Consider the following 230,686-nt stretch of genomic DNA (forward strand, 5'->3'; position numbering starts at 1 on the left):
TTATCATGCCCCACTCTCCGCACTCTCGCTATTGAACATTGTAACTATTTTTGCAGGAACGCACTTTCTAAACCTGTTATAAGCATCTACTCTCTGAACCATCAGTGAAACCTTTCCATAGCAATAGCTGATGGGAGGGATAGTCTGAGATACTATTCATTATTTTTTATAATGAGCTCTGAGGTGTATAAGAATCGATATAACTGCCGCAGGTGTGATACCAGGAATTCTTTTAGTTTGAGCAAGCGTTTCAGGTTTAACAGCGGACAATTTTTCCAATACCTCAGATGAGAGTGTTTTGACTTCACTGAAGTCAAAATGTGAAGGGATTTCTATTTCCTCATCATCCTTCAGTATTTTGATATCCTGGTCTTGTCTGGATAGATAGGGTTCATATTTTGCATCAGTTTCTATCATCTGGATGTACTCAGAAGAGATCTCAGATAGTTCAGGCCACACCCTCACTAGATGTTCGAAAGTAATCGAAGGATATGCAATCAAATCCCACGCGCTTTTCTTAACACCATCCTGAGAAATGGAGATACCAAAATTATTGAGAGTGTACGGTGTAATGATAAGTTGTTTCAGCCTCTCCTTATATTCAGCCAGGATTTCATACTTTTTCTTGTAGGTAGCATAACGCTCCGCATTAACAAGGCCAGCCCTGTATGCCTTTTCGGTCAAACGAAAATCAGCGTTATCAGATCGTAGGTTTAACCTATACTCAGCTCTGGAGGTAAATAATCTATATGGCTCATCATTTGTACCAAGAGTGCTCAGATCGTCTATCATCACACCTATATAACCCTCTGCCCTGTTGATAACCAGTCTAGATCCCGCAGCATTGCTCCCTGCAACTATCCCTTGACCAGCCGCTTCTTCATACCCAGTCGTACCGTTTATCTGTCCAGCCAGGTATAGATTCTTTATCCGTTTAGTCTCTAGCGTCGACTTTAATTCTCTTGGATCAACATAATCGTACTCTATAGCGTAAGCATATCTTGCTATTTTCGCATTTTCCAAACCCTCGATACTTCGAATAAAAGCTTCCTGTATTTCTCTAGGTAGAGAATTAGAAATACCATTCGGATAAACTAGATCGGAATCCAGACCCTCAGGTTCAATAAAGATTTGATGACTACTTTTCTCAGCGAATCTAACAACCTTATCCTCAATTGAGGGGCAATACCGTGGACCCCTAGATGATATACCATTTCTAGTTGCGGAAAATTGTAACGAATCCGTTATTATTTTGTGCGTCCTTTGATTTGTATGCGCAATATAACAGGAGATTTGGGGTACAGTGATAGCAGTACTCATATAGGAGAACGGTACAGGAGGGGTATCACCAACTTGCTCGGTAAGGGCGGAATAATTTACAGAATCCCTATAAATACGTGCCGGAGTACCTGTCTTCAACCGCGATACTCTGAAAAAGTTTCTGATTGTAGCCCCTAATCCTTGTGAAGCTTTCTCACCAAATCTACCAGACTCGATTCTTTCTTTCCCGATTTGTATAACACCATTCAAAAAAGTTCCTGTAGCAAGCACGACTGCAGCACATTCAATAGTGCCATTCCTCTCTGTGCAAACGGCAGAAACACAACCATCTTTTATCATCAGATCAATTACGTGATCTTCAATGATCGTGAGATTCTTAGATTCTTTAAGTAAGGAAAACACAGCCCTCTTATAGAGTTTTCTGTCAGCCTGCGCACGCGGTCCCCAGACTGCAGCCCCTTTGCTTCTATTGAGCATCCTGGAGTGTATACTGGACATGTCTATAGCAAGACCCATTATTCCCCCCATTGCATCTACTTCCCTTACGACGGTACCTTTACCTATCCCACCTATAGCGGGATTGCAGGACATCTCGCCAATATTGTCAGTACTGTTTGTTACAAGGGCTGCTGTCGCACCCACCCTGGAGGCAGCAGCTGCAGCTTCGACGCCCGCGTGTCCCCCGCCTATGACAACGACATCATAAGATCTCATTAAGCACTCCAAATAAAAAAAATACCTAGAAACCGAAAACCAACGCGCCAGGGCTATTGAAGATTCCTCTAATTACGCAAAGGGCGCCTTATCCAGAGGACCAATACTCAGAACAAATTCCTGCTCCGAAGCAATAGTATCAATCCCCAACACCAAATCCTTGAGAATCTCCTTGATGTAATAAACATGTGACTTAGCATCATCAGATAAACTGATATCCTTCAAAGGCGTGGAGACAAGATGATCGAACGCTTTCAGCCGATTGCCATTGATCGGCGCTCTCGAAACTGCTTTGAACTCAATACACGTATCGGTCGCACTAACATCGATTTTAGTTGGATCGATAAGCAGTTTATTCAACAGCAGCAACACATGAACCATCAATACAAAGCGTTCCCCTATAAGGAACATAGAATCAAAATGGAACTGCACTTCCTTACCTTTGTACTCCAGGTACTTGGTGATATCAGAGAGCGCACTTGGGCTGTTGCTTCGAGGAAGAAACAAGTACTGAAGGACACGGAGATTAATCAGCATTCGACTATTCACTTCCGCTAGTTCATTAAAATCGAGCAAAGCAGGATCATCTTTGTTCATCTCCACAAGGAAGTTCAAAAGAGAACTGACGTTTCCAATATCATGAAAAATTTTAGAAGTTAACAAATTTATTACATTTTCCACGCTATAATCTCCCCCGAGGCAGGCATCGGATTGACTACTATCTATCTCAAGGTTACCATGATCATTGGAATTTTGATACAGCGCGTGTCTTTAGAGTTTCGTAGCACTTTTAGGAGGAATTTTCGTGGCAGATGATATAAAGAACAATGACTCGGATTTGGATCTAGATCTTGAAAGCCTGTCCGAAGAGTATATGGCTTCGGTACAGGAGCAGATCAAGAAGTTCACCGAAAATCCCGAGATGCTCCAGAAGGCTCTTGGACCGTTCATGAAGTTGCAAAGCGAGTATATGAAGGATCCGGAGAAACTTGGTAGCCTTATGTCTGGCCTTGAAGGTGGTACCGAAGAATCTTTCAAGACCGAGGTTCAAGAGTCACTGAAGAGGTTGCGTGCGCGTCTAGCAAAGATGGATAAAAGACTAGACGAGATAATGGCGCTGCTATCTGATTTATCAAGTAAAAAGTCTTAGCCTGTTTTAATTGATTATCTCACGTTGGTGTGTAGAAGGCTTTCCGTCGTGGCGTATCTGGTGTCGGTTCTTTTTTTCTGGAACGTATCTCTTGCCTTCGTCACTACGGACGGAGAGCTTGCTGAGTTACTAGCTTCTTTTAAGACGCTTCGAGCTGATTTCGTGCAGCGCAACCCGGATGGTACGAAAAGCACGGGGGTTGTCTTCTTATCCCTGCCACACAGATTTAAGATCGTATATCAGGATAGCGGTATTTCCATCTCGGGAAATAAAGGAATGATCACCTACCACGATTCCGAACTCCAGGAGACCAGGAAATTCTTTATGAGTAGAGGCGATCCGTTTTTGAAAATGCTGTCCAACGTGGGGAAGTTGTCACAGTATCACCGTATCAAGAAGGCTGGACTCTCGTATTTGGAGACATCATCTAATGGTAGAAAATGTTCCATAGTCGTTCAAGAAAAACCCTTTCAGATAAAAGAGATTATCTTCGAAAATGAGTCAGGAGAAGTGACGCATATGACTTTCAGTAAAGCACATTACAACCTCACATTAAGTAATGATGCTTTTGCATTACCTTGACGACTCTTAAGTCGTCGCGTCGTTTCGATACCTCAGTAATGACGTTGGACAGTATATCGTATATTAACATCATATCAGGTGTCCAGGATATTCTGTGCATCGAATTACATCCAGAGATGCTAACAAACATAATGAAGCCGCCAGTAGGGAGCGGCACCTTTGCTAACTTTGAGAAGTTTATCTGTTTGTACGTCTTTATTTTTCAGGAACAATTTACAGGCGTCTATAAAGATACGGCATACTTGGATTTTTCTTATGTTTGTGTATATTTGCGGAATACAAATCCATTTCCGATGTTACTAAAAATAGGCTTACTTGGAGGCTCCTTTAATCCGCCGCATCACGGACACCTATATCTCTCTCTGGAAGCACTGAAACGACTGAATCTACATCAGGTTTGGTGGCTTTTTTGTAAGAATAATCCACTCAAACAGATCCGGTATGAGTCGTTTAAGGTTAGGGAAAAAAGGGCTCGCGCAATCGTGGGAATGAACCGTAAGATCAGACTTGTTAATAGTAATGATCTCTATACATATAAGACATTAAAACAACTTAAATCACGCTATCCACAATGTGTATTCACATGGATCATGGGTATGGACAGCGCTACTACAATCCACCTATGGGAAAGATGGGAAGAAATAATCCGTAGTGTGAGGTTTGCTGTTTTCAATCGAGGAGATTACTTACACAAATGCATGCGCTCGAAATTCATTAGTAGAACAGAAAAATCTAGAATCTCAAATATCATCATAAGAAAGAATAATCTCTCCTCCACCCTACTACGCAGCAAAGATAGCACACCAGAATCTCCCATGAATCAAGTTCACTGACAACGAAATGGATGAGGCATCCCAAGTAATGTTATAGACTATAATGAGTTATAATCCGCATCAGTTCTAAATTGGAAAAAAGTATAACGACTCTTGAGAAATCTAAAGTCTCGGTTAAAGGCGCAATTTGGTCGCTCAACGAGGTCCCAGAAAAGGAGATACTCTTCATAAAACAAAAATTTGGATTGTCGTCGATTGTTGCATCGGTTTTGTACAATCGAGTAGAGACTGAGGATGATATTTCAGCTTTTCTTGATCCAAAACTGAGGAATACACTCCCGGATCCATTCAGCTTACTCGGAGTCGCGCAAGCAGTAGAGCGAATACTGGAGGCAATAAAAAAAAATGAAAAGATAGTTATCTATGGAGATTATGATGTTGATGGCGCAACATCTTCTGCCCTGATAAAAAACTACCTCAGGAACATAGGTAAGGAAGTAAGTATATATATCCCAGATAGAATCACTGAGGGCTATGGCCCAAACAGTACCGCATTCACTAAGCTGAGGGAAGAAGGGTATACATTATGTATTACAGTTGATTGTGGGATCCTCGCACACAAGGAAATAGAATCAGCGAATTCAATCGGTTTGGACATCATCGTGGTAGATCACCACATAAGTACTGATGTAATACCACCTGCAGTAGCAGTGATTAATCCGAATAGAATCGATCAGCCACACATAAGGCACACCGAAAATTTAGCTGCTGTTGGGGTATCTTTTCTCCTGATAATAGGATTGAACGCCACATTGAGGGCAACCGGTTTTTTCGACGGAATACGAGATGAACCCAACTTAATCAACTATCTGGATCTGGTGGCGCTTGGGACTGTATGCGACATCGTGAAATTGACTGGAATAAATCGTGCACTAGTCAAACAAGGATTGAAAGTAATCGATCAGAAGAAAAATCTGGGACTATCAATACTCATACATGAGTTAGAAATCTATACAAAACTTGATGTATATCATTTAGGGTACATAATAGGACCGCATATCAATGCAGGAGGCAGAATTTCCAAATCCTCTTTGGGAAGCACATTGCTTTCGACGAATGACGTCAGTGAAGCAACAGAGATCGCAAGAATCCTAAGAGCACTGAATCTAAGAAGAAAGGAAATCGAGAAAACAGCATTACAAGAAGCCATCACACAAATAGAGAACACAAATAGAAAGGTCATAATGGTAGCCAGCAAAAACTGGCATCAGGGAATAATAGGAATAGTCGCTTCCAGAATAAAGGACCGATACCACCTACCAACGATCATCGTCAGTATAGATAACAACATAGGGAAGGCAAGCGCACGTTCAATAAAAAATGCAAACATAGGTACCGCAGTAATAGCAGCAAAAGAAAAGGGTCTAATCATCGAGGGAGGGGGTCACAGAATGGCAGCAGGTTTTTCCTGTGAGATAGGGAAAATACCAGAAATCCAGCAATTCTTCGAGGAACATTTTAAGAATATAGATATACAGGAAACTGTCCACGTCGATGGCGAACTTTATGTTGACACAATCACCTACGATCTCTATGAAGAGCTGAAAGTACTAGCTCCATGTGGCCCAGGGAATCCAGAGCCCCGTTTTGTGCTTACAAGTGTGAGGGTAGTCACCAGCAAGATCATAGGAGAGGATGGACACATAGCGTGTACCCTGAGGGATATCAGAACATATAAAACAATTCGTGGAATCGCATTCCATCCTAACTCTAAACTGACAGAGGCAATACTCAACTGCGAAGCAACGAGATTCCTGGTAAAAGTGAAACTCGAAAACTGGCAATCCGTGAGTAAACCACAAGTAATCATTGAAGATGCATGGATCTAACATATCATTCAAAATAGTCGATGGTATACTAAGGCGGTGACGGTATGTGTACACCTATCTAGTCCATTCCTAATGAACACGGAATTTTAACAGGAGCTAGTGCATGAAAAAATTGAGCATATTATCAGTATTATGACTTTTTCCACAACCTTTTGTATAATTGCTGCAACTAGGAGAAGATCATGATCAAGGCAGAGGATAGAATTTTTCCGAATATACGGAATAGAGAGAGTATAGAGCTAGCCGATTCCAGACTGCGGGGCGACTGGAAGAACTTGGATACATTTCTCACGAAAGATCCAGAGTGGATAATAGGAGAAATAAAGAAGTCCGGTTTACGTGGCAGGGGTGGCGCAGGCTTTCCAACAGGAATGAAATGGAGCTTCATGCCACAGAAAAAAAATCCAGGACAGTCATCATATCTGATTGTTAACGCAGATGAATCGGAGCCTGGTACCTGTAAGGATCGGGATATTCTTCGTTTTGAGCCACATAAACTCATCGAAGGAATAGTCCTAGCAAGCCATGCAATGCGGATAGATGTGACATACATATACGTACGTGGGGAATTCCATAACGAGTCGCTCATCTTGGAGAAGGCAATCGAGCAGGCAACCGATGCTCAACTCATTCCAGATAATTTGAAAATTGTTGTACATCGTGGTGCTGGAGCTTATATCTGTGGCGAGGAGACTGCATTGCTGGAATCGCTAGAGGGAAAGAAAGGTATGCCTAGACTAAAACCTCCATTCCCAGCAGGATGTGGTCTGTACGGCAAACCAACCACTATTAATAACGTAGAGACTGTAGCATCCGTCTCAACGATATTACGTAGGGGTAGTGAATGGTTTGCAAATCTTGGTGTAAAAAATAGCAGCGGCACAAAGATCTTCTGTATTTCCGGGCACGTAAATAGACCATGTAATGTGGAAGAAGTCTTAGGTGTACCATTGAAACTTCTCATTGAAGAGTATGCAGGTGGTGTCATAGGAGGTTGGGATAATCTTCTTGCCGTGATTCCGGGTGGTTCTTCAGTGCCAATGATCACTAAGGAAGTAGCTGAAACGATTACGATGGACTTTGATTCACTCAAAGCAGCTGGTACCGCCTTGGGTACAGCCGGAATCATAGTAATGAATAAAGAAACAGATATAATAAGAGCGATCGAGAGACTTTCCCACTTCTACATGCATGAATCTTGTGGTCAGTGCACACCCTGCCGCGAAGGTACAGGTTGGCTGTGGAATATTATGAAAAGACTCGCTGAGGGTACAGGAAAGAAATCCGACATCGATACGCTTCTGAAACTCACAAAACAGATAGAGGGACACACGATCTGTGCATTAGGGGATGCTGCTTCATGGCCTATACAAGGTCTCATAAAGAACTTCAGGCGAGAAATCGAGGACCGTCAAAAAGTGTGATCAATACCCACGTCCTGGACCAGCTATCGCGCAAGGATGCAGTACAAGGGTACTAGGGACATTCTTTGCGTACAAGGTCTCTTAGTTTAGTCTATTTCCCCGTAGCTTGCCAGGTCACGAAAGAGGAATAAGGATCCACATATGATGATCTTAGTAACCCCTGATTTGGTGTAGACTGCGTTCTGCACGGCATCCTTAAGCGAGGCACTTTTAAAGCAATCACAACCTAATTCCAGCACTGGTTTTGAAATCTCCTCAAGAGTTTGGCTTCGCGGTTCACCTTGTACACATACCACAGCAATTGTCTCAATATTTGACTTAATACGTGATAAGAATTCTTTTACATCTTTACCCCGCGTCATACCCAAAATGATATGTGCTTTAGATTCTCCTAGCCATTCAGAAATCGTCTTTGCTCCAGCAGGATTATGCGCACCATCTATATATAGTTCCCACCCCTGTGGAAGTATTCTAACAAGTTCATTAGTGTTTCTACTTACGCGCTGCAATCTCGCTGGCCAGATCGCATTTGACAGGCCTTCATTAATCGATTCGGCAGTGATCGCATCGTAACCGTATTTATTTCTAAGAATTGTTACTGCTGCAACTGTATTCCCTGCATTCACGATCTGATGATCACCCCTCAAATTCGGCAGTGAATACAGTTCCTGATAACCACCTGTCTCGAATAACAAACAACCTTGACTCTTCGAAACATTCCATTCATACCCTTGTCGAAATACCGGAGCACGTCTCATCGCCGCTACTTTTTCGATTACTTTCATCACCTCATCGGTCTGTCCCGCAACGACGCAGGAAACCCCATTCTTCATTATACCCGACTTCTCATATGCAATTTCAGGGGTACTCCTTCCAAGATATTCTGTATGATCCAAGTCAATGGATGTAATAATCGTGATGAGAGGTTTCGGAAAGACATTCGTAGCATCTAATCTACCTCCCATGCCAGTTTCGATTAGAGAGAAATCAGCATTAGTTCGCGAAAATGCAAGGATCGCAGCAAGTGTTGTCCCTTCGAAAAATGTCAGTTTCTCTCCTTTAGAGGCAACTCTAACGTCTTCTAGGACATCATAAAGAGCTCTATCACTAATCTCTTCATTACAGATAACTATCCGCTCATTAAAATACCTCAGATGCGGTGAGGTATAGATATTCAGTGAATATCCGGCACTTTTCAAGATCGACCTAAGGAATGCAATAGTCGAACCTTTACCATTTGTCCCTGCGACGTGCATAACTGGCGGAACCTTTCTATGTGGACTACCTAACCTCTCCAGTACGTCGATGACTCTATATAATTCCAAATCAATTTCAAGCGGCCTTTCACCTAATGGCTTAGGCCAGTGTGGCATATATACTGACATTGGATATCCTACTAAGGTACCACAGAATCACAGGAAACAACTTCTGATTCTCAAAACGCTGTTCTACGAGAGTAGTTACTATGAAATCTCGTGCATTTCAATACAACTCTGATCCTGATTCTCAAGGACAGACGAATCTTGACTGGACTCTATTGATTGGTACATCCATAGAAAAATCTGGATTCAAAAGGCAGAATATTTCATTCAATCCTACTGCGCCTACTAGCGTATATAGGCGCACTCTATTTTCCTATGCAGAACGTAGAGAAAATTTCATCCAATATCTCATCTAGCTTAATCTTCCCTGTGACACTTCCAATATAGTCTGCTGCTAGCTTCAATTCCTCTGCAGCAAGCTCTATCGACAGGTCGAAAGAAAAACGTCGGAGGTGCATAAGAGCTCCTTCGAGCGCAACTCGGTGTCGCTGATGTGTAATAACATAGGATTCTCTATCAACTGTTGAAATAATCGAAAAGATCTTATCAAGTAGAAGTTCTACACCTTTTTCTTTATGAACTGATAATAATATGTATTCATTAGTCACATCATACCGTGATGACTCCGAGAAATCATCAGCTTTAGTCGCGACCCTGATGATGGGAAGTTCTCGAGCTTCAATGTGCTCTAATAATTCAGTGAGCTTACTAGTATCCGCATCGGAGCAAGGAGCGTGCAGTTCACTAATATCTCTGAGGAATATTACTATATCAGAATCGGAGGCACTGTTGATTGCTTTAGCGATACCTTCCTTTTCTATCTTATCATCAGTATCCTGTATTCCTGCTGTATCCAGCAATACGATAGGATAGCCATTACAATCAAGTTTTACTTCCAACACATCCCTTGTGGTTCCTGGAATGTCAGTGACTATGGCCAATTCCCTCTTTGCAAGATAGTTAAAAAGCGTCGACTTGCCAGCATTTGGTTTCCCTATGATGGTAATCAGGAAGCCTTTCCTGATTTTCTCACCCACCCTTCCATCATCGAGATGATTGGAAATTAATCCTATTAGCTCTTCCACGGATCGCGTGACACTATCCACTACACTTACAGGAATCTCCTCATCTGGAAAGTCTATATATGCTTCCAGATGTGAAAGTGATCGTATGGCCTTCATCCGTATGGAATCATATTCTTCTTCCAGATGCCCAGAAATGTGCCTTGACGCTTGTTTCAATTGAGCAGAGGTCTCGGCATTGATTAGATCTATTATTCCCTCAGCTTTTGTGAGGTCCATTTTATTATTAAGCACTGCCCTTCTGGTAAACTCGCCGGGCTCAGCGAGAACGAAGCGTTGTGAGAGTCTCTCCGTGATATAACGCAGGATTGCTATGCTCCCATGTGAATGTATCTCAACGACATCCTCACCAGTGAAACTAGCTGGCGCACTGAAATATATAATCAACAACTCATCTAGGAGTAAATCTTTTTCATAAAGTTTAGCAAAGTGGACAGACCTCGGCTTCACGCTTGCAACACCCAGGTTCAGGACTTCTAGGACACCAAGTGCATCTGGGCCGGAAACTCTAAAAACAGCCACCCCGGATTTCCCGAACACTGTAGAGAGAGCATATATGGTAGACATACCCCTAGAACGGAGAAACAACACCGAATTTTATTGTACTTACCTTATCCATCTTATCTTTTACCAGTGCACGAGCAACATCTACTCTCAAAACACCTAGAGGACCACTCCATATAATGCCAGCACCTACACTACTCCTAAGCGCACCTGAATCATATACATCATTTGCGGCACCATTTATCCAAGTCACACTTCCGACTTCATAGAAAAGTGCTGCCTTAAGATCCAATTCCGCTGGCAACTTTAGTGGAGTCCGCACCTCTGTAGTACCAAGTAGGAACAATTGTCCTCCGAGTGCATTATTCGTATCTACATCACGTGGGCCAATACCCTCTATGGCGAAACCACGCATTTCATTCCCAAAGAAACGATGATTAATATCAACTGCTTGCCCATCGTAACCATAGATCGCTCTGCCTGCTAAAATGAGACTGACAACCGCATTCTGATTGAAAAGAGACTGAAAACCACCGATCTTCAAATCCTGGCGAACAAACTTCACATCGCCACCAACCCCTGCGAACTTGTGTCCGAACCTGACGGCATAACCCCGCGATGGAAAGAAATAATTATCCAACTTATCGAGGAATAATATATACCCAATAGCAGATAACACCTTTGATCCAGCAGTCTTCTTGACTGAATCAGGGGCTTCATCATCAACATCGAAGACATTATCTGAGTTCAGAGAATAAGAAAGATTTAAATATAAGTCGTCCCTTATGTGGTACCCCAAGCTAGAATTGATCCCCTTAGAGGCGATCTTATACAAACTGCCCTCCTGCATATTCTGCTTCTTGAAAAAGACGGAAACATCTCCGGTAATCAAAGTATTAAAGATCCTCTTTTTCTGGAAATCAGCCGAACAGTCAAAACCGGACGTAGATTTTCTGAGCGCCATTCCGACAGCGTCAGCGGTACCCAGGAAGTTACTCTCAGTGAAAGAAAAATTCCCGAAAAGACCTACATCTGAGCCATAACCACCACTGAGATTTATATAGCCAGTAGTACGCTCTTTTACCCGTATATTGAGCTCAAGGCTCTGGTTATCGAGTTGCCGCTCCTCTATTGAGACTTCATCAAAGAAGCCTAGGTTCAATATCCGTCTGCGGGACTCAGCTATCTTAGCTGGATAGTAAATATCGTTCTCGCTGAGAAGCGTTTCTCTCCTGATTACGTAATCCCGTGTTTTCACGTTACCAAGAATATTGATCTTACGAATCTTAAGTTTTTTCGCGGCAACGACACGGTAAGTGACATTCACACTACCGTCCTTACTCTGGGAATACTCTGGAACAACATCCATGAACGTATATCCATCCTTATTGAGAGCATTAAGGATCTTAGCGCTCGTCCTACTGACAGCATCTATATTGAAAATATCGCCCTCTGCCATACTAATCTCTTTATAAAGCTTTTTGGCATCCAAATCTGCTTGTGACGCGGCAATTTCTATTTTGCCGAAGCGATATCTAACACCTTCGGAAATCTTGAACTGCAGCGATACACCATTATCCTGTTTGACCACCTTCGCTCCTTTTAGAACGTAGTCAAAATAACCCTGAGTCCTATAGAATGTTCTGAGTATTTCCTCATCGAGCTCGAGCTTATCTCGTGAATAGTAGTGGGACGTCCCAAATAGTCTAAACACGCTAATCTCCTTGCTCCTAATAACACGCTTCAGGGAAACATCGGAATACTTTTCATTTCCCACGAACTGTATGGATCGTATTATTGATGGTTGACTCTCTCTAATTTTCACCTCAAGATCTATCCTGTTTTCGTCAATTGGAATCTTTTGGTACTCAATCTTCGTACCCTCCTTGATGGAACTTCTATAATAGTTCTTGAGCGCGAAAAGATTGTTCTCAAAGGCCTGAGGGTCAAAAAGTGTATTTTCCCTGCATCCGAGAATTTTTAAGACTGCGGAAGTACTCAATAGCTTGTTTCCGCTTACAATGACATCTCTGAGAATAGGATTCTCTGTGACATGCACCTTCAACACACCAGATGTGAAACTGAGTTCCGTGCTGCTAAAAAGCTTGGAACCATCAAGTTTCTTAAATAATGCATTCAGGGAATCAGGTTGGAGATCCTGCCCCAACTTTACTCCTAGTAGCTCCCTGATAATCGATTGTTCCACTCTCCGGTTACCAGAAATACTGATCTCATTCACATTCTCAGCAAGGCACGGATCCAAGAAGAGTATTAACAGGACGAGCAGAACTTTATTTTTCATCAACTATCTAAGAATAAAACGAATATCATTGAAAGCGGCAAAGACAAGAATCGCAAGCAGGATAGCGATTCCGACCTTGCTTGCCCACTCCTGATATTTTACCGCTACTTTATCACCATTAATCCATTCAATCAAATAGAACAGAAGATGGCCTCCATCCAACATAGGAATAGGAAAAAGATTAAATAGACCAAGATTGATCGAAAGCATTGCCATAAACCAAATCACCATGGCATACCCCCTCTGAAAAGACTGGCCTGAATATTTCGCAATTTTTATTGGCCCTCCAATACTATCCGGACTGCTCCTTCCTATGATGGTTTGACCAAGAATCTTCAGTGTGGAACGAATAACGTTCCCAACTTCAATTATGGATAGCTTCATGGCTGTCATTGGGCTAACCTTGCTGTAATGTACTATTGATGATTCTATTCCGAGTCTCGGTAAATTTTCCTGATTTCCGAAGATGTCTGTTCCTGATTCGATTCTAGGCGTAGCTTGGATGAATAATTCTTTGCCATCCCGTAATACGACAAATGATATCTCGCGCTCCCGATTCAAGTAAACAAATTGCTTTACCTTATCAAAGCCAGCAACTGGTGTACCATTCATCTTCAGAATCTTATCTCCAACCTGGAACCCAGCATGAGCAGCTGGGCTCTCTGCTACTACAGAAGTCACTATTGGATCTACAGTGACTTTACCGAGGTATCCGTATAAAAATGAAAGCAGCAGGAATGCGAAGATAAAATTAGCCAGAGGTCCGCCAAAAATCACAAGCGCTTTCTGATACAAAGGCTTACAATGCAATGTCCGCGATTTTACATCATCCTGCATATGTCGGATTTTTTCATTGTCAGGAGCGCTTGTCTCATCTGCATCCCCGAACATCTTTACATATCCACCAGCTGGAATCATTGAGAATTTCCAACGCGTTCCAGATCTATCGTTGAAGCCAAGCAGCTCCTTACCGAAACCTATCGAAAACTCTTCAACTTTTACGCCAAACATTTTAGCAAAAATATAGTGCCCAAATTCATGTGCAAAAACAATGACAGACACCACTACTGCGAAGGAAAGAAAATATAATAGTAAGCTGATCATTTAAATTCACCCGAGGCTGTGTAGACACATAACAGTTATACCGAACTACAGTGCTGTGTATAGGCAGGGATACTAGAATAAATGAAAATTAATCCAAACTTAACGCTATGAATGATCTTACATCAGTGAGCCACTCTTGCATCTTGCAACTTCGCTGAACAAAATGACTGAGGTTCCAAGCTAGTAGACCATCCTTCATCGTGGAATCATGTAACACGAAAACACACCTAGAAGACCGCTTCTATCAGCTGGAACTGAGATCCAAGAGAATTGCAGCAATTTCCTTACAACTGACAGAGTTGTATTATTGGACTAGCCATACTACATACACGCTGCAAAGAATTTAAACATCCACTTGAATACCTTGTGATTGCTACTCGCTACAGAGATATCTGAACAACCTTAGCCCACCAATCTCTCCGAAGTTTGGAACAGGCATTACCTAAATTTTCTTCAGTATCGAACACACCGATGCAAGTAGGTCCACTACCACACAACTTCGCGAACTTATTACCAACACAATTTCTAATATCATTCAAAACATCTCGTATTACCGGAGCAATGCAGATTGCAGCATCTGTAAGATCATTCGGTAGGGTCAACGCACCCTCGAACGTGAAGTAGTCAGGCACATTCTCCAATTTTGCGGAAAATGCCGCATCACTTTCATGGAAACACCTGTAAACCATACTTGTATCGACTGCAACTTTAGGACACACGAGTAACAAGGATCTAAGTACATTTCGCTTCGGTAATGGTAGTATCTGTTCACCTTTTCCAGTAACGTGACACGGCGACCCATGCAAACATGCTATAGTATCCAATCCAATGGAGAGAGCTATCTCTCGCAGTACAGGAGCGGAAATAGAATACACACTACTAAAGTATCTTAGAAGAGCTGCAGCATCAGCGGAACCACCACCCATACCAGCAGCTACAGGAATATTCTTAGTTATCCTGACATCAAAGTAACTATCTGCGTAACTCTCAATGAAGGACAACACCTTAGTAATGCTATTCTGACTCTCAATGGGATGCGATGCATTCAAGAACTCAACTGAGTGAACACTCTGAGTGGAGGAGATGAGCTCTATTGTATCGCAGAAATCATGGGTGAAACAGAAAAAACTATCAATTAGGTGAAATCCGGAATCCCTCCCTGTAACTAAAAGAAAGAGATTGATCTTAGCTGGTGCTCTCAGTACGACAAGACTGCATGATTTCATCGTGATCCTGCACAGAAAGTGCTGCAAAAGTGGAACCGGGGTCAGACATCAATGTTGCTCACATTAAGTGCATTGTCTATGATAAAATCCCTGCGAGGCGCAACTGCATCTCCCATCAACATGGAAAACATCTGATCAGCAACAGAAGCCTCCTCTATTGTGACTTTGAAGATCGTCCGATTTTTTGGATCCAGCGTTGTAGACCATAACTGCTCCGGATTCATTTCGCCTAGACCCTTGAATCTCTGAAGACCGACTCCTGATTTCGCAATTGCATCTGCATCCTTCGAGAACCTCAAAACAGAGTAGACTGCCTTACCATTGAATTCCGCAAAGCCGGGATAAAAAACACTCAGGATCGTGTCACGGACCCTCTTCATCTTCTCTAGATCTTCATTGGAAAACAAGGATGTGGAATATTCATACTCATTCCTTATTCCCTGTAAGATCCGCTCGAACACTAGACGATCTTCAAAGCAAGTGACATTCCAGGTCCCCGCAGCAATGAGGCTCACCCTCTCGACAAGTTTTGCCGGATCAGCAGACTCACCACAAAGGAATACTGTTTCCAATATTTCCTGTGGGACTCTATAAGCGATTTTTCCTAGGATCTTCACCAAAACTAGGCAGAGTTGAATAATTTTCTTCAATTCTTGATCGGCATACAATTTACCATCGGCACCCTTGAGCTCACGACCCTTCACAACCCGAGCTAATAAATACTCTTCCAACGCCTCGTCATCCCTTAGATAGACGTCGGTACCTTTCTTTATCACCTTGTAGAGAGGGGTCTGTGCGATGTACAAATACCCCCTTTCTATGATTTCCCTCGCATACCGAAAAAAGAAAGTAAGCAAAAGGGTCCGAATATGTAATCCATCTACATCAGCATCGGTCATGATAATGATCTTGTGATACCTAATTTTGCCAATATTGAAATCTTCCTTGCCAATATTAGTACCAAGTGCAGTGATTAAGTTTCCTATTTCGGCAGAACCTATTATTTTGTGGAATCTTGTTTTTTCGACATTCAATATCTTACCCCTCAATGGTAGGACTGCCTGGGTCTTTCTATCTCGACCTTGTTTAGCGGAACCACCTGCGGAATCCCCTTCAACTATCAGCAGTTCTGACAACTCAGGAGATCTTTCCTGACAATCTGCTAATTTTCCAGGTAGAGTAGTAATCTCAAGTCCACCCTTTCTGCGTGTGAGATCTCTAGCTTTTTTCGCTGCTTCTCTTGCTAGTGCTGACTCAACTATTTTCTTGGCAATGAGCTTAGCCCGAAGAGGATTCTCTTCTAACCAGGCCGCAAGTCCATCACCGACCATTTTCTCTATTGCGGGCTTGACTTCTGAGCTAATCAATTTCTCCTTAGTCTGCGATGAGAACTTCGGATCAGGAAGCTTCACAGACAATATGGCTGTCAAACCTTCCCTGATATCGTCTCCTGATACTGCTATTTTCTCCTTTTTGATCAGGTTTTCCTTGGTGATATAGTGGTTAACGACCCTAGTCATAGCATTCTTCAGCGCTGCAAGGTGCGTACCACCATCCTTTTGACATATGTTGTTAGTGAAGCAGAGAATATTCTCGTAATATGAAGTGTTCCACTGCATTGCTATATCCATCATGACAGAGTCCGTCTCACCGGAGATTCTAATTGGATCCGGGTGGATATGTTCCTTATTTCGATCCAAATAGGCTACAAACTCTTCTGCACCACCGGAGGAAAAAAATTCTTCCTCTTTTAGATTTTCCCCTTTTCTCAGGTCTGTGAGAACCAATTTTAGACCAGGATTCAAAAAGGATAGTTCTCTGAATCTATTTTCCAACGTTGAGAAACTCACATCCAAGACATTTTTAAATGTCTCTCTGGAAGGTAAAAAGTGAACCAAAGTTCCAGTTTTCCCACCACACTCTCCCACGACAGCGATTGGTTTTACCGTTACGCCATCTTTAAACTCGATGAAATGTGTTTTTCCATTTCTCCAAATTGTGAGCTTCAACCAATCAGATAAGGCATTTACGACTGAAACACCGACACCATGCAATCCTCCGGATATTTTATAGCTATCCTGATCGAACTTACCACCTGCATGTAACTGAGTCATTATAACCTCAGCTGCAGAGATACCTTCTTCATGCATATCAGTAGGCATGCCCCTGCCATTATCCTCCACAGAGACTGAGCCATCAGATCCAACAACGACCCTTATTGTACTACAGTGTCCAGCTAGAGATTCGTCGACTGCATTATCGATAACTTCATAAACCATCTGATGCAGACCAGATCCATCATCTGTATCGCCAATATACATCCCAGGTCTTTTGCGTACAGCTTCGAGCCCTTTCAGGACTTTGATCGAATCTGCATTATAATCTGTGCTGCTCAATTTATTTCTACTAACAGGGAAAGTCCATCGAATTGTAACAGAAAGAGCCAAATAGGGAAATACAAATCTTATAGAAGACTTATACCTGCATTCTTCGGGGTGATATGTAACATCACTCGACTAGGGGTTACACCTTCCCAGTGAAGTCCAGTCATTGTACAGATCTAGAGTATTTCGTTTAGACTCGGTTGATGATACAAAGTGATTGTAGGTATTTCTTTTTCTATGAGCAGCCTGAAAATAGGTGACTTGGCTCCTTCTTTCCGTCTTCCCTCAAGCATGGGTGGAATAGTGGACTCAAAGGATCTTCTGGGTCGTAATCTCGTGATTTATTTTTACCCGAAGGATGATACACCTGGGTGCACTCAAGAAGCAAAGGATTTCAAAGAAGGGATTTCTGCACTAGAGGAACTAAATACCACTGTTCTAGGAATCTCAAAAGATAACATAAAAGCACATAGAAACTTCTCTACTAGATATGAGTTACCGTTCCACTTATTATCTGACGAGTCCGCAGAAGTGATAGAAAAATACGGAGCTTGGGTAGAAAAATCCATGTTCGGAAAGAAGTATCATGGAATAGAGCGTAGTACTTTCTTCGTAGATTCCGATGGTAAAGTTCAGGGAATATGGAGAAAAGTAAAAGTTCAAGGACACGTCGCAGATGTACTAGAATTCATCAGAAAACATCTGGCTAAGTGAGATCACATAACTTTGCTCTGTGTGATGTACCAGTTTCCTGCTGGTTCATAGCTCGTTAAAAAAATAGCATTACTTTCCTTCTACTCGTTGATCGTTTAGATTAGAAGGGTAAATAGTTTACAAAAGATCCAACATTCCTCATATCCTAAGAGATGTATATCTGTCTGCTCACTATTGGAATCTACTTCTCCGTAATCATCGCTCTTGGCTATTTCACCAGAAGGATCGGACTATCATTTAAGGACTACATCATTGCGAATAGATCAATCCACGAAATTATCGCTGGAATAAGTCATGTTTCCGCGGAGATAAGTATAGGCACATTTACTGTCGTGGCGAGTATGATATATACAATCGGTCTATCGAGGTTATGGATAGATCTAGGATTTTTCGTATTTGGTATACTTTCATGGCAGTTCTTAGCTAAACGTCTCAGAGCACAGACCGAGGCAAACAATGCAATAACTATCCCTCAGTATCTTGCTAACAGGTTCGGTAGCGATACTATTGGAATCATCGCATCAGGCATCATTATTTTTTTCACTACTACCTATATAGGGGCAAACATGTTAGGTCTGATAAAGGTCATTTCCAGGATCATTGATATAAAACCTGAAGTAATTGGTTTTTCAGTGTTCTCCACAACTACGCTCTACACGATTGTAGGCGGCTTTAGATCAACCTGCTACACAAACGTTCTACAAGGGACGGTCATGATATTAGCTGCATTACTGTTACCACTTTCTTTATTTCTTCAATTTGGCACCGAACCCCTTACCGAGTTCTTTAGAAAAAGTGGTGCAGGTGGTCCAGCAAGTATCAATATTGGCCAGGCATTACTATACTTCAGTTTTGCTTCAGCGATATTTGGTACTCCACACACGATCACGAAATTTCTCTCCATCAGATCCTGCGGAAGCATAAGCACAGCGCGGAACACAAGTATCGCTCTGAACGCATTAATTTACTGTGGTATCGCAGTATCAGCGATATACGCGATAAAGTTGTTACCCTCCTCCACAGATAGTGAGATGCTGCTTTTCTATCTCAGTAAAATGTTCTCGAATCCATTAGTGGAAAGTATCATCGTATTAGCGATGATAGCCGCAGTGATGAGCACAATAGATGCACAACTGGTATTAAGTGCAAGCTGCATGGTCAATGATGTTTATAGATATTTTAGACCAAATCAAAATGATATCCATCTTATCTCTGTAGCTAGATTAGCGAACGTCATCATAGGGATGCTAGCATTATTGGTTTCATTGATTTTCAGTAAATCCGTTGGGACGTTAGCAATTTTTTCATTGACAGGCTTAGGTTCGTCGATAGGACCAGTTATACTGTTCAGCCTATATACGAAAGCAAGGAGTAAGTTTCCAGTATTGTTGGGACTAGTATCCGGAGCCACTGCAACGATACTTTTCACAATTCTTAACACTTCTGATATCCACTACAATATGCTTCCTTCATTATCCATTACGATTGTCGTAATATTGGCTTCGTATTATATGACAGTCTATAAAAGAAAACATAATAACCCCAATAACCGGACTTATACGCTCGACGCATTATAGATTCTTATGAGACATCTTCTTTCGGTTTTGCTGTTGATCACTTTTCTCTGTTCTAGCGCTGACTGCAGTCACACTTCCTCTCCGACAAAAAAAGAAATCGAAAATTTCCTGAATTCCCATAAAAAGAATCCAGATGCCATATTGAACTTCAAGGATCACTTTGGGGAAAAACTTGTAGATGTCGATTTCTCGGGATTCAATATGAGGAATGCTCTATTCGAGGGTATGACAATAGAGAATGCATCCTTCAACAATACAGTTCTTTCGAACGTCATGCTAAAAAATACTGTAATCAGCAATAGTAATTTTGGTGATGCAATTGTCTATGGTGGCAGCATCATAGACAGCAAAATAGAAGATATCTCGCTGGTTTCTTCGGATCTGAACAATATCAATATTGAAAACTCAAACATTCATGGGATCACGTCAATCAAAAGTCACCTGCAGTATCTGTCTGTGAAGGATAGCAAGTTTGGGAAATTAATTCTAAAAAATACCGAAATCATAGATGGTATATTGGAAGGAATGACAATCACGGGCGCGAATATCAGGGACAGTAATCTAGCTGAAATAAAAATCAGTAACTCCAGTATTATGACTTCCGTAATAGCGAAATCAGATTTCACTAGAGCAAAGTTATTCGATACAAAAATCGATGATACACTTTTTCATACCGTCAAATTGATCAGATCATACATCCATAACAGTGAGGTGAATGACTCTAAGTTCATCAATTCCGACCTGTCCGGGAGTATCTTGGGCAATTGTCTTGTAAACAAAATGACAATGACAAATTCGAATTTTGAGTACATGCTCATAGATGGGTCCAACTTCACTAATACAGATTTTTCGAATACCTCATTGGAGGGGGCACATATCAGTAATTCAAGATTCTGCAAGAGCTGCTTATGCAACTTACATATACAAAATCTAACGATTGAGGCATCACAGTTCTTTGACTCGGAAGTAAACAATACGGAACTGTACAAAAGCGAATTAGTGGACGTCTCATTCAGAAATACACGCATCTCAGATTTCAGTATCTACAACTCCAACGTCTCAGATGCAATCTTTTTGGATGTTGATGGTCAAAAAATCAAATTCGAACACTCTGAATTGCAGAACTCATTCGTACAAGGACGTTTTATCAATCTAGATATAAACAAATCACAGCTTTCAAATGACCAAATCAGGGATTCTACTCTCTCTCTATTAAACATGACTGATTCCTCGTTCACCATAAGCAACATTCATGGAACATCAGTCGATAGAAGCAGTTTCCTTATGAACTCACTACGCGAAAGCTCAATAAAGAAATCAAAGATTACAAACTCCAGCTTCTCCAGGAACTCACTTGGCTTGTTCGACCTGAAAGATACATCGTTCGGTAGGAGTATATTTCTGGAAGAGATTCAGTATGAAAATTCCGCGAGTTTAAGACAGAGTGGCGCTATCATTGGACTAAAAGAATTGGCAAGCATCATAGCTAGTGGTGATCGTGACTTCAGAGGAGTAAACTATTCAAATATCGATTTCAGAAATACGGAATTAAGTAATGCTGACTTCACAGGAGCAGTACTTAGAGGAAGTGCTTTTAGTAAGCACACAACACGAAATGTCAAATTCAAAGATGCCAACTTGGAGAAAACGACTTTCGAAGAGTAAAATACAATACGATCCCAAAAGCAAACAATGAAAAGAAAAGGAATATTATTTATTATTTCCTCCCCATCTGGAACCGGGAAGACTACAATAGCGAACTTCTTAGTCACTCAAGATGAAAATATTCAACGATCTGTGTCATTCACCACTAGACAGCCTCGAGGGAATGAAAGATATGGTATGGATTATTATTTCGTGGACACTGATGAGTTTCATAAGCTACTAGCTGAAGGGAAAATGCTAGAACACGCACGGGTCCTACAAAATTATTATGGGACCTCCAAGGAATATATAGAAAATACACTTGAAGCTGGTGTTGACGTCCTATGCTGCATCGATTGGCAAGGGGCTGATCAGGTTCGTCAGAAGGTAAGTAGCGTTTCCATATTTTTGCTGCCCCCGAGTCTGGAGGAATTAAGAAGAAGACTCATGAGTAGAGGTACTGATACCAAAGAGGTGATTGAGTACAGACTGAAAGAAGCTCTGGAAGAAGTAAAACATTTCTCAAAATACGATTATGTTATAATCAATGATGACCTACAAGAAACTAAACAGAAAGCACTTGCGATAATCAGAGCAGAGAGAGAAAAATTGAAAGAAAATCAGGTACAGATAGAAAAGTTCGTTGCAACACTTATAAGCTGAGGTAGTGGATTTTACTTTCCCCTACCTCTATGCATCCCTTGTGAGATCAGCGATTGAGCTTTGAGTCTCAGTTGCCATATTCCTATTTTGGAGAAGTTTGTTCCCATAAGATGTTTAAGGGTTGTCATATACTGCATGTTTCTTCTTATCACCATACTAGTCCATTTTCCCTGAGGTTTAGCTATTCCAACAATCCTAGCATCATATTCTAAGCGCTGGTTAGGCTGTTCTAGATCTATACTACGGTAGTACTGTGCTTTGATCTTCTCATGCTTCTCTTTGTGGTACTCTCGATGATCCCCCTCCTCCACGGAATCAGATAAGTAATCCCTACCTGCGGAGCTGTAAATTACAAAAAACCCGATAACGACAATAAGTACTATGGCTGTGACCGCGATTATTACATACAACAACTAGACCCCCTGGTAAAATCCCAATCCCCTTAACAGCACGCTCTCCAAGAAAAGAAATCTAATAAAGTCTCTTGATTGTTCGATTCCTCTACTGTCTACAATTGAAACCGTGTATTGAATCTTTGGATAAAGGTTACGTGGAATTTCGAATAATTTTTCTAATCCAGCACCCTCGTATTGAGTAGCAATGCTTCCAGGAAGTATGGCGAACGCACCACTCCTTATCGCTGTGTATCCCAAATTCTCGAAATTTCCTATTTCCACATACCTATCTATCTTTAATTTTACCATAACATCTTTAATTATAGCTCCTATTTGACTATTCAAGTTCGGCACTATAAAAGTGGAGTGTTTCTTCGCAATTTTCAGGATAGTATTCAAGTTACCGCCCTTGCTAATCAGTTTTTCAACCCTACTGCCTCTAGCAAGACACAGGTACAATCTATCTGATGCAAAGTTTACCCCTCTGAGATTAGAGTTACTCTTCTTGTCGTGCACTGAAATCACAATATGCGCACCTTTTTCTGAACTCTTAAGCAACTCCTTGGACGCGCTGAAATCCGCAGTGATAATGATTGATTGTTCTTTCGCATATTCACGGATGATCTTCCTAACTGGGAGACTTAAACTACTATCCACAACGAGATGCAGATCTGATATCGAAAAACCTACGGAAGAATAAAACAGTATTAACAGAATGAAAAGCTTACGCATGATCAAAATTATAGGTAGCGAATCGGATTGATAACTACTCTAGTAGTATATCCTTGGGTACAGTTTGCGAAATAGATGGGAATGATAAGACTATGACAGAGAAACATAAATTAAGAAACTGTTCATAGATTATCTACTGTGCTACTTAAAAAGCTAGTATAATATAAGCTTACGGAGTATTAACGAAAATGGACACTGACGAGGTCACGATAAAGATACAGGCTACGGTCAAAAGCAGTGGGGGCCCCAATGGAATATTGATTTCTTCGGAGCCCAGAAGTTTTATCTACGATCCTGGTTATGTCTCCACGGCTTCGTGTAAATCTGAGATCACCTTCGTAGACGGTGAGGAGGGTGTACTCTTGTACAGAGGTTACCCTGTAGATGAACTTGCTACTCAATGCGATTTTCTTCGAGTCGTATACCTACTTCTGTATGGTGAACTCCCAGACCCTGTCCGCGCAAAAGAATTCCGTACTTTGATTCAGAATTTTCCACAGCTTCCAGATTGCGTCCTCGAGAATATTTGCTCCTTTCCAAGGGATGCACATCCCATGGTGATTCTGATTTCTGCTTTTGCAGCCCTGGCTTCTGCTCACCATGACTCTGACTTCGAGACGCACAAAGAAGTGCTAATCGCTAATGTGCCAAGACTTGTAGCATATATTTATAGATATATTACTTCTCAGGACTTCATACCGCCTGATGCATGCCTTTCCTACGTTGGGAACTTTTTTTATATGATGTTCGGGGAGAAAAAACCTGATTATGAAAGCATCTTAGATAAGATTCTGATTCTACATGCAGATCATGAGCAGAACGCTTCCACATCGACTGCTAGGATGGTTGTTTCTTCTGGTGCAAGCCCAATTGCTGCAGTCAGCGCTGCAACGGCTACGTTATGGGGTCCACTGCACGGCGGTGCAAATGAGAAAGTCCTGCACATGCTGGGAGAAATCGAAAAACAAGGTGGGAGCGTGGAGGAATTCATTGAGCGCGTCAAAAGAAAAGAAGAAAGACTAATGGGTTTCGGGCATAGGGTCTACAAGAACTATGATCCCAGAGCGGTAATTCTGAAGAGTACGGCTCAGGATATTTTAAAGGGAAGTTCTTCTATTCTGAGTATCGCAAGCAAACTTGAAAGTATTGCTTCCAATGATGAGTATTTCATAAGTCGCAAGCTCTATCCGAATGTAGATTTCTACTCGGGAATAATACTCAATGCATTAGGGATTCCAACATATATGTTTACACCTATCTTTGCTCTCGCAAGGACGTCTGGCTGGGTCGCCCAGATAAAAGAGTTCCTAAGTGACAAGGAGCAGAAAATCGCTAGACCTAGACAGATTTATATAGGTAAACCCTTCAGGAAAGTTGCCTCACAGAGTGAAAAACTCTAGCACACAAGAGGATGGAATTTCATCCATATTTTCCCGGATACGCTTATTGAGTGTTACATGGTTCAGGCCGGCCACACCGGCGTAGCGAAAACTAAGAAGTTCTACTGGTAATCTCAACCAGATCTTGCACTATTGCTTCTATTCTTGAGATGTTCGAACCCTCACCGATGATTCGGATCACGTTCTCAGTTCCTGATTTTCTCAACACGATTCTCTCGTCCCCAATGACATTTTTGCTGATATATTGTTCAGCAGCAACCAGCTTCAGGTGACCATCAGAAGAACCAAGATCAACATTTCTAAGAATCCTGGGAATAGGAGTAAAGTTCGCTGTGATCTCACTAGCTGAAGCTCCATCAATCACCATCAAGTGGAGCAATTGTAGAGCAGCAATGAGTCCATCGCTCGTATTGACGTAGTCCCTTATTATTATGTGGCCGGAAGGCTCCCCACCTAAGTTAGCACCGGTTTCTATCATTCGTTTTAGGACCTCTCTATCCCCCACATTACTTCTGACCGTCCTCAAACCAAGACCATGAAGAAAATTCTCAAGAGCCATCGAACTCGCAACCGTAAGGACAACAGTGCCACTACTCAACCTACCCAGTCGTAGAAAAAGTCTAACAATACTGGCAATAAGCTGGTCTCCATCAATGACATTGCCATTTTCATCAGCGACTACTAAGCGATCACCATCTCCATCGAATGCAATTCCGATGTGTGCCTTCTCCCGTTTTACACGCTCCTGCATTCCCTGCGTGTGCATAGTACCACAGTCTAAGTTGATATTATTTCCGTTCGGAGCATTGTTTATAGTCACGACTTCCGCACCGAGTTCCCAGAAGACACTTTCAGCAATCTTATACATAGATCCATTTGCACAATCCAGGAGAATCTTAATACCCTTAAGAGATAGATCTGAAGGAAATGCACGCTTTATGAATTCCAGATATCTACCAGTGACATCATCTAGTCGTTTTGCCTTACCGAAAGACTCATTTGTCGTATTGATTTTCTTATGAAAGTTTTCCTCTATGAAGGACTCGTCATCCGTGGATATTTTAAGCCCCCTATGATCGAAGAACTTGATTCCATTATCACGGAACTCATTATGAGAAGCTGATATCATAACTCCAAATGCGCACCTCAAGGATACCGTCAACATGGAGACACACGGCGTAGGGACCGGTCCAACGATGATGGCATTCATTCCGAGTGAGAGCAATCCAGCAACAAAACAGGACTCAAATACATATCCAGAGAGTCTAGTATCTTTCCCGATGATTGCGGTATTTCCGTAATTCCTGAACCTCAGAGCTGCTAGTTTCGCTACTTGCAAGACACTCTCAGCGCTCATTGGAAAAGCATTAGCCCTACCTCTGATGCCATCAGTACCGAATAATTTTACCATTTCAATATTTCACGACACGAATATTTTCATGTAGATCAGCACTGAACTTCTTTATCTCTTTCTCTAACTTAGCTGGATATATGAGCTCTACAAGCCTACTGTGCAAATCACTCATATCTAGATGAATTAGCAGTATAAGGTTGTTCTTTTTTATTTCTATACTTCCAGTGGAAAGGAATAATTTTTTTCGTTCTCCAGGAGCCAAATCCGAAAGTTTTCTGAAAAACATCGATTTATAAAATCCAACGACTTTCGACTTCTCAGATATCTCACCCTTGTAGTCAAGATCTAGAATCAGTTCGTTTTCCTTATCCGCAACCAGAAATCGACTTCCCTCTATTGGATCAGAAATTTTTCCTACAGGGAGCTTGGAGATCGTTTTCTTGATCTCTGGAGCTAGCTCATCTAGCTTCATCCAACCTAGATCTTTCCGACTGCTGCCATCAGCATCGATCTTGGTTAGCTTGACGGTATTTTTATTCCTTAGCAAGCTACGTTTCATGTTGAGCAAGTCTTCCTGACTAATTTGAATCCTCGGCTTAATAACTTGTTCAACCACTTCAGCGAAAAGAACTTGTTTCTTCAGACAATCCCTAAAAAGTTCTGTGAGGCTCGTTTCCTTCACACCTAGACTTTTGAGTCTATTGATAGCAGCATCGTACTTTTGCTGGGAGAATCGGATTCCGACTTTTTGTGCGTACTGGTTATACAGTTCTAGATCTATCATTTCCTGGAGAGCAGCCTTATATGAGGTAGCAGTCTTTCCACCAAGCATCCCAAGGATCTCCTGATAATCACGTACATCCTGATTTGAGATAGTGACATTTCCAACAAGCGCAGCAGCCTTGACTTCCAGTGAATGACATGGTGCGAAACACAAGAAACAGAATATGATGAGATATCTTAGTTTAGTCATTTTACGATAACATTTCCTCTATACGGAGCACTTCATTATATTTTGCTACCCTCTCAGAGCGGCTCAAGGAACCAGCTTTCAAGAAGGTACCACCACCACAAGCAACAGCCAGATGCGCTATTGATACATCCTCAGTTTCACCGGAACGATGCGAAATCACAACCTTGTAACCGTTTTCCTGAGCTAATTTTATAGTTTTAACTGTTTCTGTGATTGTACCAATCTGATTAATCTTAATTAGTACCGCATTTGCAACACCATCTGCGATACCTCTAGAGAGTATTTCAGAGTTCGTAGCGAATACGTCATCACCTACGATATTCATTTTCTCAGATAGCTTGCTTGTTACTTTCTGCCAAGCCTGCCAGTCACTTTCGGAGACAGGATCCTCAATCGAAATAATCCCATATTTTGCTGCTACACCACTGTAGAAAGCGATAATTCCATCCGTGTCCATGACTTTCCCATCAATGTTATAAGCTCCATTTTCGAAAAACGTTGATGCAGCAGCATCCAGAGCTATTTTCACATACTCGGCGTCGTTCGCGATGGCCTCCCGAATGAGTACCAACACCTCCTCAGTATTAGAAAGATCAGGAGCAAAACCTCCCTCATCACCTACATTGATACTCTTTCCGTGTTGCTGGAGCAAGCATTTCAATCTGTGAAAGATTTCTGCTGCCTTCTCCATACTTTCCCTGAAAGTCGGTAGACCAACTGGGCAAATCATAAACTCCTGGATAGCGAGTCGATTATCAGCATGCATCCCACCATTTATGACATTCAGCATTGGAGTAGGTGGATAATAGGTGAAATCACCCTTACCACCGCAAATCAGTGAATTGAAGAGACTGCAAAGCGGGACTTCCATTACCTTCGCGTGAGCTTTGGAGACTGCAAGCGATACGGCAGTAAGAGCATTTCCGCCAAGCCTGGACTTATTTGGTGTGCCATCCAATTCAATCATTAGCTGGTCTATAGCGGACTGATCTTCGATGCTCTTACCCTCAAGTGCGGGCGCAATGACATCTCTGATGTTCACTATCGCCTTCAACAACCCTCTTCCCGCGAGTCGGCCCTCATCACAATCTATGAGCTCACACGCTTCCAAAGACCCTTTGGAAGCTCCAGAAGGAGCTATCGCCCTCCCAATCCTACCATCACTCGTAATGACCTCAACCTCGAGCGCGGGACAGCCTCTACTATTAAACACCTCACGAGCTTTGATCTCTCTTATGCAGTACACCACCGAGAATCCTGAATTACACTTGTTTGTTTTGCTTATTTCTGCTAAGCAGTATTTTATCAGTTTACAGAAGAATATGGAACATTACACTCACATCAAACAGCCGCAAGACTTTCCTAGGGAAGTAAATGTCATTGTGGAAATCCCATCTGGTAGCAGTGGTGTGAAGTATGAGATTGGACGTGGTGGCATTTTACATGTCGATCGCTTTATACCGGTGAGCATGTATTATCCGTGTAACTACGCGTTCATTCCGAACACATTAGGTGGGGATGGAGATCCTCTAGATGTCTTGGTAGTGACTCGTGCACCTTTGATGCCGGGTTCTCTCATTCAGGTGAGGATGGTGGGGGCATTTGTCATGAGAGACGAAAAAGGTGAAGACGAGAAATTACTTGCGGTCCCAGCCTCAAAGGTTGATCCTTACTATAGTAATATAACTGCTCATACAGACTTTCCTGAAATATTCCTGAAGCAGATTGAGCACTTCTTTGAACATTACAAAGACCTTGAAAGTGGAAAATTCGTTGAAGTTGTAGGTTGGAGCGGTCCTGACGCTGCTCAGAAATTAGTCACGGATTCTGTGAAGAGTTGGTGAGATGATATCTCAGCTGTCCCTATTTGGATGTCCAGCTTTAGTATCACGATCTCCTCTGTGCACGTTGGTTTCTGTACCTAGTGGAAACTCTTTTGAGTGAATATTGCTCATGAGCTTTCATGACTCTGATAGGAGGATTTTCGTCTTAGGGGGGATTGGGCTGATCGGTGCGATCGCTGTATCTGGGAGATTTTTCAAGCTTCAGATACTGGAGAATGAGAAATACAAGCTGTTATCGGATCAGAACAGGATACGCACTGTGCTTGTCCACGGTCCTCGAAGGATCGTCGTCGACTGCGATAGAATCGAAATCGCCGGAAACAAAAAGATATACAATATAACATGCACTCCATCCGAAATAATGGATAAGGCATACATCTTAGAGTGGCTGACACAGGTATTCGACCTCTCCGAATCTGAAACAGCCGCACTCAGAAATAAAATCCATGGCACTGAAACATTCATTATCAAGACACCATTAGGATGGCAAGAAATTAGCTTATTAGAGTTCAAGTCAAATCAGCTGCAAGGAATAAGAATCAATAAGGAATACTTCCGTACTTATCCATTAGGAGCAGCGATGGCGCACATCATAGGCTACACAGTCTACGACTCCAAAGAAAAGAAATGTAAGGGCATCATAGGTTTGGAGAAATTATATGAATCAAGTATTCAAAGAGACGCCGAGATTATAAAGAAAGAAGTAGATTCGAGAGAGAGATATAGGAGGGAATTAGAGCGTTCGAGAATAAGTAATCCAGATATCGAGTTCAAAGTATCTATGTCCGCAAAACTACATGAATTTATTTATGAACTCATCTCCAGACACAGGGCAGCTGTGTGCATCATGGAAATACCATCAGGGAAAATCAGAGCAATGGTGAGTTCACCATCATACGACAACAATATTTTCTCCAGCGGAATAATTTCCCAAAAACAATGGGCAGATCTCAATACCGATCCAAATAAACCACTTTTAAATAGGACAATCTCAGCAACCTTCCAACCCGCGTCTACTTTCAAGCCAATTGTCGGACTCGCAGCATTAGAAAGTAAAATTATCGATGAAGAGTATACTATCAATTGCACTGGTTCGATAAAGATAGGAAATAGAAAATTCCATTGCTGGAAAAGATTCGGGCATGGGAAAGTTAATCTTACAAGGGCAATAGCTGAGTCGTGCAACGTATACTTTTACAAGATAGGGCGCAAAATCAGTGCAGAGGAGATCATTGGTTTTGCTGAAAGATTTGGTCTCGGGACACAGACTTTCACAAATATGAAAGAAGAAAGATATGGTATTCTTCCGGACATGGAATGGCGTAATAAGTACCTAACTCAACCTCTAGGACGAGGAGATATAATCAATATTTCAATAGGCCACGGATATCTATCAGCGACTCCGATACAGCTCGCAGTGATGGCAGCAAGACTCGCAACAGGAAGACAGATTCTACCTACTTTCGATGATACTGCCAGCGAAATATTTCCGCAGATAAACATAAATCATGAACATTTAGCTACGGTAAGACGAGGCATGCTCAATACATTCAGCAACACGGGGACGTGTAGAAATTTCACATCCGAAATGGGTAAGATATCAGGAAAGACAGGTACGGGTCAGATTAGGGGCAGGATGAATGAGGATCACTTCTATAGAGGATCCAACTCCCTTTTTATTGGATATACAACTAATGTGCAAGACACAAATCATGCTATTTCTGTGGTGATAGAAAAAGCTGAAGATATATCTGCATCCTCAGTGGCCGTCAAAGCACTTAGATATATGGACAAGAGGAGCCAGCCATGAGGGCTATTAATAAGGATTTTCACGATCTCAGGAAGCCACTTTTGGATCCAGCAGTTTGGGTTTACTGCTGTTGGTTATTGAAAGCAGTAATCCTTAATAGGATTGCAATCCCAGCTAGTGAAGAGCGATACAAGGATCATCGTTCCTCACAGTAATTACTTGAAATGTAATACTGGACTTCTATCTAATAGCTGTAGGAATTCCCGATAACTTGGATTTTTATCCAGATTCTCATTTAGGTAAAATTGCAATTCATTCAGATTGCGCGTATAGCTGTCAGACGAAATCCTTCCTTGGTGTCTGAGCATAATGAGGTAGATCATATATGTATTCAGCACATCTATCTCGCAGTAATATTTGATCTCATTTATTTTACCCTGGTCGTACATGGATACTACATTTGCGCCGTCGATACCAAGCTTCCCCGGAAGCCCGAATGCGACACAAAGCTCACTCATTTTCATCCTAGCTGAACTTCCATAGTCAGAAAGCACCTCGATAAGATCAGTGTGCCAATCTGCGCTATATCTGTTATTGTAATTGCTCCATTTATCCCCTGAGTAGTAAAAATCCCTTGCAACGATCCCGTAACGCATAGCTTTATACTTCAGAACTGATAGATCGAAGGCTCTACCATTGTAGGAAACCAATCTAGGAAGCGATTTGCAAACATGATCGAAAAAAAACTGAACCAATTCCTTTTCGGCATAGGATTCAATATCCCCGGATGCAATTTTTTTCAGTTCAAGGAACTCATAACCATTTTTCACTGCCAAAGTTGCCTTAAGCAATGAGACAACTATCACCTTATGGAAAGGCTGTCTAAGAAAAGGATTTTTACCATCAGTGATTCTCAGATGATAATCTTCCATCGCACTCCTCATTTCATCAAGATTGTCGCTCTTGCAACCGGTGAGTGCAGCACAGAGGTCAGTATCGGGAATAGTCTCTACGTCAAATACGACAACGGAATCCATAACTTCTTACCTTAAAAGGAAACTACTACATCACTAGATGGATCAACTTTCTAGCGCTTCTTATTTTTGGGGTGTCCAAACGCGCTCACACTGAAATAACAAATCAGAAAATAACGACCACTTAGTCTGTCACAGCATCGCGCAATTTTTCCAGTACTGCTTCTCTACCAAAGATATCCATTATCTCAACCACTGATGGTGAACTCTCCTGGCCTATTAGTGCTAACCTCAGATTTGTATAGACTACCTTAGCCGGAACTGAGGAAGATGAAATATACTTTCTCAATGTCTCCTTGAGACTGAAATTCCAATCAGCTCCTTGCAACACTCCTAATAGATCCACTAGCAATGATTTATCGACTACTGACACAGGAACAACATTCTTCCAGCAGAATTCTAAGCTATCCTTGAGTTCAATAAGTGAACTACATTTTTTCCTGAAAAGTTCAACGAAAGCATTAAATGAATCAAGTGAAACCACAAGTTCAACTTTTACCAGATCCAGCACCTCTGATGCGATCCTATCAACTGGAAGAGTTCTTATGTAGTATGCATTCAGATGGTGGAGCTTCTCATTATCGAAGCGCGCCGGAGACTTACCGATTCCAACAATATCGAAAAGAGCAATTGCTTCCTCAATAGAAAATATCTCCTTATCTCCATGAGCCCAGCCCAACCTAAGTAGATAATTAAACATCGCCTCAGGAAGAATACCTGCCTCCTTATACGCTATGACATCGACAGCACCATCTCTTTTCGAGAGCTTAGCCCCGTGAGTGTTATGAATGAGTGGTATATGTGCAACATTAGGAAAAGACCAACCCATTGCCTCATATATCAATTTCTGAGTAAAGGTGTTCGTAATATGGTCGGAACCCCTTATTATATGTGTCACGCCCATATCGTGGTCATCCACAACTACCGCAAGCATATATGTTGGACTTCCATCCGATCTCAGAATCACTACATCATTGATATTTTTCGTTTCTGTTGAAATATCCCCCAGAATCAGATCGGTAAATTGTACAGCCGCACCATGCATGATCCTGAGACGTATTGCACCGTCTTTTGTATATGCCTTACCGCTCTCCAGAAGAGCAGATGCCACCGCTTTATGTCTTTCAACATTCGCGGACTGATGTACAATGCCATCATACTTCAAAGCAAGCCAGGAAAGACCATCTAAAATCGAATCTAGGTAAATAGACTTCGATCTAGCAGCATCGGTATCCTCTATTCTCAGTAGGAATTTACCTCCACGCTTCCTTGCATACAGGAAATTAAACAAGGCTGTCCTCAATCCCCCAATGTGCAGATTCCCTGTTGGAGAAGGCGCAAATCTTGTGATTACAGTCACGCTTATCATTTAAGAGCAATCGTTCTCAAAACGTTAGCACCGCGCCTTTATCCGCACAAGAGTGAGATTCCAGAAACGAGATCTGTGACTTTCCTACAAAACCACATACTCAAAAGAGAATTTTCATCCATCAGAGAAGAAATGAATCGCAAGAGAAAGGATCAGATATATAAGATATATATATTAGATTCAACTCAAGAGCTGGATGAAGGCCAACTTAGAACTGAGCATCAAGCAGATACCCGCTCTTACTACAAACATGTCTAGACTGTCACTAGAATCTCCCACTGCATTTTAGGAAAAGCCAAGATAATTATTCAGCTTCTAGAAGATAAAAAATTCGTCAGATTGCTGACGTGCCTGAAGAGGATTAAAAGGGTCGCTGTGAGTATAGGCAAGAAGACGTAAAGATCGAAAGTCACATAAGAAACGATTGCACCAACAAAACAAGCAGAAAGTGACGCAATAAACGGATATCTAAAAATCGCGAAAACCACCAGCCAAACATATGAAACAATGAGAAACACTACTGGATTCAAAGCAAAATATACGCCCATCATTGGTGCAACTCCTTTACCGCCTTTGAAAGCAAGATAAACAGGAAAAACATGCGCAAAGACTGATACAAGACCAATTACTGAGGCAAAAACCTCACCACAATACTTCTCAGCTATGAATACAGGAACTGCAGCCTTCAAGAAATCCAGGAGAAACACAATAGAACCAGCTTTCAAGCCTGCAACACGGGTGACGTTAGTAGCCCCAGGGTTTCCGGAACCCTCCGCACGAATATCAACACCAAGGTAATTAGAGATACAATAGGCAAACGGTATCGCTGACACAATGTAAACAAGCATCGCGAAACATAGATAGTCCATTTCAAGCAGACATCAAAAGTATGGATTTTAGCGCAATTGCGGTTAACATTGAAGAGTATCTAAACAGGGCCAAAAGTTGCAGAGTATCAAGAAAGTCGTCAAAGCATTTATTTCAGTTCTGAATTCGAAGAGTTTTTACGCAAACAATCTGGCCATAGATCTAGGCACAGCAAATACTTTGGTCTACGTCGAAAATAAAGGAATTAAGCTTAATCAGCCTTCAGTGGTTGCGCTGGTGGAGGATAAAGGGCGCTTCATACCGTATGCGTTCGGTCATCCAGCGAAACTAATGCTCGGTAAAACACCGGATAAGATCAAGGCAATAAGACCGCTAAAAGATGGTGTAATCGCTGATTTCAGATGCGCCGAAGAAATGATTAAGTACTTCATCAAGATTGTAAACTCTGGAGCATTGATCAATAGGCCAAATATTGTAATATGTGTCCCTTCAGGCTCCACACCAGTTGAAAGGCGTGCCATACAGGATGCTGCAGAGAGTGCCGGAGCAAGGGAAGTCTTCCTAATAGAGGAACCAATGGCGGCAGCAATAGGCGGAGGTCTTCCGGTGACTGAGCCAAAAGGATCCATGATCGTTGATATCGGTGGCGGAACTACAGAGGTAGCTGTGATCTCATTAGGTGGAATAGTTTATTCAAGATCGGTACGAGTCGGCGGGGACGTAATGGATGAAGCAATTATAAGCTATATCAGGAAACACTATAATCTACTCATTGGTGAATCCACAGCAGAGAAAATAAAAAAAGAGCTGGGCACCGTCTACGTTAGAGATAAGGCCCAAGAGCGTTCGATGACATTGCGTGGGCGTGATGTAGTAAACGGTATACCTAAGGAGATCATTCTCACTGAGTCACAAATAGCAGAAAGCTTGGAAGAACCAATATCAGTAATTATTGCAGCAGTCATGGTGGCCCTGGAGACAATTCCGCCTGAATTATCTTCAGATATTGCAAGCTCCGGAATCATGATTTCAGGGGGAGGTGCAATGCTCAGAAATTTGGATTACGTTCTGAGTAATGCTACACAGTTGTCCGTGAGCATCTCCGAAAATCCTCTTGAGTGCGTAGCAATTGGTACTGGAAAGGTCTTAGAATCCTTGGAAACATTTAAGCACGTCTTGTTTAAGCAGGATTAATTAACAAAGGAAGGGCAACACTGCAGGCTAGCAATTAAGCCTCATTACCTCAGATACTGCTACCTCAGATACTGCTATATGACAGCTTAGACTTTATCCTCTTCTGTTTCAAGCTCTTCGTCATCCAGGTCATCGACGAACTCAGATAGATCTTCATCACTATCAAGGTCCTCGAAGTCCTCTTCTTCATAATCAGAGTCATCTAAAAGTGACTCGTCTTCCAATAGAGCCTGCTCTTCCTCTATTGGAAGCGGAGTATTTTCCTCTAATTCTTTAGCCTCTTTCTCCTTACGGATTTTTTCCTCGAATTTCTTGGGGTCGAACGGCTCCTGCGTTGGAATAGAAATAGGATCCATGAGTTTCTTTGTGAAAAAGCTATCCTCATAGTACTTAATCTTCTTAGACCGGATAGGATAAGTAGATTCAATCAATAGAATCTGTTGATCCCGAGGCAACATAATCACCTCTTGAGGTAATAACAGGGCCCTTTGTGTCTCTGAGACGTGCAGCGACCTCGATGCAGGGTTGAGATCCAGAAACTTCGGTTTATTGAGTGACTCCTGAGCAACCGTTTTGTTCCCCACAAGCTGTGAGATCAAGTTTGCTGTCTCAATATTGTTCGCAGCGAAAGTGATCCTATAAGTCGAGTTTGAAAGGAATGAGTTCATTCCAGCTTCTTCATAGATTCCCTTGAGTTGTTCAGTATCTTGGATAATCAAAAAGAGGCGTACGTTATAACCACGGAAATATGCAATACCAGTCTTGAACTGTTCCATCTTACCTAGGGTAGGGAACTCGTCCATCATGAATAGGACGCCGTACGGCTCATCCTTGCTAGGCAGACTTCTACATAGGAACTCTGTTGCCTGCTGGTAGAACACTTGCATCAATGGCTGCAGCCTCGTCAAGTTATCTGGAGTCAAACCGACGTACACAGTTGTAAGATCCTTCTTAAACTGCATGAAGTTGAAATCACTAGTCGCGGTAGTTGTATCGATGAGTGGATTCGCCCACAGTTCTAGGGAGGAGTTCATTGTTGAGATCACGCCAGATCGCTCTTTATCAGCTTTTTGCAAGAATGCAGCTATGTTCATATACGCAACTGGGTGGATCTTTTTACCCATAGTATCCAATGCAACAGCGAGACTATAAGTGACATCATCGCTTCTCATGACCCTTACCACCTCACCGAAGGATTTCACCTTTTCAGGCACGGCAAGGATATAGAGCACTACTCCAAGGAATAGGCTTCGTGCTTCGTTGACCCAGAAATCTTGTTCGGGCATGAGCAGGTTAGCGATCTTTTGTACATCATCGACCATTTGTCCAGGCTTCGAACTCACCCAATCCAGGGGATTATAGCAATGACTCTTACCGTCAGGATCTGCTGGACTCCAACAATAGACCTTTTGACCAATTTTTTTTCGATATCCGCTTGTAAGGTTGAAGTTCTCCAACTTGATATCATGTACCACAACTGAATCCTCCCAAAAAAGGAGGTTCGGGATTACGAATCCCACACCCTTACCTGAACCAGTAGGAGCGAATAGTAATGCATGTTGATATCCACTTGCAATTAAGAAACCTCTTTTATCCTTTCCGAGCAGGAGACCCTTACGACTTCTTAAACCGATTTTTCTGATCTCTCTTTCTGTAGCCCACCTTGCATCACCATGTACAGACTCTTTTTTCTTAAACGGCCTCCAATCCATAATCGGTGCCCGAAGCATGTAGAATCCCACACCTAATATCCCAAATGGGATAGCTAAGGAAACCGCAAGCTTGACTTTCACGGCTGTAGCCCAGGCTTCCCAGTTAGTGAAGAGATTATAGATATACGTGAATATCGTAGGCCACAACCTCATAGGAAACTTATCTAGAGTAGGTTGCAAGCTATGGAAATCCAAATACGCTATACCCCAGACAGAAGCTATAAAAATAGCTGCAGATATGTACAGAGCCAGGGCAAATATGAAGGCTATGAGAAAAAATATTGTTACGATATTCCTAAACTGTCGCATAATATAACCTTAGCTCATCAAACGTCCCATGGAATTTATACATTACTGTTTCTCAACTCGCGTGTGAACAACAACTTCGATACGAATCTTTTCCCGTGCTCATCCCTTTTCAACTGAACAATAACATCTATTACATTTATTATATATTCCCTAACCTGGACAGGAGGGATACCCAAACCAGCCTGCATCACCATAAGTTTCAGCTGTTCTATAGCCATGTTTGGAGTATCTGCATGTAATGTAGCGATAGAGCCCGGGTGACCAGTATTGATCGCCCTTAAAAAACCGAAAGCCTCAGTACCTCTGAGCTCACCAACAATAATCCTATCCGGGCGCAAACGCAAGCAGGCCTCTATCAGATCTTGCGTAGTGACGTTGGCTCTACCCTGCCCCCCTTTGGAGGAAACCAAATGCACTCTGTTCGGGTGTTTTGATAATACAACCTCTCTTGCATCTTCGACCGTGATAATCCTCTCATGAGAAGGTATCTCCTGCATTAAGCTATTAGCAAAAGTTGTCTTCCCGGTGGATGTACCGCCACTAATGATGATATTTTTCTTTCCCACGACCGCGGTAGCAAGAAACTCTTTAATCTCACCACTGTCCAGCATGCATTTCAATCGGTCGTCTAAATCGGTGGAGGAAGATGCACTCTTCAGCACCTCAAAGGCACCCATTCTATCATAATCCGCTAGGGAGAGCTGGACACTGCTAGGCTTCCTTATGGACATAACGACTGTCCCACTTTCAGCTGCAGGGGGCAGGACTATCTGAATTCTACACTCATTAGGAAGCGTCGCAGAGAGTAATGGATACTCACCACTGACACTTTGTTCAGTTGCTTGGGCAACCAACTTTGCAAGTCCCTTAAGATGCTGAAAGTCCAAGACAGGAAGTTCAGAGCGAGTGATTTCACCATTTTTCTCGATCCAAATTTCTCCTGGTTTATTTACCGAGATCTCATTTACATCTGCATCTGAAAAAATTTCGTCCAGTGGCTCCAAATACTTGTTAAGTGCAGTGTGTTGCATATATTCCTACTCAAGAACCTTATACTCTTGGAAAGAAGATTTAGGAAAGACGATATCCTGATCAACAAATACTTTGAGCTTAGCACCCTGATTAATCGTAATCGTAGGATTGGCATTCGCCATACGTTTAACATAATCAGTGACCTGCTTGGATGCGTCCTGGACAGCTTGTATTCCAATAATAGCGCCAGCCGAACCCTTTGCTTTTGAACCATCATCATCTACGTCATCATTTTTCTTTACTAATGGTCTTTTCGGAGTACTAACTGTGACTTCAGAAAGTTTCTTATCTGCACCCATGATCCTATCCACAATTATTCCGCTAGCAACTCTGGCAGTAGCAAGCAGGATAGAGGTACTCATGACGTTAGAGACCTTACTGTTGACAACGCCTCTGACACCCGCACGACCAAGTGGATCCACACCCGCGAAGTTACCCAAGGTGATATCTATCCCATTTGGAAGAATGATACGTGTCCAGACGATGTTCACCCTGGATTGGTTGAACGAAATATCCGACGAATAAGAACCTATCAACCTCGAACCTCTAGGTATTAAGATTAAGTTTCCTGATTCAGAGAATACATCTCTACTGACTACAGCTCTAACTTTCGCCTGTAGGTCCGTATTTATTGCCGTTTCGAGGACAGCATCTAGCATCTTTCCTTCAGCGAGGACATAATCCAGGTTACCGAGATAAGTCGCCACAGTCTGATTTTGAGTTCTTTGTAACGCCTTATCCTCTAGAGGAGTAGTATCGGTCTGCTGCAATGACTTCCTTAGATCGCCCAACTTGCTCGGATCGAGCATGCTACTCGGATCAGAGAAATTTATTCCACTTGATTCTCCATCAGGAGATTGAGCGCCGCCACCACCAAAAACCAACATTGGAGTTGTTCTATCATATCTATACTTACCACCAGCAACGACCTTAGTAGGTGGATCCATAGGACTACTCCCGGATGGGGTACCAGGCGGTAGAAAGGATGGGAGAGCGGGTGCAGATCTCTCCGCAGTAGGAGCTTCAGGCTGCTGAGGAAGTGGCATAGGAGGCAACTTTGGAAGCTCAGGCAACTTTGGCGGAAGAAGAACGTGATTAACATCATCATCTTTAGGTAAAATGAAAGAACTTTTTTCGGATTTCTTCACTTCCTTAGTATCGATGACCTTTTCTTCCGAAGCAGGATGAAATGTTCTATCCAGCTCCTTATCTTTATCCGCATTACCGGCGAAAAACTTGTACGTAAAAAAAAATCCTATTGCAACAAGAACGACATAGATAACTTTTTTCTTGAAACCACCACCCCTTTCTCCAGAAGTTCTGTCCTTAACTTCTACAGACTCATCTCCTATGCTGAATTCTTCTACGTCGTTATCGTATCTTTCTTGCATAATCGACTACTCCAAATCATTATTTACTACTTCCAAAACAGAACTCCGATAGCGCAAATGTAACTTCTTGTGTACTCCCTCTATGACCACGTATTCCTTGAACTTCCACATCTTTGCCTGAGTCTCGCTTCTATCTGGATTAACGACAAACACTCTCGGTATTTTATCTCCCTTGAATTTAAAGAAAGTAAGATTAGTGTTATTCATGATTTCTGCAATCTCGAACTCAGCTTTACCTTGAACAGAGTAGTTCCGGCGAAGTACATCATAACTGAAATCATATAATTTCCCGTTGAGGGATAGACCTTCTTTTGGGTTTTCCTTATTGGAGTCTGCAACTTCATCTGGATAATAGAACCGCACTACGTAGTTTACTTGATTGGATTTTTTTGTCTCTTCTAAATGATCATCACTATCGCTAAACAGGTCAAAGACATAAGTATGCCTATCTGTCACCACAACCATGTTAGTGGATAGACCTTTCTCCAACGGGCGCAGGAATATTTTATTTCCTATAGGGTTCATGTTCCAACCCACACTACCACCTATAGCGATTGTCTTAACTTTTTCCTTATCGGAGAACTCTATGAAGGACTGGTATCCATAACCTGTATCTATCCTGAAGATTGCATCCCTCGAATAGACCAGAGTTTTTATTCTATCATCAGATAAAGAACTATCATTTGCTGATGCGGAAGAAAGCAGCAGCAGCATTACAGAGAAAACCTTACGAGCGATCATCATCTACCTGAAAAGAAACAACAACAAAACCGAGAGGATTCAACTGTCTATCCTCCTCTGAGAGCTCAAGGTCCATGTAGGTATAACCTAGAGATATAAGGCGATCCACAGTTCTAACCCTACCATTGCTAGTAGCAAAACTTATGGAAATTCTAATTTGGATCGTGTCCTTGTCCAGATGCCTAATGGATCTAATCTCATATTTAGAATCCACAACGTCCGAATAAGCATTCAGAGGACTCGCGGGATTGTCCAAATCCAAAGATGACTTGAAAAAACTGTACACTTCAGGACTCGAGAATACTCTGACGGTAGTGTAATAATCGTAGCGATACGTAGCAGGGTGGAAAACCTCTCTTGCCTTCACATACTGCGTAGCAAAATAATTCGTTATAGCCCTATTTGCAGAATATTCCTTGACAGTCGCTGGATCGAGGTGAGTAACAATCCCACTCTTTTTCGAAACCTCAATGACAAACGGCTCTATGGTCCTGGAAGTACTGACTGCGAATAAAGTAAAGACGGATAATACAAGAACTAACAAGACACCAAGACTCATTACTATGAGGAAGTTTCTTTGCAGCGTAACGCGCCCGACACGCTCCTCATACCAATGCTCTACTTTCTGACTTTCTTCGCTTTTACCCTTAAAAAAACTTGCCATGAATCGTCAACACCATCGAGTACTATCTCTAACAACAGTTTCTTACTTAAAAACTAATCGCAATTGACCCTTATTACACACTTCCGGAGTCAAGACTACCTATAAAATAAAACGAACTGTCCAGCGTAAGAAGAAGGAACAACAGTTAGATATACTACATCATTTCACGGGAAGCTACATGGTTGCTGTTTGAGAATGGGATAAAGACAATGAACATCTTTCAACACCCAGAGGATGTGAGATACTTTCTTCGAAGCCCCTCAAGCAGTGAAAAGATGCCCCAAACGTTCAGATTTTGTGCGCAGGTACTTGAAGTTATGTGGATTACTGCGCGTCGTGAGTGGAACCCTATGCGTGATTTTTATTCCAGCAGCTGTAAGCTGTTCAATTTTTCTTGGGTTATTAGTAATGAGTCTCACTTTTTGTACACCAAGGTCATCAAGCATTTGTTTAGCTATTGAGAAGTCACGTTCATCATCTTTGAAACCTAGCGCAAGATTCGCTTCGACTGTATCTAGGCCTTTCCTAGACTGCAGGTCATAAGCTCTGATTTTATTTACCAATCCGATTCCTCTTCCCTCCTGTAGAAGATACAGTAAAATTCCACCTTGCGGGTCATCGAGCATCCTAATAAGGGAATCATGTAATTGATCTCTACAGTCACATGACAAGCTGGCTAGCAGATCACCGGTATAACAGGAAGAATGGATCCTCACCAACGGTTCTTCAGACTCCATAGGATCTCCTACTACGATTGCGTAGTGTTCCTTCAGGATAGATCTATAGCATACCATCTTCGACTTTATATCATTTCTCAAATGTATCGTCGCCTCTGAGACGCGAGAGACTTTTTGTTTTCCTATAGCACTTCTAATACTCTCCAGATCGAGAATCTGTAGGCCCTGAGTCAAGGCAAAATCACGTATACCTGCATCGTCCTCGAAACAAATTTGGGAGATAAGAATTTCGGGCAAGATCTCTGCCATTTTAGCGAGAAGAAGTAGAAGATTTTCCCCTTTATCGATGGTGCGAAAGTAAGATGCTTCCTGCAAACACTTCTCTATACCGCCGACCTTTTCAGGTTTTGAGACATCAATCTTGACGCCATATTCATTAGAGCACTGTGAGTAAAAGCCGAACCTTTCTGATGGGATTAATAGCGATATTCCATTTTCGCCATACCTTCTGAAGAAATCTTCCACATCACCTGATTCACAGGGCACAGCGACCATAGCTTTAGAAGAATCACGGAATATTACTACCGCACCGGCTTTGAACGCACACAGACTGAAGCGCGCTTGCCGATCAGGAGATAAAGACATCACAAGATAAATAAAAGTCGGGGTTAGGAATTTCACTCCTATATCACGCAGGAGGAAATTCCTGGATACCAACAACCTAACGAGAATCAGTACAAATATTATCTTATATAGAACAGATTTGCAAAATTCAGACTCCCACAAAGTATGAGATTGACTCACATGGCGAAAACAATGCTATCACAGCGAATACAACTAAAAGCATTCATTTCATTTGAGCACAGTAGACTCATTGTACTTTATTCCTCATGCGCTTATAAACCGTATAGAGAGACCAGAGAGTCAGGTAATGGATAACAAAAAGTGCATTAGCTTCGTAAAGATGCACGCTTGCGGGAATGATTTCATTATTATTCACAACACAGAGTTCTCTGGGATACCAGAGCTGGATCGATGCGAAACAATAAGAAGACTCTCCAGTAGAAGAACGGGGATCGGATGCGATCAACTATTGATTGTTTCTAATGAAGGTCCATTAGAAGCAGAAATGATCATATACAACAGTGACGGATCTTCAGCGGCTACATGTTTGAACGGCGCTGCATGCGTCGCGCTCGATCTGATGCGGAACAACAAAGAATGGAATTTCCTTATTAAGTCTAGTGGCGGAATATTTCTAGCTCATCTAGAAAACGAGAAGGTCAGAATCATTCCGACTACGATTCTCCAAAACAATCTTCCTACTAAGGAGAAAGTACTATCGAAATCTCTATCTAAGTTTTCGCTACCGGGAATAAGGTATGTTGGTATCGGAGTTAGCATAGGAAATCCACATTTAGTTTTCTTCGTGGAAACAGAGAAAGAAGTCGACGAGATTCACAGTTTTGCGGACCTTGTACGCAGGAACAATCCATTTACAAGGGAAATAAATCTCAGTGTAAGCTGTATCTTTGACGGAGTTGCATTATCTAGGGTAATCGAAGCAGGTACTGGTGAGACACTCGCCTGTGGGAGTGCTTCTGCCGCGATATATCTAGCGGCACGAAATTTAGGATTAGTGGAAACAGAACTTACAATAAGGTTCCCCGGTGGTGATCTGATTGCAGGACCACATAAGGAATTCTATTACATCGCTGCGACTCCGAAATATGTTTTTCGCGGCTCATTCTGGATCCCATTCTAGGAAACTCAAGCTTTCTCGCAATATTGAGTCTATTTATCCTGGGTACACCGTCCTAATACGACAGCGAAAAGACAGAATGTACTACAAAATCCACACTTGATGTCCAGAGTAGAACATTCGCTTCTGGCATCCTCACAGAATTTACTCCAGTGGCATGTCGTGGTAGATCACTTTCTCACCTTTTTTCATCAATCCGAATTTCTTGCGGGACTGCTCCTCAAGTAAATCCATATCGAGCCTTTTCTCATCGACAATAAGTGATATATCAAGTTCTAACCTTTCCTTTTGCTTCTGTAACGTGATGATCCTATCCCTGGCCTGAGAAATTTCAGCCTTGAGTTTTGCTGCATTCATTATGGAATGACTACTGAGCACCGTATGAAAAAAACAATAGAAGACCAGCATCAATAAAAGGATTATAAATCCGAAATAGCTCCAATCCTCTATCTTCATATTCACGACTCCGTAGCTGATTTTGCTCTCTTAGGTATTCTTGCATGGAAAATCAATATACCAAATCAACTAGCAGCAATGACGTTCGTGCACTTCGGCAAAACTGGAAAAATTAGCGAAAATGGATTATATTCTAACTCAAAATTTCGTCTTGAATAGCCAGTGCGGGAAATCACAGTCAGAGAAGCGATAGGGAACGCAATAGCTGAGGAAATGCGTCGCGACCCAGATGTCTTCATCATGGGAGAGGAAATCGGTAAGTACCAAGGTGCATACAAGGTTACACAGGGTTTACTCCAAGAATTTGGAGAGAGAAGAGTAATAGATACACCAATCAGTGAACATGGATTCACAGGCATCGCGATCGGAGCAGCTTTTGCTGGTCTGAGACCCATACTCGAGTTCATGTCATTTAATTTCTCCCTACAGGCTATGGATCAGATTGTCAATTCCGCTGCGAAAACACACTATATGTCTGATGGTCAACTGAGGTGTCCAATAGTCTTCAGGGGTCCAAATGGAGCGGCTGCGCAAGTTGCCGCACAGCATTCCCAGTGTTTTGCTGCCTGGTATTCCCACATACCAGGATTGAAAGTCATTGCTCCATATTTTGCGTCGGATTATCGAGGTCTACTGAAATCCGCTATAAGAGATAACAATCCTGTGATATTCCTGGAAAATGAAATTCTCTACGGTATGGCACATACTCTGACCCCTGAGCAAGAGGAAAATGATTACACGGTCCCAATTGGTAAGGCAAACGTAATCAAGGAGGGTTCTGATGTCACTATAGTCACCTTTTCGATCTGCGTTAAGCTCGCACTCGAAGCAGCAGAGATCCTCGCAAACGAAAACAACATCGATGTAGAAATCATTGACCTCAGAACACTCAGACCTTTGGACTTCGATACCGTACTTAAATCTCTGAGTAAGACAAATAAATTGATTACTGTCGAAGAAGGTTTTCCGGTACTGAGTTTCGGTTCTGAGATATCAGCCAGGATCATGGAGGAGGCGTTCGATCTCATGGATGCCCCTATAATTAGAGTCGCGTCAAAGGATACACCTCTGCCGTATGCCAGAAACTTGGAAAAGTTAGTGTTGCCGCAGGTATCGGACGTCGTGGAAGCGGTTAGGAGCGTGGTCTTATACAAAATCTGATGATATAACATCACCGTCCGCTAGACCTCCACGATCTGGGATAAAGGAATAATGTACTCACATTCATCCATGTCTAAAAGGAAAGTTCTTTGGATAGCAAATCAAACAATCTTGAACACTCCGCACCTATGGTAAAGCAGAATGAGGTATCACTACAAAAACTCGATTTCGCACTCAAAAAGTTGGAGAAAGTCATTCAAAGAAGACTCCAACTCGAGGAAATAAAACGCCACCAGGAATGCGAAAAATTAGCTATTGAAATAGCTGAACTCAAAAGACAAGCGAAGCTCCACATGAATGAGATTAAAATGCTTAAAACTATCATCAAGGAAGCTGTCGCAAACATCGATGAGGTGATAGAAATCATTGAAAAAATCCATGACCAGGTATAGCTTTGGGGTTGCCGCTATGTGGAAATGTTCGGGCATGTCACAATGCATAGGAGAATCAATTCTTCGGTTCTCTCGGAATGATCTTGCCCATCAATCTGCAGCAAAGAAGTTCACAAGCGCGTAAGAACAGGATCCACAAAATAGTAAAGATCAATGAGTAAGCTCATCACTAAAAGTATAGTCATCAACAATACAACTCATAAGATAGCCTGTACAAAGGAAGATGAAAAAAAACTAGAGTATCTGGCAGAAAGATTGGATAAACGAATGAAAGTGATCGCTGATTCATCAAATTCCAAGATAAACGATATCACTTTGCTCCTATTTGCAGCTCTCGAGCTGGAAAATCTACTACTGGATAGCAGTCAGAACAATGACAATAATGCAAGGAATACAACACATCAGCAAGAAAAAATTATTGATTACGCCACGTCTGCTATTGAAAATTTCATCGAGCACGTAGAGAATATGGATTAACGTTTTGCGGACGTGGCGGAATTGGTAGACGCGCTAGACTTAGGATCTAGTAGGTATCCTGTGGAGGTTCAAGTCCTCTCGTCCGTATTCGGAATATCTTAACATTGAATTTGCTTCTATGGTTCTAAAGGAAGTTTACAGTCAAAATCTGAAGAGGAAGTTCGAAATAGAGGTTCCCGCTTCGCTCATCGATAAGGGCTTCGAAGAAGCTATCAGGAGCAGGATGCAAAGGAATATCTACCCTGGTTTCAGGAAAGGTAGGGTTCCCTTCGATTTTGTCGCGAAACAAGAGGAAGGTCTGATAGACAGTGTGATAGTCGACCAGGTTTATAGACACTGGTGCGACATCAAGGACAGGGAAAATTTAGTTATTTTTAATGATCAGGAAAATATCGCCAAGATAGAGACGGATGGATATAAAAAAGAAAAAGCAAATGTCAGTTTCACAGTCGAATGCGAACTCCTTCCCGATGTACCGGAAATTGATTTCAGCAAAATGACCGTAAAGGCCAGAACCTTTATAGTTTCCCAGAATGACATAGATCTATATAAGGAGAGGATAAAGGATAACTTAGTGACTTGGGATGATGTAGATGCCTCATCCGCTGCTGAAGATGGAGATAGAGTTGTCTTAGACCTCAATGGGACAGTCCATGGGAAGCCTTTTAAAGGTGGTCAACTTATGGATTTCCAGTGCCGGATAGGGGATGGGAAAATTATCTCGTCATTGAACGATGGACTCATTGGAATGAAATCGGGAGAGAAGAAAGTCATAAGTGTTGCCTTCCCAGAAGACTATCACGACAGAGAGGTCGCTGGTAAGGAGGCTAGTTTCGACACCACACTGAAAAGCATCAAAAGAGCGAAGAAAGTCGCAGACCCGGATGCAGCACTCCTAACGCAGCTGCACTGTAAAACACAGGAAGAGCTCGATACGGAGATCAAAAAAATCATCACCTCTGAATGTGAGATAAAGTTAAACGAGGATCTCAGGAGACAGATCGAATCTAATTTAGAGAAGTACGACTTCCTTGTTCCGGATTCCCTAGTAGAGCAGCAGAAGCACTACATAAAAATGGATACACCAAGAATCGCAGATGATAAGCTCCAGGACGAGGCTTTGCGAAGAGCAAAGCTCTCCTTGATCTTTGCGCAGTTCGCTACTAAGAAGGAGATCTCTCTTGATAAGGCTGATGTCGCTCGACACCTTATGACCGTTTCTGCAGCCGCTGGATTGGACTTGGAGTATCTCGCGAACATTTATAGGAATAATAAGGACTTCGCTAACTCGGTGACACTGAGACTTATGGAAGGTAAAATAATCACCGCGCTTTTAGGCACTGTACAGAGGGAAAGCACCGAATCAACGGTCGAAGAGATACTGGCTGCCCAAAAACAGGAAATAGAGGCTGATAAGAAACAAGAGGCAGAGGCATAATTAGAGAAGGGTATAAGATGGATAATCGAATTACAGAGATGATGAACCTGGTCCCAATGGTTGTAGATCAGACAAGTCGCGGTGAAAGAGCTTACGATATCTTCTCTAGACTCTTGAAGGAGCGCATTATTTTCCTCGTTGGACCAATAGAGGATGGAATGGCAAGCCTTGTGGTAGCACAGCTGATTTTCTTAGAAGCTGAGAGTCCAGACAAAGATATTTTCATGTATATCAACTCACCAGGAGGAGTTGTGACAGCTGGTCTCTCAATATATGACACAATGCAATACATAAGACCTTCTGTATCTACAGTGTGCGTGGGCCAGGCCGCTTCAGCCGCCTCTTTGATACTTGCTGCAGGTGCCGAAGGAAAGCGGTTTGCCTTACCTCACTCCAGAATTATGGTGCATCAACCTTCTGGAGGAATACGCGGTCAAGCTACTGATATGGAAATCCACGTGAGGGAAATCCTGAAACTTAAGCGAATGATTAATGAAATCTATCAAAAGCATACTAAGCAGACTATAAAAAAAATAGAAGCACTCCTCGAACGAGATACTTTTCTAAGCGCTGAAGAAGCAAGAGGGTTCGGTCTGATCGACGATACAATCACAAAAAGAAAAAATGACAACAGCGAAAAAAAATGATTTAGTCCCGCAGTGCTCATTTTGTGGTGAAACTGAGGATAAAGTACAGAAATTGATTGCTGGTGCGTCAGCTTTTATTTGTGATAGATGTATCGTTTTGTGCTCCAATGTACTCAATGACGATCTAGGCGTGGGACACTCATCCATAGAAAAATTCAGACCAAAGGACATCAAACTATATTTCGATTCTTTTATCACTGCCCAGGAAGATGCAAAAAGGATACTTTCAGTTGCAGTTTATAACCACTACAAGTGCTTCATAAGGAACCAATATAAGACTAAGGATATTGAGATTTCGAAGTCCAACGTTTTGATTATTGGTCCTACAGGTTGTGGAAAAACTCTATTCGCCAAGACCTTAGCCAGATTTTTGAATGTCCCATTCGCCATCTGCGATGCAACAAGTATCACAGAAGCTGGCTACGTAGGCGATGATGTTGAGAACATCCTCAGAATGCTTTTGCAGTCGGCTGATTATAATGTCGAGGCAGCACAAAAGGGTATCATCTATATTGATGAGATAGATAAGATCTCAAAAAAATCGGATGGTCCATCTATAACACGCGATGTATCTGGTGAAGGAGTACAACAGGCTCTACTTAAAATCATGGAGGGCACTATCGCTTCTGTCCCGCCGCAAGGTGGAAGAAAGCATCCAAATCAGGAGCTTATACAAATTGATACTACGAATATTTTGTTCATATGTGGTGGCGCATTTGTCGGTCTTGATAGTATTGTTGCAAATCGCTTCAAGGGAAACGTGATGGGATTCGAATCCGAGTTGCGTGGAAGCAGGAGTACCACAGAAATCTTGAAAAAAGTTGAACCTGAAGATCTGATAAAATTTGGCTTGATTCCGGAGTTCATAGGACGTTTACCGGTTGTTGCTGTACTCGATGAACTCACGGAGGACAACTTAGTTGATATCCTTTCTGTACCCAATAACGCTCTGGTTAAGCAATACGCGCGCCTTTTTGAGATGGATAACATAAAGTTGTCCTTCAGCGATGATGCTCTTAGAACAATAGCACGCGAATCAATTAGGAGGAAAATAGGTGCTAGAGGCCTCAGAGCAATTATGGAAGCAACGCTACGAGACTACATGTTTGAACTTCCCAGTAAGGACGATGTCACCAGCCTCCTAATCACAGACGATATGGTCCGAAGTAAGATACACATCGCATAATGTTTTTGCTATTCATCGCCTAGCAGTACTGAGACTAGATTGAGTGCCTGACCATTAAACAGTACTTCTAATTTATTAGTTTCACCATCAAAACGTGCGATAGGTAAGTTTTCACTCCCGCCGATAGTTGAAAGAACAAGCTCACCGTCTATTAGGGATCCTTCCAGATAAGAGACTGCTAATCTCTTACATTCACCCGTACCAGAAATAATAAATCTATGTTGCGTGGCTGCTGATATAACAGGAATCCGAAAATGTGGATGTGTAACCAACATCCCTGTAATCAAATTGTTCTCTACAGAAATGATTTTTCCTATGACCCCTTTTTCATTGACAACTAACTGATCGGGCTTCACATTCATATTTCCACCTCTGATAGCCATGAACGTATGCTCTCTTATATTACCAACAATCCTAGTACTGAAAAACTTTTGAGAATATTGGTCGACAAAATTGAGTAGTTTTCTAAGCTCGCTGTTATCAGCCTGACATATCAGTAATTTGGATATAACTTCCATTCCCTCAGGAGCTTCGGGTATACTACCTCTTTGAATATCTTTTGTAAATATAAGTGAGGCCTCAACGAACTTAGCAACTATGGATGATATTGCCCTCCTAACTTCCTGGATAACCACTGCATGACGCAAATCCAATACCATCAAGCTGGTAGAACAGAGAATTAAGGAAAATAAAAAAGCATTAGAAGTACTTCTCCTAACTACCCTGAAGATCCAACGTAGGAAAGTCTCGCTCTTCTTGACTCGAACATACTCATACATGCTGAAGTACCAGAATCCTATACTAAAAAAGTAGTATTAATCTTAGGTTTATCAACTTTTGCTTCCACTGATTCAGCATTTAAGTTAAGTAATATGCATCCATTAATAGTAGAAAAATATATACTTAATGGATACTTTTTGCAATTCTCACTACAAAGGCAAATGACGGCAATCTATCTTGTTATTCGCCGGCAATCTTCTACTACATTTTGAACGCAATCCATAACAACAGCACGACCTGAGGCAGGCAAATACAGATAACCACTTCTTCTTACAGAAAATCATCGACAGACAAAGAAATAATGCGGAACAGGCTCTGTGGAGAGCTGTAATACTACAAGCCTTTATGGATTCCATGACGGAAAGTAAAAGGACTGAAGATCGTCTGGCAAGGATCTCAGCACGCGGATGGCTGCTAGGAATGTGTAATGACTTCAGGACAGTGTATGCACTTGCTGGATATGATCCATATTATACAAGAAGGCAAGCTCAAAAGTTCATGAACGGGAAAAACAACTCAACCAACTTCTACGGAAGACAACAGAATAACAATGGCGCTCACTTACACAATACCTCGAATTGGCATAACTCACTCACAGTTTCGGAGATCGTGTTTAATAAGCCTATACGATTCCTTTTCAATTCCGGATCCGTAGCATTTATTATGACGTTATCCATGAATAATGTTAATGGTCCAGCCAGCCCAGACAACTCGGATAACGCTTTTTCAAAATCCCCATTCTTGAGAGACTTAGTAAAAACACCCTGAAAGCTTTCGAAACTTTCAGCCAACATTCTCTCCTCATCCGATACAAAAACTTTCTTATTGTATTTCGATTTCAATTGGACATCCGTGGTTTCAAGGATCCCGCTAATTCTTTTATGGAGTTTTAGGAATTCGATACCAGAGTCTAATCTGAGCCAGACAGCTATTGCAACACATTTCTTTTTAAGTAACAGCGGATGTTCAATATTCGAAGCAACTGAATTAAAGACCTCAATACCTACACCTTGTTTCAATAGAAGTGCTTTAAGGCGTTCAGAAAAGAATTCCAATATAAACATCATCACATCGCTTTTTCTTTGTTTTTCCTCATCAGGATTGATGCTGATCCTATCGATCAACGAACGGAATAATGAAGCTGGATATAAATCAATTGCCTTCATTAGGAATACTTTCAATGGTACGTTGATATTGTTTTCAATGATGATTCTCAGAATCCCGATAGCAGCACGACGCAGTCCAAGAGGATCTCTAGTCGAAGTGACTTTTTCGTTAGCACTTATCAAACCGACTAAATTATCCATTTTATCAGCGAGTGCGAGCGTCACAGTGACTGGGGCTGCGGGACATACATCAGCTGCGTCCACTGGTAGATACTGATCTCTCAGTGCATTTATGATCTCACAATCATCTTCGCCACTGAGTTTCAAATAATAGGAACCAACAAATCCTGCCAACTCCGGAAAATCACGAACAAATGTTGTGAGAAGATCCACTTTTGCGATTTCAGCAGCCTTTTCAACTTTGATGATAGAAGCGTTAGGTACCCAAAGGGCGACAAACTTAGCCAAAGCAACGATGCGTCCTGTTTTCTCACTGAAACTCCCAAGCTTTTTGTGAAAAATCAGTTGTTTCAATTTTGGTGCATAGTCGACCAAGGGGATCTTGGTATCAATTAAAACCATGGAAACTGCATCTGCAAGTCTTGCTGTGATCACTCTCTCATAGCCTCTGACTGGAGCATCATTTGCTAGAGAGCTGACCGCTATGAATTTATTCAACAACTTCCTATTTTGATACACTGGGAAAACTTTCTGATGAGAAATAATGACTGTTTTTATTAATTCCTCTGGGAGTCTCAGAAAATCTTCATCAAAGGATCCAAGCATTGCGTTGGGTGATTCAGAAATACCGACGACCTCATCTAACAAACTGTCGGTCACCTGGACGCAAAAGTTGTGTTCAGCTTCTATTTTCGCTATCTGCTCCTTGATGATATTCCTCCTCTCAGCCTGGGACAGGATTATGCTATTTCTCCTCAGTAGCGAAACATATTCTTCAGCGGAACCTATGGTGATTTCCCTGAAATCCGAAGTGGCACCTGAACCACGAGTTACATTCGCAGCACTGTAATGGTGAAACTGCACAGGAACAACCTCACCCCCAAGCATGCATGTGATACTTTTTATAGGCCTGATCCAGGTAAAATTATACTTCCCCCAGCGCATTGATCTGGGCCAAGCAAAACCCATTAGTATATCTTCCGTGATCTTTTTCAGCACTTGTACCACCGTGATATTGGACTCCCTACTTGGAGCAAAATAATACTCCTTACTTCCGACGGTCCTTGTATATAGATCAGGTACCGTAACACCAGCTGATGATGCAAACTTTTCCACGATCTTAATGCCTGAACCAAGACTAGGGCCTTTTCTATCAAGTCCACTAAGAGTGAAGTTCGTGTCCACATCATGGACAATCACTGCGATTCTTCTGCAGCTAACAAACACCTCCACCGTACCGACTTTGAGGTTCCGCATCGACTTTGAGAAGAGCTCAAGAAATTTAGCAGAAGCATATTCCTGGAACCTCGCAGGTATTTCTTCGGACAGAATTTCGAATAGAAATTTAGGCACAGTGCTCCTCCTGTGTTATGAAAAGTTCACAACATTGTTTAACAATTTCTCTGACTTCCAGGATATATTTAGCTCGCTCACTCACACTAATAAATCCGCGAGAATCTAAGAAATTCAATATATGACTTGCCTTCACACAATGGTCATAGGCAACCAGAGGAAGTTTTTTTTCCAAAAAGATTTTTGCCTGGACTGCATTATCAGCAAAACGGTTTAGGAGGAGTGGATAATCATAAGCCTCCAACGCCGCGACGGAGAATTGATATTCATTCTGCGCATATATTTGCGAATACTTTGTCCCGTCTTTAGCGAAGACGAGATCACCCACATTATCAACATTCTGCATATACATAGCGATCCTCTCGAGTCCGTAGGCAAGCTCCCCTGGAATGACCTTCAGCGCGATACCGCCAACCTGCTGCATGTAAGTGAATTGCGAGATCTCCATTCCATCACACCATACTTCCCAACCCAGACCCCAAGCTCCGACACTAGGATTTTCCCAATCATCCTCAACGAAACGTATATCATGACTTCGTACATCGATACCAATATGCTCAAGACTTCCAAGATAGAGTTCCTGTAAGTCATCGGGTGATGGTTTGATCAAGACCTGGTACTGATGATGTTGATATAATCTATTCGGATTTTTACCGTATCTGCCATCTGCTGGCCGTATAACTGGTTGCACATAAGCGATTTTGGCATCTCGTTTGGACACACAGGAGAAAATCGTCGCAGGATGAAGAGTTGCAGCTCCTAACTCGCTCGTATAAGGAAGCAAAATAGAACAACCATAATCGCTCCAATACTCTTCCAACTTTTTTATAAGTCCACAAAAAGTACAGCGGAACATCCTTAAGTCCAAACATAAGAAGCTAAGTATAAATTCATCGAGCACAATATTCAATTATCATGCAGCGACAGTCCCAGAATGTATGCAGCCGAGCAACAGGAACGACGCACTATCCTGGAACTCAGGATTATCTTACTTCAGGAGGTCTAGAGCAGCGATGATTCTTTTGCAAGCTTGTTCTAGTAATTCGATTGATAGAGCATAAGAGATCCTAAAATATCCAGCCACGCCGAACTCCGAACCGGATACAACAGCGACGGAATGTTCATTCAATAGATATTCAGTTAGATCAGAATCCGTTTTGATTTCTAAACCAGTAGAGGTTTTCTTGCCAAGCAGATCCTTACAGCAGATGAACAGATAAAATGCGCCATCAGGCTTGGAGCACTTCAGGTATGGCGCGGATGAGAGTATAGCAAATGCCTTATCCCTTCTACTCTCGAACACATGAAGTCTTTCGCGGAGCAATTCAGGCCCAGAACGTAGCGCACCAACAGCCGCAGCCTGAGCAATTGTGCAAGCACCACCGGTACTATGCTCCTGTAATACTCGCACCAGTGACATGAGTTCTTTATCAGTAATAGCGGCATATCCTATTCTCCAGCCCGTCATCGCGTAACACTTGGAGGCACCATTTACAATGACAATACGCTGTCTAAGATCAGGAGCGACATTGGCGATGTTGAGAAAGCTACTATGCGAATAAGTAATGTGCTCATATATGTCATCAGAAACTATGTAGACCTGAGGGTACATCCTCAGAACATCTGCTAATTTCCTTAATTCAGACTCGGTGTAACAGACACCAGATGGGTTGTTGGGTGAGTTCAAGATTATCGCTTTGGTCTTCTCATTCAGTGCGCTCTCAAGAGCCTCAAAATCTATTCTAAAGTCCTCAGTAGAGGAGACCACGACTGGAGTAGCAGAAGCGAGTCTAACCATCTCGCTGTATGATACCCAATACGGAGCAATGAGGATCACTTCATCGCCTGGATTAAGTAGCGCTGAGAGTACGTTATAAAGCACCTGTTTAGCACCATTGCTTACAATAATGTCGTCAACAGAATACTTGAGGGCATTATCCCTTGCGAATTTTTTTACAATTTCTTCACGCAAGAGATTTGTCCCAGACACAGGAGGATAACTGTCATCACAGTCTTTTATAGCCTGAATAGCCATCTCCTGCCCCAATGGCGGGGTAGAAAAATCCGGTTCACCTATGCACAGTGAGATTACATCCTTCCCTTGCGCTTTAAGCTCCCTCACTCTGAGAGCAGTTTTCAGCGTAGCAGGAGACTTAATATTTTTCAGAACTTGTGACAACATAAACCAGGACTCAATACAATGATTCAAAAATACTTACCGCACACGGACTCCTAATCCCCTGATCATACCTAGAAACACATGAGGTAAGCAAAACAAGTAGACACATGAATACAATTTTCTTCATCTGTTTTAAACTTCAGGAACAGGTTTATTCTAAGGTAGGGAATTCAATCTTTCAAGGAAATTCATTCAGGTGGTGATCCCAAAACTATTTTGCCCCATTCGTAGCAGTGCTATACCTCAGATAAGAATTTCATGATACCATCTACGGGTTCAGCCCTGTTAAAGGTTTATAAGATGATCAACAAAGTTATTTTGATAGGCAACCTCGGTAGAGATCCGGAAGTACGCACTATGTCTAACTCGAAGCAAGTTGCTACCTTCTCGCTTGCTACTACAGAGAATTGGAGCGATAAAAATACCGGTGAACGCGTCTCAAAAACTGAGTGGCACCAAATAGTAGTGTTTAATGAGAGTCTAATCAAGGTAATTAGCAATTACGTAAGCAAGGGGACTCGCGTCTACATAGAAGGATCCCTACAGACAAGGAAGTGGACAGATAATAACAACGTGGAGAGGTACACAACTGAAGTAGTGCTTAATCCGTTTAACTCAGTACTCAAGATACTTAGTTCACAAGGAGCTAGTGAGGCGCACGAATCAGGAGTCAGTAACATGAAGTCCAGCGTGGAAAGTTCACGACCAGGCCCTTCTAACAACGATTCTTTGGATGACGACGACATCCCATTCTGATTAGCATTGTTTTCACTGACTTTTCCAGGATGGCTATCTGCTCCTAAATAGAGTCTGTGATCCTAGCTTCGACCCAGGTAGCTACAAAAGATACTCCGGGCTCTGTTTTTGGCTTTTGAGAATGATACTATGTTCTTTATACGCTCTCTCAGAAAAGAGTGAGTTTCGTTCAGTTCATGAGAATAATCATTAGCAAGTTTAACCATCAGTGAAGCATTTAAGACCGCTAAGGTTCCACGTCTACTGTAGAAGGTAAAACCGATGCTAGTATCATTTACAGCATGCCATATGTCATCTACTAATCTATAGGAAGCCTGCAATGAGGAAAGTGAGTTTCTTGGGTTACTGGCGAAAAGAAGCCTCTTTTTTAGGAAAATTCTGTAATTTTTAAAACTCGAATACACAAATACTCTATTCCACAATATGGATTCTATTCTTCCCGAAATACCACCAATTGTGTAATCAGATAATGACAGTGCTTTTCTTGTAACATAGGAATCAAGAGTATTCAGAAAATTCTGTATGTTCTCACCAAAAACATATAGGGACTCCAACGCCTCTATTTGATCGGCAGCAAAGAGTAAAGCTGAATAATTCAGGCCCATGAAAGGCACGACTTCTATGAACTTCTCTACTAGAGCAAGAAATTTAGCATCTTCCATAATTACTGCATCCCCGTTTAGGCGGTCTGACTTGCTTCATAGTCTCTGATAAAGATTTCTAGTCCCTTATGCGTCAGTGGATGGTCAAACATCTGATCCAGGATTTTCATGGGAGCGGTAACAACATGTGCGCCGAGTTTAAATGAACTAAGTACATGCTCCACACTTCTGATAGAGGCAGCAAGAATCTTAGTATCATATTTACTCTCATAAAGCTGAGCTATTTCCTCTATCAATAAGACACCTTGATGCCCTATATCATCAAGGCGACCAATGAATGGCGAAATATAATCAGCGCCCACACTTGCTGCAAGAATAGCTTGTGCTGCAGAAAAACATAGAGTGATATTTAATTTGCAGCCATGAGCCTTCAGTAAAGAGGCAGCCTTTATACCATCTCTTGTGCAGGGAAGCTTTATTACGACGTTCTGAGCGATCTCGGATAAACGCAGACCCTCATCAATCATCTCCTTCGACGTAAGAGATATAACCTCAGCACTGACCGGTCCCTTGACAATATTACAGATCTCCTTGATGACATCCTTATGTTCGCGCCCAGATTTCCTAATGAGTGTAGGGTTAGTAGTAACACCACTGACAATTCCCCACTCCAACGCCAACTCGATCTCTTTCAGTTCAGCCGAATCAATAAAAAACATACTCTAAGCCTCCGTTTATCTAATCACGCTGGTCCAGACACTCCTCTAGGAACTCTCCACCTATAGGTAGTGATTCGATTATTTTCTCAGCCGTCAAGATATAAGAGCCCCCATGGACTCTCAGTATAGCTCCTTCTACGAGAAATTGCTTCTTCGTACCACCTTCGAAGAGGATTGAAACAGGGCCGTCTTTTAGAGAAAAAAGATAATCCTCGTGTTGGGCAAGGACAGTGAACCTTCCAGTTACCGTATTTCCCGACAGGCTTTTCACCTTGGACAACGCACTACCATCATCGGGGGTGATTATATTCAACTCAAAAGTGGACACTTATTTCTCCTTCATTTTCATTGCTTTTTCCCTAGCTTCATTGATATCACCAACCATATAAAATGCAGATTCAGGTAAATCATCACACTTACCTTCGACCAGCTCCTTGAATCCAGCGATTGTATCTTTCAAACTCACGAACTTACCTGGCTGCCCAGTGAAGACCTCAGCGACATGGAAAGGCTGAGACAAGAATCTCTGGATCTTTCTTGCTCTGTATACGGTCAGCTTGTCCTCTTCAGAAAGCTCTTCCATACCCAAGATCGCGATAATGTCCTGAAGAGATTTATAACTCTGCAGAATACCCTTGACCTTTTGTGCAACTTCGTAATGTTCCTGGCCTAGGACTTCTGCAGAAAGGATCTGCGCAGTTGAAGCAAGTGGATCGACCGCTGGATATATACCAAGTTCAGCAATCTGCCTAGACAACACTGTTGTAGAGTCCAAATGAGCGAAGGAGGTCGCAGGCGCTGGATCTGTGAGGTCATCTGCAGGGACGTATATTGCCTGCACTGAAGTAATAGAACCATTTCTAGTAGAGGTAATACGTTCTTGTAATTTACCCATATCAGTAGCGAGTGTAGGTTGATACCCCACAGCAGACGGAATTCTACCCAACAAAGTTGAGAGCTCTGCACCGGCTTGTGTAAATCTGAAAATGTTATCTACGAAGAACAAGACATTCTGTCCCTCTTTATCCCGGAAGTATTCAGCCATCGTGAGAGCACTCAAAGCGACCTTGGCACGAGCTCCAGGAGGCTCATTCATCTGCCCATATACGAGGACTACTTTCGATTTCTCAGGATTTTCTCGATCGATGACACCGGATTCTATCATCTCGTGATATAGATCGTTTCCTTCCCGGGTACGCTCACCGACACCTGCGAATACCGAGAACCCTCCGTATGCCTTTGCTATATTATTGATCAGCTCCATTATAAGAACCGTCTTGCCAACACCTGCACCACCGAAGAGCCCTACTTTCCCTCCCTTCGAGTAAGGAGCAAGTAGATCAATGACCTTGATACCTGTCTCTAGAATCTCGGATGATGTACTTTGCTCATCGAACTTAGGAGGATCAGCATAAATCGGCGCAACTCTACTTCCATCTGCAATGCATGGACCATCATCAATAAGACCGCCAACGACATTGAAGATACGTCCTAAAGTTTGCTTTCCTACAGGAACACAAATGGGCTTGCCCGTATCATGGACCTTTCTATTTCTTGTCAATCCATCGGTGGAGTCCATAGCGACCGCCCGCACTATACCATCACCGAGCTGTTGCGCCACCTCCAGATAAAGTGTTTTCCCATTATTCTCGCACAGAAGTGCATTTTCAATTTTTGGCAAGTTGCCATCTTCGAATTTTATATCGACTGTTGGACCAACAACACGAATAATTTTTCCGGTACTTACTGACATCAAAAGATTTTTAGAGACCATTCAAGATCACATTGTAAATTGAATGTACATACTTTTTCAAATCCTTTCGAAGCATCTACACGCAAGTATTACAACTCACATGTATTCTCCACTGAAATTGCTGTAAAGAACATACATGAAGGCTATACAAAGAATATCTCACCGTTCTGAGTGACAGCTCTCGAAGTCACTGTTTAGGCTTGTGGAGCATCTGACACTGAATACGTATCACTCCTGGCCAACCATCCAAAATTATTGGATCAGTGCCGTTGTAGGAGTTTCTTTGTACATTTCTTTTGATCTTGAGAGGATAACCGCCTCTTCCATACTTAAGAGAGGTGCAGATTTGAGGTCTGCCTTCTTTGCCATCATCAAGTAATTGCTCTTTAGATACACTATTATCAGAGCTAACATACATTCCTCTACCCTCTAATACATCAGAATATGGAAGCATAACATCTGTTGCATAGCTTGCTTTCTTTCCAGCAATAGATTCTATACGTATTCCACGCATGAATAGTGCCTCGAACTCGCTTCCGAACCGCACAATATCTTCAATATCCTGCTTACTTTGTTTACCGCCCTGCGCGGCAATGATTACCTTACAATGATCCTTTATGTATTGCTGGTTATGCCGATCCTGCGCATCTTTATCCACCGACGCTGATCCAGGCTCATCTTTACCCCCCGACACGGGTGTACCTTTGCTCTTTACCCCTGATCCAGATGCTACACTTGGATCAGAAGGCTGTTTTTTACCACCATCATCGCCATAAGGAATATACCCACAACCACTTATATCAGTCTCCGTGCCACTGCACTCGCGTAATTTGTCACATACGTAGAGCCTACTATCTTGACCATCAGGACACTCTTCAGTACCTCCTAATCCGACTACTGGCAGAAGGACCTTACCTTCCATCAGTGAGTCCATGAAATCTTTAGCTGAGACCGCAACAGATATGTACTCACCTGAACTACCAGAAGTGTCCTCAGTTCCGGCAGAGCCACCGCCAATTGCCTCTATCGCGAATAGATCGCATTTTTGCTCTTTGTCTAACTCCTGCATTTTTGGAACGTCGGCAACATGAAATGGAAGACCAGTGATATCACTCTTCGTACCACTGGAGCGAGGTAAAGGTGCTTGATATTCAAAGCACCTGGAATGTTTTTGTTCAAAAACGCACAAATTCCTCTGAAACGGTGTAGCAGGAACATAACATAATCCACCTCCGCAACTGTTTTGAGAGTACTTATTCGTACCACTATCAGCGGGTAGGAAAAATGCCTTACCTCCCAAATCAGAGAATACCGTCTCCACATAACTTGTGCTACCGACTGGTATACTTTCTAAATCATAAAAAGGTTTTCTGCATCCACCATTTCCATCTAGATCACCCCTGAAACAGAAAACTCGCCGCTCCTCGTACTTATAAAAAAGCGTTTGCCTTCCATCTTGGCGACGGTATATCATCAGCTCTGGAATAAATTCCAACGTATCGAGGACATCCTGAGCTGTATGTGCAATCTCCAAGGCATCTTTCTTGGCTGGGACCCAACGATTATTGGCTTCATCGACTAGCGAGTAAGGAACAAATTTTCTCACGCTCATTTTGAAGAACTTAGCTTTGCCTCCTAGGACAGAGTAATATTGCTCTGGAAGAGAAGCTAGATCTAGTGCACAAACTAAATTGGAACTGTTATCTTCGATGTAGCGCATTTTCAGCAAATACTCAGGCGGACAAAGCGGCTTACTGCTATCTTTACATTTCATTGATCCATCATCACCTATAATTAACCCCGAACCTTCACAGACTGCTTTTTCACCGCTTAACTGAACTGATTGGCTCGTTGAGTTCCTTGAGTCAGGATTTCTGGAACAAACATATCCTGCAAGAAAGAATCCGTTTTTACAAAGTGGTCCCATGCATCGCCCGGTATTGGTACCACTGATGACAGATGGTCGGAAGTGAGCTATCTTTCTCCCACCAACGGTTAGTGTGTCAGAACTAGCATCATACTGCAAACGACCAGAGTATTCAGAGCCGTACCTATTAAAGCAAATCTTCGCTTTATTTGGACTCTCAGCATTCAGTACATTAATAACCTTCACGCACGTTTGGTATTTACTCAGGTCCTTTGAAACTATAATTGGAGCCTTATCGTCTGTTGAATAGACAGTTTCGGTAGGTGATATTTGTCCAGAATAAGCAATATTATACCCTGATAATGACTTACCATCTTTAACGATTACCCTCATCGATGGGTTGGTATATGTGGAAGATTGCATCGGAACGATAAATACCCCAATCTTGGTAAGCAGCGTCTTATAGAATGGAGGTGGCATTGGTAAAAGCGAAGACTTTACACATCCAAGAAGGTTACCGTCAATAGCAACACTCCGGTCACATACAGTAACCTGTCTCGCGCACAGACATTCCTCTGAATACTCATCCTTGAATGAGTAAACGTAGTCATGACATACATTGTCTATCGCCTTGAAGCAACCATTTTTACACCAAGCACTGAAGGTCCGTATCCAAGTAGGAAAGATATAAGAACAATCGCCCTCAGTGAGTACCACAGAATCAGATCCAATCGTCGCATGGACCTCTATTTTCGATGGCTCCCAACCTTCGCCAGCAGGCTCTGGACGCGATACCGCTTGTCTACCACCCTTTGAGAGCGCCTCTCCAAAGAAATTGAGGTATATGCACAGAATCAGTAATATAAAAGTTCTCATTTACATCGCCTATAAAAGAGAGGCAGCCATATATTTGGATTATCTCCACCTTCCTTAAGTGCGGCACGCATTTCATCGATCCTTCCTTGAGAAGATAGGACATACCTCTCCTCAAAGGCAGAGATATCAAATTTCAGGATGATAGATTCCTCACCTTGCTTCAAAAAGAAACATCTATCATACAGCAACGCATCATCCAACATGCGCAGCACAGAGCTAGAAATATCAAAGATTGACCTATACTCAGGTTCGAAATTTCCATCCGAAGGAACTAGTATCTTCGTAGGAATGTAGCGCTTTCCAATCTCTGCGAGCTCCTTAATGAATATCGGGGTATCGCTCGAAAATAATACAACTCCGCCGTTCGCAGCGACAGCCTGGAGAAATGATTCGCACTCCGATACAGAAAGAAAAAGCTTTTTGAAGCGAGCAGGATTCTGTATCGCAATGATGAATGGCCGCCTAGATTGCATATGGAGTTCCAAGTATTTATTGAGCAGATAAAATACAAGAACCGATGCAATGTTATCCGAAGATAGAACTCCTTCCAACGAGATACCGACACTATCCTTAACAAACAGATTCCTGGTGGCACTACCATCAAAGAAATGCGCGAATCTCTGCTTTATCACATCAAGATTCCCTAGAATAGCTTGTAGGGCCTCTCCACAATTCTCGAGGGTCCTCTTATTCGAAGGAATTTTTATTAATTTTTCAGCAATCTCCTTGACTTTGTTTTGCGCATCAGCTGAGGTACAGAATCTACGCAGGATACCAGCTAATACATCCTTGTCTTCGATATCAAGGAGGTTGCACCCAAATCCGGAGCTACTATCCATAGCGACATCGAGATACTGCCCATCGAAGGCACGAACGAAGACCTCAGAAAGAGATTGATCATCGATGATCAAGAACTCGGTACTGAACTTAATCAACGATTCCAGCAGGAAGAAATTTTGTAGAGCGGTCTTCCCAGACTTCTTCTTACCAAAGATCACTGTGTGCCCGAGTTTAGGCTCAGAATAGAAATTGAAACGATGTAACTCCCCACAAGAAGAAATAAAGGAAGTCAGATAATTCTTGGAATTACAAGGTGCACTCAGGAAATGTGCATGCGTACAAGCGAATAGAGCGCAATCTTCGAGTAATACAATCTCCCATTTTCTCGTGCCAGGGAAAGATCCAGGCAATTTCTGCCAGAACACATCTTCTAATAGCAGATCATCGCGAACAATTATAAAGCCATGTTTTATAAAGACTCTACCACACTCTTCAATGGAGGAACTAAGCCCATCTGCACTCTCCGAAAAGATCGTCACATCGAAGGAGCGACGACAAAAATTTTCGAATTTTCCATCCGCGAACTGAGCAGCTATCTTGGATTTACAAGAAGCATCCAAGTATTTCTCATCCTTTACAACCTTCATGAGCTCGATGCCTTCTTCGAATTTACTCTTCACCGCTCCCGCCGTCGCAGCGGTGATGACTTCAGTAATGATCATCCGACATGATATTCCAAGTACTTCACCTATGAATTCTGGAGAACTGGGATTCCTGAAAGACTTCACGCGAAAGCTAGTCCCGAAGAGTTTAGTTTTTCCTTGTATTTCAAAGGTATTAAAGCCAAAGAATATTTTCCTATCTGAGAGCAGGTCCACAGCTATATCTCTGACACTGCTTTCCATATTCACTTTCCCCACGCCGAGCAAACTACTGAAGAAGTACAACAACTCATCTTCAGCGAGTGGAGCGGCTTCAAAGTCGGAGAGCTCAGTACAAATGAACTCAGTAGCAGCATCCAAGGCATCAACGATGATTTGAGAAGAGACTTTCTGTATCTTTTGTATCAGGGTTTTGAGGAGGAAATAGAATGACCCTAGTGTATCACCAATTATCGGTTCTGATACTATCGATATATAGAGCTCATTCGAGAACTGATTTCTCTCAGAAATGAGTTTACTATAAGCTTTCGAGAAATCCGTAGCAAAATCATCGGTGGCGACCCTGTGAATATTCACAGGCTTAGCTGGGCAGCGCATTGTATTAATCCAGACAGCTGAGCACCTATATTTCTCCGAAGAAACGACGCTAGCAAGTAAGTTCTGAACCCTGACCAACAACTCGGCTGTGAACCTCATATCACGGAAACGCACTACTCTCACAAGAGTACCGTTGGTATTCAGGACGGTCCTTGAATCATAGAAACAAGAAAAAGGAATATTCTCCGAAACCCTCCACTTAGGCAACTGAGTTATCATTTCAATACGCAGAACAAATACATTTTAGAAAAACAATCAAGGGAGAATCTAAAATAATACAATCGCCCCTACATAAAGGGGCTGTTCAAGAAATGGAGAAGATCAATCATCTATTTCACTACTTGCCCTTCACGACTTTACCTGATGTGCACTGATAATCAAATCCAAGTATCCAGCCCATGATGGTCTGTGCACCAAAGACGAACATTATCCCAGCTGCAACTATGAACAACATACCTATAGAGACCTTACCAACAAAAAAGCTATATCCTGTGATAATAATCACAAGTGTAGCTATCGCTTGCGAAATCGGTCCTGAAAGTTGCTTGACTATATTACAAATTACGTACGACACTATACTATCATCGCCCGTTGGCTCATCAGCACAAGCAAATTGCGCTCCAAAACAGAAAAACACCATCAAACACAGCAAAACTATTTTTTTCATTTCTGAACATTTTTAACTACATTCAGATGGATTGTACGTCACCAAAACTGAAAAATCTATGATAGCGTCTAGTTGGAATGCATAGCAGTATAGGATTATTTAAGTATATTACACCCCTTACAAAAAAGAATTCGTGTCGAATGGTAGTTTAAACATATCATCTGCGCAGCACACGGTTCAAGAGCAACAACCGAGGAGCGACAGAATCCACCGCTCCTGAGAATTTTGGTACTCACATAAAGAAGCGCCTCATGGGGTGACGGCGGCTCCCCGACTCAGCGCAACTTGCCCTCCCATACATTGATAATCATAATCCAATCCAAGTATCCAGCCCATGATGGTCTGTGCACCAAAGACGAACATTATCCCAGCTGCAACTATGAACAACATACCTATAGAGACCTTACCAACAAAAAAGCTATATCCTGTGATAATAATCACAAGTGTAGCTATCGCTTGCGAAATCGGTCCTGAAAGTTGCTTGACTATATTACAAATTACACGTGATACGACATTATCATTATTTGGAACAGCAGCAGCATCAACAAATTGTACTCCAAAACAGAAAAACACCATCAAACACAGCAAAACTATTTTTTTCATTTCTGAACATTCCTAACTACATTCAGATGGATTGTACGTCACCAAAACTGAAAAATCTATGATAGCGTCTAGTTGGAATGCATAGCAGTATAGGATTATTTAAGTATATTACACCCCTTACAAAAAAGAATTCGTGTCGAATGGTAGTTTAAACATATCATCTGCGCAGCACACGGTTCAAGAGCAACAACCGAGGAGCGACAGAATCCACCGCTCCTGAGAATTTTGGTACTCACATAAAGAAGCGCCTCATTTAGACGTAGCCCTGCTCTTGCCGCTCACGACTTTACCTGATGTGCACTGATAATCCGATCCAAGTATCCAGCCCATGATGGTCTGTGCACCAAAGACGAACATTATCCCAGCTGCAACTATGAACAACATACCTATAGAGACCTTACCAACAAAAAAGCTATATCCTGTGATAATAATCACAAGTGTAGCTATCGCTTGCGAAATCGGTCCTGAAAGTTGCTTGACTATATTACAAATTACGTACGACACTATACTATCATCGCTGCCGCTACTTTTCTTGGCATAAGCTTGATCAGTCGTAAACAAGCAGCACAGCATGAAACACCACAGCACTATCTTACCCATTACTTACTTCCTCCAACATCAGTGTTTTGGAGGATTCTAAATGAAGAGTATTAAATCACTATTTATTTCCTTATACATCATCATCTTTTAGAATTTCATAGAGAACATTAAAAATTAATTTGATCCCAACAACAAAACTATTGAACCTTACGAAGGTAATATTCAAATTTACAACAATACGGATCTCTATTTACGGCTTTATTTTAAGCGCCTCTATGAAAGCTTTTTGAGGAATATTTGCTTTGCCTATGCTGTGCATTCTTTTCTTACCCTTTTTCTGTTTTTCTAAGAGCTTCATTCTTCTTGTTCTGTCACCACCGTATAACTTTGCAGTGACATCTTTTCTATAAGGATTCACAGTCTCTCTCGCCACGACTTTACCTCCTATCGCAGCCTGTATAGCGATTTTATATTGCTGTCTAGGAATCAAATCTTTCAAGCGCTCACAAATTTCTCTACCACGTCTATCAGCGCTTGGCCGGTAGACAAGAATAGAAAGCGCATCTGCTTCCTCACCATTGATCAGGATACTAAGCTTTACCAAGTCATTGGCCTGATATTCAGAGATTTCCCAATCTAGGCTTGCGTAACCCTTTGACATGGACTTCAATCTATCATAGAAGTCGAAGACTATCTCAGAAAGAGGCAGGCGATAGGTGAGTATAGCCTTATTATCCACATATCCGAGATCAATTTGTTCTCCTCTCTTCTCATTACACAGATTGATCACTTCACCTATATAATCTCCAGGCAACATTATGGAGGCCTTGATCCAGGGTTCTTCAATCTTCTCGATCTTACTTGGATCTGGCATCGCTGTAGGATTATAAAGTTCCAGAACTGAACCATTCCTCATATGGATTCTGTAGACTACACTAGGTGCTGTGAGAACTAGAGCTAGATCGAATTCTTCATCTAATCTTTCAGTGATCACCTCCAAGTGGAGCATTCCAAGGAAACCGCACCTAAAGCCGTGTCCCAAAGCAGAAGACGCCTCAGGCTCGAAAGTGAAACTGGAATCATTTAGATGTAATTTCTCCAAGCTTTGACGTAACTTTTCGAACTCGTCTGCACTAACCGGAAACAGACTACAAAACACAACAGGTTGAAGCTTCTTAAAACCAGGAAGAAGTTCTGGACAAGGATTTCTACTATCTATTATAGTGTCACCGATATTACAATCACTGACATCCTTTATTGAGGCAGTGAAAAATCCGATTTCTCCAGCTTTGAGCTCTGGCACATTCTTTTTTTCTGGTGTAAAGATTCCAACTGTTTCCACAGCGTACCTATGTTTAGTTGACATCATTTCGATGTTCATACCACTTTTGATCGTGCCATTTTTCACTCTGACAAGTATTACTACTCCCAGATAAATATCGTACCAACTATCGACGAGTAGTGCCTGTAAGTATTTTTCCGGATCTCCTTCCGGGGGAGGGATATACTTAACGATGCTTTCGAGCAAATCGGTAATACCTAGACCCGTTTTAGCGGATACTTCGACGGCATTATCTGTACTTATCCCTATTACTTCTCTTATTTGCGCTTTGACCCTTTCTGGCTCAGCGGAATCCAGATCGACCTTATTGATCACGGGAATAATAGTTTGATCATTATCTATAGCTTTGTATACATTAGCTAAGGTCTGCGCTTCCACGCCCTGTGTTGCATCCACGACAAGAAGCGAACCCTCACATGCAGCAAGAGACCTACTAACTTCATATGAAAAATCTACATGCCCTGGCGTATCCATAAGATTCAGTATATAACCCTGACCATTTTTTGCTCTATACTTAAGCATTACAGTCTGGGACTTGATCGTAATACCGCGTTCTCGCTCTATTTTCATTGAATCCAGTAATTGCGCTTTCATCTTTCTCGGATCGATAGCGCAACACTCTTCCATCAACCTATCCGCAAGAGTGGACTTACCATGATCTATGTGGGCAATAATTGCGAAGTTCCTAATGTTTCTCATGAAATTCTCTATGCAGTCAGTGGCTAAACTACTAAGACAACTATAACAGAATGAAAAAGACATGCACTATATCCGACAAACGCGAATCAAACACCATGGATCGAATTAAATTTCATGCTTCTAAGCAGAAAATATTTGGATCGCAAAGCACGTGACTCGAGATAGAACATAATGCAAACTGGGTCCGACAGTGACACGACCAGCATACAAGTATGCACAACAGACTCTAAGATGGACATACCTTCTCAACGCGTGATGAGCCCAGCTCAAATAAATAAAGCACCTTTATCTCAATTGATATACACAGTTCATCTTAAATTCCAGATTGGCATAAACCAGCCTACCTCAACTCTAATCAGTCCACACAGCTGCACCATCAGATTACAGGGACTTCAGGTATCAACGCAACACAGCCCTATCTGAGGACAACTTTCTCTATCATTGCGATAGTATTAGCTACTCCGTATAAAGCAATAAAAGATCCAATGCGTGGACCCTCAGATTGCCCAAGCAATATTTGGTACAACACCTGAAACCACACTTTGATATCTGATGAATATCCACTTTCTTTTCCGACTGAGTAAACGAGTTGTTGTATCTCCTCAGCTATAGCGTCACCAGGGATTTTTTTTAATTCATCCGCTAACAGCATGAGCGCCTTAAATTCGTTTTCAGTTGGCTTTCTGTAATTTTTGCTCGGCTCTACAAAATCTCGATAGTACGAAATCGCATGTTTGACCAATCTATCCAATAGAGGACTATTCTCAGGCGCAACAAGCGGATTGTAGCGCTGTATAAATCCCCATAGGACACCAGGATTCTCAGGATTACACGCAGAGGCCAAATTCAAAAGCAGGGAATATGTAATACCTTTGGCTATTTCTTTATCCTTGGCATCAATAAAACTGAGAGGGTTCGTCAGATCACCCTTGCTGAACGATTGTAGGAAACGTAAATAGTCATCGACGTTTTTCGGAATGATATCAAAATATAATCTTTTCGCCCTCTTCGGGTGCTGGAACATGAAGAATGCAAGACTTTCCCAAGGAGCATAAGTAAGCCATTCTTCTATTGTCAGCCCGTTACCCTTGGACTTCGAGATCTTTTTACCTTCTTCATCGAGAAAGAGCTCATACACAGAAAGCTCAGGAGGCGTACTTCCAAGTATCTTTGCAATCTTCGCGGAAAGCACTGCAGAAGGTGTTAGATCTTTCCCATGGAATTCAAAATCCACACCCAAAGCTGCCCAACGCATTCCCCAATCCACTTTCCACTGTAACTTGCAGGCACCTCCGGTAACTCCGGATTCCATCAACGCACCAGTACTTGGATCTTCATAGATTATGGAGTTCTCTTTTAGTTCCATCACCTTTGCTTGGAGTACTCTACCATCTCTCACCGGCAGAAATGGACTATACGTTTGTTGTCTCTCATCACCAAGCGTTGGGAGTATTAAATCCAGAATTCTCCTATTGTTTCTCAATACAAGGAGTAACTGCTCATCAAACAAGCCACGCTGGTAACATTCAGTGGCACTCTTGAACTCATACTGAAAACCGAAAAGGTCCAAAAAGGACATCAATCGAGCATTCATATGAGCACCATAGCTTTCGTGGGTGCGAAACGGATCAGGAATAGATGTCAAAGCATGTCCAAGATATTTCTCCACCTCCTCAGGATTTGGGACATTATCTGGTACCTTTCTCAGTCCATCCATGTCGTCGGAGAAGCAAATTAACTTCATATCCACCCCAGGAGAAAGGTACTCTAATGCTTTCATCACCATTATGGTGCGAACCACCTCACCAAATGTCCCTATATGTGGCAATCCTGAAGGCCCATATCCTGTTTCGAAAATTATTGTTTTATGTTTTCCAATTCTGGGTAACAGTTTCTTTGCTTCTTCTATTGGCCAGGCAACTTGAGATTTCATTCGTTATTTGTTCTTAAGACGTCTTCTACTTAAAAGCGTACAACACCGCACCCGAAATTATAATCACCTGCTGGCGCTGTACAGAATCTCCGAACGGTAACACTACTGCAGCTCTCCGTGAACAGCAGGAGTAAGACGGACGGGGTAAGGGCAATAAAAATTCATAAATTTCCACAAACCTCTTGATTCTTAATTTATTTATATGATATTATGTGCCTGATTTCGGATTATATAGTTTTTATGAAATACCTAAAGAAAAATACCATTCCTGCTGTTGCTACGACCTGGGTTGTATGCCGTTGTTTGGCTGTGATATGTGAAGACGCTTTTTTTATCACAAGAAATATGATGAAATTATCATGCTGCAATTATGCTGCATATATTCATTGGTTAGGTAATGCAGTTATGAAGATTCATCACCACATGACCAATGTCTTTAATATAGAGAGGATACCAATATGCAGAGCACAAGAAACTTATTAACACAACTGAGGGAAGTAAGAAGACAAATCTCAACATCAGATCTTCCAGTCCGTTTAAAACTGGCATACTTCAAACAAGAATTAGCCAAAAGCTGTGCCAGAACACTAGGAGAATCGTCAGCAAGTGAGAAGGTACAAGCAGTACTAAACGTTACGGACACAATACTTAATAATTCCGGTACTCGGGGATTACACAGTTTCGCGTCTGAGGCACTCAAGCACGAACAGATAAACGGCAAAATATTGCAACAAGCAGGAATCCCGACACCTCATATGTATCCGACTATCGATATCTCAAAGGGATCCGCAGGGCGTAATGTTGGTGCGTGTGTAGCAAGAATGTATTGCGCATTCATTAAGGATACCGTTGAGTCCAGCCCACCTCCGCCGCCTACCGGAGCGAACAAGGTGATGTTAGAAGGCTCACAAAAAGAAGTGACTAAACGGTAAACATGCACTGCTTAGAACAGCAACTCAAGTAGATATTCATTAGTTATTCCTTGGTAGTGTACACATGGAGCTGTCCACCACTGAGGAAATGACTCAGGTTTTTGAGAACTGGCCAGACCCACACACATTACATGATGGATCCTTTAGTATGGTTGCCCTTCTGAATTTATTCAGGAGAACGTCGCAGAAAATAAAAGTTCCTGAATCCTCAGGATGCAGTCGAAGGATTTCCTGAATGACTTTCATTGATTGGATACTGCCTATTACATTCACTGCAGCACCGATGACTCCACCGCCTTCGCATGAATGATCTATCGCTTGCTTTGGCTTCTCATAGCAGAAGCACTGATAGCAAGATGCTTCTATGGAAACAAAGGATTTAATCACGATAACATATCCGGAATAACCAATAACCGCACCTGAAATCAAAGGTTTTTTCAAAAGATGACACAATCTATTTAGATAGAACCTCGTTTCAAAATTATCTGAGCAATCGACGATAATCTCATATTCCGATATGATCTCGGAACAGTCTTGAATGCGTGCGGGATAACGATGAATCTTACAATCAGGATTGAATGCTTTTAGTCTTGTTTGTGCAGCATCGACCTTTAGCTTATGGATCGAGGCATTGTCAAACAAAAATTGTCTATTAAGATTCGATTCGGAAATTCTATCAAAATCTACGATAGCTATTTCACCGACTCCAGCACCAACAAGATTGTATAATACTGAACATCCGAGTCCACCGACACCGATAACCAATACCTTAGCATCAAGAATCGCATATTGTCCGGTTTTACCAAAAAGAGCAAAGTGTTGTAAATATCTGCGATTCACACAATATAAAGTATTGGATTTGCAAATTGTCCCACCAAATAATTGCAGAAATCAACTGCGCTGCTATACAACACAGGCAGTGAACAAAAGATACCTCTTCTAATCCATGGGAGCCACCGAGGATATGTTAGTGTTATTGTAGTCTAGTAATCCAGTGATTCCAAACAAGCAAGGAAAATCAGACATTCAAAATTGCTGGTAACTTGGTATTATGTCATTGAGCATGGAAAACAACATTGTGAAAATGCACACAGACATCATCATAGTAGGGGCTGGTCCAGTGGGAATATTTACTGCTTTCCAGGCTGGAATGCTAGGCATGAAGACTCATATAATCGACTCTCTACCTTCCGTTGGGGGACAGTGTACAGCTTTATACCCAGAGAAATTCATATATGATATTCCAGGATATAAACAGATTACTGCTGCATCACTTATCTCGAACCTTGTAGATCAGGCAGATAGGTTCAGCCCCACCTATCACACTGGACAGTTTGTGACACATCTGGAAAAAGCAGACGATTCTTTTACAGTCAAGACAAGCAAAGGACTCGAAATACAATCAAAAGCCGTCATCATTGCAGCGGGTGCAGGCGCATTCGACTACAATAAAATTCCCATAGATTCGAGTGAGATATATGAAGGCAAATCGCTTTTTTACAGCGTCCAAGATGTTGAGCTTTTTCGGAATAAGACGGTCGCGATAGCAGGCGGCGGTGATTCAGCTGCAGACTGGGGAGTGATACTAGCAGATATCGCTAAGCAGGTTTATGTGATACACAGACGTTCAAAGTTCAGATGTTTGGACAGCACGTTTACGCAACTCAGGAACCTTGAAAATACTGGTAAAGTCAGGATAGTGACGCCATGTCAGATCACTGACATTGAAGGAATCGGAACCCAAATCACTAGGATTGAATTAACTACGCTATCAGGTGAGTCAATGATGCTAGAAACCGATTATTTGCTGGCTTTTTTTGGTCTGAAACCTTCTCTGAACCATCTGGAGAATTGGAGCCTAGATATTATCAATCACTCTATCAAAGTGGATCCGATTAGCTGCAGCACGAATATCGATGGCGTATATGCTGTCGGAGATGTAGCATCATATGAATCAAAGCTAAAGTTGATCCTCTGCGGATTTTCAGAGAGTGCAATTGCATGCCACCACATTCACAAAAGGGTTTCTTGTAACAGGGCGTATAATTTCCAATACTCCACCAGCATGACTGAGGTTTTTAAGTAGTCCGTGCTACCAGTAGGCTGTAGTCATTAATGAAATTACCTAACATCAGCTGGAACCGTTGATGGTACTTTTTCGGGCAACCTAAATCAGGGAACCTGCGATCAAGTAGCACGCCCTCCTCTAAAATCCTTACATCAGACAACAGAAGTGGCCAGACAAATTGTTCAAACGAGGTGACTGAAACTATTCACAAAGGGTAGGGCCGCTCCATCTCTTCTGGATATCAACACCCTAACTCTTTTAGTTTTACTGCAAGTCCATCAAATGACGCTGTATACTCTATACCAGTCTCCATGAGTTTAATGATGCATTCATTTCTCGATAACTCATCCTCTCCAAAGATGACTGTGAGAAAGCTATTTTCGGACCGCTTCATCCGGGACCTAAGGCTGAGTCCATAATACATATCAACACGGAATCCCTCAGTACGAAGAGCGAAGACTAATTTTACCGCTTTTCTCTGCGCAACTTCACCTATAGGCACCACGGAAACAATCTTCTCGCAGATAGACACTTCGACAGTCGTTGCTTCAACAAGGCGCTCGATGCCCGCAGCAAAACCAATTGAGGAAACTTTCTTTCCACCTAGATTCTCCACAAGCTGTTCATATCTCCCACCCCCCAGGAGGGCATCTTGGGCACCAATATCGGCACTAGTACACTCAAAAATCAGACCAGAATAATAATCCAAACCTCTGACTAGCCTGTAATCAATCGAAAAATCAATCTCCATCTCTCGCAGCACACCACAGATTGAATCAAAATGTACAAGCGAAATATCGGTATGATGTTCCAGAATTTTCGGTGCACACTCTATTATCTCTTTGTCGGCGGGATCCTTTGAATCCAAGATCCTCAACGGATTTCTTTCTAATCTGAGTAGACTATCAGCCGATAAGTCACTCTTGTACTGCTTAAAATAATCAATTAGGGCACACCTGTACCTCTCCCTCGCTTTGGAACAACCAAGTGAATTAATACGCAATTTATTCTCGATGCCTAATTCCCTCAGAAAAGAAACAGCTAATACTATGGCCTCTACATCCCACAGGAAACTATCAACTCCGATCCACTCAAAATTCACCTGGTGAAACTGCCTATACCTACCTTTCTGGGGTCTCTCATATCTGAACAAAGGACCAAAAGAAAATAACTTCACAGGGGAAGGAGTATGCTGGAAGTTTCCAACAAACGCTCTCACAATAGCTGCAGTGAATTCTGGTCTGAGACAGATATTATGTCCACTTTTATCTTCGAATGAGTAGATCTCCTTGCTTACTACATCGGAGGTTTCACCTAAGTTACGAATAAAAAGTTCAGTATACTCAATGATCGGAGTAGCGAGCTCAGAAAATAAATATCGAATAGAAAGATCACGAGCAACTTTTTCAATGAACCGCATCTTCTCAAGATTCTGCCCGAAAAGATCTTTAGTCCCTGTGATATTATTGATTTTTGTATTCATCCACTGTCCACAATTTCATAGAGATGGCATGTACACCGTTATTGAGGTATTTTTCCAGAATTTTAAAAAGCATTTTGTGTCGTACTACCCTTGTCAAGCCATCAAAATCAGAGGATACGACAACCACCTCAAAATGAGAATTCTTGGAATATCCAGTATGCCCAAAGTGCTCCTCAGAGGTATTCTTTACATCACAATATACGACATTTAAAGCACTTCGGATGGCATTTTCAATTTCCATAGATCGAGTCTCTTATGAATCCAGTAAAGACTATAGCACAATCTGCTAAATCAACATGAGCCCCTAGGGGGTCTCTACTTAATGCCAGAGTATGATCGATTCCATCCTAGAACTGTTCAAATTTTTCAACTGGTTTGTAGAAACATAACGAAAACAAGGTCACCAAACCAACGATAATCAGTGGTATGGCACCCGCGGAACTCGTACCACTCGCACTTATCAGCAGGACCGCAAAAGCCGGAGCCATACCTCCAAAAAGAGCACTTGAAATATTCCTCGACAGCGCCAAGCCAGTGTATGAAACCTCCACAGGGAGTATTTCATAGACAGCTGTACTCACAGGACCCAAGGAGAGACCTACTATCAACACAAAAAGAGTTTTTGCAATAATGATGCAAGGAAAAAGTCCACTTTCCATCAACAGGAAAATCGGATACGCGAAAATAATCGATGAAACTGCAGCAATCAAAAGCATCAATTTTCTTCCGAAAAAATCCGAGAATAATGCTGCGAGTAAAGTGAAAATCCCTAACAACCCAAGAAACAGCAAATGTATCAGCTCAAACGTGATATCCGAGAAGCCCATTTTAGTAGTGAAGTAGACGTTCAGAAACACAAGAAAAAGATAAAGACTAGTTTCCTCTAAACTATCTATTCCAATTGCGACAAACAGGGCCTTTTTGTACTTCCTGAACAAAGTAGCTAATGGTAGAGAAACGGTCTTTTTCGAATTCTCAAAGACAGGAGTTTCACCTGAGCAAGCTCTGAAAATCGAACCTATAATCCCAATCGCTGTTCCGGCAATGAAGGGGATCCTCCAACCCCAGATTAAGAACTCTTCCTGAGATATGAGAGCATTACATATGAGTACAACAACACTACTCATTGCAGCACCTATAATCGCACTGAGAACTTCGAAGCTTCCGAAAAACCCTCTGTACTTTGGAGGACTACACTCTATCAAGAAGAGTACGTTACCCACCTCTCCTCCAAGCGCAAAACCCTGAAGCATCCTAACTAGGACAAGCATAATGACAGCACTTATTCCAGCAGTGTGATACGTAGGCAAAATTGCAAGTAATGCCACAGGGACGAACATCATTATTATTGAAAGCAACACACCGATTCTTCGGCCATATTTATCACCTACATGCCCAAAGAAAATTGCCCCTACCGGCCGCATGAGAAAACCAACCGCAAAAGTCCCAAAGGAAGAAATAAGTTGCAGTCTCGGATCACTGCTCGGAAAAAATAAAAGATTGATAGTACCAATAAGGTGTCCATATAACGCATACTCATACCAGACAAGGCTATTACACAGTAAAGTCGTGATGACAGTCTTTATGAATTCGGACTTCTTGAACATGCTCTTCCAGTTAGTTTATGGATCGGTTTTCAATGAGCTCACTAATGGGATCTCTAAAGGACCATACAGTACAGCACTGAGCGCACTTATCGAGTATTCCACTGCAACCACCCAGGATACATCAGAAGCAGTTTTATGTCCACCCAGAAATAATTTTGGCAGTCACACGGAAAAAACGCTACCATGTACCAACTCAATTTCCGCGCTATTTGAACGGATCGCGATACCTATCTCAACGGAAATTAAGTGTAAAAACTATCAAATCAAGCAATTCTTCATTACAATTATCATCTCCACTGATACCAATTCTGTTGTGACTTCACGATGCAATACCTATCAAGTACGCTGAACACGCTTAAAAATATCCATAAAAATAAGACTCTATGGGTGATAATAGGCCTCATTTTGTTTCGCAGCGTGCTGTATGAACCATTCATAATCCCATCCGGGTCAATGAAGAGTACATTACTTGTCGGCGACTACATTGTGACCTCAAAATATGCATATGGATATAGCCGGTATTCTTTTCCCTTTGCACCCTCGTTCATAAAGGGGAATCCAAGAATCTTCTATGATTCCCCAAAACGCGGCGACATTGTAGTCTTCAGGAACCCACATAAGGCGAGTACAAACTACATCAAGAGAGTCATTGGCTTACCTGGGGATAGGATTCAACTAATAAATGGAGATACCTACATAAACGGAGAACCCTTAAAAAGGGAAGAAGGTCCAATCTTTGTGGATTCCGACTCATCAGAAATACGAAGTTTCATAGAGACTTTAGACAATAAACGTTCCTACTCAATACTACAGGAAACCGCTGAAGGTCCAACCAACAATACAGGAGTCTATTATGTTCCGCGGAATCATTTCTTCGTCATGGGTGATAATCGAGATAACTCAACGGATAGTAGATTCCTTTCAGCTGTAGGCTTCATTCCGGCGGAATACCTGGTGGGAAGAGCAGAACGTGTTCTTCTCTCATTTGGAAGATCAAAGAGCAATCTAATTCCATTCAGGCTCCGCATTGAAAGAAGCTGGAAATCGCTACGCCCACTGGAGTCCTGACCTACAGCTACAGCGTCCGTTCTTGAAGTCGCCGGTCTCAGGCCTATATAATCTGGCCAATTAGCATATCTGAATTGCAACTATTTATCCTTACTTTTAAAGTACTTGGACCTTCGACTGCATGATCCAACTTGACCACAGAGAAATTTTCGCTTCTCCCGATATTATCCCTTTCCAGGACGACATTATGTACCTGCCCTATCTGGGCTTCATAAAATTCCCGCAATTTTTTTTTGCCTAATTCTATGAGTTGCTTTGCGCGTCTCTTTCGGATCGATTCATCAACCTGGGGCATTAATGCAGCTTTCGTTCCCTTCTTCGGTGAAAAAGGGAAAACATGTAAATACGGAATAGCAAGTTCTTCGATCAGTCGATAAGTATTCAGAAACATTTCTTCAGTTTCAGTTGGGAAGCCAGCAATGATATCCGCCCCGAAAGCAGTGACTGAACGCAACGAAGAAACTCTTGAATAAAAATCCCTAATCTGTTTGAGATTATGTCTTCTTTTCATTCTTTTTAGGATCATCTCATCGCCGGACTGTAGACTGAGATGAATATGTGGCATAAGACGGGGTTCACTGACGAATAATCCAATGAACTCATCATCCAGTTCTGCGACATCCACTGATGAAAGCCGTAACCTTGGTAACTCCGGGACATTATCCAGAATTGCCCTTATTAGATAACTTAATGATGGTTTCCCGAAAAGGTCCTTACCATAATCCGTGATATCTACCCCTGTAAGTACTACTTCCAAGACACCTGCTTCCGCCATTTCGCGGACCTCTGCAATAAGTACTTCAACTGGCACTGAACGATTTTTCCCTCTTGCAAGCGTAATAGCACAGAAAGTACAATCATGATCGCAACCATTTTGTATTTCTAAAAAACTCCTAGTCCGTCCTGACAAAATTGGGGATACAGCTTTACGCCGAGAGATATCCTTATCCACAGCTGAAATATCCCCTACTAAAATTCGCTTTTCAGATTTGTAATTCTCGAGCTGTAGCTTCTCTATGTTACCTAGAACCTTAAAAACACCTGGAATAGCAAGATAGCCCTCTGGATCAAGCTGGACTCCGCAACCCACGACTATGATCTTTTTATTCGGATCTTCTCTGTGACATCTTCTTATTCTTTGTTTGACCTGACGCTCAGCTTCATTCGTGACAGCACAAGTGTTAATCACAATGATCTCTTCTCCGTTATTGGAACTTAAAAAATCCTTAATTAGATCGCTTTCATAGAAGTTCAGCCTACACCCGAACGTAATGACTTTAGTCATAGTGGCAACAGCTTAGGAGAATTTGATGGGATCACGTGTAGAGTATCATCTTTATCTGGATAAAAAACAATCTCGAGATATCTTACTTCCTTAATGTTATGTTCCTTTGTGCGCAATGAAATCTCACAGTCCGTTCAGGCTACTCGCCTTAATTCCTAAGACACCAGCTTCATTGAAGATCTCTGCGAAACCATTATATATCGCCACCACAATAGAGATAAGATTATGCACCACACCGGGACACCGTACACCCTGAACCATTTGTTTACTCTTTAGTATTATCGTGTTCATTTAGAGGCTAGGAAAATCAAAGGTTGCCCACGGCTATGTTAGATAAGGTAATAATATATATCTCAGGCAAAGAAATTACCTTATTCGAAGTAGCTAACGATCACAGTAATATCGTCTCATCCAAGACCATAGACCTGGAACAACTCGCAGAACTTATAAATCTCAATAATGCATCGAGCTACATCTTATTGGACCCTTCCAGAGTACAGCAGAGATATTTCACTAAAGACTTTCCATTTATTTCCTATATAAACATAAATGCTCTGTTGCAAAAGACCATACTCGAAGAAAAATGCGGACACTATCCTTTATGTGAGTACTTCCCGATTAGTAGGAGCGCTAATAGACTATGCTATTCTTTTGTCTGCTCCGAGATAGAACCGGAGATCGAGAGATTCATATCGAGGACTGGAAGAAACTTCAAAGGTATCTTTTTCCCATTTGTGGAGATCCGACAAATATCGAAGAAGTTATTCAATTCCCACAACAGATTACAGAAAAACAACGCGATCCTTGTTTATAGCGCACCACATAGTCTTACAGTAATTTATCTAAGCAAAGAACATGTCCCCCTGGATATGAAGGGTATAGTCCTAGAACAAAACACCCCAACTTCGATAGCAGGGGAAATTCTACAGAAAATCGAGGAATTATCATTAATTACGAGCAACAACATTGTCGTAATTGCAACTAAAACGATAAACCAGATCATCAAGACTGAAGAAAAACTCGCAGATATCTTCCTTCTTACGCCCTACGAAGCCGCTATCCTGCTCAAGATTGAAAATTTCTTCAAAGAAGACGAAGATAGAGGCGAATTACTTTTCGCGAGAAATATATTACTGAATAAATTAAAATATAGGACACTGCCAAGGAAGTACGCTAAGCTGGAAAAACAGTATTCTAGGGAAAAAACTGAGACCTTGGTAAGTGTGATAATGTTCCTGTTATCAGTATTTAGTATTTTCTTCTGTGAGATAAAACTCAACAGTTACACAATGGAGAGCAATGCGATTTCAAAGGAATTGGGCTACCTAGACATCGTTTCTGCTGGATTAAAAGAGGACCTAAATAACTACGATACTCAATCCCAGGAGAAAATAAAGCTATATAAGTTGTTCCAGAGTCCAAACAAATCCCCGACGGACTATTTGTTGAGACTCGAAAATCAGGTTGTGGTAACAGGTCTCCAGGTCGAGTACAGCGACAACGGAGTATCACTCTCTGTGGACGGTACTCCACAAGTTGATGAAGCGTCAATGATGAGGGAAATAAAGAAATACTACGCAAATCACCGTTTCATATTGAACGGACAGGTTGTCACGCTGGGAGCTTAGAAACGATGGCAAAGCATTATCTGAAACATATAGTGTTACTCTCCTCGATTCTCCTTTTGTGCTTTGTCGTATTCCACTATACCAATCAGTTTAAGGAAACAATTACGCTTCTTAAAATCAATCAGTGGGAGGTCAGTAAACAACGCTCGGATATTGATAAAATGAAAGCTGAGATCAAAAAGCTAATCACAGAGGATTCACTTGCGACACAGGTTATTTTTTCGAATAGTGTTGAGAACCTTACTCTTCTCTTTGAACTAATAAGGGACGATTATGAACTAGAAAACTACAACTTCCAAATCGAGAATTCGGAGAAAATAGAAGCATTAAGAGGTTCTGCATTCTATGATGTGATTGTAACCCAGGTATCCCTCTCTTTTTCAGTTGACTCCAAAATGAAATTCTACATGTTCCTGGATGAATTAGTTGAAAAAATTCCTGGGCACGTGTATGTCAAGTCCATTACCTTCGCCACAAAGGAAAGGGAACTATACACTGTATTAAAATTGGAAATTTATACCCTCAAAATGAAACATCTGGATAGTCCAGGTTATTAGTACATCTACTGGGCAGAAAGATTTACTTTGGAGTAACTGATCGGGTATAATTCCAATGGAATCTCTTGTTAATCTCAGGATTCTCCTCACTTGGAAACATGATTGTCAGTTTCTCTATTTCTGCTTATCTGTAACGCTTCCTAGGTCTCGGGCCTACCCCTATCAAGAAACATGAATCTTAAAGTAAATTTTAAAGCTCGAGATATTGTTGTAACTAATGGAGATATCTCCGAGCAGATTCTGCACAAAGCGGTAGGATATGTCAGCCCTCGATATCTCACGATCAATAGATACAAATCCAGTAGTGCATCTATAGAGATACGCGCACCTGATATGTCACCGTTACTGCGATGTACCCTTTCCTACACACTAGCGCCCGACAGACGTACATTTTCCTCAGACATCACGCTTACTGCATCAGAGTATCTCTCGCATTGGATACTAGCAAAGATTACTTCAAGTACCAGCAAGGATGAGAGTCCTGACCTGACTCACTTAAAGAAACGGTACATACTCGCCGCTAAAAACCTTCAGGGTTTGAAACACAAGTTGCGCCTATCAAGGATTTGTACTGCTGTATTTTTCTTCTACAGTGCTATCAGCATCATTGCAACTGCGGCTACTTTTATCACTCACAATGTACATGCCAAAAAGTATGGGCAACCACTATTTACCTCTCTGTCAATAGCATTCATAGCAGTATTCGTTGCATTTCTTATCTCCATCCCATGTTTTAAAGAAGAGATAGGAGGCGCTAAGGCAGAATACAACAGTGTATTAAAGTCACTACTTACTGAAATAAAACTATCAAAAGAACTTCTGGTTGAAAAATGTAATCAGTACATAGCGTCCACTAAGGAGCTAAACATCCCGCTTATAAGACTACAGGAAACTCAAATAGATGGCGTAGCAAACGAAGAAGAGCGCTTATCATTAAGATGATAAAGTACTAAGAGCATCCCACACTTACGTTCTGGAGCTGTATCTGCGGAAGCACTGTTTACACCCTATTGGACACGTAGCACCCTGTGAGGGTTCACTACAGAGCTGGGCCAAACACTCCACAAACTTCGCATGCACAGACAACGCAGGGACCCTAAAAAAGTGTTCAGCTAGTACCGAATACTCCAGATCTAATTCTACTAGTGTCTCAGAATGTTCTGAGACGAATGCAATAGGAACAACCACCAATGACCGATTAGAGTATTTTTTGATCACGGTAATGGTATCAGGCTCTAGCCACTTTCGTCCGCCGACTTTACTTTGGTAACAAATTTCCCAATCCAGCTCCTTTATTCCGATGCGCGAAACTATCCTCTCAACACAAGATTCAATCTGGAACTGATACGGATCCCCTTCCTCTACCATCTTCAGCGGGAGACCATGTGCAGAGAATAGAATCACAGGTTTTCCGAAATCGAGTGCAACATTGTAATAGCTGAGAATCATTTCGACATGCGCCTCAATGAAGAGCGGATGAGAATAATAGCAACACACTACCCTAGTCGGAACACGAAGAAGATCCAAGCATTGCTCTATAGAGGAGAGCGAGGTAGCACTGGAAAACTGAGGATAAAGAGGCAAAAGAATCACTTCAGAGAACTCACCACTATTCAGTCTCGGTATACTCTCATGAATGAAAGGGTGCCAATACCTCATGGCGACAAAAACCTCGTAACCACCGCCAAGAACCTCACACAGAGCCGCAGCTTGCTTGCGGGTTTCCAGTAGTATGGGCGATTTACCGCCAAGTCGGCCATAGATAGAACGCGCCTCCGTGCATCTCTTATAGGAAATCCATCTGGCCAGCAGGTATCTGAAAGGATTAGGCAAGTCAAGAATCCTGCGATCATAAAAGAGATTGAAAAGAAAAGGCCCAACTGCCTCTATGGAATCTGGTCCACCGAGATTCAGCAAGACCACAGCTCTTTTTTGCATACGAGGACCTACGGACTCTCACAAAAGATACACGGGAGCCCTCCCATACTACGTAGATACCCCAGGACCAGGCGAAATCGGCGTAATATCTGCGCTGGCACTAGCTGTACTTGGGGCGCCATCAACAAAATTCGCAAAGGATTGGAATCCACTACCAGCCCTACCCCGAGCAGTAGAAGGTAAAAAGCACAACAGCGGCTGCAGAACCTGAAAAAAGTTGTGAGCCATCTGCTTTACTACATCCCTGGTTCCGGCAAATAGCTTTTGTTCCCGCTCGTTACTCTCTTCATTCTTCTGAGGAAAGCACATAGCAACACAATCAAAGAGGAAGATAAGGGGCAACTCAAGAATGTTCAGCGCAAGAAGTATTAGGAAAAAAGGGAGAACAGTAAGCGCACAGAAAAAATGAAAGGCAAATGATGAAACACAACCTCCTCCGCTACTTGCACCTTCCTGAGGAGAAGTAGAAGATTCCTCTTGCTTTTCAGGGCACCACTGATCGAACGAGAAGCAGCGCCAGTTTACAAACTTTTGAAGTGAATTCCTTGCGCCTGGACAACCAGGAATCTTAAAATGGACAGCGTAATTCCCGCTTCTCTTATAGGCGCTCTCGTGATCGTAGTCATCACAACAGTCCAGACGCTTCCCAGTGATCCTCAACAATGCACAAATAGACATCATCAAGACCATACACGTAAAGAGCGCAATGATCATTCTTAGAGTCTTACTCTCTTTCAAGCCTGGAATAAAGTTAAAAATATACTCGGATAGAAGAGGGCAAATAAGCCCCATACATATGACTGTCTCCAGTGCCGGGACGATATTATTATATATCCCATATAATCCCTCGCGTTTTTTTCTCGCACCTTCTGTGTAGCCACCCTTCTCCAAGAGAGTGCCATTAACTGCAACTAGAGACCCAATAATAAAATTATCGAACCCTTTGAATCCGCATAGAATGGACTTCTGAATGAGTCTGATGTCAAGCCTACGAGCCATAACGAAAATATTCCAAAAACAAATGCAATAATAGAACAGAACTTCACTTTAATACAATACCTAAATTGTTACTTACGAATGTAAACACACAGTTGAACATTTCAGGAACAGCGCCAATAGACACAGAAATCCAGCACGTGGGCTCAGCCCATGGTCTTGATATGCTTTGACAATCTACTTATGATTCTCGCTGCCTTATTTTTATGAAGAACCCTCTTCGTGACACCTCTATGGACCTCAGGTTGAGCGACCCTCAGCGCCTCGACTGCAACATCTTTGGTACCGGTAGCAATTGCTTCCCTCACTTTCTTAATGAAGGTCTTTATCCGGCTCATTCTCATTTTATTAATTAAGGTCCGCTTTTGCGTTTTGCGTACCATTTTTTTTGCACTAGCAGTATTCGGCATATTTTGTACTACTTTCTCACTTTAAGACTTCAAAAGAATCGACAATACGGCAGGCCAGTTTGTTGACATCCCCCGCACCCATGAAAACAATTATGGCACCTTTTGTGTTTATTTCAACGATCCTATCATAAGTTTCTTTATCATTCTTCGCGTGGAAGACCTTCGTTGCACCTTGCTCCCTGGCGCTGCAGCACAGCTGCTCTGAATCATAACCATTTGGTTTTTCTCCGGCGGGATAGATATCCAAGAAGATCAGGGCATTGACCTTTCTCCAGAGACTAGAATACCGCTCGAAAAACTTAGCGACTCTGCTATATCTGTGGGGCTGTACCACCAAAATCAGCTTTCCCATATGTGACAGCGCATCAGCAGTTGATAGAATCTCATCTGGATGATGGGCGTAGTCAGTGAAAACCTTGGAACCTAAAAGTTCCCCGATAAATGTCATTCTCCTGAAGACTCCGCCATAATTCTCCAGAGAGTCTTTTATTACTTCCACGCCAACACCGCAGGAGTATGTACATGCAATCGCAGCCATTGCATTTTTGACATTAAAGAGTCCCAATGCATTCAAAAGAAAATCATGATACTCATCCAGCTTATATCGGAAACGCATTTTCAATCCTTCAGGTTCGACCATGGCAATCCTGGAAGCATTACTCTCAAGATCATAATCATAGCGGAAGCCCTCAACAGAGAAAAAACACTTCAAATTCGGAATGATCGCTTTTGTATTACTAATGAATCTGAGAAATTTTTTTTCCAAGTTCCAGACGTCTTGATGGTATTCCATGTGATCGTCACCTATGTTGGTCACTACGGCAAAATCTCTAGGAAGAAGGGAAAATGTATCATCCGATTCATCACCTTCAACTACATAAAGACTGCTCTTACCTAATCGCACATTATTCCCGAACCTTTGCATTACTCCGCCACAGATAATAGTCGGATCTTTTCCAGCATCAGTGAGAATCTCGCCTATCATGGCAGTAGTCGTTGTCTTTCCGTGACAGCCCGAAACAACTATGACCTCCTTATCTTGCAGCAGGAATTTTAGGATTTCCCAGCGTCTAAGAAGAGGCTTCCCAAGAAGCCTGGCATACTGAAGTTCTGGATGATCTTCAGGGACAGCGTTGGAATATATTATAAAATCAGCATCTCCAATATAAGACAGACCATGCACCACTCTTATTCCAGCTCTAGCAAGTAGATGTGCCGTATCCCCAGGATCCGCATCTGATCCTTGAACTGTATAACCCTGGTTCTTCAGCGCTTGTGCTATACCAGACATCCCTATGCCGCATATTCCGATTATATGCAAAACTCCAGATATCATGCTATGTATTACGTTGAGTTCGCGATAGCATTAAAGTAGTGAAACCAAAAATAGTCTGCGCTATAGATAATCCCGATTTTGGGTATTCATATTCGCTGGTAGCCAGTATATCCGATCACATTCATGTTGTAAAACTAGGATCCGAGTTCTTTTCCTCATGCGGCATTTCAGGTGTGGAGAAGATTGCTTCCATTGGTTTGCCTATATTCCTGGATCTGAAACTCCATGATATTCCGAACACTGTATCGAAGACAATCGAGGTGATCAGGAAAATTCGTGGTATTAAGTTCCTGACTGTCCACATCACTGGTGGGAAGGAGATGATTCTAGCAGCTAGACGTGCCCTTGTTAATACGAAAATCTGCCTATTGGGTGTATCGGCCCTGACAAGTCTCTCACAGGAGGATTTGATCAGTAACAGAATCAGAGAACCACTACCTGAATACGTGAAAAATCTATCACTATTCGGAAAAAACTGTGGCTTGGATGGTGTAATCTGTTCTGTACAGGAATCCCTTTTGGTAAGACAAGCCTGCGGAAAAGATTTCATCATTGTTGCGCCTGGAATTTCCAGCTCCTCTTTAAGTGATCAGAAAAGGGTCGTAGACATCTTCAATTTACCGGTAAACGAAGCTGATTACGTAGTCATAGGACGAGCCATCACACAAGCTCCTTGCCCATTAGACGTGGCTAGAAGAATAATGCTTGCATTAAAAACTGAGCGAAGAGACCTCACTAAGGAGGAATCTCAATAGCAGATCTGACCATCTATTTGTCGGATAGCGATATAGACTTCCTCGCGATATTGCACAGTTGCACAATCAACGAAAATCCGAATGCAAAATATAGATAGTTCTTATTGATCTCAATGTGGATCCCATCAAAGAGAAGCACAATCCCTATGGATGTAATGAATACCAAAGCAAGCGTTTTCAATTCAGGGAACAAAGTGATCCACTTCGAAACCACATCGGATGCAACTCCCATGAAAACTATAGTCACGCTAAAGGCCAATGCTATGAGGAGCATGTTCTGTGTTATCGCAAGCGCCGTCAGAAGAGAGTCAATTGAGAAGACAAGGTCTATAAAGGCAATGTATAGCACAGCTGAGAGTTTGCTATATACCTTGAATTCATTGTTAATCTTCGGTTTGGCGTCATGAATAATTTCACTCAGTCCTTTGAATGAAAGAAACAGTCCACCGATAATGAAAATGACGTCCTGTATTGACAGTGCATAGAAAACAGGTTGTTTGAGCTTCAAAAGAGTCGAAACGGAGAAAAGTGCAACTAGACGGAAGAAAAGCGCAAGTCCGAGACCGAAGTACCGTATACCACTGTTTTCATGGAGTCTGCTAGTAACAACGGAAATAAAGATGATATTGTCTATACCCAGAACGATTTCCAAGAACAATAAGATACAAAAAGCACTAAAGTAATCAAGCATATCGTCCTGAGAGCGCTATAATGGAGGAGTAGCACCAAGAATCACAACAACCCCACCCAGAACACGACACTATAGGAAAATCAACAAACACACACTGGAAGAACATACAGAAAAGATTAATTAAATCAACAGGACCACTTAATCTTTTCCTAGTCCGACACATCTGATCGACCAGTGACTCATCTTCTATCCAAAAAGGTGATTTATTGCGATCAAGATACCGAAAAAGGCGGAAGAGCCTTTATATAATATTGTATCAAATTTCATTTAAGCTCCCTAAGAAATCGACTTCCTTTTATCTCTAAAAAGTACTACCCAGCAGAACGCCTGTCCGGATTAAGTAACTCTGCAGCACTCCACTCGATTACTTTTCGAGAGTAACGCAGCAATTCAAAAAAAGCTATACTCATACGATAAAAATGCTAGATTTCTACAAGATAATACAAATAGTGCAAGCTTTAGTAGCAGTTTTATTCAATTTACAAGCATTTAAAATGGAATATCACAATCTGGGGAAGTTATTGTATTAATCTTAATGATATTCATTGTGATATTTGACCTTTTTCTTGACCTAGAACAGTATAAATAGTTATAATCCACTTGTTACTGGCGCTTCTCTCATGCGAAATTCTCTTCAAATTACTACGGACGTTTCCACTAAGGATACTAGCAGCACAAGAATCGCGAAAAATTCAAAGCTCAGCGCCAGTGAAAGATTGGAGATTCTCTTCGACAACGGCGAGTTTACCAGGATTGATGATCTAGTCCAGCATAGATGCATGAATTTTGGTTTGGAAAAGAGAATCGTAGATGGTGATGGAGTGATAACAGGATATGGTTACATCAAAGGTAGGAAAGTCTTCGCGTATTCACAGGATTTCTCGGTACTTGGTGGTTCGCTGAGCGAGAAAAATGCCGGGAAAATCTGTAAAATCATGGATCTCGCTGCAAAGACGCGTAGTCCAATTATTGGAATAAATGATTCAGGTGGCGCAAGGATACAGGAAGGTGTGGATTCCCTAGCAGGCTACGGTGAGATCTTTAGGCGTAATGTTCAGCTTTCTGGTGTTGTTCCTCAGCTCTCGCTAATCATGGGGCCTTGCGCTGGTGGCGCAGTCTATTCCCCCGCACTCACGGACTTTATTTTCATGGTGAAAAATACGAGTTATATGTTCGTCACCGGCCCTAAGGTTGTGAAAACCGTGCTTAGAGAGGATTTAACTCAAGATGAATTGGGTGGCACCGATGTGCATACAAAGAAATCGGGTGTATGCGATAAAGCATTCGCAAATGATGCAGAGCTCCTCATTTCTGTCAGGGACTTCATAGATTTCCTTCCACAGAACAATTGTGAACCTTCACGTAAGAATAGCTGTAATGATCCCGTCGATAGGCAGACCGAGTGGCTAAACTACTCGAAGCCGATGGTATCAAATCTGCCATATGACATGAAGGGTATCATCGGTGCACTAGTGGACGATGGCTACTTCTTTGAATTAGGATCAGAATTTGCTAAGAATATCCTCACTGGGTTTGCAAGGATCGGCGGAATGAATATAGGAATCGTAGCAAATCAGCCTTTAGTCTTGGCTGGTTGTCTGGATATAAATTCATCAAGAAAAGCGGGACGTTTTGTGCGGTTCTGCGATGCTTTTAACATCCCGATCCTCACGTTAGTTGATGTTCCCGGTTTCCTACCGGGTTCCGTACAAGAACAGAATGCTATTATCAAGCATGGGGCAAAACTCCTATATGCATACGCGGAGGCAACTGTCCCCAAGGTTACACTGATCGTGAAGAAAGCGTATGGTGGAGCCTACATAGTGATGGGCTCGAAACACCTCGCAAGTGATGTGAACCTCGCATGGCCAGAAGCAGAAGTCGCTGTCATGGGCCCAGAAGCCGCTGTGGAAATCATCTTTAAAAGAGAAATTTCCACGCCTGGAAGAGCAGCTGAACTGGCCTTAGAGTACAAAGCAAAATTTGCTAACCCTAAGGTCCCTGCATCTAGGGGTTACATAGACAGCATCATAACTCCTGCAGATAGCAGAAGAAAAATTATCGAAGCCTTCGAAATGCTTTCCGGTAAGGAGTCGACAACCCTCTGGAAAAAACATGATAACTTACCTATGTAGTTTTCTGTATAACCTTCAGTGGTGACTCGCAATTTGGAATTATCTCTTTTAGGTCGCGGCTTTGTGTTGCGAAGTCCAAGATGACTGTGCGAAATCGAAGTTATACTCTGGTTAGTTTTTTTGTGATAGGATCCTAAGAGACTTGCCGAATTTCCCATGCGTTTGATTCTTCTGTTATTCTACATATTTGCTACCGCTGGTCTTGCGAATGCCAATCCGATCCTTGAGTATTTTCTCACTATGAGCTATGTTGAGGGCGGTATGACTCCTTGTTCTGAGATTTCAAAACAATTACAAGACGAGGGGAAAAAGAGGCAACTTACTCAGGTACTTGCCTTGGCACTTGGTGCAATACAAAATTGCGGCACTTTTGCAAACGCTGATAAAGTTACAGAGGTCTTAGATGGAGCTGTTGCGTACTGCAACCTGCATCCTAATACTATTTTTAGCATGGCGCTAGTTAATGCGATAAAACCTGTGAATATTACTAGTTTTAGGTGTAGCGCCTCGACTGTTAGAGGGGATCCTGCACAAAGTAGTGATAAGGAAATAAGCTCAAAATCGCCCAAGCAAGCCGAGCGGAAAAAGAATGGAGCCCAAAAGCATTCAAGCAAAACATCCACACGAAAAAATGAAGACCATTCGAAGGTGATAATTATCGATTAGGAGCTATATGATTTATCGATGCAAGGTGTTGCAATGGAACGTTCAGGTTACCAATAGTTTTCAAATTCAAGTAAACCGATACTCGGATCATAGGCTGCAGATGCGCTAGTAAACTCGAATACTGTCGGATCTTTTTTGAAATATGGTAAGATAGGTGATACCATTAACCCTTGTTTCCGGCCTGTATCAGAATGCGTTTATTGACCTTGATATTTATTTTCGTTGCGGCGGATTTTGCATACCCCTATGACCTGAAGGATGCACTCCGGGATGCTCTCGCAAATAATGATGACATAGCAGTCATAAGTAGACAATCTGAGCTGTCATCCCTGCAGTCGAAAATAGCGCTTTCTGACTTGCTACCTACTGCAGCGTTGGGGCTGAGCTACGATCTTCATGGGGAACTCTGGTCACCTATTGGAATAGGAAGTCTAACAAACCCAGGAATCGGAATAGTAGTTAAACACAATCTTTCGAGTTTGATTGCCCCAACATCCAGGTTACTGATGGCTAAGCATGATCACTTGAGCGCCAAGTTTCTACACGCAGATGCGGTACATAAGATTCTATTACAGGTTATTGAGGCTTATTTGGGGGTGATCGAATCCGAAGAGACTCTTGCTCTATATAAAGAAAGTATTCGTGCTCTGGAGATGCATCTGGATGCCGTACATCGCGCACTGAAATTAGGAGAAAGTACAAAAGGGGAGCTTGCATATGCAAAAGCTAGACTTTCGTCAGCTAAGTCACAGTATCTCCGGGCTGAAAATAGCGCGGAAAAAAGCAAGGACTTCTTTTCATATCTTACAGGAAAGCGACATCTATCAGACAACCTTCAGGAGCCGTATTTCAATAGAAAATACATCCCTAATACCTTGAATGATGTGATGAAACTGGCTTTGGCTAATAATATGACACTGAAAGCTTCGAAAAGTTCCAGGGAATCAGCGAAGCTAAAAATTGCCGAAGCCATTGGAAACTGGATGCCTTCAGTCAGTGTAGAGACGAGCTTCCAATATGCTCCCTCAACTAGGGTTGTCGCAGATGGGGTACGGTATCTCTCCTCACAAACAGTGCTGAACATAGGTTTGCCACTATTCACTGGTGGTAAGAATAGCATCGTTGTAGCAATGGCATACGAGAATAAGGCTTTAAAGGAACATGAGTACAGTGCTAAAAATAAACTTCTTGAACAGGAAGTACGTGAAGCCTGGAATAATTATCGCAATTCTGAATCACTTGTCGCTGCCTCTCGTGACCTAGTTGATGCCCATGACATTGCTTTCAAAAGCATCAAACAGGAGGCACAGTTGAACTTGAAGAGCAACCTCAACGTTATAGATGCCGAGCTGGAACTGTTGAAGGCCAGGATCCAATTAAGACAGGCACAAAGTGGAAGAATAATCGCTTTCTATAAACTTTTCTTCATGCTCCATGGTGGTGATGCAATAAAGCTACTATTAGGCTGATCCAAAGATAGAGCCCCTGAATCTGGGATTGTTTCGGAAAAATGGAGATCGGACTAAGCATACAGATGGAGAGTATTGTAAAGTGGCGCAAAGATCAATGACCAGAAGTAGTGTATTTGTTTTGTATATACTCCATTATAATCTGTTTGGACTTCTCAAGAATGTTGTCACCTGTTAATTTCCTCGCTGGTTTGCCATCTATGAAGATAGCTGCGACTTTTTTCTCATTATATCCAGGCAAACTGATACCGATATTTGCATGTTTACCTTCACCTGGTCCGTTCACCACGCAACCCATGACAGCAAGTTTAAAATCCTCTACACCCCGGTATTTTTGTTTCCATTCGCTCAGATTGTCCATAATGTAAGCATTTAGATCGTAAGTAAGTCTCTGGAAATAATCCCCACTTGTTCTACCACAACCAGGACAAGACGTAATCTGCGGCGCAAATGCACGTAACCCCATCGATTGTAATATTGCTTGACAGGTTTCAACTTCAGTGACTCTGGACTCACCGGGCTTTTGGGTAAGAGAAGCGCGTATAGTATCTCCTATGCCATTATGCAGTAACACAGCGAGAGCGGCAGTCGTTTTTATTATTCCGGGATTGCCCATACCTGCTTCAGTCAACCCAAGATGCAGCGGATAATTAGAGAGTTCCGCCAATGACGAATAGACTGAGATTAAATCCTGGAAATTGCTAACCTTACACGAAATAACGATCTTATCGGATTTCAAACCCAATTCCTCGGCACGCTTGGCACTTATCAATGCTGATTGGACCAACGCACTCCGCAACACATCAGAATAGGATGCAGGTTTTTCCATTTTTGCATTGTCGTCCATGATTTTTTGTAGTAGGGACTGGTCCAAACTTCCCCAATTGACACCAATTCTGATTGGAAGATCATACTTACAAATTAATTCAATGACCTTGTCAAAATTTGCATCTCGCTTGGAACCAAAGCCTATATTGCCCGGATTAATTCTCATTTTCCCAAGGGACCTGATAGCCTCTGCTTGAGTCTCCAGAATTTGTTTAACCTCATACTGGCCACACCCGACTAAAGGAATGCTCTCAAAACCCGCCTTATCTAAGGCTTCCCTTATGTATGGAATCGCAGCTGCTGCCTTCTCACTATTGATTGCGATTCTGATTAGCTCGGAACCAGCCCTTGCTAGTGCCAACGCCTCTCTGGATTCATCTTCCGCGATTGCAAGTATGTTGTTAGGATCCACCCTAGTTCCAGATGTCATGGACTGCACAATAACTGGATTACCACCACCCATTTTCACGCCGGCCACATCAACGACGAGGGATTTCCTTTTTAATTTGCGCTGGAACATTTCCTCTAACATGTAGAATGTGCCCTTATACACCTGAAATATTCATTCTAGGAATAGTCGGTTCAAGCCTCTCACATAAACCAAAATGACCAAATAGTGAGTTTCTATGAAATTTGAGCTCCCTTGCACTACTTTCGGAAGCAATTAACCTTACTAAGAGTAACATGTTAGGATTCACAATTTCCGTATTCAGAAGCAGTGCATCCGCTCTCCCAGAGGCTAGATAGGCCGCACTCAAGCTATCACATCCTAGCAATCTACACTCCCGAAAACTAAATTGATTCTCAGGGTAATTAAGTAAAGCAACCGTATTACCGATATCAGTGAAAGTCTTTATTTTCAAACGCACGATACCACCTAAATCTTCGAGGTAGGCTCCATAGGATCTTTCAGCGTAGAATGTGGTGTATGATAATGGTGCTTCTATCACGCATATGACCGGCTCATCACCCTTCTTGAGTAGTACTGATACTGTGAATTCTGGTATTCCGCGAAGAAAATTTTCTTTTCCATCTACAGGGAAGATCACTATCTTATACTGGGAGCCAGTTGCGATATTATAATCACGCAAATCACGTTCCAACCTGGATCCAACCTTCGAGTAAGCTTCCTGAAAAAAAGTCCCTAAATTCGGAGAACCTTGTAACCGTTGTATTTCATGGAAGTCCCTGACTAACGGATTACAAACCTTCCTTATGATTTCAGTGACTTTCCTTACGGTGCTAGAACGTATCCCCATCTTCAGTGCCAAGAGAATCAAAACGATGGTAGCATCTTATTTCGGAGGTTGCAAAAGACAAACAGAGCCCGACAGAAGCCCAGAAACAGAAAAGATAAGAATTTCACTAATTACACAAGGTACTTCACCGGAATTTTTCAACGAAACGCGGCAATACCTTTCGTGTTAACTAGCAGCCGCACTTTCTCCGCAATCTGCCAAAAGCCCTCACGTGCTTGTCGAGTTACTGGATTTGTTTCGACAAACAAGGATTCATACTGAGCGATTTTCTCAGAAATTACCTCCTTAGCATCGGACATAGTAGTTACACAGGCACTAATATCACCCGCTTGGGAATCAAATTCAGTCAAGGCACCCATCTCAGCTGAGATCTTGTTTACATGCGGAGCAAGTCTATTTATCTCCGCGTTCAATTGCGATCCGAATGGCGTCGGAAGAGTAGGAGGATAATATTTACGTAAATGTAATCTAGCACTGAGCCTGGCAAAACTCACGTTGAACAAGAGAGAAAAAAATCTAATAAATACCAAGAAAAAGCTCTCTATATGTCTAAGTAGTGTACCCGGCAAGGACAAATGATATGATTTAGCAACACGCTTGCTAAACTTATAGGTATCATCATTCTTGAAGGCATATGAATTTCCCTTCAAAACAGCGGGTACAGGAACAGCAATAGAAGTATAGAATTTACACAACAAGGATCGCGCTTCTGATAATACTGGAGCGAACTCCTCACTTAGAACGTCAAAAGCAACCGTGCCGCCTACAATCTCTTGATCCTGTAGTAGATCCTCAAGCAAATGCAAAGAATTAGAAATCCTCCAACACTGTCTGGATGAACCGAAAGCCTTCACATTTTTCTTCACAATACACGAATCAAAGTACCGCTGTAAAACTCTTACCTCACTCAGCACCTCTTCTGGAGTCTTATCGCTCCCACACATACAACTGGAAAACGAACAAACGTGTATTCGTAACAACGTCCTTGATACGTCATACATACTCACTTCACCGGTACTCAAGTCTGCAAACTCAGAAAGCCACTCACAATGAATGTACTTCATAGAGAGTTCTTTTATCCGCCTAACACTGAACTTAACAACACTGAGATCAACTGAAATGATGTGGAAGAAATTACCAAGAAAAGATTGCCTTTCCATGGCACAAGTATTGCGCGCATCGCACGCAACTTCACAGAGATATATCAGGCGTGCCATAAATACGGCTTCCGAGCGTCTGGAGCTAGTAATGTTGTAGAAGTTATGATAGAACCCGTAGGGATTCAAAATGTTAAAATTCCAAGTAGAAGGAAGATACCAAACAAAGGATCCTTGACTTCTAATAAAATACCCATCAATTGCATCCATCAACCTTCTAGGCGCAGTTTTCAGAGCTTGTACGAAATCGACTTTTATAAGACGCACCATAATGGCTAGAAAATTCCCTTCATATAACGCAAGTAACGCTTCTGAGAGACAATTACGTACAGTGGTACAACAAAAAATAACAACATTGTGCAGAGCTGTACAACACGTGGAGAGGAAATTACCAAGAAGAAAAGCATCGATGAACTTTAGCAGTAACATCGTAGAGACAAATAACGCAACAGATAGCGGTGAAAGCAGAAGGTCCAATATGAAAAGTGACAAGAACGCTACCAGAAAACTCTTAGCAATATAGTTCAGTGTAAAAACTCTATTGTGAACGAAAAACTTCATCAGAATTTTAGTGACCGCCCAGACAACAAATGCAACGGAAACTAAAACCAGCAACACGATTGCGCAGAAACGGAGGAAACAAGTACGAAGCTGTGAAAACAACTCTTTTAAAGAGAATGTTCCCGTCTTGCGCTTATACAAAAATTTCCCACTGATACCAAGGAGACGAAAATGTCTTTTCTTTCGTATCGGTAAATCCAATTGCTCCCTTATTTTCGAAGCTACACTATTGTCCCCGCCCCAATCATCGTCCCTTCTTTCGAAACGCTTTGCACAAACCGCGGAGACTGAAGACAAAAAAGGAAAAACCATATAAAGAAAGGAGTGCACTTTTTCGCAAAGGACTTTCCTTTCAGATCTCTCAATGACTATACCATCCCGAAAAAGAGGTTTGAGGCAAGCAATAAAGTCACTGCAATTTTCATTTGATAGCCCATCAATAGAAGCAACGTACCTTCCTACCCCTTCCAGAGCAGCCTCGCTGCAGGACAAGTAGTCCTTCAGGGAAACGATCCCATATAGAGGAATATCAAAAACATCCGATGTAAGATCTTTGGTACTCCTAATAGAGGTGAACAAACTCTGCAGTTCAGAAAAAGACAAGTTGAGCACCCAACTTCCATATCCGAATCCACAACTATCCTCATAGAAAGATAACACTCCACTAATGAGCTCTTTCAATTTTGGGAAAACTTGCCCGAATTTTTCTTGTGAAACTGCAGTAGAATCCGACAATGCTTTCAGATATACATTTACTACACCACAGACAAAACGATGATAATGCTGAGCACGCAACACCGCTACTGGATCATTTGCTCCCTGAATAAACGAGGAGTTTAATAACACTTTATCCCTAAAGTCCCTTAGCCCTCTAACTATTGAATCTTTGTCTAAGGTAACCTCGCCCTCAGCGGCAGAAAGATAACGTACCAACGCTCGTACAGAATCAGCAATTCTTGCTTCAGCAAGGCTGCTCTCGATTTCTTTCAATCGATCAGGGCTCAAGATGCTAATAAATTTCAGGTAGGAATTGTGAGTAAATCTCAGAACACCATTACAGAATGTAAAAGAACTATCAGCCCCATCAGAGCCAGAAACATCCTGGACAAGATGGAATTTCTCTATATTTCCATCATTACTTGTCTGAAAGTCATCCCGAAGAATCTTAAGTAGAATACTATGCTCCCCTAGAGGAATGATATATTCCTCTCCGTCTCGAACAAAAGTTTTGGGAATGCAATCCCGCGTAAGCTGAAGATCAACGACACTCTCCGCCGAGTGATACAATCTCTCTAGAACCGGATAATGAGCATGCTCAAATAATATATTGTGAAGCTCAAGAGAAATATTCCTAGGGAGCCTAACGATATCACTTGGAACATCAAGCGAAAGGTAAGGTATATCGGTTATAGTAGTAGCCAGTAAATTTGATAATAATGTGTGACGATACCCTAATCCATGCTGAAATGGAATGGAAAAAATTTTGGAAGAAAAACAAGGATAGGGAAGGCCAGCAACCGGGGCAAGGACGCCACTGGAACTAGATAAAGGAGCGACTGCACAACGCATCTTTGTAAGGGAACCACATACTACGACGAACACACAAAGGGCACACCTAAACTATCATAACGTAAAAGTTTAAGTAGTAAATACTACCTATACACTAATTACGATATAAAGCAAGATGCAAGAAAAGTCGTCCACCTAGAGGCAATAGACGTTAGTAAAAACTGACGCAGAATCAGGAAAAGCGGAAGACTGTGCATAAGTGACGCATTCGGCAACACGACGCTTCACATTTTCACGAATCTCAGCAATGGCAGCGGGAGCGATATTCCCAGAATCCAAAAGCTGCTTCTCCAAAGCTTCAATAGGATCACGCTTCTTATAAGCAGCAACCTCATCCTTGGAGCGATAAGTGGCAGGATCAGACATAGAATGACCCCTAAAACGATAAGTATTATACTCCACAATAGCCGGCCCACATCCACTTCTTATATGAGCAAGCGCATCTTTCGTCACGCGGACCACTTCCATTAGATCCATGCCATCTACAGAGTAACCAGGGATATCAAAGGACCGACCTCTACACGAAAGCAGAGCAGTAGCGGAGACATCACCGACAGCACTGCCCATAGAATACATGTTATTCTCTATAGCATACAGAACCGGCAAATTCCAAAGAACAGCCATGTTAAACGACTCATAAACCTGTCCCTGGTTAGCCGCACCATCGCCAAAGTAAACCACACTGACCGAATCAGAGCCTCTATACTTACAAGCAAGAGCCATCCCTGTACCAAGAGAAACCTGGGCACCAACTATGCCATGACCACCAAAAAAATTTCTATTCACATCAAAGACGTGCATGGAGCCACCCTTGCCACCCGAGCATCCAGAAGCCCTACCTAGAAGCTCCGACATTATGACCTCAGGAGGTGAACCCCTAGCGATCATAACGCCATGATCTCTATAACTGGTGATAACCGAATCTTCCTCAGTTAAACAGTATTCAACACCAACAGCAACGGCTTCCTGACCTATGTAGAGATGACAAAAACCGCCCACCTCTCCCATGCCATAAAGCTGCCCGGCCCTCTCCTCAAAACGACGTATAAAGAGCATCTTCTCGTACATCGAAATGAGATCTGAGGCAGCACACGAAGACATAGTCAAAGACTAAAAATAAAACAAGGAACCAGCCAAACGGCTCCTTTATGATCTCATGGACCTAGCAACTACCTACTCTCCCGCACAAACAGTACCATCGGCGTAAGGAGGTTTCACTTTCGAGTTCGGAACGGATTCGAGTGTGTCACTCCCACCATGGTCACTAGATCCAAAAAATCATAAAGTAGATTCAGTCCTGTACATAAATATCTAAAACGCACACTATAAATCAATCAGGCTATTAGTACTGGTAAGCTCAACGCGTCACCGCGCTTACACACCCAGCCTATCAACGTGGTGGTCTCCCACGGCCCTAATAGGGAAATTTAGTTTTGAGGTGGACTTCCCGCTTAGATGCTTTCAGCAGTTATTCCTTCCATACGTAGCTACCCAGCGGTGCCCCTGGCGGGACAACTGGTACACAATTGGTATGTCCAACTCGGTCCTCTCGTACTAGAGTTAGCTCCTCTCAAATTTCCAACACCCACGGCAGATAGAAACCGAACTGTCTCACGACGTTCTAAACCCAACTCACGTACCACTTTAATCGGCGAACAGCCGAACCCTTGGGACCTTCTACAGCCCCAGGATGTGATGAGTCGACATCGAGGTGGCAAACAGCGTCGTCGATATGGACTCTTGGACGCTATTACCCTGTTATCCCCGGCGTACCTTTTATCCGTTGAGCGATGACCCTTCCACGCGGAATCACCGGATCACTATAACCGACTTTCGTCTCTGCTCGGCTTGTCGGCCTTGCAGTCAGGCAGGCTTATGCTATTATACTCGACGGCTGATTTCCAACCAGCCTGAGCCTACCTTTGCACGCCTCCGTTACTCTTTAGGAGGCGACCGCCCCAGTCAAACTACCCACCATACACTGTCCTCATGCTAGGTAATAGCACAAAGTTAGATATCAACAAGAGGAAGGTTGGTATCTCAAGGACGACTCCACCAGGGCTAGCGCCCCGATCTCATAATCTCCCAACTATCCTGCACATCCCATTATTAATACCAATGTAAAGCTGTAGTAAAGGTGCACGGGGTCTCTTCGTCTGACCGCAGGTACCCCGCATCTTCACGGGGAGTTCAATTTCGCTGAGTTGATGTTGGAGACAGCGGGGAAGTCGTTACGCCATTCGTGCAGGTCGGAACTTACCCGACAAGGAATTTCGCTACCTTAGGACCGTCAGTGTTACGGCCGCCGTTCACCGGGGCTTCAATTCGAAGCTATGCACCTCTCCTATTAACCTTCCGGCACCGGGCAGGCGTCAGACCCTATACTTCCACTTGCGTGTTTGCAGAGTCCTGTGTTTTTAGTAAACAGTCGCTACCCCCTGGCTTGTGCCACCTCATAATGGTTGCCCAAAACGAGGTCATCCTTCTCCCGAAGTTACGGATGCAATTTGCCGAGTTCCTTCAACATCATTATCTCAATCACCTAAGTATACTCTACCCACTCACCTGTGTCGGTTTGCGGTACGGCCTATATGTGAGAGCTATTTCTTGGAGCCATATAAGCAGCACTCTCAATCCAATAAGAGAGTACAACCATAACAACCCGTCACTACTCACAGGTCAAGGAATATTAACCTTGTTTCCATCGACTACCCCTTTCGGACTCGTCTTAGGGACCGACTAACCCTGCTCAGATTAACTTGAAGCAGGAAACCTTAAGTTTTCGGTGGAAGTGTTTTTCACACTTCTTACGCTACTCATGTCAGCATTTGCACTTCCAATACCTCCAGCTGACCTCACGGTCAACCTTCGACGGCTTATGGAACGCTCCGCTACCACTGCTGCGAATATTCTTCGCAGCAATCCGCATCTTCGGTATGTAACTTTAGCCCCGTTACATCTTCGGCGCAGGAAAGCTTGTTTAGACTAGTGAGCTGTTACGCTTTCTTTAAAGGATGGCTGCTTCTAAGCCCACCTCCTAGCTGTCTTGGCCTTCCCACATCCTTCCACACTTAGTTACAATTTGGGGACCTTAAATGGCGGTCTGGACTGTTTTCCTCTTCACCACGGATCTTAGCACCCGTAGTGTGTCTGCCGCAGAACTATCACCGGTATTCGGAGTTTAGCTGAGCTCAGTAAGATTTTACTCCCCCTAACCCATCAAGTGCTCTACCCCCGGTGACATATTTTATGCGACGCTCTACCTAAATAGATTTCGCGGAGAACCAGCTATTTCCAGGTTTGATTGGCCTTTCACCCCTAACCACAGCTCATCCCCTGATATTGCAACATCAGTGGGTTCGACCCTCCAGTACGTTTTACCGCACCTTCAGTCTGGCCATGGCTAGATCACCTGGTTTCGGGTCTAATCCATTGAACTAATCGCCCTATTAAGACTCGCTTTCGCTGCGCCTACACCTGATACGGCTTAAGCTCGCTCAATAAATTAAGTCGCTGACCCATTATACAAAAGGTACGCCGTCACCCGCAGATATGCGATCACCCGAAGGCGGTCGCATAAATCAGGCTCCGACTGTTTGTAAGTGTCCGATTTCAGGGTCTATTTCACTCCCCTAACAGGGGTTCTTTTCACCTTTCCCTCACGGTACTAGTTCACTATCGGTCGCCAAGTAGTATTTAGGCTTGGAGGGTGGTCCCCCCATATTCAGACAGGATTTCTCGTGTCCCGCCCTACTCGAGGATCTGAGCAAGCATTACCTGTACGGGGCTATCACCCTGTTTCGCTGCCCTTTCCAGAGCATTCTAGTTTTCTTGACTCAGACCACTGGCCTGGTCCGCGTTCGCTCGTCACTACTAGCGGAATCTCGGTTGATTTCTTTTCCTCCAGCTACTTAGATATTTCAGTTCGCTGGGTTCGCTTTGCATACCTATGTATTCAGCATGCAATGACTAGCATAGCTAGTCGGGTTTCCCCATTCGGAGATCCACGGATAAACGTTTTCTGGCAACTACCCGCGGCTTATCGCAGCCTAACACGTCCTTCTTCGCCTCTTGGCACCAAGGCATCCATCAGACACTCTTAGTTTTTTACAGTATACATTTTAGGTTATGTACAGAACAAAACCTACTTATCATATTTCTGTTTTTTTTGAGACCTATTTTTCACTTTTCAAACAACGAGCCACGCCAGCAGCGTGAGCAGAACCAATCGGGTAAGCAGAACCAACTGGTCCACCCGAAAGCATGATCTCAGGTTACATTTAAAGAAAAATAATGTCAACAGTTCAATTTTACGAAATTTCATTTCTGAAAGATGGATTCCGTTACAATCTCCACGATACGAAGCTGTATATCTGACGCTTTGAATTCACTGAAGTCCAAGATTAGCTATAATTTGCTTCCGTACTAAGATTTTCTGAAATTCCATTATTTTCCCTTTCCTTACTATTGCAAGAAAAATGCCAGCACTTACAATTTCCTCATAGCTCTGTGATGGGAAAATGAATATTAAAAATTACGCATCTTTGATACGTTTTCACAATCTGGGGGGAATGTGGTTAACCTTTTTTCCAGCACTTTTCGTGATTGCGTTACTTGGAGCTGATCTTCTTGCAGCTTTATGGATACCTTTTTTCTTACTCGGCGCATTTGTGATCAGATCTGCGGGTTGCATCATAAATGACATTGCCGATCATAAATTTGATGCAAAAATCGCCAGGACATCTGCTAGGCCAATTGCCTCCGGGAGTATACGCATTACAGAGACGCTCCCATTGTTAGGAATATTCTTATTGATTGGCTTTTCACTGACGTTCCTCCTTGGTGCAGAAGCCATAATCCTAGGTGTAGCGACCATGCTAGGAACTGCTATTTATCCATTTGCGAAGAGGTATTTTTACTATCCTCAGATTGTTCTTGCAGCAGTATTCAATACTGGAGCGCTTTTTGCTTCCATTGCTGTTTCTGGAGCGATACATGGCACAGCATTTTTTGTCTACATTGCATGCTTTTTCTGGACACTCTACTATGACACTATATATGCGCATCAAGACAAACTTGGAGATAAGGAACTAGGATTACATTCAATATCTCTGACAGGATTTGGCTCGAAAACCTGGCTGAAGAAATATAGTCGAATTGCTCTTTCTTTTCTTGCATTTGCAGGGGTTTTACCGAGTCTTAACCTCCTATACTACTGCTGCCTTGCTGGATTATTCTTCATGGAAGAGAAATTCACAGAGTCGCTGGATTTGGATGATCCACAATCATGTTGGAATGCTTTCAACAGTATGAAAATGGTAGGTTTATTCATATTTTGCATCATCCTGTTAGGTAGAGTATGATCGGTTCTAAACTTTTCAAGAAATGCATGAGCCACTTTCCCACTGGGGTCGCAGTAGTCACTACCAGGTTCGAGGGTAAGAGGTATGGTATGACAATAAGCTCATTCTGCCCTGTTTCGTTGGATCCACCGCTTGCGTTATACTGTCTCAGTAAAACTGCTAATCGATTTCAACCCTTCTTCAAGAGCAATGACTTCGTAATCAATATTCTGGATGAGACGTCTGCTGAAACTTCAGTGCTATTCTCGAAAAACGACTTCTCTGCTTGGGAAGAAGAGTTCGATGACAACCTGGAACTAAAGAAAGCTACGTGGTGTATATACTGCACTACTCAATACAGATATGAAGGCGGTGACCATAAGATCATCGTTGCACTAGTAAGAGAATGCAAACCTCATATTTCAAAAGCCCCGCCATTGATCTACTATAAAAGTGATTACCACTCAATGAAGTAAGTGATGCATATATTAAACCTCGGAGTAATTGCAGCATCTGGACGCATGGGAAAGGCTATCCTAAAGCTAATAGAGGAAGATCCTGGCGCTTGTTTAGCTGCTAGTTATGGAAGGAACTCTTCGGACGATTTAGATGATTTTATAAGAAAGTCGAGTGTAATCATCGATTTCTCCACACCTCAACTGATGTCTGCATTACTCGATGGGCTTAACAGTAATCCTAGACCGCTTGTAAGTGGAACTACTGCGCATAATAACTTCGAAAAACTCAATGAGTTATCAACAAAAACAGCAGTACTCTGGGCACCAAACATGAGTATCGGAAGCAATCTGATGATAGGATTCATAGAGTCGAATCTTTCTCACTTGAGCAAGTTCGAAACTTACATATCAGAGATGCACCATAAGCATAAAAGGGATCCTTTATCAGGTACGGCAACACTAATGCAAGACATCCTAGAAAAGCACAATCCGGGGGGAAAATACAGACGCACGGAATAAGAATCGGTGAGGTGCATGGAAAGCATTCGATCATCTTTGTAGGCGATGGTGAAACATTGGAAATAATACACACAGCAGAAAACAGAGGTGCTTTTGCTCTTGGAGCAATGAAAGCTGCACGATTTCTCGCGACTGCTCCGTCCGGACTATATTCGATGAAAGACGTACTTAACTATGCTTTCTGATAAGAAAATTAAGGCTTCGATAAGGAACTTAAATGTCTTCTATAGGGCAAAGCAGGTTCTCAAGGATGTGAATCTAGATATCTATTCGAAATCTGTGACCTCTCTTATAGGCTCATCTGGGTGTGGGAAGAGTACGTTATTACGTTGTTTCAATAGGATGAATGATTTCGTCGATGACTGTAAAGTCACTGGAGAGATAATCATAGACAATCACAATATCTGTGCACCCGAAGTAGATGTAGTATTGCTTCGCACAAGAGTCGGTATGGTATTCCAAAAACCAAATCCTTTTCCTAAATCCATATACGATAATGTAGCCTATGGACCTCGATTGCAGGAAATGACAAACAAGCGAGGACAATTAGATGAGATCGTTCAAAAGAGTCTAGTCAGGAGTGGACTCTGGGATGAGGTGCATGATAATCTTCATCAGAACGCTATGGAACTCTCCGGTGGTCAACAGCAGAGATTATGTATAGCACGCGCAATTGCTGTCAAACCCACAATACTGTTGATGGATGAACCATGTTCAGCTTTGGATCCAAAGGCAACAAAATCTATAGAGAGTCTAATAATAGAGCTTAAAAAGAAATTCACAATCATCATTGTCACACATTCAATGAAACAAGCACGTAGTATCTCGGATATGGTCGTGTACATAGAAAAGGGTAGAGTAATAGAATACGGAGAAACAGAGGAGGTCTTTCATAAATTAAAAGGGAACTCCATAGGGAATTACTTCACTACTAACGATTAAAATCGGACTTCAGCGCTAAGATTCCCGTTTAATAGTAAAAGTAGAATGGAATCGAAAAAGAACAGTTCGGCACTGGTGTAAAGTCGGCACTGAGTCCATCACATTGTTAATGATCCGAGTCGCATAGAAGCAACCGATATGCTGTATACATCACAGCGTGCCTTTGAGGATCAATAAAGCCCCAATAGAAGCGCACTTGATAGGAGTCGAACCTATGACCTTTGCTTCCGGAGAGCAACGCTCTATCCACTGAGCTACAAGTGCACACCGGACCAGAGTAGCATATTCTCATCGTGGTTACGATAGAGAAAGCCTTAATCAATGATTAACATCAGAGGGTTCCCCAATGTGCAACCAACATTATCGAACAAGTCCGTACTTCCCTGGGTTGGTTTTCTATTCCGCATTGAATCAGCAGAGACATAACCGAGAAACATCAACATAGAAGCCTATCACCAATCTAGCTAACTAAAGTCTTGCCTAGCTTTCTTCCTTTCCCAATCCCGATCTTTTATGTCCTGACGCTTGTCATACTTTTTCTTTCCTCTCGCAGTTGCAAACTTTAACTTGATCAGACCCTTGTCATTCACATAGATCGAAAGGACAACCAGGGTCAGACCCTTCATCTTTATAATACCGCTAATTTTGTTCAGTTGCCTCTTATGGACTAGCAATTTCCTAGACCTGGTAGGTACATGATTGAATCTACTAGCAGGTTTGTAATGAGGGACATGCATATTATTAAGCCATAACTCTCCCTTCCTGAATGCGACAAAGGCCTCATTTAATGAAGCAGATTGATACTTCAATGATTTTACCTCCGTACCCAACAACACTATTCCTGCTTCGAACTCATCAGCTAATGAGTAGTCAAATCTGGCTTTCTTGTTGACTGCAATGATTTTCATTTGACATGTACTATCCGCGAATCAATCCTACCATTCTATCAACTAAAGTTGGACTACCTCCACCTCATCCAATGAAGTATCAAGAACGGCCTATCTCTAACACATCTGCTATAGAAATAGGAAATCACCGACCCTCAATAAAGAAGGACGCACAAGAACGCATTGGATATTAATCATTTTTATTACGTTGACCTCGACCTCATAAAACGATTTAATGAAATATGATCTCAGCAACCAGCCCCTTGGTCACTAAAGTTTCCACGAAAAATGCAAGCACTAATAGAAATCTCTAAATCTAATCTGGATCCCAGGGTCACAACATTAAAAAAAAATGGGATCATCAACGTTACCAAGATCGTTGATCTATACAAAATATACGGAGATATTGAGCTGGAGAAACACATATCAGACATTACATCTGCGCTGACCAACCGGGTCTCGGAGGAATCCAGGTATCTTATCTACAATCCGAGCACTGATACAGTAAAAGTATTCGAAAATAATCAGGTCAGGAGTTACAAAGGAAGGAGACTCGTTTGGGATTCTCAGAATCGCTATAAAACGAACCACTGGGCACTAGAAAAGAATCTTATTGCCGGCGTAAAGAACTCCTTAGCCGAAGTAATATCAGAGATCATCGCAACCTTACTTGGACAGAGAGGCGTAAATCTTTCAACAGTGAACCTAGTGGTAGAAACAAGTCTATTAATGATAGGAACAGGGAGATTACCGGATTTGAATTTGCTGTATAACCCGATGGTGGAGGAACTTAGATTAGAAAGTGTATGTAAAAGGACAATCAGCTTTGATGAGAGTACCTCAGACCGCGTCCATGAAGTATGGGAAGGTAATGTAGAAAAACTGAATTTAGCTGCACTGGAAGAAGTCAATGTCAAGAATGCACTTAATCTGAGTAAGATTCAGCTTGGAGCTATTGCTAAACATTTCCAATCTGAAGAAAGAAGGAACTACATACACGATATAGAACTTGAGGCAATAGCACAAACCTGGTCGGAACATTGCAAACACAACATCATGTCCTATCCGATGGATGATTTATCGGAGGGTGTATTCCGCGGATATATCAGGAAAGCGACGGAACAGATCATAAAAAATAATACCGGACATATTTGCGTATCAACATTTACTGACAATGCTGGGGCAATCTGGTTCGATGATGAACATCTGGTGTGCGTCAAAGTTGAGACACATAATAGTCCCTCTGCACTCGAGCCATTTGGTGGCGCGATGACTGGTATATTAGGTGTCAATAGAGATATCTTAGGATTCGGACTTGGTGCAAAACCGATCGCAAACTATTACACGTTTTGCATAGATGACCCTGATACTGAGGAGGTCAATCTTTATCGTGATTCTCATAAGACAGAAGCAAAACTAGATTCCCTTTCTATATTGAGAGGGATAATACAGGGTGTTAACACTGGAGGAAATTGTTCAGGTATACCAACCCCACAGGGAGCACTGTATTTTAGTGATGCATTTCGGGCTAAGCCACTTGTCTTTGTTGGATGCACTGGAATCATACCAGCAAAAATTTCTGGGAAGCCATCATGGGTAAAAGAACCATCAGATGGTGACCTTATAGTGATCGCGGGCGGTAGAACCGGTCGCGATGGTATCCATGGGGCAACCTTTTCCTCCTCTGCGATTACAGAATCCAACGTGAAGGGTACCGAAGTACAGTTAGGCGATCCATTGACACAGAAAAAACTTTCCGATGCGATAATAAGAGAAGCAAGAGATCTAGGGCTCTACAACGCAATCACTGATAATGGCGCTGGAGGTCTATCCTCCTCTGTCGGGGAAATGGGTAGGAGGGGTTTCACAGTCGCATTGGAGAAGGTCTCACTCAAAGCTAATGGACTGTCTCCTTGGGAAATATGGATCTCCGAATCCCAAGAAAGAATGACATTTGCTGTGCCAAAGGAAAACTTAAAGGTCTTCCAGGACGTCATGCAGAAACATGGTGTAGAGTCATCAGTTATTGGTGAGTTCAATAACTCCGGTAGAGGAATCATCACTAAGAATGGGGAGAAAATCTTTGATATCGCTCTGGATTTCCTACACGATGGTAATCCTAGCCTCCACTTGAGAACAAAAAAACCTACCATAAATGCTGGCAATAAAACCTTCACTTCACTGGAAGAAGCGCTGTCTGATAAAAATATCCGCAGCAAGGAATTCATTGCAAATCAGTACGACCACGAAGTACAAGGGACATCTGTGCTGAAGCCACTACAGGGACTCAACAAGATTTTCAGTGATGCTACCGCTATCAAGCCGCTATATCATTCTGCTAAGTGTCTTGGACAGTCTCAGGACCTGGCGATTATCAGGGGCAACCCATATATGGAAACATATAATTCGATTGAGCAGGCCATTAGGAATCTTGTGACAATCGGCGCCAATCCAGGAAAAATCGCATTGCTGGATAACTTTTGCTGGTCTGACTCGAACAATCCCGAAAAATTATGGTTATTAAAGGAGTCCGGACGTGCCTGTCATGACTTCTCCATTGCTTTTAGTACACCGTTCATCTCAGGGAAAGATAGTATGTTCAATGATTTCAATGGCTATGATGCATCAGGTGAAAAAATCAGCATTAGTAACGCTCCTGCATTGCTAATCACTGCAATTGGAATCATTGAAAGCTATGAGAATATAGTTTCGCTTGATGCAAAATATCCAGGCGATCTGATATACATAATCGATGTGAATGTGAAAGTACAGGAAGCCCTTAAAGTCTTCGATAACTACTGTGTTGCCCTTAGAAATAGACTAGTTGCTTCAGCGATCTCAGTAAACCAAGGTGGCAGACTCACAGCAATAGCGAAGATGGTCATTGCAAATAACTACGGTGCTGAGCTCTCAATTGACGAAAATGTGGATAATTTTGCAAGATCTCGTGAAATCATTGTCACGATTGCACCCGAAAATGCACAAGTATTCAAGGAAATTTTCGCTGATAAGGCAATCAGGGAAGCTGGAAGAGTCACAGATAGCAAACTGATAAACGTGAACAACAATACATTCTCGAAAGTAGAGGAGCTACTTAGCCTATATAGAGAACCTATACTCCGAGAAAGTGCATGACTCAGCTCTCATTGACCCACATGAGGTCACGCTTCGAAACAAGCAATCTCTCTTTTTTTACCACAACCCTACACAGGTCTCCATTGCACTTTTTTACCAAAAGAAAGACTCCTGGTTCTATTGTGACCTTCGGCTTAGGCTTTCCCATGAATCTTTCTTCATACCCCACAGTGACAGTGCTAGTAACAGCATAATTTCTCTTACTGATAAAAGATGAATTTATCCAACCAGTATCACCTTCTATATCGCGGACATACGTCCAATCTTCAAAGGAATCCAATATTTCAACCGGAATATTCGGAAGATGATAACTGAACTTAATAGGATATATTTTACCAGGTCCGCACCTAATATTTGATTGTTTTACTCTGATGCTAGCATAATGTGTTTCCGCATGTGCGAATGAAAACAATTCCAGTAGCAAAAATATTATGATGGCTCTGCTCATAAAAATCGTGGCTCCTTGCGCAATTTACTTCACCTGCCATGAGAAGAATTAGGAATCAGTGAAAACAGGTAATAAAATGGACCTGTTAGAGCCTCATATTTTTTCCTGCGAGTACTTCCTAAGGAAGAACACTAATGCTAATGCCGGAATCCCAATAACAACACTTACATTGAAAAGTATCACCCACCCGAACTTATCTGCGATCGTCCCGGCAATTATCGGCAAGATAGCGCGATCTATCAGGGAAATAGAACTAAAAACAGCATACACTGTCCCAGAGAAGCGTGCCCTACTAGCAATCTCCGAAATATACCCGAGTATAGCGGTAGTAGCAATACTCCCACAAATATTTTCTGTTGCGATGGTTATGTATAAAAGCGGCAGATTGTAGCCAACCTTAGCCTGAACCACGAACATCACATTGGAAACCATCTGTACAACGCCACCGACTATGAGTCCCATCATGATACCGCTCTTATAAACAATCCTTGCCCCTATAAAACCTCCAAGCACAAGCGAAAACAGACCAAATGTCTTAGCAACAATAGCAATCTCCGTAAGCGAGAACCCAGTATCCACAAGAAATGGCGAAATCATCGTTGCTATAAGTGAATCACATGAACGATATATTATCACTAGAACAACAACCCAGAGACCATTTTTACTCCAAAGGATTTCCTGCAATGGGACAGTGATCATATGTAAGGGGAATGATAATTCATGTTCATGCGTAAGATTGTTTGCTTCTGACTTCCTAGGATTCGGTTCACCCATGAAGAATACTACGATGCTCGCACTGAAACTTAAAAATCCAGAGAAGATATAAACTATTTTCCAATTAATGGAATTGTTGCATAAGCCCTTTACATCGCATAAGTAATCAACAACGAAAAGTGCGACTGCACCACTTATCAAATAGGCAAATCTCCCACCTAGCAAGACGCTTGAAGATCCTATAAGTTGTTCCTTTGGCCTCAGCATCGAAATGCGATAGCTGTCTATAATGATATCCTGGAATGATGAAAAGAGAGCAACAGCCATTGCAAATATTCCCATCAGATATATACGATCTATGGGGTTAGTATTTGCCAATCCGATGATGGACAGCACCACAAATGGCTGTAGTAGGAATATCCATCCTCTTTTTTGTCCAAAACGCGTTCCCAGCAGTGGAACTGTATATTTGTCAAAGAATGGTGCAAAAAGGAACTTTATAATATATGGTATGGTGATCAGTGAGAACACACCAATACTTGAATAATTCACGCCAGCTTTCGCTAACCAAGTGTTTAGAGTAGGCACCACAAGGACCACTGGTATATTGGAGGCAAAACCAAGAAAGAAAGTAGCAACTGCCTTTACACACAGATTCAACAGCAATAATCTCTTACGCTTTTTCACATTACCTCACAACCAACACCACTAAAGAAGCCACAAAAATAAACAACGAGCCTCTTCTGTTCAGTATAAAAGTCCATAATAGATCCAACTGAAATATATTTCGACAACTTAAACTTTGGAGAATTTCAGCAATGGATCACCTTCACTGATATTCTGCCCCTTTTCTACATACACTTTTTCTACCGTCCCACCTCTCTCAGATGTGATAGTATTCTGCATCTTCATTGCTTCTATGACACATAGTGGATCTCCTTGTTTAACAATGTCACCAGCTGCAACATATACGTTTGCAATCATTCCGGTCATTGTTGCACTCACTTGCTCCGATTGGAGTACATCAACAGCGTTATCCTGGGCCAATGAATACTTCGCATAGACGGTAGCAGGGAACGCAGCACACAAAATACTGAAACCTTTATATTCCACTCGCTTCTGGAATTTATCAGTATTAATGATCCTTACGATGAACGCTTCCTTATTGAGTTCGGCAAGGAACAGTCCTTCCCTTACATCTTGTTGCCACTCAACCAGGTAGCTTACACCAGCGAACATAAAATTCAACTCACCGGAATTGTACGTTACTCTGACTTCATACACGTGCTTCCCGAGTCTTATAACAAAATCCTGCTCCTCTCCCATTGAGCAACCCCAGATTCTTCGAGCAATGTACAGGGCAACCGCCATGGATTTTATTGTTGCATCATGATCCAGACAGTCACTCCATGAAAGATGCTGATACTGATTTTCGACGAAATGCGTATCTACATTACCACTGATAAAATCCTCATGCCGAAACACCGATTCCAGAAAAACTAGATTATTCTTCAAACCAACTATACAAGTTCTGCGGAGCGCTTCACACATTTCATTTATTGCATCAGCCCGGCTCTTAGCGTGCACGATGATTTTGGCCACCATGGGATCGTAGAACATTCCCACATCCGAACCAGCACATATACTACTTTCGACCCTTGCATTTGTAGGAGAATCCATTTTAGCTACGAATCCACTGGTCGGCATAAAATTGTTCATGGGATCCTCAGCGTAGACACGGGCCTCGAAGGACCAGCCATTGAACTTGGTAATACTTGTCTTCTTTGATAACGCATCACCCTCAGCGATCCGAATCATCTCCTCGACTATGTCAATACCAGTGATCATTTCAGTGACAGGATGCTCAACCTGAATCCTGGTATTCATTTCCATAAAATAGAAATTATTCTCCTGATCCAGGATATATTCGACCGTTCCTGCAGATGTATAATTCACTGACTTCGCCAATCTGATGGACTGGTTATACATTTCCTTTCTCAATGCCCTATGCAGAGCAATACTAGGAGCTTCCTCTATGATTTTCTGGTGACGTCTTTGTATTGAACACTCCCGCTCCCCCAGACAGATAATATTGCCCTGTTTATCTGCGAGGATCTGTATCTCTATATGCCTAGGATTTTTTATGTATTTTTCAATAAAGACTCTCTGGTCCTTGAAGAAGCTCAGCGCCTCCGAACATGCAAGATTCATTGCATCTCTGAGCTCTTCCTCTCTATGGACCAGCCGCATCCCTTTACCACCACCTCCAGCTGATGCCTTAATCAACACCGGAAAACCAATTTCCTTGGCTATGGAAAGGGCATGAGTATAATCAGATACTTCACCTACATATCCTGGAATGAGATTAACGGAAGCTTCCTTGGCAATTTTCTTTGCCATCACTTTATTGCTCATCTTCGAGATGCAGTCTGAGCTCGGACCAATAAAGATGATATTATGTTTTTCCAGACACAGTGCGAACTCAGGATTTTCTGACAAAAAGCCGTAACCTGGATGTACAGCATCAGCGCCGGTCTTGGTAATCGCAGAAAGAAGCGCTTCCATATTGTTATAGCTGTCTTTCGCAGTCGATCCACCTATGTGTACTGCCTCATCAGCATGACGTACATACTCCGCACCTACATCCAGGTCCGAATAGACAGCAACACTTTTTTTCCCCAGTTTACGCAATGTCCTGATTATCCTGGATGCAATCTCACCGCGATTGGCTATTAGTACCTTTTGTATCGACATCTTAGTAAATAGAACGGATCTCTTTTGCAATTAACTCAGCGGCGCTAGCAATCCTGATTTTGCCTTCATTTTTCCGCACGGGTATGCTGTCAGTAATAATTATCTCATCGATACAAGAGCCCATAATACGCTGCTGAGCCTTCCCGGAAAGCACACCGTGTGTAACAAAGGCCAAAACAGATTTCGCTCCCAATTCATTAAGCTTTTCAGCAGCATTACAGAGCGTACCGCCACCACACACTATATCATCAACAATGACGCACTCCCTTCCCTCAACTTCACCGATGATATCTGTGATCTCCGATACTCCAGGGCTAGATCTGTATTTGTTCATTATAACTAGACTCAAGCCTAACCCTTCAGCAAGGGATTTCGCCCTTTTTACGGCACCTAGATCCGGGGCCACGATTACAACATCAGAATGGATAGATATGCTCCGCTCTAATATCTCGTTGGGAAGAACATTACGAACGGGGATATTAAAAAATCCCTCGAATTGTGAAAAGTGTACATCAAGCGTCACCACCAAAGAGATCCTCTGTCCTACAAGATCCGCTATCACTTTCGCACCAATAGCTGAACCAGAGGACACTATTCTATCGGCACGTGTATAAGCAAAATAAGGAGCTACTAATACTATATCTCGTATACCTCTTCTGTTAAGAGCATCCACGATGAGCAGAAATTCTATTATATCCCCATCATTACAGAGGCTCTCTATAACAAGGACTTTATCTCCAGGAAGTAGTTCAGGATCATTTACGATCACATTGCTCTCTCCGTCTGGGAATCTATTTATCTCGGCAGCAATCCTACTCGCACCAAGTAGCGTAGCTACCTTTTGACCAAGTTCTCCGCTTCTACTACCTAAGATTACTTTCATACATCTTCAACGAACAATTTCTTACAATGGATTTTTTCTTATAAGTCTTTGCTTCACTGTCAGGTGAAAGAGTATCGAATATTAAAGCACAAGTCTATTCCTAAGCCGGTGAAACCCTCCCGATTTTGCCTCTAGAAGATCATTCTTGTGTTGAAGAACCTGTGCGAATCCCCTCCTGCAGGAGATGTTATACTTGCTGAACCTCTTTCACTTCCGGGACGTAGTATTGAAGCATATTTTCTATGCCATCTTTGAGAGTCACGGCAGAACTCGGACAACCAGCGCATGCACCCTGGAGTTTTAAATAGACTATCCCATCTTTATACCCCCTGAACACTATGTTGCCTCCGTCCTCCATAACGGCGGGTCTTACTTTTGTATCTATGATCTCCTTTATTCGTTTAGATGCCGCATCAGTACATTCGATATCTTCTTCCGCCTCGTCGACCTGTACAGCTGTGCTATCTGTAGTGAAGTACTCAACAATCACACTGAAGATCTGTGGCTTTAGTATTTCCCAATCTGCGTCTACATTTTTATTTATGGAAATAAAATCTTCCCCTAGCATCACTCCAGAGACACCCTGTACTTCCCAGAGCATTTCTGCTATTCTGCACCTCGATGCTTCCTCCTCTGAAGCAATGTCAATTACTCCATTCTCGAGCACCTGTCTTCCGGGAAAGAACTTTAAGGAGTTTGGATTCGGTGTTGACTCGGTTTGGATAAACATCACTGGAATACTGTGGAGCAATTACTTCTTAACTACGGGGGAATTATAATATACAATATCTCCTAGTTTCAATGTCCGCGGATGCTCTACATAATACTGCTGATTTTATCACTGATTATTATTCTACCAGTACTTCTGGTGATAGTGCTTGCGCTCATATATCGCAAGAAGCTTAGATTTTCTAAGAACTTCTCTCAAATATATGACGCAGTCTATGAAATGATGGAGAAGGGTAACTTCAACTTTGAGAACTTGTATAATTTCCAGCAGAAGGACTCACAAGGCTCTTCTACGACATCAAGGATGTCCAAAGCGCAGGCAAGGGAGATATTAGGTGTCTCAGTGGATGCAACTAAGACAGAGATTAATAAGGCGTATCATGCGTTGGTACAAAAGGTACATCCTGATAAAGGTGGCTCACACTATTTCACCCAGCAGCTGAACAAAGCCCGCGACACATTGATGAAATGAGCTATACAGGATCTACATTCAAGAAACGAATTTGGGCCTAATGATAATCTTGACGACAATACCTTCAGGTGGAAGCTTGTTCATCCTTTTCATTCACAGCATAGATCACAACTTCACTGAATTGCATCTAAGCAACCTTCAGTATAGCGCATGCGCTATATTTGTGAGAATCTATTTTCATTTCCTAGCATTTCCACCTCTATCTACTGCGTAGCCCTTACTTCCTATCAGGCGGAAGACTGATGATGTGAATCTTTCACCCATTCGGTTGATGTGCTATATTGGGACCATCGATTACTAGGCCATGCTCGAATTCCTTAAACGTTCACAGTTGGTATACTTTTTTGTTGGCTTCAAGACAGTACTTAAATACTTTTTTGCTAAAAAAGTCACGATAAGGTATCCCCATGAAAAAGGACCTATAAGTCTTCGTTTTAGGGGTGAGCATGCCCTTCGGCGCTACAAAAGTGGCGAGGAACGATGCATAGCATGCAAGTTATGTGAGGCTATATGTCCAGCCCAGGCGATCACCATTGAGGCTGCACCAAGAGAATCAGATGGGAGCAGGCGCGCTACTAGGTACGATATAGATATGACTAAATGCATATATTGCGGCCTCTGCCAGGAAGCCTGTCCAGTGGATGCAATAGTGGAGGGACCTAATTTCGAGTTTGCTAGGGAAAATCGTGAGGATTTGATCTATAACAAGAAAAAACTCCTCGAAAATGGCGATAAATGGGAAGTCGCATTGATCAAAATGTTGAATAGGCATGACACGCATCATTGATGGAGCAGGTATTGCAGCGGAAATATGCTCTCTAATAGAGGAAGGGATCTCCACTCTTAAGGCTGATTTTGACCTTGTCCCACGCCTTAGAGTCATAATTGTTGGAAATAATCCTGCAAGCCAAATATATGTCCGGAATAAACAGAAAAAGGCAGAATCAGTAGGTATAGATGCCAAAACGATTGCTCTGCCAGAAGATACGAGCGAATCCGAATTAGTTGCGCTGATACATCAATTAAATGATGATGAAAAAGTCAATGGCATACTGCTCCAGCTTCCCATACCGAAGCACATAGATGCAAACAAAGTGATCCCTTCAATTAGACCAGATAAGGATGTGGATGGATTTCATCCACAGAACATAGGTAAGCTTGTACTAGGTAAGGATGCACCATTAAAGCCTTGCACACCAACGGCATCTATTTACTTGATTAAAACGGTGCTAGGCAACGATCTGAAGGGATTAGATGCGGTAGTGATAGGAAGATCCAATATTGTTGGGAAGCCGATGGCGACTCTGCTTTTACATGAGGACTGTACAGTTACCATCACGCACTCCAAGACGAAGGATATCCAGGAAAAAACTATGCACGCGGATATTGTAGTAGCAGCTGTTGGAATACCACGTTTTGTAAAAGGAAATTTTATAAAGTCCGGAGCAACCGTGATAGATGTGGGCATCAACAAAGTCGATGCCGAAGTCGTAGGAGATGTAGATTTTCAAGAAGTCTCCGGGAAGGCTGGTTTTATTACTCCAGTCCCTAAGGGTGTCGGTCCAATGACGATAGCATTTCTCATGCTAAACACTGTAGTCGCTGCGTGTATGCAGAATGCGATAGACTACGAAAGAATAGTCAAATTAGACTTTTAGTATTCTCTAAAAGGTTAAGGAGATCCTGAAACTGAGACACCAGCGCTGCGCACCAGGAGATTGTTTGCATAACAAAACTGATGTCTAAGATAAAAAATCATCATAGACTCCGTTCAAGAGAATAAGAAGCAGTAATAATATTAAAATCTTTACTAAATTGTGGTTAGTATGTTATTAATTAGCAGTAAATTCTGAGAAAAAATGCAGACCCCAAAAGAAACCACTCCAACTAAAAATGACTCTAAGAAGCGTACTGCTCCCAGCACACCTTCACCTGCCACTTCCAGTTACGAAGAACAGAGTACATCAAGTGGAAGTAGCACAGTGCTAGCACCTGGAGAAGCACCTAGCACTGCGCTTACACATTGGAAGAAACTCATGGCACAGAGAGCTGTAGATCAAGCTGAACAGCCTATTCAAGGTACAAGCAGTTCTTCTGCACCAGGTCCTAGTACTGCTGACCTATCAACATCAAGTAGAAGTACCACAGTGCTAGCACCAAAAAGACGGAAACTAACACCGGAAGAAAAAAGGGAGAGAAACAGGGAGAGAAACCGTAAATGCAGCGCTAAATACTACTCTGCACACCGTGACGAGATCCTGCAAAGGCGGCGTGAATCCCGAGCTCGAGATCCTGAAAGGTTCTGTGAATACGGGGCTAAATACCGGGCTGCACACCGTGACGAGATCATGCAAAGGCAGCGTGAATCCCGAGCTCGAGATCCTAAAAGGTTCCGTGAATACGAGGCTAAATACCGGGCTGCACACCGTGACGAGATCATACAAAGGCAGCGTGAATCCCGAGCTCGAGATCCTGAAAAGTTCTGTGAATACGGGGCTAAATACCGGGCTGCACACCGTGACGAGATCATACAAAGGCAGCGTGAATCCCGAGCTCGAGATCCTGAAAAGTTCCGTGAATATGAAGCTAAATACCGGGCTGCACACCGTGACGAGATCATACAAAGGCAGCGTGAACAACGTGCTAAAAAGAAAGCTGAACAGCCTATTCAAGGTACAAGCAGTTCTTCTGCACCAGGTCCTAGTACTGCTGACCTATCAACATCAAGTGGAAGTACCACAGTGCTAGCACCAAAAAGACGGAAACTAACACCGGAAGAACAAAGGGAGAGAAACCGTATAAGTCAGGCTAAATACCGGGCTGCACACCATGACGAGATCATGCAAAGGCAGCGTGAATCCCGAGCTCGAGATCCTGAAAAGTTCCGTGAATACAGGGCTAAATACTACTCTGCGCACCACGACGAGATCATACAAAGGCTGCGTGAACAACGTGCTAAAAAGAAAGCTGAACAGCCTATTCAAGGTACAAGCAGTTCTTCTGCACCAGGTCCTAGCGGTAGTCCAAGCAGTAGATTATCCGATGCCAGCACTCAAGGTCAGCAACAAAGACAAACGCGCTAGAAATACATCAGAACACACTGGATATCTAAAAGGTTAAGGAGATCCTGAAACTGAGACACCAGCGCTGCGCACCAGGAGATTGTTTGCATAACAAAACTGATGTCTACTTTATTCAGTTTTATAGAATTTCACAGCAAGACCGGATGGGGTGGGATTCGAACCCACGGTACGCTTGAACGCACGGCAGTTTTCAAGACTGCTGCCTTAAACCGCTCGGCCACCCATCCACCGAAGAAGTTAGCATAAAGCAGATTATCTTGCAATCTACGCAGATAAAATCATCATAGACTCCGTTCAAGAGAATAAGAAGCAGTAATAATATTAAAATCTTTACTAAATTGTGGTTAGTATGTTATTAATTAGCAGTAAATTCTGAGAAAAAATGCAGACCCCAAAAGAAACCACTCCAACTAAAAATGACTCTAAGAAGCGTACTGCTCCCAGCACACCTTCACCTGCCACTTCCAGTTACGAAGAACAGAGTACATCAAGTGGAAGTAGCACAGTGCTAGCACCAAAAAGACGGAAACTAACACCGGAAGAAAAAAGGGAGAGAAACCGTATAAGTCAGGCTAAATACTACTCTGCACACCGTGACGAGATCATGCAAAGGCAGCGTGAATCCCGAGCTCGAGATCCTGAAAAGTTCCGTGAATACAAGGCTAAACACTACTCTGCACACCGTGACGAGATCCTGCAAAGGCGGCGTGAATCCCGAGCTCGAGATCCTGAAAAGTTCCGTGAATACAAGGTTAAATACCGGGCTGCACACCGTGACGAGATCATACAAAGGCAGCGTGAATCCCGAGCTCGAGATCCTGAAAGGTTCCGTGGATACAGGACTAAATACTACTCTGCACACCGTGACGAGATCATACAAAGGCAGCGTGAACAACGTGCTAAAAAGAAAGCTGAACAGCCTATTCAAGGTACAAGCAGTTCTTCTGCACCAGGTCCTAGTACTGCTGACCTATCAACATCAAGTGGAAGTAGCACAGTGCTAGCACCAAAAAGACGGAAACTAACACCGGAAGAACAAAGGGAGAGAAACCGTAAATGCAGCGCTAAATACTACTCTGCACACCGTGACGAGATCCTGCAAAGGCGGCGTGAATCCCGAGCTCGAGATCCTGAAAAGTTCCGTGGATACGGGGCTAAATACTACTCTGCACACCACGACGAGATCATACAAAAGCAGCGTGAATCCCGAGCTCGAGATCCTAAAAGGTTCCGTGAATACGAAGCTAAATACCGGGCTGCACACCACGACGAGATCCTGCAAAGGCAGCGTGAACAACGTGCTAAAAAGAAAGCTGAACAGCCTATTCAAGGTACAAGCAGTTCTTCTGCACCAGGTCCTAGTACTGCTGACCTATCAACATCAAGTGGAAGTACCACAGTGCTAGCACCTGGAGAAGCACCTAGCACTGCGCTTACACATTGGAAGAAACTCATGGCACAGAGAGCTGTAGATCAAGCTGAACAGCCTATTCAAGGTACAAGCAGTTCTTCTGCACCAGGTCCTAGCGGTAGTCCAAGCAGTAGATTATCCGATGCCAGCACTCAAGGTCAGCAACAAAGACAAACGCGCTAGAAATACATCAGAACACACTGGATATCTAAAAGGTTAAGGAGATCCTGAAACTGAGACACCAGCGCTGCGCACCAGGAGATTGTTTGCATAACAAAACTGATGTCTAAGATAAAAAATCATCATAGACTCCGTTCAAGAGAATAAGAAGCAGTAATAATATTAAAATCTTTACTAAATTGTGGTTAGTATGTTATTAATTAGCAGTAAATTCTGAGAAAAAATGCAGACCCCAAAAGAAACCACTCCAACTAAAAATGACTCTAAGAAGCGTACTGCTCCCAGCACACCTTCACCTGCCACTTCCAGTTACGAAGAACAGAGTACATCAAGTGGAAGTAGCACAGTGCTAGCACCAAAAAGACGGAAACTAACACCGGAAGAACAAAGGGAGAGAAACCGTATAAGTCAGGCTAAATACTACTCTGCACACCGTGACGAGATCATACAAAGGCAGCGTGAACAACGTGCTAAAAAGAAAGCTGAACAGCCTATTCAAGGTACAAGCAGTTCTTCTGCACCAGGTCCTAGTACTGCTGACCTATCAACATCAAGTGGAAGTACCACAGTGCTAGCACCAAAAAGACGGAAACTAACACCGGAAGAAAAAAGGGAGAGAAACCGTATAAGTCAGGCTAAATACTACTCTGCACACCGTGACGAGATCATACAAAGGCAGCGTGAACAACGTGCTAAAAAGAAAGCTGAACAGCCTATTCAAGGTACAAGCAGTTCTTCTGCACCAGGTCCTAGTACTGCTGACCTATCAACATCAAGTGGAAGTACCACAGTGCTAGCACCAAAAAGACGGAAACTAACACCGGAAGAAAAAAGGGAGAGAAACCGTATAAGTCAGGCTAAATACCGGGCTGCACACCATGACGAGATCATGCAAAGGCAGCGTGAATCCCGAGCTCGAGATCCTGAAAAGTTCCGTGAATACAGGGCTAAATACTACTCTGCGCACCACGACGAGATCATACAAAGGCTGCGTGAACAACGTGCTAAAAAGAAAGCTGAACAGCCTATTCAAGGTACAAGCAGTTCTTCTGCACCAGGTCCTAGTACTGCTGACCTATCAACATCAAGTGGAAGTACCACAGTGCTAGCACCAAAAAGACGGAAACTAACACCGGAAGAACAAAGGGAGAGAAACAGGGAGAGAAACCGTATCAGTCAGGCTAAATACTACTCTGCACACCGTGACGAGATCATGCAAAAGCAGCGTGAATCCCGAGCTCGAGATCCTGAAAGGTTCCGTGAATACAAGGCTAAACACTACTCTGCACACCGTGACGAGATCCTGCAAAGGCGGCGTGAATCCCGAGCTCGAGATCCTGAAAAGTTCCGTGAATACAAGGCTAAATACCGGGCTGCACACCGTGACGAGATCCTGCAAAGGCGGCGTGAATCCCGAGCTCGAGATCCTGAAAGGTTCCGTGAATACAAGGCTAAATACTACTCTGCACACCGTGACGAGATCATACAAAGGCAGCGTGAACAACGTGCTAAAAAGAAAGCTGAACAGCCTATTCAAGGTACAAGCAGTTCTTCTGCACCAGGTCCTAGTACTGCTGACCTATCAACATCAAGTAGAGACACTACTACTGAACAATCTGGTCAAACTACTAGCGGCTCTCCTACAGCAGGCCCTAGCGGTAGCTCTAACCTTGCGGCTCCTAGTACACCTTCTCCTGATACATCTAATAAAGATCCAGGAGGTCAGGAGTCGGATGTAGAGCTAGCTCAGTGTTTCGGCTTCTCTCTAGCTCTACTGAGTCAAGAAATGGGCTGCAATCCGGATAGCGCATTGCAATGGGTGAATGATGCCTACACCTTAGTAATGACCGACCCAAACTGTCAGGATGAATGTAAAAATCTAGGGGCAGATATATCAGGTGGAGACACTACTCCTGAACAACCTATTCAAGGTACAAGCAGTTCTTCTGCACCAGGTCCTAGCGGTAGTCCAAGCAGTAGATTATCCGATGCCAGCACTCAAGGTCAGCAACAAAGACAAACGCGCTAGAAATACATCAGAGCGCAGAGCAAATGGATCCCAGAAGATAAAGCGCAAAAATGCTTTCCAGACCACCATTTGACTCACTCACTGGTGAACGGCGAGAAACAATATAAACACATGAGAGAAAAAGCTAGTACCAATCCAGGAACTGTAGCGCTAATTATTCACGGGCAAATACATGGACATCATTTCGTTATTAAAGCGATCATAGCTAGTAATCTTGACGCGGTCGTCGAGGAAATCAATTATTGCAAATCCATATTTCAATTGTGACTCCCTGGAATGTGGGGCCATCCCATAAGAAAGCAGCGCACCTCCATTACCCGAAATAAGCTGAACCCTACCATTGAATTTCAGGAATTGTGCAACATGTATGTGTCCAGAAATGAATAACTCGATCTCCTTTTTGAGCTTTTTAGCAAACTCAATATATCCAACAGGGATATGAGCCTTATTCCTGAATATAATTGGCTTATGAGTTAAGATCCAGGTTCTTTTCGTATCAGTTGTCGCATTTATTTCCTCAAGATCAGTGAGCAAGTTTTTCTCGTATGTTGAATCTATTACTGCAAGTCTCCTTCCATTAATATCAATGGCATATGGCTGCTCATGATCTTGGCACTCTTTGTTTTCTCTACCCAAAAGAGCAAACCACCCATTACCATTGCGGCGACAGTCTTCATGGTTGCCCCTGACCAAGAGTAGTGGAATATTGGAATCTAATAATCTAGCAGCCGGTAAGAAAAAATCCGCCGTCCAAGTATCCCAATTATCCTGATAGCCCTTTTCCCTGTATATGTAGTCTCCAACATGTATCACCATATCCGGTGAATGCCCAACTACGAGGCCTACTATCTCCTGGAAGAACCAGTTCTTTTCGCAATCCTGTGAGATAAAACTTTTTACTCGGCATCCTGTATCACCAATGATAGCGATCCTCTTTACAGCATTCGTATCAATCGTTGGACTGATCTCCTTACCATCAAAAATAACGGAGTGCGGTAAACGACTAAGATCTAACTCAAAAAAACAGCTTTTAGGAAAAGCATCACTTCTCTGGCTGTACTCATTCATCTGTTGCTCTTCACCGTCTATGCTGATATTCGGACAATGACTCAATTTCTCTCCGACAAGGCGGAACCATAATCGATTTCCACCCATGAGCTGGAACCAATGGAATTCGTAAGCAAATCCGGAACTATAGAATAAAATGAAAAGAATAAGTAAATATTTTTCCGTAACAGCTATGGCATTCATTTAGGCATTTGAATGATGTGAAAAGGCGCTCTATAGAAGAATTAATGCGTACGCATCGTTTACTCTTTCATGGTTTCCGATTGTCTGTATTTCATTTTCGAAAACACCAAAGAACTTTACAATTCTGCACAAAAATCCAGGAGAAGCAAACCAGATACCGATAAATTTTATAACTGAATTAAATGGACTGCATATCTAAGGTATGCTTTAATTCACTCTGATACTCTCGCTGTAAAATGAGGCTGGTACTTTTTGTTGTAATTTTGCTTACGGTTTCGAGTGCGCACGCGACGCTTAAAATCGATATCAACAGAGGGAATGCATCAAAAATAAAGCTGATACTTGTGCAATGCACACAGGAAGATCATAACAAGGGCAGTATCATCGCTAATATTGTGGCCGCTGATTTGGCATCGACTGGCTTCTTGGATGTACAGCCGAACACAGAAATCAAATGCAATGCTAATGCCTCAATCAGTAACTTTGGAACATTGAGGGATACAGACAATCTCATTCTAAGTCTAGCTGTTTCCTTATCGGAAGATGGTAAGTTAACAGTGAAGTATCGCGCTATAGACACATCTATCAGAAAACAAATACTCGGTAAGCTTCTGGAATCCAATGCACAAAACCATCGAAAAGTCGCACACTCTATAGCCGATAGTATATATACCAAACTTACGGGGGACGTTGGATACTTCAACACAAGCATAGCCCACACTTCTGAGATAGACGGGAAAAAGAGACTAGCAATCATGGATCAGGATGGAGCTAATTTGAGATTCATCACTGATGGTAGATTTCTCGTGCTTACCCCTCGTTTTTCGCCGGACGGAAGTAAGATTGTTTACATGTCTTACTCCAAGCTTCAGGGTAAGGTTTTCATAAAAGACTTGGAAAAACGAAAAGATACTATGGTCGGAAATTTCAAAGGAGTTGTCTCTGCGCCGAGGTTCTCTCCTGATGGGAAATCAGTAATATTGGCAACTTCCAATGGGGCAAACACTGATATACATAGGGTATATCTGCATAACAACGTCCAGAAAAAGTTAACTGTGCACTCAGCTATTAATACTTCCCCTTCCTACTCACCCGATCAAACAAGAATTGTCTTCACATCTGACAGGAGTGGATCGCCGCAGTTGTACACGATGAATGCAAACGGAGCTTCACAGAAACGCATCAGTTTTGGTGGTGGAAGTTATACTGCACCAGTTTGGTCTCCTAGGGGGGATTTGATAGCTTTCACTACGGTCCGTAATAGACAGTTCTACATAGGAGTAATGAAACCCGACGGCTCCGGAGAAAGAATATTAGCTACAGGTCACTTGGTTGAAGGTCCTACATGGGCTCCTAATGGACGCCTCATTGCGTTCACTAGAGAAGAGCGATCCGTAAATGGGAAGCGATCAATTTCTAAGATTTATTCCATAGACATCACGGGGAAAAATGAACGTCTCTTACCTACAAAACACAATGCTTCGGACCCTTCCTGGTCAGATGAAATAGAATATTGAGGACACTCAATGAGGTATAACTGGTTACGATGCAATAAGAAAATATTCATTCGGGGCCCCACAGATGGGGGGCTCTCTGATTAGTCTCCTGTACCTGGCATGATCGCTAAAGATCGCACAAGTATTCAGTCAAGCTGTGAAATTATCTTACTACGCAGATTGTCGCACAATTTAAGATGTGCTACCATTACGGCGTGCTGTTTTGCATTGTTTCGCGCGGAAGTAGTTCAGTTGGTAGAATGCAACCTTGCCAAGGTTGAGGTCGAGGGTTCGAGTCCCTTTTTCCGCTCCGCTCCTTCTCTGATATGTCTAAATATAGCGCTGTTTTCAATCAGGCTCTTGACACAATAAAAAAGGAAAAACGTTATCGTGAATTCGTGAACCTTGCAAGAATCTCAGGTGAGTTTCCCTATGCCATAAACGAAGAAACTAATGAGAGGATCGTGCTGTGGTGTAGCAATGATTATCTCGGTATGGGACAGAATTTCACTGTCTGCGATTCCATGAAGGAGACTATTGATAGGATGGGTGCTGGAGCAGGCGGCACTAGGAATATCTCCGGCAATAATAAGGAAGTCGTCCTCTTGGAGCAGGAAATAGCAAAGCTCCATCATAAGGAGGCTGCACTTTCTTTTGTTTGTGGATACGTAGCTAATCTTGCATCCATATCGACCCTCACTTCGCTGATGGAGGACTGCATTGCATTTTCGGATCAATACAACCACTCATCGATAATAGAGGGAATCAAAAGTAGTCGCTGCGAAAAGCGAATCTTTCACCACAATGATCTCAAACACCTGGAGGAGCTATTATCACAAGCACCACAACATACGTACAAAATAATAATCTTTGAATCGGTGTATTCAATGGATGGCGACATTGCACCGATTGAGGGAATCTGTGACTTAGCAGAGAAGTATGGCGCACTCACATATATCGATGAGGTACACGCCGTAGGTATGTATGGTAAACACGGAGCCGGAATCAGCGAAGAGCTGGGCTTGACAGATAGAATCGATATAATACAAGGGACACTGGCAAAAGCCTATGGAGTGATCGGTGGATACGTTGCAGCTAAAGCTAATATCATCGATGTCATTAGAAGTCATGCATCGGGCTTTATTTTCACTACTGCGCTTCCTCCAGTTATCGCTGCGGCTGGCAGGTCAAGCATCAGACATCTTTACAACAGCGACATTGAAAGAAAGAAACAGCGTGAAAACGTAGGAAAACTCAAAATACTTCTTAAACAGAATAATATTAAATTTCTCGAGAGTCCTACGCATATTGTTCCAATCATTATCGGGAATCCAGAGCAGTGTAAGCTCGCCTCCAAAAGGCTGCTTGAAGAATTCAAGATCTTTATACAGTACATAAACTACCCCACTGTACCACGCGGCACTGAGCGCTTGAGAATCACACCGACCCCACAGCACACAGACAAAATGATGGAGGAGTTAGTGTTAGCACTCAAGGAAGTACTAAATAGAACAATACATTAAGAAAAAAGGATCGAAGAAGCAGGGCCACAGAAAGTTTTTGATGCGAGCTAGGGCACGGGCCCAGGCCGGAAAGAAGTCAACCGCTCAGGAGCGCATCTAGATCCAAAGTATCCACCTGAACTCAGACTACTGAGTGGCACGCATTCTTTGCTTCCTTATTTTACGCTTGATCTCAACAGCTCTTCTATGCCTTTTTTCTGAGGGCTTTTCAAATACACGTTTCCTTCCTGGCGTGACACCTTCCCTGGACAAATGCTGCTTCAATCTGCGAAGTGCTTGTTCAACATCCCCATGGTGAACCATAAAAACTTGCCCCAATTTTTCTCTCCTTTTTTCAGAATACCAGTGCAAATCCTATCACACAGAGACTAAAAAAGAAATTATCCACAAGAACCTAACTGTCCGCGTCCTCAGTCATAGATCTCATATTTTCAGGTGGATAATAACGCTCATCATGCTTGATAAGAATTTGTTTCGCGTACATTATGTGATCTTTCAATTTACCAACAACCACGACATCTATGCCTTCGCGCATCAGTGCTGGCGAAAGACCTACATATATCACTTTAAGATCAGCGCTATCGTCTGAGATGATAAAATGGGTCGTTTCAGGAAACCTTTCTATAGTTTTGACCTTTCCTCCGAGTCTTATTTCAGCGTTGGACTCAGCAAGCTTTGCGATATCGCTCGGAGAATAGAAAAACGAGATACTACTCCCGAGACTGAACAAAATAGAAAAGACTACGCCCAGACAAAGCAATAAGCCTGATAGTAGGAGTGTTAGTCTTTTCCATTTAGATAGGCGCATATCACACTCTTTCTATCTGGATCTCTATCAAGGGAATCTTATTTTTATAGATCAAAGAATTGCGCACAATTTTCCGAGTTGCTTTGGTAATGGTCTTGAAATCTACATTCCTCTCAGACCTCAAATCCTTCTCTATTGCAACCAATGCATTTTCTTTCCAACCACCGGTTTCGCTGTAACCAAACGTCGCTATACTCGGTCTTCTTATAAGCCTCATCTTCTTGTTCATAATCAGAACTACGAGGATCATGCCAGCTGACTGCAATTTTTTCCGAGTCTTTATAAGGTGACTATCAGGATGCTGTAGTTCCTCGTTATCAACACACCAGAATCCCACATCAGTTTTGCCGATTTTTTGTGCACCTCCAGCCTTGGAAATTTCGATAATATCCCCATCAGCCGCGACTAGAGAATTTTTGACTCCACACTTCTCAGCGAATTTCGCGTGTTCATAAAGATGCAAATTCTCTCCATGAACTGGAATAACTGTATTTGGTTTTAGGAGCTGGTACATCTGCTTCAACTCATCCCGATACGGATGACCGGAAACGTGTACTGTGTGCGTTCTCTCAGTGATAACACTAACATGCATAGCGATAAAACGATTGATCATCTTTGCAATGCGTTTTTCATTGCCTGGAATCATCTTGGAAGAGAAGATTACCGTATCACCTTCTTTGAGTGTGAGAGCGGTATGCGTTCCAAGAGATAACCTGTTCACTGAAGCAAGTTCATCACCCTGACATCCTGTTGAGAGTACAATTAACTTTTCGCGTTTACCCTTATAGTGTTCCAATCCAACTGCATCTAGGTAGTTTAGATCGTTCAGGTAACCAGTTTCCTTTGCAGCAGAGATCACAGAAAGCAGAGATCTACCAAGAACAACTACGGTTTTTCCGAGCTCATTTGCTATTCTAGTAATTGTCTCTATTCTGCCTATGTTGGAAGAGAAGAGCGTTACGACACACGCACCTTTAGCTTCTGAAATGCTTTCCTTTAGTGGCGCGTGCAGAACTGATTCGGACTTAGATCTCCCTTCAGAAAAGACATTCGTGGAATCGCATATCATGGCCAGCACACCCTTCTCCCGGAGTTCCTCAAGTCTTGCAAAGTCTGACGCTTCACCTACTACAGGATCGTCATCTATTTTCCAGTCCCCGCTGTGGAAAACCACACCCTCTTCTGTATGGATAGCTATTGCACTCATTTCCGGGACCGAGTGCGTCAGGTTGACAAATTCGAGGACGAATTCACCTAAATTGAGTACCACTCCAGGCTCCACGACATGGATCGGAAAGTGTACTTTATTATATCCAATTTTCTTTACTATGAAGTTTGCAGTAAACTGAGTCGTATAGACGGGTGCGCCTAATTTGTCCCACAAATACGGGAGAGCACCACAATGGTCCTCATGGGCGTGAGTGATAATTATTCCCAATAGATCGTCTTTTCGCTGTTCAATGAAACTTACGTCTGCAACAATAATATCTATCCCAGGTAGATCAGCATCAGCGAAGCCTGCACCGCAGTCTATCATGATCCATTTATCCCTGTACTTATACAGGCTGACGTTCATCCCTATTTCACCGGTTCCCCCAAGGGGTAAAAAACACAAACTACTATCTGTCATCGCTTAATAACCAATACTTATTTTCCATAAAATTGCATCCAAGCAACCCCCATCCAAAACACCGATACTCTTTTGTATGTCCCAATTCAGTAAGCGACTTCCTATAACTGGGGGCGCTGATTACGTAAAGTTGATGTTTCCCTTCCTGTACACGGTACCTATATACCCTTCAGGGACAATAAGAAAAGCAAAAACCTTTAAACTATTTCTAGATGGAAAGATTATAACAAAATCTATCGAAATTGCACACAGCCTATTTTCGCAGGGTGTCTACTACTGAATGATAATTCACCTTCTGGAAAGTATCTGCATAATTTAACACCTTTACTCATCAGTGATGAACCATCCCACTGTGATCACTGAGATTACACTGCGTTTAATACGTGATCCAGCAACACTAAAAACACCTATAATTTGCTGCTATACTCTTATCATCTGAAATTTCCTCTGATTTCGAAATAGGTCATAGCACAACATGGAGATACCTGAATTTAAAAGCACAAAGAATCTTTATATAAAGACCTATGGCTGTCAGATGAACGTCTACGATTCTGAAATGATTGAAAAAATCGTTGGTCAGATGGGCTTCAGGACGGTAGAAACAGCTGAAGATGCAGATTTAGTAATCCTAAACACCTGCCATATAAGAGAGAAAGCTGCAGAAAAGATTTACTCCGAGCTTGGGAAACTAAGAGCGCTCGAAAAAAGGAAGCAAAAAAAAATCATGACGGTCGTCGCTGGCTGTGTTGCGCAAGCAGAGGGCGATGAAATAATTAAAAGAGCAAGAAACGTCGATATAGTAGTCGGACCTCAAAGTCTCCACACACTACCTGAACTGATAGCAAGAGTCGAGAGGAAATCGAGCAAGGAGGTGAGATTAGAATTCCACCCGATAGAGAAATTCGATTACTTATCTGGAGAAATCACAAAAGATGAAGCGTGTCAGTACTCAGCTTTCCTATCGATACAGGAAGGCTGCGATAAATTCTGTTCATTCTGTGTTGTACCATACACACGTGGAAGTGAATATTCAAGGACAGTTGAGGCAGTGTATCGTGAAGCCCTAGCGCTCACAGCAAATGGTGTTAAAGAAATCACCCTACTTGGACAGAATGTGAATGGCTATCACGGCAGCTTAGATGCCGGAGAATACACTATGAATCTGGGGCAACTCATTTCCCGGATAGCAAATATTCCATCATTGTTAAGAATACGATACACAACATCTCATCCAGTTGACATGCATGACGAACTCTATGAAGCTCACGCTAAAGAAAGCAAATTGATGCCCTTTATACATTTGCCCGTACAGTCAGGGTCGGATAGGGTATTGAAGAGAATGAATAGGAAGTACACCGCATCAACGTATCTCGAGATTGTTCAACGGCTGAAAAAAGCAAGAGACGATATCGCATTCTCCTCAGATTTCATTGTTGGCTTCCCTGGAGAAAGTGATGATGACTTCCAACAAACACTTGAGCTCGTAAAACAAGTAGAATACGCACAATGTTATAGCTTTAAATACAGCCCCAGACCTGGTACTCCGGGAGCCGGATACCCACAGATCGATGAGAAGATCAAAGATATGAGGTTGCAAAAATTACAGGCATTACTCAGAGAAAAACAACTGCTATTCAACCAAAAAATGATCGGTAAAACGGTTAAGGTGCTATTTGATAAGAAAAACACAGATCAGATTTCAGGTAGAACTGAATACATGCAACCAGTATACTCAGATGATGCTAGCTTGTTTGGCAAAATGGTCACGATGGAAGTCAAAGATGCCTCAGCATTTACCCTGAAATGTATCCCAGTAGGAATTATTTAACAATGTATTTTCGTGGCAATTCGGATTCTGTTTGACTTGTATCTCAAGGTCCTGTATTGTACATTTACCTTTTCTCAACTAGTGTCGATTTCCAGTTGCGTCCCCGGATAGCTGGGAGTGATTTGCAACTGAATTCACTGAAGCTGCTGACGAATTGAGTCCCATACGTTTGCCATCGATAACGATTTCAGTTAGAGTTAGATGGAGATTCCTCTATGGAGAGGTGGCCGAGAGGCTGAAGGCGGCGGTTTGCTAAACCGTTATACGATTAATAGTCGTATCGAGGGTTCGAATCCCTCCCTCTCCGTTTTGCGTGCGTTTGGGATTTGTAGCATGACGAGCGCTAAACACGGAGCTCTTTTTTACCGCGCATCTTTGGAAGGGGGTATTTGAGCAGCTCACCAGATAGACGTGTATCTAGAAGATTACGGCATAACCCTGTGAAGATTCCCGGGTATCAATTAACCCCGCATTGATTTGGATAGCTCTATATTGCTAGCTTTGCGAGAATAATCACGATAAACCACACAGCAAGAGTACAAAGAAACCTATAGGAATGTCGCTATTCCCCTCAGGAAGAAGCCCAACACTGGGTATATTAAGTACTAGAACAGAGCACACAGGACTTTCTAGTAGAGCTTACACAAGAACCAACCTGAAGGGTCCACAGAAAGAACTCAGCCTCTCCTGCTAAAGGAACTAAAAAGCTTCCTAGAGTATCGACCTCAGAACAGACCCACATTGTAAAGATCCCCCATTCCACGCAGGAGCGGGAGTGGGAAAAAAGCAACCGAGCAGAAGTGGCGCTATCTCTTGGAAAACTGGAAACTCTTACGAGCTTTCTTTTTACCGTATTTTTTACGCTCAACTATTCGGGAATCACGAACTAAAAGGGAATTTTTCTTGAGCGGCTCTCTGAAACCTGGATTAAAATTCTGTAATGCCCTACTAAGCCCCAATCTAAGTGCTCCAGCTTGACCCGAAACTCCTCCACCCTTGATGGTTGCAAATACATCAAATTTGCCAGCTACATCGCAGACACGCAAGGGGGAGCAGACATCCTGACAAAGATACTGGTGCTCAAGATGAGAGTAGAGATCCGGCTTGCCATTAACACGAAAAAGACCAGTACCAGCCTTGATCCACACCCTAGCTACAGCAGTTTTCCTGCGACCTGTACCATATGCTCTACCCTGCCTATCTACTACTGGGAGCCTTTTTACCTGATTATCACTATTTAGCACATCTACCTCTTATTTTTTCTATTCATTGATGCAAAATCTACCACCTGCGGATTCTGGGCCTCATGCTTATGCTCAGGGCCTGCATACACATAAAGATTCTTGAATCTTCTCCGAGCCATCGGACCATCATCCAACATCCTTTTCACAGCAAGCCTGACGACCTCACAGGGCTTTTTACCATCCAATAACTTTCTAGGTGTCGTACTTTTTAAACCTCCAGGATACCCGGTATGCCTGTAGTAGACCTTGTTTAACATTTTAGTCCCGGAAAACTTGACCTTAGAAGCATTTAATATGATGACATTATCTCCACAATCCATGTGCGGGGTATACGCCACTTTTGTCTTGCCACGCAAAACAGTTGAAACGAAAGCAGCAAGTCTACCGACAACAGCATCAGTCGCATCGATGACGACCCACTTTTTATCCGCCTGTCCTTGCTTCAAAAACGAAGTACTCATAAAGCCAATTTATATTTCAAAAACACTACTCGATCACTACCCACGTCCACCGGAACCTTTCTCTTTACCAAGGGAGTCCTCCTGATCAACAGAAGCCTCAGAACCAACCAGACCGGTGAATGAGTCACTACCCTCTTCAGTAAACTTCCAATCATCCTTGAAGGTTTTCGAATAACTTCTAAGTGAGGCGAACACTTCGCCTGGGATGGCCGCATTAAGTGAGCTATCTAGATAGCTAAGGGTAGAATAAGCCTTGGCACTTTTCAACCACGTCGGAAGATAGTACCCAGGTTTTTGTTCAAGGTCCTTTTCCTCATCACCATTTAGAGAATAATAGAAAATATTCAATACTGCAAATATCAAGTAACAGTATACTACCCCTCTAAGAGCTCCGCAAAGGAGTCCTAAGACTCTATCTGTAGGTCCGAGTCTTATCGGCGACACGAGGTACATGATCCAACTATTCAGAAGACCGAGGACAACAACGCTGATTATGAAAAGCGCTATCCATGAAAGCGGTGTAACAACAGGTCCTGACGAAACATTAAAGAACTCCAAGAAAATATTGCCATTGTGATAAGTTATCATCGCGGAAATGACAATCACCGCAGCACTGAAAATTTCTTTAATAGATCCACGCAACATACCAACAAGGATCGTGAGTAGAAAAACGAATAATAATACTAAATCAAACATTTAATTTTCCCTATCTCTTTTTCTCTGAACCATAAATATACAGGAAAACAACAATAGACTCACGGAATACACTACCCACCTCGGCATCTGTGGTTGGGATACCATAATTTCAGAGATTTTCATAGTGCTATCTAACTTAGTACACCGACTTACCGGGCTATGACTCACCGAAAGAATGTCCAGTACATTTTCGTCGTGATCATAATCAGTGACAATACCACAGGCGCGGAGTTGCTCATCTATTGTCCCCGATGTTTTATTGTCTATATTGAACTTTGTAATTTCAGGATTACCAAAGAAGTCCTTATCGTTGAGGACTATTCTCAATCTTTTGGAATCATTGAAGTGAGATAGAATCGCACTATTCATTTCAAGGTTCGAAAATTCCTTTGTAACAAGCTCAACGAAAACTGAAGGAGTCATTAATGCAATTCCAGTGAGGAAAAGAATTATAGACTCATAAAATTTACTTCTAACTATCAAATATCCCTGTGATCCTGCAGTGATTGCTATAATTCCAATCACAGAGAAAACTATCACCTGTATCAAATGGGCTACACCTTCAATATTGAATCCAAGTATTTGAGGATTCAGAACAAACAAAAAGGGAAGCAACATCGTTCTGATATTGTAGAAAAAGGCTTGGACACCGGTCATAATTGCATTACCCCCTGCTATAGCAGCAGCGGCATAGGAGGCAAGACCAACCGGAGGCGTCACATCGGCCATCAAACCGAAGTAGAACACAAAGAGGTGTATGGAGAATAGAGGTATGTCGATACCATTTTTCTTAGTGATGTGGAGGAGTACAGGCACCATCAATGTAGATACAATGATGTAGCAAGCAGTAGTCGGCATACCCATACCCAGCACCATACACATGAATGCCGTGAGGAACAGAGTGACTAGTAGGTTCCCGTTAGACACAGAATCCAGGACTCCACCAATTTTCAATCCGACACCGGTCAAAGAGACAGATCCAACGATTATACCAGCAGCTGCTGTAGCGACTGCTACGACCGTCATATTTTTTGAGCTCATTATCATCGCATCGATACACTTCATGCAACCACTCTTTATGAGTGAACAAAAAGCGAATCGACATTCAAAAAATCCCAGAATGACCTCTTTGGTAAACAGTTCGAACAAAAGGAACAATATCGTCCAATAAGCAGAAAGTGCTGGAGACATGTGTTCCACAAGTAGACACCAGATCAGGATCACCAGTGGCATGAAATGATGTAAACCGGTCCTAAGCTTAAAAGATACAGTAGACTTATCAAGAGAAGGATTATTTTTTAGGGTATTCTGATACCATAATAGGGCGACGTAAATGAAACAACAGAGGCCACCTATTACAAGAGGTCCATAAGTACCTGAAATATTTTTCAGTCCCGAAAATACCATAAACCCCTCTATGAGGGCATAAATTCCGGAGAAGCAGAGTGCTATAACCGAAAAAGCAAGCAGCATACGCAATATAACGCTGCTGATACCACCTGAGCCTCCTTCCGAAACCACGACAACAGGCGCATTAAGTTTACAGGCCTCGATATGTACAATGTATAAAAGGGCTATATATACCAACACCGCTGGCAAAAAGGCATGTTTAACAACTTCGATGTACGGTATTGATAAATATTCGGCCATCAGGAATGCTGCGGCACCCATGACTGGCGGCATGATTTGACCATTTATTCCTGCGGAGACCTCAATAGCGGCAGCTTTCTCAGGACTGAAGCCCATTTTTTTCATCATTGGGATTGTCAAAGAACCAACCGTGATAGTATTAGCAATTGATGATCCGGAAATCATACCCATGAGTCCTGATGAAACCACCGCAGCTTTAGCTGGACCTCCTCTAAATCTGTTCAAGAGCAGGAAGGACAGTTCAATGAAAAAATGACCTGCTCCCGTTTTTTCGAGCAGCGCACCGAAAAGTACGTACAGAAATACAAAATCCACGGATACAGCAATCGCAGTTCCGAATACACCTTCCGTGGAGAACCACTGGTGCGATGCAATCGCGGATAACATGTAATCCTTGTGCACAACCAGATCTGGCATAATCTCACCAAACCTCGAATAGAACAGTGAAACTAATACTACAATCACGACAGCACTGCCGACTGTCCTACGTGCAGCTTCGAGTAGGACACATATACCACACACTGCTACCAATACATCCATCGTAGTTGGCATACCCAATCTCAAAGAGATCTGTCTATAAGAGAAGACTAAATAGAACGTTGCAAAGACGCCAACGCCACTCAGGAGCCAATCTGGTAGTGGTATATACTTCTTCGCTGAACTCGAAAAAGCTGGAAACATGGATAAGGCAAGGAACAATCCAAAAGCCAGATGTATAGAACGTATCTGAAAATCATTTAAGATGAATGCATTCGAGCCGATAAACTCGGCAAAATGAAACTGCATTGGAGATGCAATCCAGATTTGAAGTAAGGCCCAGGTCAGAGCTACTGCCGAGATGAAGGAATGTAAGAAGGTCCCCTTCGGCGGTCGGGAACCAAGCTCAGACTCTGTTAAATGCTCATAATCTTCTTTCCGAACCATACGACCTAATTAAAAATAGAAACAGTCAAGAATCTTGGACCCATAAGATCCAATTTTCAGCCAACTGCCGAGTAATTTGCAGATGCGAAATCCCAATTGATCAACTGAGCCAAAAATGTAGCAACGTAGTCAGGCCTACGATTCTGGTAATCCAGATAATAGGCATGCTCCCACACATCGATGGCAAGCAGTGGAACAAAATTTTGATTAGTCAGTGGTGTTTCAGCATTCGATGTTTTGACCACTGAGAGCCTCTGGGATGCTTTATCGAAGATCAACCATGCCCAGCCGCTACCGAATTGAGTAACCGCTGCGAGACTTAATTGTTGCTTAAGCTCCTCCATGCCACCAAAATCTTTTACTATCTGCAGCATGAGCCTATCATCCGGGGAGCAAGCACTCGCAGGTGGACGCATGGAATTCCAATAAAAGGTGTGATTCCAAACTTGTGCGGCATTATTGAAAATTGCCTCTTTCCCCTGTTTGTTCCAGGTATTACGAATCACGCAGAGCAATGTATCACCTACGTCGTCACTTTCTACTAATAACTCGTTCACCTTGTTCACATAACCTGCGTGGTGCTTATCATAGTGGAAACCCAATGTCTTCTCTGAAATAAGTGGTTCTAGGGCATCCTTGTGATAAGGTAGTTCAGGCAGAATAATTTTTATCGCGGATCTCATTAACTAATAAAGCAAAGCACTGCCCAAGATGTTAGCACTTAGAAGGAGATTTTGCAAAAGTCGGACAAGTATAGGAGAATACATAGACATGCGAGTTCTTTTATTTCAAGAGATGATTTCTTGGGTTCTAGTACGGTTCGCGTCAACAGAGTTCTAAAAATCCAAGGAATCAAAGTGGCACTCTATGAACATCTTATCAATCGACTCATCAAAGGAAGGAAAGTTCTCAATTGCGATACTGAAAAATGGAAGTATATGTTTTTCGAAAACAGTAGAAGCCAGATTATCTGAGAAACTCTTTCATGTACTCAATCCCCTCAGGGAAGAGATATTAACGGAAATTAACATACTAGCAATCAATACGGGTCCAGGCAGTTACACTGGTGTCAGAGCAGGAATTGCGGTGTTAAATGGAATGTCGATAGGAGCTAGAAAGCAACTGATAGGATTTGATGCATTCACAGTACTTCTATCCAAGTTCAGACGCGATTATTGCAGCTTTACAACCAATGACCAGGAAATAGCCGTATTGCTGAAAGGTTATAATGATTCCTTTTTTTACTTACAGAAATTCGAAAAAAATTCTAAAAAAAAGACGAATCCTACCAGGATATCAGTAGAATTTCTCACAGATCTCAAGGGATGCACAATCATAAGCGATACCGCTGGCTACGGCTATGTGTATGAAACTTCAGCTGAAGATATATCACTACTAGCTTCTGATCCTGAAGCATGTAGAGGAGCTGATTACCTGACCTCACCTTTGTACGTACAAGTCTGAATTCTTCTTGTTTTCGTCAAATGGAAACGCTGAGAATATCTTCAACACTGTCTCCAGAGTGGGCGACCCAATATCCGGTTATCACAACCATTCTTATTCAGAGCACGACTTCCTGATAGTTCAGACTTCAAAGACTTAGAGAAGTCCCTTAGATACACTGATTTCACTCTACACTAACAGACCCACCTTTTTAGACCTTCCCAATTCACAATCTCACTCACAGATGAGCATCATCTTTCAGGATTGCGGTATTCCATGACATTTATAAAAATCTTAATCGTGTTCAAAACTACGGATAATCTTTTAATTAAATATACGAAAAGAGAATTCATAATGCAGTTTATTTTAGCAATATTTAATAAGTGTTAAGAGTGTTCCATTGCCATAATTCCTATTGTATGATCTACTGAGCCTTCGGTTCGGTTCGTGGAGTGCTCTCAACTGTTGTTCCTTCTGTAGTTGTGTTTATTTTCCGCTCATACAATCCTTGATATGTAAAATCATTGATCTGAGGTGGGGTGGTTGACTTTGGTTATTTATTTTTAGTTGTCATCTAAGTTTTTGATATGAAAAACACTCTTGCCTGGTTAGTAGCCACGTTGTTTTTTACGTACCAATATATTCTACGTGTCTTACCTAACATAGTGGTTGATGATGTAATACAAAGGTTCAGTATTTCATCAGCGGTCGTAGGTCAAGTAACGGGGCTATATTATGTTGCATATACGCTACTGCATATCCCTATAGGGATAATGTTAGATCGCATGGCTCCAAGAAAGGTGATCTTTGTTGGAGCTTTGTTAGTAGTCTTATCAATGGTGCCGTTGGTTTATACATCTTCTGTGACGCTTTTGGTAATCGGGAAGCTACTTTTGGGAGGTGCATCTTCCGTTGGAGTGCTAGGACTTCTTAGGGTCGTGAGGAGCTCTTTCCCTGCAGAGAAATTTTCCCTTATTTTTGGTATCTCGATTTTCATCGCGCTCATAGGGGCTATGTATGGCGGACAACCATTGGGTTACTGTATACACACCTTCGGTTGGTACACTACCTTCACCACAATTTTAATTGTCGGTTTAGTAATTGCATTCTCTGCATATTTATTTATCCCGGATAAGTGTAGCACTTCCAAGGCACCTCCTGTAAAAGAAACGCTATCGGAGCTCTTCTCACTCAGAAGATGGCTGGTTATTTCGCTCATAGGTGGTCTGATGGTAGGACCATTACAAGGTTTTGCGGATGGCTGGGCAACTAAGTTTTTCAGTGTTGTCTATCCTGGAATTGGCGCTTCCATGGCTGGCTTTCTACCATCCCTAATACTGCTGGGATTGGCTTTTGGAGCACCATTGCTAGGTCTAATAACTGTGCGATTCGGCAGGTATTACACAATCTTAACGGCGTGCTCGTTCCTGATGTTTGTTGGATTCCAGTTGATGTTCACAGGACAAGTATCCTTGAACTTCTTGTTTGTAATACTAGTCGTTGTAGGCGCTGCATCATCCTACCAAACGCTTGTAATACATCTGGCATCCTCAATGGTGCCTGATAGATGTATGGGTACAGCCGCAGCCTGTGCGAATATGATTATAATGGCTTTTGGCTATTTTTTCCATGCAACAATAGGAATGCTTGTTGGAAATGGTATTGCAGATCCAGTAAGAATCATTACCGGACTCTCAGTTATCAAATACTGTCTAGCAGTTTCCACTCTTGCTTTGCCGTTGTTCTACAAGCTCTGTGTAGCCGGAAGAAAGTAGTTGATCCCGGTTTTTTGGCAATCGTTCCTCTGAGTCCGCATTGATTCAGGGGGACGGAATGAGACTTATTTACTCTGCCGGTTGTCATAAATGCAGATTTGCGTCTCAGGATACACAATTGCTAGTCCCGTATTTTTCGCGGTTTCGAAAATATCAAGCAGCACCTGTTGCCTGACAGCAGAGAATTCTACCCAGGCCGTTGCTGTTGTGTACACAATCAATCTGATTTCAACGATACTACTGCCAATCTTAATCACATCAAAGCTTCCGGGAAAACGCTGATCAAACAACTTACTATCTACCAGGAATGCTTTAACCTTGTCCGTAAAATCCGGAATCATTGCATGATCCTTGAACTCGAATTTAAGAGTCTCAGAAATGCGTCTAGCAAGCATCTCACTTTCATTCTGAATTATGATCGTAGAGATTATGGAATTTGGAATATACACAGGTTGCTTTTCAAGCGTAATTACCCTAGTGATTCTCCAAGTAATCTTATCTACTACGCCTCTGATATCCTTATCCCTGGACGAGATGAGATCTCCTACCTTAAATGGCCGATCTAAGACAATTGTTATGAATCCAAAGAAATTTGCGAATAAATCCTTAGATGCCAAACCAAGCACGATTCCTCCAATTCCACCAACCGCCAGTATTCCACTAACATTCACGCCTAATTTATCCAGGATCATTAATCCCACTATTAGCAGCAGGAGAATCTGAGTGATCGTGCCTAATATACTTGCAGTAAAAGAACTGAAATCATCCTTCATTACATAGTGGCGCTCCGTAGTCTCAATAATTTTGAACAGTGCCCAGGCTACACATCCAATTAGAGTAATCTCTACGACCACTACCAGGAAAGTAGAGTTCATTGCAGCATCGAAACTTTTTAAAAATATCAGAAATCCTGTGCTAACCACAACAGCAAAGCCAGGATACCTAGTGTTCCTGAGAAGTGCAAAAAGAAGACTCTGATCCGATTGTAGGCGCATCTTTGAACGTACTATCGTGTCATACAACAGAACTGCCAAGACTAGCCCTATAGCTACACAGATTCCTTTATACATCGTCACAAAGTGACCTATAAGTTCCAGATATTGCATGAATCGCACATCGTATATATTGACACTTTTCCCGTATTCATAATACCATTGACCGTCGGGTTTCTCAGGTTGTTTAACACTGAAGTTCTTCTTCTGATAACTTAACACCGGAATCCCTTTTTTAATACTGTCGGGGGTGTAGCTCAGTTGGTTAGAGTGCTGGTCTGTCACGCCGGAGGTCGCGAGTTCGAGTCTCGTCATCCCCGCCACTTTGTTCGCGTAGTTTTTACTACTGGTAGGCTTTCCACCTTCTCTTGTGCTGCAGTTGGTGATGGCGCGTTGTTCCTGGATTGTTGATGTCTCCCTTCCGCGCAGATTTGTTTATCTGCTGTAGAAACGTGCTCTCTGGCCTTTTTCATCCTTTCTTTACAAATTTTTATGTTGCAGTCAGTATAGAGTCGCTATTACTAATCACTTAGCCAACGCTTACATCGCTGGTTTACATTCAGCAGATTTCTACTGTTCTGCTATACCCATGTTAAGCTTATTCTGCAGGTTGATCATTTTTTAACATGTAATTTACTAGTACCCTAAGAACTCAGCTTGACCTATAATACCAGCATTCACTTGAACTCATCCCTAGATGCAGGAACTACAACTTAAACAAGAACTGCTCCATGCATATTTGATCATCGCTTATATGAGAATGGATGATCTTACATACACACATATTACAGCGCGCCCGAAAAACGCAGATTTTTTCTATATTCTTAGGTTTGGCAAGCTATTTGCTCGGGCAACTATTCAAGATTTAATAAAAGTCAGCTTGGATGGCGAAATACTTGAAGGTAAAGAACATACATACAACAAGACTGCGTATATCATCCATGGCTCAATATATAAAACACGGAAAGATGTAAACGCAATATATCATCTACATACACACGCAAGCATTGCCGTATCAGTTATGAAATGCGGTCTTCTGCCACTATCACAGTTTGCAATGCCATTCTTCGAGAATATTGCATATCATGAATACACTTCATTACTTTTGAACGCATCGTCTCAGGGCGAAAGTTTAGCAAAAGATCTGGGAAGCAAGAAAGCTATGTTAATGCGTTCACACGGTTTACTTACTTGTGGAAACAACCTAAAAGAGGCATTCTTTTATATAAGATTCTTAGAACAGGCCTGTAAAATACAAGTTGATATTCTGTCCACAAAACAGGAGTATATAGTACCAAAACCAGAGATATGTAGGAAAGCACGCGAAGATATGTTGGGATTCGAAGAAAGCCTTGGCGGACGTGATTGGAATGCGCTTTTAGAGGTATTACAAGAAGAAATATTTTAAATAATTGAGGCATGTCTTCAGTGTTGACGTTTGCGCATAAGTTCCCGATCACGATTGCTCATGCCAAAGGTGTACATCTTTTCGATACGTTGGGGAAGAAATATCTCGATCTTACAAGTGGCATTGCGACGGTGAATTTTGGACACTGCAACGAGCACATAGCCTCTAAGATTTCACAACAGCTATACAGACTGTGGCACTGCTCGAACCTTTTTTCAAATGAGCTCCAAGAACAAGCTGCGGAGAGATTAGTAAATGCTACCAGTTTCGGGGAAAAGATTTTCTTTTGTTCATCGGGTCTGGAAGCAATAGAAGCCGCAGTTAAATTCATAAGAAGGTACTTCCATGAAACTGGGCATACAGGAAAAACAGAGATTATAACGTTAAAGAATGGATTCCATGGAAGAAGCATCACTGGCATCTCAGCTGGAGGAACAGAAGCAGCAAGGAGGGGATTTGCACCATTACTGGAGGGGTTCACTCAAGTAGAAGCTAACGACACTGATGTATTACATACCGCAGTGAGTCACAGAACTGCTGCTGTGATATTAGAACTCATACAATCTGAAGGCGGAGTACATGAAATAACGCAAGAGTATGTAAACGAACTCAATGAACTTAGAGAAAAATTCAATTTCCTGCTGTGTTTCGATGAGATACAAACCGGTTTCGGAAGAATTGGAAAGTTGTTTCACTATGAAAATCTGAGAGTGGAACCCGACCTTCTCACATGCGCAAAGGGAATGGGTAACGGGTTTCCAGTTGGAGGGTGCATAGTGAATCAAAAAATTGCTGCTAATCTCCCCTTTGCCACTCACGGTGGCACTTACTCAGGGAACTCTCTAGCTATGGCTGCAGTAAATGGCGCACTTGACCTCCTGAATGAGAAATTATTCAAACATGTAGAATCGATGTCAAGTTATTTTATGGAATCTCTGCATTGCATGGCAAAACTGGTACCAGAACAAATCATAGAGATCCGTGGCAGAGGACTGTTGATCGGGGTTGAGTTAGCTACTCACATTGATAGCTGGGATTTCATGAACAAATGCCTGAAATCAGGTGTCGCTATAACACGAACATCTAAGCCACAAGTCCTCAGAATTTTACCACCCCTGATCATTACCAAGGAAGATGTAGATTTTGCAATCGAAGTACTCTATAAAAATCTAAGAGATTAGCTACCAGCCAAAGATATTGTCATTCTACATGAGGCTCTGGTTACACCTTATGAGCTACATCGCTCAATCTACCACGTGGGGGACCCCCACAGCTCCAACACTTGCGATGGCCTCATCATGCCAGTGCGACAGCTCAGACACCAGATGAAAACTAGGACAGAACTCGGCAATCTTCTATTTTGATAACTTTGCTAGGAACTCCAGTTTCAGAACCATAACTCTCAATTTTGTTCACCACTGACATTCCTTGAATCACTTTTCCAAAAACGACATGTTTCCCATCTAACCAAGGAGTGCTGACAGTAGTAATGAAGAATTGTGACCCATTAGTATTCGGCCCTCGATTCGCCATGGACACCACTCCAGGCCCAGTATGCTTAAGTTTAAAATTCTCATCAGCGAAAACACCATGATCATATATAGAATAACCACCTGTACCATTACCCCCGGTAAAGTCACCCCCCTGTATCATGAACGATGGTATTATTCTATGGAATATAGATCCTTTATAGCCAAAGCCTTTTTCACCAGTGCAAAGCTTGAGAAAGTTTTCAGAAGTCTTAGGAGCAATATCAGCTGCTAGCTCGATGTCAATCTCCCCAAGCATTTCTCCACCTGAGCTGATTTCAAGCCTCACTACAGGATTGACCTTCCTCATTTCTCTATTCATTCCACTACCATCGATACTCGACCCCTCACGATAGGATAAAACATTTTCAGAGTGTTGCAACACCTGATTCGAGTCATAAAGCGAGCATCCAAGATAGAAAAGTAGTGCAAGAAATACTGGAAGAATTACACCCTTGCTCCACATAACTCTCCGAAACTTAAGCTATCGTACATTAGTATTTGGGATTGCATAAAAAGTCATTAACGTGACCAAACAAAGGACCTAGTAGGAGAGGCTGATTCCTCTCCGTAGCCCTATATCTACGCAAAACACTTCCCTTCAAAAGGATCCGTGGAGAATCCCAAGACGTTTTGCTACTTCCTTATAGTACTTGCTCACACCTCCCATATCCCTCCTGAAACGATCTTTATCCATTTTCTCCTTTGTCTCGGAATCCCAGAAGCGACAAGTATCAGGACTTATCTCGTCAATAAGGATAATCTGGTCATCATGAAAACCAAACTCCAATTTGAGGTCTACAAGTGTAATCCCAGCAGAAGATAAAGCACCACTGAGGAAATCGTTTATTCTCCACGCCATGATCTTTATCTCCTCAATTTCGAATTGACGCAACCAGTTAAATGTGATGATGTGATCATCAGTGACCATAGGATCTCCTAGTTTATCATTCTTCAGGTACATCTCTATAAGGGGACTCTCAAGGATTATTCCTTCTTCCATACCCAATCTTTTTGCTAGACCTCCAGCAACGATATTGCGTACAACAACTTCGAACGGAATCAGTTCAGCTTTTTTCACGAGCTGCTCCTTCATGTTCAAGACTTTGATAAAGTGCGTTCTGATTCCTATATTCTGTAGGTTCTGCATGAAAAAAGCAGAGATGTAATTGTTTATCACACCTTTGCCAGGAATTACAGCCCTCTTTTCGTTATTATTTGCTGTGATATCGTCCTTGAAGTGCTGAGTGACGAGGTTGGGATTATCTGGAAAGCTAAATAATATCTTAGCCTTTCCTTCATATAGTTTTTTTCTTTCTCTCATTGATGCTGCTCTACCGTCCAAGACCTAGAAAGGTATTAGCATTATACCACAAACCATGCAGAAAAGAGTCCATCACCGTGACTTGCGAACAAGATGGGCAAGCCAGAATGGCTTTATAACATTCATATCATCGAGGAATGCTTAAGTTCATTCTGGACACAGGCGAAATTATTGGCTGAATCGTGACTATACCTGTGCCCCTTGCGGGATAAGAATATAATCCATTTACGGATACTACTAAATTCTCAAGTGAATGTTCACGCGGTTTATATGCAGATTATCGGTCAGCTAGATCAATGAGATCTCTATTGCAACTAATAAATTGATATGTTAGCTTCGGTTGGAGGCTGGGCGCACGGGTGTTCAAGGGGATAATAGAAGCGGTTGGAGCGATTACAAAGTTGCTCATAAAAGATAATCAAATATTTCTTGTAGTCAATGCACCGGAGCTCAAAGCAAAAGTAGTACCTGGATCTTCAGTAGCTTGCAATGGGGCATGCCTCACCGTGACTAGCGTTATGGATTCGTCTTTGGAATTTTATCTGTCTCCTGAGACATTTCAAAAGACCAATTTTCGCACGTTTAAAGAGGGTTCAAGGATCAACTTAGAGACCTCGATGAAAATCGGGGATACGGTAGATGGACACTTCGTACAAGGTCACGTGGACACAACTACTAAAATCACCGACATCCAACAGAGTGGGGAATCACATATGATCACATTTGCGCTGACAAAGGAAATTTCACCTTATATTGCCTACAAGGGTAGCGTCTGCATAGATGGTACATCGCTAACTGTGAATGGCGTTTCCGATGATTCCTTCAGTGTTAACATCATTCCCTACACATGGAGCAATACTATTTTCCGCTATAATGAAATCGGTGATGAAGTAAACGTGGAAAGTGACCTATTAGCACGTTATCTCAAGCGCCTATTGGATCAATCTCAACATTAAGATCTTACTATCTTCGCTCTGATTAGTCGTGGGAGTGACATCAGCTTAATCCTAGTACCAGCCTTGATTTTATATTGGTGTCGTCGTATTACTCTCTTTTACCCGTTTTCCGCAGAATTGATTGCTAGTACGATAATACTTCCATATTTAGATCCTGACGCCTTTTCTTTAGGTCCTTTCTCTGTGAAGTGGTATGCTATCGCATATGTTATTGGGATAGTTTACACCTATTTCTTTCTAGCGAGGCATAGTGGGCTGGAATCAAAAGAGCTGGACTCTTTTTTCTGCTATGGTACGTTGGGAGTCATCTTAGGGGGTAGGCTTGGGTACATACTGTTCTACAATTTGGAATACTATGTCACACATCCGTTAGAGACATTGATGGTCTGGAATGGGGGAATGTCATTTCATGGCGGTCTGATTGGGGTTTTATTAGGAATATTTCTCTTCTCGCGGCGCTATTCTCGTGCTTTTTTTTCTCTCTCAGACCTATGCGCATGCACAGCAAGTCTAGGAATCTGCTTAGGCAGGATCGCGAACTTTATAAATGCCGAACTATGTGGCAGAGCTACTCAACACAGCTGGGGTGTGGTATTTCCTAACAGTGATGGCATACCAAGACATCCGACGCAACTCTACGAAGCTATGTCCGAGGGGTTATTACTCTTCATAGTAATGCAGGTGCTACTATTCGGAACTTCTATAAAAAGAAGCAGTGGTATGTTATCTGGGATATGGATCACTCTCTACGGATTTGCGAGGATCGTCATGGAGAATTTCAGAGAACCAGATCCTCAGATTGGATACTTCTTTAGCTCAATCACTATGGGACAGATACTTTCTCTACCTTTGATATTATCTGGAATCATGATTATCCTGCTCTCCTTGAAAAAACAGAAAACCTTCCATAGATAGACTAACTCCTAGTTGCGACAATCTAAATAAAGGCACAGAGAATTTAGTAGAACAAAGTGTGGAATCAAATCCTGACCACCTTAAGGAAGGACACCGAGACACCAAGCAACAGAAATGCCATAAGTTGGTGTACTAACGCAATATCAACTGGGACTTGGAATACTAAGGTCAATACTCCGAAAAACATCTGGGCAAGCACCAAACACATCAGCAACGACACCCGCATAAACATCGACCAACTACAAAAACACGATCCAATCCAAGCCAGGAAAACCATAAAGCTCACTAGGAATCCATTCATCCTGTGCAAAAATTGCACGCAAACTGGATCACTGAACCATTCCAATCCTGTTCTTCTGAGTAACTCAGCTGGGAGAAACTCACCATTCATCAAGGGGAAAGTATTATAAACCAGACCTGCCCTCAAGCCTGCGACTAATCCACCAAGAAGAACCTGTCCACAGAGAAGGGTTATTGCAATCCCCCCTGTCACGCTCCAACCAAAAGTTGAACTTCTAATTTGCGTCACCGGAAGGAACTCATAGACCAATAACATGAACAACGCAGAAGCACAACCAAGATGCAGTGCAAGTCTGTAATGACTCACGGCTGGGACATCAATTAACCCGCTCTTTACCATGTACCAGCCAATAAATCCCTGAGCCGTCCCTAGCAGCAACACAAGAACGAGTCTCACGCACGATGCTTCCGATAAGCGCCCCTTATAGCGGAAATATAAAAAACCAGCTATGAAAACTAATCCTGTCAGCCTACCCACCAGCCTATGGACGTATTCAACTAAGTAGATAAATTTGAATTCTACATAAGAAATATCAAAATAACGAAGTTTATACTCAGGTGTATTCTTATATTTTTCGAACTCGACTAACCAATCCTCCTGCGTCAACGGAGGCACAATGCCGGTGATTGGCTTCCATTCCGTGATTGATAATCCAGATTCAGTAAGTCTAGTGAATCCACCAATGAAAACCATCGCCAATACAAGGCAGATACAGCTAGCAAGCCATCTTTCATAGGAAAGCATCTCACGAACCACTTATTTTACCTTGATAATCCCATAAATTTGTCTAAGAGGAAAGCAAGGTTCTTTTCAAAATATAGCTCTATGATTTTCCACTTACACACTGTCACCTGACTGTACTGAATGAATCTCCATTTCGGACCTATACAGATTTCCGGCTATATAAGAGGGTCACCTAAAAAGATTTCACTCGGAAAAGTTTATGGGCAATAAACAAGTACAAACAACTCTCGAAGTGATGACCAATAACATCACTGACAAATGAGGAGTCTATTGCCATCGGAGACAAAGCTGTATTAGAATTTTCATCGTCATGCTCCTATAACTGTAATTAGAAAATGAAAAGAACTTATCAGCCAAGCAAGATAGTACGCAAGAGACGACATGGATTCAGAGCACGCATGGCTACCAAGGGCGGCAGGTCTGTACTGAACAACAGAAGAAGGAAGGGTAGATACGTGTTGTGCGCCTGAAAGGCCTGAAAATTCTTTCTGGGAGGGCTTTTATACACTATCAAAGAAATAGCTCAAGCTATCGTTCTGGTGCGATCCTCCTGCTTGTTTCTCGTGGTACAGTTCCAGGGCCCACGGTTGGCTTTATCGTTACTAGGAAAGTGGGTTCAGCTGTTAGGCGAAACAAAGTTCGTAGGAAATTGCGTGCTGTTGTTGTATCTCTTTGTTCCTTGGGTCAGTTGGGTAACCGTTCCTATATTCTTGTGCCGACTCCTTCTGCAGTGTTTTCCGATTTCACGATGATCAGGGATGATGTTCTTAATTGTCTGAGAAAGGCGTCTCTTTAATTAGTTATGGATTTTTTGTTATGCGCGTCTGCAGTATTGTTGGTGGTCAGTGTCTCATGTAGCAGAAATCCAATTACTCTATGTGCGATTTGGAGTGTCAAATTTTATAGATATTTTATCTCTCCACTTAAACCAAGGTGCTGTATTTATCAACAGAGTTGTTCCGAGTACGCTTTAGAGGTTTTAAGAAATTATTCGCTACCGACGGCATTGCTTCTGATTGCAGTTCGTCTGCTGAGTTGTCATCCACTCACAAAACGTACAATTGCCCTGCTCCCACAAGAAAAGGAGGTCTCTACAGATACAAGCACGGAGAAATCAGAATACTGATAGGATATCTTTAGCTTTATTCATCTTCATCAAGTGGAGGTGGGCCTTCTTTTTTTTCCGAGCTAACTGTTCTTATCCGGCCTTTTTCAGGCTTCACCTCAGCTTTACGCGGATCTACTTTCTGCTCAGGCGCAACATCAGACTGATTCCCATGATCTGCGAAAATAGCGCTAAAAATGTTTTCCCCTTCTGTAGTAGGTATTTGGGTATCTGCAGTACTATCGCTACGAACCTCACTTACTTCGAACATCCCAGTGGCATCTTCTTCATGATGACTCGTCTCTACTGGCTCATCTTGTGCACTAATAGGAGCTTCACCCACATCACCACCAAATCCTCGGAGCACGGTTACACCACTTTCTCCTGTATCACTATCGGAAGAACCGATGAACACATTATCATGGCTATCTTGTTCCGCAGGATGAAGATGAGATTGTTCTTCACCATCAGTGCACTGGAGACTAGAACTTTCAATACTACCGAGATCTTCCACAGAGGTATCTTGACTAGTCAGTTGGTCATCCATTTCTAGATCATCAACGCGCATAGAATCCCCCTTTGGATGATCATATTCAGCGACACTATCCAGCATTAAAGATCCAAATATATCCTCTTTTTTAGCCTTATTGAGAACCCCAAATGGATCATCTTCTTTAGATGCATTCTTTTTAGAAGCCCCAGATTTTTTCTTTTCTTTCGAGATTGCTGACTCACCTAGAGTTTCCTTTTTGACACCAAGATAATAATCTTGCAATTTTTCTCTCTCACACACATAGAGTTTTTTCAGTCCCTGGAACAGATCATCATCCTTCCTTCCTGTCACATACCTATCACAGATATGCTGCGCCGGAACACGAAGAATATTTATCCCAGGAGCACTACCCAAACTCCTGTCGCCAAACACCGCACCCAGGTGATACCCCATCAGAGCTTGGGTATAGTGTATATTTTTGAACGCCATCTTCTCATAGTAATGATCATCAAGATCGGAATTCATGCCAGCGAGATAAGTCGCGCCCCGAGCTACACCACCGGCAATATCCCCAGCGACCGAGAGGGCATTCACTGCGGCTCTAGGCGCCTGCACTTCGTTTAACTTTGATGCAATCTTAGAGCCGATGTAGTCGTTCATGGAAGAAAGTTCGTCTATACCGGTACGCACTTTTCCAATCACAGGAACCTTCTCTATTAGATTAGCGACTAACATTTTCCCAGTCCTATACAGTCCACCAATACCATCAGAGGCAGCGTAAGCACCACCTATGATAGCTTGAAATGGCGAAGCACCAACTAAGGCTGCTCCAACAGATTGAACTAGATCCCTCATATGATACATAATCACTGCAAGTAGGAGCAAAATGAAAACTTCTCCAAAATCAAGTAAGCCTGAATCAGCTTCACGTAGTTGCTTTATTCTTGTCCAGTCGTAACCGGCACCTACAGGGTTCGCTAACTTACAGTTATCATCAGAAATCCCAGGATCGTAAAACGGGTAATCCTCAAACCTACAACCTCGAGTATCGTAATCAGGTGGTATGTCTATGATTTTCGCATCTTCAGTGAAGGAAACACGCTTACTGCTCCATAGCGCGCTTGAGAATGGCAAAAATTTCTGTCCAGGCGTCCAGGCGTAAACAGTACTATCGAATATACTAAAGACTCTGTTACAACAAACCGTATAACCGAGATTCCTATAGAACTGGTCTTTTACCATCGCTGAAAAGAGTGATACCAGCGTAAAGATCATTATCGCCTGAAAACAGAAACTCAGCGCCTGAGTAAACCAGTTATCGAAAGTGTGTTTCAATTGCCCGAAGAGCATGCCCAAGAAAAGTATTGGCATCAAAACAATCAACACTGAGAGACCAACAAGTGCTGTCATATATACAACAAACGCATATGCTACCAGTATCACGTAAATAACCAGTACAAAGAAAAGGATCAACCACCAGAATACTCCCAATGGATATGCAAGTAGTATGGCTCTTACCTTTGTTGAGACAAGCACTTCGAACAGTGTATTTACTGTGCGATCAAGGAATGCAAAAGGCTGATCTGGCTGATAGCTGCCTCCAGTGTGTGAATTCACTACTGCAATCACTTCATTTAGGCCATCTATAAAAAGCCTGAACAGATTGTTGTAGAAAAAATCCCAACTACTCGGAGAAATAAGTTGCAAGATAATCGCCATTTGTAGAACCTTAACAAGCAATTCACTCGCTGGATGTTCTGACATTCCGAGCAAGAACTTCAAGCCCATCAGCACGATCACTAGGACTATCAGTGCTTTTACTAATCCGATGTAGTCATTATTTGAAGTGATGGTGTTGTATATTGCCTTATTTTGTTCAGTCAGCAACTTTTGGAGCGTGGACCGTACACTCTCGAAGAACTGGGTATGTGTCCTCGGATCGATGACACCAGTACGGAACTCAAGAGAATAACCTCCTACATTGTTCTGATAGATTCTATCCAGTATTTTGTAATAAATTCTCCAACCAGACTCTATCTTCAGCTGCGTACAATCACTCATGGGAACCGTATCTATTTTAATAGAGTCACCTGTGTATCCAACATGCATTACTGGTGATTTTGGGTGAGTAATAGAACTAAAAGAAGTATTTGGATCTTCATCGCCATTGCGCTTGAAAAGTAGATACAGTCCATGACCTTTTTCCAATATACATCCACTTCTCGAAAACTTTTTCTCTATTTTTTCTCCCTTTATAAAACAGCCAGCGAAATAATCAGTAGAACTTACTTCTTCAAATGTACACGCTTCTTGTGGGAAAATTCTTTGCAGCAATCCACTTGCTCTCTTGAGAGCTTCTAAATCTAGTTCACCACAACGAAAAACACTCTCAACATCACTTTTGGAAACCCGCAGAGAGCTAGATTCAGGCATAAAAGCCCACTTTCCTCTAACAACTAAGTCTATTGTCTCACCAGAAGTAACATATCCTGAATCCTTCCAACGTAATACTTGCTCTTTCGCGGAAGGTACTTCGAGACCGAGTCTTGCTAAGTCTGATCTTAAGAAGTCGCTATCTTTCTCAAAAAAGGCAGCTGACCTTCCCTTTGGTATTCCAAAATCGTCCGCAGCTATACACCTAGGACACTCTTGCTCACAGTGATCACATCCGGAGAACGTAAAAACCACGAACATCAATATGAGGAGAAGCCTCACTAACGGAGAAAACTTATGTAAAATGCTATTTACCTTCATCGTCACCGTCGCCCTCTTGACTATCTTTTTGCGGATTCTCGGTACTTTCTGCTCCCTGTACTGGATCACCAGACTCGTAAATAGGATTTTCTACCATACCTTCCCCGGTCTTAGGTTTATCTACAGTAGCATAGATAGGCTCCTCTTGACCTTCGGCACCTCGTAGCGAGTAAGGATTCTCGGTACTTTCTGCTCCCTGTACTGGATCACCAGACTCGTAAATAGGATTTTCTACCATACCTTCCCCGGTCTTAGGTTTATCTACAGTAGCATAGATAGGCTCCTCTTGACCTTCGGCACCTCGTAGCGAGTAAGGATTCTCGGTACTTTCTGCTCCCTGTACTGGATCACCAGACTCGTAAATAGGATTTTCTACCATACCTTCCCCGGTCTTAGGTTTATCTACAGTAGCATAGATAGGCTCCTCTTGACCTTCGGCACCTCGTAGCGAGTAAGGATTCTCGGTACTTTCTGCTCCCTGTACTGGATCACCAGACTCGTAAATAGGATTTTCTACCATACCTTCCCCGGTCTTAGGTTTATCTACAGTAGCATAGATAGGCTCCTCTTGACCTTCGGCACCTCGTAGCGAGTAAGGATTCTCGGTACTTTCTGCTCCCTGTACTGGATCACCAGACTCGTAAATAGGATTTTCTATTGTTTTCCCTTTGTCTGCTGCCTCTAATTTGACATCGGGTTTTCCCTCGACATCTTTCCTAGGGACACCATCTGCACCGTCATTATCGGGAGCTTTATTATCGACTTGACCTACTTTCCCTGGTTCCACTGCTTTTAATTCAATATTGCGTTTACTACGTGCATAACCACCAACTGCTCGTTTTATCTCAGACTGCGTCGCATCGTCCATGCCAACGACAGATAACATCGCTTGGTAAGCTTGATGCCCAGCATCAGAAGGACTGCCACCACCTGCACTTCCAGTGTAACCCATCATTGTATTAGTGATCATGTCCACCATGGAATCAGTAATTTTAAGGAAACTCTTCATTGCATGCGCAACTAGGAGAAAGACAATCACTACAATAAATGATAATGGTAAGCCCATAAAATGGGTCCTAGCTTCACCTGTAACCAGTGGAACCCGGCCTTCTATCATCATTTCAGCATCAAACCCTAAGGGTACAAGGCTCCTAATAATACACAAGTCATCCCCGAATATATCTGTTGAAAGTATGCATCCAGGACAAACGCCAAAATTATTAATACCATATAAAGCTGCCATCATTATCGCATTTAAGAGCGCCAGAGTCCCAAAGATGAAAATTGGACGCAAAGCAAAAGAAATCAACATTTTCAACCAACCCTCGAATAATGGTTTGGTTCTCTGAAAGAGGAGAAAAGCAATAAATAGAGGAGCAAGTAAAAAAAGTAGTCCAGTAGCAATGAGAATCATCAGATACACAATCATTGCCTCAATGATGCAACTAAAAAATAGGAACACACCCCAGAGAATAATTGCCATTACCAACCATCCTGCAGGTCCGGCTAGAAAGAGAGCTAGCATCCTTAACCAGAATTGATTTGTTAAAATCACACCTGCGGTTCTATCTAGGAACTCAAATGTATTATCTGGAGCATACTTGCCGCTCAAGTTGCCCGTGAAATAGTATATCAATTCATTTGAGGAGTTGATAAACAAATTAAAAATTGTCTCTCCAAAGAAATGCCAACTATAATCACTCACCAGAAGTAGAATAAAGGCAATTTTCGCGACACGCATTACAACATCTGATCTCGGATCTCTTATGATTCCAAGTAAGAAGGAAAGCCCATACGTGATAAGGTAAAGGACAATAAATGGCTGAACAGATGGTGCAAGCCTTTCAGCAACCAACTTATATATTTGAACAATGATCCCATCAGAACGAGGAAGGCCAGTCGTACCGATGTCGCTTCTCCCGTAGAATAAGCGCATGATTCTCTTATAGATCTCCTGAAACGGTCCAGAAAAATTTGGATACCATTCTTCTGTCGTTATTTCGACTCGATACTTGTTATCGTCGCTGATTAAGTATTTACCTGTTTTCACTGCAGCGGCGACACTACTTGTAGACGCTCCATATACACCCAGATAGACCTTCCCGCTACCTTTAAGGGAGATGCTATAAGTCCCTGGATCTACCGAGTCTGGATTAATGACAGCTCTTTTTTTGGCATCACTTTTGAAATGCAAGCTATGTACATTCGATTGCCCTGGTCCAGGTGCAACAGTTGGAGGGGTATTGCCAATGTAAATATACAGATTTTCACCGTTCTGATGGGAGCAAGATTTTCTGACACGAATACGATATCCAGAATATATGTTCTTAGAGTACAATCCGGGCTTTCCTGCAATGCCCATTAACAATGGACTTCCCGGGGCAACATTATCCGGAACAGTATACCATTCGTATAATTCCAAAGATGGTATCTTGCCATTGTATTGGTTAATATCAATACATTTTTTTACATTTGCAGCTGTGTTTGATCCATTTCCGGTACTGTATATGCATTGCTGTGCCTCATCATTGAAAGTCTGAAGAGTGAATCTCGAACTACGCGGCTTACCTATTTTCGCTACCAATAGATCAGCCCAAGCTCTCTCTGCGCCTGAATTATTTCTTCTGCGACCACGGAAACATGGATTACTAGGATCTACAATCTCATCATACCTGATGCTGTAGATACCATTTCCGTATGGCCCATCTGACTTCAAGTTGCCACACATCCGATTCACTTTATACGTATTGAATCTTTTCAACTGTGCAATTTTCGTTTTATCGCATCCGGTGGATTGACTGAAATATTTGTATTCTGGACTCATCTGCTTCATTTCCTTTCTTGGATCCAAGCTCGACTGATCACCGAAGGCAACATTGCAAAAGGAGGAATCAGACAATATGGAAGGAATAGCAAATCGCATATCTACCTCAGCAGCGTCTATCCATCCTCCAGTTGATTCACCGACAATAACTCTATTACTCCTTGGCGTATAGCCATTATCAACTATCGCAGAATACTTTAGACCATCCGTTGTAGCCGCTGGAATCTGAAGAGGTATCATAGTGTTACCACGCTTTACCTCTAGATCTACCCCCTCTTTACATATAGATATTGGATCTAGTTTCTTACCAGACTTTGAAAGAATGTCTTTGTTCTTCGAGTCCTTGAAATCATCATTGGTGTACCAAGTAAAATCCTGGGGTATATTGGCGCAGTCAAGAAGATCGACTTCGAGCACAGGCACTGGCTCAAATAGCACCTTCTCACCTGGCGATAAACCAAGGTTGGTATTAACATAATACCCATCCGTGTCAACTTTAGTATTATCGCAAAGAGGTCTCTTGTTCTTAGGATCCCTGAGGTTAGATGGATTATATATTCCTGGAGAGGGAGAGTTGAGTACACAGAATATGTTACTTACTTCAACTATACTGCAATTCCAGTCCGGACACTCCTCGTATTCTGAAGTATTAAAGACTTTTCCACAAAGATCTATTTCTCCACTGACAGAGACGATTGCTTCGATGCCGGGATGAATTGTCACTCCGGAATCAATCCATAAAGTTTCAACTTTCTTTGGATCCATTCCGCTCGAATAAGCTGGGACATCAATTTTAGACAGATTCGCGTTTATACCATCACCAGGGTATACACACTCGATGTCACAGCCATTAAACAGGAACAGTAACAAAATCAACGCTATTACCTTACGCATTCACCCTCACTCTCTATCTCTTACGCTTCGGTGGCTCTTCAGGCTCATCTTTCTCTCCATCTAAGCTCTTCCTATGTTGAGCTTCTGCTTTCTGATACTTAGCCTGAGAGTCCTGCCCTACTATTGCCTTCATGCTGTCCATGAACTGCTCAGCTGGGATTGTAGTATCGGATGCAATAGCCCCAAAAATCGAACTAGATAAAATAGAGGCATGTGAGGCAAACGCCATAATTGCATTACTAATGACAAGAAATGCTATCACCAAGCCTATTCCTACTGGCATACCTCCTGCATTCTGAGCAGCTAATATTCCACCACCTGCGTCATAAGAAGTAGGCAAGTACACAGCCAGCAGACAGAATTTGAACAATAATAGTTGCGGCTCAATCACGCACACAGGACAAATCTGAAAATTGAAAAGGGCAGCTACTATACCCAAAGCTACTTCAGATAAAAGTGCAAACGCGGCAAATGTAATCACAGGAGTGATAGAGACTTGTGCTAGGTTCTTGATCCAGTTATCAAAGATGGCCTTAGTCCTTTTAAAGAAAATCATTGAAATGAATATTGGTGCAAGACATAGCAGTATCGCTACCATCACTATAGACATGAAGTATGCAATGATGATCGTGAACATTGCCTTGACTATCAGTATCAGACCAACAATTATGAAGACAAAATACAGGATACCCAGACCGCCTGAGAACAAAAAGCTAAAAATCCTCGCCCAGTTTCGCTGCGAACCAAATGGAGATAGCACTCTGTCAAGGAACGCAAGATCAACGCCACTATCATCTCCCGATACGTAATTTATCAATTGGCTCGAGCCCTCAACAAACAGTGCAAAAAGGTGTTCATTGAAAAACTTCCAACTATTCGGCCCGAATAAAACAGCGACTATCCCTAATTTCACTAGGAAGACGATCAAATCTGCCTGAGGCGTTTTGACGAGTCCAAACAGAAATGCCAAACCATACACTGTCATGTAGAGGACTATAGACGCCTGAACAGCCTTGATTAAAACACCTCCTGCAATTGCTTTATATACAGTCCCTACAGCACCTCCAGGATTGTCGTCACTAAATTTGCCGGACTCATCAACCGTCCTATTGTATAGGATCCTGATAATTTTACTTTTGATAGTATTGGTCGCCTTACTGAAAATCCTGATTATCTTTTCGCGCTTGACCTGATACTCCAGCAGCACATATCCGCGACTCTCCACTTTTTTATTACCCCTAGGATCAGCAATACCAACATATACGAAACTCCCCTCACCAGCGGTAACAGGAGTATTAGGCTTTACGAGTGTACCGCTGTTATTTGAAACAGACGGCTTAAACGAAGGCGGAGCATTCCCTATGTATACGTTTACCGCAGATGCACCAGGATTTTTACATTTTCTGCTGACCTTCAAGTAGAACATACCATGAGCATTGAAATTACTTCCTATATTTAGGAAGCTAAACCTGAACTTTTCAAAAACCTCTGTTACTGGGAAAAATGTATTTAGGAACAGGGTTGGCCGATTCTCAAAAAATCCCGAGGTCGCACGTTGACATAGACCAGGAATCCTAAAACTAGGACATAGATAAAATGCGTGGTTACCCCTGTATCCTATAATCTCCAATCCACGTAGTACAACACTTTTCGAATCTTCATCATTCTCAACAATTGGCTCATAGGCCTGAACAACTACATGACCCGCATCTTCCATGAATTTCTTACAATAGCGGTAGAGTTGGTTGCCAGCTATTTTTCTTTTTAGTATATCTATAACTGCAGCATATTCTTTAGCCGCCTCCTTCGCTTCGCTGTCACCAAAAAGGACTGCTTTACATACATCACTTCTAAAAATCGGGCCTTCCCAGTTAAACAACCGTAGTGGATCTAAGGAGTACATGACCTTGAACTCTGCTAGAGGAGTATCCAAGTTAACAACTGAGTTATGTCCCAGAGCAATTAAGCTACTATACGGTTCACCTTTTTGGTTTATGCAGTCCCCATAGTTCCCGATATAGACTCGCGGATCTTTTCCCTCACAGATTGCGCTATTCACAATACCAGGATTTAGTGCTGGTCTTAGCCCTATAAGCAGCTCATCGCCGGGAAGCACTGATAGATTCACCTCTTTAATATTTGGGAAGTCGAGATCTATAGCCTTACAACTGTTGGTATCACAAAGGTTCTTACTTTGTTCATCAAAACAGTGATCAGGACAAGGAGGATCACAGAAAGCATAATCCTCGGATTCTTGAAGCTGATATTCAAATACATTTCCATCTTCGAGTTCTATATTTGTTTTCACCCAATACCCCAAGGTATCATCGTGCGAACCTTCGGCAGACGTCATATATTCCAAACAACCCTCACGTGAAACATCGTTCGGGTTGGAACAGATTTTTAAACTACCTCCTTCTAATTCGCTGGAGTCAGTAGTGGATATGCATTCCCCACCGCATCCAGATAGGGCAAGCATGAAGACCAGTAGACATATGGAAAAGCGCCCATACCGATCTATAGACCTCAAAGCAATACCTCCACCGATCTTAATCAACGGCGCCACCTGCACCACCTGCATTGCTTGCACTACCAGGTCTATTAGTTCCTTTAGCAGTATCAGCACTCTTAGCTCCACTACGACCTTTGATTTTGTTAGCGATATTCTTAGCTCCATCAGTTGCGCCTTTCGCAGCATTGAGCGAAACAGCAGCCAACTTCCTTGCGGTAGCCTGAGGATTACTTACATGTCTAGACAAATCAGCTCTGAAGTTACCAACTAGTTCGGCCGCTAGACCACCTAAAATACCTAGAAAATGGAAAAATAAAAATAGCATTAATGCCATCATACCCAGCTTAATCCAGAGAGCGCTAGTTGCGGCACTATCAACTCCGGTAGAAGTCACAAAAACACCAAAAACCAATGGTTTACTGCTCAGAGCCATTCCATCAATAATGCACGCAAGAACTGAGAACTTCCTTAATTCCCCATCAGGGGTACGCCCGTTACATTGCTCTGGATCCGAGAGTTGGTAAGAAAAGTAACTCCTAACACCATCGTCCTTCTGGACTCTCATGAAAGCTAGATCATCAAAGTAGAGCTTATCGAAGACTGAAAACACCAAAGCTAGAAACCCGAACAATACTATTGGATACAATGAGTAAGCCATGACTTCCTTCAGCCACCCCTCGAAGAAAGGTTTAGTTACTTGGAACAAAAGCATCGGAATAAAGATCGGGGAGAAAAGAATCAGTATCGTCAATGCTATGATTGCTAAGATAAAGAGATGTGTGATCCAAAGAATAATAAGGAGTATCAATATCACGTAGAGCAGCACCAGTAATGCGATGACAACTTGACCAGCAAATAGAAGCGCTAGAACCAAGACTGGTACTATGAAAATACCACCTCCCATCGCACTTATGGCGCCAGCCGTCATAGATGTCGCAGCATCTGCCAAACCCACTGAAGGGTTTCCGAGAGAACTTCCTAAATAAAAAGTGATCCTACAATCCAGACGATCCCAGAGGGCAAGATAAGATAAGTTCTTACGCTCTATCTTGGAAAATATATCGTAACTCCCGCTCGTGCCGGGGGATAAGGTACTACACTCCACTCTACCCGACTTTATAAACTCACTAAGCTGACTTATATCCTGAGATCTACCTGATCTATAAAACGCTTCAAGACATACTCTTTCTTTTTGAGTCAAAGCTTTAACGACCACAAGCTGATTGTAATCAGCTGATTTAAAATCACATATGTCCTGTTTACCACCGGCGCTGGCAACGATATCCGCTAATCCAGTAGAAAGCGCAAGCAGCCTATCATAGTAAACAATCATCCCGTCGCCTATAGTGAAATAAGCAATAGCCGCGATTTTCATTACAAGTATCGTCCACTCTTGTATACCTCCAACACCTCCCGTCAGAAGCTTAAAACCAAATAATAATACAGCTAGCACTAATACTGCTTCCACAGCACTTCTCAGCTTTTGTTGCGCGCTGATAAGGAATCCTGTTTCATCACCACCCTTACAGTCGGAAACCAAAATATTCCTTAGGGATTCCCTTATGCACTGCACAACCAAAGAAGTCATAGGAAATTTGGACTTGGCAAGCAAACCTGTCACGCCATAACAAGCATTACTAATGTAGCAGTTAAAACAAGCGTCGTTATTATAACCTATTACTCTTTCAGGATCGTCCGGATCGTAAATCGGCTTGGACTTGATACACATAGGCGCGGGACCAACAGGATCTCTTAAATGACATCCTACTTTTACTCTTCTGGAAAAAGTCACATATCCACAAATTTTGCTACCCTCATATTCAGCAGAGAAAATATATGGACCTATTTTACTACTCTCTCCATGCTTGAGGGTCACACATTGTATTGAGCGCATACTTACTCTTTGCTTCATATCCAGCAGCTTCTCCAGACTCTGGATTTTTTCCTTACCTCCTAGTATACCGAGATTGATCGCTGTAAACTTCAGCTCTCTTTCGTCTAACGGAGTTTCTTCTCCAACCCTGCTAATGTATCCCCAATCAAAGGGCTCCCTGTAACATATCTCAATATATTTACCATTTTCCGCCTTATTACGGGGCCAAGCATATGTACAACCTGTCGCATTTTCATTGATTTTATCAGTTTTCTTCGTACCACAATAAGCCCTTTTTTCTTCAGGGCAGAACCCCTGAGCACTGGCCTTACCGTCTTCCTGACAATACTTATATCCACCGGCTGAAGTCCTCAGAACAGGATTTCGTACAAACGACCAGAGACATCCCACAAGCTGCATAGCAGCAGCTATAGCCCCCGCTATCATACCTAAGGCTACTACTATCATCAGTCCACTACTCCCAATAAGCAGTATCATCCCACCTACTACTCCTGCTATTAAGCCTATCAAAGCAAGACCAACATCCGAACCGCATTCTGGATAAGATGCTTCACCTGGTCCTACTTTTGGTGGTTTTACCTCCTCGGCATACGCGAAAGGAAATAAAAAGCCACTTTTCAAAAAAAGGATATTATTATCCAAGAGGTTAAGAGCTAGTAAAAAGAGTAGACCTCTGAAAAAAAGCCTCATTTTCAACTCAACTCCTTTGCTTGTTCGTAAAAAATCGGAAGCCACTTCAAAGGATCCTCACCATACTCCTTGATAATCTCGTGGAGAAGAACTACAGTTTCAGCACGTCCCGAGAGGACTGAGATAATATCTTCCATGCCAGCAAGATTGATCCTAGCAATAACAGCGCTCATTCCCTGCTTTATCAGGAAAAAGCGAGTTGCCGGATCAGTATTCTTAATCAGAGCGTATTCTCTTTCACTAAGCATGAAAACGGACCTGTAAACATCCGTAGCTTTTAGGTTTGGCAAGAAAATCTGTGTAGCTGTTTGTTGCACTAGAGTATCACTTATCGCACTCTTACTTGCATCTTCGACACTCTGCGTTGCAAACACGACAAATGTATTGAGTTTTCTCAGGACTTTCAGCCAATCTTTGATTGTAGGTGCAAATACTGAATTATCAATAAGAGCCCATGCTTCATCTAAGATGATCATCGAAGGAGCGCCATCCAGAGAGATACTGATTCTATGAAACAAGTACAGTAACACTGGAGCGAGAGCAACTGGATCCTTGAGCAATTGACCCATTTCGAAACCAAACACACTTGCCTTGGAAAAATCGAGACGATCTTCGGTATTATCAAAAAGCGAGGCATGAGATCCGCTCCCGTACCACATCAATAGGCGAGTAGCAAGAGTATTATCACCTTCCAGACCAAAGAAAGCTGAAAGATTACCCAACGTCCTATCAGTCTTATCGAGCTTGAAATTACCAACTATCGCATCATTTAGGATAGCAGCATCCGTTGCTGTAAATTTCTCTTCATGCGAGGATGCAAGAGTTTTCAACCATTCCACTAGGAAAGTCCTATTTTCCGGAGTATCGTCAAGCTGAAGCGGATTAAAGTAGGCCCTTGTTCTTGGTTCTATAACCGTATAAATGCCACCTAAAGCCCGAATAAATATCTCTGCGCCTCTATCCTTATCAAAAAAGAACATCCGTGGTCTGAATTTCATGCTCTGCGCACATAGAAAATTCAATAATACTGTCTTACCAGAACCAGTTGGACCAATAATCAATGTGTGACCAACATCTTTGGAGTGGAAATTGAAATAAAATGGTGTACCTGATGTAGTATCAAATATTGTGACCGCATCACCCCAATGGTTACCTTTTTTCTTTCCAATCGGATAGTTATGCTGAGATGCGAATCCAGCTAAGTTTAACGTACTGATGGTTGCTTTGCGGACTATGTAATCAAAATTTCCAGGCAGCTGAGCCCAAAATGCAGGTTCTAAGTTAATCTTCTCCCGCACAGCATACACACCAGTATTCGTAAGTTCGGATTCGACTAAGGACAGGACGTTTTCTAAGCCTTTTTCTGTCTTCTCACAACAAAGGATTGTTAAATGGTGCAAACCAAACGCGATACGACCACTCATTGCATCATCTAGTGCTCTACTAATCTCAACAACTTGCGAAACCGCCTTATCCTGAGTCTGTAACATTCGACTCTGTTGCACCTGCATTTTGTTTATGGCAACCTGCCTATTCACAAACTGAAATGTCTGTGTGATGATCACCTCATATGGTATCTGCAAAAATGCATCTAACATTCCTGCAGAGGTATTTTGTCCATATTCTTTCAAGCTGACGATACCTGCATAGCGACTACCAGATGGGGTCACTATCTCTATGGACTTCCTCCCGAAGTACATTCTGTGTGCAACAAGAGACTCGTCGATTCTACCTGTAGGCAGGATTAGATCTGATTCTACTATCCCACAGTTCGCAATTTTTGAAAGAAATGTAAACACTTCAGAGCACATCACACCTTTTACCTTCTTCAGCCCCAGAAGAGATGGGGAATTGTTGCGAAGACTAATCAGTAATTTATTCGTCATCTCCTCAAGTTCTTCGTGTGCCACCTTGAGGTCAGCAATTTTACCTTCTTTGGAATCTTTACGCGTTATTTTTCTATATAGGTCGTTGAGGAATTCAATTTTCTTATCATTCCGTCTTACGATCGAGATATACAGCTCGTTGACGAACATGCTCTTATTGCTGTATTTTTGCCTCCATCTTTTTCTCACGTAGTCACCGAAATGATTCGGCATTCTAGCAGAGAAAAATGAGTGCGCATAATTACTCTCCCTCCTCCGGATTAAGTGGAAACTCAGCGCAAAATGTCCTACAGAGACACTCTTAAATAATTGGTTTCTTATTGATTTATTAATATCCACATCCTCGTCATCTGCAGTTTCAAACGGATAACCGACAAGCTTTATCACTCTCAGCATCGAATTATCCTTCAAGAGCACCGTATTTGAGTCCAGGTGCTCCTTATAGGGAACGAAATTCCTCGAATGAAACTCAGATGAAGCTACCTTAGACTTATAGTTTTTGAAGGACGAGAACTTAAACATTTCTAGAACACATCGTAAGAATTCCCATTATGATATGCACGATTTTTACACTTCATACATTTCTGATTCCTAACTAGGAACAACTCTAGAAACAGAGGTTCATTGAAGCAGATAGCATATCCTATACCATGTATCACCGGCATGAAAAAAATCAGAATGAAAAGGTTCTTGGTAAGGATATAACCCAGCAGCGAGATAATTAGATTCATCGCGCTAAAAGTGAAGCTCACACCCAGAAACATCGCTGGACGCGTCAGACCTTTAAATAATGGGTCAAGACCCAAGCTACCAACAGCCATGATAAATTACTCCTAACTAGTAGATGATATGGGAAAATTGTACGACTTCCATATAGCAACTAGAATTACACATTATTACTCAATCCTTAAAGATTTCCGAACGATACTATCATACTTCAAATTTCCTAAAACTTACCAAACTTAGAAAATCCTCATACGGGGACGGTCACTGACGTTTATGGTATCTGAATTATCGGATATCTTCACAGTGAAGATGGATAACTCAGCTATTACACACTATCAGATCGTATAGAAAAAGTACTAATCTGTAATACGTTTTGAAGCAATGAGTAGGATTTAATAAATCTCTAAACAGAGGTTTGTGTCTGTTCATCCTGATGCTGCCACATCCTATAGTAAATACCCTTCCTTGCAAGTAAAGTGGAGTGTTTTCCTCTTTCGACAATTTTCCCCTCGGATAGGATAATAATCTCATCCGCGTAGACAACAGTTGATAGTCTATGGGCTATTATCAGAGATGTACAATTTCTACCAATCTTTTCGATACTCTCTTTAATGACGGCTTCAGTTTTCCCATCAAGTGAGGAGCTTGCTTCATCGAATATAAGGATCTTTGCATTTTCCTTGAGTAGCATTCTGGCAATGGCGACTCTTTGTTTTTCACCACCCGAGAGCTTCAGACCTCTTTCTCCAACGATGGTTTGATATTGATCCTCCGTACTCATAACAAGATCATGAATGCTAGCAAGCTTGGCAACTTTGATTACATCATCCAACGTAGCATTTCCGGGATTTGCATAGGCAATATTATTGAAGATAGTATCATTGAAAAGCGTTATATCTTGTGGAACAACGCCTATATATTTCTGAAATGTCTCCTTCCTCAAATATTGAATATCTTGATCATCAATAAGAATTCTTCCTTTTGATGGAGTGTACAACCCAAACAATAATTTCGAAATAGTCGATTTCCCCGAACCGCTTTTACCGACTATGGCCAAGGTCTTACCCTTCTCTATTCTGAACGACAGATCCTTCAATATCGGTGCGCCATCCGAGTACTGAAAGCTAACATTCTTGAATTCGACGGTACCGCTATCAAAAACAAAATCAGTGTTCCCTGAATCTACATCATCACTTTTCTCCGAGAGCAGCATCCGGAGGAGGTCTATATCGATATATGCAAGTTTCAGTTCCCTATATGAGAAACCCAGATTCCCTAACGGAACGTACAACTGTAACAGATATGCATTCACAAGCGCGAAATCACCAAGACTTGCAGCACCCGATAAAATATCAAAAACAACCGCAAGATTAATTACAACTAGACCCAAGGCAATGATGAGCCCCTGTCCTATATTGAGGATTGATAAGTACCGCTTGTTCCTTATTGCAAGATCTGAATAGTCCTTCAGCAGAGCTGAGTAACAAGAAACTTCATAGCACTGATTATTGAAGTACTTTACCGTTTCGTAATTCACTAGACTGTCCATAGCTCTATGACTAGATTGGTTATCAGCTACTTTCATTTTCTTTACGTACCCGGTGCGCCACTGGGTAATCACGACGGTGTAGATACAATAACACAACAAGGTAACAGTAAGTGATACACAATAGTAATACGGATAAAAAATGAGCACCAATGCGCATACAAAGATCATCTCAAGAAAGGTCGGCAGTATACTGAACGTCAAAAATCTGAGAAATGTTTCGATTGCCTTGGTACCGCGTTCGGTGATTTTTGAGATCTCCCCTATCTTCTTGCTCACATGGAACTTTAGCCCCATGCTTTGCAAGTGCGAGAAAGCTTCCAAAGCAAGCGCTCTGACAGAATTCTGTTCAACAAGCACGAAAAATACTTCTTTAATTTCGTTCAGTATCTGAGATAGGAATCTCACACCCGTATATCCTAGGATAAGCAGTACTACTGGTCCGACAGTATTAATCCCATCTATTTTGCTAGCAGCTTCGAAGAGAAATTTATAAAAAAATGGCACTAGACCACTAGCAACCTTGGATAAACACAGAAAGAAAAACGCAAGAATAAATGCAACTCGCAGCTTCAGTGTGCTCCTACACCAAAGAAGCTCAAAAATGAAAGAAAATGTCCCCACGTCATTTACACTGAATTACAGAAGTATTACCTGGATAACATATCAAGGCGACACTTCTGTAGTGTAAACTCAAAAATGTGCAACTTACAAAGTCAGTGAGCTACTTAGCAGTCCCAGCGTAATTAAGCTGCGACCGTTATTAAACCATCTGTTTGGTAAGACACGGCATTATCCTGATCGAACATTGTATAATCCAATTGGTAACAGTATTCCACTTTTCCAGTAGAACATTCAGCCTCGAAGAATTTTTTAGCTTCATTCCGTCCGTGCCCCATAAGCTCCATGCGGACATTCCAATCCACATCCAGGTCGAATGTGGATTGCTGCCTACCAGTAGAATTTACGAAATCTGTACTAATCGAGATCTCACCCTCAAAATTGGGATGGTGGTACTTAGGTGGAGCCTCCTTACCGGCATTGATCACCTGGATCATATAACCTAAAAAGTCCAGCTGTGCATCAGGCTTATAAAAAAGTTGGGAGTAATCCAAATCATTGACTTTCTCAGAAATGACACCAGGATTCATGCCATCAAACAACTTAAGCATAAACTTGATATCATTGTGAGACCACATAGTCGAACTTTCACCACACTTACCTAGGTAGATACCAAGAGTTTCGGGATTGTACTTGAGATCCGGACGGGGAAGAAACTCAGGCTTATCGAAAATCCAAAGTGGATAGTTATCTAGCAAACCTCCATCGACGAACAGCTCACCATTGGGACCATCCACAGGTACGAAGTAAAACGGATAAGATGAAGAAGCTCTAACTACAGAAGCAACAGAGTAATTTGGGGTATCCAACCAGGAGAATTGGACTAACTGTTGACTTATGACATCCGTAACAAATATGTATACATCCTTGCAACCAAGGTCATGCATTTCCTGAAAAGTAATATCCGGATTTCCATACTTTGCTTCCAATAAAGCCTTCAGCTGAGACAGGAGATTCTCACCTGTATATCTTCCATAATGATTGAAAAACCTTTCAGTCTCCGCGATATCATCGAACCTATCCAACTCTTCGGTCAGTGAGAAATTGAGGAAGAATTCCTTTATTTCATTGATATCCATATCCATGGCTACAAGCAAAGCAAGCACAGCTCCAGCAGAGACACCGGCTGTACGCTCTACATCATTAAGGATGCCACGTTCAGCTATCTCCTCTAGGGCCCCGACACTATAGAAAATCTTCGCTCCACCACCTTTGAAAACCAAATTCTTGTATACCATAAAAATTACTTAGCAGATATTTTGTCCAGATAGCCTTCTAGTCTACCGATTAATGCATTATAATGCATTAATCGTAAATGTCGGAAAGATCATAGTTTTGTGTCACACGCAGCTTCGCAGGAGGAGCAGGACCCCCAAAAGCTGCTCCGAGCTACTTTAAACCCTATCATTTTCTCGTTCGCTTGTCGAGATAGGAAAGATTTTTATCAAAAATATTAAAAAGTTGCAGTTATTGTTTCAATGTGCCACAATTTTTTCATGGTATTGGTCTGCCAACGTCCGTTTACAGAGAAAAGATTTGCAGTTTTCTCTGCTATAGGAGACTATACAAGTATAGTGCTACATGTACTTCCACTTTCCATCATTGTCATCTCAGATTGGGGTACAGGTTTTTTTGATCTATGCAGTCTGATAAAGTTCGACTCTATAGAGTTCTTGCTTCAGCTTCCCTTATGTCGTCGGGGATGTTCTTGTGCCTGGTGTTGACACTCACTGTCGCACTTACGCTGATGAAAGAATTTTCTAACGTTGATAAACTTTCAAAGTTCGTACTTAAGTATCTAGAGGATCTTTACAGATCCCAGCCTTCGAATCCCGCAGCCCTGCTCCTCTATGGGAACAGGAATCTTCTAATCGAAAGCATCCGGATTTCCCACGACAAGTTGATAAAGTGGTGTGCACTAATTATGGCAATCGCATTGGTGGCAATGGTAATTTCGTCTGCATGTGGCATGGTGGCACATGTGTGCTACACAAGGAAAATCCAATGTAAGGAATGCCATACACCTCGCAAAAAAAGGAAGACTGCACACCTTGCAGGCTTTATGTTGGGTTTTTCCATCGGAGTAACACTTTTATCGCTCTCTCTGTTTACTCCGTTCTTAATTGTGCGTGAGAGAAACCTTGGAAACATTCTCTGTCTTGCTTTCGATGCATCTGGATTTGATAGGAATCCTCTAGCTGAAGTAGCGAAGAAAATACTCAAAGAAACCTTTAAGAACGAGGTAATTATTGAAAACACGACAAATGAGATTCATAAATACCTCATAATTATCCTTGTAATTTCGATAGTTAGTGTCTTGAGTTTAGTCGCGCTCTCAATCCTCCTACATTCCAGAGAAAGTGCGTCAGAGACTGCTCCAGCAAGTCCAGCGCCATTGATCGACGCAAAGATACAGAATCCAATGGCCCTAGGAAGTCCTAAGAATATGACTCTTTCGTACATGTGACTCTCGTTTGCAAAGGCACTACTATGCTCAGGTCACCGAAGCAAAGTTGACCCACCACAACTGTTGCAAGTGTAAATTAGATGAATTATTTTTCGATCTGGACACATCTGGGGCACAAAATCGAATGACGAGCAGCGTAGTAGAAAAAAGGAGTCTAAAAACCAGCCTTGGAGATATTGTATACCTGGACTGGAATCGCAACTCTAAGCTCAGTCCCATTATCTGCATCCATGGCGTTAACAGGAACAAGCACGACTTTGACTACCTAGCAGCAGGATTGGTCAAGAATGGTTTCAGGGTCATCGCGTTGGACATGTTAGGGAGAGGTGAAAGTAGCTATATGGACAGAGAGTTGTATACATACCAAACCTACAAAGTAATCATGCTGGAATTTATAGAAAGACTCAATCTTTCACGTTTCTCGCTTGTTGGGACCTCAATGGGAGGAATAATCTCCATGATGGTAGCCGCTGATATGCCAGGATATATTGGAACATTAATTATAAATGATATAGGCCCCTACACCGATAAATCAGCAATGCTTACGCTCAGTAAGTACCTATGTATGTATCCCGAATTCGAGCACCTAGCGGAAGCTGAAAAATTTCTAAGAGTGCTCTTCAAACCACTGAACCTGTCGGAGGAAGAACACTGGCAACATATGATCAATTCATCCATGAGAAGAAAGGAAAATGGAAAATACGTATTGAATTTTGATCCCGAGATCTTCAGAGGCCATAAGGAGAAGATCACTGGCTCCAGAGATCTTTGGAAGGTCTGGGAAAGTATTGATAATAGCATCCCGATACTTGTGTTGAGAGGCGAGCTCTCGCGTATGCTATCAAAGGAAACGTTGATACAAATGGTGCAATTACGACCAAACGCCTCGTATATAGAATATCCAGGAATAGGGCATGCTCCTTCCCTTTTTGGGGACAACCAGATAAAGGATGTTATTTCATGGCTCACCAAGAATAATTAACGAAGTAACTAAACACAACGCAACTGTTTACCTACACAATTTAGTACTCTGAGATTCATAAAGTTTACCAGAGAGCCTGCATCTCAACGAATTTATATGGTATACCACTTGCTCAATTTGGGATTATATAGTACACTTCTCTCTCAATTTGGAAACTTACTTTGATTTAGCATTACTCACTTCTTATGCTCGGATGTCGTATCGCTATTTTGCTGTCTCTGCTACTCTTTTTGAGTCCTGCTGAGGCGCTTTTCGGAATAAACGCGAACACCGGGTTTTACATCAGTGGTGGATATGGCGCTTTGATGTCTGGCAAGGCGGGTGTTGATAATGCTGCCACTTATGCAAATCAAGCAGCTCAGAAATTTAGAAGTGTGAGCAAGGATCATCTGCTTCACGAGGATCTGAAGAACTTCAATGTGGCAGCTGGGTTTTCAATTTTAGGATTCTCATTGGACGTTGAAGGTCTCTATGGATATCTTGAATCTGCGAAAACAAGTAAAAACGGTACCCTCAAACTCAAATTGCCAGAAAAAGTTGGTGATCAGGAATTTTCCTATTTTCTTGGCTTTGTTAACGCGAATCTGGAATTCTCAGGAGCGGCGTTATTGAATCCCTACGTTGGATTAGGTATCGGCACCGGGACTGTCACATTCGCTATTGAGAATAAGGATTCGGATAGGAGATACGGATTTCCTCTGGCGACGCAGATAAAAGCTGGCTTAGCGCTTGATCTAGGATCCTATTTCTTTGTCTCATTGAAGCCGTATATTGGTTATCGGATGCTGATGGTCTCTAGTACGGGAGTCGATACACTTTCCGTTGTCCCTACACTCATTCCGACGCAGAATGCAAATCCTGATGCAGGAATAGCTGGTAGGATCAAGGAAGTTGTCACTGCAATCAGTGATATTAGTCACACCTCGCATAATGCTGAGATTGGAATCAAGATCCAGCTTGGAATATAAGAAGATCATCCGGTTTGAGACCGAAATAGTACATAAAATCCGTTACTTTACAACGAAATCCCGTGATCCGTTACTGTGATGGGATTTTTTCGCATATATCCGTGGTCACATTGCAACTTTTTTCTGTGGAACTCACTAATTTTACCATTCGGAATAGGTAAAATCCTTACTGAAGAGTAAATAATGCCAAAAATATCGAAAGATTTTCATAAAAAAGATGAATATTACTCTTTACTTTCTTTAAATCGTGTATATCCTATTCACTTGTGGAAAAGAATAACGCCCTCTGGGTTGTATCGCGGTTGATCTGCCACAGGTCATTATCAGGGAACTTACTTTCCTAATGTAGGTTCCTTTTGTGTCTTGTGGTTATGGTTGATCGTGATCGAACTAGAGCGAGAAGTTTCCACAACGACATCAAGTTAATTTTTATCTGAGCCGTTGGGGGTTTTACAGAATGATTAATAGTAGTTTTTTGAGAAAGGCATTACTCCTCTCCTGTTTGTTTGCGATGCCGCTGAGTGGCAACAGTGCTGCCAAAGTAGAAGAAGCGGCGAATGCAGGTGTTTATGGTAGAATTTTCCAGCTAAGCAAGGTTAGCGGCGAAACTAATTTTATGGACACTGGGCGCCATTACCACCATGCAGTTAGTGAAGATGTTGCTAGCCTGATTAAAGATTCACAGCATGGCCCATTATTATACCACGATGGTGGCGTTTTTGGAGACTACAGGCCTACACATGCACTTAACATGGTAGGTGGTGGTTTTGCACTTGGATACCGCACCCAAAACGCAAGGTTTGAGTTTGAAGGGATAATAAACGGCGAAGGTAAACTAAGTGACAGCGCTGAATCACAGTTTTATGGTCTTGCTGCTGTACCAGCTGAGGTAACCAAAGATGGTAAAGTAAATGGACAGGACCATGAGGGATCAGGATGTAAGTACCTCAAAGGCGTGAAGAATGTGGCGGTTGGCCCAATGAACTTTAGTAAGTTCTCTTATGCGGCTACCCTGTTTAATATCTATCAGGATATTCCAACTGGAGATGTAATGAAATTGTATGTAGGCGGTGGTGTCGGAATAAGCCGTGTTACTTACAACTTGACAAGTACTCAAAACCTTGTTAGCACTCCATTTGTTGCGCAGGGTAAGGTCGGTGTAACCTTTGATGTCGGCGATCTAGGAAGTATGGGCATGGTACCATATCTTGGCTACTCAGCGCTCTACTTCGCTGAAAAAGAAGCTAATAGTCGCGTGACAGGTCTAACTAGCCACAAAATGAGCAAGGATAAAAAGGGCCCTTGCGACAAGAAAGATGGTATCCCAGGACTTGAGTTTGCGCCTGTGGCAAAACACTTGCTACATAACATTGAGTTTGGGGTTACTTTTTCACTTGACGCCTGATCCTGTTTGCATCCCCAATCGTCAGACAACCTTAGAAGATAAATCCTTGGAGGATTTATCTTCTTTTTAAAGAATTGATGGTCAGTACGTTGCTGTTCAAGGCTTTGGCGCTCAAAAAGTTGCGCTTAGATACCCTCACAACGATAGACTTCTTAAATGACATGGTATAGACTCTTCGTATAAAACTTCAAAGAGGTGATCTAAATGATAAATAAAAAGTTCCTAATAAGCGTGGCTCTTGCAGGTGTTCTTTGCCTTGCATCTACCTCAGATGCGCAAGATGCCCTAGAGGATGCAGATATTTTCTATGCCAAAGTTGGGTATAACGCTACCAAAATGCAGCCGGTGGAGTGGACTAAGGCCCGCGTATCGGGTGATACTAGTAAATTCAAGCCAGAGTATGAAAGTAGTTTCATTGGCGGTAGTGCTGCTCTCGGATATTACTTCGGTGGCATGAGAGTCGAACTGGAAGGCAGCATGTATAATGTTGATTCTAAAAAAGGTTCTAAAATACCTGAAACTAAGCAGCCCGATGCACCTGCTATAAAGTATGGTGGCGCTTGTTTTATGGGTGGCATGCTTTCAGTAAACTACGATGTGGCTCTAACTGATTATATCAGCCCGTACTTTGGAGTAGGTTTCGGTCTAAGCAGAGTATCCCTAAAGCTTGATGATGATGCATTGTCTACTGCGTATCATATGTCATCCCAATTGAAAGGTGGTGTAAGCATCACTGGGCTCGCTGCTGTGGTCCCTTATGCTGGATATAAGTTCACATATATGAATGACAAAGGTTATTCAAAAGTAGCTCTTGCTAATAGTACTGAGCTTGCTCCGCAACTTTCTCATATGGTGCACAACTTTGAGGCTGGTCTAATGCTACCTATGAATGCGTAATCGGCTTTATGAGTTCTTTATCGGAGATGTTGGCGTTGCATTGTTAGAGTTTGTTGCACATGTCTAGATGCTGTTTCTGATTGTATTGCAGTTTGTCGTTGCTGTCCTGCTTGTGTTGCTGGTTCTGTTCCAAAACTCTGGTTCTAGCGTGACGGGTGCTTTTGCTTCAAAGCATGGTGGTATGTCCACGGTAGGCGGTGTGTCGGGCTTAGCTGCTAAGATCACCTGGGTTCTCTTGTTTGTGTTTTTCCTGAACACCGTCCTTTTAGGGAGATTGAACTTCTCCTCAAATGTCAGTACGATCGCGAATGAAGTAGAAGAAGGGGCGTTCAAGAGGACCCTAGAGGCTCGACTAGAGCAATCCAAGGATGGTAACAGTGCCTCCGGTTGAGAATTCGTGCTCGTTTATCTTCGTCACGGGTGGAGTCTCATCCTCTGTCGGGAAGGGCTTAACCACCGCTTCTATCGCTTCGTTGATGCAGTCCATGAACTTGAAGGTCTGCATCAGGAAGATGGATCCTTATCTAAATGTCGATCCTGGGACTATGAGTCCGCTTCAGCATGGTGAGGTTTTCGTTACCGACGATGGTGCGGAGTCAGATTTAGATCTGGGTCACTATGAACGGTTCACTGGCATAAATTGCACTCGATATGATAGCGTCACCGCCGGTAGGATATACATGAATCTTATCGAACGTGAACGGAGGGGTGATTACCTTGGCGCTACCGTCCAGGTCATTCCGCACGTGACGAATTTGATCAAGGATTTCATATACTACAGAGCGAATGAATACGATGTCATATTGTGTGAGATTGGTGGTACTGTAGGTGATATCGAGGGACAACCTTTCTTCGAAGCTATAAGGCAGGTTGCATACGAAATCGGAAAGGAGAATGTTGTATACATACATCTCACCCTCGCACCCTATTTGCACTCTTCGGGGGAACTTAAGACTAAACCTACGCAGCATTCCGTGAAAACACTGAATGCCTTAGGTATACAACCTGATTTCATCATATGCAGAACTCAAGGAATCTGCATGTCTCCTTCAGATAAAAGGAAAATCGCTCTTTTTTGCAACGTCAAAGAAGGTAACGTTATAGAGGCGCAGGATGTGAGTAATGTATACCAAATCCCTGTGATATATAAAAATCAGGAACTGGATAAAAAAATCAGTAAGTTACTCGGATATCATAACCTGGAAGCCGATGTGACAAACTGGTTAGAGATCACAGAAAAAGTTCAGACACTCACTCACACGAAAAAGAAGTTGTCCGTAGCTATTATAGGAAAATATTCGGATCTGTGTGACGCATACATTTCAATAAATGCAGCTTTGAAAGATGCCGGTTATGCACTCGGCGTAGATGTGTCTGTACAGATATTGTGCGCCCGTACAGAGAATCTTTCCATCCTTTCAGGTTTCGATGCAATCTTGATCCCGGGTGGTTTCGGGCTAGAAGGAATAGAGGGAAAGTTAGCTGCTGCAAATTACGCAAGAATCAACAATATCCCCTTCCTTGGTATTTGTCTGGGTTTCCAAATTGCCGTAATTGAATTTGCAAGGAACGTCCTAGGTTTAAAGGATGCCAGTTCGGTGGAATTCAGCCCAGAATGCAAAGATCCTGTTATTTGTTTTATGCACGAGTGGAAAACCTTGGAAGGATCTGTGGAGAAGCGAGAACGGTCATCACAAATCGGCGGCACAATGCGTCTGGGAAAATATACTTGCATGTTAATGGAGGGCTCAAAGGCTCGCTCAATATATAAAGATGCTGAATCCATCTCAGAGCGTCATAGACATAGATATGAGGTTAATCCGAGTTATCTCACGCAATTGGAAGAGCGAGGTATGTTTTTCTCGGGCTACTCAAGCATGGGAAAGGACATACCTGAAGTACTAGAACTCAGGGAACACCCTTGGTTTCTTGGGGTACAATTTCACCCTGAATTCAGATCTAGCGTCTTCAACCCGCATCCCCTTTTCTGCTCGCTCCTAGAAGCTGGGCTTCACATAAAGAAAGACAGATAAACAGTAGCCCTCGTAACGTTCTAGATACGATGGACTATTACCTAAGATATATGGTAGACTAGGTGATAGGCTGGGCGTACAGCGCCTCACCTGAAGACATATACCAGACCTACTACACCGATCCTTGTGTAGCTGAAGGAAAGAGTAAGCGGCGTGGAGGCAACAGGGGTCGAACCTGCGACCTTCTGAGTGCAAACCAGATGCTCTACCAACTGAGCTATGCCCCCTTACACCCCGATATTAGACACGATTTCCGCGTGTATGTCAAGCAGGGATTTATATGGGCTTTGCCAAAGGATCTATAACTCTACCATGAGTTAGTGGAATATTGAATTTTTTCAATCACCATATAAATGAGAGATGTCAACTTAAATCAATTCGGTACACGTTCTATGACTCCTGACCTTTCACCTGACATAAAGCAAGAAGTGCAGCTTTTTTTAGAGCAACAAACTCTCAATCCTCAGGAGTTTAACTATGACAGAGCGCTACTTCTTTTAAGAAAAAGTGCTGACCACAATAGAGGCATCACCTGGAACGTAGATGATGATAGAAATATCATAACGAGGACTTTAGTAGACCCATCACGTCCTTCTTTTTCTCCGAATGACTACGCGCAGCAAGTGGCGAATCTATATAGAGCTGCTGTGGACATCGTAAAAAGCTTACCTCCTGAATACAAAACTTCCAGCGCAAAAGCAGATGTAGTAATTACACAACTCAATAAATCAGCGATCCGATGCATACAAACCGCCATCACCCTAGAGCATGAAGAAAGTTGTGAGCGATATCTAAAAAGGCACAATGGAGAAGTGATCGGTGTACTGAGAAATGTATTACCCCAACGGTACTCTATAAATGAGATCCAATCCTTACTAAGAATCGCAGAAGGATATACGTCTTTGGGTGATGCGAAACATTATGCAATAGAAACCATAACACCAATTACAGGTGACAGGATTATTATCCAAGCTGATTATCCAATAGCCGGGCTAACAGAACCTCAGAAAGAGAGTCTGCAAAACTATTGCAATGAAGACTGGTACAGAGCACTCCACCCTATAGAGCAAGGACTATTTCAAAGGCACAAGGACGCTATACTCAGTGGAGAACGAAGTGTATCCACTGTTCTAAGATCAATACCATGTCTACGCAATGCGTACTACAAGGAAGTAAAAGAGGTCCGAAAGAATCCTGCTGGTCTTGACACCATCACAGTGCTCAATAGCTATATACATAGCGCGGCATTATCAGGCACGCAGAAAGATAAGGAAACCAGAGAGGAAGTAGCACAAAGGAATTACAAGCAGTTATGCACTAGAGTCCCTGATCGCAACATCGATATAATGACGCTATGTTCAAGGGTTCCAGGACAAGCTTTTCTCGAGAGACATTTCCCAAAACTAAGTTCCACTATCTTCGATACACACATAGTAGATACAACAGCTGCAGCAGTCCCGGAAGAGAATCTGATAATTATTCCGACCAACATACTAAGGTGTATAAGTAAAAACACTATCAAAAAATCATGTAAAGCTGTTTTCAGTGGCTACATATCAAACCACTTGCTCGAGGAAAAAGAAGGATTACAGGATCTCGTCAAATACCTCACTAAAGACCCTAGTTTCTTGGATAGGGGTAATGCTCTAAGAGCGGCCAAAGTAGTAACATACTCACTTGAGGATCCAAGGGAAAAAATGCTCGCACTCGAAGTGATAGAGCTCAGGAGATTATCCCTCAAACAGAGCGGCTGGCGTGGTAGATTTAATTCCTTTATTGAAATAATCACAGCACCTTTCAGGAGACAACCAAGAAATAAAAATGCAAGAATAGCCGGTATGCTTACGACTCTCTGGAACAAAACACAACCTGACAGATGTCTTGCTGTCTCCTGTAAAAGTGGGAAAGACCGCACTGGGTATGAATCAATGCTAGCTGACTCACTTGGTATCAAAATGCAAAACCCAGATTGTACTATACCAGAAATACAGTCATTGATAGCAAAATCTGCACACATACAGTTTTTAGCATCAGGTGCCGGAGGTAAACCTGGGTGTTTCGGGTTGAAAGGTGTAGCAACAGACGAATTCGGTGGCGCGGCAGGTACTATAAATTCCTCTCTATTTATAAGAGCTGCAAGAACAAGCAGTAAGATCAGCTTAGACAAGCAAGCTGTAGATCCGGCAACCAACCCAGAGTTGTATATTCTTCTCGCAAAAATTAACAATGAAATTACTGAGGGAGGTGAAATCCAGCGTGGAACTTCAGAGACGACCTCGCTACTTTCTATTTCGAGTAATAGGAGAGCCAGACTCAGCAGTGAATCATTAGATAGGATTTCGTTATTTGTTGATTCGGATGACGTATTGACGGAGGAAGAATTTCTTTCTTCCGACACGCTGGAAAGTCAACCTTCCAGCAGTTCAGGCAGCGCAGGATCTGGTAAGGAACTTAGCAGTAGGATTTCTTTGGATACATCAGATCCAGAGTCGTTGAGTAAAGTTTCACCGGACAAAAAGGGAAAAGAAAGTGCCCCTGGGAAGTAAATGCAGATAAGTTCATCAAGTTATTGAGTTCTTATTTCTCTCCAGGGCTCCTTTCTATCTCACCAGCTAGTTTGTCGAGTATCGCATTGATAAAATTCGAGTCTTGCATCGGCAAGAATAACCTAGAGAGAGTTACATACTCGTCTATCACAAGATTCTTTTGCTCTAAACCGGTAAGCCTCAGCTCAGAGATAGCAACCCTCAGAATAGATAGTTTCAGATTATCTATTCTATTGATATTCCAGTCCTCGGAAAGAAATCTTTCTATCACCTGAGCATCTAATTCCAGATTGGAAAAACATAACTCAAGCAATGGATCGAGGAGTGTTGGATCATATTTCCTCATATACGACACATCATGCAAATCCAATGCCTTCTTAAGCAGGACATTTTGATCTAAATCAGAGAAATAGCTCGAGTAACATACTTCCACAGATAAAAGTCTTGCAATTCTTCGTTTACTAAGCATTTCGGTCACTCACGAAAGATGAGATTTAACCTGTTGACGCACATTCACGGATTTCAGAAGTGAGACCACTTCATACGCAGGAAGACCTACGACATTGAAATAGGATCCCTGCATCGATATCACAAAACTCTGAGCAATCCCCTGTATCGAGTAACCTCCTGCCTTTCCTATTCCTTCCTTACTGGTTAGATAGAAATCCACCTCCTCATCAGAGAGTCTTTTGAATTTTAGTACTGTCATAGTAACCCTCTGTCGCACCTCGCCTGAACTCGTCACTAAACAAATCGAAGTATAGAGTCTATGTTTTCTACCACTAAGCATCTCAAGACAGCATCTGACATCGCTATCAGAAAGAGCTTTCGGTAATATCCTCCTGCCACACGAAGCTACTGTATCCGCAGTAATGATGTTCTCGAGTGGATAAGCTTCCCTGAGTTTCAACGCCTTTTCCAAGGCCATCCGCTTGACGTATGACAATGGAATCTCCTTTTTCTTCGGAGATTCATCTATCTCAGGGGAAACAACACTCTTGGGAAAAAGTCCCAAAACACTCAGTATCTGAAGTCTGTGCTTTGAAGAAGAGCCAAGGATAAAATCAGAAGTCATAACAGAGAATCACGCACCCATGTCTAGAGAGGCACACTTATGTAAAAATTAGGATATCCAGAAAAGATCACTTCTGTGGCTTCCATTTTGCCGGTCCCTCCTTGGAATCCTCAGGACGTCTTCTACGGAAACCTTCCCTTTCGACGATAATTCCCCTATTTGTGTCGTAATGGAGCGACATTGCTACAACGACCTTATCACTGAGAATGATTTTAATTTTCTTTCTGCGCATCTTGCCGCAGGAATGAGCTAGTATTTCCTTTCCATTTTCAAGCCTCACCCTGAATTCAGGTCCGCGCAAGACTTCGATCACTTCCCCTATGAAACGCTTTTCATCTTCTTTGGGCATATTTATTCTTCTTTTTCCCTGACATAATAATTTCTCATAAATTCAGCGTGACCCTACCTAACACGCAGTAAATTGGGTAGCACACCGTCGCACTGAAGAAGGATTCAATCCTATCTATCAGGATACTGGTTAATAGCAGGATTAACAATCATCTTTGTGCCACTGCAATGAAGTATTTAATATTTCTGTAATAATCACATGATAGCGGAACTATCCTGAATCATCTGTGAGAGTTTCCTGGAATCGTAAGAAGTGAGAAGTGCCGTTCTTAGGAATACACATCTAGAATAATACTACAAATAGCTTCTTGACTGCATGCTTAGTTCTCGGAGGCAACACCTCTGTTCAAAGTTGTGAATTGCGTTTAATCACATTAGGATCTAGTATTGAATTGCTCTTTTTTCTATCGTTTTCGTGTATGGTGAGAATGAATACTCCACAGGCTTTGATAGGTTCTGCAGCTCCACAATTTTCCATCGCGTTTAACGGATCGGTGTACTCGTTATCCAGCATCGCTGGTTCCTCAGGTACGTTGGTCATGTTTATTTGCAACCATTGCCCCTACGTAAAGGAAATAATAACGAATTTAGTAGAAGACGTTAAACTAATGCAGGCCAATGGTATAGGAGTGATCGCGATAATGCCAAATGATTTTATCGCCTATCCAGAGGATTCACCGGAGAAAATGATAGAGTTCGCACGTTCGAATAATTTTTCTTTTCCATATGTCCCGGACGTCAACCAGGAAGTCGCAAGAAAATATGATGCGGTCTGCACTCCTGATTTTTTTGGCTTCAATGATAAGTTGGAATTACAGTACAGGGGGCAGTTCATGGACAAGGAAACTGGGACACGGGATCTTTTCAATGCGATGATCGAGATTGCAAAGACAGGGAAATCATCAGCACCACAGAAGCCTAGTATTGGGTGCTCAATAAAGTGGAAATAGTTTTTTAGATATATCGGTACACCCCTCAAATGATCAATGATGGTAACGCTTTATTCGAAGTAATAGCTCTGCTTTCCACTGCTATACTGATAGTCTCGTTGTTTCTGAAGTTAAATATCAGTCCAATCTTGGGCTACTTTGTCGCCGGAGCCGCTATTGGGACGCATGGTTTTAAGATAGTTGAATTCTCTTCAGCTATGGAGGTTTTCGCAGAATTCGGGATAGTCTTTCTGCTTTTCCTGATTGGGCTGGAGCTGACACTGGATAGAATCATGTCGATGCGACGGCATGTATTTGGGCTAGGAACATTACAAGTCATAGTCACTGCAGCGGTGATAGTGTTCATCTGCAGAATGTTCGGAATTAATTCAAGTGCATCCATCATAATAGGATGTGCTTTTGCCCTCTCATCGACAGCAATCGTCCTCCAAGTTCTACAGGAGACCGGTATGAAATCGAATCAGGTTGGTAGGCTATCGATAGCAGTACTCTTGATGCAAGACTTCACGGTAGTGCCATTGCTCGTTTTTGTGGCACTTCTAGGAAATAACGCACCACAGAATCTTCTACTACCTATTACCATGTCCCTCATTAAGGCAGGTATTGTCTTGCTTGGAATTTTCATTGTAGGCAGATTGCTACTCAGACCTTTCTTTAAAATGATCGCCTCTACTAAGAGTAGTGAGCTCTTCATTGCAACAACATTGCTGATAGTATTAGGTGCAGCATACATAACAGAAAAGTTGGAGTTGTCTATGGCTATGGGTGCTTTCGTGGCCGGACTGCTGCTTGCTGAGACAGAGTATAGACATGAAGTGGAGCAAGTAATATTTCCATTTAAGAGTCTATTGTTGGGATTGTTCTTCATGACCGTGGGTATGTCAATTGACCTTAGGATACTCATCGAGAACATAGATCTAATAACCGGTATAGCGCTAGCTTTAATGCTTCTTAAGGCATCGATTATAATAGCATTAGCAAAATTGTTTGGATTCAAGACAGGTCCTGCTATAAATGCTGGTTTGCTCTTAGCACAGGGTAGTGAATTTGCACTTATCCTCTTCAAGTTAGAGACAAGCATGACAGTCCTGGACACACACCTTGCTAATGTATTAGTCTCGGCGGTTACTATGAGCATGGCATTCACGCCACTTTTCTCGAGCATTGGGAGCATAATTGCAAATAAACTAGAAGCTCCAGATAAGAAAATAGAGGAGGCCGAATTGATACAGCTGATGCGTGCCAGTGTGACTGATATAGACAATCACGTGATCATTGCAGGATTCGGCCGCGTAGGAAAAATGGTGGCCCGAATGCTATCTGAAGAACAGGTGAATTACATCATCATTGATATCGATTCCAAAGTAGTAGATAAGGCTCAACGTGAAGGTTTCCCTATCTTCAGGGGTAACATAAATAAGCTTGCCACATTGGAGGCAATTGCTGTCGATCGTGCTTCGACTGTTGTCCTATCCATGCAGAACGAAGTTACAAATAAAAAGGCTATTAAGTTCATCAACGAGCATTTTCCTCATGCGACTATCGTGGCACGCGTTTCCGATTTCTCAGATATCAAGACGCTTAAAAAGCTGGGCGCACATAAACTGGTCCCAGAAACATATGAAACAGGTCTGCAGATAGGCGCTGAAGTCCTACAGTCTGTAGGTTTGGGTTCTTTTGCAATTGCTTCGCTCAAGGAGCGCTTCAGAGCAGGTGATTATGCAATCCCTAAGGATGTCGTGAAAGAAGAATAGCCCAGAATGCTCTGTGAGCGGACCACGTTGATTGGGGCATCTTCCATGAAACCGGGTAGCACGACTCTTGTGGAATAGGGGTCTGCACCAGGCTTGTTATTCCCATTCAATTGTAGCTGGTGGCTTCGATGTGATATCGTAAACGATCCGTGATACTTCTTTCACTTGATTCGGTATTTTAGTTGCAATCTCATTCAAGAACTCCAAGAAGAGGATCTTATCCGAAGAGTCAGACTCGAATGGATAAGCACTAGCTGTCATTCCATCTCGGGAAGTCACTGCACGGACGGCACAGACGTAATTATACGAACGTTTATCACCCATTACCCCAACCGAGCGAATTGGTAGTAGAACAGTAAATGCCTGCCATATTTTCGAATACAGGCCATACCTTCTCATTGTAGAGAGATATATATCATCGACATTCTGTAGGATTCTTACTTTTTCCTCAGTAACCTCACCTAGGATTCGTATTGCAAGGCCTGGCCCAGGAGAAGGATGTCTCATCAATATCGTTTCATCCACACCCATGTTACGACCAATAGCTCTGACTTCATCTTTGAATAATAATCTAAACGGCTCGAGTAATTTGAGCCCCATTTTTACTGGTAGTCCACCAACGTTGTGATGGGATTTTATCGCATGGCTACCACTGACACCTGATTCAACGATATCCGGATAAAGAGTACCCTGCAGCAAAAACTCCACATTTTCTATGGTACTCGCTTTACTCTCGAATACGTTAATAAAAGTTTCCCCGATTATTTTTCTTTTTTCTTCTGGTTCGGTGATACAGGCAAGTCTATCAAAAAACTGATGAGATGCAGATATCACCTCCAGAGGAATCCCCAACAAAAAGAATGATTTTTTTACTTCATCGACTTCATTTTTTCGCAATAGTCCTGTATCGACGAAAATGCAGTGCAACCTCGAACCTATAGCCTCATACATGAACTTCGCTGCAACTGTGGAATCGACACCTCCACTGACTGCTGCTAGTACATGCGATTCCCCGACACTTTGTATAATTTGTCGTTTCTCCTGATTGGAAAAGATCTGTAGATCCCAGGTATTAGCTGCTCTGGAAATTTCTATAAAATTCCGTAGAAGGATCTCACCGTTCTCGCTATGTGAAACTTCAGGGTGAAACTGGAAGCCGTAAAGTTTCTTCTGATCATTCGCAATCACTGCGAATTCACAATCTTCTGTTCTTGCAATCCCTCTAAAGCCATCTGGGACCGTCGCCACTGTATCACCGTGACTCATCCAAACCGTAAAACTACGCTCCTTGATATTCTCAGTAATTAAGCTTTCCCCTGTAATTTGCAGTTCCGCTTTACCGTATTCGCGTTTTTCACCAGAAACCACTCTTGCACCAAAAAAATCACTGATCAGCTGTTTGCCATAACAGATCCCCAACACCGGAACACCATATCTAGAATTCACATCTAGGATCTCACTTACCAAATCTCTATAGTGCACATACTCATCAATGGATTTATGACTGCCAGACAAAATTATACCCTTCATTGCACTAGAGAAGACAAAGCCCTCAGGAGAATAAATCTGGGAATAACATTTATTCTCCCTCAATTTTCTGGCAATAAGTTGAGTAAACTGGGAACCTAGATCAATTATTGCTATTTGTGATGTCATCTATATCGCACAAGGGAACAGGCAAATTATATTCCCGAGCAACATCGAAATCCAGCGAAACAACATTGATCCGGACTTCTAGAAATATCTCAGAAGAATAAAGAACATGGGATAAACGTAGATACTCTCAACGTTAGTAACTTTATTAAGCGATCAACTACTCCTGAGAACTGAAAGTATTTGTTCAACAATAGGATTGTATATACTTGCAATTTCAGGATCCAGAACTGGAGGCACAGCGCTATCGCCTGAATGTGAAATCTGACTAATGAATGGCACTCTACCCAACACCAGCATGGAAACTGAAGAGGCAAATTCCGTGACATTTCTTTTCTCACCGATGATATATTTTTCCCCTGTAATTGAGTCCATATAACTCATATTCTCGACAATACCTAATACTGGTGCCCCTAATTTCCGGAACATCGCATTTGCTCTCGCGACATCTTTAAGTGCGACCTTCTGCGCAGTGGTAACCAGTATCACACCATCTGGATAAAATTCATTGCAAAGCGTGATATGTACATCTCCAGTACCAGGAGGTGTATCGACTATAAGGTAATCCAATTCATTCCAGAGCGTATTCAAAAGAAAATTATGCAAAATTTTGGATAACATAGGTCCACGCCATATGATCGGTGCATCTGCATCCACCATTGCACCCATTGAAATGTATTTTAGGCCGAACTTTTCCAATGGAATCAATTTCTCCGTTTCACTCATAGAAACCCTCACATCCGCGCCGAGCATGAACGAAAGTGAAGGACCATGAATATCTGCATCTATTAGACCAACCCTGCTCCTCTGTGCCAACAGGACAGCAAGATTCAGAGCAATTGTAGATTTCCCAACACCACCCTTCCCGGAAGCGACTAACAGTAGTTTGGAAACGTTCGTGATCGCTTTTTTCATTGCTTTAGGGGCTCACAGTAAAATCGATTTGGCATATAAGTATATCACATGGGTCGACCTACATGTGTTTTTTGAACTTCATACAAAACATAAATCACCTAGAATAGGCCTAATGCTTGCATAGTTGATTTCTCAGCTGTATTAATCTTTAATTAAGTGAGGTCAGATACTATCGACTTTTTGGTATACGTAGGTTTGGCTTGTGTGCTTTTATTTATAGAACTCTGAGTTCTATTTAAACTTAGATTTGGAAAAATACAGGAGATAAAATGTATAAGGTTTCTAGTGTTGCGCTGCTCTCAGTGCTGTTATTGATGTCTGGTTGTTTCAAAAAGGGAAGTGGCTCGTTTAAGTCTAAAGGTGGTAAATCTTACCATGCAAGTCGCCATCTGGACGCATACTGCTACTGCCCACCAAAACAGGGGACTATAGGTATAACTCATTTCGAGTTTGATAGCTCCGAAGTTCTACCCGAAGCAATGGCGCTCATTGACGAACATATCAGAGATTGCGTTGCAATGAGGATGAAGGACGATCCAGAAGTAAAGGTGCTTGTTACGGGACATGCAGATAAGCGTGGTACTCAAGAATACAATCTCGCGCTCGGTAGCCGTAGAGCAAATGCTACAAAATCTTACTTACTAAAATCCCTGCTCAATCAGTCGGGTGCATCTGTGGAAGCTTCCACAGCCACTGAAGTGTCTTCAGGGGAAGTGACTGAAGGAACTGCTGTACAAAGCGAGACCAATCTCTCCGAACGTTTCTGCCTGAACTCAAAAGGAAAAGCAGAGCTGGTTGACGAAGGCGAAACAGAAGAAGCTCATTCAAAAAATCGTAGAACTGTCATAGAGTTCGTCAGGGAATGTAACTAAATATCTCCGTAGGAAACGGATAGGTATTTACCTATCCGTTTCCTTGTGGGTTGTGTTCTACCCTCTTCTCAGCAAGCTTGAACATTACGAATAAGTTGTTAGCATGTTACTATGTTCACATAGGGAATTGTAGTGCCGTACTTGTTTCGCTTTTTGCTTTTGTGCTTCTCGTTTTGCTTTGCTTCTGAGGTGCCTGTCCAGGGTGGAAGACAGGAAGATCTGCTCTTCATTGCCCAAAAAGTGAAGAGTATCGATGAGAAACTCGCGAAGCTTGAAAAATTGCTTCAGCAGGACCGGGGTGCCGGAGTAGTCTCGAAGGAGCAGGTTGCTATCGATCCTCAGAAGGTTTCTGTATTACCAGTTACCCCTCCTGCGAGGAAGCCTGCCTTCGAACAGCAAGGCAGTGCTACTAGGCGTGGTTCCAGCAGGACAATCAAAGAGATAGATCTCCCCGAACCTTCAGAAGAGGAGGACTCTTACAGGCATGCACTACTTCTGATTAAGCAGTCAAAGAAAAAAGAGGCAGAGGCGCAGTTGAGTGGATTCATTGAGCGTTTTCCTGAGAGTAATTTGTTGGATAACATTTATTATTTACTTGGGGATCTCTACTTCTCCGAAAAAAATTACAAATTAGCGTCACTCAACTTCTTAAAGAGTTATCGGAGCAACAAAAAAGGCAGTAAGACACCTTTAGCTTTGGTAAAAGCAATCAAGTCCTTGAGACTTATCAAGGAGTACGGACATGCATGCTCAATCCTCCACAGGGCACTAAATGAATTCCCTGATAATGCAGCAATAAGAATGCAGCTCGAGCAGGAAAAGGAGAGTCTTTTACCCCACTGTAAAAATTAATGTAATGTAAATTTTCATTTTGGAGTAGATCGTTTGTCTGCTATCATTTCCGTGTGTCTTTTATTAAATTAATAAGTGCCTTTAGTTCTATGCATTCTTGACGGTTGGGGTGTTTCGCTAGAAAACCAACATAACGCTATCTATCAGGCACGTACTCCAAACTACGATGCCTTGCTCAAGAAGTATCCACATTCTTTGCTCGCGGCTAGTGGACTTGATGTGGGTCTTCCCAATAATCAAATGGGGAATTCAGAAATTGGGCACCTGACGATCGGTAGCGGCAGAATCATATACCATGATCTTGTACACATCAACAAAAAGCTGGAGGACATAGAGCAGGATAAGAGCCTCAATTCATTTGCAGCCGGCCTCTCAGGAAAGGCTTGTCACGTTGTGGGATTACTTTCCGACGGCGGAGTGCACTCGCACATTGATCATATCGATAAAATTGCTGATTACCTGGAATCAAAAGGTATAAAAGTACATATCCATGCATTCCTGGATGGGCGCGATACACCACCAAAGTCAGCACTGAGGTATATCAAGAACGAAAAAAACATTGCAACTCTCTCAGGACGCTACTATGGGATGGATAGAGATAAAAACTGGGATCGCACACAAGAAGCGTACCAAGCAATTACGGATCCAGAAAAAATTAAGAATGTATTCAAAACACCAACAGAAGCAATCACACATTACTATGCACAAAACATCACTGATGAATTCGTACCAGCCTCGGTAATAGATGGTTATACAGGAGCTCGAGATGGAGATGCTTTATTCATTGCAAACTTTCGACCAGATCGAGCAAGACAGATTACTTCAGAGTTATTGGGGAAAACCAATTTCTGTGGACGAAAAATAAAGTTCTCGAAAATAATGACTATGAGTCAGTACTTTGAAGAACCTCTTCCAACGTTCGTACCACGGATGGAAATCAGCAACACACTATCAGAGATCATCTCACACATGGGGATGCACCAGCTAAAGATAGCGGAAAGTGAGAAGTATGCGCACGTAAGTTATTTCTTCAACGGAGGAAGGGAAACATCGTTTCCGAATGAGGAGCGTATTTTAGTGGACTCTCTACGTGTGAAGACGTACGATACTGCACCACAAATGGGAGCTTTAGAAATCACAGGAAAACTTGTAGAAGCTATAAAATCAAGGAAGTTCGACTTCATTGTTGTAAATTATGCTAATGCTGATATGGTAGGACATACAGGAAATATGCCTGCAACGATTGCCGCAGTCGAGACGCTAGATGATTGTCTAGGCGAACTTTATAAATGCACTTCCACAGAAGGATATGAGATGATAGTAACAGCAGACCATGGTAACGCGGAATCCATGTATAATCAGCGCACCAAACTTGCGAATACAGCACACACCACGAACCTAGTCCCGTTTATTGTACTATCGGACAGAGTGAAACAAGTAAAAAACGGACGTCTTTCAAACATAGCAGGAACCGTGTTGACGCTTCTCGGGATAAAGAAACCAACCGAACTCGAAGAAGGTTTAGTGTCCCTCATTAGATAGGAGTACAATCAGCCAGGACAGATAAATTTTTCAAATTTGCTCATCTACCAATAGCTGCTCCTCAGCATAAACATCAGAGTGTACCTGAGTCTCATCCACTTCATCTGAGAAGTCATACACCCTACTAGGCGGAGTCGAAGCGAAAGCGAGATAATCATCAATCTTTTGCTCAAGGAGTCGCAAATTAGACTCACCACTCATTCTAAAGTCAGCATTCTCAATAAACTCCACCCTAAACTTACCCAATCTCTGAGAGATTGGTGAGGTGAGTCTTAACAGCTCCGGAATATCACATAGCTGATCCTGATCTCCCTGAATCATCAATCCAGAGACGGTACAAGGAGACAGAAAAGAGAAGTCATGAATCTTCAATGGAGATGCAACAGCTACAAATCCTGAAATCTCTGGACGTCTCATGACAAGATTAAGAGATAGCCATGCACCGTAGGAAAACCCAGCAACCCAGAAAGAACTAACAAGCGGGTAACAAGACTGTAACCACTCAATAGCTGCGTTCGCATCCTTAATCAGGTCCTCATCACGCACACTAACTTGCCCGGAAGAATATCCAACGCCACGATAATTCATACGCAGGGTCGCGAGACCTCTCTTCGTAAAACAGGAGTAGATAGTTTTCACTACCTTGTTCCTCATCGTACCGCCGTGCTTGGGATGAGGAGGTAGAACAAGGGCCACAGACTTGGCACCAGGAACATCATAGTAATACCCGTGCAGCTTACCAAAGGAGCCAGCAAACAATATCTCTGAACCTTCTTGTGCCATTCTACAAAAAACTATGAAAATAGATAAATAATCGAAAGAGGAACCCGAAAACATCTCACAACAACTCGGACGCCACAAGCCTCCCTTTCCAATGAGCAAAACGGGCGAGTAACCCAACCAGAACCCCCAGCCAATAGCAGATTGTAACATACAATGCTTCTAAAACAATAGATTTATACCCTAAATATTGCGTATTTCACAATATTTCATCCTTGAAATACAGTATCTATACCTATCTTCACAGATTTCAGATGTGTTAGAGTAGCTCATAAGGAATCTCTATCTTACACCTTCCACGACATGCGTTACTACGTTACCACTCCTGTATACTATGTAAACGATGTCCCGCACATAGGACATGCGTATAGTAGTCTTATAGCGGACATCATAGCACGATCACTCAGAATGGCGGGCCATGAAGTGCTATTCACTACGGGGACTGATGAGCACGGACAAAAGGTCCAGAATACTGCTAGGAAGCTAAATATTAGTGAGAAGAATTTCGTAGATCGGATTAGTCTACGTTTCAGAGAGTTATGCGAGGTGATGCAGTACCAATTCTCGGACTTCATACGTACTACCGAGGCAAGACACAAAGAAGCAGTAAAAAATGTCTGGAATAAATTATGGCAGAATGAACTCATATATCTTGGAGAATATTCGGGTTGGTATTCCGAGCGAGACGAATGCTTTTATGCAGAGACTGAATTACAGGATGACAAGGCACCCACCGGTGCCCCAGTGACTTGGGTAAAGGAAGCAAGTTATTTCTTTAGGCTGTCACAGCTTTCGGAGAAACTAAGAAAATTCTATAAAGAGAATGAATCATTCATCCGACCAAGAAATAGATTCAATGAAGCCCTTTCGTTTCTGGAGATGGGGATAAATGACCTCTCTATTTCCAGAACCAAAGTAGAATGGGGAATAGCTGTCCCGAATGATCCATCACACACCATATACGTCTGGCTCGATGCACTGACAAACTACATTACATCCCTTGGATATCCTGATATCAGTCCTGACTCTAAATATTCAGAATTCTGGGAAAATGGTCACGTCATACACATAGTAGGAAAGGATATACTACGTTTTCATGGTATATATTGGCCAGCATTCCTTATGGGTGTGGGACTCAAAGTCCCTGATATCATACTCGCGCATGGTTGGTGGACCAACAATGGACAGAAAATCTCCAAATCTCTGGGTAACACGATAGATCCATTCGAACTGGTCTCAGAGTTTGGTGTAGATTCAGTAAGGTATTTCCTAATCAGGGAAGTGACAATCGGTAACGACGGAAGCTTCAGTAAGGCTCTACTGAAAGATCGTATCAACAGTGAGCTGGCTAACAACATCGGGAACCTACTCCAAAGAACTCTCACTTTGGTAGTCAAACAATGTGGCTCACGAGTGCCAGAGGTACCTAAACTGTCAAATAGACTATTGGAGTTATCATATTCATTAGCCTCAGACTATAAGGCTAATATGTTAAAACTCAGCCTGAACGACTCTCTTGAAAAGATCATCCATCTTGCCACTCAAGCGAACGAGTATATCTCCCAAAGCGAGCCCTGGAAACTGAAGAATGAGCCAGAAAAACTACATGAGATACTCTACACCATGTTGGAGGCACTGAGAATCATCGGAATCGCATTACAACCTTTCATTCCCGGGTCTGCAAAGGCTATGCTGGACTCACTTGCAGTTCCAGAAGAGGAAAGAGCCATGGAAAATATGACAGCAGCATCTGCGATAAAGTTCGGAACACTGATAGAGAAACCGTCCCCGGTGTTCAAAAAACACGAATAATCCGAGTCTGAGAAAGCGGGGCAATGGATTCAAAATACAGCAGCATCGTGAATCAACTGGACAAGGACGCAACCCATTCTTTGATCTGGGATAAGGAGAGCATCCCGACTTTTCGGTCAAGCATCTTCCCATCTTTGAACAAGATCAATGTAGGAACCGCTCTAACACCATTTTCGATCGCCAGAGCCTGCTTTGGGCCATCTATGTTTACCTTATAGACAGATACATGAGGAGAAACTTCAGAAAAAGCCTGGAGTACAGGAATCATTTGTTTACAGGGACCACACCATTCAGCCCAAAAATCCAGCAGGACCAAGCCATGAGCATCAGAAACCTGCTTTGAAAAATCCTCTAATTCTTTCACTTTACGTCCCTATATTCCTTTCTTATTCTAGTTGCCTTGCCGGCTAGGGCCCTAATATAGTAGAGCTTCGCCCTCCTCACCTTACCTTTCCTCTCGACGGAGATGGACTTGATGGAAGGCCAGTACAGACAAAAGGTTCGTTCGACATAGACATCGTGCACGGAAAGTTTCCTCAAAGTGAAGGATGAGTGGACACCCTTATTACTCTTTGCAATACAAAGTCCCTTAAAGACCTGGGTACGTCCAGACGTACCTTGAACGTAAAACTCAACACTCATAGCATAACCAGATCTGAACTCTGGATACTCCCTGCCTTCGGAAAGTACTTTCCTTTGATTTTCATCAAAAGCGGCTAAAACATTCATATTCACCTTCTCACAAACCGTTTTCCTTCTTCTATTCACCTACTAGATCGGGCCTAATTCTCCTAGTTATATGTCCCGCGGAAGAAGCGCGCCACTCACCTATCTTTCTATGATCACCGCTGAGCAACACTTCGGGAACCATCAAACCCCTCCAAGCGCTCGGCCTGGTGTAGTGATCATGCTCTAAAGAGGAGCTAGTCAGACTTTCGCACTCGAGGCTCTTAGCATTACCCAACACCCCAGGGATCTGCCTGACACAGCTATCCATCACGGCCATCGCTGCGATCTCACCGCCAGATAGAACGTAATCCCCAACACTGAGTTCCTCAAAATTATAGTAATCCAAGAACCTTTGGTCAACTCCTTCAAATCGTCCGCAGACCAACAAAACACTTTCAGCATCGACGAAACCCGCAATCGATTTATGAGTAAACTTAGGTCCTCTGGGACTGAGGAAAACCCTCCTATTTACTTCACGGACTGAAAGAGCATACTCAAGCGCGTCACCAAGAACATCGGGACGCATCACCATTCCAGGACCACCCCCATACGGGGTATCATCGACGCGAGTCTTCGTAGCGAACCGTCTGATCGGAACGACTTCGAGAGACCAACATCCTCTACTGAGCCCCCTACCGACAACCGAGACACCTAGAGGTCCGGGGAAGACTTCTGGGAACATAGTCAAGACAGTAAAGTGCACAGGAAGTACTCACAACACGTGCACGAAATGTCTACCATTCAGGCCCACGGAAAAAGAAACAACCCCAGATTTCAGTGCGAACAGAGTGTGATCCCTGCCGATGCCGACATTCTTCCCAGGATGGAACTTTGTACCACGCTGTCTCACTATTATGTTACCAGGAATGACGCTCTCACTACCGAACTTCTTAACGCCGAGCCTTTTACCTATGGAATCTCTACCGTTACTACTACTACCACCGGCTTTCTTCGTTGCCATAAAACTTCAAATAAAACAAATAACAACCCAAAGCAACCTCGAAAGGCGCTACATATTCATCAAATCACGATATCCTTAATCCTAAGCACAGTCACGGACTGTCTATGACCATTCTTTCTACGAGAGTTCTTTCTGCGTCTTTTCTTGAAGATAACCAGCTTCTTATCTCTTTCCATGGAAATCACCTCAGCCCTGACAGTACCGGAACCGAAAATGGATTTTGATTTCTCATCAAGCACATACTTGACGGAAGACATCTCTATCTCCTGACCAAGTTCGGCCACAATTTTTTCCACTTTGATAACTTGCCCTCTTTTCACGAGGTATTGCTTGTTACCTTGCTCAACTACTGCAAGCATAAATTAAATGATTATTTCGACAGTCTAAAGGCCAATTCTAAGTCGTCTCCGGATGAAAGTAAAGTGGACCTCAATAGAGGATTCCAGATAGACCAGATAGAGGATTCCAGAGCATTCAGTGAAATAATTTTCCCATAACAACGCCTAACTACAGAGTAGAGCTCACGCTGACCTACGATTAGTAAATGCTATGGCCAAAGTTCCATCATCTAGATAATCCATCTCGCTTCCGACGGGTATACCGTGTGCCAGAAACGATAGCTTGACTGGCACATTCTTAAAGAGATCTACGATATACTGAGCAGTTGTTTGTCCCTCGATTGTCGAATTAGTGGCAATGATCAACTCCTTGACGCCTGTTTCAACAACTTTCTCCCTTAAACTTTCTATTTGTAGGGACTCAGGGGTGATGCCATTTATCACTGATAGAGCACCATTCAATACGTGATATTTTCCGTTGTGTACACCAGCCCTCTCGATTGCCCATAAATCAGTAATCTCCTCGACAATACATAGAATACTGGAGTCCCTGCGATCATTCGTACAAATCGAACAAGGTGATACGCTTTCGAGATTCCCACAGGATTCACAGCTTCTGATTGTATCGTATAGGACTTGCATCGCATCGATAAATTTTAACAACTTCGTTTCCTTAGTCTTCAGAAGATGCAGCACTATCCTCCTAGCTGACTTAGGCCCCAAACCGGGTAAATTTTCTGCTAGCGCAATCAGAGCCTTTATTTTTCCATCCATTAACTTTGTTATCTGATCTGCTATAATGATAGCCTGATTTTGGTCTTGTGCATATTTCATGTTTTCCCGTGTACCTTGGGTCCTATTAGTCTTCGCGGCTTCGCTGTTATTGGACTTTTTCTCTTCGACTGCGTTGGCTTTCGACCCGCTGCGTTTTAATCCCGAGACAATCACCGTGGATAAGAATATTTCGCTGCCTAAAGATCACGCGATTGGCAGCACAGATGCACCTGTTACGGTCATAGACTATTCTTCCTTTTCTTGTACGCATTGCAAAACTGCTTTTGAAGAATTAATTAGGCCCTTACACGAAAGTTACGTCAAACAAGGGAAGGTCTTATTAATCATGAGACATTTCCCATTGGATTATCTTTCATTCAGCGCTTCGGTTTTCTTGGAGTGTTATCGGCAGCACGTGGAGAGCGACAATGATAAGTTTCTGAATATCACAGGCGTGCTGTTTGACATCGGTGCGGAGGCCAGAAATAAAGAAGATCTGACAAGCAGGCTCGACAAGATCATTCTGGACAGCGGACTTTCGGAAAGTGTCCGTAAAGAGTTCTCGAGCTGCATGAATGATCTGGATGTAAAGAATGAAGTGTTACATTCAAAACTTTTTGCTATAAAGCAATTGGAGATTGCTGGTACACCCGTGCTCTACATCAACGGCGAACGATATACCGGGAAATTCAATTTCTCTAACTTCTCAGATCGAATTGAAAGAGCTCTGGGTAAAAAATAGATTCTTAGATACAGCGCCTGTTTTCGTGGGATTGTCCTTCTCCGATACGCGGATGTCTTGTCGTTTGTCATGGTTTCGCTTTGTATTTGCATACAGAGTTTTTCATGACAGAGAGAATAATCCCATGATCAGGATGCCGATAAGCTGGTTCGCAGAATTTATACTTTTATTAACCACAAGAGCCGTTTCGCTGAAGCCTGCGCATATAGTAACCCCAAAGAATAGTGAAGTCTTTCATAACTGGAATCAGGGATTTTCTACATCACTCTAGTCCTTTTCCAGCTGTGTTTCGCATTTTTGAAGGATAAGGACAAGACCTTAGGACGGACTGTACGAGCTTAATATCCAGTAGATCCACACAAATATAGGCAGTTAAAGAACTCTTTCACGATAAGCAAATAACCCTGCCTAAAAACGAATTTTTAAGAGAATCCATGTTGACATGATCAGATTTCCTTAAGACAATGTGTCACTACCATTCTTTTGATATTTATGCGGACTTTTCTGTTACTTTTAGTGCTCATTGCGATCGCGAGTTTCCCTTTTATTTCGAACTGGTATTACGGCGTCCACAAGGATGCTTATGAAACCGCACAGATAGAGAGTATAGTTGAGAAGTATATAGAAAAAAATCCGGAAAAAATTTTGGAATCTGTAAGTCGATATCGACTTACTCAGTTCGAGAAGCAGCAGCAACAGAGGGCTCAGGAAATAAGAAGTGCTATAACAAAACATAAAAATGAAATATTTGATTTCAATTATCCTTCTAGGAAAGTCCCGGATGCGAAGACTACCGTTGTCGAACTCTTTGATGCTTCATGCGGCTACTGTAAGATTGCATCCCAGATGCTGGTTAGGGCAATGAACGATTATCCGAATGCCAACTATATCTTGAGGAACCTTCCTATACTGGGACGGAACTCAATGGTTGCTGCCAGGTATGATCTCGGGTTTTCGCTGTTTATTAGAGAGAAGGGTTTATCTTTTTCCAAATACTTGGAATTTTATTTGAAACTCATGGATCATAGTGGACAGTATGATCCAGAAGCCATTCTTGAGATGGTTTCCAGTTTGGGATTCAGCAAGGGAGAGTTTCAAAGCTTCTTTGAGAAGAATGCAGATAAAATCGATGAGATGATCAATAAGACCGTGGAACTGGCAACGAAGCTACAGCTCGACGGTACACCGGTCTTTATCGTTGATGAGCAAATCATTCAAGGTGCCAATGAGACAGAGCTTCGTGAAGCTCTTGAGAAAGCTAAGTGATGCCTTTGTGATCGTCAGTTGGTGATACGTCTTTGGCACAGCGGTGTGTCGTTGCTTTAACTCCTTCAGGTCAAGTTAGCGAAATATTTAGTTTTATGCCCTAGACTCTGACAGCAGATGGCTACTGAAAGATGGTCTGCGTTTTGGTGCCGTTAGTTTATTGACTGAACAGAATTCTATACAGGTAAACGAGATGACTCTACCCTTTCCGTTGCTGGGCGATGACGCTTCAGTAAGCATCACTGGGGATTTAAGTGAATTTACCTTACTACACAATGGTGAGGATTTGACCCCGGAAGTATTGAATCTTCATAAAAAAGATCCGGCCGCATACGTATTGGATAATTATCCACAGTACCGTGATTCAATAGAGAAGTTAGTCACGGTTTTGGATTATGATATAAGTGAAAGCCAAGATACTAAAATTCTACCGGATGATCCTGAACAGCGAAAATTTGAAAAAGCAATCAAAAATGTCTTAGAAAAACTTATGAAAGATAAGGAAAATAATCATGGTGTAAAATAGTGAATACAACCACCTCGCTCTGTACTGCACTCAGAGCACTTAAGAAACGTCATAGGTAGCCGTGGGACCGCTTATCTTAGGGTCACAAGGGCTTCGTCATCTTTCCCTGTATGACCGGTTGGGACGTCACATCCAGAATTTACAGATATCCTAATCCTCACTATCGGCACAGCAGCCATTCGGATTGTTGTATCCGCGGATAGCAGCAATACTGGGTCAATCAGATTATAATATAGAGCATAATAAATTTAATCTATTTTTACTTCTGTAACTTAGCATCGAAGAAAGATAATGAACATCCTTTCTGGAGTACGATATGGCAAACGGTGTCACACTATTTGATATTTTGTCAAATGACACTAATTTTAACACCTTAACCGATAGTACGGTCCTTGATCTGCTTAAGCATGATACCTCAAGTAATACATTAAAAGATACAACCGCAGCTGAGGTATTAAAAAATACAACTGCTGGAGATATATTAAAGAATTCAACCGCAGCTGAGGTATTAAAAAATACAACTGCTGGAGATATATTAAAGAATTCAACCGCAGCTGAGGTATTAAAAAATACAACTGCTGGAGATATATTAAAGAATTCAACCGCAGCTGAGGTACTAAAAGATGCAAATGCAAAAAATGTACTGGAAAACGCAAATGCAGCTGCGGTATTAAAAGATTTAGGCGCGGCGGGGACCCTAAAAGATGCAACAGCAGCAGGTGCCTTAAAAGATTCAGAAATTCAGGGCTTGTTAAAGGATAAGACCGCGGTAGACCTTTTAAAGAATGCAAGTCTCTGCGGAGTGTTAAAAAACAATGCAGAAGCTAGAAACCTTTTGAAAGAGACAGACTTCCAGAATCTATTAAAGGATCAGACAGCAGCAGGTGCCTTAAAAGATTCAGAAATTCAGGGCTTGTTAAAGGATAAGACCGCGGTAGACAGCTTAGAAAGGGCGATTGTTCGGGATACGCTAAAGTGCAAAGACGCAGCAATCGTTTTGCAAGATGAAGGATTCAGCGCTCTATTACGAGATAATGTCAATACAGAAGCTAGAAACCTTTTGAAAGAGACAGACTTCCAGAATCTATTAAAGGATCAGACAGCAGCAGGTGCCTTAAAAGATTCAACAATTCAGGGCCTATTAAAGGATGCAGCTGCGATAGGGGCTTTAAAACAATCGGGTATTTCTGAGTTGTTGAAGGATACTAATGCCAAGAGATTCTTAGAGGATAGTGCCTTCCAAGCCTCATTAAAGGCTTGTGAGAGCTCAAGTGAGCTACAGAATAGACTTAAAGAGATAACTATCCCCAAAAAATAAAGTGCGTAATGGAATTGCAGGCATTTTAAGCGCTTGTGTACAACGGATAGCAGCCGCATAACAACACCGCAGGTGTAAAAGCAACAGCACCTAGATGCTCCACTCAAAGGACACCAAAATGCGCACTGATGGAGAGTAGGAGCTACTCCTCAACCTACTCGGCAGACTTTGTTTCAATTTATGCACTAATGGGCATTGCATCCATTAGAAAGATTTGATACCTTTTCTCCGTAGTTCTTGGGGTACCTAGTGATTGCGCCTTAAGAGCTTGGATTGTGAGCATTATGAACAAGTTGCACTTTAGAGGAGATTATGTACACACACGGTGATGACAGTCTTTATGATTCAAACCAGGGATTGCACGATATTCTAGATCTTATACTTCAAGCTAATTTTCACGAGGTTGCTGGATCAGTCAAGACTATACTGAGTGGGGGAGAGGCAGCAACTGCACTTCTTATGAGTATCGCGGGTATGGCAACTAACTCCGATAATACTGTGGAAGATGAATTACAGGCTCTTGTGGACATCCTATTGATGCCAGACGTCAATGGTAATACCTGTACCTCGCTTACTAAGCTCAAGGCGGGTCTAGTCACTGGAACTCAAGTGGGGAGTGAAGATACTCCGAGTTCGAGTATTAATCTAGGCGGTGCATCCGAGTCAGGGACCATCCTGTCGTCTGAGGTCTAAGTCGACGGATGAGATCTTTGGTAAACTCAAGGAGGGTTTGCCCGGTCTTATGAATAACCTTCCACTAAAAAAGTTAAGTACACACTGCTAGTATGGTGGTCACGCCAGGTGCGTGATGAAACCTGTTCGATTTAGCACCATTGGGGTGTGTTGTACCCACTAATGGAATCTAGTGCTTTTCTGTCAGCGTTTTTTAGGCATGAATATATTAGTCCTACTATTTTGCTTTTCAGGCTTAGATTTAGAGTATTGCCAACGAATTACGCTTTAGAAGAGAAATTATGCATGTAAATTATGTCACACTGTTGTTCGAGCATACTGCAGAAGATCAAGCATTTCATACTAATCTAGTGGACTTGTTATCACAGCCACCCTTGCGTATGCTGGTGGTCCTGTGGGTACTATACCAAGTGGAGGCCCAGCGTTGATACAACTTCTCACGACAATCGCAAACACGCTGCTTACCAACACCGAAACTACTGTAGAGGATGAGTTAAGAGCGCTTACGGAAATTGTATCAGTCGCAAAACACGATAATACCACTTGTACTTCCCTAATCGAACTCAGAGATCTTCTAGTCTATACAACTTCTGAGCTTGATGGGTAGATTTTCACTAGAGCTATACCTGATTGTCACTGCAACATGGATACTTCAGGCGCTTTGAGTTTGGTGCTTGGCGCAGAAGCGGCACACTACCGCAGCCATTTATAGCAGCCGAGAAAAGGTGATCTTTCAGTGAACTGAGAAAAACTCAATTTGCCCGGGAACACAGCTGAGAATCTATCATTGAGGATACGTACGCCTATCTTATAGGAATGCTGCAGAAAGGTAATTCGACTGCACCACGGAAATAGAGGGAGTCTATATCATCAAAATCAATCTCTTCCAATCAGAAATCTTAGAATCTATAGAATCGTAGTTGCACTGCAGGTTCGGGAAGGATACCCTTTCTAAGTACATAAAACTGTTAGTATATGAGCCTGAGATGCGGCATAGTAGGACTCCCAAATGTCGGAAAGTCAACACTGTTTAACGCGATGACAAAAACGCAAGCAGCAGAAGCTGCGAACTACCCATTCTGTACAATAGAGCCGAATATCGCGAAAGTCCCAGAGTATGATCCACGCTTAGTGCAAATAGCAGAGATCTCAAAAGCAGAGAAAACTATCTTCAGCCAACTCGAGATTGTTGATATAGCTGGGCTGGTACAAGGTGCAAATCAAGGCGAGGGTTTAGGTAATAAATTCCTATCCCACATTAGGGAGGTCGATGTCATAATACACGTACTTAGGTGCTTCTCAGATGATGATATAAGACATGTCCACGGAAAAGTGGATCCACTATATGATGCTGAAATCATCAAAATGGAGCTCCTACTCGCGGATATGCAAAGCCTGGAAAACCGCCTCAAAAAAAGCAAGACTTCCAAACAACTCATGGAAGATGCTCTAGAGATCCTGAAAAAAGGAGATTTGCATTCAACCGAATTACTAGACGAACGGTTCAAGGAGTTACAGCTCCTGACATCGAAGCCAATGTTGTATGTCTGCAACGTTGAACAGGAAAATATTCTTTCCGGTAACAAATTTAGTACACAGATAGCAGAATTCGCAAAAACGAGCAATATGGAGTCAGTGGTGGTCTCAGCGGCAATAGAGGCCGAAATCGCTCTCCTCGAATCAGATGAGGATCGCAAGGTCTTCTTGAACGAATTTGGTCTGGAAGAATCTCAATTGAATAAAGTAATCCGCTTGGGTTCAAGACTATTGGATCTGATTGTCTTCTTCACTGCCGGAGAAAAGGAAGCCCGAGCTTGGTCCATAAAACGAAACTCCACTGCACCTCAAGCAGCAGGCACTATACATACGGATTTCGAGAAAAAATTCATTAAAGCTGAAACAATAAGTTTCTCAGATTACATAGAGTTCGGCGGTGAACAAAAGTGTAAAAGTCTGGGCAAAATGAGGATAGAGGGACGCGAATATATAGTACAGGATGGCGATATAATACACTTTAAGCATGGATGATATGGTAAAACCTGATACGAGCGCACTTTCGAAAAAATTAAGGGAAAATATACAAAGACGTAAACAATTCAAAAAAGATATCTGCGTGCAAGAAGTGCCGAAGGCCACCAATGCAGAGATCAATAATTGTGATTCCCAATTGAGTCCCAACAAGTCTCAAGACGACCCTAATGCCACTGCAAAAGGTAAGCATCCAGTTGGGAAGCCAGCAGTAGTCACAGGAGAACCCGAAAGCACAGATATTTGACAGAAAGTGGAAGCACCCTAGAGGATTCGAACCCCTGGCCTTCTGATCCGTAGTCAAACGCTCTATCCAGCTGAGCTAAGGGTGCAACTCAAACCCCCAGATTGTACCTCAGAACCTATAGAAACACCAGAGCTGATCTTAAATCAAACTTAAAAAGCTAAAGACCTGGGGTATACTCCTGCGAACGCAAATTCTAATTCTGGATACAGGAAACTGTGCATCTTTGATTCCGTGTTTCCTGGCACCTTCTCTAATCATACGAAACTGCCACATCCTCAGTGCAATATCTCATGACCCTCATTCTCTCAATGTACGCAACCTTTTCACCACCTTCAATGACAAATATAAACTTGTTCCACGTAGCAGTACTGGCCACTCTCGCTCTTCAAAAGAGAAGAGAGATATAAAAAAAGCATCCAGTTGACAGATAGAGCTCCACCAGAAAGAACAGAGATAACTTTTACTCAGTACTATTCAGCAATGAAGATGTCGGTAGATTCAGGCTGTGGTGGATAGAAATCAGCTGTTAAACTGAATCTGTCAGTATTTCCAGTATCATCTCCTCTTGTATACGGAATAGAACAGTGTTCTTGCATCCCCGAACAAGACTCCGGTAAAGCAAAATAAGCTCATCGATTTTTTCTGCAACACTATTCAATAAATCGCGATGCAACACAGCATCTCCATCGATAGCTTCATGTAAACTACTTTCTTCTCCTGTATATTCATTATTGTTCATAGTTGCTCCTGGAACTCCAATTACATTTCTATCAGTTAAGCCTTAAATAGTACAATGCAAGGCAATCCTCACGGGCCCGTTGCTGAAGCACATCAAGACAAGATATTTAGCAATGATTCGTTATTTCAGTGGACAAACTTTCACCCCTGTGACTGGAGACGCAAGAGCGCCAACATTCACAAATAGCATGGATTTAGGATCTAAGAAGGTCTTAATGAAGAGATTCAGGCTATCACCCTTAACATTCTGTATACCGGCCATGTATTTCCCTATACAATCGATCCCTAAATCAGCTTTCTGCATTCCCACAAGCAGAGCAAGAACATGCGCGGAAGTATCCATCCCCAATATAAAGGAATCCAACAACTGAGTTTTTGCGTCTTCGACGGTCGCTAGATCCAATCCAGACTGTTTTAAATTTTTCAGAAGCATCAGGATACTATTTGCAACTTCAGGAGCGTTGGCACCACTCGTGGAAGCGATACCAAGCAATAAATCGACACCCATATTATACAATTTCGTGTATACTCCATACGTGTATCCTTTCTTTTCGCGGATTTCACGCATCAGGATGGACTCGAGACCGGAACCACCCAAAATGTGATTTAGAACCACTAAATTATAGAAATTCTCATCAGTTCTACTTAATCCCTTTTGCCCAAACAAAATAATGTTCTGTGGAACGTTCTTCTCTATTGAGACACAGTTTACCTTATTAGAAAATTCAGGCTGTTCAAGGTTCCTTACTTCCATTACTGTTAGCGGGAACTCTATAAGATAATTGTCTAACACAGCTTTAACTTCATCAGAACTAGTGTTACCCAAGACAGCGACCCTCATACTAATTCTATTGAAGGTATTTACAACATGTTTCCGTATATCCTCTGCAGTGATCGCGTTTATGGTAGATTCTTTCCCATAAGGATTATTCGAGTACCCAGAGTTCGGGAATGCTACTTTCAGGAATTCCATCCTCGCAACAGATGAAAGATTATCTTCTTCCCTTTTGAGCTGCGCGATTTGCATACTCTTCACCTTAGACAGAGTTTCCTCATCAAGTCTAGGCTTAGAAACAGATTGGCAGAAAAGCTCTACAGCCTGTCTAATATTCTCCTTTGGAGCACTGACTGTGACCGTGAGACTGTTACTTTCTAGGTCGTAGGAAATTTTACCTCCTAATTTTCCCAGGGTCTTCATGAAATCCTTACTACTTATGTCACTAGCACCCTCTTTCAATACGGCCACGGCCAAATTTGAAATTCCTAGCTTTTCTTTTGAGTCATATGCGTAGCCAGTACCTTTGAAAGTAAAGCTATAAAACACCAATGGGATCTCATGCTTACTGACGAACCAGGCCTTTATTCCGTATTTACTGTCGATTTCATCAATCTTCAAGAAAGCAGTTCCTTCAGCAGCATGACACCCAGTCGTGACTAGAAACGCAATAAACAGGATAAGATTTCTGAGCATATTATTTATCCAGGTACCCTATAACTTTCTTAGAATTCAACAAACTTGTAATAGCAATGTTGATCTGCTCCGGTGTCACACTGGCAATCTGATCAGCCAGTTTCTCAAAGTAATCAAAATCAGCTCCGACGGAAAGAGCATCGACATAACTTATACTTCTCGCTTTGAAACCATCCAAAGCTTTCATTAGACTGACTTTTAACATTGCCTTCGCAACTTCAATATCCTCATTTGCTATGCCACTTCTTAACACATCAGCAAGGATTCTAGAAACACTTGACTCAAGAACCTCCAATTTCACATCTGGACTCAGCGGTGTCACAACTATTTCGACTATTCCTTTACGCTTGGTCAGATAATCATAGTCTACCGATACGTCCAACGCCAGACGGAGATTATGGGTCAGCTCTGTACCAAGGACACTAAGTTTTCCACCAGCAAGAATCTGCGCCGCCACAAGAGTTGCAAAATGGCTCTTATCTGAGATATTCGGGGCTTCGAAGAGATAAATCAAATTACGCTCCTCATTCATACTATTCAGCATCTTGACAGTGATATCCGCACGATGTTCTGGTTCCAGCGGAACTACATTAGAGGAATCCTTTCCCGTTTTAAGATTGGGAATCACCCCATAATACTTATTCACGCACCCTTTTACTTTGTTGATATCTATATCTCCAAGAATGACGAGGACTGCTTGCGAAGGTTGATAGTATTTCTGATACATCTGTTGCGCATCAGCTTGATTTAAACTCAAGATCTCTTGTTCCCAACCTATTGTGTTCCAAGCCGTATCATTCCTGTAGAATGCAGCGTACATTTCCTCAGATAGACGCACCAGCGGTTTGTTATCCAATCTCATTCTACGTTCTTCCAAGACTATTTTACGTTCCAGCTCAACAGCCTCATCTGTGATGGCTAGATTCACCATCCTTTCGGCTTCGAGTTGCATTACTTTTTCTAGCTTATTCTTGTTTACAAGCTCATAGTAGACCGTGCGATAGTCAGATGTAAAAGCGTTGTATACCGAATTAAGTTTATCTATTTCTTTGCTGATATTCTGGATATTCTTCGAGCTCCTGAACATTAGGTGTTCAAGGTAATGTGCTACCCCTGACTTACCTTTAAGGTCGTTAGCCGATCCAACTTTATAGAGCAAGACGTGCGACACGATAGGAAGAGTGCCATCCCTGATTAGATACACACTTAAGCCATTACCCAGAGTATAGTGGACTTTCTCCAACCGCTCTGCGCATCCTGGACTTCCAATGAGAGTCAATATACCGAGGGCAAAGCAACATAAAAAATTCCTCATGACACTTTCCAGCATTTAGATATTCTCCTCTAATCAGCATTTTGTTCATTTTTCCAGGCACGGTAAAGGAGACACATCACACCCAGAAAGATCGCCACGTCAGCGAGATTAAAAGCGGGCCAATGCCACCCCAAAACGTGTAGATCTATAAAATCACGCACTGCACCAAAAGCAACCCTGTCGACCACGTTACCAAGTGCACCACCAAGAACGAGTCCCAATGCAAATCCCTCAAGTGAGACGCCACACTTACAACACGAGAACAGCAAAATAAACACCACCAACGGCACGTTGAGACAGATGAAGAAGACATTCGAAAATTGAAACCCTTTCAATAGTCCAAAACTCATCCCTGTATTCCGCACATCGACAAGATTCAAGAATGGCAGAACCTCGATTTCTACGATGTCCTCCACCAGGGCACCGCATAGATACTTAGTATAGAGATCCAGCAGCATCGTGGAGGATCCCACAAAAACAACAAAAAGTAAAGTAAAAAATTTGAAATCCCTAAAAAATTTTTTCCCAAACATAGCAACTATATACCGAAAACCTCGAGAGCAGTATCCGGGACGCAAATGAGAATCACTGATCGAATTTTTTGAAAAATCTACAATCAAGGTTCTCACCGGTAAGTTTATTAATGAGCTCATCCATGGAATAGCGTGCTCCATTTGCGCACACATTGGTATTTAACCAAGTGATCAATTTTTTTATCATTGGCTTACCATTTTGATATATTGCATTCTCTGATTTCATCATGTGGAAAATCTGACCTGCTGCGATCATCCCCTTGAGATAGGATGGATAGTAACAGAATTCACCAAAGAACCAATGATGATTATCTAGAATACTTGCAGACTGATCATTCAATCTAAAGTAGTATGATAAATCTTCCGTGAAGAGCTCTTGTATACCATCAAGTGAGACCTCACCATTTATCAGGGACCTTTCCAGTGAGAACCGGATCATTAGATGGGTGAGTGCAACAAATTTGTTTGCCCCCATGATGGAACCTGAATATATAGGTTTTTCCTGTACTCCCAAGACTTTCGCAAAACCTTTTTCCTCGAAAAGAAAATGTGAGAATAGGAAACCTTGAGCAGCATACATTGCAATACTGGTTGGATTACATATTGGTTGAGCCCTCCACTTGTCATATGGAAGATTCTTCATATAAAGTCCCTGCCCTAGAAGAAACATCAATGACGGAATAACAGCTTCACCTTTTTCCTGTACGATCAATTTTATTCCATTTTTCTCACCAAGAAGGTGAAAATGATCACCAAAATCGATTCTCACAACATTCTTTGGAAAGAATTTTTCAATTATTCGCCTGTAGTTGAGCCTCATTTCCTTTCTATCAGTACTGGTGCTGCTTAGAGTTTCCCCAACGTTCTGGACCTTCATCTTCAGAAGTGGACTTACACCTATACATAGCTGTTCTAGTTGTTCAGGATCAATCTGATTAGCTCTTAGGAGTGCGGTATATTTATCACAATCGGTACCTTTAGCGTGGAGGGCTGCTATCGTCCTGACAACTTCCAGGAGATTCCAAAAGTCCTCTTTCACAATCTCGAAATTCCTTGCTTTTCTCGCTTCCGCATAGGACACTCTGCAGGCAAGCGACTTCTCTGTAAAATCCTTAACAAGATCGAAAGGGATGTTCTTTTTTCTGATGCAGAAATCCTGCATAAATCCAAAATTCACACATTGCCAATCGCTCAATTCATTAGATTTTGCTTTTATCCTGTCAATGATAAGTGCTACCTCATCGCTAGTAACGACATCGTATATAACCTCTTTCAATGTGATGATCTGGTGTACTTTGCTATCAAGAAGACTACCATGTAGTCTAACATCGAAGTCCAGAAGTTCTAAAGTTTTCTGTAAATCATCAATTTTAGTAAATACTCTCTCTAGTTTTTCATAATCTTCCATTATTTTTTAGTTTCTTACCTTTATTGCCTGACTAAATTATATACACAACGCGCCACCAGACAACTTTGGAGCAGCACAGCAGCCACACAATAAAGCCACGAAATTTCCATACTGATTCATAAAACGTTCAGAGATGCTTAACTCAGCTAACACAATAGGAAGACCTCTTATTGATTTTACCATCATAGACATTATAGTTGTGATATACGCATTTATAAACTATAGGATGCGCTTCTTGTGGAGCTTGTGCGTCTCCTTTTATTTGTTTTTATGACTATGAAGAAATTATTCTATACATCAATTTTGCTAATGCAGATAGTTGGTTCATCGACCTACGCAGCGAATCTGGACAGTACCTCTGAAAGCTTCTTGGGTAGCTACATGAACTTATCATACAGATCTGCTATTTTGGCGAATCAAGAAGGGTTCAAGGACTTCACTACGTTTAATCACGGTGGTACCGTGGGAATCTATTGCCCAGTACAGGGTGGCACTGAGGTAGGCTTAGAGCTAGACGTTATACGTCCGACAGGGCTTTTTTTAGACAAGGATGGTACAGAGGCTGATATGCTTGCATCTTCTATTATGTACTCTGGCCTGTTCAAGCTACAGAAGCAGCTTACCATCTCTGATGATATAGGGATTACTGCAGGGGTTGGAGTAGGGCCAACATATCTCACATTTGATACGTTTACAGGTACTGATAAAGGAGCGCCGTATGAAGATAGGAAAGTAGATTCCAAATTACAAGTGACGGCTGTTGGTGACCTATCCTTTTCTTTTCCCTTGACAGGTTCTTTGTCTGGGCGTCTCGGCTATTCCTTCCAATATACTCCGCTGGGTGATCTTACAATGAGGGAATCAGATTCTGAACAGGCAATTAAGGGTGGCTCTATTGTTTCTCACGCTGTCAAGGTCGGAATTTCGGCTCCTCTAGAAGCACTGTTCAGCTAGAACAAGTTGTCACTAAAAGAGGGAGCTTTTGAACAGACCTCCCTCTTTACGTATCAGGGGCTAGTCTTTTGATCATTGCTCTGGCTGCGTTTTCTTCACTTGCCTTTTTACTTGTACCGAAGGCTTTCTCAACTTTACTATCGACACGGACTTCTACCTCAAAAATAGGCTGATGATCTGGTCCTGTTCTTCCAATAACCTTGTACGTAGGAGGCTCCATTCCTCTGGCCTGTAGAAGCTCCTGCAGGATACTTTTAGGGTTTGCAGCAGTGGGGCTCGATTTGACCGCTAGATCATACCAATATTCCTTTATGAAGCGCGTTGCTGTATCGATTCCAGAATCCAGAAAAATTGCACCTATCAGGGCTTCCAATGCGTTTTCGAGGTTACTTACTTTTTCGCGTCCGCCACACAACTCTTCAGAACTTGAAAAGAAGATGTACTTTCCCAAATCTATTTTGCGCGCAATCATCGCAAGTGTGTCCCTACACACTAAAGAACTCTGTCGATTGGAGAGACTTCCCTCTGGATCATTCGGAAAAAGCTCATACAGGATAGATGCAATTACCATATCCAGCACTGCATCTCCGAGAAATTCCAATCTTTCATAAGAAAAGTTGACTTCCATACTAGGATGGGTCAATGACTCAATCAGCAGCGTCTTATTCTTGAATCGTATTCCTATTAAAGCCTCTAATTTATCTAGCTCCATAGTTTATCTACTTCGTAATATTCCCTGACATCATTCTTGAATAGGTGGACCATTACTTCACCCATATCAATAAGTATCCAATTAGCTGAATCATAACCCTCAAGCTTACAGAAAAATCCATGCTCTCTGATCAAGTCCACGATGAAATTCGCCAAGACTTTCACCTGTTTATGAGATTCCGATGACGCAACTATCATACAACCTGTCATTCCCCTACCGCCGTAAACTTTTATGTCATCGCCCTTGTGCTTGGACAGCTTTTCAAGGATCAAAGAGACAATTTCAGATTCCATATTCCTGATTACAATACCCACTTAACAATTCTTGCAGAAAGTGATCCTTATCTAAAGTCCTGTCACCTCACCTGGATACCCTTGCATCCGTTTTAGTCTTCTGCATAGAGTACGGTCGCATCAACTATAGCTCCAGGGGTTATATGCTCCATCCTAAGATGTCTACTCATGAGCCCTTCTATGCGACTACTTGTCGTAAGGTAGGCAAACTCCGCTTCCAGAAGACGCACTTCCAACTCAAGCATTGCTACATTCATCGCTAGAGATGAGAGTTCTCCAGATAAATCCTGCACGTAGAATTTACTTCTAAACATCAGAAACAATAGTAAAAGAACCAAAATAGATAAGATCAGGATCAACCTTCTGGCTATGCGCCTATATATCTTATTCATGTCTGGAACTCTTCGTTTTATATTCTCTCAATCACCCTCATTCTCGCTGAACGCGCACTTGGGTTATTTTTTACTTCCTCCATATTTGGCGTGACTACCTTCTTGGTCACTATGTTGAAACCATTTTTGTGTACCTGCTTAAATAGACATTTGACTATTCTATCTTCTAATGAGTGGAAGCTCACAACTATCACCCTACCACCTACTTTAAGCATTCCCAGTGCAGCTTGTAAACCTAACGCAAGTGCTTCCAATTCGTTATTTATGAATATTCTAAGTGCCTGGAACGTTTTCGTTGCTGGATTTATCTTGTAGTAGCGTCTGGGAAAACATGACAGGACGATTTCTGCAAGCTCAGTTGTTGTGACAATCCTCCTCTTATGCCTCGAATTTACGATTGCGCGTGCGATTTTTCTTGATAGTCTCTCCTCACCGAATTGGTAGATGATATCAGCGATCCTTTTCTCAGTATAACTGTTTACTATGGTCTCAGCTGTCAGATTTATTTTATTACTCATGCGCATATCAAGCGGTCCTTCATTCAGGAAGGAAAAACCTCTATCAGGAACTTTTAATTGCATGGTAGATACACCGATATCGAATACTAAACCATCCACTTTAATATCACCAAGTAGAGTGCTCATCTCGCTGAAATTCGTATTGAAAAACTCAGTGCGACCCACAAAGTCACTTTGGACCTCCTTGAATAGTTTTTCAACCGTCTCATCCTGGTCGATTGCATAGACAAAACAATCAGCACTACTCAGGATGGCTCTAGTATATCCTCCAGCACCGAAAGTCGCATCTACGTAAATACCGCCATCCTTAGGAGATAGCGCTTTCAATACCTCACCAAGAAGGACTGGTTTATGAAGATCTATACTTATCGACATTTTGCATTTTCATTATATTCCTTGAGTCCAACAGGGCACCGTTATCGCAATGACTCTCTTCTACATCCACACAGTGGAAATATGCTGCGGACACCTCCTCAATAGAAATCACTTGTCCACGTAAATACTCAAGTAATTGGCTTACTTATTCTATAAGCAATTAGTTTTTCAGTTGCCTTGGATGCATAGCGTGTGATATCGCCTGGGATAGCAATAAACTCAACTTCAGAAAAGACTTGCATAGCAGTACAGTGTATCTGCTCAGCATAGTCTTTATTATCAGTAGCCACAATCAGCTCACCAGAAGGATGAAGATTCTCTAGCAATAATCCTAGAAAAGGTCTGTTCACAATTCTGCGTTTGTTATGCCTCTTCTTGGGCCAGGGATCAGGAAATAAGATGTACACGGTATTAAAAATCTGTTTTTTTAATCTTTGCAACAAGATCCGGACATCAAGGCTCCATATAAAGACATTCGACAATCCTCTATTTTTAATCTCTCCTAGAAGCTTACATATACCGTTTTCATAGACCTCAGACCCAATGAAGATTTTATCAGGTGCCTCGAGGGCTCGCTGTATTAGGTGTTCACCATAACCAAAGCCTATTTCCAACACAATTTCTTTATTCGAGTTTCCAAGTATCTCAGGGCGAACCGAGAATTTTTCTAGATCCGCAAGCTTCGTAATATCGAAATTGCGTCCGCGAAGCCTCCCATATGATTTAAGAAGCGACACCTCATTCATTGCAACCTAGATAAGTATAAAAATGGAGAGATGTGCCACCGGCCTACCGAACATAAACACTTGATCCACCAAACACAGAAAACTACGCCACGCATCCACTAATACACGAAAGTGAACTGCGATGAAGTGATATCTATACCTAGCGCCTTGTAAGCTTCCCTTCTCTTAGACAGAGCCTCTGAGTAGCACTTTGTCTTAGGGTAACCGTTGATCAGCTCAGTGAATCTACTTATAGCAGCGTGATAGTTCATTTCTTTAAAATAGAACATTCCTATGGAGAAAATCTTTTCAGCTAGTATCTCATCGATCTCACGCAATTTTTCCCGCGCATCCGATACATATTTGGAACCTGGAAATCTCCTTATCAACTCCTTGAAAGTATCTTTGGCTCTATCAAGGAACTCCGTACTGTTGGCAAAATTCCTCAACATCCTGAAATATGCATTACCCTTGATGCTGAGCATATAATCCAGATCCTTACCAACGGGATAGTTTAGAATGTACTCATCAGCGCTGCCAGCTGCAGCTGCGAAATCCTTTCCATCGTATAGGAGCTCCGTGTAGAAACATTTCGCCTTTTCTCCAAGTGGGGAAAACGGTGAAACATCAGAAAGTTCCCTAAACAATGCCTTGGAAATTTTTAATTTACCTTGTTTTAGAGCGGATACGGCATCATTATAGACTGACAATTCACTTGCTTGCTTACCTTTTTCACTTATTCCTTTGACTTTCCCCGGAGTGCAACCAGAAACAACCAAGAGCGAACATAGTAAAAGAAGCAAAAAGTCGCAAATCTTTCTTCTCATTTATGCGATAAGGGATTAGAATACGACTGTTGATTATAGTCTGACAATGCAACTAAAGAAAGTTCTCGTTGTAGGAAATGGTGGTAGAGAGCACGCTCTGATTTCAAAGATCAAGGATTCCCCTTTGCTTGGCAAAATTTACACGACAAATCCCGAATTCAGCCGATTCGCGGAGCACATAAAGGCTGATCCTACCAATCACTTATATCTTTCATCTATTTGCAAGTCAGAGGAAATAGATCTGGTGGTTGTAGGTCAGGAGCGATATCTAGAGAATGGTATTACTGATGCACTGACAGCAGAAGGTGTTGCTGTATTCGGTCCAACGAAGAATGCTGCGAAACTCGAATCATCTAAATTTTTTGCCAAAGAGATAGCGGAGATGCAAGGTACACCGACTGCAAGGTATGCTTTTTGTTCATCACCGAACAATTTGAGGAAACAGATCGAGAGTATCGGAGATTTCCCAGTAGTGATAAAAGCGAATGGCCTTGCATCCGGAAAAGGCGTAGTGATGTGCGGGACTATGGATGAGGCATTACAAGTTGGAGAAGCAATGCTTAACGGAATGTTTGGGGCCGCCAGTAAGAACATAATAGTAGAGGAATTCCTACAAGGAGAGGAGCTCAGTTACTTTGTCCTGGTCGATGGACAAACTGTTTTACCAATCGGTTACGCAAGGGACCATAAACAAGTGACCCATCAAGGAAAGACGTATAATACTGGCGGAATGGGAGCATATTCACCAGCGCCAATTTCCACCAAGGTGGAGCAAGAAATTCTGGGAAGGATCATATATCCAACAATTAGTGCTTTGTCTTCTATCAATATTCGATATAAAGGTGTGCTTTTCGCCGGACTCATGCTTACCAACTCCGGACCGAAACTCCTCGAATACAATGTGCGTTTCGGTGATCCCGAAACGCAAGCTATTCTATCTAGATTGGAGGGTGATCTCCTTGATCTAATGTTCAAGACAGTTGGAGGAGAGCTTGATCGCGCATCCATATCATTTAGTGATGACGTATCACTATCCGTTGTATTGGCGACACAGGGTTATCCTGTAGACTATAAGACCGGTTACCACATTAATGGCGATAACCTTGAAAGGGCAATCAACGCTGTTGATGGGTTGCAGATTTTCAATGCGGGCATAAAATACGATGAGAATGGTAACATGCTATCCAATGGTGGACGTGTCTTAAATCTTGTGGTGAAAGGAAGCAGTCTAAACGATTGCAAGCGCAAGGCAAAACAAGCAATTGATATAATAGACTGGAAAGAGGGTTTCTGTTTACAGGAATTGACTACGTAATCTGCTATCCATGTATTGCTCGATGTACGGCATAGAGCCCATGTTTTAGATGGGTCTGTGTCGTGTGCAGTGAGTCGCCTTGTATGCAGAGGGTGTTATACAACTCCGCTTGGCCCATTTCCCGGTAAAAGATCGTACACGCGTGATTTACTTTCTTGCTGGAAAAGACGTACCTAGAAGTAACTTGGCCGGTCTTACATATTATAGCATATCAGCGACATTGAACCGCAATTGCATATCTCTCCAAGCCTCAAATTGATCCTTTGGTAGATTTTCCATCGGTGTACATAGGTACACAGCTCTGAGTGCGCTATCTGCCAGTACTCTCATAAATGGATTCTCATTATATTTCTCATCATCTACTATTTCCGCAGAGATTAGCTCACCACCTTGCCCTAGACGCATATTAACGGTGACTATAACATTATCGACATCCATGGCAGCGATCGGTACACGCCAACAATTTATAAAACGACTCCTTATAGAACTCACTACATCAATTCCTATACCTTTCCTTGGATCATATTCCACCTTTCCCTTTCCTATAGCACCTGATTTTTCACCGTCATTTTGTACGCTGCCAGCCGTAGTTTTTTCGTCCAGGGATTGAAGCAAACCCGCTAATTCATCATCCTCCTTTAACTGCTGACTCGAAATAGGTTTACGTATTTTTATACTCTTTACTGGCTTACTTTTCGATCTTTTAATCGGTAAAGCTGGTCCATCTTGGCCCTCAACCTCCACGCGCGAATCATTATCTGGCACTACTAGATCGTTGGTCTTACTATCATCAGGAACCGTAACTGTAGCAAATTTTTTCTCCGCCTTTTTATCTACTCGATCGCTGATACCTGCTGAAGTATCCCTGAGCTTAAGGTTTGTCACATCAGTGATTTGTATGGAGTCAAGCACAATGAAAGTGCTAGTATCAGCGAGCTTCTGTAGGTTAATCTTCCCGGAAAAGGACAGGGGAACAAGAACAAGCAGATGAAGTAGCAGTGACAGAAAAAAGGAGAAGTCCAGATGAAAATTTCCTGATATATGAAGATCTCTGATCATAGAATCTGCATACTAGGTCCAAATGTTACAATGGAGAGAAGGATCAACACTACTGAAGCTACAAAATCCAAGACGTATCAGAACGAAGAAACATCTACTCACTCGACAACAAGTCATATCTTTCGATTTTCTGTGACCAGCGCTATATGTTTGAATCCAGACTCCTTGAGGTAGGCAAGTACTTTTACTATCCTCTCATAAGGAGCGCTCCTATCCCCCCGTATAAAGAGACGGATTCCTGAATCATCAGATTTCTGCAGTATTTTGCCTTTAAGATCTCTGAGATTGACCTGTGTATCGTTGATATAGATCGACCCGTTTTTAGTAATATTCAGAACGACCTCAATATTTTCCAAGTTATTCACAGACCCAGACTGCACAATTGGAACATTTATCTCAATACCAGGTACGAGCATTGGCGCCGTAATCATGAAAACAACTAACAGAACCAACATTACATCGACCATCGGTGTAACGTTGATTTCACTGATTACTTTACTACGTCTAATCTTCATTTTCAGCATCGAGAGTCGTTATAATTTCCCACATTAAGTTCTCGAGGTCCTGTGTAATCTGGGCTGTACGCGCTGATGTATAATTGTAAAAAATCAACGCCGGTATAGCTACAAAGAGGCCGACTGCAGTCGCCAAAAGAGCTTCCCCTATTGATGGGGCGACGACAGTGAGCGCGACGGAGTTGAGTGTCCCTATTGCTTGGAAACTACGCATTATTCCCCAGACTGTCCCAAACAGACCCACAAAGGGAGCAACACCAGCAGTGGTCGCAAGGAAATCTGAGCCCTTCTCAAAGCGTGATGAAATTTTTGCGATTTCCAGGCTCATGACGGTTTGCAATTTTCGTTCGAACCCTTGCTTCTCCCGTCCTATTAAAAGCTCAGCTCTAGCCATGAAAATCATCAATGCCTCACCAATTGGTGTCTGATCTCCTATCAAACTATCACGCAACGTAGACAGACCATTAGTAGTACACAGTATCCCTTGGAAGGTTGCAACCTTCTTCATACAGGACCTCAATAGAAACACCTTCTTAAAAATTATCCGCCAAGAAAAAATGGAGGCAAAAAGAAGTGACAACATCACGCATTTCACAACAAGATCAGAGTGCAGAATGAGGGATATCAATGAGAAGTCAGAATGCATTTCAATACCGGACTACTTTTCCACTGTGTTAAGACAACTCAAATATACCGCACTGGAATACAAACCACAAATATCCACACTACACAAGTACTGGAACTCAGTGCATCACATAATGAAAACGGCCTCAAACAAGAACATTGTAAGGACCGTCACGAGTGTAAACATTGCCACCTGAACTATTCTGATGGAGGTACCACGCAAAAGATAATTAATCCTTTCCTCACCGGAAAGAATTGCTGTCAGATGACCAAAAATTCCACGATTCGTCAGTGCACCACAGTCTCTTGTAGCTACCACATCGAGCGGTATCGAAAGAAATGCAGCCAAAACCCCAAAAGAGAATCCTGTAAATGTAGTGCAAAGGAGATTAAAGTGATAAGCAACTGAAATTTCATAGGAAGTTACTGAGGCGGACCAGAAAATCATATTCCGAAAAAGGATGGGAAGCATTACGCTTCCAAAAGTGGCTCTACTTTCCATCAATGAACCTTTATTACGGCTAATTTCACGCATCTCTGACGGCAGCGAACATAGAGTCTCACAACAGCCGCCAAAAACAGAACGAAAAAATACGGCAAAAAGCGTAGAATGTACAAAAAATTTCAGCAGATTATCAGCAATCACCTCAGAGATACCAAAAGACATGGAACTCAAAAAGTTCATTATCGCATAGGGAAGCGCACCTCTGAAAAAAGCCGCAACACCTTCAGTGCGGAATGTATCCGTAGCAATCTTGCTATATGATTCCCCTGTTTGTTGTTTAATTACCTTCAGGAACTGCAACGGGGACATAAGCACAGCAGCTACCGCAGCAAAAGAACCGAAAAATACTCCACTAAGGAGGACATCATAAAGTTGCCAGAACATACTATATACTAAATTCTGAACTCAAATACCAAGGTAACGTATGAAAAACATCGTAGACACAGTGACAGCTGTAAAAATGACAATCTGCAATACCCTAATCACACTTCCCAATAAGAATTTGTTTTTTGAATCCCTCATTATGCGAAGCACTCTATTGAGTAAAGTGAGTTCTTCCCTCGCAGCACAGCTTTGAGTAACTAGCACATCAAATGGAATCGAGACAATAGCGAAGATCAAGCCCATGCAAACGGATAACAAAATCGACACCCCGGATTCCAAGTGAAACCTTGTGGAGATCTCATACGCTGAAGTGGAACCTAACCATGCAACTGAGTTTCTCAAGAAAGACGGAAAAAGCACACTACTCACCTTACCATCACCGGAAGCAAGTTCCCTTTTATTTCTGACTATTTCCCGCACTTCTGGGTAGACAGTCATCAAGGTTTCAATTGCTCCACCAAGGAGAGCTCTGAAGAAAATACCAGTGAGAATACCGTAACCAAGTGGCAGTACACGCTCCGATACCATATCACTCAGGCCAAAGGAAAGATTGGAAAGGAAATTCATAACAACATAAGGTGCTGCACCCCCAAAGAAAATCCTTAAGCAATCATCCCTATACCAGGTTTCTCGGAATATTGAAGAATAAGATCTAGCAGTATCTTGTCTGACAACCTTCACGTACTGCACCGGCGACACGAAAAATGCAACGAAGGCTGCAAGAGCTGCGTAAACAAGAGGAGCCAAAAAAAAATCCAATAGCATGTTTCGGACTAAACGGAAATCCAAAAGAAGATTGGATGCCTATAAAATTACACCTGAAGGGCTATTTTGAGCCCTGCCTGACATTACAACGAGGATTTCTCCTGTTGTAGACGTAGACACGTTTTCCCCTCTTGGCGACATACGAATTACGAGCATCACGCTTTTTCGCTGACTTTAAGGACCCTATAACTTTCATAAGACTCGTACCTACTCTTGGATAAGACACCAAACTCATCCATTCTACATCAGAAAAAATCTCGAAACAACTTGAAGCAGAATCCGATAAAAGATAATTTGCCACAAACAATTCTTTAGATACTTTCATAGGTGCATAGTAGACCACAAAAGCCCTATGTCACTCGCTGAAAGGACTTGTTTTAAAAGATGAAAATTATTATCATTACCGGGTGCACGGGTTTTGGTTTTGATCAGTTCTATTATGGCGTCGGAGCGGACTTTTGAGGGTGTCTTTACCGCTGTAGTCACACCCTTTAAGCGAGAGCAAGTTGATTACGAAGGTTTCAGGATACTAGTTGAGTCGCAGATTGGTAACGGAATACATGGAATCGTGGTTGCTGGATCTACGGGTGAATCACAGTTACTCTCTCATTCGGAGTACCTCGCCCTGATAGACTGCGCTGTAGATGTAGTTAAGGAGAGAGTTCCTTTGATAGTCGGAGTGCCTCATTGTGCAACAAGTAAGGTCATCGAAGAGATAGTGTCGCTCAAAGAGCGTAGTGTATCAGCATTTTTGATTTCTACACCTTACTATGTTCTACCGCAACAGGAGGGGATTTTCGAGCACTATAGAGCGATCACTGAAAAAACTAAAGCGAACATCATCGTCTACAATATACCTCATAGGTGTGGTGTAAACATAGAAAATAGCACGATGTTGAGGATCATGGATTTGCCAGGTGTAGTCGCTATCAAGGATGCATCCGGCAACCTCGAATGCCCTACCATCTTGAAAGCGGCAAATGAGCGTGTGCCAATCTTGATGGGGAATGATACACAATATGCTGCACATAGGCTTCACGGAGGGGATGGCGTTATATCTGCCGTAAGCAATCTGATACCGAGTGAAATGCTCGCCTTGGAAAATGCAATCAGAAGTGGTCAGTATGAAAGGATGAAAGCCCTGCATAAAGCGATTTTTCCACTTGCCAAATCCATATTCTGTGAAACCAATCCTGGTCCACTAAAATACGCACTTAGCTGCGTGAATAAATGTATCACACATAATGTTAGACACCCTTTGGTCAACGCTTCTGATTCAACAAAGCGCACTATACAAAACGCCCTAGAAGAGTTTGAGAAGGAAAAAATAAGATTAAGTGAGCTTTGTCACAACTTTTAGTTTCCTCTCTAGTTAGTCGCGGTTTTTACAATCTGCTAGACAACAGACCAAGAACATCTAATGACGATTGGCGACACCTCTAAGAAGAATGGGACGTACTTGAAATATGCGCTATCCTCCACTATAATCTATCACCGATAGGAGATAACTAGATCTCAGATGTCCGCTCCGGAGAAATATAGCATAAGCATGAGAGTCATGCACTGGGTCCTAGGTTTTGCAATTATTGCGATGATAGTCGTCGGTTTTCTGATGACTCATTACATGGTTCCACCAGTGAAATTTGCTGTCTATAACCAGCACAAAGCTATAGGAATCACCATCGGTGTACTGATGATAGTAAGGATATTTGTCCGTCTATTTTCGAAACTACCTGGGGATCAATTTTCGAAGATAGAGTCGATTGCGATGCAAGCAGCACATGTATTACTGTACGTTACGACCATTGGAGCCGTAATATCTGGGTACGTGATGTCTTATAGCTCAGGAAGAGAGGTGTCGTGGTTCAACTGTTTCAGACTCCCAGCGCTGATACCGGTCGACCCCTACATCGCTGGTTCCGCACATAAGATGCACCAGGTTCTTGTATACTCACTGGGTTGCTTGATAGTGCTGCACATCTTTGCTGCTATAAAGCACCTCTGCATAGATAAAAAAAATATCTTTAAGAAAATGATTTGACGAATATTTTTCATATTCGTTATTCATATTCGTTATAGTTTAGCTAGTCCTGATGATCTCTTGAGAATCTTCATTGATGGTAACGTTGCGCCATGGTAGAATCTCGGGTGTTTTACCGGGTCGAGAAGACGTGAAGCAGATCGTTTATCTGAACAGTGAGTATGTGCCAGTCGAAGAAGCCAAAATAAGTGTCAACGATCGTGGCTTTACTTTCGGGGATAGTATATATGAGGTTACACCAGTGATTCATGGTGTCCCGATAGACTTTGATCTGCATATCGCTCGTCTACGTGATTCATGCGAGAAGATATCAATTGAGCTTCCCTGGATTTTCTACACTGATGAGTTAGGACAAATAGTGAATAGGCTTCTTTCTCTCAACGGAGCCAAGAAGGATTATAAGCTCTACATACAGATAAGCAGAGGTGTAGCCGAGAGAAATCACATTTTACATGAAAAAGTCCGGCCCACAGTTCTTGTGATGCTACAGCAATTCGTTAGGCCACCCAGGATACAGGAGGGAATGGCTGGTTTCCTTGTTGAAGACTGTCGCTGGGCGTACAGAGATATAAAATCCACGTCTATTCTCGCGAATGTTCTTGCTAAAAAAGCTGCATTCGACGCAGGAGCAAGTGAGGCAATACTGTATGATACCAAACCAGAAGGTAAGATAGTAACGGAAGGCTCAAGTTGTAATATTTTCATTGTGGATAAGCGTAATAGAGTCATCACACACCCCGTGAATAGCTCTATACTGAGTGGTGTGACTAGGCACAGAGTAATTCAGATCGCCATTGCTGAAAACCTACAGGTATGTGAACAAGTCTTCACAATCGAAGAATTGCTTGACGCAAATGAGGTCTTTGCAACAGCTTCAGGGATTTTTATACGCGGAATACATAAAGTAGGAAAATCTTTAATAAAGTATGGTGAAATAGGTGTCATAACTAGGATGCTGGAGAAATTGTTCAACGAATATGTAGATAAACAGCTCTGTACACCAAATGAAACGAGAACCAAAACTGAAGACACCACAACAAACACCAAAAGCTATATTATTTGATTGGGATAATACCGTTGTTGATACTCGAAGTGTGGTGTTGAACGCACTCAACAAGGCGTTAAAGCAACTAAATAAGCCGATAGTCGAAGATTATATAAACACAGCAGGTAGAGCGGAATTCTTCAAACAGTCATTTGGGGGAGACTGGGAGTATGCAAATGAAGTCTTTAACAATTATCTTAGACATGAAAGCATACAAAGTATACAGGATATTAGGATCTTTCCTGGTTTCGTTGAGTTATTGGACTATATCAATGAGAATGGGATATTCACTGGTATAGTGAGTAATAAATCTGGGGAACTCCTAAGAAAAGAAATAGAAGCCCTCGGTTTAACAAACAATTTCGACGTAGCCGTGGGTTCGGGAGATACGGATCAAGATAAACCTTCGGCAAAACCGCTTTTATATGCTCTTTCAGGCAGCGGTATTTCTCCTTCAGAGAATGACGTTACTTTCATTGGAGATAGTATAATCGATATGGAATGTGCAAAGAATGCTTCCGTAAGAGGAGTCATATACGGATCACCTGGGATCTGCAGCTATGATAATATACCTGTCATCTACCACTATGGACACGCAAAAAGTATCTTATTTTGAGTCGTACAACTACTTTACTACTTTATCTATTGACAAAGAACCTTCTTCGTAATCAAATGGCATTGGCCCATGTGGATTGTGTGCATGTCTCTAAATGAACTTTTCACATTGCTGAGGTTCTACAACAAGGTTGGAATAGAATTCCTGAGGAAACCTCCGAAAGGAGACTGTGCGCCTTTTTCTACAGAGAAGGAAGTCCAGTGGTTGGGCGAGGGACAAAGTAAAGGAGCACGTCCTGGTAACCAGATGAGCGCAGAGCTAGCAAAAAAACTAGAACAGGTATCGACACTTGGCGAGCTAAGGGAATTAGTACTTTCTTTCGATGGGTGCTCGCTCAAGGAAGGTGCAACGAATACCGTCTTCTGTGACGGTAACCCAGATTCAGGAATCATGTTAATCGGAGAAGCCCCAGGTGAACAAGAGGATAAACTCGGTATCCCCTTTCGTGGCAGGAGCGGAAACCTATTGGATAAAATGCTCCAGGCTATAGATCTAGACAGAAAAAAGGTCTACATCACAAACACGATTTTCTGGAGGCCTCCAGGCAATAGGCGCCCACTACCCGAAGAAATAGAAGCTTGTAGACCCTTTTTGGAGCATCACATACGCTTGGTATCACCTAAGCTTATAGTGTTACTTGGATCCACAGCAGCCTCATCTGTTCTGAACAGCCAAGACAGGGTATCTCAGATGCGTAATAGATTCCATCAGTACAAAAACGATTTTATAAAAGAAGCAATCACTACCATGGTTACTTTTCATCCATCGTACTTGCTTAGGCAGCCCGCCCAGAAGAGACTAGCCTGGGAAGATCTGAAACTGATCCGCAGCTATATAGAAGAACATGCAATCTAAGTTCTTTAAGTCCGGAAGTAGAGCGCTAATAATCTCATTATTGCTTTTTTATGTTTTCCCGTTTGCCTGCCTAGGTGAGACAAGTGAGTCCTTTGATTCCGTATTTGATCTCTCCGAATCTTCGGTTGTAAGGGCTGTAAAGGTGTACGACCCCCTGGAGGGATTTAACCGGAAGATGTTTAAAATAAATTGCTCTCTGATTGCCAAGTTGCAGCAATCTGCGAATAAGAAACTTTTCAAAGTCACCAGTCGAAGTAGACCCTTCGACAACAAAAGTACTGTGAAACCAGTAAAACAAGCTTTATTTAATATCATGGACAACCTTTCGGAACCCAGTATGGCCATTAATCATTTACTACAAGGGCATCCAGAGAATTCTGTTAGGGAACTATGGCGCTTTTTTATTAATTCGACGCTTGGTATATTCGGCACTTTTGACATAGCTGGGACTATCGGGCTAGAAAAAAGACCCAGCTCCTATAAACAAACTTTAGCGCTGTATGGTATTAAGAGCGGTCCATTCCTGATTGTTCCTTTGCTGGGTGCCACGTCGCTCAGGAACAGCTTCGCTGCGATTCTTGAAATACTTACAAATCCACTTAATTTGCTAGTGCCAAACAGATCCATAATCTTTATCATGTACAACTGCGACAAAATCGCACGTGGAATAAAGTACCGCTCTATAGTCTTCGAAAATAATATTGACCCTTATGCAAAACTACGCACTCTCTCGATCAATGCTACGAATTTTTAACTACAACTTCACGTTCCTAGTATACCTATTACTGACACTGTGTCCTGTGACTTCATTGTCGAATAATAATTATCGCTCACCACTTGAATTTATTAGCCTTCTCCATGAGGATGTCTATTCGCTCAATAAAGCTGACATTCCAAAATCCAAGAAACTCGAGAAAATGGGCGCACTGATGAAAGAGAATATTGATTTCCAGACAGTTGTGAAGTTCGTATTGGGAAACAAAATAAAATTACTTTCACCAGAAGAAGTACAATCATTCACCAAGTACTACGAGGATACCGTTTCGAAAAAATATGCAAAACTCCTGACTACTGAACTCAAATCCTACAAGGCTACCCGTCAAGAGGACCTGAGTAAGGAGAGGTATCTGGTTCACACGATTCTCGAAAAAGATGGAAGTAGCGCAGGTAGCACATTAAAAATAGCCTACCTCATTATAGGAAAAAATAGTGATTACAAGATCATTGATGCAATCATTTCCGGAGGTATAAGCATGGCAATGGCAGACCGTGAAGAGATCGCAACATTTTTGGAGAGAAACACACTACGGCAATTCAAAAAGAAATTCATGGAAGATTAGAGTCCTGCCATGTATATCCAGCATGGACAGAGCACCCGCGTTGCTCCGAAACAGGATATAGACAGCACGAAAAAATATGTACCAGCCTTACTAGCAGCTCTAGACCTGAGGTTCGAGATAAGCCACTTTACTCCTCAGATGCGTTTCCTTTCTCAGAGTTTTGGGTCTCTTGACACTCAGCGATTTTGAGTGCGTACACGCATAGATCCTCGAATGAAACATTATTTTCCTCAGCAAGCTCTCTGAGCTTCGAGAGACTATCCATCACCGTCTGCGGAACCGTTCCACCCCTCTCTTTGGAGAGCCAGTTTGCTTGATTATAAATCGGATGAGTATCCCTTTTCGGAGAACCAATGTATATTGTAAACGGAGATGTCTGGTTGCCGAATTGACAAGGTACTGTAAATTTTTTCATATCACGCAAAGCTTAGACCGCTTAATTGTATCACCAAATACTAAAGAAATCCCTATGAAAACGAAGTCGACATTAATTTGGAAAAACATATTCTGCTCTATAGACCGCAAACGTCCTTATAAAGCAATATGCCCCATATTCCCGAGCAACAAATAAATGCTACTCCGAACATTATAAGATGTGATTCGCTTCTGGAACTTCCTCTACAAACTAAGACATATCTCTTTTATCTTCCCAGAGAGACTTCAGTAACGAAATGTCACTCAAACAATCAAATCACTCGTGTATATATACAATTTATTCACATCCACTACCGATGCAAGACTAACGCTAACTACATCACAAGACAGAAGTAAGTATACGTTAAGGCAATTTAAGTGGATTGATCTATTCATAAGCACCGTTGTATCGTAGGATTACCACGTCTATATCGGAATTCCTGTGCAACAGATTGCATATGATTAGTAGGGTAGTTGGTTTTATAAAATCCAGAATCTCAGTGCTCCTGGACGGCAACACAAAGAACCTACCTGATCTACACAGTATTAGAATCGTAGATAAGTGTGTCTCCTTTTTCCAGAGTGATAATAATGACGATCTAAGAGCCTTGACAAAAAATGCAAGAATCGTTGGTGTAATTGTAATCGTGGTTTTCTTCGGAATTTTCGGAGTATGGGCCGCGTTTGCTCCTATTGATGGCGCAAGCATCGCAACAGGTGAGGTAGTCATCAGCTCGGATAGGAGAGTGGTTCAGCACTTCGATGGTGGAATCATAAAGGAAATACTTGTACATGAAGGAGATCACGTAGAGGAAGGACAGATACTTATCACCCTGAATAACGTTAACAACAAGGCTCAGTTAGCGATACTCGAAGAAAACCAAGCCTCTCTTTTAGCAAGTGAACAGAGGCTTCTGGCGCACAAAGAGAAAAAAGATGAAATGATGCTCCCAGATGTGTCACAGTTGGAGCACGTGGATAATGATAAAAAAAATATTGCTATAAAGAATCAGTTATCACTCTTTGAATCGCATAGAGAGTCCTTCAGCAATCAGATTAGGATCATCGATAAAAAAATTGAACAGATTAGAAACGAGGTTCTAGCTTTAGAAGCCCAACTTCAATCTACGTATGAGAACCTTACGCTGCTCCAAGAGGAGCTAACTGCAAAAAAAGCCCTATACGCTACCCGCGTCATAGATAAAACAAAGATCACAAACCTGGAGCGTGAAAAGGCTTCCTTAGATGGAAAAATTAATGAATACAAAGCACTCATAGCCAGGGGTGAACAACGTATCTCAGAAGCCGAGCTCGAGAGGATACAAATGAACAATAGATTAAACAATGAACTCGCTACTGAACTCAAAGAGGTATCACATTTGTTGCATGAAAACAGTCAAAAATTAGCTTCCGCCTATGATGCGGTCCTTAGAACTACTATAAGGGCACCACAATCTGGGACCGTTACGGGATTGAAATCGTTGAGTATAGGTGGCGTCATCGCACCAGGCACGCTGCTCATGGAGATAATTCCCGAGAACGAGGATATGTTTATAGAAGTAAAAGTTATGCCTAATAACATAGAAGCAATAGCATCAGCTAAGTTCATAGAAAAGCATGTAGTTAACATAGATGGTTTAAGCGGTATCAAAACAAAGGTAAGACTCACTGCATTCAACTCTAAGAAAGTGGGAATGCTAGATGGTGTCATGACATATGTCTCTGCAAACACAATAGTAGAACCCAGGACAGGCATGCATTATTATCTAGCTCATGTGAGAATCCCAAAATCAGAGCTGGCACGAATAAAGACCAGAACCAAACTTTATCCGGGAATGCCAGCAATTGTTTTCATTACTAGCGAATCTAGAACCCTCCTTTCATACTTATTCACTCCTATCACTGCAACTTTCGAGACAGCTTTCAGGGAGCGCTAGAAAATAAATTACTCTGAAGACAGGTTTCATCAAACACACTTTCCCACTGCTGAGCAGAACCCACTGAAATTCATAGCGTCACAATAATAAAAAGTGTTACTATTTGTTTCTAGCACAATGCTATTGGAAATCTTGAATTATAGAATCACCGGTATAAGACAGATCATATTTGAGAATGATCTCTTGATAAATTTGCAGGACCTAATCTCGCACAGAAGCAGCCTGTTGATTTGTGATGAAAATACACAATACTTCATTCCGCTAACACTAAGAATGGAGAGAAATCTTAAACGAATCGTCCTACCTAGGGACGTCCAACCAACTGAACTAGAAATAAGAAGACTAGTAAAACACACCCAAGATCGAGAATTAATAATTGCATTAGGCGCTGGGACAATCACAGATATCTGTAAATGTCTAGCAAAGATTACAAACAGAGAATTTATTATTTTCCCTACAGCCCCTTCAGTGAATGCCTATACTTCTCCTACCGCATCCATCATGCCCATCGGTAGTAATAAGAAGTACTCCATTAAGGCAAAAATGCCTATAGGCATATATATAGATCGTGGGATTTTAAAAAAAGCTCCAACTAGAATGATAGTGAGCGGCTTATGCGATCTAGTATGTTCGAGCACTATTAAGGTCGATTGCCTCATCGCGTCAATAGCACTGAAGCAGGAATACGCTACAATAATCTTTGAAGAGCTTAAGCACTACGAGAAAATATTACTGAAATATAGTAAGCTTCTAGTGAAGGGCGATATCATGTTAATCGAACTGCTAATGCAAGCACTGATTCTCTCTGGCCTGGGGATGTGGCTCCACGGAGATAGTAGAACCGCTAGTCAATCCGAGCACGTTGTTGCACACATCCTGGAAAGGAAATATAGTAGACACTTTTTACATGGGGAAATGGTTGCAGTGGGAATAATACTTGTCTCTATGATACAGGAGAAGCTGTTCAGAAAAGAAGGAAAAATAACATTCATGACCAAAGCGTTCGAGCTGTACAAAAAACAAAAGAGTTCATCTTCTCTGACACCAGAGACATTTACCAAAGTTCTAGAAGATCTCTCTTCTATTACTCCCTTGCTCAGATTTCTGACAAGTGGACACGATCAATTGAGAAAGCATATCATTGATCTAAACGAGACCTTGCCAAAGATGTGTGGATCATTTGAGGAGATGCTACTTTTCAAGGAGAACTTCACATGTTTGGACCTCGCCTATTTGAAAGGATGCGCATAAAGAACTAGGATGAAAGCTGATCTAAAGAGAAAGAGGATTCTTTACAGGAGTACACACCGCGGCTGCAAAGAGACTGACATATTACTCGGAGGGTTTGCAGAGAAAAATTTCGGTAATTTAACTGATCATGAAGTTGAACAATTCGAAAGAATTCTGGAGCTCACGGATTCATTTATTTTCGATTGTTATCAAGGTAGAGTGAATCCACCTGAGGATCTCGAGTTGCTTACAAGGATGGTAAATGAGAGAAATGGGAGTTTCCAGGAAACTTAAACGATCTCGACCCCAAGTCCGAGACCAGAGATAGAGAGGACAGCTCCTAAAGCTAGGAATAGAATAACAGAAGTTTGAAAATTCGAAGAAAGGCGCCCAGATAGGGCTGTCCACATTATAGAAGGTACAGTAAGAAAGGTGCCGAGAAAATAAATCCATCAACACGGTCGAGGACACCTCCGTGCCCCGGTATAAGCGAACCACTATCTTTAGCAGAGCACTTACGCTTTATAAATGATTCAAATAAATCGCCGGCAGTAGCGAAGATAGCTACAGGAACTGTCAATAAAACGAAATTCATACTCAAACCCGATACAATCGCGAAAGTAGACCCACCAATCAAAGCAGACAAAAGACCCCCAAAGAAACCACCTAAGGTTTTATTCGGACTTATACTTTCGAGCAATTTCGGACCGCCTATGACGCGTCCAATACAGTAAGCACCTATATCATTACTCACAACACAGATAAGGAGCCAAATGAAAATCTCCGGATCTTCAGCGTAGATACTTATCAGAGCAGAATTCGGAAGAATCACCACGAGCAACCCAAGAAGTCCAAGTATTTTACCCCTGTCGACGGTCATATCGATCCACTCCCGATACGAAAGTACTGCTAAAAGCAACACTCCTGAGCACACAACATACTCACCACCATAGATCGCCAAGGCACACAGAAACAATAAGACTATGGAGGAGATAGCCCTAACCTTCAAGTCATGATACTGCTTCATAAATCTCCCATCCTAACAGCCAGAATGCTCCCACAGCTTAACACAAAAAATACTGGGAGCACAGACCTTGTTGAAACGACAGTACATTCCAACAGACTACCGCTAAACCCAGAACGTAACATCAAAATCAGGAGCAATTTCTTCCACGAAGAAGACAAGCAGAAACTCCAATCGCGCTATCATAGCGTAGCTTTTAAATCATAGGAAGTAAAATCTAAAAATCTACTTCCCGTACTTACGATCCCTACGCCGATAATCGTCCAGTGCCAGAATAAAGTCCTCCTTTTCAAAGTCTGGCCATAGGGTGTCACAGAAATAAAACTCCGAATAAGAACTCTGCCATAACAAAAAATTACTCAATCTTTTTTCACCGGCAGTTCTGATGATCAAATCCGGATCTGGAAGGTCTTTAGTATATAAATAGGCAGAGAACTTCTTTGCATCAATCTCAGCAACCGGCACCCCCTCCGATACCATCATGGAAACCGCACGAAGAATTTCGGCTCTACCACCATAGTTCATTGCAAGATAGACCTGGATACCTTCATTTTGAGCTGTCTCAGCTTCAAGGAGCGCAATCACCTGCCTGACGTTCTGATTCAGAGCTTCCCTATCACCGATTACCTTTATTTTCGCCCCGGCACGGCAGACCTCCTCTAACCGAGAGGTGCAGGTCTCCTGAAAGAGATTAAAAACCAAATTGACATCCTCTGAGCTTCTACTCCAGTTTTCAGTCGAGAAAAGGAAGAGCGTCAAGTAAGAGATACCCAACTCGCACGCAGCTTTTACCACAGATACCGCTGCATCTACACCCTTCCTATAACCATCAAAATTCTGTAAACCCCTAGATCTAGCCCACCTAGCATTCCCATCCATAATTATTCCCACATGAAGAGGAATCCCATCACTGATCATACTTTAAGAATATCTGCCTCCTTCTTACTGACAACACCGTCGATTCTTGTATCTTCCTCGGAAATGAGCTTGTCAATCTTTTTGACACACACATGCATCTCATCCTCCGAAATTTCCTTATTTTTCTCTAAGGCCTTCACCTTTGCAATAGAATCACGCCTAATATTACGGACAGCTACCTTAGCCCTATCCCCATATTTCCTGAGGACCTTTACTAATTCTTTGCGACGCTCTTCTGTCAGGTCAGGAACTGGCAAACGTAAAACTGTACCTTCAACTATTGGGTTCATCCCGAGATCGGAAGATATGATTGCATCTTTTACCGCACCTACATTTCCTTTATCCCAGACCTGCACGGAAAGCATTTTGTTATTAACTACGGAAAGACTAGCAACCTGGTTCAGGCGCAATTTACCCATCGCAGTAGATACGACAATACCATCCAGTATGCTCACACTGAGAGAACCGGACCTTATACCACTCAAATCAGAGGAGAACACTGCATAAGAGGCTTTTAATTTCAGATCGATTTCCTTGAATATATCTTCTAACATACAGCAAACCAAATTAGTATAAACGAGTTCCAACTATTCACCCTCTATGATACTGTAATTCCTCCTGCCATTAACTACTTCGTAAAAAGCTTCTTCGCTGTCCAGGGCGAAGATTATTATAGGCATACTGTTTTCCCTAGCAACTGAGACTGCCGAAGAATCCAACACCCTGAGCTTTCTTGAAAGGACGTCCGTATAAGAAAGTCTACTTATTCTTTCCGCGTTGGAATTTTTCTTCGGATCATCTGAATACACACCATCGACCAGCGTACCTTTAAGCATCACATCACAATTCATCTCGACTGCACGCAGCACCGCTGCCGTATCGGTAGTGAAAAACGGATTCCCGGTACCCGCTGCAAATATAACGACTCTATTTTTCTCCATATGGCTAATTGCCTTCTGTCTGGTGTATGGCTCACATATAGAACGCATAGGTATCGCAGACTGTACCCTAGAAACTATCCCAAGGTTACTGATGGCACCCTGGAGAGCGAGTGCATTTATGACGGTGGCAAGCATGCCCATGTAATCACTGGTAGCTCTCTCTATATTTGGAATACCACTACTACCCCTATAAATATTTCCGCCTCCAACAACCAGACAAACCTGTATACCCGTATCATGGACCCTTTTCACACCCTCTGCGAGCATACCAATGATCGCAGCATCATGGACTGATGAGCCATCTCCGGCCAACCTCTCCCCAGAAATTTTCAAAAGGACCCTATGCATACCACTCTAGTCAGCATCTCCGAGGGTAAATACTCTATACCAAAGAACCTTTATTACTCCTGAGAGCTCAGCAGCCACATTATCAAGGTACTGTTTCACGGATATTTCTGGATCAGCGAAAAGGGGCTGCTCAAGGAGCACAATACGCTTATAAAATTTGTTCAGCTTACCCTGGACAATTTTTTCGGCGACAGAGTCAGGCTTACCTTGTGTCTCTTCCCTATACTTTTCTTTTTCCCCGCTCAACAGTTCAGGATCGATATCTTGGATGCTGATTGCCTGTGGACATTCAGACATTATCTGAATAGCAATATTCTTGGCCACATCCTGCAAAGCAGCAGCGTTTGACTCCAATGCAACCACCACACCTATTTTTCCTAAATTCTCGGTATATTTGTTATGGATGTATACTCCAACTAGGCCGCTCCCAGAGAGTTCGAAAGCCGTACACTTAGAGAGTACTATGTTCTCCCTGAAAATGGAGATCTGCTCCATTATTGCATCCCTGACTGTTTGTCCCCCAGATAACGTGACAGCAAGACACTCCTCAACTGTTTTAGCTTTATTCTCACATACGGCTTGGAGGACTAAATCTGCAAATTGCTGGAATTTGTCATTGCGCGCGACGAAATCCGTCTCACAGTTCAGCTCTATCATCACGCCGAAATTCCCAGAAGAGAGAGCCCCAACAACGCCATCGGATGCTTCTCTATTAGATTTCTTCACTGATACAGCATGACCGAATTCCTTCAGAATCTCTCTAGCCTTATCATAATCCCCACCTGATTCGGCAAGAGCCTTCTTACAATGAACTAAGCCTGCAGAAGTTTCTTTAGAAAGACGCTTCAGATCCACCAAACTTACGTTACTCACTTGAATTCACCTCATTTTTCACATCACTCTTTTCGGAGGGAGCACCTGGCTCACCACCAGACTCCCCGGAAGAAGTACCACCACCTTTATGTTTTGGCGGAACTGACTTCTCAGCATGCGTACGGACAGAAGCACCCCTCCTAGGTCTATCCGCAGCACCTGTCTTACTGCTCTTACCATCGGCTTCATCAACCGAATCCTTCTTATCTTTCTTTTGTTTTCTTTGCAGTTCCCTTTCTATACCCACTAGGACTGCATCCGCGACCAGTTTACAGTAATACCCTATACATTTCAGGGAATCATCATTTCCAGGTATTGGGTAAGTTATCTTACTGGGATCACAATTCGTATCGACTATAGCGACGACAGGGATATTGAGCTTATTGGCTTCCTCAACTGCTATATATTCCTTTTTTGGATCAATCACGAAAACAATACTCGGAAGACCACCCATTCTACGGACTCCACCCAAGTATTTATCTATTCTCTCTCTCTTTCTATTGATGCTCAAGCGCTCTTTTTTGCTAAGCACCTCCCCTTCTTGTTCCAGGAGTTTCTCATAGTGGGCAAGCTTTTTTATAGACTTCGAAACGGTATTCCAATTAGTAAACATGCCACTAGGCCATCTAAGATTGACATAGTGCTGACCACACCTTGAAGCCTCCTCCTTTATTATATCGCAAGCCTGCATTTTAGTACCGACGAACAGCACTCTACCTGAATTCGCAACGACTTCATTTATCTCCTTCAGTGCAGCCTTCATCATCGGGACTGTTTTTTGAAGATCTATTATATGAGTTTTAGTGTTGCTCGCCCCGTATATGTAGGAAACCATCTTCGGATTCCAAAAGCGGGTCTTGTGCCCAAGGTGCGCCCCGACCTCGAAGAGGTCCTTTATCGTTACTTTTTCGAATATAGATTGCATTATACTCTGTCTTTTAAAAGCGAATAAATTTAACTAGCTTGTCCTAGGCATTAAGGTTAGTATAGAAAAGTCCTGTTATCAAGAGAAAGCCTTTTGGGCATTTTCGTGCTGCATTTGGGCGGAAATTATGATAGAATAAGCCTGCCTCGGGTGCGGGAAATTTTACTACATCTACTGAGCTGAAGTGCATAGGGATTTTGTTGACGGGATATTCTCATCAGTATCCAAGCGGTATGACCTGACGAATGATCTAATGAGCGCAGGGATTCATAGGCGCTGGAAGCGGAACTTCGTCAAATCGATAGGATTGATTCCAAATCAGCTGGTGTTGGATATGGCTGCTGGCACTGGGGATATTACTCTACGCCTTTTGGAGACAGACAAGTCACCAGACGTTATCATGTGCGATAGGAATCCAGAGATGCTTCAAATAGCGAAAGATCGGCTACTTGATAATGGATATCTGAGCGTGAAAATAGTACGCGCTGAAGCAGCTGAATTACCCTTTGAAGATAACACCTTCGATCACTATGTCGTCGCGTTTGGGGTGCGTAATTTCTCTGACATACAGAAATCAATTTCTGAAGCACATAGAGTACTCAGAACAGGGGGTAAATTCTCCTGTTTGGAATTCAGTAATGTCGACAACAGTTACATCAACATGATTTACGGATATTATTCACGTAACTTCATTCCCTGGATAGGAGAAAAAGTCACACAAAACAGGGATGCGTATGTTTACCTAGTCGAAAGTATAAAAAACTTCCCGGACGCAGAATCATTTAAACAGATTCTCAGTGATACTGGATTCACTAGAGTCAAGTATGAGAAAGCAACCTTCGGTGTAGTGGCGATTCATACTGCACTGAAAGTATAGATGGACCGGCTTGTTTCGGTGCTCTTTTTTCTTGTTGCAGGAATCGAACCAGATTACCAAGAAGCGAAGTGATCAGATGCACTACTGTCTTAAGATAACCTAGAAGTCGCATGTGTTTCCGAGGCACAATTAGATCTTTATTTCTTAAAGAATTGAGCTTCTTATTTCTTGGAGAATTATCAAATTTCTTATATGCTATAATAATATTATTAATTTTATTCTGATAAAATAATCAATTATAAGATTCAAGAACCTCAAACATGCACTCCACCCAAATCAGATCCGTAGCACTGGACCAAGAACAAATTACAACCACCGAAGAAAATGTGGATTCCAGTAATGATATTCAAGTAGATTATCCTACATTTATCGCCGCAGCTTCACCATTATTTCCCACAGAGTCAGAGCAAGCACCGCCTTCTTATGAAGATGCTATTCTTGCTTCCAATTACACTCAGCCGATTAAAGGAGCACGTTTATACCCGAGTCTAAGTGACCTCCGAGCTACATTCGATGAACCCGTAGATGATATTGCACCTCCAGGACCAGCTAAGGAAAATAATTTACCACCACAATCCAGACTAGAAGACTCCTTGGAAGAAAGCATGGCTGTGCAATCTCGCTACGCACAGGCAGTACCAGAGGCCAATGCACCACCTGAATCTCTACAGATAGAGCTGACATTAGATCAATCCGAGGATTCTTCGGAGAAGCAACCTATCACCCCACCACAACAAACGGAGCCTGTATCACTGCAACACCAGATAGAACCTACTGCTCCTCCAGAGCCTCACAAAACGGAGCCTGTCATTGTCAATGCACCACCTGAATCTCTACAGATAGAGCTGACATTAGATCAATCCGAGGATTCTTCGGAGAAGCAACCTATCACCCCACCACAACAAACGGAGCCTGTATCACTGCAACACCAGATAGAACCTACTGCTCCTCCAGAGCCTCACAAAACGGAGCCTGTCATTGTCAATGCACTACCTGAATCTCTACAGATAGAGCTGACATTAGATCAATCCGAGGATTCTTCGGAGAAGCAACCTATCACCCCACCACAACAAACGGAGCCTGTATCACTGCAACACCAGATAGAACCTACTGCTCCTCCAGAGCCTCACAAAACGGAGCCTGTCATTGTCAATGCACTACAGCAGATAGAGCCTGCATCAATACAACCTAAGATAACATCTACACTGCACATAGAACAAAGGAGCCTAAAACAAGAAAAGCTCACTAAGGGGACATTTCCAGAAAATTCCAGTAGTACAGAACTACAACCAGTAAGAAGGAACCCTGTTCTACAAATAGCTGTCGTTCTCACGGGAATTATCGGTATCTTATGTACCATCTCAAGTCTACAGAACATAGAGCTTCAACAGCACCCGGGTAGTTGCATGTCCATCTATTCTGGATTCGGAATTGCTTTTACAGTATTCTGTGCCATCTCGATCATCACGGAAATCTCGCTTGCAATTGCAGACCGTATTGCGATACATAGCGAGAAAAAAAGTATTGACGTAGACGAGGTATACCTCGTATCACGGGAAACTAAGTCAGCTGCATTTTTTGTATAGATAATCGAAAAAATAAACCTGTTTCCCGCGCTAGATTTCAGAAAAAACTTACTACGAGAAACAGGGAATACTTTTCACGTATTTGATAAGCATCTCTCCATTTTGGTGATAGATCACGAATTTTTTACACTAAGAACCACATTCTAGAGTGTTTTTGGGCTGGTTCAAAGGAATCTCACTCCAAATTAGAGCAGAGGAAAAACGTACCAAAACATAACAACAATATGGACCTTCTTCCTGGATTTTCGATAACCACCAACGAAGGAACTTTAGAGTTTTGACAATTCCCTGAAAAGAATGGAAAATCTCCTGTGTTCTTATCGAGACAGTGTTAGTGTATGCCTATAAAAATACTCATGCCAGCTCTTTCGCCGACAATGAAAGAGGGTACTCTTTCAAAATGGCTGGTCAGTGAGGGTGAAAAAATAAAAGCAGGGCAAGTAATGGCTGAAATCGAAACTGATAAGGCCACTGTAGAATTCGAAGCTGTAGATGAAGGCACCCTAGCCAAAATATTGATCCCAGATAAAGCAACGAATATCAAAGTGAATGAGCCCATAGGTGTACTTCTGGAGGATGGTGAGAGTGAAGAAGATTTAGAGAATTTTTTATTAACAATCAATGAGACTCCTGTCGGAGAACCAATCAAATCAGTAGAGCCGGATAAATTATCTACCATAGGAGTACAAGCATCTATGCATGCTGCAGCAAGCGGCAAAGAGAAGTCGGATAGGATATTAGCTACCCCATTAGCTAAGAAGATAGCTTCTATTAACAACATTGATCTTTCACTGATACAAACTGGAAGCGGCCCAAATGGAAGAATCGTGAAAGACGACTTAAAGGGGGTCATTAAGTCTTCGGGGGAAGTATCTAACAGTGTTGCCATAGCCACTGAGTTAGCAATCTCTCCTATGCGTCGCGTCATAGCAGAGAGGCTTGTTGAATCGAAACAGAATATTCCGCATTTCTATCTGTCTGTGGACTGTCATCTGGGTAACCTGCTAAAGACTAGAGAGGAAATAAATGGCTATCTGGGAGAGAAAATCACCATAAACGATTTTGTCGTGAAGGCTACTGCCTTTGCTCTAGGAAAACATCCAGACATGAACGTCTCTTGGAATGGTGATGTGATTAAGCAGCATCAAGCTATTGATGTATCTGTCGCGGTCGCAATTCCAGATGGTCTGATTACACCAATTGTCCACGCTGCTGATAAACTTTCTCTTTCCAGAATTTCAACCGAAGTAAAGAAACTGGTACAAAAAGCGAAGGACAATAAATTACAACCTATTGAGTTCCAAGGAGGTTCTTTTACTATCTCCAATCTGGGTATGTATGGGATCAAGGAGTTTACAGCTATTATTAATCCTCCACAGGCAGCGATACTTGCAGTAGGAGCCGGAAGGAAAGCCCCGGTGATCGTTGACGATGCAATAGTCGTGCGAAATATTATGACACTTACTCTCTCATGCGACCATAGAGTCATCGACGGCGCATTAGCCGCACGGTTCCTACAGACACTCAAGCAAGCTATTGAAAAACCTGCGATAATGCTTTGAAATCTGGAAATGAATAAAAAAATCCCAGAGATTTGTATTATAGCTGGCTCGGATTCAATAGGTGGTGCTGGATTACAAGCAGATCTGCGGATAGCTGCTCTGCTCGATTGTAGTGCATCGAATGTCGTTACTTGCATCACTGCACAGGACTTAAAGGGTGTACACGCAATCCACTATCTGGATGGCTCAATGGTTTCCGCACAGTTGGCTTGTGCGCTTTCCGGGAAACCTCAAGCGATAAAAATAGGAATGTTAGGTAGCTCCGAGATAATATCTGCAATATGGAATACTTTGAAGATTTCCAAGATTCCGATAGTATTGGATCCAGTGTTGATAGCCACCTCGAAGTTTTCTTTGACAAAAGATGGTGCATTTTCGGTGTTACTTGAAAAATTAATACCACTTTCATACTTGATTACCCCGAACCTTTTTGAAGCAGAAATGATTTCTGGGGAGAAAATCTACAGCACTGACACTATGAAGGTAGCCGCCGGGAAAATATTGGCTCTAGGAGCGAGAAACGTCCTTATTAAGGGTTTCCATTGTGGGGAGGATAGCTTACTGGATTTGCTCATGACGGAAGATCAAAGATTTGTAGAGTTTCGATATGACAAGATAAAAGTAGAAACTACTCACGGCACTGGTTGTAGACTTTCCTCAGCGATTGCGTGCTACACAGCGATTGGAAAATCACTGGAAGAATCAATTACGCTTGCTTCCTCATTAGTAAGCAAAGAAATTCTGAGGATGTTGAGCTTATATCAATCTTCGCAGTAGTG

At 42.3% G+C, this 230,686-nt stretch carries 208 protein-coding genes, 8 tRNA genes, 2 rRNA genes and 1 pseudogene (1 of these 219 only partly in view); 97 read left to right on the forward strand and 122 right to left on the reverse strand.

Annotated features, from left to right (window positions below; genetic code table 11):
* Positions 1 to 82 carry the 3' end of a proton-conducting transporter transmembrane domain-containing protein gene (locus NHE_RS02990; RefSeq protein ID WP_051579636.1) on the forward strand. 1,292 nt of this gene lie to the left of the window's left edge, so only the last 82 of its 1,374 coding nucleotides appear in the window; its start codon lies off the left edge, out of view; the stop codon is at positions 80 to 82.
* A 77-nt stretch (positions 83 to 159) separates the two neighbouring features.
* Here NHE_RS02990 and mnmG read toward each other — a convergent pair whose 3' ends face one another.
* Together mnmG and NHE_RS03000 are read right to left on the reverse strand one after the other, a co-directional pair.
* Positions 160 to 1,995 carry a tRNA uridine-5-carboxymethylaminomethyl(34) synthesis enzyme MnmG gene (gene mnmG, locus NHE_RS02995; RefSeq protein WP_038559854.1) on the reverse strand — a complete coding sequence of 612 codons (1,836 nt, stop codon included), beginning with the start codon at positions 1,993 to 1,995 and terminating at the stop codon, positions 160 to 162.
* 72 nt (positions 1,996 to 2,067) lie between these two features.
* The gene (locus NHE_RS03000) at positions 2,068 to 2,676 is read right to left on the reverse strand and encodes a hypothetical protein (protein ID WP_038559857.1); all 609 of its coding nucleotides are present in this window, start codon (positions 2,674 to 2,676) and stop codon (positions 2,068 to 2,070) included.
* A 124-nt stretch (positions 2,677 to 2,800) separates the two neighbouring features.
* On the opposite strand from NHE_RS03000, the gene NHE_RS03005 reads away from it, so the two are divergent.
* The 5 genes from NHE_RS03005 to nuoF all read left to right on the forward strand — a co-directional run bounded on the left by NHE_RS03005 (position 2,801) and on the right by nuoF (position 7,813).
* Positions 2,801 to 3,145, forward strand: coding sequence for a hypothetical protein (locus NHE_RS03005; protein WP_038559859.1), 345 nt, complete (start codon positions 2,801 to 2,803; stop codon positions 3,143 to 3,145).
* 27 nt (positions 3,146 to 3,172) lie between these two features.
* A complete protein-coding gene (locus tag NHE_RS03010; protein WP_038559860.1) occupies positions 3,173 to 3,727 on the forward strand; it encodes a LolA family protein in 555 nt (184 codons plus the stop codon).
* Positions 3,724 to 4,560: a nicotinate-nucleotide adenylyltransferase gene (locus NHE_RS04215; RefSeq protein ID WP_232214966.1), complete on the forward strand. Its 837-nt coding sequence runs from the start codon at positions 3,724 to 3,726 to the stop codon at positions 4,558 to 4,560. Before NHE_RS03010 ends, NHE_RS04215 begins: the two co-directional genes overlap by 4 nt.
* 71 nt (positions 4,561 to 4,631) lie before the next feature.
* Positions 4,632 to 6,389, forward strand: coding sequence for a single-stranded-DNA-specific exonuclease RecJ (gene recJ, locus NHE_RS03020; RefSeq protein WP_232214967.1), 1,758 nt, complete (start codon positions 4,632 to 4,634; stop codon positions 6,387 to 6,389).
* Positions 6,390 to 6,571: 182 nt separating this feature from the next.
* The gene (gene nuoF, locus NHE_RS03025) at positions 6,572 to 7,813 is read left to right on the forward strand and encodes an NADH-quinone oxidoreductase subunit NuoF (RefSeq protein ID WP_038559861.1); all 1,242 of its coding nucleotides are present in this window, start codon (positions 6,572 to 6,574) and stop codon (positions 7,811 to 7,813) included.
* An 86-nt stretch (positions 7,814 to 7,899) separates the two neighbouring features.
* On the opposite strand, the gene NHE_RS03030 is transcribed toward nuoF, so the two are convergent.
* The 6 genes from NHE_RS03030 to gyrB all read right to left on the reverse strand — a co-directional run bounded on the left by NHE_RS03030 (position 7,900) and on the right by gyrB (position 17,749).
* Positions 7,900 to 9,186 carry a bifunctional folylpolyglutamate synthase/dihydrofolate synthase gene (locus NHE_RS03030; protein ID WP_232214968.1) on the reverse strand — a complete coding sequence of 429 codons (1,287 nt, stop codon included), beginning with the start codon at positions 9,184 to 9,186 and terminating at the stop codon, positions 7,900 to 7,902.
* Positions 9,187 to 9,440: 254 nt separating this feature from the next.
* Entirely contained in the window at positions 9,441 to 10,784 is a 1,344-nt protein-coding gene (mnmE, locus tag NHE_RS03035) for a tRNA uridine-5-carboxymethylaminomethyl(34) synthesis GTPase MnmE (RefSeq protein WP_038559864.1), read from the reverse strand.
* A gap of 4 nt (positions 10,785 to 10,788) precedes the next feature.
* Positions 10,789 to 13,023, reverse strand: a complete 2,235-nt coding sequence (bamA, locus tag NHE_RS03040) for an outer membrane protein assembly factor BamA (RefSeq protein WP_038559867.1) — start codon at positions 13,021 to 13,023, stop codon at positions 10,789 to 10,791.
* A gap of 3 nt (positions 13,024 to 13,026) precedes the next feature.
* A complete protein-coding gene (rseP, locus tag NHE_RS03045) occupies positions 13,027 to 14,127 on the reverse strand; it encodes an RIP metalloprotease RseP (protein WP_038559868.1) in 1,101 nt (366 codons plus the stop codon).
* Between the two features lie 380 nt (positions 14,128 to 14,507).
* A complete protein-coding gene (locus NHE_RS03050; RefSeq protein WP_038559870.1) occupies positions 14,508 to 15,353 on the reverse strand; it encodes a 4-(cytidine 5'-diphospho)-2-C-methyl-D-erythritol kinase in 846 nt (281 codons plus the stop codon).
* Between the two features lie 41 nt (positions 15,354 to 15,394).
* Positions 15,395 to 17,749, reverse strand: a complete 2,355-nt coding sequence (gene gyrB, locus NHE_RS03055; protein ID WP_038559873.1) for a DNA topoisomerase (ATP-hydrolyzing) subunit B — start codon at positions 17,747 to 17,749, stop codon at positions 15,395 to 15,397.
* Positions 17,750 to 17,974: 225 nt separating this feature from the next.
* Between gyrB and bcp the strand changes: the two genes are divergently transcribed.
* The 4 genes from bcp to gmk all read left to right on the forward strand — a co-directional run bounded on the left by bcp (position 17,975) and on the right by gmk (position 22,335).
* Positions 17,975 to 18,451: a thioredoxin-dependent thiol peroxidase gene (gene bcp, locus NHE_RS03060; protein WP_038560654.1), complete on the forward strand. Its 477-nt coding sequence runs from the start codon at positions 17,975 to 17,977 to the stop codon at positions 18,449 to 18,451.
* Between the two features lie 152 nt (positions 18,452 to 18,603).
* Entirely contained in the window at positions 18,604 to 20,028 is a 1,425-nt protein-coding gene (locus NHE_RS03065) for a sodium:solute symporter family transporter (RefSeq protein WP_051579642.1), read from the forward strand.
* A gap of 6 nt (positions 20,029 to 20,034) precedes the next feature.
* On the forward strand, positions 20,035 to 21,693 hold the full coding sequence (locus tag NHE_RS03070) for a pentapeptide repeat-containing protein (protein ID WP_038559875.1): 1,659 nt from the start codon (positions 20,035 to 20,037) through the stop codon (positions 21,691 to 21,693).
* Positions 21,694 to 21,720: 27 nt separating this feature from the next.
* Positions 21,721 to 22,335 (forward strand): guanylate kinase, encoded by a 615-nt coding sequence (gene gmk / locus NHE_RS03075; RefSeq protein ID WP_038559878.1) that lies wholly within the window; start codon positions 21,721 to 21,723, stop codon positions 22,333 to 22,335.
* 11 nt (positions 22,336 to 22,346) lie between these two features.
* Here gmk and NHE_RS03080 read toward each other — a convergent pair whose 3' ends face one another.
* Positions 22,347 to 22,745, reverse strand: a complete 399-nt coding sequence (locus NHE_RS03080; RefSeq protein ID WP_198014740.1) for a hypothetical protein — start codon at positions 22,743 to 22,745, stop codon at positions 22,347 to 22,349.
* A 3-nt stretch (positions 22,746 to 22,748) separates the two neighbouring features.
* Positions 22,749 to 23,462 (reverse strand): hypothetical protein, encoded by a 714-nt coding sequence (locus tag NHE_RS03085; protein WP_051579645.1) that lies wholly within the window; start codon positions 23,460 to 23,462, stop codon positions 22,749 to 22,751.
* Between the two features lie 188 nt (positions 23,463 to 23,650).
* Here NHE_RS03085 and NHE_RS03090 point away from each other — a divergent pair, with 188 nt between their 5' ends.
* Entirely contained in the window at positions 23,651 to 24,862 is a 1,212-nt protein-coding gene (locus tag NHE_RS03090) for a citrate/2-methylcitrate synthase (RefSeq protein ID WP_038559883.1), read from the forward strand.
* A gap of 91 nt (positions 24,863 to 24,953) precedes the next feature.
* Here the strand turns inward: NHE_RS03090 and glmM are convergent, their stop codons facing one another.
* The 3 genes from glmM to eno are packed head-to-tail and all read right to left on the reverse strand — an operon-like array spanning position 24,954 to position 28,435.
* Positions 24,954 to 26,273 carry a phosphoglucosamine mutase gene (glmM, locus tag NHE_RS03095; RefSeq protein ID WP_038559886.1) on the reverse strand — a complete coding sequence of 440 codons (1,320 nt, stop codon included), beginning with the start codon at positions 26,271 to 26,273 and terminating at the stop codon, positions 24,954 to 24,956.
* A gap of 1 nt (position 26,274) precedes the next feature.
* Positions 26,275 to 27,189 (reverse strand): peptidylprolyl isomerase, encoded by a 915-nt coding sequence (locus tag NHE_RS03100; RefSeq protein WP_051579646.1) that lies wholly within the window; start codon positions 27,187 to 27,189, stop codon positions 26,275 to 26,277.
* A 1-nt stretch (position 27,190) separates the two neighbouring features.
* Positions 27,191 to 28,435, reverse strand: coding sequence for a phosphopyruvate hydratase (gene eno / locus NHE_RS03105; protein WP_038559889.1), 1,245 nt, complete (start codon positions 28,433 to 28,435; stop codon positions 27,191 to 27,193).
* Between the two features lie 76 nt (positions 28,436 to 28,511).
* Between eno and ppa the strand changes: the two genes are divergently transcribed.
* Positions 28,512 to 29,033, forward strand: a complete 522-nt coding sequence (gene ppa / locus NHE_RS03110) for an inorganic diphosphatase (protein ID WP_038560667.1) — start codon at positions 28,512 to 28,514, stop codon at positions 29,031 to 29,033.
* A 109-nt stretch (positions 29,034 to 29,142) separates the two neighbouring features.
* Entirely contained in the window at positions 29,143 to 30,843 is a 1,701-nt protein-coding gene (locus NHE_RS03115; RefSeq protein ID WP_038559892.1) for a penicillin-binding transpeptidase domain-containing protein, read from the forward strand.
* Between the two features lie 155 nt (positions 30,844 to 30,998).
* Here the strand turns inward: NHE_RS03115 and NHE_RS03120 are convergent, their stop codons facing one another.
* From NHE_RS03120 to NHE_RS03135, 3 genes are all read right to left on the reverse strand, one after another.
* Positions 30,999 to 31,820, reverse strand: coding sequence for a 3'-5' exonuclease (locus tag NHE_RS03120; RefSeq protein ID WP_038559895.1), 822 nt, complete (start codon positions 31,818 to 31,820; stop codon positions 30,999 to 31,001).
* A 121-nt stretch (positions 31,821 to 31,941) separates the two neighbouring features.
* Positions 31,942 to 33,186 carry a glutamate--tRNA ligase gene (locus NHE_RS03125; RefSeq protein ID WP_038559898.1) on the reverse strand — a complete coding sequence of 415 codons (1,245 nt, stop codon included), beginning with the start codon at positions 33,184 to 33,186 and terminating at the stop codon, positions 31,942 to 31,944.
* 308 nt (positions 33,187 to 33,494) lie between these two features.
* Positions 33,495 to 34,034 (reverse strand): glycerol-3-phosphate acyltransferase, encoded by a 540-nt coding sequence (locus tag NHE_RS03135; RefSeq protein WP_232214969.1) that lies wholly within the window; start codon positions 34,032 to 34,034, stop codon positions 33,495 to 33,497.
* A 97-nt stretch (positions 34,035 to 34,131) separates the two neighbouring features.
* Here NHE_RS03135 and NHE_RS03140 point away from each other — a divergent pair, with 97 nt between their 5' ends.
* Positions 34,132 to 35,208: a rod shape-determining protein gene (locus NHE_RS03140; protein ID WP_084473293.1), complete on the forward strand. Its 1,077-nt coding sequence runs from the start codon at positions 34,132 to 34,134 to the stop codon at positions 35,206 to 35,208.
* An 86-nt stretch (positions 35,209 to 35,294) separates the two neighbouring features.
* Here NHE_RS03140 and NHE_RS03145 read toward each other — a convergent pair whose 3' ends face one another.
* From NHE_RS03145 to ribA, 6 genes are all read right to left on the reverse strand, one after another.
* Positions 35,295 to 37,229: a type IV secretory system conjugative DNA transfer family protein gene (locus NHE_RS03145; protein WP_038559904.1), complete on the reverse strand. Its 1,935-nt coding sequence runs from the start codon at positions 37,227 to 37,229 to the stop codon at positions 35,295 to 35,297.
* Positions 37,230 to 37,264: 35 nt separating this feature from the next.
* Positions 37,265 to 38,260: a P-type DNA transfer ATPase VirB11 gene (gene virB11 / locus NHE_RS03150; RefSeq protein ID WP_038559906.1), complete on the reverse strand. Its 996-nt coding sequence runs from the start codon at positions 38,258 to 38,260 to the stop codon at positions 37,265 to 37,267.
* Positions 38,261 to 38,266: 6 nt separating this feature from the next.
* On the reverse strand, positions 38,267 to 39,652 hold the full coding sequence (locus NHE_RS03155) for a TraB/TrbI/VirB10 family type IV secretion system protein (RefSeq protein WP_232214970.1): 1,386 nt from the start codon (positions 39,650 to 39,652) through the stop codon (positions 38,267 to 38,269).
* Between the two features lie 6 nt (positions 39,653 to 39,658).
* Positions 39,659 to 40,393, reverse strand: coding sequence for a TrbG/VirB9 family P-type conjugative transfer protein (locus NHE_RS03160; RefSeq protein WP_038559908.1), 735 nt, complete (start codon positions 40,391 to 40,393; stop codon positions 39,659 to 39,661).
* A complete protein-coding gene (locus NHE_RS03165; RefSeq protein WP_038559910.1) occupies positions 40,380 to 41,057 on the reverse strand; it encodes a VirB8 family type IV secretion system protein in 678 nt (225 codons plus the stop codon). Before NHE_RS03165 ends, NHE_RS03160 begins: the two co-directional genes overlap by 14 nt.
* A 260-nt stretch (positions 41,058 to 41,317) precedes the next feature.
* Positions 41,318 to 42,379 (reverse strand): GTP cyclohydrolase II, encoded by a 1,062-nt coding sequence (gene ribA / locus NHE_RS03170; protein WP_038560675.1) that lies wholly within the window; start codon positions 42,377 to 42,379, stop codon positions 41,318 to 41,320.
* Positions 42,380 to 42,665: 286 nt separating this feature from the next.
* On the opposite strand from ribA, the gene dapF reads away from it, so the two are divergent.
* Positions 42,666 to 43,499 carry a diaminopimelate epimerase gene (dapF, locus tag NHE_RS03175; protein ID WP_084473295.1) on the forward strand — a complete coding sequence of 278 codons (834 nt, stop codon included), beginning with the start codon at positions 42,666 to 42,668 and terminating at the stop codon, positions 43,497 to 43,499.
* 141 nt (positions 43,500 to 43,640) lie between these two features.
* Here the strand turns inward: dapF and NHE_RS03180 are convergent, their stop codons facing one another.
* Complete coding sequence (locus NHE_RS03180; RefSeq protein ID WP_038559914.1) at positions 43,641 to 43,952, reverse strand: FtsB family cell division protein; 312 nt, start codon at positions 43,950 to 43,952, stop codon at positions 43,641 to 43,643.
* Positions 43,953 to 44,114: 162 nt separating this feature from the next.
* Here NHE_RS03180 and NHE_RS03185 point away from each other — a divergent pair, with 162 nt between their 5' ends.
* The 7 genes from NHE_RS03185 (at position 44,115) to clpX (ending at position 49,253) form a co-directional block, all read left to right on the forward strand.
* Entirely contained in the window at positions 44,115 to 45,113 is a 999-nt protein-coding gene (locus NHE_RS03185) for a pyruvate dehydrogenase complex E1 component subunit beta (protein WP_038559917.1), read from the forward strand.
* A gap of 128 nt (positions 45,114 to 45,241) precedes the next feature.
* On the forward strand, positions 45,242 to 45,505 hold the full coding sequence (locus NHE_RS03190) for a hypothetical protein (protein ID WP_038559920.1): 264 nt from the start codon (positions 45,242 to 45,244) through the stop codon (positions 45,503 to 45,505).
* Between the two features lie 153 nt (positions 45,506 to 45,658).
* Positions 45,659 to 45,982 (forward strand): cell division protein ZapA, encoded by a 324-nt coding sequence (zapA, locus tag NHE_RS03195; protein WP_038559923.1) that lies wholly within the window; start codon positions 45,659 to 45,661, stop codon positions 45,980 to 45,982.
* Between the two features lie 6 nt (positions 45,983 to 45,988).
* A tRNA-Leu gene (locus tag NHE_RS03200) sits at positions 45,989 to 46,069 on the forward strand.
* A 31-nt stretch (positions 46,070 to 46,100) separates the two neighbouring features.
* A complete protein-coding gene (tig, locus tag NHE_RS03205; protein WP_038559926.1) occupies positions 46,101 to 47,420 on the forward strand; it encodes a trigger factor in 1,320 nt (439 codons plus the stop codon).
* Positions 47,421 to 47,461: 41 nt separating this feature from the next.
* A complete protein-coding gene (locus NHE_RS03210; RefSeq protein ID WP_038560678.1) occupies positions 47,462 to 48,067 on the forward strand; it encodes an ATP-dependent Clp protease proteolytic subunit in 606 nt (201 codons plus the stop codon).
* Positions 48,045 to 49,253 carry an ATP-dependent Clp protease ATP-binding subunit ClpX gene (gene clpX / locus NHE_RS03215; RefSeq protein ID WP_038559929.1) on the forward strand — a complete coding sequence of 403 codons (1,209 nt, stop codon included), beginning with the start codon at positions 48,045 to 48,047 and terminating at the stop codon, positions 49,251 to 49,253. The genes NHE_RS03210 and clpX overlap by 23 nt, the downstream gene beginning before the upstream one ends.
* 8 nt (positions 49,254 to 49,261) lie before the next feature.
* Here the strand turns inward: clpX and NHE_RS03220 are convergent, their stop codons facing one another.
* The 4 genes from NHE_RS03220 to NHE_RS03235 form a co-directional block, all read right to left on the reverse strand.
* Entirely contained in the window at positions 49,262 to 50,032 is a 771-nt protein-coding gene (locus NHE_RS03220) for a rod shape-determining protein MreC (protein WP_038559931.1), read from the reverse strand.
* 558 nt (positions 50,033 to 50,590) lie between these two features.
* Positions 50,591 to 52,672: a glycine--tRNA ligase subunit beta gene (gene glyS / locus NHE_RS03225; protein WP_038559934.1), complete on the reverse strand. Its 2,082-nt coding sequence runs from the start codon at positions 52,670 to 52,672 to the stop codon at positions 50,591 to 50,593.
* Entirely contained in the window at positions 52,665 to 53,528 is an 864-nt protein-coding gene (locus NHE_RS03230) for a glycine--tRNA ligase subunit alpha (RefSeq protein ID WP_038559937.1), read from the reverse strand. Before NHE_RS03230 ends, glyS begins: the two co-directional genes overlap by 8 nt.
* 132 nt (positions 53,529 to 53,660) lie before the next feature.
* Positions 53,661 to 54,854 (reverse strand): pyridoxal phosphate-dependent aminotransferase, encoded by a 1,194-nt coding sequence (locus NHE_RS03235; protein ID WP_038559940.1) that lies wholly within the window; start codon positions 54,852 to 54,854, stop codon positions 53,661 to 53,663.
* Positions 54,855 to 55,151: 297 nt separating this feature from the next.
* Here NHE_RS03235 and ssb point away from each other — a divergent pair, with 297 nt between their 5' ends.
* The gene (gene ssb / locus NHE_RS03240) at positions 55,152 to 55,607 is read left to right on the forward strand and encodes a single-stranded DNA-binding protein (protein WP_038560681.1); all 456 of its coding nucleotides are present in this window, start codon (positions 55,152 to 55,154) and stop codon (positions 55,605 to 55,607) included.
* 62 nt (positions 55,608 to 55,669) lie between these two features.
* Here ssb and NHE_RS03245 read toward each other — a convergent pair whose 3' ends face one another.
* The 11 genes from NHE_RS03245 to NHE_RS03295 form a co-directional block, all read right to left on the reverse strand.
* Complete coding sequence (locus tag NHE_RS03245; protein ID WP_051579648.1) at positions 55,670 to 56,269, reverse strand: COQ9 family protein; 600 nt, start codon at positions 56,267 to 56,269, stop codon at positions 55,670 to 55,672.
* A gap of 17 nt (positions 56,270 to 56,286) precedes the next feature.
* On the reverse strand, positions 56,287 to 56,928 hold the full coding sequence (gene fsa, locus NHE_RS03250; protein ID WP_038559943.1) for a fructose-6-phosphate aldolase: 642 nt from the start codon (positions 56,926 to 56,928) through the stop codon (positions 56,287 to 56,289).
* Positions 56,929 to 56,947: 19 nt separating this feature from the next.
* Positions 56,948 to 57,256 (reverse strand): F0F1 ATP synthase subunit epsilon, encoded by a 309-nt coding sequence (locus NHE_RS03255; protein WP_038559946.1) that lies wholly within the window; start codon positions 57,254 to 57,256, stop codon positions 56,948 to 56,950.
* Positions 57,257 to 58,681 (reverse strand): F0F1 ATP synthase subunit beta, encoded by a 1,425-nt coding sequence (atpD, locus tag NHE_RS03260; RefSeq protein WP_038560687.1) that lies wholly within the window; start codon positions 58,679 to 58,681, stop codon positions 57,257 to 57,259. It lies immediately after the preceding gene.
* 187 nt (positions 58,682 to 58,868) lie between these two features.
* Positions 58,869 to 61,424 carry a hypothetical protein gene (locus tag NHE_RS03265; RefSeq protein ID WP_038559948.1) on the reverse strand — a complete coding sequence of 852 codons (2,556 nt, stop codon included), beginning with the start codon at positions 61,422 to 61,424 and terminating at the stop codon, positions 58,869 to 58,871.
* The gene (locus NHE_RS03270) at positions 61,421 to 63,682 is read right to left on the reverse strand and encodes a VirB4 family type IV secretion/conjugal transfer ATPase (protein ID WP_038559951.1); all 2,262 of its coding nucleotides are present in this window, start codon (positions 63,680 to 63,682) and stop codon (positions 61,421 to 61,423) included. Before NHE_RS03270 ends, NHE_RS03265 begins: the two co-directional genes overlap by 4 nt.
* A 118-nt stretch (positions 63,683 to 63,800) precedes the next feature.
* Positions 63,801 to 64,130 (reverse strand): TrbC/VirB2 family protein, encoded by a 330-nt coding sequence (locus tag NHE_RS03275; protein ID WP_038559954.1) that lies wholly within the window; start codon positions 64,128 to 64,130, stop codon positions 63,801 to 63,803.
* A gap of 249 nt (positions 64,131 to 64,379) precedes the next feature.
* On the reverse strand, positions 64,380 to 64,733 hold the full coding sequence (locus NHE_RS03280; protein ID WP_038559957.1) for a TrbC/VirB2 family protein: 354 nt from the start codon (positions 64,731 to 64,733) through the stop codon (positions 64,380 to 64,382).
* A 249-nt stretch (positions 64,734 to 64,982) separates the two neighbouring features.
* Positions 64,983 to 65,333: a TrbC/VirB2 family protein gene (locus NHE_RS03285; RefSeq protein ID WP_038559960.1), complete on the reverse strand. Its 351-nt coding sequence runs from the start codon at positions 65,331 to 65,333 to the stop codon at positions 64,983 to 64,985.
* A gap of 190 nt (positions 65,334 to 65,523) precedes the next feature.
* Positions 65,524 to 67,314, reverse strand: coding sequence for a translation elongation factor 4 (gene lepA / locus NHE_RS03290; RefSeq protein ID WP_038559963.1), 1,791 nt, complete (start codon positions 67,312 to 67,314; stop codon positions 65,524 to 65,526).
* 415 nt (positions 67,315 to 67,729) lie between these two features.
* Entirely contained in the window at positions 67,730 to 69,247 is a 1,518-nt protein-coding gene (locus NHE_RS03295; protein ID WP_038559965.1) for a lysine--tRNA ligase, read from the reverse strand.
* Positions 69,248 to 69,705: 458 nt separating this feature from the next.
* On the opposite strand from NHE_RS03295, the gene NHE_RS03300 reads away from it, so the two are divergent.
* Entirely contained in the window at positions 69,706 to 70,179 is a 474-nt protein-coding gene (locus NHE_RS03300) for a hypothetical protein (protein ID WP_038559967.1), read from the forward strand.
* 93 nt (positions 70,180 to 70,272) lie between these two features.
* Here NHE_RS03300 and NHE_RS03305 read toward each other — a convergent pair whose 3' ends face one another.
* Positions 70,273 to 71,019, reverse strand: a complete 747-nt coding sequence (locus NHE_RS03305; protein ID WP_038559970.1) for a HesA/MoeB/ThiF family protein — start codon at positions 71,017 to 71,019, stop codon at positions 70,273 to 70,275.
* A 244-nt stretch (positions 71,020 to 71,263) separates the two neighbouring features.
* Here NHE_RS03305 and NHE_RS03310 point away from each other — a divergent pair, with 244 nt between their 5' ends.
* Positions 71,264 to 72,265, forward strand: coding sequence for an NAD(P)/FAD-dependent oxidoreductase (locus tag NHE_RS03310; RefSeq protein ID WP_038560689.1), 1,002 nt, complete (start codon positions 71,264 to 71,266; stop codon positions 72,263 to 72,265).
* A 223-nt stretch (positions 72,266 to 72,488) separates the two neighbouring features.
* Here the strand turns inward: NHE_RS03310 and hisS are convergent, their stop codons facing one another.
* From hisS to NHE_RS03325, 3 genes are all read right to left on the reverse strand, one after another.
* Positions 72,489 to 73,730, reverse strand: coding sequence for a histidine--tRNA ligase (gene hisS / locus NHE_RS03315; protein ID WP_038559971.1), 1,242 nt, complete (start codon positions 73,728 to 73,730; stop codon positions 72,489 to 72,491).
* Positions 73,711 to 73,971 (reverse strand): BolA family protein, encoded by a 261-nt coding sequence (locus tag NHE_RS03320; protein WP_038559974.1) that lies wholly within the window; start codon positions 73,969 to 73,971, stop codon positions 73,711 to 73,713. The genes hisS and NHE_RS03320 overlap by 20 nt, the downstream gene beginning before the upstream one ends.
* Before the next feature lie 106 nt (positions 73,972 to 74,077).
* Positions 74,078 to 75,337 (reverse strand): MFS transporter, encoded by a 1,260-nt coding sequence (locus tag NHE_RS03325; protein ID WP_038559976.1) that lies wholly within the window; start codon positions 75,335 to 75,337, stop codon positions 74,078 to 74,080.
* A gap of 324 nt (positions 75,338 to 75,661) precedes the next feature.
* Here NHE_RS03325 and lepB point away from each other — a divergent pair, with 324 nt between their 5' ends.
* The gene (gene lepB / locus NHE_RS03335) at positions 75,662 to 76,405 is read left to right on the forward strand and encodes a signal peptidase I (protein WP_084473297.1); all 744 of its coding nucleotides are present in this window, start codon (positions 75,662 to 75,664) and stop codon (positions 76,403 to 76,405) included.
* Between the two features lie 43 nt (positions 76,406 to 76,448).
* Here the strand turns inward: lepB and mtaB are convergent, their stop codons facing one another.
* A complete protein-coding gene (gene mtaB, locus NHE_RS03340; RefSeq protein WP_038559980.1) occupies positions 76,449 to 77,690 on the reverse strand; it encodes a tRNA (N(6)-L-threonylcarbamoyladenosine(37)-C(2))-methylthiotransferase MtaB in 1,242 nt (413 codons plus the stop codon).
* A 123-nt stretch (positions 77,691 to 77,813) separates the two neighbouring features.
* Complete coding sequence (locus NHE_RS04370) at positions 77,814 to 77,981, reverse strand: hypothetical protein (RefSeq protein ID WP_156927354.1); 168 nt, start codon at positions 77,979 to 77,981, stop codon at positions 77,814 to 77,816.
* A gap of 35 nt (positions 77,982 to 78,016) precedes the next feature.
* On the opposite strand from NHE_RS04370, the gene NHE_RS03345 reads away from it, so the two are divergent.
* The 3 genes from NHE_RS03345 (at position 78,017) to NHE_RS03355 (ending at position 80,817) form a co-directional block, all read left to right on the forward strand.
* Positions 78,017 to 79,318, forward strand: coding sequence for a hypothetical protein (locus NHE_RS03345; RefSeq protein ID WP_038559983.1), 1,302 nt, complete (start codon positions 78,017 to 78,019; stop codon positions 79,316 to 79,318).
* 5 nt (positions 79,319 to 79,323) lie between these two features.
* Positions 79,324 to 79,875 carry a hypothetical protein gene (locus tag NHE_RS03350; RefSeq protein ID WP_038559985.1) on the forward strand — a complete coding sequence of 184 codons (552 nt, stop codon included), beginning with the start codon at positions 79,324 to 79,326 and terminating at the stop codon, positions 79,873 to 79,875.
* Positions 79,876 to 80,046: 171 nt separating this feature from the next.
* The gene (locus NHE_RS03355) at positions 80,047 to 80,817 is read left to right on the forward strand and encodes a hypothetical protein (RefSeq protein ID WP_038559988.1); all 771 of its coding nucleotides are present in this window, start codon (positions 80,047 to 80,049) and stop codon (positions 80,815 to 80,817) included.
* Positions 80,818 to 80,841: 24 nt separating this feature from the next.
* On the opposite strand, the gene hemH is transcribed toward NHE_RS03355, so the two are convergent.
* From hemH to murC, 4 genes are all read right to left on the reverse strand, one after another.
* Complete coding sequence (hemH, locus tag NHE_RS03360; protein ID WP_038559990.1) at positions 80,842 to 81,813, reverse strand: ferrochelatase; 972 nt, start codon at positions 81,811 to 81,813, stop codon at positions 80,842 to 80,844.
* A 48-nt stretch (positions 81,814 to 81,861) separates the two neighbouring features.
* Complete coding sequence (locus NHE_RS03365) at positions 81,862 to 82,812, reverse strand: hypothetical protein (RefSeq protein WP_051579650.1); 951 nt, start codon at positions 82,810 to 82,812, stop codon at positions 81,862 to 81,864.
* Between the two features lie 143 nt (positions 82,813 to 82,955).
* Positions 82,956 to 83,219: a 30S ribosomal protein S20 gene (rpsT, locus tag NHE_RS03370; protein ID WP_038559993.1), complete on the reverse strand. Its 264-nt coding sequence runs from the start codon at positions 83,217 to 83,219 to the stop codon at positions 82,956 to 82,958.
* Positions 83,220 to 83,235: 16 nt separating this feature from the next.
* Positions 83,236 to 84,555, reverse strand: coding sequence for a UDP-N-acetylmuramate--L-alanine ligase (gene murC, locus NHE_RS03375; protein ID WP_084473299.1), 1,320 nt, complete (start codon positions 84,553 to 84,555; stop codon positions 83,236 to 83,238).
* A 38-nt stretch (positions 84,556 to 84,593) separates the two neighbouring features.
* Here murC and pyrF point away from each other — a divergent pair, with 38 nt between their 5' ends.
* Entirely contained in the window at positions 84,594 to 85,310 is a 717-nt protein-coding gene (pyrF, locus tag NHE_RS03380) for an orotidine-5'-phosphate decarboxylase (protein ID WP_038559999.1), read from the forward strand.
* 13 nt (positions 85,311 to 85,323) lie between these two features.
* On the opposite strand, the gene NHE_RS03385 is transcribed toward pyrF, so the two are convergent.
* Positions 85,324 to 86,001: a TerC family protein gene (locus NHE_RS03385; RefSeq protein WP_038560001.1), complete on the reverse strand. Its 678-nt coding sequence runs from the start codon at positions 85,999 to 86,001 to the stop codon at positions 85,324 to 85,326.
* A gap of 620 nt (positions 86,002 to 86,621) precedes the next feature.
* Here NHE_RS03385 and NHE_RS03390 point away from each other — a divergent pair.
* The 3 genes from NHE_RS03390 (at position 86,622) to NHE_RS03400 (ending at position 90,271) form a co-directional block, all read left to right on the forward strand.
* Entirely contained in the window at positions 86,622 to 88,136 is a 1,515-nt protein-coding gene (locus NHE_RS03390; RefSeq protein ID WP_038560004.1) for an acyl-CoA carboxylase subunit beta, read from the forward strand.
* A gap of 156 nt (positions 88,137 to 88,292) precedes the next feature.
* Entirely contained in the window at positions 88,293 to 88,802 is a 510-nt protein-coding gene (locus NHE_RS03395; RefSeq protein WP_051579652.1) for a hypothetical protein, read from the forward strand.
* Positions 88,803 to 88,993: 191 nt separating this feature from the next.
* Positions 88,994 to 90,271 carry a TolC family protein gene (locus tag NHE_RS03400; protein WP_038560006.1) on the forward strand — a complete coding sequence of 426 codons (1,278 nt, stop codon included), beginning with the start codon at positions 88,994 to 88,996 and terminating at the stop codon, positions 90,269 to 90,271.
* 94 nt (positions 90,272 to 90,365) lie between these two features.
* Here the strand turns inward: NHE_RS03400 and ispG are convergent, their stop codons facing one another.
* From ispG to NHE_RS03430, 6 genes are all read right to left on the reverse strand, one after another.
* Positions 90,366 to 91,631, reverse strand: coding sequence for a flavodoxin-dependent (E)-4-hydroxy-3-methylbut-2-enyl-diphosphate synthase (ispG, locus tag NHE_RS03405; protein WP_038560009.1), 1,266 nt, complete (start codon positions 91,629 to 91,631; stop codon positions 90,366 to 90,368).
* Between the two features lie 13 nt (positions 91,632 to 91,644).
* Positions 91,645 to 92,358 carry an inositol monophosphatase family protein gene (locus NHE_RS03410; RefSeq protein WP_051579655.1) on the reverse strand — a complete coding sequence of 238 codons (714 nt, stop codon included), beginning with the start codon at positions 92,356 to 92,358 and terminating at the stop codon, positions 91,645 to 91,647.
* Positions 92,359 to 92,495: 137 nt separating this feature from the next.
* The gene (locus NHE_RS03415) at positions 92,496 to 95,678 is read right to left on the reverse strand and encodes a hypothetical protein (protein ID WP_156927355.1); all 3,183 of its coding nucleotides are present in this window, start codon (positions 95,676 to 95,678) and stop codon (positions 92,496 to 92,498) included.
* 102 nt (positions 95,679 to 95,780) lie between these two features.
* Positions 95,781 to 96,746, reverse strand: a complete 966-nt coding sequence (gene pdhA / locus NHE_RS03420) for a pyruvate dehydrogenase (acetyl-transferring) E1 component subunit alpha (protein WP_038560015.1) — start codon at positions 96,744 to 96,746, stop codon at positions 95,781 to 95,783.
* Positions 96,747 to 96,805: 59 nt separating this feature from the next.
* A 5S ribosomal RNA gene (rrf, locus tag NHE_RS03425) occupies positions 96,806 to 96,914 on the reverse strand.
* Between the two features lie 52 nt (positions 96,915 to 96,966).
* Positions 96,967 to 99,758, reverse strand: a 23S ribosomal RNA gene (locus NHE_RS03430).
* A gap of 407 nt (positions 99,759 to 100,165) precedes the next feature.
* Here NHE_RS03430 and NHE_RS03435 point away from each other — a divergent pair.
* The 4 genes and pseudogenes from NHE_RS03435 (at position 100,166) to pstB (ending at position 102,906) form a co-directional block, all read left to right on the forward strand.
* The gene (locus NHE_RS03435) at positions 100,166 to 101,008 is read left to right on the forward strand and encodes a 4-hydroxybenzoate octaprenyltransferase (protein ID WP_038560018.1); all 843 of its coding nucleotides are present in this window, start codon (positions 100,166 to 100,168) and stop codon (positions 101,006 to 101,008) included.
* On the forward strand, positions 101,005 to 101,463 hold the full coding sequence (locus NHE_RS03440; protein WP_038560021.1) for a flavin reductase family protein: 459 nt from the start codon (positions 101,005 to 101,007) through the stop codon (positions 101,461 to 101,463). The genes NHE_RS03435 and NHE_RS03440 overlap by 4 nt, the downstream gene beginning before the upstream one ends.
* 3 nt (positions 101,464 to 101,466) lie before the next feature.
* Positions 101,467 to 102,149: pseudogene (locus NHE_RS03445) on the forward strand (4-hydroxy-tetrahydrodipicolinate reductase).
* Entirely contained in the window at positions 102,139 to 102,906 is a 768-nt protein-coding gene (pstB, locus tag NHE_RS03450) for a phosphate ABC transporter ATP-binding protein PstB (protein ID WP_038560026.1), read from the forward strand. Before NHE_RS03445 ends, pstB begins: the two are co-directional and overlap by 11 nt.
* Positions 102,907 to 103,097: 191 nt before the next feature.
* Here the strand turns inward: pstB and NHE_RS03455 are convergent.
* A tRNA-Arg gene (locus tag NHE_RS03455) sits at positions 103,098 to 103,170 on the reverse strand.
* 200 nt (positions 103,171 to 103,370) lie between these two features.
* The gene (gene smpB, locus NHE_RS03460; RefSeq protein WP_038560028.1) at positions 103,371 to 103,814 is read right to left on the reverse strand and encodes an SsrA-binding protein SmpB; all 444 of its coding nucleotides are present in this window, start codon (positions 103,812 to 103,814) and stop codon (positions 103,371 to 103,373) included.
* Positions 103,815 to 104,081: 267 nt separating this feature from the next.
* Here smpB and NHE_RS03465 point away from each other — a divergent pair, with 267 nt between their 5' ends.
* On the forward strand, positions 104,082 to 106,928 hold the full coding sequence (locus NHE_RS03465) for an AIR synthase-related protein (protein ID WP_038560031.1): 2,847 nt from the start codon (positions 104,082 to 104,084) through the stop codon (positions 106,926 to 106,928).
* 1 nt (position 106,929) lies between these two features.
* Here NHE_RS03465 and NHE_RS04220 read toward each other — a convergent pair whose 3' ends face one another.
* From NHE_RS04220 to NHE_RS03490, 5 genes are all read right to left on the reverse strand, one after another.
* Entirely contained in the window at positions 106,930 to 107,376 is a 447-nt protein-coding gene (locus NHE_RS04220; RefSeq protein ID WP_051579656.1) for an SH3 domain-containing protein, read from the reverse strand.
* A gap of 93 nt (positions 107,377 to 107,469) precedes the next feature.
* Positions 107,470 to 108,777: an MFS transporter gene (locus NHE_RS03475; protein WP_232214974.1), complete on the reverse strand. Its 1,308-nt coding sequence runs from the start codon at positions 108,775 to 108,777 to the stop codon at positions 107,470 to 107,472.
* A gap of 108 nt (positions 108,778 to 108,885) precedes the next feature.
* Complete coding sequence (locus tag NHE_RS03480) at positions 108,886 to 110,844, reverse strand: acetyl/propionyl/methylcrotonyl-CoA carboxylase subunit alpha (protein ID WP_038560033.1); 1,959 nt, start codon at positions 110,842 to 110,844, stop codon at positions 108,886 to 108,888.
* Position 110,845: 1 nt separating this feature from the next.
* A complete protein-coding gene (locus NHE_RS03485) occupies positions 110,846 to 111,727 on the reverse strand; it encodes a ribose-phosphate diphosphokinase (protein ID WP_038560036.1) in 882 nt (293 codons plus the stop codon).
* Positions 111,728 to 111,914: 187 nt separating this feature from the next.
* Positions 111,915 to 112,457, reverse strand: coding sequence for a NifU family protein (locus NHE_RS03490; protein WP_038560038.1), 543 nt, complete (start codon positions 112,455 to 112,457; stop codon positions 111,915 to 111,917).
* Positions 112,458 to 112,538: 81 nt separating this feature from the next.
* Between NHE_RS03490 and NHE_RS04320 the strand changes: the two genes are divergently transcribed.
* The 4 genes from NHE_RS04320 to NHE_RS03510 all read left to right on the forward strand — a co-directional run bounded on the left by NHE_RS04320 (position 112,539) and on the right by NHE_RS03510 (position 116,011).
* Positions 112,539 to 112,928: a J domain-containing protein gene (locus NHE_RS04320; protein WP_084473307.1), complete on the forward strand. Its 390-nt coding sequence runs from the start codon at positions 112,539 to 112,541 to the stop codon at positions 112,926 to 112,928.
* A 304-nt stretch (positions 112,929 to 113,232) separates the two neighbouring features.
* A complete protein-coding gene (nuoI, locus tag NHE_RS03500; RefSeq protein WP_038560041.1) occupies positions 113,233 to 113,715 on the forward strand; it encodes an NADH-quinone oxidoreductase subunit NuoI in 483 nt (160 codons plus the stop codon).
* Entirely contained in the window at positions 113,699 to 114,586 is an 888-nt protein-coding gene (locus tag NHE_RS03505) for a bifunctional 5,10-methylenetetrahydrofolate dehydrogenase/5,10-methenyltetrahydrofolate cyclohydrolase (protein WP_038560043.1), read from the forward strand. The genes nuoI and NHE_RS03505 overlap by 17 nt, the downstream gene beginning before the upstream one ends.
* Positions 114,587 to 114,787: 201 nt before the next feature.
* Entirely contained in the window at positions 114,788 to 116,011 is a 1,224-nt protein-coding gene (locus NHE_RS03510; RefSeq protein WP_038560046.1) for a hypothetical protein, read from the forward strand.
* Between the two features lie 140 nt (positions 116,012 to 116,151).
* Here NHE_RS03510 and NHE_RS03515 read toward each other — a convergent pair.
* Positions 116,152 to 116,238 (reverse strand) — tRNA-Ser (locus NHE_RS03515).
* A 155-nt stretch (positions 116,239 to 116,393) separates the two neighbouring features.
* On the opposite strand from NHE_RS03515, the gene NHE_RS03520 reads away from it, so the two are divergent.
* Both NHE_RS03520 and NHE_RS03525 read left to right on the forward strand, forming a co-directional pair.
* Positions 116,394 to 117,605, forward strand: a complete 1,212-nt coding sequence (locus NHE_RS03520) for a hypothetical protein (RefSeq protein WP_038560048.1) — start codon at positions 116,394 to 116,396, stop codon at positions 117,603 to 117,605.
* A gap of 220 nt (positions 117,606 to 117,825) precedes the next feature.
* Positions 117,826 to 119,631: a hypothetical protein gene (locus NHE_RS03525; RefSeq protein ID WP_038560051.1), complete on the forward strand. Its 1,806-nt coding sequence runs from the start codon at positions 117,826 to 117,828 to the stop codon at positions 119,629 to 119,631.
* 150 nt (positions 119,632 to 119,781) lie between these two features.
* Here NHE_RS03525 and NHE_RS03530 read toward each other — a convergent pair whose 3' ends face one another.
* Entirely contained in the window at positions 119,782 to 120,882 is a 1,101-nt protein-coding gene (locus tag NHE_RS03530; RefSeq protein WP_051579658.1) for a metallophosphoesterase family protein, read from the reverse strand.
* A 236-nt stretch (positions 120,883 to 121,118) separates the two neighbouring features.
* Here NHE_RS03530 and tolB point away from each other — a divergent pair, with 236 nt between their 5' ends.
* The 3 genes from tolB to hemA all read left to right on the forward strand — a co-directional run bounded on the left by tolB (position 121,119) and on the right by hemA (position 123,901).
* Positions 121,119 to 122,399, forward strand: coding sequence for a Tol-Pal system beta propeller repeat protein TolB (tolB, locus tag NHE_RS03535; protein ID WP_038560053.1), 1,281 nt, complete (start codon positions 121,119 to 121,121; stop codon positions 122,397 to 122,399).
* 216 nt (positions 122,400 to 122,615) lie between these two features.
* Positions 122,616 to 122,688: transfer RNA gene (locus NHE_RS03540), tRNA-Gly, on the forward strand.
* Positions 122,689 to 122,704: 16 nt separating this feature from the next.
* Positions 122,705 to 123,901 carry a 5-aminolevulinate synthase gene (gene hemA / locus NHE_RS03545; RefSeq protein ID WP_038560715.1) on the forward strand — a complete coding sequence of 399 codons (1,197 nt, stop codon included), beginning with the start codon at positions 122,705 to 122,707 and terminating at the stop codon, positions 123,899 to 123,901.
* 126 nt (positions 123,902 to 124,027) lie between these two features.
* On the opposite strand, the gene rpsU is transcribed toward hemA, so the two are convergent.
* The 3 genes from rpsU to NHE_RS03560 form a co-directional block, all read right to left on the reverse strand.
* On the reverse strand, positions 124,028 to 124,219 hold the full coding sequence (rpsU, locus tag NHE_RS03550) for a 30S ribosomal protein S21 (protein WP_038560717.1): 192 nt from the start codon (positions 124,217 to 124,219) through the stop codon (positions 124,028 to 124,030).
* Positions 124,220 to 124,295: 76 nt separating this feature from the next.
* Entirely contained in the window at positions 124,296 to 124,709 is a 414-nt protein-coding gene (locus tag NHE_RS03555) for a cytochrome c maturation protein CcmE (RefSeq protein WP_038560056.1), read from the reverse strand.
* 1 nt (position 124,710) lies between these two features.
* Positions 124,711 to 126,339 carry a ribonuclease J gene (locus NHE_RS03560; RefSeq protein WP_038560058.1) on the reverse strand — a complete coding sequence of 543 codons (1,629 nt, stop codon included), beginning with the start codon at positions 126,337 to 126,339 and terminating at the stop codon, positions 124,711 to 124,713.
* A gap of 475 nt (positions 126,340 to 126,814) precedes the next feature.
* On the opposite strand from NHE_RS03560, the gene miaB reads away from it, so the two are divergent.
* Positions 126,815 to 128,167: a tRNA (N6-isopentenyl adenosine(37)-C2)-methylthiotransferase MiaB gene (gene miaB, locus NHE_RS03565; RefSeq protein ID WP_038560061.1), complete on the forward strand. Its 1,353-nt coding sequence runs from the start codon at positions 126,815 to 126,817 to the stop codon at positions 128,165 to 128,167.
* Positions 128,168 to 128,384: 217 nt separating this feature from the next.
* Positions 128,385 to 128,474: transfer RNA gene (locus NHE_RS03570), tRNA-Ser, on the forward strand.
* A 499-nt stretch (positions 128,475 to 128,973) separates the two neighbouring features.
* Here NHE_RS03570 and rpsI read toward each other — a convergent pair.
* From rpsI to NHE_RS03595, 5 genes are read right to left on the reverse strand one after another with little or no spacing between them, the layout of a single operon-like run.
* Entirely contained in the window at positions 128,974 to 129,411 is a 438-nt protein-coding gene (gene rpsI, locus NHE_RS03575) for a 30S ribosomal protein S9 (RefSeq protein ID WP_038560064.1), read from the reverse strand.
* A 2-nt stretch (positions 129,412 to 129,413) separates the two neighbouring features.
* Positions 129,414 to 129,872, reverse strand: a complete 459-nt coding sequence (rplM, locus tag NHE_RS03580; RefSeq protein ID WP_038560066.1) for a 50S ribosomal protein L13 — start codon at positions 129,870 to 129,872, stop codon at positions 129,414 to 129,416.
* Positions 129,873 to 129,908: 36 nt separating this feature from the next.
* Positions 129,909 to 130,568 carry a CvpA family protein gene (locus NHE_RS03585; protein WP_051579660.1) on the reverse strand — a complete coding sequence of 220 codons (660 nt, stop codon included), beginning with the start codon at positions 130,566 to 130,568 and terminating at the stop codon, positions 129,909 to 129,911.
* Positions 130,569 to 133,142, reverse strand: coding sequence for a TRAP transporter permease (locus NHE_RS03590; RefSeq protein ID WP_038560068.1), 2,574 nt, complete (start codon positions 133,140 to 133,142; stop codon positions 130,569 to 130,571). It lies immediately after the preceding gene.
* A 56-nt stretch (positions 133,143 to 133,198) separates the two neighbouring features.
* Positions 133,199 to 133,813, reverse strand: a complete 615-nt coding sequence (locus tag NHE_RS03595) for a superoxide dismutase (RefSeq protein ID WP_084473343.1) — start codon at positions 133,811 to 133,813, stop codon at positions 133,199 to 133,201.
* A 196-nt stretch (positions 133,814 to 134,009) separates the two neighbouring features.
* On the opposite strand from NHE_RS03595, the gene NHE_RS03600 reads away from it, so the two are divergent.
* A complete protein-coding gene (locus tag NHE_RS03600; protein ID WP_051579662.1) occupies positions 134,010 to 134,606 on the forward strand; it encodes a hypothetical protein in 597 nt (198 codons plus the stop codon).
* A 566-nt stretch (positions 134,607 to 135,172) separates the two neighbouring features.
* Positions 135,173 to 136,360, forward strand: coding sequence for an MFS transporter (locus NHE_RS03605; RefSeq protein ID WP_038560073.1), 1,188 nt, complete (start codon positions 135,173 to 135,175; stop codon positions 136,358 to 136,360).
* A 65-nt stretch (positions 136,361 to 136,425) separates the two neighbouring features.
* Here NHE_RS03605 and NHE_RS03610 read toward each other — a convergent pair whose 3' ends face one another.
* Positions 136,426 to 137,574 (reverse strand): mechanosensitive ion channel family protein, encoded by a 1,149-nt coding sequence (locus tag NHE_RS03610; protein ID WP_232214975.1) that lies wholly within the window; start codon positions 137,572 to 137,574, stop codon positions 136,426 to 136,428.
* A 24-nt stretch (positions 137,575 to 137,598) separates the two neighbouring features.
* On the opposite strand from NHE_RS03610, the gene NHE_RS03615 reads away from it, so the two are divergent.
* From NHE_RS03615 to NHE_RS03625, 3 genes are all read left to right on the forward strand, one after another.
* Positions 137,599 to 137,675, forward strand: a tRNA-Asp gene (locus tag NHE_RS03615).
* Positions 137,676 to 138,049: 374 nt separating this feature from the next.
* Positions 138,050 to 138,760, forward strand: a complete 711-nt coding sequence (locus NHE_RS03620) for a class II aldolase/adducin family protein (protein WP_038560075.1) — start codon at positions 138,050 to 138,052, stop codon at positions 138,758 to 138,760.
* Between the two features lie 11 nt (positions 138,761 to 138,771).
* Positions 138,772 to 139,941: an aspartate aminotransferase family protein gene (locus tag NHE_RS03625; RefSeq protein ID WP_038560077.1), complete on the forward strand. Its 1,170-nt coding sequence runs from the start codon at positions 138,772 to 138,774 to the stop codon at positions 139,939 to 139,941.
* Between the two features lie 151 nt (positions 139,942 to 140,092).
* Here NHE_RS03625 and NHE_RS03630 read toward each other — a convergent pair whose 3' ends face one another.
* A complete protein-coding gene (locus NHE_RS03630) occupies positions 140,093 to 140,755 on the reverse strand; it encodes a peptidylprolyl isomerase (protein WP_084473309.1) in 663 nt (220 codons plus the stop codon).
* Between the two features lie 135 nt (positions 140,756 to 140,890).
* Positions 140,891 to 141,613 carry a phosphoribosylaminoimidazolesuccinocarboxamide synthase gene (purC, locus tag NHE_RS03635; protein ID WP_038560080.1) on the reverse strand — a complete coding sequence of 241 codons (723 nt, stop codon included), beginning with the start codon at positions 141,611 to 141,613 and terminating at the stop codon, positions 140,891 to 140,893.
* Positions 141,614 to 141,972: 359 nt separating this feature from the next.
* Between purC and NHE_RS03640 the strand changes: the two genes are divergently transcribed.
* The gene (locus tag NHE_RS03640) at positions 141,973 to 142,569 is read left to right on the forward strand and encodes a riboflavin synthase (RefSeq protein ID WP_038560083.1); all 597 of its coding nucleotides are present in this window, start codon (positions 141,973 to 141,975) and stop codon (positions 142,567 to 142,569) included.
* 117 nt (positions 142,570 to 142,686) lie between these two features.
* Positions 142,687 to 143,484, forward strand: coding sequence for a prolipoprotein diacylglyceryl transferase (gene lgt / locus NHE_RS03645; protein WP_269479137.1), 798 nt, complete (start codon positions 142,687 to 142,689; stop codon positions 143,482 to 143,484).
* A gap of 64 nt (positions 143,485 to 143,548) precedes the next feature.
* Here the strand turns inward: lgt and NHE_RS03650 are convergent, their stop codons facing one another.
* The gene (locus NHE_RS03650; protein ID WP_038560085.1) at positions 143,549 to 144,529 is read right to left on the reverse strand and encodes a COX15/CtaA family protein; all 981 of its coding nucleotides are present in this window, start codon (positions 144,527 to 144,529) and stop codon (positions 143,549 to 143,551) included.
* A gap of 335 nt (positions 144,530 to 144,864) precedes the next feature.
* Here NHE_RS03650 and rpmH point away from each other — a divergent pair, with 335 nt between their 5' ends.
* From rpmH to yidD, 3 genes are read left to right on the forward strand one after another with little or no spacing between them, the layout of a single operon-like run.
* A complete protein-coding gene (rpmH, locus tag NHE_RS04325) occupies positions 144,865 to 144,999 on the forward strand; it encodes a 50S ribosomal protein L34 (protein WP_084473311.1) in 135 nt (44 codons plus the stop codon).
* On the forward strand, positions 144,990 to 145,325 hold the full coding sequence (locus NHE_RS04225) for a ribonuclease P protein component (protein ID WP_051579664.1): 336 nt from the start codon (positions 144,990 to 144,992) through the stop codon (positions 145,323 to 145,325). The genes rpmH and NHE_RS04225 overlap by 10 nt, the downstream gene beginning before the upstream one ends.
* Before the next feature lie 6 nt (positions 145,326 to 145,331).
* Positions 145,332 to 145,655 (forward strand): membrane protein insertion efficiency factor YidD, encoded by a 324-nt coding sequence (gene yidD / locus NHE_RS04330; protein ID WP_084473315.1) that lies wholly within the window; start codon positions 145,332 to 145,334, stop codon positions 145,653 to 145,655.
* 16 nt (positions 145,656 to 145,671) lie between these two features.
* Here the strand turns inward: yidD and NHE_RS03665 are convergent, their stop codons facing one another.
* The 8 genes from NHE_RS03665 to NHE_RS03700 all read right to left on the reverse strand — a co-directional run bounded on the left by NHE_RS03665 (position 145,672) and on the right by NHE_RS03700 (position 163,712).
* The gene (locus tag NHE_RS03665; RefSeq protein ID WP_051579666.1) at positions 145,672 to 148,881 is read right to left on the reverse strand and encodes a TrbL/VirB6 family protein; all 3,210 of its coding nucleotides are present in this window, start codon (positions 148,879 to 148,881) and stop codon (positions 145,672 to 145,674) included.
* Positions 148,868 to 152,599, reverse strand: coding sequence for a type IV secretion system protein (locus tag NHE_RS03670; RefSeq protein WP_051579670.1), 3,732 nt, complete (start codon positions 152,597 to 152,599; stop codon positions 148,868 to 148,870). Before NHE_RS03670 ends, NHE_RS03665 begins: the two co-directional genes overlap by 14 nt.
* 13 nt (positions 152,600 to 152,612) lie before the next feature.
* On the reverse strand, positions 152,613 to 155,180 hold the full coding sequence (locus tag NHE_RS04535; protein ID WP_051579671.1) for a TrbL/VirB6 family protein: 2,568 nt from the start codon (positions 155,178 to 155,180) through the stop codon (positions 152,613 to 152,615).
* On the reverse strand, positions 155,149 to 157,740 hold the full coding sequence (locus NHE_RS03680) for a TrbL/VirB6 family protein (protein WP_232214977.1): 2,592 nt from the start codon (positions 157,738 to 157,740) through the stop codon (positions 155,149 to 155,151). The genes NHE_RS04535 and NHE_RS03680 overlap by 32 nt, the downstream gene beginning before the upstream one ends.
* On the reverse strand, positions 157,698 to 160,103 hold the full coding sequence (locus NHE_RS03685) for a VirB4 family type IV secretion/conjugal transfer ATPase (RefSeq protein WP_038560090.1): 2,406 nt from the start codon (positions 160,101 to 160,103) through the stop codon (positions 157,698 to 157,700). The genes NHE_RS03680 and NHE_RS03685 overlap by 43 nt, the downstream gene beginning before the upstream one ends.
* A 2-nt stretch (positions 160,104 to 160,105) precedes the next feature.
* On the reverse strand, positions 160,106 to 160,402 hold the full coding sequence (locus NHE_RS03690) for a type IV secretion system protein VirB3 (protein ID WP_038560093.1): 297 nt from the start codon (positions 160,400 to 160,402) through the stop codon (positions 160,106 to 160,108).
* 308 nt (positions 160,403 to 160,710) lie between these two features.
* On the reverse strand, positions 160,711 to 162,477 hold the full coding sequence (locus tag NHE_RS03695; RefSeq protein WP_038560095.1) for an ABCB family ABC transporter ATP-binding protein/permease: 1,767 nt from the start codon (positions 162,475 to 162,477) through the stop codon (positions 160,711 to 160,713).
* Between the two features lie 122 nt (positions 162,478 to 162,599).
* Entirely contained in the window at positions 162,600 to 163,712 is a 1,113-nt protein-coding gene (locus NHE_RS03700) for a patatin-like phospholipase family protein (RefSeq protein WP_084473317.1), read from the reverse strand.
* A 401-nt stretch (positions 163,713 to 164,113) separates the two neighbouring features.
* Between NHE_RS03700 and NHE_RS03705 the strand changes: the two genes are divergently transcribed.
* The 7 genes from NHE_RS03705 (at position 164,114) to NHE_RS03735 (ending at position 171,226) form a co-directional block, all read left to right on the forward strand.
* Positions 164,114 to 164,941 (forward strand): hypothetical protein, encoded by an 828-nt coding sequence (locus NHE_RS03705; RefSeq protein WP_038560098.1) that lies wholly within the window; start codon positions 164,114 to 164,116, stop codon positions 164,939 to 164,941.
* Between the two features lie 124 nt (positions 164,942 to 165,065).
* Positions 165,066 to 165,923 carry an alpha/beta fold hydrolase gene (locus NHE_RS03710; RefSeq protein WP_038560100.1) on the forward strand — a complete coding sequence of 286 codons (858 nt, stop codon included), beginning with the start codon at positions 165,066 to 165,068 and terminating at the stop codon, positions 165,921 to 165,923.
* Between the two features lie 185 nt (positions 165,924 to 166,108).
* Positions 166,109 to 166,891, forward strand: coding sequence for a hypothetical protein (locus NHE_RS03715; protein ID WP_038560103.1), 783 nt, complete (start codon positions 166,109 to 166,111; stop codon positions 166,889 to 166,891).
* A 457-nt stretch (positions 166,892 to 167,348) separates the two neighbouring features.
* Entirely contained in the window at positions 167,349 to 168,296 is a 948-nt protein-coding gene (locus tag NHE_RS03720; protein WP_038560106.1) for a hypothetical protein, read from the forward strand.
* Positions 168,297 to 168,500: 204 nt separating this feature from the next.
* Positions 168,501 to 169,193 (forward strand): P44/Msp2 family outer membrane protein, encoded by a 693-nt coding sequence (locus NHE_RS03725; protein ID WP_038560109.1) that lies wholly within the window; start codon positions 168,501 to 168,503, stop codon positions 169,191 to 169,193.
* A 67-nt stretch (positions 169,194 to 169,260) separates the two neighbouring features.
* Positions 169,261 to 169,584 carry a preprotein translocase subunit SecG gene (secG, locus tag NHE_RS03730; RefSeq protein ID WP_038560112.1) on the forward strand — a complete coding sequence of 108 codons (324 nt, stop codon included), beginning with the start codon at positions 169,261 to 169,263 and terminating at the stop codon, positions 169,582 to 169,584.
* Complete coding sequence (locus NHE_RS03735; protein WP_038560114.1) at positions 169,562 to 171,226, forward strand: CTP synthase; 1,665 nt, start codon at positions 169,562 to 169,564, stop codon at positions 171,224 to 171,226. Before secG ends, NHE_RS03735 begins: the two co-directional genes overlap by 23 nt.
* A 154-nt stretch (positions 171,227 to 171,380) precedes the next feature.
* On the opposite strand, the gene NHE_RS03740 is transcribed toward NHE_RS03735, so the two are convergent.
* A tRNA-Ala gene (locus NHE_RS03740) sits at positions 171,381 to 171,453 on the reverse strand.
* 126 nt (positions 171,454 to 171,579) lie between these two features.
* Here NHE_RS03740 and NHE_RS03745 point away from each other — a divergent pair.
* Complete coding sequence (locus NHE_RS03745; RefSeq protein WP_051579673.1) at positions 171,580 to 173,772, forward strand: hypothetical protein; 2,193 nt, start codon at positions 171,580 to 171,582, stop codon at positions 173,770 to 173,772.
* A 31-nt stretch (positions 173,773 to 173,803) separates the two neighbouring features.
* Here NHE_RS03745 and NHE_RS03750 read toward each other — a convergent pair whose 3' ends face one another.
* From NHE_RS03750 to infA, 3 genes are all read right to left on the reverse strand, one after another.
* The gene (locus tag NHE_RS03750; protein ID WP_038560754.1) at positions 173,804 to 174,241 is read right to left on the reverse strand and encodes a transcription antitermination factor NusB; all 438 of its coding nucleotides are present in this window, start codon (positions 174,239 to 174,241) and stop codon (positions 173,804 to 173,806) included.
* Positions 174,242 to 174,250: 9 nt separating this feature from the next.
* Positions 174,251 to 174,847, reverse strand: a complete 597-nt coding sequence (locus tag NHE_RS03755; protein WP_038560116.1) for a Maf family protein — start codon at positions 174,845 to 174,847, stop codon at positions 174,251 to 174,253.
* Between the two features lie 67 nt (positions 174,848 to 174,914).
* Complete coding sequence (infA, locus tag NHE_RS03760) at positions 174,915 to 175,196, reverse strand: translation initiation factor IF-1 (protein WP_038560119.1); 282 nt, start codon at positions 175,194 to 175,196, stop codon at positions 174,915 to 174,917.
* Between the two features lie 418 nt (positions 175,197 to 175,614).
* Here infA and NHE_RS03765 point away from each other — a divergent pair, with 418 nt between their 5' ends.
* Entirely contained in the window at positions 175,615 to 176,145 is a 531-nt protein-coding gene (locus NHE_RS03765) for a thioredoxin family protein (RefSeq protein WP_038560122.1), read from the forward strand.
* A 29-nt stretch (positions 176,146 to 176,174) separates the two neighbouring features.
* Positions 176,175 to 177,899 (forward strand): monovalent cation:proton antiporter-2 (CPA2) family protein, encoded by a 1,725-nt coding sequence (locus tag NHE_RS03770; RefSeq protein ID WP_038560124.1) that lies wholly within the window; start codon positions 176,175 to 176,177, stop codon positions 177,897 to 177,899.
* Between the two features lie 96 nt (positions 177,900 to 177,995).
* Here NHE_RS03770 and guaA read toward each other — a convergent pair whose 3' ends face one another.
* Both guaA and NHE_RS03780 read right to left on the reverse strand, forming a co-directional pair.
* Positions 177,996 to 179,555: a glutamine-hydrolyzing GMP synthase gene (guaA, locus tag NHE_RS03775; RefSeq protein ID WP_038560127.1), complete on the reverse strand. Its 1,560-nt coding sequence runs from the start codon at positions 179,553 to 179,555 to the stop codon at positions 177,996 to 177,998.
* Positions 179,556 to 179,708: 153 nt separating this feature from the next.
* Positions 179,709 to 180,467 carry a P-loop NTPase gene (locus tag NHE_RS03780; RefSeq protein WP_038560130.1) on the reverse strand — a complete coding sequence of 253 codons (759 nt, stop codon included), beginning with the start codon at positions 180,465 to 180,467 and terminating at the stop codon, positions 179,709 to 179,711.
* A 269-nt stretch (positions 180,468 to 180,736) separates the two neighbouring features.
* Between NHE_RS03780 and NHE_RS03785 the strand changes: the two genes are divergently transcribed.
* From NHE_RS03785 to gpmI, 3 genes are all read left to right on the forward strand, one after another.
* Complete coding sequence (locus NHE_RS03785) at positions 180,737 to 181,339, forward strand: OmpA family protein (protein ID WP_038560132.1); 603 nt, start codon at positions 180,737 to 180,739, stop codon at positions 181,337 to 181,339.
* Positions 181,340 to 181,471: 132 nt separating this feature from the next.
* Entirely contained in the window at positions 181,472 to 182,191 is a 720-nt protein-coding gene (locus NHE_RS03790; protein WP_038560135.1) for a tol-pal system YbgF family protein, read from the forward strand.
* Between the two features lie 75 nt (positions 182,192 to 182,266).
* Positions 182,267 to 183,733, forward strand: a complete 1,467-nt coding sequence (gene gpmI / locus NHE_RS03795) for a 2,3-bisphosphoglycerate-independent phosphoglycerate mutase (RefSeq protein ID WP_038560137.1) — start codon at positions 182,267 to 182,269, stop codon at positions 183,731 to 183,733.
* 30 nt (positions 183,734 to 183,763) lie between these two features.
* Here the strand turns inward: gpmI and NHE_RS03800 are convergent, their stop codons facing one another.
* Positions 183,764 to 184,666 (reverse strand): alpha/beta hydrolase, encoded by a 903-nt coding sequence (locus tag NHE_RS03800; RefSeq protein WP_232214978.1) that lies wholly within the window; start codon positions 184,664 to 184,666, stop codon positions 183,764 to 183,766.
* Positions 184,667 to 184,750: 84 nt separating this feature from the next.
* On the opposite strand from NHE_RS03800, the gene metG reads away from it, so the two are divergent.
* Positions 184,751 to 186,325: a methionine--tRNA ligase gene (metG, locus tag NHE_RS03805; protein WP_269479147.1), complete on the forward strand. Its 1,575-nt coding sequence runs from the start codon at positions 184,751 to 184,753 to the stop codon at positions 186,323 to 186,325.
* A gap of 52 nt (positions 186,326 to 186,377) precedes the next feature.
* Here metG and trxA read toward each other — a convergent pair whose 3' ends face one another.
* The 6 genes from trxA to recR form a co-directional block, all read right to left on the reverse strand.
* On the reverse strand, positions 186,378 to 186,689 hold the full coding sequence (gene trxA / locus NHE_RS03810; protein ID WP_038560144.1) for a thioredoxin: 312 nt from the start codon (positions 186,687 to 186,689) through the stop codon (positions 186,378 to 186,380).
* A complete protein-coding gene (gene rplS, locus NHE_RS03815) occupies positions 186,686 to 187,054 on the reverse strand; it encodes a 50S ribosomal protein L19 (protein WP_038560760.1) in 369 nt (122 codons plus the stop codon). Before rplS ends, trxA begins: the two co-directional genes overlap by 4 nt.
* Positions 187,055 to 187,085: 31 nt before the next feature.
* Positions 187,086 to 187,757 (reverse strand): tRNA (guanosine(37)-N1)-methyltransferase TrmD, encoded by a 672-nt coding sequence (gene trmD, locus NHE_RS03820; RefSeq protein WP_038560146.1) that lies wholly within the window; start codon positions 187,755 to 187,757, stop codon positions 187,086 to 187,088.
* Between the two features lie 9 nt (positions 187,758 to 187,766).
* On the reverse strand, positions 187,767 to 188,015 hold the full coding sequence (gene rpmA / locus NHE_RS03825; RefSeq protein ID WP_038560149.1) for a 50S ribosomal protein L27: 249 nt from the start codon (positions 188,013 to 188,015) through the stop codon (positions 187,767 to 187,769).
* Between the two features lie 59 nt (positions 188,016 to 188,074).
* Entirely contained in the window at positions 188,075 to 188,374 is a 300-nt protein-coding gene (gene rplU / locus NHE_RS03830) for a 50S ribosomal protein L21 (RefSeq protein WP_038560152.1), read from the reverse strand.
* A 162-nt stretch (positions 188,375 to 188,536) separates the two neighbouring features.
* Positions 188,537 to 189,127 (reverse strand): recombination mediator RecR, encoded by a 591-nt coding sequence (gene recR / locus NHE_RS03835; protein WP_038560763.1) that lies wholly within the window; start codon positions 189,125 to 189,127, stop codon positions 188,537 to 188,539.
* A gap of 58 nt (positions 189,128 to 189,185) precedes the next feature.
* Here recR and NHE_RS03840 point away from each other — a divergent pair, with 58 nt between their 5' ends.
* From NHE_RS03840 to NHE_RS03875, 8 genes are all read left to right on the forward strand, one after another.
* On the forward strand, positions 189,186 to 189,869 hold the full coding sequence (locus NHE_RS03840; RefSeq protein WP_038560154.1) for a thioredoxin domain-containing protein: 684 nt from the start codon (positions 189,186 to 189,188) through the stop codon (positions 189,867 to 189,869).
* A 492-nt stretch (positions 189,870 to 190,361) separates the two neighbouring features.
* On the forward strand, positions 190,362 to 191,135 hold the full coding sequence (locus tag NHE_RS03845; RefSeq protein ID WP_038560157.1) for a DsbA family protein: 774 nt from the start codon (positions 190,362 to 190,364) through the stop codon (positions 191,133 to 191,135).
* A gap of 193 nt (positions 191,136 to 191,328) precedes the next feature.
* Positions 191,329 to 191,661, forward strand: a complete 333-nt coding sequence (locus NHE_RS03850; protein ID WP_156927359.1) for a hypothetical protein — start codon at positions 191,329 to 191,331, stop codon at positions 191,659 to 191,661.
* Positions 191,662 to 191,977: 316 nt separating this feature from the next.
* Positions 191,978 to 192,979, forward strand: a complete 1,002-nt coding sequence (locus NHE_RS03855; protein ID WP_038560160.1) for a hypothetical protein — start codon at positions 191,978 to 191,980, stop codon at positions 192,977 to 192,979.
* Between the two features lie 312 nt (positions 192,980 to 193,291).
* Positions 193,292 to 193,672: a hypothetical protein gene (locus NHE_RS03860; protein ID WP_038560163.1), complete on the forward strand. Its 381-nt coding sequence runs from the start codon at positions 193,292 to 193,294 to the stop codon at positions 193,670 to 193,672.
* A 394-nt stretch (positions 193,673 to 194,066) separates the two neighbouring features.
* Positions 194,067 to 194,279 carry a hypothetical protein gene (locus tag NHE_RS03865; RefSeq protein ID WP_038560166.1) on the forward strand — a complete coding sequence of 71 codons (213 nt, stop codon included), beginning with the start codon at positions 194,067 to 194,069 and terminating at the stop codon, positions 194,277 to 194,279.
* A gap of 368 nt (positions 194,280 to 194,647) precedes the next feature.
* Positions 194,648 to 195,700, forward strand: a complete 1,053-nt coding sequence (ychF, locus tag NHE_RS03870) for a redox-regulated ATPase YchF (protein WP_038560169.1) — start codon at positions 194,648 to 194,650, stop codon at positions 195,698 to 195,700.
* A complete protein-coding gene (locus NHE_RS03875) occupies positions 195,693 to 195,947 on the forward strand; it encodes a hypothetical protein (protein ID WP_038560172.1) in 255 nt (84 codons plus the stop codon). The genes ychF and NHE_RS03875 overlap by 8 nt, the downstream gene beginning before the upstream one ends.
* 11 nt (positions 195,948 to 195,958) lie before the next feature.
* Here the strand turns inward: NHE_RS03875 and NHE_RS03880 are convergent.
* The 6 genes from NHE_RS03880 to NHE_RS03905 form a co-directional block, all read right to left on the reverse strand.
* Positions 195,959 to 196,032: transfer RNA gene (locus tag NHE_RS03880), tRNA-Arg, on the reverse strand.
* A gap of 441 nt (positions 196,033 to 196,473) precedes the next feature.
* Positions 196,474 to 196,686, reverse strand: coding sequence for a hypothetical protein (locus NHE_RS03885; RefSeq protein ID WP_038560175.1), 213 nt, complete (start codon positions 196,684 to 196,686; stop codon positions 196,474 to 196,476).
* Between the two features lie 120 nt (positions 196,687 to 196,806).
* Positions 196,807 to 198,156 carry a M16 family metallopeptidase gene (locus NHE_RS03890; RefSeq protein ID WP_038560178.1) on the reverse strand — a complete coding sequence of 450 codons (1,350 nt, stop codon included), beginning with the start codon at positions 198,154 to 198,156 and terminating at the stop codon, positions 196,807 to 196,809.
* Position 198,157: 1 nt separating this feature from the next.
* Positions 198,158 to 199,486, reverse strand: a complete 1,329-nt coding sequence (locus NHE_RS03895) for a M16 family metallopeptidase (protein ID WP_232214979.1) — start codon at positions 199,484 to 199,486, stop codon at positions 198,158 to 198,160.
* Positions 199,487 to 199,500: 14 nt separating this feature from the next.
* Positions 199,501 to 200,004 (reverse strand): signal peptidase II, encoded by a 504-nt coding sequence (gene lspA / locus NHE_RS03900; protein ID WP_051579677.1) that lies wholly within the window; start codon positions 200,002 to 200,004, stop codon positions 199,501 to 199,503.
* Between the two features lie 52 nt (positions 200,005 to 200,056).
* Positions 200,057 to 201,412 (reverse strand): gluzincin family metallopeptidase, encoded by a 1,356-nt coding sequence (locus NHE_RS03905; RefSeq protein WP_038560181.1) that lies wholly within the window; start codon positions 201,410 to 201,412, stop codon positions 200,057 to 200,059.
* Between the two features lie 246 nt (positions 201,413 to 201,658).
* Here NHE_RS03905 and NHE_RS03910 point away from each other — a divergent pair, with 246 nt between their 5' ends.
* Positions 201,659 to 202,366 carry a hypothetical protein gene (locus NHE_RS03910; protein WP_198014742.1) on the forward strand — a complete coding sequence of 236 codons (708 nt, stop codon included), beginning with the start codon at positions 201,659 to 201,661 and terminating at the stop codon, positions 202,364 to 202,366.
* 46 nt (positions 202,367 to 202,412) lie between these two features.
* Here the strand turns inward: NHE_RS03910 and rnc are convergent, their stop codons facing one another.
* The 6 genes from rnc to bamD form a co-directional block, all read right to left on the reverse strand.
* Positions 202,413 to 203,078: a ribonuclease III gene (rnc, locus tag NHE_RS03915; RefSeq protein ID WP_038560187.1), complete on the reverse strand. Its 666-nt coding sequence runs from the start codon at positions 203,076 to 203,078 to the stop codon at positions 202,413 to 202,415.
* A complete protein-coding gene (gene rsfS, locus NHE_RS03920; protein WP_038560774.1) occupies positions 203,069 to 203,371 on the reverse strand; it encodes a ribosome silencing factor in 303 nt (100 codons plus the stop codon). Before rsfS ends, rnc begins: the two co-directional genes overlap by 10 nt.
* 92 nt (positions 203,372 to 203,463) lie before the next feature.
* A complete protein-coding gene (locus tag NHE_RS03925; RefSeq protein WP_232214980.1) occupies positions 203,464 to 203,685 on the reverse strand; it encodes a hypothetical protein in 222 nt (73 codons plus the stop codon).
* A gap of 95 nt (positions 203,686 to 203,780) precedes the next feature.
* Positions 203,781 to 204,656 (reverse strand): 16S rRNA (cytosine(1402)-N(4))-methyltransferase RsmH, encoded by an 876-nt coding sequence (gene rsmH, locus NHE_RS03930; RefSeq protein ID WP_038560192.1) that lies wholly within the window; start codon positions 204,654 to 204,656, stop codon positions 203,781 to 203,783.
* 128 nt (positions 204,657 to 204,784) lie between these two features.
* On the reverse strand, positions 204,785 to 205,402 hold the full coding sequence (gene trmB, locus NHE_RS03935) for a tRNA (guanosine(46)-N7)-methyltransferase TrmB (RefSeq protein ID WP_156927361.1): 618 nt from the start codon (positions 205,400 to 205,402) through the stop codon (positions 204,785 to 204,787).
* A gap of 98 nt (positions 205,403 to 205,500) precedes the next feature.
* Positions 205,501 to 206,208, reverse strand: coding sequence for an outer membrane protein assembly factor BamD (gene bamD / locus NHE_RS03940; protein ID WP_038560195.1), 708 nt, complete (start codon positions 206,206 to 206,208; stop codon positions 205,501 to 205,503).
* A 46-nt stretch (positions 206,209 to 206,254) separates the two neighbouring features.
* Here bamD and purD point away from each other — a divergent pair, with 46 nt between their 5' ends.
* A complete protein-coding gene (gene purD / locus NHE_RS03945; RefSeq protein ID WP_038560198.1) occupies positions 206,255 to 207,523 on the forward strand; it encodes a phosphoribosylamine--glycine ligase in 1,269 nt (422 codons plus the stop codon).
* Between the two features lie 201 nt (positions 207,524 to 207,724).
* On the opposite strand, the gene NHE_RS03950 is transcribed toward purD, so the two are convergent.
* The 6 genes from NHE_RS03950 to NHE_RS03975 form a co-directional block, all read right to left on the reverse strand.
* Positions 207,725 to 208,582, reverse strand: coding sequence for a hypothetical protein (locus tag NHE_RS03950; protein ID WP_038560201.1), 858 nt, complete (start codon positions 208,580 to 208,582; stop codon positions 207,725 to 207,727).
* A 113-nt stretch (positions 208,583 to 208,695) separates the two neighbouring features.
* On the reverse strand, positions 208,696 to 209,097 hold the full coding sequence (locus tag NHE_RS03955) for a biopolymer transporter ExbD (RefSeq protein WP_198014743.1): 402 nt from the start codon (positions 209,095 to 209,097) through the stop codon (positions 208,696 to 208,698).
* Entirely contained in the window at positions 209,087 to 209,605 is a 519-nt protein-coding gene (locus NHE_RS03960; RefSeq protein WP_198014744.1) for a MotA/TolQ/ExbB proton channel family protein, read from the reverse strand. The genes NHE_RS03955 and NHE_RS03960 overlap by 11 nt, the downstream gene beginning before the upstream one ends.
* Before the next feature lie 243 nt (positions 209,606 to 209,848).
* Positions 209,849 to 210,610, reverse strand: a complete 762-nt coding sequence (locus NHE_RS03965; RefSeq protein ID WP_038560207.1) for an MC/SLC25 family protein — start codon at positions 210,608 to 210,610, stop codon at positions 209,849 to 209,851.
* Between the two features lie 21 nt (positions 210,611 to 210,631).
* The gene (locus NHE_RS03970; RefSeq protein ID WP_038560210.1) at positions 210,632 to 211,375 is read right to left on the reverse strand and encodes a hypothetical protein; all 744 of its coding nucleotides are present in this window, start codon (positions 211,373 to 211,375) and stop codon (positions 210,632 to 210,634) included.
* Positions 211,376 to 211,436: 61 nt separating this feature from the next.
* Positions 211,437 to 211,571, reverse strand: a complete 135-nt coding sequence (locus tag NHE_RS03975) for a ribosomal protein bL36 (RefSeq protein ID WP_038560783.1) — start codon at positions 211,569 to 211,571, stop codon at positions 211,437 to 211,439.
* 243 nt (positions 211,572 to 211,814) lie between these two features.
* Between NHE_RS03975 and dapA the strand changes: the two genes are divergently transcribed.
* From dapA to NHE_RS04010, 7 genes are all read left to right on the forward strand, one after another.
* Positions 211,815 to 212,735, forward strand: a complete 921-nt coding sequence (gene dapA / locus NHE_RS03980) for a 4-hydroxy-tetrahydrodipicolinate synthase (protein ID WP_038560213.1) — start codon at positions 211,815 to 211,817, stop codon at positions 212,733 to 212,735.
* Between the two features lie 159 nt (positions 212,736 to 212,894).
* The gene (locus tag NHE_RS03985) at positions 212,895 to 213,416 is read left to right on the forward strand and encodes a cytochrome b (protein WP_038560216.1); all 522 of its coding nucleotides are present in this window, start codon (positions 212,895 to 212,897) and stop codon (positions 213,414 to 213,416) included.
* 76 nt (positions 213,417 to 213,492) lie between these two features.
* Positions 213,493 to 214,479, forward strand: coding sequence for an aminotransferase class IV (locus NHE_RS03990; RefSeq protein ID WP_084473319.1), 987 nt, complete (start codon positions 213,493 to 213,495; stop codon positions 214,477 to 214,479).
* Positions 214,421 to 215,077: an HAD family hydrolase gene (locus NHE_RS03995; protein WP_038560222.1), complete on the forward strand. Its 657-nt coding sequence runs from the start codon at positions 214,421 to 214,423 to the stop codon at positions 215,075 to 215,077. Before NHE_RS03990 ends, NHE_RS03995 begins: the two co-directional genes overlap by 59 nt.
* A gap of 84 nt (positions 215,078 to 215,161) precedes the next feature.
* Entirely contained in the window at positions 215,162 to 215,932 is a 771-nt protein-coding gene (locus NHE_RS04000) for a uracil-DNA glycosylase (RefSeq protein WP_038560225.1), read from the forward strand.
* The gene (locus NHE_RS04005) at positions 215,922 to 216,686 is read left to right on the forward strand and encodes an MlaA family lipoprotein (RefSeq protein ID WP_038560228.1); all 765 of its coding nucleotides are present in this window, start codon (positions 215,922 to 215,924) and stop codon (positions 216,684 to 216,686) included. Before NHE_RS04000 ends, NHE_RS04005 begins: the two co-directional genes overlap by 11 nt.
* 46 nt (positions 216,687 to 216,732) lie before the next feature.
* Positions 216,733 to 217,272, forward strand: coding sequence for an ABC transporter substrate-binding protein (locus NHE_RS04010; protein ID WP_051579683.1), 540 nt, complete (start codon positions 216,733 to 216,735; stop codon positions 217,270 to 217,272).
* A gap of 127 nt (positions 217,273 to 217,399) precedes the next feature.
* Here the strand turns inward: NHE_RS04010 and NHE_RS04015 are convergent, their stop codons facing one another.
* A complete protein-coding gene (locus NHE_RS04015) occupies positions 217,400 to 217,687 on the reverse strand; it encodes a DUF2610 domain-containing protein (protein ID WP_038560231.1) in 288 nt (95 codons plus the stop codon).
* Positions 217,688 to 218,144: 457 nt separating this feature from the next.
* On the opposite strand from NHE_RS04015, the gene NHE_RS04020 reads away from it, so the two are divergent.
* The 3 genes from NHE_RS04020 (at position 218,145) to NHE_RS04030 (ending at position 221,147) form a co-directional block, all read left to right on the forward strand.
* Positions 218,145 to 219,623 (forward strand): HlyD family type I secretion periplasmic adaptor subunit, encoded by a 1,479-nt coding sequence (locus NHE_RS04020; protein WP_038560234.1) that lies wholly within the window; start codon positions 218,145 to 218,147, stop codon positions 219,621 to 219,623.
* Between the two features lie 117 nt (positions 219,624 to 219,740).
* Complete coding sequence (locus NHE_RS04025; protein ID WP_232214981.1) at positions 219,741 to 220,874, forward strand: iron-containing alcohol dehydrogenase; 1,134 nt, start codon at positions 219,741 to 219,743, stop codon at positions 220,872 to 220,874.
* A gap of 9 nt (positions 220,875 to 220,883) precedes the next feature.
* Entirely contained in the window at positions 220,884 to 221,147 is a 264-nt protein-coding gene (locus tag NHE_RS04030) for an FAD assembly factor SdhE (protein WP_038560237.1), read from the forward strand.
* Between the two features lie 115 nt (positions 221,148 to 221,262).
* On the opposite strand, the gene NHE_RS04035 is transcribed toward NHE_RS04030, so the two are convergent.
* The 6 genes from NHE_RS04035 to rpsB all read right to left on the reverse strand — a co-directional run bounded on the left by NHE_RS04035 (position 221,263) and on the right by rpsB (position 225,882).
* On the reverse strand, positions 221,263 to 221,880 hold the full coding sequence (locus NHE_RS04035) for a phosphatidate cytidylyltransferase (RefSeq protein WP_038560239.1): 618 nt from the start codon (positions 221,878 to 221,880) through the stop codon (positions 221,263 to 221,265).
* Positions 221,881 to 222,102: 222 nt separating this feature from the next.
* Entirely contained in the window at positions 222,103 to 222,795 is a 693-nt protein-coding gene (gene uppS, locus NHE_RS04040) for a polyprenyl diphosphate synthase (protein WP_038560242.1), read from the reverse strand.
* Positions 222,792 to 223,349 carry a ribosome recycling factor gene (gene frr / locus NHE_RS04045; protein ID WP_038560245.1) on the reverse strand — a complete coding sequence of 186 codons (558 nt, stop codon included), beginning with the start codon at positions 223,347 to 223,349 and terminating at the stop codon, positions 222,792 to 222,794. Before frr ends, uppS begins: the two co-directional genes overlap by 4 nt.
* Before the next feature lie 33 nt (positions 223,350 to 223,382).
* Positions 223,383 to 224,084: a UMP kinase gene (gene pyrH / locus NHE_RS04050; protein WP_038560248.1), complete on the reverse strand. Its 702-nt coding sequence runs from the start codon at positions 224,082 to 224,084 to the stop codon at positions 223,383 to 223,385.
* 6 nt (positions 224,085 to 224,090) lie between these two features.
* Entirely contained in the window at positions 224,091 to 224,957 is an 867-nt protein-coding gene (gene tsf, locus NHE_RS04055; protein WP_038560251.1) for a translation elongation factor Ts, read from the reverse strand.
* Entirely contained in the window at positions 224,950 to 225,882 is a 933-nt protein-coding gene (rpsB, locus tag NHE_RS04060; protein ID WP_038560254.1) for a 30S ribosomal protein S2, read from the reverse strand. The genes tsf and rpsB overlap by 8 nt, the downstream gene beginning before the upstream one ends.
* Before the next feature lie 184 nt (positions 225,883 to 226,066).
* On the opposite strand from rpsB, the gene NHE_RS04065 reads away from it, so the two are divergent.
* From NHE_RS04065 to thiD, 4 genes are all read left to right on the forward strand, one after another.
* Entirely contained in the window at positions 226,067 to 226,759 is a 693-nt protein-coding gene (locus NHE_RS04065) for a class I SAM-dependent methyltransferase (protein ID WP_038560257.1), read from the forward strand.
* Positions 226,760 to 227,019: 260 nt separating this feature from the next.
* The gene (locus NHE_RS04070) at positions 227,020 to 228,345 is read left to right on the forward strand and encodes a hypothetical protein (RefSeq protein ID WP_038560260.1); all 1,326 of its coding nucleotides are present in this window, start codon (positions 227,020 to 227,022) and stop codon (positions 228,343 to 228,345) included.
* A gap of 338 nt (positions 228,346 to 228,683) precedes the next feature.
* Positions 228,684 to 229,907 carry a pyruvate dehydrogenase complex dihydrolipoamide acetyltransferase gene (locus NHE_RS04075; protein ID WP_038560263.1) on the forward strand — a complete coding sequence of 408 codons (1,224 nt, stop codon included), beginning with the start codon at positions 228,684 to 228,686 and terminating at the stop codon, positions 229,905 to 229,907.
* A 9-nt stretch (positions 229,908 to 229,916) separates the two neighbouring features.
* Positions 229,917 to 230,684, forward strand: a complete 768-nt coding sequence (gene thiD, locus NHE_RS04080; protein WP_038560266.1) for a bifunctional hydroxymethylpyrimidine kinase/phosphomethylpyrimidine kinase — start codon at positions 229,917 to 229,919, stop codon at positions 230,682 to 230,684.
* The last annotated feature ends 2 nt before the right edge of the window (positions 230,685 to 230,686 follow it).

Origin of the sequence: Neorickettsia helminthoeca str. Oregon (genome assembly GCF_000632985.1) — a bacterium.
Taxonomy (GTDB): domain Bacteria; phylum Pseudomonadota; class Alphaproteobacteria; order Rickettsiales; family Anaplasmataceae; genus Neorickettsia; species Neorickettsia helminthoeca.

Bases quoted from the DNA above. Each gene is read 5' to 3' on its own strand.
- mnmG (WP_038559854.1), bottom strand. From the start codon at position 1,995: ATGAGATCTTATGATGTCGTTGTCATAGGCGGGGGACACGCGGGCGTC.
- nuoF (WP_038559861.1), top strand. From the start codon at position 6,572: ATGATCAAGGCAGAGGATAGAATTTTTCCGAATATACGGAATAGAGAG.
- NHE_RS03030 (WP_232214968.1), bottom strand. From the start codon at position 9,186: ATGCCACACTGGCCTAAGCCATTAGGTGAAAGGCCGCTTGAAATTGAT.
- mnmE (WP_038559864.1), bottom strand. From the start codon at position 10,784: ATGTCTACCATATATGCTCTCTCTACAGTGTTCGGGAAATCCGGGGTG.
- bamA (WP_038559867.1), bottom strand. From the start codon at position 13,023: ATGAAAAATAAAGTTCTGCTCGTCCTGTTAATACTCTTCTTGGATCCG.
- rseP (WP_038559868.1), bottom strand. From the start codon at position 14,127: ATGATCAGCTTACTATTATATTTTCTTTCCTTCGCAGTAGTGGTGTCT.
- NHE_RS03050 (WP_038559870.1), bottom strand. From the start codon at position 15,353: ATGAAATCATGCAGTCTTGTCGTACTGAGAGCACCAGCTAAGATCAAT.
- bcp (WP_038560654.1), top strand. From the start codon at position 17,975: ATGAGCAGCCTGAAAATAGGTGACTTGGCTCCTTCTTTCCGTCTTCCC.
- NHE_RS03065 (WP_051579642.1), top strand. From the start codon at position 18,604: ATGTATATCTGTCTGCTCACTATTGGAATCTACTTCTCCGTAATCATC.
- NHE_RS03070 (WP_038559875.1), top strand. From the start codon at position 20,035: ATGAGACATCTTCTTTCGGTTTTGCTGTTGATCACTTTTCTCTGTTCT.
- gmk (WP_038559878.1), top strand. From the start codon at position 21,721: ATGAAAAGAAAAGGAATATTATTTATTATTTCCTCCCCATCTGGAACC.
- NHE_RS03085 (WP_051579645.1), bottom strand. From the start codon at position 23,462: ATGCGTAAGCTTTTCATTCTGTTAATACTGTTTTATTCTTCCGTAGGT.
- NHE_RS03090 (WP_038559883.1), top strand. From the start codon at position 23,651: ATGGACACTGACGAGGTCACGATAAAGATACAGGCTACGGTCAAAAGC.
- glmM (WP_038559886.1), bottom strand. From the start codon at position 26,273: ATGGTAAAATTATTCGGTACTGATGGCATCAGAGGTAGGGCTAATGCT.
- NHE_RS03100 (WP_051579646.1), bottom strand. From the start codon at position 27,189: ATGACTAAACTAAGATATCTCATCATATTCTGTTTCTTGTGTTTCGCA.
- ppa (WP_038560667.1), top strand. From the start codon at position 28,512: ATGGAACATTACACTCACATCAAACAGCCGCAAGACTTTCCTAGGGAA.
- NHE_RS03115 (WP_038559892.1), top strand. From the start codon at position 29,143: ATGAGCTTTCATGACTCTGATAGGAGGATTTTCGTCTTAGGGGGGATT.
- NHE_RS03120 (WP_038559895.1), bottom strand. From the start codon at position 31,820: ATGGATTCCGTTGTCGTATTTGACGTAGAGACTATTCCCGATACTGAC.
- NHE_RS03125 (WP_038559898.1), bottom strand. From the start codon at position 33,186: ATGATAAGCGTGACTGTAATCACAAGATTTGCGCCTTCTCCAACAGGG.
- NHE_RS03135 (WP_232214969.1), bottom strand. From the start codon at position 34,034: ATGCTTGTTTACATTGTGTCAGCGATACCGTTTGCCTATTGTATCTCT.
- NHE_RS03145 (WP_038559904.1), bottom strand. From the start codon at position 37,229: ATGCGACAGTTTAGGAATATCGTAACAATATTTTTTCTCATAGCCTTC.
- virB11 (WP_038559906.1), bottom strand. From the start codon at position 38,260: ATGCAACACACTGCACTTAACAAGTATTTGGAGCCACTGGACGAAATT.
- NHE_RS03155 (WP_232214970.1), bottom strand. From the start codon at position 39,652: ATGCAAGAAAGATACGATAACGACGTAGAAGAATTCAGCATAGGAGAT.
- NHE_RS03160 (WP_038559908.1), bottom strand. From the start codon at position 40,393: ATGATCGCTCGTAAGGTTTTCTCTGTAATGCTGCTGCTGCTTTCTTCC.
- NHE_RS03165 (WP_038559910.1), bottom strand. From the start codon at position 41,057: ATGGCAAGTTTTTTTAAGGGTAAAAGCGAAGAAAGTCAGAAAGTAGAG.
- ribA (WP_038560675.1), bottom strand. From the start codon at position 42,379: ATGTCTTTATCTCCTGATCGGCAAGCGCGCTTCAGTCTGTGTGCGTTC.
- dapF (WP_084473295.1), top strand. From the start codon at position 42,666: ATGGATAACAAAAAGTGCATTAGCTTCGTAAAGATGCACGCTTGCGGG.
- NHE_RS03180 (WP_038559914.1), bottom strand. From the start codon at position 43,952: ATGAAGATAGAGGATTGGAGCTATTTCGGATTTATAATCCTTTTATTG.
- NHE_RS03190 (WP_038559920.1), top strand. From the start codon at position 45,242: ATGGTAAAGCAGAATGAGGTATCACTACAAAAACTCGATTTCGCACTC.
- zapA (WP_038559923.1), top strand. From the start codon at position 45,659: ATGAGTAAGCTCATCACTAAAAGTATAGTCATCAACAATACAACTCAT.
- tig (WP_038559926.1), top strand. From the start codon at position 46,101: ATGGTTCTAAAGGAAGTTTACAGTCAAAATCTGAAGAGGAAGTTCGAA.
- NHE_RS03210 (WP_038560678.1), top strand. From the start codon at position 47,462: ATGAACCTGGTCCCAATGGTTGTAGATCAGACAAGTCGCGGTGAAAGA.
- clpX (WP_038559929.1), top strand. From the start codon at position 48,045: ATGACAACAGCGAAAAAAAATGATTTAGTCCCGCAGTGCTCATTTTGT.
- NHE_RS03220 (WP_038559931.1), bottom strand. From the start codon at position 50,032: ATGTATGAGTATGTTCGAGTCAAGAAGAGCGAGACTTTCCTACGTTGG.
- NHE_RS03230 (WP_038559937.1), bottom strand. From the start codon at position 53,528: ATGTTCCGCTGTACTTTTTGTGGACTTATAAAAAAGTTGGAAGAGTAT.
- NHE_RS03235 (WP_038559940.1), bottom strand. From the start codon at position 54,854: ATGTTGTCACAAGTTCTGAAAAATATTAAGTCTCCTGCTACGCTGAAA.
- ssb (WP_038560681.1), top strand. From the start codon at position 55,152: ATGATCAACAAAGTTATTTTGATAGGCAACCTCGGTAGAGATCCGGAA.
- NHE_RS03245 (WP_051579648.1), bottom strand. From the start codon at position 56,269: ATGGAAGATGCTAAATTTCTTGCTCTAGTAGAGAAGTTCATAGAAGTC.
- fsa (WP_038559943.1), bottom strand. From the start codon at position 56,928: ATGTTTTTTATTGATTCGGCTGAACTGAAAGAGATCGAGTTGGCGTTG.
- atpD (WP_038560687.1), bottom strand. From the start codon at position 58,681: ATGTCAGTAAGTACCGGAAAAATTATTCGTGTTGTTGGTCCAACAGTC.
- NHE_RS03265 (WP_038559948.1), bottom strand. From the start codon at position 61,424: ATGAGAACTTTTATATTACTGATTCTGTGCATATACCTCAATTTCTTT.
- NHE_RS03270 (WP_038559951.1), bottom strand. From the start codon at position 63,682: ATGATAACTCAGTTGCCTAAGTGGAGGGTTTCGGAGAATATTCCTTTT.
- NHE_RS03275 (WP_038559954.1), bottom strand. From the start codon at position 64,130: ATGAAAAAAATAGTTTTGCTGTGTTTGATGGTGTTTTTCTGTTTTGGA.
- NHE_RS03280 (WP_038559957.1), bottom strand. From the start codon at position 64,733: ATGAAAAAAATAGTTTTGCTGTGTTTGATGGTGTTTTTCTGTTTTGGA.
- NHE_RS03285 (WP_038559960.1), bottom strand. From the start codon at position 65,333: ATGGGTAAGATAGTGCTGTGGTGTTTCATGCTGTGCTGCTTGTTTACG.
- lepA (WP_038559963.1), bottom strand. From the start codon at position 67,314: ATGAGAAACATTAGGAACTTCGCAATTATTGCCCACATAGATCATGGT.
- NHE_RS03295 (WP_038559965.1), bottom strand. From the start codon at position 69,247: ATGAAATCTCAAGTTGCCTGGCCAATAGAAGAAGCAAAGAAACTGTTA.
- NHE_RS03300 (WP_038559967.1), top strand. From the start codon at position 69,706: ATGCAGAGCACAAGAAACTTATTAACACAACTGAGGGAAGTAAGAAGA.
- NHE_RS03310 (WP_038560689.1), top strand. From the start codon at position 71,264: ATGCACACAGACATCATCATAGTAGGGGCTGGTCCAGTGGGAATATTT.
- hisS (WP_038559971.1), bottom strand. From the start codon at position 73,730: ATGAATACAAAAATCAATAATATCACAGGGACTAAAGATCTTTTCGGG.
- NHE_RS03320 (WP_038559974.1), bottom strand. From the start codon at position 73,971: ATGGAAATTGAAAATGCCATCCGAAGTGCTTTAAATGTCGTATATTGT.
- NHE_RS03325 (WP_038559976.1), bottom strand. From the start codon at position 75,337: ATGTTCAAGAAGTCCGAATTCATAAAGACTGTCATCACGACTTTACTG.
- lepB (WP_084473297.1), top strand. From the start codon at position 75,662: ATGCAATACCTATCAAGTACGCTGAACACGCTTAAAAATATCCATAAA.
- mtaB (WP_038559980.1), bottom strand. From the start codon at position 77,690: ATGACTAAAGTCATTACGTTCGGGTGTAGGCTGAACTTCTATGAAAGC.
- NHE_RS04370 (WP_156927354.1), bottom strand. From the start codon at position 77,981: ATGAACACGATAATACTAAAGAGTAAACAAATGGTTCAGGGTGTACGG.
- NHE_RS03345 (WP_038559983.1), top strand. From the start codon at position 78,017: ATGTTAGATAAGGTAATAATATATATCTCAGGCAAAGAAATTACCTTA.
- NHE_RS03350 (WP_038559985.1), top strand. From the start codon at position 79,324: ATGGCAAAGCATTATCTGAAACATATAGTGTTACTCTCCTCGATTCTC.
- NHE_RS03355 (WP_038559988.1), top strand. From the start codon at position 80,047: ATGAATCTTAAAGTAAATTTTAAAGCTCGAGATATTGTTGTAACTAAT.
- hemH (WP_038559990.1), bottom strand. From the start codon at position 81,813: ATGCAAAAAAGAGCTGTGGTCTTGCTGAATCTCGGTGGACCAGATTCC.
- NHE_RS03365 (WP_051579650.1), bottom strand. From the start codon at position 82,812: ATGGCTCGTAGGCTTGACATCAGACTCATTCAGAAGTCCATTCTATGC.
- rpsT (WP_038559993.1), bottom strand. From the start codon at position 83,219: ATGCCGAATACTGCTAGTGCAAAAAAAATGGTACGCAAAACGCAAAAG.
- murC (WP_084473299.1), bottom strand. From the start codon at position 84,555: ATGATATCTGGAGTTTTGCATATAATCGGAATATGCGGCATAGGGATG.
- NHE_RS03385 (WP_038560001.1), bottom strand. From the start codon at position 86,001: ATGCTTGATTACTTTAGTGCTTTTTGTATCTTATTGTTCTTGGAAATC.
- NHE_RS03390 (WP_038560004.1), top strand. From the start codon at position 86,622: ATGCGAAATTCTCTTCAAATTACTACGGACGTTTCCACTAAGGATACT.
- NHE_RS03395 (WP_051579652.1), top strand. From the start codon at position 88,293: ATGCGTTTGATTCTTCTGTTATTCTACATATTTGCTACCGCTGGTCTT.
- NHE_RS03400 (WP_038560006.1), top strand. From the start codon at position 88,994: ATGCGTTTATTGACCTTGATATTTATTTTCGTTGCGGCGGATTTTGCA.
- ispG (WP_038560009.1), bottom strand. From the start codon at position 91,631: ATGTTAGAGGAAATGTTCCAGCGCAAATTAAAAAGGAAATCCCTCGTC.
- NHE_RS03410 (WP_051579655.1), bottom strand. From the start codon at position 92,358: ATGGGGATACGTTCTAGCACCGTAAGGAAAGTCACTGAAATCATAAGG.
- pdhA (WP_038560015.1), bottom strand. From the start codon at position 96,746: ATGTCTTCGTGTGCTGCCTCAGATCTCATTTCGATGTACGAGAAGATG.
- NHE_RS03435 (WP_038560018.1), top strand. From the start codon at position 100,166: ATGAATATTAAAAATTACGCATCTTTGATACGTTTTCACAATCTGGGG.
- NHE_RS03440 (WP_038560021.1), top strand. From the start codon at position 101,005: ATGATCGGTTCTAAACTTTTCAAGAAATGCATGAGCCACTTTCCCACT.
- pstB (WP_038560026.1), top strand. From the start codon at position 102,139: ATGCTTTCTGATAAGAAAATTAAGGCTTCGATAAGGAACTTAAATGTC.
- smpB (WP_038560028.1), bottom strand. From the start codon at position 103,814: ATGAAAATCATTGCAGTCAACAAGAAAGCCAGATTTGACTACTCATTA.
- NHE_RS03465 (WP_038560031.1), top strand. From the start codon at position 104,082: ATGCAAGCACTAATAGAAATCTCTAAATCTAATCTGGATCCCAGGGTC.
- NHE_RS04220 (WP_051579656.1), bottom strand. From the start codon at position 107,376: ATGAGCAGAGCCATCATAATATTTTTGCTACTGGAATTGTTTTCATTC.
- NHE_RS03480 (WP_038560033.1), bottom strand. From the start codon at position 110,844: ATGTCGATACAAAAGGTACTAATAGCCAATCGCGGTGAGATTGCATCC.
- NHE_RS03485 (WP_038560036.1), bottom strand. From the start codon at position 111,727: ATGAAAGTAATCTTAGGTAGTAGAAGCGGAGAACTTGGTCAAAAGGTA.
- NHE_RS03490 (WP_038560038.1), bottom strand. From the start codon at position 112,457: ATGTTTATCCAAACCGAGTCAACACCGAATCCAAACTCCTTAAAGTTC.
- NHE_RS04320 (WP_084473307.1), top strand. From the start codon at position 112,539: ATGCTCTACATAATACTGCTGATTTTATCACTGATTATTATTCTACCA.
- nuoI (WP_038560041.1), top strand. From the start codon at position 113,233: ATGCTCGAATTCCTTAAACGTTCACAGTTGGTATACTTTTTTGTTGGC.
- NHE_RS03505 (WP_038560043.1), top strand. From the start codon at position 113,699: ATGACACGCATCATTGATGGAGCAGGTATTGCAGCGGAAATATGCTCT.
- NHE_RS03510 (WP_038560046.1), top strand. From the start codon at position 114,788: ATGCAGACCCCAAAAGAAACCACTCCAACTAAAAATGACTCTAAGAAG.
- NHE_RS03520 (WP_038560048.1), top strand. From the start codon at position 116,394: ATGCAGACCCCAAAAGAAACCACTCCAACTAAAAATGACTCTAAGAAG.
- NHE_RS03525 (WP_038560051.1), top strand. From the start codon at position 117,826: ATGCAGACCCCAAAAGAAACCACTCCAACTAAAAATGACTCTAAGAAG.
- NHE_RS03530 (WP_051579658.1), bottom strand. From the start codon at position 120,882: ATGAATGCCATAGCTGTTACGGAAAAATATTTACTTATTCTTTTCATT.
- tolB (WP_038560053.1), top strand. From the start codon at position 121,119: ATGAGGCTGGTACTTTTTGTTGTAATTTTGCTTACGGTTTCGAGTGCG.
- hemA (WP_038560715.1), top strand. From the start codon at position 122,705: ATGTCTAAATATAGCGCTGTTTTCAATCAGGCTCTTGACACAATAAAA.
- NHE_RS03555 (WP_038560056.1), bottom strand. From the start codon at position 124,709: ATGCGCCTATCTAAATGGAAAAGACTAACACTCCTACTATCAGGCTTA.
- NHE_RS03560 (WP_038560058.1), bottom strand. From the start codon at position 126,339: ATGACAGATAGTAGTTTGTGTTTTTTACCCCTTGGGGGAACCGGTGAA.
- miaB (WP_038560061.1), top strand. From the start codon at position 126,815: ATGGAGATACCTGAATTTAAAAGCACAAAGAATCTTTATATAAAGACC.
- rplM (WP_038560066.1), bottom strand. From the start codon at position 129,872: ATGAGTACTTCGTTTTTGAAGCAAGGACAGGCGGATAAAAAGTGGGTC.
- NHE_RS03585 (WP_051579660.1), bottom strand. From the start codon at position 130,568: ATGTTTGATTTAGTATTATTATTCGTTTTTCTACTCACGATCCTTGTT.
- NHE_RS03590 (WP_038560068.1), bottom strand. From the start codon at position 133,142: ATGGTTCGGAAAGAAGATTATGAGCATTTAACAGAGTCTGAGCTTGGT.
- NHE_RS03600 (WP_051579662.1), top strand. From the start codon at position 134,010: ATGAACATCTTATCAATCGACTCATCAAAGGAAGGAAAGTTCTCAATT.
- NHE_RS03605 (WP_038560073.1), top strand. From the start codon at position 135,173: ATGAAAAACACTCTTGCCTGGTTAGTAGCCACGTTGTTTTTTACGTAC.
- NHE_RS03620 (WP_038560075.1), top strand. From the start codon at position 138,050: ATGCAGGAACTACAACTTAAACAAGAACTGCTCCATGCATATTTGATC.
- NHE_RS03625 (WP_038560077.1), top strand. From the start codon at position 138,772: ATGTCTTCAGTGTTGACGTTTGCGCATAAGTTCCCGATCACGATTGCT.
- NHE_RS03630 (WP_084473309.1), bottom strand. From the start codon at position 140,755: ATGTGGAGCAAGGGTGTAATTCTTCCAGTATTTCTTGCACTACTTTTC.
- purC (WP_038560080.1), bottom strand. From the start codon at position 141,613: ATGAGAGAAAGAAAAAAACTATATGAAGGAAAGGCTAAGATATTATTT.
- NHE_RS03650 (WP_038560085.1), bottom strand. From the start codon at position 144,529: ATGCTTTCCTATGAAAGATGGCTTGCTAGCTGTATCTGCCTTGTATTG.
- rpmH (WP_084473311.1), top strand. From the start codon at position 144,865: ATGAAAAGAACTTATCAGCCAAGCAAGATAGTACGCAAGAGACGACAT.
- yidD (WP_084473315.1), top strand. From the start codon at position 145,332: ATGGATTTTTTGTTATGCGCGTCTGCAGTATTGTTGGTGGTCAGTGTC.
- NHE_RS03665 (WP_051579666.1), bottom strand. From the start codon at position 148,881: ATGAAGGTAAATAGCATTTTACATAAGTTTTCTCCGTTAGTGAGGCTT.
- NHE_RS03670 (WP_051579670.1), bottom strand. From the start codon at position 152,599: ATGCGTAAGGTAATAGCGTTGATTTTGTTACTGTTCCTGTTTAATGGC.
- NHE_RS04535 (WP_051579671.1), bottom strand. From the start codon at position 155,180: ATGCAGGTGGTGCAGGTGGCGCCGTTGATTAAGATCGGTGGAGGTATT.
- NHE_RS03685 (WP_038560090.1), bottom strand. From the start codon at position 160,103: ATGTTTAAGTTCTCGTCCTTCAAAAACTATAAGTCTAAGGTAGCTTCA.
- NHE_RS03690 (WP_038560093.1), bottom strand. From the start codon at position 160,402: ATGGCTGTTGGTAGCTTGGGTCTTGACCCATTATTTAAAGGTCTGACG.
- NHE_RS03700 (WP_084473317.1), bottom strand. From the start codon at position 163,712: ATGGTATACAAGAATTTGGTTTTCAAAGGTGGTGGAGCGAAGATTTTC.
- NHE_RS03705 (WP_038560098.1), top strand. From the start codon at position 164,114: ATGCAGTCTGATAAAGTTCGACTCTATAGAGTTCTTGCTTCAGCTTCC.
- NHE_RS03710 (WP_038560100.1), top strand. From the start codon at position 165,066: ATGACGAGCAGCGTAGTAGAAAAAAGGAGTCTAAAAACCAGCCTTGGA.
- NHE_RS03715 (WP_038560103.1), top strand. From the start codon at position 166,109: ATGCTCGGATGTCGTATCGCTATTTTGCTGTCTCTGCTACTCTTTTTG.
- NHE_RS03720 (WP_038560106.1), top strand. From the start codon at position 167,349: ATGATTAATAGTAGTTTTTTGAGAAAGGCATTACTCCTCTCCTGTTTG.
- NHE_RS03725 (WP_038560109.1), top strand. From the start codon at position 168,501: ATGATAAATAAAAAGTTCCTAATAAGCGTGGCTCTTGCAGGTGTTCTT.
- secG (WP_038560112.1), top strand. From the start codon at position 169,261: ATGCTGTTTCTGATTGTATTGCAGTTTGTCGTTGCTGTCCTGCTTGTG.
- NHE_RS03735 (WP_038560114.1), top strand. From the start codon at position 169,562: ATGGTAACAGTGCCTCCGGTTGAGAATTCGTGCTCGTTTATCTTCGTC.
- NHE_RS03745 (WP_051579673.1), top strand. From the start codon at position 171,580: ATGAGAGATGTCAACTTAAATCAATTCGGTACACGTTCTATGACTCCT.
- NHE_RS03750 (WP_038560754.1), bottom strand. From the start codon at position 174,241: ATGCTTAGTAAACGAAGAATTGCAAGACTTTTATCTGTGGAAGTATGT.
- NHE_RS03755 (WP_038560116.1), bottom strand. From the start codon at position 174,847: ATGACTTCTGATTTTATCCTTGGCTCTTCTTCAAAGCACAGACTTCAG.
- infA (WP_038560119.1), bottom strand. From the start codon at position 175,196: ATGCCCAAAGAAGATGAAAAGCGTTTCATAGGGGAAGTGATCGAAGTC.
- NHE_RS03765 (WP_038560122.1), top strand. From the start codon at position 175,615: ATGGTGAGAATGAATACTCCACAGGCTTTGATAGGTTCTGCAGCTCCA.
- NHE_RS03770 (WP_038560124.1), top strand. From the start codon at position 176,175: ATGATCAATGATGGTAACGCTTTATTCGAAGTAATAGCTCTGCTTTCC.
- guaA (WP_038560127.1), bottom strand. From the start codon at position 179,555: ATGACATCACAAATAGCAATAATTGATCTAGGTTCCCAGTTTACTCAA.
- NHE_RS03780 (WP_038560130.1), bottom strand. From the start codon at position 180,467: ATGAAAAAAGCGATCACGAACGTTTCCAAACTACTGTTAGTCGCTTCC.
- NHE_RS03785 (WP_038560132.1), top strand. From the start codon at position 180,737: ATGTATAAGGTTTCTAGTGTTGCGCTGCTCTCAGTGCTGTTATTGATG.
- NHE_RS03800 (WP_232214978.1), bottom strand. From the start codon at position 184,666: ATGTTACAATCTGCTATTGGCTGGGGGTTCTGGTTGGGTTACTCGCCC.
- rplS (WP_038560760.1), bottom strand. From the start codon at position 187,054: ATGAATGTTTTAGCCGCTTTTGATGAAAATCAAAGGAAAGTACTTTCC.
- rpmA (WP_038560149.1), bottom strand. From the start codon at position 188,015: ATGGCAACGAAGAAAGCCGGTGGTAGTAGTAGTAACGGTAGAGATTCC.
- rplU (WP_038560152.1), bottom strand. From the start codon at position 188,374: ATGCTTGCAGTAGTTGAGCAAGGTAACAAGCAATACCTCGTGAAAAGA.
- recR (WP_038560763.1), bottom strand. From the start codon at position 189,127: ATGGATGGAAAAATAAAGGCTCTGATTGCGCTAGCAGAAAATTTACCC.
- NHE_RS03840 (WP_038560154.1), top strand. From the start codon at position 189,186: ATGTTTTCCCGTGTACCTTGGGTCCTATTAGTCTTCGCGGCTTCGCTG.
- NHE_RS03845 (WP_038560157.1), top strand. From the start codon at position 190,362: ATGCGGACTTTTCTGTTACTTTTAGTGCTCATTGCGATCGCGAGTTTC.
- NHE_RS03850 (WP_156927359.1), top strand. From the start codon at position 191,329: ATGACTCTACCCTTTCCGTTGCTGGGCGATGACGCTTCAGTAAGCATC.
- NHE_RS03855 (WP_038560160.1), top strand. From the start codon at position 191,978: ATGGCAAACGGTGTCACACTATTTGATATTTTGTCAAATGACACTAAT.
- NHE_RS03860 (WP_038560163.1), top strand. From the start codon at position 193,292: ATGTACACACACGGTGATGACAGTCTTTATGATTCAAACCAGGGATTG.
- ychF (WP_038560169.1), top strand. From the start codon at position 194,648: ATGAGCCTGAGATGCGGCATAGTAGGACTCCCAAATGTCGGAAAGTCA.
- NHE_RS03875 (WP_038560172.1), top strand. From the start codon at position 195,693: ATGGATGATATGGTAAAACCTGATACGAGCGCACTTTCGAAAAAATTA.
- NHE_RS03885 (WP_038560175.1), bottom strand. From the start codon at position 196,686: ATGAACAATAATGAATATACAGGAGAAGAAAGTAGTTTACATGAAGCT.
- NHE_RS03890 (WP_038560178.1), bottom strand. From the start codon at position 198,156: ATGCTCAGAAATCTTATCCTGTTTATTGCGTTTCTAGTCACGACTGGG.
- NHE_RS03895 (WP_232214979.1), bottom strand. From the start codon at position 199,486: ATGCTGGAAAGTGTCATGAGGAATTTTTTATGTTGCTTTGCCCTCGGT.
- lspA (WP_051579677.1), bottom strand. From the start codon at position 200,004: ATGTTTGGGAAAAAATTTTTTAGGGATTTCAAATTTTTTACTTTACTT.
- NHE_RS03905 (WP_038560181.1), bottom strand. From the start codon at position 201,412: ATGGAAGATTATGAAAAACTAGAGAGAGTATTTACTAAAATTGATGAT.
- rnc (WP_038560187.1), bottom strand. From the start codon at position 203,078: ATGGAGCTAGATAAATTAGAGGCTTTAATAGGAATACGATTCAAGAAT.
- rsfS (WP_038560774.1), bottom strand. From the start codon at position 203,371: ATGGAATCTGAAATTGTCTCTTTGATCCTTGAAAAGCTGTCCAAGCAC.
- NHE_RS03925 (WP_232214980.1), bottom strand. From the start codon at position 203,685: ATGTTTAGAAGTAAATTCTACGTGCAGGATTTATCTGGAGAACTCTCA.
- rsmH (WP_038560192.1), bottom strand. From the start codon at position 204,656: ATGTCGATAAGTATAGATCTTCATAAACCAGTCCTTCTTGGTGAGGTA.
- trmB (WP_156927361.1), bottom strand. From the start codon at position 205,402: ATGAATGAGGTGTCGCTTCTTAAATCATATGGGAGGCTTCGCGGACGC.
- bamD (WP_038560195.1), bottom strand. From the start codon at position 206,208: ATGAGAAGAAAGATTTGCGACTTTTTGCTTCTTTTACTATGTTCGCTC.
- purD (WP_038560198.1), top strand. From the start codon at position 206,255: ATGCAACTAAAGAAAGTTCTCGTTGTAGGAAATGGTGGTAGAGAGCAC.
- NHE_RS03950 (WP_038560201.1), bottom strand. From the start codon at position 208,582: ATGATCAGAGATCTTCATATATCAGGAAATTTTCATCTGGACTTCTCC.
- NHE_RS03955 (WP_198014743.1), bottom strand. From the start codon at position 209,097: ATGAAGATTAGACGTAGTAAAGTAATCAGTGAAATCAACGTTACACCG.
- NHE_RS03960 (WP_198014744.1), bottom strand. From the start codon at position 209,605: ATGAAGAAGGTTGCAACCTTCCAAGGGATACTGTGTACTACTAATGGT.
- NHE_RS03965 (WP_038560207.1), bottom strand. From the start codon at position 210,610: ATGTTCTGGCAACTTTATGATGTCCTCCTTAGTGGAGTATTTTTCGGT.
- NHE_RS03970 (WP_038560210.1), bottom strand. From the start codon at position 211,375: ATGCTATTGGATTTTTTTTTGGCTCCTCTTGTTTACGCAGCTCTTGCA.
- NHE_RS03975 (WP_038560783.1), bottom strand. From the start codon at position 211,571: ATGAAAGTTATAGGGTCCTTAAAGTCAGCGAAAAAGCGTGATGCTCGT.
- dapA (WP_038560213.1), top strand. From the start codon at position 211,815: ATGGCGTCGGAGCGGACTTTTGAGGGTGTCTTTACCGCTGTAGTCACA.
- NHE_RS03985 (WP_038560216.1), top strand. From the start codon at position 212,895: ATGTCCGCTCCGGAGAAATATAGCATAAGCATGAGAGTCATGCACTGG.
- NHE_RS03990 (WP_084473319.1), top strand. From the start codon at position 213,493: ATGGTAACGTTGCGCCATGGTAGAATCTCGGGTGTTTTACCGGGTCGA.
- NHE_RS03995 (WP_038560222.1), top strand. From the start codon at position 214,421: ATGAAACGAGAACCAAAACTGAAGACACCACAACAAACACCAAAAGCT.
- NHE_RS04000 (WP_038560225.1), top strand. From the start codon at position 215,162: ATGTCTCTAAATGAACTTTTCACATTGCTGAGGTTCTACAACAAGGTT.
- NHE_RS04005 (WP_038560228.1), top strand. From the start codon at position 215,922: ATGCAATCTAAGTTCTTTAAGTCCGGAAGTAGAGCGCTAATAATCTCA.
- NHE_RS04015 (WP_038560231.1), bottom strand. From the start codon at position 217,687: ATGAAAAAATTTACAGTACCTTGTCAATTCGGCAACCAGACATCTCCG.
- NHE_RS04020 (WP_038560234.1), top strand. From the start codon at position 218,145: ATGATTAGTAGGGTAGTTGGTTTTATAAAATCCAGAATCTCAGTGCTC.
- NHE_RS04025 (WP_232214981.1), top strand. From the start codon at position 219,741: ATGCTATTGGAAATCTTGAATTATAGAATCACCGGTATAAGACAGATC.
- NHE_RS04030 (WP_038560237.1), top strand. From the start codon at position 220,884: ATGAAAGCTGATCTAAAGAGAAAGAGGATTCTTTACAGGAGTACACAC.
- NHE_RS04035 (WP_038560239.1), bottom strand. From the start codon at position 221,880: ATGAAGCAGTATCATGACTTGAAGGTTAGGGCTATCTCCTCCATAGTC.
- uppS (WP_038560242.1), bottom strand. From the start codon at position 222,795: ATGATCAGTGATGGGATTCCTCTTCATGTGGGAATAATTATGGATGGG.
- frr (WP_038560245.1), bottom strand. From the start codon at position 223,349: ATGTTAGAAGATATATTCAAGGAAATCGATCTGAAATTAAAAGCCTCT.
- pyrH (WP_038560248.1), bottom strand. From the start codon at position 224,084: ATGCATAGGGTCCTTTTGAAAATTTCTGGGGAGAGGTTGGCCGGAGAT.
- rpsB (WP_038560254.1), bottom strand. From the start codon at position 225,882: ATGCAATCTATATTCGAAAAAGTAACGATAAAGGACCTCTTCGAGGTC.
- NHE_RS04070 (WP_038560260.1), top strand. From the start codon at position 227,020: ATGCACTCCACCCAAATCAGATCCGTAGCACTGGACCAAGAACAAATT.
- NHE_RS04075 (WP_038560263.1), top strand. From the start codon at position 228,684: ATGCCTATAAAAATACTCATGCCAGCTCTTTCGCCGACAATGAAAGAG.
- thiD (WP_038560266.1), top strand. From the start codon at position 229,917: ATGAATAAAAAAATCCCAGAGATTTGTATTATAGCTGGCTCGGATTCA.